Origin of the sequence: Pseudothermotoga elfii DSM 9442 = NBRC 107921 (genome assembly GCF_000504085.1) — a bacterium.
Classification (GTDB): Bacteria; Thermotogota; Thermotogae; order Thermotogales; family DSM-5069; genus Pseudothermotoga_B; species Pseudothermotoga_B elfii.
In genome coordinates this window covers 576,715-807,400 of sequence record NC_022792.1, presented here as the reverse complement: position 1 = coordinate 807,400, position 230,686 = coordinate 576,715, and the positions used below count along the sequence as shown (strand labels likewise).

Sequence of the window (230,686 nt, the reverse complement as noted above, 5' to 3'; positions counted from 1 at the left end):
CAACAACTGCTGCAATGAATGCTTTTAAACCGGGAATCATTCCGGTAAAAGGGTAAATCTGAGGATATTTCATCGCCCACAAAATACCCCCAATAGCAGCTAAGCCAGAGCCTATCATAAAAGTAAAACTGATCACTCTATCGGCGTTAACACCCATCAACCTTGTGGTCGGAATATCTTTGCTGATAGCTCTCATAGCCATTCCTATCTTTGTTCGATAAACTATCCATATTAGAATAAAAAGCGATATAGCAGTTATTCCCAGAGTGATAAGTGTAAGAATGGGTAACCTTACTTTCCCTATTTGAAGCATACGAAGAAAGGAATTTGGGTAAATTCCAGTTTGAGGGTTGAATGATTTCGCTCTCCCTCCAAAAGCAACTATCGCAAAATTCTCCAAAAAGAAAGAAACGCCTATGGCTGTTATCAAAGCAGATATTCTTGGAGCATTCCGCAACGGTCTGTAAGCAACCTTTTCAATAAAGGCCCCGAGAAAAGCTGTCAAAAATATCGAAAACATAAAACTAATCCACCATGGCATCAAAAATATTGAAACCCCATAAAATGCGAAGTATATTCCGTAAGTAAAGACATCTCCATGAGCAAAATTTATTAATCTGAGAATCCCATAGACCATAGTATAACCTATTGCAATGAGGGCGTAAATACCACCAAGCGAAAGTGCATTAACAAGATGTTGCAAAAACGAAGAAAGGCTCAAGAGTCCACCCCCTAATCTTTAAACAAGGGCCCCCGAAGGGGCTTATTTCATGGTTTAACAACAGTCATGAGAACGAATTGTCCATTTTTTATAGTATTTATGACTGCCGGTTTTATCGGATCGCCTGAGTCCTGAGGATAAGAGATACCGCCTGCAACACCCTGAAAATCTCTGGTAGCTGCAAGGGCATTCCTCACTGCAACTGGATCAACCGACTGTGCTCTTTCAATGGCATCCAGTACAAGATTGTAAGCATCAAAAGCAAGAGCTCCAAATGCGTCTGGCCTTCTACCATACTCTTTTACATAAGCTTCAACAAAAGGTTTTGTTGCCGGCGATAAATCAGCATCCTGATGAAAGTAGGTGGTATAACAAAGTCCTTCAACAAATTGACCACCAATTTCTATCAGTTCAGGTGCATCCGCACCATCCCCAGCCAGAAAGTTTCCTGTAAACCCCAATTCTCGAGCTTGTTTGCATATCAACGCGATCTCCGCATAATAGCCAGGCATAAAAATTGTGTCTGGATTTCTTGACAGGGCGTCTGTAAGTTGGGCGGTAAAATCTTGATCACCTGTATTGTAATATTCACTGAAAAACGTCCCTCCGAATTTAGCAAAAGCCCGCATAAAGTAATTTGCAAGTCCCACAACATAATCCTGAGCAACATCGACCATTATAGCAACATTTCTCGCCTTGAGCTCTTCCCAAGCGAACTTTGCCAGAAGTTCGCCTTGAAGGGTATCAACAAAACAGGCACGAAATATAAATCTTCTGTTCTGAGTTACAAGCGGGCTTGTGGCGGTGTTTGTTACCAGAGAAACCTGTTTTTGCTCAGCTATGGCGCCTGCAGCCAGAGCACATGAACTTGTACATGGGCCAAGAATAGCACACACTTTTTCAACGTCAATCAATCTTTTAACTACGTTGGCTGCTTCAGCTTTGTCTCCTTTATTGTCAAGCAAAACTACTTTAACGGGTATATCTTTGTCAGCAATTCTAACGGTTGGCCTCAATTTCATGGCAAGTTTAACTCCGTCCCAGGACATCTGACCAAAACCGGCTATAGGCCCAGTCATTTCCCAACCCGCTCCAATTTTCACTTCGCTGATTTGTGCTGAAAAAGCAAAAGCAAAAACAAATACCAAAAGTGAAAACACGTAGACTTTTCGCATAATTCAACCTCCCCACAATCAAGAATTTACCTGAGGTCTTCAGGTTGGCACATATTATACCACACAGGCTATGATGATCGTCAAGATATACAAATCAATCTAATTCATTCCAGGTAGGATAAACAAATTGCGCAAACTGAAGATCATCTGGATATGTGATTTTAAAACAAAGAAGATCTCCAGGAACTATTCTTACTTTGCCACCAGATAGTAATACAGGTTCAGTTCCATCATTTGCATGGAAACGCTCAAAAGCATTTAAGGCAATTTCAAAAGCAAAAGCTTGAGGAGTTTGAATTCTGTATAATCCTTCCCTTGAGAGATAATTGTTTACAAACATATCTTTTGCGTACACAACCGTATCATTAACTGGAATAGCTGCCGTAGCTGCACCGAAAAGATGCGCTTCTTCAATTACTCTGTTGAGCAATTTTACTCTTAAAAAAGGCCTTGCTGCATCGTGAAAGACAACCACGGATGGGTTTATATCTCTTAAAAACTCAAGTGCGATCAGAGAAGTTTCATGTCGTGTGGCACCACCTGGTAAAACCCATTTTGGCTTTCTAAAACCCTCAATCATTTTTTTAACCTCTTCCTGCCAATTCGTCGGTACCATGATTAAACAATTATCAATCAGGTGTGATTTTTCAAAGCTTTTCAAGCAATAATTAATTACCGGCTTGTCTCCAAGCATACAAAATTGTTTTGGTATTTCAGATTTAAACCGGTTACCGGTCCCGGCAGCCATTATTATACCAACTGTCACAGTTTAATCACCTTATGTTAGAATATCAAAAAAGGGGGAATTTTTGGTGGTTGATTCTAAAAAGTTAGAGAATATTATTTCGCAAATAGCAGGAGTCAGCGCAGTTAAAGTCGTGCAGGATGGAGAAGAAATCAGGGAAATACATGTTGTGGCCGATTCAGAAAAGAATCCAAAACAAATTGTCCGCGATGTTGAGACGGCTATATTAGCTTCAACGGGGCTTAGAATAGATAGGAAAATAATAAGTATAGCCCAGATGACAGGAGAAGTAAAGTTTCAGTCGAAATATTCTATAGATTCTCTGAAGACTGAGGACATAGGTAAAAATGTGAAAGTTACCGCCATTGTGGAACATAATGATGAAAAATACGAAGGATCTGCTGAAGGGCCTAAAACAAGCTTGCAGAAATTAAAAACAGCCGCGAGTGCTGTGGTGTCAGCGCTGGACGATTTGAATGATTCCATTTATTCTGTTGATGATATCCGCATAATCACCCTCGCCGGCAAAGAATTCCTCATATGCCATATCACGAAATTAGCAGATGGCAAAGAATCAAGCATTATCGGCAGCGCCGAGCTTGACCGCGATCCTCTTCTTGCGGCAGCTAATGCTGCTTTGGATGCAATAACACGCGCATAGGGTCAGGTAGTGTGAACCTCTTTTCCATTTGGGGAATACTCTATAACAACCTTTCTATATGGTTCAACACCCACTGAATAACTCTTTACATCCCTATATTTTTTCACAATCTCATGAACTAACCGCCTTTCAAAGGCAAACATTGGATCAAGCACAATTCTTTTCTTTTCAACTCGAGCTCTGTCTATAGCCTGCAAAACTATTTGTTCAAGGTTTCGCTTTCTTTTTTCACGGTATTCCCCTGCATCAACCACCACTGACAATTTCGTATCACTCAATCTGTTGAGATATATCATTGCGATGTGCTGCAATGCCGCAAGAGTTTTCCCGTGCTTTCCTATCAATCTGCCGAGGTCATCCCCTTCAAGCAAAACCAGAAACCTCTTTCCTGCAGAGCTCACTTTTACCTTTATTTTTCCATAGCTTCTTAAAATGCCAACCATGAATTGTTCTAATCTTCTCTCGTAGAATTCCTTTTTAAAAGAAACTTCAACGACAGCCTCTTTTGCCATAATGCCAAAAAATCCCTTTGAACCTTTTTCAACAACAACATAATCAAACTCTTCATCCCTTAAACCAAACTCCTGCTTGGCTTTCTCTAAGGCTTCAGCGATTGTTGCACCCGAGATGCGTACCTTTTTCACAAATTCTCACCCCTTACTTCTCAAACCAAGCAGCTCTCTTGTGGTAATTCCCTTAATTTTGTATCTTTTGTAAATGTAATAAGTTATTACAAGTTGTATAACCGTGTTCACAGTATAATAAAGAAACAAACCGCTTGGCAAACTTACGAACAGAAACGGAAATATAAGTGACATTAGAATCCCTTGCCAGGCACTCCGCGAATCCTGACTGGTTATAAGCGTGTTGAAATAACTGGCAACCACGGTCGCAATTATAAAGATTGCATTGGGGCCAAATCCACCTACTGAAAGATCATTCCACAGAAGAAATTTACTACCAAAAGCAAATTCTTCCTGAAAATATCTTATAACTGCGTACAGCAAAAAGAAAACTGGCAGCTGTATCAGAAGCATAAGACATCCACCAGCCGGATTTATGCCTTCTTCTCTGTAGACTTTCATAAGCTCTTCTTGCTGTTTGGTCGGATCTTTGTATTTTTTCCTTATAGCCTCTATTCTGGGCTGAACTTTTCTCATTTTTATCATGGATTTGGTCTGCGCGTGATAAAGTGGATACAAAACAAATCTGACAATAACTGTGAATATTATGATTGCCCAGCCAAAATTCCTGGTCATTTCGAATAACCACCAGAAAAACCACACTAACGGATAGAAAACTGGGTCGTACCAAGAAGAACTACCATCTATTGTTTTTATCGTATCCATAAGTATGGAATAGTCTTCACCAAAGAGTTTTTTTAGGAATATCCTTTTAAATGGAGCCATATGAACCACTATTTTTTCAAAACCATTGATAGCCAGCTTATTTGAGCTTAATTTGCCTTCACCTGTTTTCACCAGAGATATAGCTTTGATCTTCGGAGAGAAGGATATGAAATAATCTTTCACGACTCGATCGTAATCTTCATACCATACCCGCGGCAGAGAAATAATAACAGGATCCATGGAACTTACTTCAACGGTAAAAACATACTCTGGGGAATTCTTAACGGTTATGGTTTTTTTTACACCTCCCGTATATTCGTATTTTAAAATCAGATCCCCCGAGTAGGTGTTGGGCGAAATCATATCACCCTCTATTGAAAAATCTATTACCATTAAAGAAGAGCCCTCTGGGCTGAAGAGTTCCAGACCATCTCCGGCTTCCTCAAATACATGAGATCTACGATCCGCGGTGAGATAAACATTTTTCAAAACCCCTGAACTACTGAACTCCAGCTCACTGAAACGTGTAATAACTCTTATCCCATCATCTAAAGTGACAACCTGAATTTCATTTTTCGCCATACCAGTTATGATCAACAATGCCAAAACAATTAGAATGATCAACTTCCTCAAATGAATCTCCTCCTTGTAGTAAATTTTTCCGGTACAGGATCGTGTCCTCCAGGGTTGAGAGGATTACATCTTATGATTCTTTTAACAGCCAAATACCCTCCTTTTAGCAATCCAAAGCGTTCGATTGCCTGTATCGCATAAGACGAACAAGTCGGAGTAAACCGACATGTTGGAGGTTTTAAAGGGGAAATATATTTCTGGTAAAAGCGAATCATCAATACGACAATTTTCTTCATCATTTTATCCTCTTTAGAAGATCTGTCAAATGTTTACAAAATTCTTCGTAAGGAATATCTTTAAAAATATCTGACAGGGTCTTCCGAGGTAAGACAACTATATCAAAGCTCTTATTCAGATCATGCTTTTTCAATCTGTAGATTTCTTTTATCCACCGTCTAATTTTGTTTCTATCGTGAGCCTTGCCAAACTTTCTTTTAACAATGACTCCTATTCTGTTGTGCTCAAGATCATTACCCACGTACAAAATCGTTAACAACTCGCTCTGAATAACAGCTCCAAATCGGAAAACCCTGTCAAAATCTCTGGAAAATCTAAGCCGTTCAGTTCTTCTCAAACAAAAATCTAAACTGCGATTTTCCATCTTCCTTTTGCACGCCTGCGGGCCAATACTCTTCGGCCGGATGGTGTCCTTGATCTTACAAGAAAACCATGAGTTCTCTTCCTTTTTCTGCGGTTTGGCTGATAAGTCCTCTTCACACTCAGACCTCCTTCACAAGCAAATCTTTTTAACCTCTGTCATTGTACCATATATCTTTTTAAATTGTTCTGCTTTTAAGCATACCAATTGCAGAGGCAATTGCAAGTGCTCTTTTTTCGCCTATTCCGTCAACTGATTGAAGTTCATCAATAGAAGCTTCCGAAATAATTTTCAAGTTTTTAAAGGTTTTCACGACATTTGCCGAAACACTCAAGGGTATCTTCGCTGAATGATTCAATATTCTATATCCTCTTGGATAATATATAGCTTCGCCTGCCTGAGATAAACTCTGTACATCTACGCCAAGTGTTCGGATAATTCTCATTAAACTTATTTCCTTGTCCTGTTTCATCTTTTCTATGATTTCCTTTGCTTGATCAACATCAAGATCCCTGATTGAATAATCCATGATTAAAAGTGAGGTTATATCGGTGACATCCTCCAAAACTTCCTCAAGTTGCATATTTATCAGTCTACCTTCTCCTCCAAGTTCTATAACATATGGAAATATTTCCTCATGAATTCTCAACATGAGAAGCCCTTTTTCGATAGCACGAGCCACATCGTATATGGAAACACCGGTGCGAAGTTCGTCAATTTCTATAGTACCAATTATCCTGTCAAAACTTTCTCTGTACTTTTCAAGTGTGTCCACTGCCTGAGAGACACGTGCAATCAATAAAGGAGCATCATTCATGACATATTTGTATTGACCATAGTAAAGTGATATGACATTTCTTCTTTTTGATATCGCAACTACCATTTGCCCAGTTTGCCTCGCTACGCGTTCAGCAGTTCTGTGCCTCATTCCAGTTTCGATAGTCGGTATTGTTGGATCCGGAACTAAATGCACATTAGCAAAAAGTATTTTCGTTACATCGTCGGAAATAACTATTGCACCATCCATTTTTGCCAACTCATAAAGTTTCTCCGGAGAAAATGGACAATCTATGTCGAATCCACCTTGTATTATGTCTTCGTATTTCTGTGGATCATCAACAAAAAACAGCAGAGCTCCGAGATTTGCTGATATTATATCATCAAGAGCCTTTCTCAATCTTGTCCCGGGCGAAAGAATAGCTATTTTCGAAAGCAACTCTTCAGCTATCAAACAGCTTCACCCCCAGTACATCCCCCATGTCTTGTAAAGAATCGATTTTTACCAGATTTTTATCGCTCAGATCAACACTTTTTGGAACTATTACAGACTGTATGCCTGCTCTTTTTAACGAATCTATTCTTGATCTCATACGATATACAGGCTTTATTCTACCATCCAAACTAACTTCACCAATTACTGATGTTTTTTCTATGGGTTTCTCCATCATAGATGAGAGAATCGCACCAACAACCGCAGCGTCAACGGCTGTATCAGTTATTCTTAACCCACCAAGCACGTTTACATAAACATCGTGCGATTCAACCGGTAAACGCATGTGTTTTCCTATAGTAGCTATTAACAACAACAATCTGGTCATGTCAAATCCATTGCTGACTCTTCTTGGCATATTCGATCTGCTTCGTGAAACAAGAGCTTGAATTTGAACAACAAAAGCCCTGGAGCCTTCTATAACACATGATAAACAATTACCAGGAAGTTGGTCTGTGAGATCAAAAAATACAGGATCACATAGTTGTTTCAAGCCATCATCTCTCATTTCAAAAACAGCTATTTCTCCCGATGGCCCAAAGCGATTTTTGATAACTCGCAAAATTCTAAGTTCTGTCGTTTTTTCACCTTCAAAATAAATGACAGTATCCACTAAATGCTCAACAAGCTTTGGGCCAGATATTTCACCGCTCTTTGTTATATGGGCAATCAAAATAGATGGAATAGATAATTCTTTGCACTTAGATATTATTTTTTCGGCACAAACTCGAACCTGCACAACACTCCCGGGATACGTCCCAACTTCTTCAGAATACATCGTTTGCAGTGAATCCACCACTATCAGGCTGTAATCTTCGTTTATAATTTGAAGAACAGAATCAATGTCGTTATCTGAACAAACAGTTATACCGTCAAGGTTTTCGCAGGCGAGCCTGCGAGCCCTTATTGCTAGCTGATCTACTGATTCTTCCGCAGATACATATAAAGATTTATATCCATTTTTTGAAAACCACGCACAGATCTCCAGCGCCAGAGTACTTTTCCCCACACCTGGCTCGCCACCAAGTAAAAGCACCTGCCCGGGCACGATCCCTGAGCACAAAGATGCATCAAGTTCCGTAAAACCGGTCGTCAACCGGGTACTGTTGACAGACTTTAAAACATCTTTCAGATTAACAAGATCTACTATTCTTTCCAGAGGCTTAGAAGTTGCCTCGACAGCTGTGTTCCATTCGCCACATTGAGGACATTTGCCAAACCATTTGATAGATTCATAACCACAACTTTTGCAGATGAAGCGTTCCTTTTCTTTCATCCTTTAAGTGCTCCCGCTTTAGATCTATGTTTGGTGAATTTCAATCCGTTTCCACTTACTTTGCACACTACTGTATCTCCAAAAGCAAACTTACCGCGTAGCAATTCTTCTGCCAGCGGATCTTCGAGGTATTGTTGTATGGCCCTTCTCAACGGCCTCGCACCAAATACAGGATCATAGCCCTTTTCAATCAGGAAATTCTTAGCTTCCTTCGTAAGCTTCAGTGTCATGCCCTTACTTTCCAATCTTTTGTGTACGTCTGATACAAGTATATCAACGATCTTTTCTATATGATCCCTGTTTAGTGGGTGGAAAACTATCACCTCATCGATCCTGTTGAGAAACTCTGGTCTAAAAGTTTTCTTAACTTCCTCCAGGACCAACGATTTCATTTCCTGATAATCTTTATCCGCGTCTTGCGAGACAAAACCCATAGTTTTCTTGGATTTGTTTATCAAATTGCCACCGATATTACTTGTCATAACAACTATGGTATTTTTGAAATCCACTTCTCTTCCCTGCGAATCCGTCAACCTGCCATCGTCCATAATTTGAAGTAAAATATTGAATACATCAGGATGCGCTTTTTCAATCTCGTCAAAGAGTATAACTGAAAATGGTCTTCTTCTTACTCTTTCAGTTAAAGTACCTCCTTCTTCGTAGCCAACATAACCAGGTGGTGCACCAATTAATCTGGATACAGAGAATCTTTCCATATATTCACTCATGTCAAATCTGAGTAAAGCTTTCTCGTCACCAAACAGATGCGCGGTCAAAACCTTTGTCAGTTCGGTCTTTCCTACACCTGTAGGCCCAAGAAACAGAAACACTCCTATGGGCCTTCTTGGATCTTTCAACCCGCTTCTCGCCCTTCTTATAGCCCTTGCTATGGCCTTAATTGCTTCATCCTGCCCAACTATTCTTTGGTGTAAAACTTTCTCAAGATTGAGCAGTCTCATGCTCTCGTTCTCTTCTATTTTCATCAAAGGAATACCTGTCCAGCCTGAGACTACTTCGGATATCTGATCAACATCAACTGCTACAATTGAAGATTCAACATTTTTTCTCCATTGCTCATATTTTTCTGTGTACTCCTGATTCAACAATTTTTCTTTTTCTTTGAGATCTGCTGCTCTTTCATAATCTTGATTTAAAACGGCAAGTTCTTTATCGGCTTTGACTTGCTCAAGCTGTTTTCTCAGTTGTTGCAGCTCATCAGGAATAACAAAGCTTCTCAAGCGAGCTCTTGCAGCGGCCTCGTCAATTACATCTATGGCTTTATCGGGTAAAAAGTGATCTGTAATATATCTCTTTGATAAATATACGGCAGCCTCTAACGCATTATCTGTATACTTTACCCTGTGATGAGTCTCATATTTGTACCTCAAACCTTTAAGGATGTTAATAGTCTCTTCGACAGTTGGTTCCTTGACGTAGATCTTCTGGAACCTTCTCTCAAGAGCCGCATCTTTTTCGATGTATTTTCTATATTCATCGGGTGTTGTCGCGCCTATACAGCGAATCTCTCCACGAGAAAGGGCTGGTTTCAAAATATTTGCTGCATCCACTGCACCTTCCGCAGATCCTGCACCAACTATTGTATGGACTTCGTCAATAAACAAAATTATGCCGGGGTCCTTGGTAACTATCTGTAGAAGCTTTTTCATCCTTTTTTCAAACTCGCCTCTGTATTTCGTTCCAGCAACGAGAGCGGCAACATCGAGCGAAAAAATTGTTTTATGTTTCAACGGCTCAGGAACCTCTCCAGCAACGATTCGCTGTGCAAGGCCTTCGACAATAGCCGTTTTCCCTATTCCGGGCTCCCCAATCAAAACTGGATTGTTTTTCTTCCTTCTCACCAGAATTTGCATAACTCTTTCTATTTCTTCCTCTCTTCCAATAACCGGGTCAAGCTGATTCTTCATCGCAAGCGCCGTTAAGTCTATACCAAAACCTTCCAGATGTCTCACCGACGAATTCTCAAAAGTCCTTTCACTACCAGCATCGTTAATTCTTGGTGAAGTACTTTCAACTATCATGCGCCTCAATACACCAAGATCTATACCCATTTTCCTGAGTACATGGACAGCTATTCCTTCACCTTCTCTTATGATGCCGAGCAGTATGTGTTCTGGATGTATTTTCTCACTTCCAAGATATTTGGCTTCCTCATATGCCATTTCTATTACTCTTCTTGCCCTCGGTGTCATCTGTGGTGAACTGGCAAATCCTCTCATACCCATGCCCACCATTGAAATAACCTCATTTTTTGTTCGGGCATAGGTTATACCCATCTCAGAAAGAGCTTCAACAACAGGTAAGTCCTGTTTCAGAACCGATAAAAGTATATGTTCTGTTCCAACATAAGAATGTCCCATTTCTTTGGCTTCATTTTGTGCATCAACAAAAACCTGCGCTGATTTTTCAGAAAATCTATCGAACATCGTATCACCCCTTTCAAACGAAAACTGAAGCAACGAGCGCTACCGTATTATTTAGACAGTGTATCACAATTGAAGGTAGCAGTGAACCTGAAAGCTCTTTGACAAAGCTTAGAATAATCGCTGTAACAAAAATCTGTGGAAATACCGACAGCGAATGAAACAGGCAAAAGATCAATGCTGTTAATACAATGGTGAAATTCGCGTTGAATTTTTTTCTCAGCATTCCCTGAATATAGCCTCGAAAAGCCATTTCTTCAGCAACAGGACCTATTAACGTAATGATCAGTATTGTTACAATATCGAGCTGGCTGAATTGATTTACCACACTTGGCGCAGGAAATATCGTATTAACTATCATTAAAAGTCCATACATCAACAGCAAAAATAAAAAGCTCTTTAATACCCATTTTCTGTTGATGGTAAACAGAGATGGGATCTTTTCGCCGTTTAAAGCAGCAAGATAGAGACTCAATAGAAACAATGCAACATACCATGCTGCAACAAACCACATCTTTGCTATATAATAGGCTATCACTGGACCAGACAAAAGCATTGATAAAAACACCACAAATCCGATCCACGGATTCTTCATAAAATCATACTCCTCAATATAATTTTATCACGACAAGAAAATCCAGCACTTGAAAAATCAGTGCTGGAACATCAAGGAAAAATTTTTTAAATCTTTCTTGTCATTCTTAGCGAGTTCACGCTTTCGCTACTTTCATCAAGCGTGATTTTCTGCGAGCTGCTTGATTTTTATGAATGACGCCCTTGGAAGCGGCTTTATCGATGGCTGCTATAGCTTGCTTCAGTAATTCCTCAATCTTCTCACTTGATTCTTTAGTCTGTACTGCTGCAAGAACCTTCTTTATAGCATTCTTCATCCTGGTTTTATATGCCCTATTCTTTTCTCTCCTTAAAAAAGATTGTCTGACTCTCTTTTCAGCCGATTTATTCTTTTTTTCCACCTTAACGCCTCCTTTTTTAGATATTAAATGCGCGTTTCAACTCTTCAACAGCATCGAGAGATTCCCAGGTAAAATCAGGATCATTTCTGCCGAAATGGCCATAAGCAGCTGTCTTTTTGTATATAGGCCTCTGCAAGTTCAATTTATTGATAATCGCCAGCGGGCGAAAATCAAACAGCTGTATTATCACATCTTTCAATTTTTCTTCGTCAACCTTAGATGTAGAAAAGGTGTCTATCATTAATGATACAGGTCTGGCTTTACCGATAGCGTATGCTACCTGAATCATAAATCTGTCCGCAAGCCCCGCAGCAACAACATTCTTTGCGACGTACCGTGCCATATAGTGGGCAGATCTGTCAACTTTCGTCGGATCTTTTCCACTGAAGGCCCCTCCGCCATGAGGTACCCATCCACCGTATGTATCAACTATAATTTTTCTACCTGTCAAACCGGTATCCGCCGATGGGCCTCCCAGAACAAATCTGCCAGTTGGATTAACTAATATTTTGATATTATCAGACCAGTATTGTTCGGGAATAGTCGGCTTGATAACATGTTCCAGCAGTACTTCTTTTAATTCGTTTATAGTCACATTTGGATCATGCTGAGCAGAGATAAGGATGGTATCAATTCTCATCGGTTTACCGTCATCGCTATATTCAACTGTCACCTGAGTCTTTCCATCGGGTCTTAAAAAAGGTACAATTTTTTCCTTTCTAACCTTTGACAATCTCATCGCAAGTTGGTGAGCGAGAACTATCGGCAGAGGCATAAATTCAGGCGTTTCATTGGTAGCGTATCCAAACATCATACCCTGGTCGCCAGCCCCTATTTTATCAAACTCGTCTCCATCGTCATTTTTTTCTTTTGCTTCCAACGCTTTGTTAACACCAAGAGCTATATCAGGCGATTGACTGTGTATTGATGTTACAACTCCGCAAGTTTCACCATCAAAGCCATATTTTGCGCGTGTGTAACCTATATCCAGAATCGTTCTCCTGACAATATCCTGTATATCCACATAAGCTTCCGTGGTTACTTCTCCAGCAACAACAGCCAGCCCTGTTGTAACAAGAGTCTCAACAGCAACCCGTGCATCGGGATCCTGTTCAATCAGCGCGTCAAGAATAGCATCTGAGATCTGATCTGCCACTTTATCCGGATGTCCCTCTGTTACACTCTCACTTGTAAAGAGTCTTTTCATTTCTCATCCTCCTTTTTTTGAACTGACTCATATTCTTCTTTTGTGATAAATTTTCCTCCCTCAAGAGTAACCGTTCTAAGTTTATAACTAGAACTCATGGTAGCAATAAGATGAATCTTATTAGGGCATTTGGAACCAACATAAATTTTGTCAACTTTATATGGAGTTGAAGGATTATCATAATCAATTATGAAATCATAACCAGCCCTCAAATGACTTCTGAAATACTCACCACACTTTTCACATTTGAAATAAATCACGAATAAATTCCCTTCTTTATAAAACGGATTTGTCAACAGATCCTGTTCACTTTTTTTCTTTTTTTTGAAAAACCACACTTTTCTCTACCTTCTTTCGAGAAAGAATCTAACCTCAAATTCTTCGTTCCAGAAATCAGTGCAGATTATTCTCACAAGTATTTTTGATGGTAATTTACCTATCTCGGCGTAGTTATCAACCTTTATAACATTGCCCCACTGGTCTGGATAAAGTTTGTACCACGCATCGTAATTATATCCATCCGCTACAGAATCGTTCGTATAAACACTCCAGACGTTGTTAAATTCATCTATTGGTATTTCACTAAAATCAATATGATACACGAGATTTTCATTCAAATACATCTTTAAACTCTTCAAACCGATTACGTTTTTGTTAATTTCAGTTACTGCATTGATGCTTATTTTTGGAAAATCTCCTTTAAAAGGATAAACCTCATCTTCTCTATAGGAATATTTTTCTGAATTAATTACAAGTGATTTTACAATGAATCTGGCTTCTTTTGGTTTTAGGATATTCAAAAATTGCGATGGATCATAGCAAATGGTTTCATCAATATTTCTTATTTCGAAATGACAGTGAGGTTGAGCTGCTTCACCAGTTTGACCGGAGTATCCAACGGGCTCTCCTGCTTTGAAGAAAAATGTTCTTTCTGGAAATTTTACAACTATTCGCTTTCTTCCAAATTCAGACACAACAGAATCGATGATCAGCTTCAATTTCTCTGAAAATTCGCTCAGATGCGCATAAAGTGTTTTGTAACCATCGTCGTGGTAAAGCACAACCACATTACCATATATGTCGTCCTCGTCAATTTCCACTCTGACGAGCCACCCATCTTCAGCTGCTAAAATAGGAACACCACTCCTCATACCAGTTGATAGATCGATTCCCATATGAAAGTGAGGACCACGATTTCCAGTGCCCCGAAACTCACCAAAGCTTGATGTAAGCAATGGAGTCGTACTTACTGGAAAAGAGAATGTCGCACAGATCACAATAGTTGATATCATCGCTACCAGTAAAACCAGGTACCTTTTCACCGATTCATCCCTCCTGCGTACTATGCTGTCTCAGGCGCTCTAAAACACTTGAACGCGCTTTTATCCTGACAATCACCTGATTGTCTCTGAATATCTGTTCTTTAACAACTATTTTTTCTCTTTCTTTCAGGACCCATGACATGTCCTGCAATTTGAAGGTAAGTAGAGCCTCTTTTTCTGATTTTTCCAGCTCTTTATCAATACAGCTCAGAAGCTCACGAATGCCGTCAGCTTTTACTGCACTTATCAAGATAGCCCCTGGATAGGACTGCAAAATTTTTATTCGTTGAGAATAAGGTATCAAATCAACCTTGTTGAAAACTAAAAGACGTGGTATTTCATCTGCACCAAGCTCATAGACAACTGAAAGAGAAGTGTCAAGTTTTTCCTGAAAGTTTTCATCTGACAGGTCAACTACTAAAAGTATCAAATCAGAAAACAGAATTTCCTCTAAGGTGGACTTGAATGCCTCAATAATTGTGTGAGGTACATTTTTAATAAATCCCACTGTATCTTTAAAAAGCGCCACTCTTCCGCTGGGAAGCTTTACTCTTCTGACAACCGGAGAAAGTGTGCTGAAAAGCTGATTTGCAATTAAAATATCACTTCCACTTATTATTTTTATCAAACTTGATTTTCCGGCATTCGTGTAACCTACGACAGACACCATTGGCAATTCACTGTTTAGCCTCATTTTTCTCTGCTGTGTTCTGTCTTTTGCAAGTTCTGAAAGTTGTCGTTTGATAGCAACGATCCTTTCGCGTATCTTGCGACGTTTTTCTTCTATTTTCTGTTCTCCAGGCCCTCTTGTACCAGTTCCACCACCCAGTCTCGATAACCATTTTCCCTGTCCAATTAACCTTGGCAACTCATACTTCAACTTCGCGAACTCAACCTGCAACTTTCCTTCCTCTGTTGTGGCGTGCTGAGCGAATATGTCAAGTATAACCTGTGTTCTGTCCTTGATCACTACACTGAGCTTTTTTTCAAGATTTTTTGCCTGAACCGGTGTTAATTCATCATCGACAACGACCATGTGCGCACCAGAAAAATCTATCAATTCTAACAATTTTCCGATCTTTCCTTCCCCAACGTAATATCTTGAATCAGGTCTTTCTCTTTTCTGGTAGAGAACTTCGACAGTGTCGATATTTAATGTACGCAACAACTGTTGAATTTCTTCAACAGAAGAATAATCACCTTTTATTGTAATAACAATAGCTCTCATCAACTCATTGCGTTTTATTTGTTGCACTCTCCGTTTGACCTTCCTGCTCTTCTTCTTCTTTCTTCACCAATCTAACAAAGCTGGACGGCATGATCGTACTGATTGCATGCTTGTAAATCAAATTTTGCTGATTCTCGCTTTCCAGCAAAATAGTGTAGCTGTCAAAAGATCGGATAATACCCTTAGTTTGAAATCCGTTCACGAGGTATACCTTAACCTCAATTTTTCCAGTTCTCAACATGTTCAAAAACCTATCCTGAAGATTGAACTTCTCAGTCATAACTAAACCCCCCATCGTAAAAGGAATCGTGCTGGAAATCCTGTAGCACGATCCTCGATATTGTGTTCACGGCGTCTCTGTACGAACTTGATGAAAGATCTATAACAATCGCGTCTTTATACCTTCTAAACCAGATCACCTGTCGCCTTGCAAAGTGCCTGGTATTTTTTTTCACAAGTTCGACAGTTGATTCAAAATTTAATTTACCCTCCAGATGTGCTATACTTTCCTGATATCCTATTGTCCGCAAAGCATTAAGATTTTTTGAATATCCTCTTTTCATAAGATCTTTTACTTCATCAAGAAGCCCTGCTTGAAACATTTCATTAACTCTCAAATTGATTCTATCATAAAGCTCTTCTCTATCACGATGCAAAATAATTACGGTGAATCTACCAACTGGTTTCACTTTTTTTCGGAGTTCAGAGGGCTTTTCTTTGCTTTTAATCCAGATTTCCAGAGCTCTTACAGTTCTCTTCAAATCATTTTTATGAATCCTATCAGCAAGCTCTGGATCAATTCGTTCAAGCATAGATCTTAAAACACCTGGGCACTGAGTTTCTTTTTGAAGAAGTTGTTTTCTCAGTTCTTCATCCCTCGAAACACCTTCAAAGATTCCTCTTACAAGACTATCTATATAAAGTCCCGTTCCTCCAGCAAACAAAGGAATCTTACCACGTTTTACAATATCTTGAATAGCCCTAATCGCATCCAGTCTGAATTGATACACACTGTAATATTCATCTGGATCAACTATGTCAATCAAATGATGTCTTACTATCTTTCTCTGGCTCAAAGTCGGTTTCCCAGTGCCTATATCCATATATCTGTACAATTGCCTTGAATCTATCGAAACGATTTCTGCGTTCAATTTGCAACAGATTGCAATCGACAAATCTGTTTTCCCAACAGCCGTTGGCCCTGTAATAATAATCACTTTTTATAGATCACCCCATAAAACACACAGCTTTTCCGGCTACCTGTTATCGAATCCACTTTTATACGTTCAAACAAGCTATCCTTCGCGTGTGCTTTCAAAACAAGTTTTTTTCGCGCCACTCTCAACATTTCATTTACGTCATTCTGATCAATCGTATCATATAATGCAAACGGCCTCAAGGGATTCATAGATGAAGATTCATATACTGGGTTCTCAAACATAGGGTCACAGTAAACAATATCATAAGAATTATCCGGAAGAGATCTTATGAATTGTTTAAAATCAGCGTGAATCAATTCTATTTTTTTCATAGCGGCATTTATCCACGGTAAATTTGATTTATAATTCGACAACCCATCTCTGACAATAACGTAAATTGGAAGAGATCCCTCGACTCCAACGATTTTTCCTGATTCTAAAAACGCTGCCATTAGAATGGCCTCTGTTGCAAGACCAAGAGTTGTATCAAGTACCAGTTCGTTGCCTTTTAGGTCTAAAGATTCTATGAGATGATCTTTCAAGCCTCTCTGCAGATTTTTCATTCTCACCTTTGCCATTGAAGGGTGAAAAAACAACTGACCATCTTTCCATCTTACCACTATACGATCTTTTTCCACGACATAACAATAATCATTTTGAATAAATAGCTCGAGATTTGAACAATGCTTTCTGGAAATATAGGTGATATTTAAATCGTTTGAAAGAGCCTTCGCTCTGTCAATCTGCTCATCCACTGGATCGTGAGAAGTTGTGATAAAAATCATTTTTCTTTCGTTTCTCCCTCCATTTTCGATATCAACTCTCTATTAAGTCTGTACAACTCCTCCAGCCGTTGAGAAAGATTTTCATGCTGGCGAGAAAGATGAATATTCTCCTGAACAGTTTTTGTGTAATGCACATAGGAAGTCCAGAAAAATATCGACAGAGCACATAATGTGCATAAAATTGCTGCTATAAACATACTGGGTTTTCCCCTCTTTTTCTTACGGTTCATTTTCACGCCTATCATTCCCTATTTCAAGCCAGTTCTCGCAATTCCACGAATAAAATATTTCTGGGTGAATAGAAATAGTACAATCACAGGCAATATTGAAAACGTTGCTGCTGCCATAAGTTGATTATAAATTGTTCCGACGTCAGAGCTGAATGTTTGAAGACCAACCGGTAATGTCCTAAATTTGTCTTTGTTTGTAACTATTAAGACCCACAAGAAAGCATTCCAGCTTCCAACAAATTTCAGCAGGGCGCTTGTTATGACCACCGGTTTTGATATCGGTACAACAACTGTCCAGAGAAACCTAAAATGTGAACACCCATCAATTTTGGCGGCATCTTGCAGTTCTCTGGGCAAAGTTAGGAAATGTTGGCGCATAAGAAATATAGCAAACACACTTACAACCCATGGTATTATTAACGCATAATAAGTATCTATCCACCCAAGCTTGGATATTGTTATGAAATTTGGAACTAATAGAACTTCCCCCGGGATCATCATCGTGCCAAGGAAAAGAGCGAAAATCAAGTTTTTACCGGGAAAATTCATCAAAGCGAAAGCATATGCGGCCATGGCAGCAATTATAACTTCCAGAATAGTTGTCACTGTAGATACAAAGGCCGTATTTATATAGTACACGCCAAAAGGTGCACTTTTCCACGCGGTGACATAATTATGGAATATATTTGCAAGCATCTCTGCAAAGGAAAAATTCACCCGCAAGGTATAATTATCGTCTTCAAGATAAACAGGATGTACATTGTTCAGTTCTATTTCAATGGTCTGGTTCTGTTTTAATCTGACATTTTTCACAAAATCTGGTGCTTGTAAAAGTTTCATTGAATTCTGAACCTGAGAATAAATTTTTCTGAGTTTGGCTATCTGTTGAACATTATCGTACAAAATAACTGCCATTTTCCAGAAAACATCTTTTGAAATCACTTTTGAGAGGTTCCCGAGTTTTTCCAAGGCAATCTGAGCGGTTTGATTCAAACTCAGATCTTCAAAAAATTCCAGCATTTTCTCATAAGATTCAAATTGATCCAGCGATGATATTTTCATATCCGACAGAATTCCGCTTAATGAGGAAAGTACCTGCTTTAACTGCTGAATGTAAACTCTAATATTTTCTATCGGCAGACTTTTAAACTCTTCATATAGCCGCTCATCAAGAAGCTTTTCTACATTTTCCGGGAGTGATTCAGTTGATTGATTCATCTGAAATTGTATAATCTTCTCAACATCGGCCGAAAAATGTTCCATAGACAAATATTCTTTGAGTAGCTGATCTTTTTCTTTCTTGCTCAGAAAACTGAACACAATCTGTCTGGTATCTGCTTTCTGGATTTGAACAGATTTAAAATATTCTCTGACAAATGTGTACACTTCTATAAGATTCAATAAATCTTCAACTGGTGAAATAACCCTTGCCTTGTACAACCGCATAAGAGCATTATCTTTTAAATTTTCAAATAATTCGTTTGATTGTAAAATGTTCAAAGTATTTTTTAAAGATTTATCTATCATGCTTATTTCGTCAGTCTGAAGAATCGCAACTGATCCTTTTTTCAATATCGAAAGTTCTGAAAGTCTTTCATTGAGCAGTTTTTTTCCATCAGAGATCATTTCTATATACTCCTGTTTGTATTCTTCTGGCAATCTATTAGAATATCTTTCAAATGTCTCTGCTTGATTCAGGGATGTTTCTATCGTTTTTTCCAGTTGAGAAATATAATTTCTCCTGTCGAGGATTGCTTCTGAGCCATAAAGATACATAGCAAAGAAATTGGAGAAAAATTCTTCAGCATTCTTTGATGAACTAATCAATTTCCCAATCTGTTCTGGAAGATCTCTCTGAAGAAGTCTTTGAGAAAACTCTTTAAACTGTGAATCATCAAGTTTTCCCGCAAGATAGCTAAAGTTATCAGATAATGAGAGAACCATTGTCCCACGATAAACTGGATCATCGTCTATCTGAATTGACAAAATATTTCCAGATTCTTCTGTTCTGCTAAGAACCAGAGCTTCTCTCAACGTTAAACCTTTCCAATCAATTCCTCCTGCTGAGCTTCGAGACAATTTCACTTTAACATCCCACGTTCTGGAAAAATTCTTGGAGGTCCACTTTGGTGGCCAGGTTTCAACCTCACTTCTTGTTTTAAAAGAAGTGGAAACCATCCATGCAAAGGGCAAAAGCATCAAAGCCGCCCCGGCTGTAATGAGCAAATAAACAAACAGTGAGAAGATCGTCTTTCTCACAATTTTTCACCTCAAGAAGCGTACTCGACAGTCTTTTTACCCACTAAAAATTGTACAGCGGTAAAAATCAATATTATACCAAACAGTATGTACGCTGCCGCACAGGCAATACCCATTCTTTGCTGGACATAAAATCTATCGAAAACATAGTAAACCATGGTCATACCACTGTTGTTATATGGTCCGGGCAATCCACTGTAGAGAACGTAAACCTCTGTGAATACTTTGAAAGAACTTATAAGTGAAACTATCAGTAAAAAAAACGTCGTGGGAGTTAAAAGTGGCCACGTTATGTGAAGAAATTTTTGCCACGCTGTGGCTCCATCAACTTCAGCAGCCTCATAGTAAGATTTATCAATGTTTTGCAATCCTGCGAGTAATATGATGGCATCATACCCAACAGTCTTCCAAATAGATACGATTGCAATTGTCGGGATTGTCCATCTTTCATCTTTGAGCCATGCAATTCTCTCTACATTCAAAAAAGACAGCATATAATTAAGTAATCCATACGCATCATCAAAAATCCATCTCCAAACAAGTGAGATAGCCACTGCAGAGGTTACAAAGGGAATGAAGTAAGCTGTTCTAAAAAAAGCCCTGAACTTTATATTGCTATTCAGAAGTAGTGCTATAACAAGTGCAAGTGCTATAGTGATAGGAACGCTGAGCAAGACATAATACGCCGTGTTATAAACAGCTTTAATGAAAAGATTTCTATCACGTGCTTCAAGAAACAAATCCAGCACAGTATATGATCTTTTATCAAAAATAATCAGGAATATAAAAGCAACCAACGATAAAGAGAAAATTTTTCCTAAGAAAATCTTTATAGACCGGTAAGTTTTCAAAATCAGGTATGTCATCGTCGCTACCAAACTGCACAAAAGCAGGGTAAAAAAAGTCCTGTTCTGAAGTAATACCATCAGGGAGACTGAAATAGCTATACTCACAAAACCCATTTTCTTTTTCTTAAAAACCGCATACATTGAAAAAACTATGGAAAAACACACGAAGAATAGTACAATCGATGTAAGCAAAGAGCTTGCAAATTCATGCGTAAGAGGACTCTGAAAACGAAATATCTCTCCATAATTTTCCAGACCAGCAAAAGCCGGGTTTTTCATATTCTTAAAATCCCAGCGAAAGAAGCTTAAAACAAATGAAAATCCTACTGGCCAGAATACAAACATGCCCAGTATGACAAATGATGGTACCAGAAAAAGATAAGCAAGCAATGCTTCTCTCGTCTTGCTTTTCATTTTCCACGCTCCTTAAATTTCACAGTATATAGGAGCTAACATCTTCATCTGATATGATATTCTCAAGTTTTCCCATCACATATTTTGCATCTATGATTATTTTCTTCTCCTGGACATCCGGTGCTTCAAAAGATATCTCCTCAAGAACTTTTTCAACAACAGTGTAAAGCCTTCGTGCCCCTATGTTTTCAAGTCTCTGGTTTAATTCATACGCTATTTTTGCCATTTCTTCAATACCATCCTCGGTGAAAATCAACTCAATCCCTTCCGTTGATAGTAAAGCTTGATATTGCTTCGTTATAGCATTTTCTGGTTCGACGAGTATTCTCACGAAATCTTTTCTTGTCAGCGAGGACAGCTCAACTCTTATGGGAAAACGTCCCTGAAGCTCTGGAATAAGGTCTGAGGGCCTGCTCATATGAAAAGCACCAGAGCCAATAAAAAGTATGTAATCTGTTCTAACTGGACCATATTTGGTCATTATTGTTGTACCTTCTACAATGGGGAGAAGATCTCTTTGAACACCCTGACGGGAAACATCCGGTCCCGAACCTGAAGATTTTACAGCTATTTTATCAAGCTCATCTATGAAGATGATACCTCTGTTCTGGGCTCTTTCCAGAGCTTCTTGCGTTGCTTTATCCATATCGATCAATTTTTCCGACTCAATCGGCAGAAGGGTTCTGCGAGCCTCAGAAACTGTCATTCGCTTCTTCTGCCTTGTTTTTGGCATAAGACTTCCCAGCATACTTCCAAGATCTATTCCAAGGTCTTCCAGTTCTCCCTGACCGAGTGCACCAATAAACGGGGATATTTCTTTTTCTATTTCTATTTCTATCATTTCATTTTCTAATTCTCCATTTCTCAATTTCTGCCTGATTTCTTCTCGTTTTTGTCTGAGCGATCTTCTCTCTTCAGGCGATGGCTGCTGCTGCTGAGAGGCTGTGAATAAACCCATAAAGCTTATGTTCTGTGGTTTCCGAGATTCTGGAATCAATGCATCGAGTATCCTTTCTTCAACCATTTGCTCTGCTTTATCTTTGACTTGTTCCATTCTTTCTTTCTTAACCATATTGACACTTATTTCAACCAGATCTCTAACCATAGAATCCACATTTTTTCCAACATAACCTACCTCTGTGAATCTGGTGGCTTCCACTTTTAGAAATGGCGAACCCGAAAGCTGAGCTAATCGGCGAGCTATCTCAGTTTTTCCAACTCCGGTAGGACCTATCATTAAAATATTTTTGGGTAATACTTCTTTTTGCCAGATATCTGGTAATTTTTGCCTGCGTATTCTGTTCCTTATAGCTATCGCCACTGCCTTCTTCGCCTGATACTGCCCAATTATATATTTGTCGAGCTCCCGAACAATTTCTTTCGGCGTCAAGTTGTCAAAGTTTGTCACATATCTCACTCCTTTTAAATCTCTTCGATGGTTATATTTCCATTTGTGTATATACATATTTCACTGGCTATCTGCATCGATTTTTCAACTATTTCTCTGGCATCGAGATCTGTGTTTCTAATTAAAGCTCGCGCAGCAGCTATTGCATACGGAGCTCCCGAACCAATTGCAGCAACATTATCATCAGGTTGAACCACTTCACCGGTTCCGGATATTATCAGAACATTATCCCTATCTGCCACAAGTAAAAGTGCTTCCAGTCTTCTCAAAACTCGATCGGTTCTCCAGTCCTTCGCAAGTTCTACGGCTGCTTTCGTAAGATTTCCTCCCCACTCTTTTAATTTTGATTCAAATCTATCGAAAAGCGCCATTGCATCAGCGACAGATCCCGCAAAGCCCGCCAGCACCTGTCCATCTCCTATCTTTCTTATTTTTCTTGCACCGTGCTTCATAACAGTATTACCATAAGTAACTTGACCGTCACCAGCCATTACTGTCTTACCATTTCTACTAACAACAAGAACTGTTGTACTTTTCCATTCCATGACTCTCACCTCCTAATCGCATAATCACTCTGTTTTGAAGACAAGATGCTGTAAAATGCGATAAAGCGAGACTCTCTTTCCCAGAGCAAAATTGAATATGGTAGAGAAGATACGCTTGAGGATATCTTCTGGAAAACCTGGATAGCCGTATTATCATCACTTGTAACTGACGAAATTAGTTTCTGCAACTCTCCACTCAAAACGTTCGCAATATTTCTGCTGAGAACAAATTTTTCATTCCAGTTATTTTCCTTTATTGCAACATCAAGCTCATTATTAATTATATCTTTCCAATTAATATTTTTCAAATAGCTTTGAATCTGCTGCGCATAATCTTCCACTATTTTTTCAACTATTTCGACCTTTTCCACATCCATTCCTTTTTCAATCAAAGCGATTGAAAGATTACTGGAGATTTTATCCATGTACTCTGAAACCGCCTTTCCGATATCAAGACTTTCTATATGCTTAGAGATTCTTTCATAAGCAGGTGTATAAATTTCAAGCATCTTTCTGTAAATTTGCTTTGCTCTTTCAGGATCAAAATCTTCAAATTTTTCTGCCGCTATCAACAAAAACTCGGATGCGCCATCTGGCACACCCCACACGTTCTTTGAAGCCATTCCCTCACACGCCTGCGCCTCTTTTTCCGCAAGATACTCAAGTAATGATAAGATCGTTTCGTCAGTAACTTCGGCAGATGAAGCTGCAAGTGTTGCCAGCAATCTGTATATATCCTCGCCGGATATCGCTTTTGCAAGGTCTACGTTTTTCCAGTCGGGGAATCTGTTCCATCCTCCAGGTAATCTATCAACAGTCATTTTCGCATATTTGACAAATTCTGTGAGGTACAGGTCTCGAATGTTCTGCAGATTCTTTAATGTTTTTCCAATCAAAATGTCATCTGAATAACTCTTCAATTGGTCAATAAGCCTGTCAATTTTTGAGAATAACGACTGATATCTCGATGCCAGAGCTTTATATGTATTTCTTTCATTGAAAGAAAGTAATGAAGTTTTGAAAAGTGCACATGAATCTAAAATAGCTTGAAGTGAAGCCACATCACCTGCAGAAATCAAATCTTGTCTCTTTTCGAGAAGTTCGCTCAAGAAAAGCAAGTCTGATGCTTTGTACTGATTTGCAATGGCAGACTGAAAATCGTCGTATTCTTGCCTCAAAGGTGAGAAATCCCCGGATTTTAAAGCACTTTCAAGCTTTTCTATTCTTAAAGGTCTCAAACAAAGCGAGGCAAGGTAAAAATGGGCTTTCCCATAAGTGTGGTTTATCCTCAGAGCAGTTGTCAGATTTTTCTGAGCTTTTTCAGAGTAAGATATTTCAAGCCTATCCAGAGTCTTCAAATTATTTTGAATAGCAGACAGGTTCTTTGTCAAATTATTCTTTATCGAAGCTATCTGGTTTATTCTTTGTTTTTCCGCTTCGATTCCTGACAGATTTGATTTGTAATTTTCTGCTCTGAGATAGCTAAATTCACCTGTTAAATTTTCGAGTTTCTCGAGTTTTTGTAGATAAAACTGCTCATATTGCTGCAAGCGACTTTTTTCGCTGGTTACAGAAAGTAAAGCAGAATAATTGCTGTTACCATTTTTGAAATAGACTTCACTTATAAAATAATTCCACTTCAAAAAAGTTGAAGAAATAGTTATTAAAAGAACAAATATCGAGAAAATCGCGAGCTTTGATCTTCCAACCTCTATATCAATTGCAAGAAATCTCCTGCCGTTGAAATATGTTCCGACGGCTGTGGAAGCCAGAAAAAGAGCAAGTAGCGAGTTGGGCAAGAGATGACCTGGAAAGCTAAAGAAACTCTGAACCATAAAAGCAATAAATCCACAAGCAATCGTAAGGAACAAAAGTAGATCATCTTTTCTCTCCACTGTTTTTAGATATTTAAACGCGTAGATTATCAAAATCAGCATGAGCAGCAGTACACTAATTAATCCAAAGATACCAGTTTCACCCAGCACCTGAAGGTAATCATTGTGCGTCCTTTTAAAATTGTTCCAGCCGTAGAGAAGTTCCGGGCGATCTTCCATGACATCTTGCAAAATATCAATGGCCTTAATCTGATATGTACCAATACCTGTACCGATCAGTTTGTTTTCTTTCCATTGATATATTGCTCCGAGCCACGCCAATAAACGCTCATCAATGCTCGATACACTTGTCATCGCCGAAAATCTGCTTGTGACTGAAACTTTTCCACCACCAGTTAAAGGATTATCGGTGTTGTAAATTACCATTATCACAGCCACACCAAAGATCAGGATGGTAATCAGAAGCTTTTTCAGATTTTTCCAGTTATGAACGTCATCATCCGTTTTTGTCTTTCTGGAATATACAAAATACAAAATTGCAAAGACGGCTACTGAAAAAATCATTGATATATACTCAGACCTTGTTTGGCTGATCACAACTGTTGTTAAGAATAGCCAGAAAGCTACCATTGAAAAAATTTTGACAAATAGAAATCCTTTGCGAGAAAGATTTTTCCAGCCATAATTGTCACTCAGCAGGAAATACAGGCAGGAAACAAGAAGCATAGTCATATAATTTGCCACAAAAATAGTATTCCCTATAGTACTCTTTATGGCAGCTCTGGAAAATGGCTCACCAACTACCCCAAGGAAAATACTCCTGCCAGTATAGAAATTCAAAATAGCATCAATTGCGACAACAACCCCTGTTGCGATAAAAGTCAAAAACAATCTTGTAATTGACTCTTTGCTTTTAAACCTGTTTGATATGTACAACGAAATTAATACTGATAGTACAACAAACAACGCAATATCTATGGAATATCTGAAGTAAAATCTGTTGTATCTGTAGACAGAAATTGTTGAAAGTATTGAAGATAGGGAGAAAAGGAACCAGAACAAATGTGAAAACGAGAAATATAACTTCAATTGCTTTTCTTTCCACCATCTGAAAATTAACCCGATCGAGAGAATCAGTACCATTGTGGTGAGAACAGCATATTTTGGCACACTAAATTCATAGGTCACAAATTTGTTGGCAAATAGGGCTGTAATGATAACTGTAACATGCAGAAAAATTTCCTCAATCTTTCCCATGAGTTGTTCCTCCTCTATTATCGTAAACAAACATTCCCAGAGACAAGACTACCACAATTGAAGCGAGTAATACTAAGAAAAGAGAGTAAAAATATTTCATAATTGAAAAACAAAATGAAATCATTACCACAAAAAACAGTGTTTTTCTCTTCTTTGCTGTTTCGCTCCCGTGAACCCTTCGGTATACCTTGTCATAGATATGATCTCTATCGCCAAGAAATGGTGAAACTCGGGCTGCCAATCTCCGCACAATACCACTGAGGATATCTATGAAAATCACCCAGAACGGCAGAAAGGCTTTCAAATCGACAGAATTTTCCATACCAAGAAAAATTTCGTATGCAACTATGCAACCTATTAGATAACTACCGGCATCGCCCATAAATACCTTAGCTGGTGGAAAATTAAACCCAAGATATCCAATCAATGCACCTATCAATGCCCACTCTAAGGAGCTTTTGTTAACAAAAATTAGCCCAGCAATCACAACAGAAGCACAGATCCCATCCATACCATCTATCATATTAACAGCGTTTACCGTAATAACAAATAAAACTGTATAGAAAAGCATTTGGAATAAATTTGCTGAAAAAATTTGACTGATGAGTAAACCTAACAAACATTCAGCTACAAAGCGAACATACCATGGTATTTGTTTTATATCGTCAATCAAACCTATCAAAAAAATCAATGTCATAACGACAAAAAGGTACCATTCTTTCACGAAAAAGATCACTGCAACATAAATAGCCACGCCACCGAGATATGGTATTGCTCTACTATGTGTCTTTAATTTTCCATCTGGTGTATCCACTATATTCAACTTCTTTGCTATGATAGATAGCAGAGGAAGCAAAGCAACTGACAGAGCAAAAGAGATCACCAGGGATATCATTTCATGAACATTCCCACTATAAAATCTATGATCGGTGCGAATATCAAAGCAGGCAGAAAATTCCCAACTTTTATTTCTTTTAACTCTAAAAGTCTTATCCCTATCGCCACTACTATCAACCCACCTGCCCCTGTAAAGTTAGACAGGTAATTCTGATCAGTTAAAAATACCAGATGTGATGATGCCATCACAAGCAACCCCTGGACTACTAACACAGCGATAGAACTGCTGAGAACACTGATGCCGTATATAGATGCAAGGATTATAGAAGATATAAAATCAAGAACCGATTTCGTATAGATTAGTGTGCCATCACCAACCAGTCCGGCTCTTATCGAACCAACCACAGTCATTGGACCAACCAAAAACAGAGTTGTAGCTGCAACAAATCCACTGGTAAAACGATGGGAATCTTTCGAAAATTTCCCTACAGCACCAATTATATCTTCTATGCGCAAAAATTCACCCACAACAGCTCCGAATGCAAGTGCAAGCAAAACTATTATAAAATTTGATGTTTCCAAAGCCATCTGAATTCCTATACCTATAGTAGTTAGGCCTACAGCCTGAAAGAGAATCCTTCTTATCCCGGCGGATATGGATTTTCCCAAAAAAATACCGATAACCGACCCCGATGCAACGGAAATCGCATTTACAAAAACCGATATGTGTATACCTTCACCTCCCTTTAAGGTTTATTATATTATTTTGGAGGTGGCTTTGTTGCTTCTTTTATTTGACGTGGGAAATACTCACACAGTTGCTGGATTTACTGAAAATGGGACGGATTTCTTAAAATGGAGACTTTCGACTCACAGATTTGAGACAGAAGACGAATTGTTCGTAATTCTAAAAACGCTCCTTGAAAACCACGATATAAAGTCAAAACAGATTAGATCAGTTGTTATAGCATCGGTCGTACCATCTGTGAACTACATATTTCAACGATTTTCCGAAAAATATCTTCAAGCGAGGTATTTTTGGCTTGAGGCAACTGACGGGTTAGATATTAAATGGAACGTAAAGAATCCATCAGAAATAGGCGCAGATAGAGTTGCAAATGTTCTTGGAGCGAGTTTGACTTGCGATGATGCAATCATCCTGGATGCGGGGACTGCTATAACTATTGATGTTTTGAAAAACAAATCTTATGAAGGCGGTGCGATATTACCTGGATTAATGACAGCAGCCTATTCTTTGTTTGAAAAAACAGCAAAATTACCGCAAGTTGACCTGCATGTACCTGTTAACTGTGTTGGTAAAGATACTCCAGACAATATAAGAATAGGAATCGTGAAAGGAACAGCTTACGCTTTGAATGGTTTGGTAAGTGATGTGAAAAAATACTTCAATATGAACCCTAAAATTTTTCTAACAGGCGGTCAGAGCAAAGTCATAGAAAAACTGGTTCGTCACGATATCAAAGATCCGGACCTAACTTTAAAGGGTATGTATGTTTACTGGAGGAGAAAATGCGTGTCCTGCTTATAAATCCATGGATCCACGATTTTGCGGCATATGATTTCTGGTTAAAACCAATCGGTTTACTTTATGTTGGAGCCGCTCTGAAGCAAATTGGCATTGATGTATATTTGATAGATCTTCTCAACAGGCACGACCCTGATTTGAGCAAGTTCATTTCTCAAAAACCCGACAAAAAGTTCGGAACAGGAAAGTTTCACTCTGAACAAATCGATAAACCACTTTTGCTGAAAAATATTCCGCGCAAATACAAAAGATACGGTGCTCCTGTGGAATATTTTCTCTGCAAACTTGAAGAAATAGGCAGAGTGGATGCTATTTTCGTTACGTCATCGTTGACTTACTGGTGGCCGGGTGTTGCCGAAACCATAAAATATATAAAACAAATTTTTCCGAAAACTCCGGTAGTACTTGGAGGGCTTTATGCCAGATTATACACTGACCACGCTAAAAAGAATACCAACGCAGATTTTATTTTTGACAAAGATCTTTCGAACCTTCCACATCTGATTAATCAACTGTTTGGAAAAACTATCGGTGTTTCTATGAAAAAATGGTTTGAAGAACTCGATCCAGCATACGAGCTTTATAAAAAAGTTGGATATTTAGTTTTTCTTACTTCTCTTGGATGCCCGTATTCCTGTACTTATTGTATTTCATCAAAATTGTGGAAAAAATTTGTTCAAAGGGACCCTCAAAAAGTGGTTGCTGCAATAAAAAGATACGTAGATCTTTTCCAGGTAAAAAACATCGTTTTCTTTGACGATGCAATCCTAATCAACAAAGAAAGACACTTCATGAAATTACTCAAATTGCTTATAAAGGAACAATTAAAGGTTAATTATCATCTCCCCAACGGTCTTCATGCACGATTACTCGATGAAGAAACCGCGAAATTGATGAAGGAAGCAGGATTCAAAACTATTAAACTCGGGTATGAGACAAGTGGAAATTTGCAAAAAGAAACAGGTGGAAAGGTTTATGATGAGGAACTTGTAAGAGCAGCAGAGATACTGCTGAAAGCCGGTTTCACAAAAGAGGATGTCCAGGCATACATTATGGTGAATATGCCAGATCAAAAAGAAGACGATGTATTAAAAGCTATAGAGATTTGCAAGCAGGTCGGAATATCTGTCTCAATTAACGAATATACACCAATATATGGTTCGCTTGACTGGTTCAAACTCGTTGATCAGGGAGCCATAGATGAAAAAATAGACCCTGTAATGTTGAACAACACAGTGCTACCTTACTGGTTCAAAAATAATATGGACTTCCAGGCCGTTCAACGCCTGAAAGCCCTTGCACACAGTAATTAATTATTCTTTTTTGGTTACCTTTGAGGCTATCAACCCCACTCCTGGTTCATAACCTTTCGCAATTGATATCTCATTGGCGACTTTTTGAAAAATAGCCATAACTGGAATACAGGAAAGTTCTTCAATCAAGCCGTCTGGCGTTGAAATTGTTCGCTGGAATGAAACATTTTCATCAGTTATACACCAGACCTTTTGATAAAATGAGAGATCACCTATCAAATCAAAAGTGAGCTTTGACGTTCTTCCGTGCTGTGCAACCACAGTTATTAAAGGATCTGTTACGAGCAATTCCATAGGCCCATGCCTGAAGCCAGCCCCACTGTAAACAACGCTGCTGACCTTTGCAATTTCAGCCAGAGTTAGTTGAGCCATTTTCAACACAGGAACTGCAAAACCACGGCCAACGAGTATGACACTCTTACTGTCTAACATATCCTTGGCGTACAGGCTAACATCAATTTCAAGAGCTTTACTCAAAGCTTCTGGCAATTTTTCGAAAGGTAGTTCGTCACCAGTCCACGTTTCAGCTATCAATAAAAGAGTTACAATAGTATTAATAAAGGTTTTTGAAGACCCCATTGCCCTTTCATGGCCGGCATAAATTGGAAACAGTCTTGATGCTTCAAAAGCACTGGCATTGAAACTATTTTCGTTGTTTGTGACAAGAACACATCTATTAAGTTTGTCGTTAAAGAGATCTACAAATCTTGTCAATTCAGCAGTTTCTCCCGATTGGCTGATCAGAAAAATCGTGTCAAAAAATTCGAGTAAATCTGGATTGGCATACCATATGAACTCGGACAATTCAACTGAAACAGCGTTGATTCCTTTCAAGCGAAGATATACTGTTGCATAAATGGAAGCATAATGAGAAGCTCCCATACCAAGAAAAAGGATATTTTCATGTGTTAATCTACCAGCTTTGGATCTAATTTCTTTCTTCTTTGAAAGGAGATCCTTAATTGCCTCTGGCTGTTCAAACATGTCTTTTAGAAAGATCGATTCCATTCTTTAAAAGCCCCCTTCAATAATTTCGCTTTTATTTATAACACGAAAATTTAAAAACTCTTCAGACAAAAGGCAAACAAATTGTGTAAAATACATATGAAGGAACAGAGAAAAGGAGTGTGAAATTGTGCCCAGATTAAGAGTATACGAGCTAGCCAAAAAACTTAATATGTCTACAAAAGATTTGTTGCAGGAACTTGAAGAACTTGGTCTGAATGTCAAAAATCACATGAGTTATATAGATGAAGAAACAGTTGGTTTGCTACTCGAAATATTTGAAGAGGAAGAAGAAACGGCTGCAAAGGCAAAAGCGGCAAAGCCAAAAAAGGAAAAAGAAGAATTAGAGGAGATTTTCCAGGAAGTTGTTTTGAAGCCCGAAGATCTGCAACTTAACACACTTGCCGTTAAAATAGGGGTTCCGTTGAACAGGATCATACAGGATATGTTTGTTAAGGGTATAGTACTTAAACCAACGCAGCAGATAGACGAAAAAACCGCGAAAGATATAGCAAAAATATATGGTTACCGTGCAAAATTCTACCAACCTGAAGAAGAAATCAGCGAATTGGAAACTATAGAAAATGAACTTGAAAGATTAGAAAAATATTTCGAAACATTGTACGAAACCCACAAAGATGAGCTATCCATAAGACCTCCCGTAGTAACTGTTATGGGGCACGTCGACCATGGCAAAACCACACTCCTTGATAAAATCAGAAGGACAAGAGTTGCAGAAAAAGAGGTCGGAGGTATCACCCAATCAATAGGTGCTTACCAGGTGGTTCACAAAGGAAAAAAGATTACTTTTATAGATACACCCGGCCATGAACTGTTCACAGAAATGAGAGCAAAAGGAGCTCAAGCCACGGATATAGTTGTCCTTGTTGTAGCAGCAGACGACGGTGTCATGCCGCAAACAATAGAGGCTTATAATCACGCCAAAGTTGCGAATGTTCCTGTTATTGTAGCAATAAACAAAATCGATAAACCAAATGCAAACATCGAAGCGACCAAAAGACAACTGGTAGACAAACTAAATATCATCCCTGAAGATTGGGGAGGAGATACGATTACTGTTCCCATATCAGCCCGAACAGGCCATGGAATCGATGAACTTCTGGAGATGATATTGCTCGTTGCAGAATTAAGAGAAATCAAATGTTACCCGAAAGGACCTGCTCGTTGTGTAATCATTGAATCAAAGCTCGATAGATCTCTCGGACCTGTCGCAAATGTCATAGTAAAGGATGGAGAATTGAGAGTTGGCGATTATTTAGTGGCAGGTCCAACGTATTGCAAAGTCAGGATTTTAATAGATGATAAGGGAAAGTCAATTAAAATAGCAGAACCATCTCAACCAGTTATGATAGTTGGCTTCGAGGAAGTCCCGGATATCCGCTATTCTATATATGCGGTCGAAAGTCTCGAAAGTGCCCGTACAGTTACTCAGCAACTTAAAGAAAGGCTTGAGAGAGATAAAATGGCAAAACGAAGGGTTCGACTGGAAGAATTACTGAAGATGATGGAAGAATCAGAAAAAAAAGAACTCAATCTGGTTCTGAAAGCAGATACCTTTGGATCTCTAAGTGCAGTTCAAAACGCCATAGCTTCACTGAAAAGCGAAGAAATAAAAATCAATATTGTTCATTCCGGAGTTGGAACAGTGAATAATAGCGATGTAATGCTGGCATCTGCGAGCAATGGAATCATAGTCGGTTTTAGAGTAAAGGTAGATGCTCAGGCGAGAAAAACAGCAGAAAATGAAGGTATACAGATCAAAACATATGAAATAATCTACGACTTACTTGACAACATGAAATTAGCACTTGAAGGCATGCTCAAACCTGAAACAGTTGAAGAACTCGTTGGTAGAGGAGAGATCAGAAAAATCTTTGACATAAAGAAAGTCGGCAAAATAGCGGGAGTTCAGCTTCTTGAAGGTCATGTTTCTAAGGATTGCATAGTCAAAGTTTATAGAAATGGCACGTTTCTTTTCAGTGATCAAATAGATAGTCTGAAGCACTACAAGGAAGACGTGGATAAAGTCAGCGCGCCACAGGAATGTGGTCTAAAGCTCAAATCAAATGAAGATCTTAGAGAAAACGATGAACTGGAGTTTTACGAACAGCACCAGGTTCAAAAAAAATTGTGAGTCCTTATTGAGGATAATTTTCGCACTGCCTGCAAACTCCATAAACTATCAATTCTGTTCTTTCTGCCTTTCCAGGCAGATCTGCTTTTATTTCGTATGGGATATCGTATATTCTTCCACACACCTTGCATACAAAATGCCCGTGGTTGCTTGTGTCTATATCGTATATAGTCAGGCTGTCATCTATAGCGATTCTTTTTACTGAACCAATTTGCTCCAGAGTGTGCAAGGTATTATAGACTGTTGTGAAGGAAACACTTCCCACTCTCGAGAGCACATGCTCATATATCTGTTGGGCTGTTGGATGAATTCTGTTGCTGTCCAGAAATTTCAGTATTTCCACCCGCTGAGGAGTTATTTTCAAACCATAAGTTTTAAGAAGCTCTACTATCTGATCCAAAGACATTTCAACATGCCTCCAGTTGTTTGTTTATATTATACCATTATTTTGTTTCACACAAGAAATTGATATAATCAGCTTGGGAGGAGATCACAGTATCTTTATCTGATGAATTACTCAAAATAAGAGAAGAAGCAAAAGATCTTGTAGAAGAAAGGTTCAGACAATTCAAAAATCTCGGTCTTAATGGGACCGAAGAAGAACTTTTCAGTGAGCTCAGTTTTTGCGTTTTGACCGCGAACTGGACCGCTCAGGGCGGAATTAAAGCCCAGAAGTTAATTGGAAAAGCTGGTTTTATTCATTTGGATGAAGACGAACTTTCAAAAAAACTCTCAGAACTCGGCCACAGGTTTCCAAAGGCGAGGGCTTCATACATAATCAAGAACCGCAAAATCATTGGTCAATTGAAACAACTGACAACTATCGATCCATTCGAAGCACGTGAATGGTTGGTCAACAATGCAATCGGAATTGGCTATAAGGAAGCCAGTCATTTTCTAAGAAACACTGGCGTTGAAAAACTGGCAATTTTGGACAGGCATGTCTTATCACTTATGCATAGATACAATATAATAGAAGAAATTCCAAAGACACTCACCAAAAAACGATATCTGATCTTTGAAAGACTCCTGAGTTTTGAGGCAGAAAAATTCGGTGAAAGCCCGGGAAAATTCGATCTTTATCTCTGGTTTTTCGTGAAAAAAAAGGTTGAAAAGTAGGAGGTGTAGGAATTGGTTAGAGTAAGATTTGCACCAAGCCCAACCGGCTATCTCCATGTTGGAGGAGCAAGAACAGCCCTTTTTAATTATCTTTTTGCAAAACATCATGGCGGAAAGTTCATTCTGAGAATAGAAGATACAGACATAGCACGTTCAGAAGGAATTTTCGAAGAAAATCTTATGAAGACACTTCAATGGTTAGGACTAAATTGGGATGAAGGACCAGATATAGGAGGATCTTTCGGCCCATACAGGCAAAGTGAGCGATTGAATATATACGAAGAATATGCAAAAAAACTAATTGCCCTTGACAAAGCCTATGAAGTATTTGCCTATCCCGAAGAAATAGAAGAGATAAGAGAAAAACTGCTTTCGAAAGGGCTGACCCCCCATTATGACCGCACAATCTTCGAACCATTCGCTACAAAAGAACGCAAAAGAGAATATGAAGAGAAAGGATTAAAACCAGCTATATATTTTTCAATGCCAAGAAAGGCCTTTATTCACAATGATCTGGTAAAAGGCACCGTGCAATTTTCTGAAGGTTCTGTGGGAGACTTTGCTATACTGAGAAGCAATGGGATACCAACTTACAATTTTGCCTGCGTTGTTGACGATATGCTCATGCAAATAACGCATGTCATACGTGGGGACGATCACTTGCCAAATACTGTGAAACAACTCGCGCTATATGAAGCCTTTTCTGCCAGACCCCCTGAAATTGGACATGTTTCGACAATTCTCGGGCCGGATGGAAAGAAATTGAGTAAGAGGCATGGTGCAACCTCAATCGAAGAACTCAGAGAAAGAGGATACCTGCCTCAAGCCGTTGTTAATTATCTTGCCCTGCTTGGATGGTCTTCACCAGATGCAAAAGAAATAATGTCCATGCAGGAAATGATTGAAAGATTCTCCATAGATAGACTTAGCAAAAATCCGGCCATTTTTGACCCAGCAAAACTCAGCTGGATGAACGGCCAATACATAAGATCTACAAACGAAGAGGAACTGGAGCAACTTTTAAAACCTTTGCTGGAAAAATGGAATTTCATACCCAGGAATCAGGATTGGTTACGCAGAGTAATAATTGCTGTTAAGGATAGACTCCACACTCTGGAAGATTTTCAACATGTTGCAGATTTCTTCTTTGTGAAGCCAGAGATAAAAACGGAAACGGAATATCAAATAAAGTGTGCCATGCTCGAATGTGCCGACAAACTTGAAAGCCTTGACCGTTCTGATAAAAATTCTATTGTGGAAGTATTCAGGTCAACAATAAAAAAACAAAAGGTGAGTGCGAAAGAATTTTACAGCACGTTGAGATATGTTCTGACTGGTAAACACGAAGGACCAGAGCTTGTGGATATTGTTTTTCTCTTAGGTCCTAATGAAGTGGCAGCAAGAATCAAATCAATTTTGGGGTGAGAATATGCGCTTTTACAATACTCTAAGTAAACACATTGAGGAATTCAAAGAAAATGAACCAGGTATTGTAAGGATGTATGTTTGCGGGCCAACAGTATATGGACTTATCCATATAGGCAATGCAAGGCCGATGGTGGTTTTTGATGCGCTCAGGAGATATTTAGAATACAGAGGTTACAGAGTTATAATGGTTCAAAACTTCACCGACATTGATGACAAAATAATAAATAAGTCAATCGAGTTTTCTGTAGACTTCAAAGACATTTCAGAAACATTCATAGCTGAGTACTGGCGAGATTCGATGGCCCTGGGCGTTAGAGCGCCGAACTTTTCTCCAAAGACATCGGATTTTGTCCCAGAGATAATCAACGCCATCCAAAATTTAATAGCAAAGAATCATGCGTATGTTGTTGACGGAGATGTCTATTTCAGTGTAAGGAGCTTTCCTCGTTACGGAGAATTATCTCATCGATCAATTGACGAATTGAAAGCCGGGGCGAGAATTGACCTGAATGAGAAAAAACGTGACCCACTCGACTTTGCTTTGTGGAAATCAGCAAAGCCAGGCGAACCGTACTGGAAAAGTCCCTGGGGTAACGGCAGACCCGGATGGCATATTGAGTGTTCCGTCATGTCGACGAAATTACTTGGTACAACCCTTGATATTCACGCAGGAGGAGAAGATCTTATATTTCCACACCATGAAAATGAGAAAGCCCAAAGCGAAGCCCTGACTGGTAAAACCTTTGTCAAATACTGGTTGCATAACGGAATGATCAAATACACCGGCGATAAAATGAGCAAATCTACTGGAAACATTTTTTTGCTGAGGGAAGCTTTGAAAAAATATGGTGCAGACGCACTGAAAATTTTCTTTCTTTCCAAGCACTACAGAAGTCCTATAGAATTTTCTGAAAAGGCCCTATCGAGTGCGGCCAAGGCAGCTACACGAATAAATGAAACATTTTTAAGATTTGAATCTGAATTTTCATTTGCAATCCCAAAACAAGATTCCTGGATTAATGAAAAAAGATCGATTTTCATTGATTCGCTCGATGATGACTTTAACACACCAAGAGCCCTGGCACTTATTTTCGAGCTGGTAAACAGCCTCAACAGAGCAATGGATGACGGGAATGAAAGAGATGCTTTGAAAATATATCATCTTTTGAGAAGGGAGTTTTGTCCCGTACTCGGCTTGTTCGATCTTCCCGAAAGGGCCGATAACAGATCAATTGAAGAATTAGTCAAAATTCTAATTGATGTGAGGGCAGAGTTGAGGGCAAAAAAGCAGTATGAACTTTCAGATATGATACGCTCAAAGCTCAGGAAAGTTGGAATCGAATTGAAAGATATGCCGCAGGGAACAACTTATACTTTTATCAAGGAGGTGTAACTATGTGGGATCATTTAAAAGTAACCGATTCAGAAGTTCACGATTTACTCATAGGAGAACTGAAAAGGCAGGAATATGGATTAGAATTAATTGCTTCAGAAAATTTCGCATCAGTTGCTGTTATGGAAGCTATGGGAAGCATCCTGACAAACAAATATGCTGAAGGGTATCCTGCAAAACGCTATTATGGTGGATGTGAATGGGTAGATAAAATAGAAGACCTTGCAAGAGAAAGGGCCAAGCAGCTTTTCAAAGTCAAATATGCCAATGTTCAGCCACACTCTGGTTCCCAGGCGAACATGGCTGCCTACCTTTCAATTGCAGAGCCCGGAGATGTTCTAATGGGTATGAGCCTTTCTCATGGTGGTCATTTAACTCATGGAGCAAGCGTTAATTTCTCAGGCAAACTGTTCAAAGTAATACAGTATGGGGTAAATCCAGAAACCGAGATGATAAATTATGATGAAGTCAGAAGTATGGCCCTTCAATATAAGCCAAAGATAATCGTAGCAGGAGGAAGTGCTTATTCGAGAATTATAGATTTTAAGAAATTTCGCGAAATAGCTGACGAAGCTGGTGCTTACCTTGTGGTTGATATGGCACATTTTGCTGGTTTAGTTGCTGCAGGATTATATCCCAACCCCGCTGAATATGCTCACATAGTTACTTCCACTACCCACAAAACTTTAAGAGGGCCTCGGGGTGGATTGATATTAACAAATGATGCAGAAATCTACAAAGCCGTTAACAAGACCGTTTTTCCCGGGACACAGGGTGGGCCATTGATGCATGTTATTGCCGCTAAAGCTGTGTGTTTTAAAGAAGCTATGAGCTCTGGTTTTGTGGAGTACCAAAAACAGGTAATTGCCAATGCAAAAACGCTGGCAAATGAACTTTCCAGCATGGGTTTACGGATAGTCTCAGGCGGTACCGATACTCATCTCATGCTGGTGGATCTGACTCCATTAAACGTGACGGGTAAAGCAGCAGAAAAAGCTCTTGAAAAATGTGGCGTAACAGTAAACAAAAACACTATTCCAAATGAAACGCGATCTCCTTTTGTAGCCAGCGGTATCAGAATCGGCACTCCGGCTGTTACAACGCGTGGTATGAGAGAAAAAGAAATGAAAAAAATAGCAGAGCTTATATTTGAGGTCCTGAAAAATGTGCTTGACGAAGAGGGAAATATACCCCCTCATATTCAAGCGAATGTGCAAATGGCCGTTAAAAAATTGTGCGAGGAGTTTCCGCTTTATGTAGATAAAATCATTATTTAGTTCATGTCAAGCGCATTTGGGAATAATTCAGAAGGCGTACCTCGCCTTCTGATTTTAGTGGGATAGTTTTGTGCTCGAGATCATGATAGGCAACAATATGCCTTATTGTTCTTGATCGGGATCTCATAACAATTGAATCTGTTATGGCTTTTCTTCTGTGAAATTTGACGCCAGAGAGAAATTCACCATTAGTTATACCTGTTGCTGCAAATATTGTATTTTCACCTACAAGCTCATCTGTAAAATACACTTTTTCTAAATCAAAACCTGTCTGTTGCAATTTCTCCTTTTCTTCATCATTTACAGGATGAGGTTTTATCTGTATTTCTCCACCGAGAGTTTTCAGAGCGGCTGCTGCTAAGATACCTTCCGGCGTTCCTCCAATACCAACATAGATATCTACAGATGATTCTGGCATAGCTGTTGCAATCGCAGCTGCTATATCTCCATCACTTATCAATTTGATTCTTGCCCCAAATTTTCTTATATCATCTATTAACCGTCTGTGTCTTTCTCTGTTCAGCACAACTACGGTTAACTCATTCACACTTATCCCAAGCGCCGCAGCAGCTACTTTCAGGTTTTCTCTGAGCGGCGAATTCAAATCAAGTTTTCCAGCAAGTTCCGGTCCTACAGCCAATTTCATCGAATAATACGTTGGAATAAAAGGTATATGCCCTTTTTCACAAGCTGCGACAACACTTATGGCATTTGGCAAACCGTATGCGACAAGCTTTGTCCCATCAACAGGATCGACAGCTATGTCGAGTTCAGGCGAATCTTTCGACCAATTTCCAACTTTTTCCCCAATATAAAGCATGGGGGCTTTATCTTTCTCCCCTTCCCCTATCACAACAGTTCCTTTGACATCTATATAATCGAACATACCACGCATTGCATCTACAGCCGCTTTATCAACAGCTATGACATCTCCACGCCCAAGCTGCAAACTCGAAACTATTGCTGCTGCTTCGGTAACCCTAACCAATTCAAGTGTTATTTCCCTCTCGAAATCCACGGCCTTTCCTCCCTTCAACTTTCAACAGATCCAAAACATAATCGACAACATAATCAAACTCAACTTCAGACTGAGTCTCAGTGAGCAAATTTTTCACCTGAACGGTCGACTGGGCCAACTCATTCTCTCCTATTATTATTGCTAAAATAGCCCCAAGTTTGTCTGCATGCTTTAATTGCGCCTTTAAAGATCTTGAATTAACATCACTTATCACTGGTATCTTACACAACCTGAGACCTTGCGCGATCTGAAAAGCCTTTACCCGTGCTTGCTTACCAATAGAAGCTATATAAACATCACAGTATGGAGGCTTTGGAATCTCGATCTCCTCAGCTTTTACAGCTAAAATTAATCTTTCTATGCCAGATGCAAATCCAAGGGAGGGTATATCATGGCCACCAAGCTCTTTACACAATCCATCATATCTTCCGCCAGCCAGTATGGTACTCTGAGCCCCAAGTGATTCGTGTTTTATTTCAAAAACTGTACGTGTGTAATAATCCAGTCCTCTCACTAAACTGCTATCTTCATGGAAATAAACACGAAGATCTGTGAGCATTTGTTTGATGCTCTCGTAATGATCTCTACAATGATCACACAGGTAATCTGAAATTTTTGGGGCCTGTTTTGCTACATTAATGTCTACTTTGCAGTCAAGAAGCCTCATTATATTTGTCTCAAACCGCCTTTTGCAATCATCGCATATGTGGTCATAGTGATGTTCGTAGTAACTTCTGAGAGCTTCTTTATAAGCTCTTCTGCACTCCTGGCATCCTATGGAATTTATGTATATTTTGTATTTTTTCAGTTCGAGTGAATCCAGAAACATTTTAGCAAGCTGAATAGTTTCCACATCTGCTGCAGGATCAGCTGATCCTATCAATTCAATGCCAAACTGATGGAACTGCCTCAGCCTACCAGCCTGGGGTCTCTCATATCGAAACATCGGACCAAGATAGTAAAACCGCTGAGGTAATCCAAGGTTAATCATGGAATTTTCGAGAAATGCCCTTATTGTTGGAGCAGTACCTTCAGGCCTGAGAGTTATACTTCTTCCACCTTTATCAGTAAAGGTATACATTTCTTTCTGGACTATATCTGTTTCCTGGCCAACACTTCTGGCAAAAAGCTCCGTTTGCTCAAACACTGGAGTACGTATTTCTTTATAACCGAAAAGCAGAGCAACTTGAATTGCTCTTTGCTCAACAAAATACCAGTAAGGTATATCCTGTCCAAAGATATCCACTGTTCCTTTAACACGCTCGTATCTCACTCAAACCCTCCCAGATTCATAATACCACAGCATTCACCTGTTGAAGTACTTGCAGGCAATTTTCATCATTGAGAACTTCTTTCAACTGCTCAAAGGAAGAAAACGGTCTGTTAAGTATTATTTTGCTTGCACGTTTTTGACCTATTGTGGGAATCAATACCAGTTCTTCATAAGAAGCCTTATTAATATTTAAAGGGTACTTCACCGCTGTGAGCGAACGGGGCCCATGGTCTACAACCACTACATCTGAACAATCAAAAATTTTTCCTCCTACACCTATCAAAACAGGATAGCTCCCGAGTTGCCTTGCAAAAGTAATGGAACCTTCAGTGTACTCAGGGTATACAGACCTTATTACCGAACCTAAAGGAAATACTTTTTTTATCATTGGCAAATCTATTTCCTGCCTGATTTTTTCTTTGTATATCTTGAAAAGATTTCGATTAAATTTTAGTTTCCCCACCTTTGAATATCTCCAGAGAGCTGTTTTTGGTTCAATTATGACCTGACGTATATTTATTCTCCTTAGTAACAGACCTTTCTCCAAGATCGTTTTCAACCATTTTAGGTTTTCTTCAAAAGTTTGGTCCGTTTCACCCATAAGTCCATGAAGCAAATTTATACCCGGCAAAAGCTTTGGAATACCATCTGCCCTGAATTTTCCGATCTCATTCACAATCTCTATAGCACGAACAATATTTTCAGGATCGTTCATGATATTGTTCATTTTAAGTACCTTTACATCAAAACTTTCTACCCCGAAAGACAACACATCTCCCGATGTATTCCACTTAGCAATTGTTTCAAGAATTTCTGTGCATTCTCTTTCAAAATGTGTTATGAATGCAGGGTTTGCATTATCGTGGTGAAGAACTTTTATTTCAGGACAACTCTTCCAAATACCTTCATACAATTCTTTAAACGCTTCTTTGCAAGGCTTACCATCTTTTTCAAAATAGTAAGCCAGGATATTAGCAGTCCTGCCAAATCTGAAAGCAACACACCCATTTTTGTAAAGTTCTGTGATTTCTTCTAAAACATGCTGAACGGGCCTTGAAGTAAATCCAGGATAAAAAATAGGTTCTATGCAGAAGCTGCAATGAGTTCTTCTTTCGCATCCACGCGACAATTCGACTTCGCAAATGATATGAGGATATCTCGGATGCTGTTTGATAATAGAGGCTCCCCAGACGGCTGCGGTCTGAATAATCCTCCAGTCATTTCGAGGTATATTGGTTTCAAAAAGATAATTGTAAAGATCGATTGCCAGATCAGGGCCAAGTAAATAATCTGCATGAATAGGGGACTGGTATGCCCTTGATCCTCCCCTTTTCGCATAAAACAGCGAAAATGGCCCTGCAATCAATCGAATGCCTCTGCAATTTGAAAATATTCTTTGCATTTCTTTGAAATTGACAGGATTCCCACCAACATATTTTCCAGGTACTGCTACGCCGCCTACTAATAAAACAAGATCAAATGAAGACGAAAAATTCCACAAATTTTTAGCGCGGATTTGATCTATAGTCAGGTAAGTGACATCATAACCTTTTATCGTCAAAATACCGGCGGCATAGCGAACATAATGGCTTATGTAAGGTGGTACTCCAAAAGCAGCTGGCTCATCGACATAACCATCTATCAGGAGTGCCTTCTTAGACAAAGAAATCACCTTTGATTAGATTACTCAGAAGAAATAATTTGCTGTATTTGATCAAATACTTCTTCATCCTGGGTTATAACGTATATGTAATACCCATCGCCTTTGCATTGAATCATTTTTTCGTTTTGTTCGATGTTTATGTTTACTTCTCGAGAAGAATAAACCATTTTGAAAATAGAGCCAGATTTATGATTTGCCATTATTAGAACAACCTGCTCACTACCTATTTTCAACCTTGAAACAGTGTACCAGGAAACTGTCTTCAAGATTTCCTTAATCTCATTGGGCAAAGTTATTGAATTATCTGTAAGTTTTATATTGTACTTTCTGGCAATCTCATCGAAACTTTGATCAAGCGGCTGGATGTCTTCGTAAACCAATTCTGTCGTTATACCCTGAAAAATACGCGTTATCTTTTCAGGATAACCTTTGTCATTTATCGTAGCTGTGAAAAGACCGGAAGGAGAATCTATAGATATTCTGTATTTATTTTCTAATTTCTCCACTTTTGAAATTCCAATCTGCTTTAACTGCTTGATGAACAGATCTTCAAGATCCAGAATTTCCAAAGGAGACATGCGAAAATTATTAGCATGCCCCATGATAAAAGATCCAGAATGTTTCGCCCATATTAAAACCAGAGGGGACAGCACCTGAACGATTTTATCCTCGGGCCATCTGTAGACAATCTCAATTCGGCTTTTGTTACTTGCACCGTATTCTGTAACAATTCTCCGACCAAAATAAGAGCTGTTTAAAAAAAGTTCTACAAAAGACTGTCCAAGTGCAAAGGCGACGACAATTATAGCATAGGCAAATATCAAAACTTTTCTCATTCGTTATTCACCGCTCCTGAGAGATACTCAAAATCCATCTCCCACCAATTTTACCAAACTCAAGTAATCGAAAACTTCACTTACTGTAACCTGTTCTGACGGCAAAGATGGCTTTTTTTCAAATATCACATTTGTCATTACAAAGAGAAGTACCACCGCTGCAGAAATTGCTATGGCAAGCTGAGAAAAAATCCTTCTTTTCCTGTGCAATTTTGAAAAAACCCTGTCCTCGAGATTTTTACCCGGTTTGTACTCAAACCTGACTTTCATCAAATGGATAGTTTTAACATAAATTCCAAGACTCTGGCGGGTTTCCTCGTCAAGTTCTTCTTCATTTAATTCTCCATCAAGAAATTTTTGAAAAATCTCTTCATTCATTCATTCGCCCCCTCAAGCAACTTCCTCAACCTCTTACGAGCATAGTGCAAGCTGCTTTTAACACTTCCTACAGGTTTATCAATTACTTGACTAATTTCCTCATAACTCAAACCGTCTATATCTCTAAGTTTGATAAGCAATCTATCCTCAGGCGAAAGCTTCTCTATTAACTCCATAATTCTCTCATACTCGATTTCTCCTGCGGTCTCAAGGAAAGTATTTGATTCAGAAACAGGATGTGGTAGTGAACCTTCTTCGTCTTCTGCAAAATCGGTGAGTATTTCATTCCTTCTCTTGTAACGTGCAAGGTAATCTTTGCAAACATTTACTGAAATCTTGTAAATCCATGTTGATAACTTCGAATCTCCTTTGAATCTTTTTATTCCTTTAAAAATCCTCAGAATCACCTCTTGCACGACATCGTCAACATCATCTGCTCCAAGGTAAGTTCTTGCAACACTGCCAATCCTTCCTGCATATTCGTTGTAAAGTATTCTGTATGCCCAATTCTCTCCGCGCTTGAGTCCTCTGAGGAATTCTTCATCTCGCATCCTGCTCCTCCTAATTTGACACGATCAACTTTCAAAAAGTTCATGTGCGCAATATTGAAGATTGCAAGTGTAATTCTTTATCATCTTTAAAACACGTTCACCCACAGGATTCTTGACACCAGCAAGGTAATCAGCAACATGTAAATGCAGGCATTTTACTTTCGTCAGATCTCTTATACCTCCTGTACCAACCTCACTCAGCTTCGTCTTCACAAATTCATCTTTTGTAAAATTCATACGCCTTTTCTTGATCTCACTATGAGACTGTATATACCGCTCACGGAATATCAAATCTGTCATTATTAACTTTTCAAATTCCCTAATCCATCCCTTTTCTTCCAAACGAGAAATTTCCCTAACCAAAAAAGGACATGTAAGCCAGTAAAGAGTTGGAAAAGGTTTCCCCTCCACAACTGGAAATGTCTCGATGACAACAGGGAAACCATAAGTACACCTTTTCATAACTCTTCTCACATTACGAGGAAAACGCCCAATTTGCTTTTCAATAACTAACAAATCTTCACGGCAAATACCTTCCAACCGGCTTTCTCACCATCCATAAGAATCACAAATTCTTTGTTTTGAATCTCTCCAACTATCCTCTGTTCATCTTTTACAGGTATACCAGAAATTATCAAAACCGTTTCGCCTTTCTTGGAAACTTTATGAATTTGATTTAATAATTCAATTATGACCGGGGTTACTATGTTTGCAACTACTATATCATACTCCCCGTTCACCCCGTTGAGCAAATCGGAAACAATAACATCAACTTCAACATTATTTTCACGAACAAAACCCCGCGCTACTTCCACAGCAACAGGATCGTTATCCAGAGCTGTCACTTTTCTCGCTCCAAGTCTTTTTGCAATTATCGACAGGACTGCAGTACCACAGCCAACATCAAGTACAGAGCATGAATTTTTCAAATAACGTTCCAGAAATTCGGCACAAAGCATTGTAGTTGGATGATCCCCCGTTCCAAAAGCTGCAGATGGTCTCATCTTAATCACTATACCATCATCTACCTGGAATTTTCCTGTTGGATCTATCCACACTTTATTTAGAATTCTAAAGGGTTTCATAGCCAGATATCTAAACCAGTCTTTACTGTAAGTAATATTCTTTTTGAATATCTTCGCCTGTAAGCGAGTCACAACTTTATCGACAAACTCTTCGTTATCTGTGTAAAGGATTATTCTCTTTTCATCAGCTTCATTTTCAACAGCATAATTGAAAAAATCCTCGGAAATCAGCATTTCTTCTGCTAAATCAGTATCTTTTACCTCGAGATACCATTCAAATATTTTTTCCATCACATCTTTCCCTTAAGTTCATTTTTTATAAAATTTGGCAACACAAAGCAAGCTTTATGAAGTTCTTCATTATAATATTTCAATTTCTGGGACATATTTTTCGCATCATCGTACCTGAAATTTTCAACCGGATCAATGTTCTTTGATGCGAAAATATACAGCCAGTATCCAGATGGATATGTAGGTACAAATCCCTGATAAGCTTTGACTATCGGAAAAACGGAAGATATTCTCCTGTGAGTTATCTTTGTCCATCCGAAATCATATAAAGCATTCTCGGCCTGCACAGTTAAAATTCCATCTTCTCTCAATGCATCAAAACACGATTTGTAAAATTCTTGCGTGAAAAGATGGCCGCCTTCGCCCGCAGTGGGATCAGTCGAGTCAATAATTATAACATCAAACTCATTTTTAAAACGTTTTACATAATCCGCGCCATTCTCATAAGCGAACTCTGCCCTTTTGTCATCGAATGATTCGCTTGTTTTCAAATATTGCCTTGCTGCTTCAACAACCTGTTCATCTATTTCACATAAAACGGCTCTCTTAACTCCTGGATGTCTCAAAACTTCTCTTAATGTTCCACCATCGCCACCACCAACAATAAGAACAGAAACTGGATTTGGGTGAGAAAACATTGGAACATGAGCAAGCATTTCATGATACATAAACTCATCTGCATCCGTAGTCATTGTAATACCATCGAGTGCGAATACTCTACCAAGTGTTGGGTTGTCAAAAATGTCTATTCTCTGATACCGGGTTTGCTGAGAGTGCACCATATTGGATATCCTCATGAAAAGCCCTACATCGCCACCGGGAAAATAATCAAAAAACCACAGATGTTTTCCTGGTATCATTTTTTCAGGCACTGCAAACACCTCCTTTAATTGCTTTGTGGGGGGAATCTATAGGTATACCTATGGCGTTATAATCACCGCGAGTGTGCTCAACAACCTGAGTTCTTCTTGCCCCAAAAGCCTCTTTCAGATAATCAAAAGCTCTCCAGGGGTTAGTATCTTCTCCACATGTGAACAAATCAATGGCGGCATAACCATACTCGGGCCAGGTATGAATAGTGAGATGCGATTCCGATATGACAACAACTCCACTCACCCCGTAGGGGAGGAACCTATGAAAAGAACTACCTATAATTGTGGCTCCTGCTACTATAGCCGCATCCCTCATTTTTTGTTCCACAAACTGAACATCATCCAGTGTTCTTTGATCACAATCATAGAATTCCGCAATCAGGTGTCTTCCCAGGCTTTTTTTCACCATTAATCCCTCCCCATCAGTCAATTTCTATCCACAAGACTACGGCATCTTTCTTTTTGCTCGGATTTTTCAAAAAATGTTTTTTATCTGCTCGATAGTAAAAACAGTCTCCCTGAGCCAGCCTGTATCTAACACCATCGAGCCACAAATCAACTCTACCTTGCAATACATAGCCAAATTCATCTCCTTCATGATAACCCTCTTCCTCTGTTTGAGCTCCTGGAGCTAATGTAACAAGAGTGGGATCCACTTTCTTAGTTTCCACATCGCTCATAAGCAAATACGATGTAATACCTTCCGGTTCATCATAAACAGGAATTCTATCCTCTTTTTTGAAAACGATCTTTGCTTCTTCCTCTTCAGAGAAAAATGCTTTCAAATCAGTCCCGAGAGCACGCAATATTTTTTCAAGCGTGTCTACAGCAAGAGATGTTTTATTGCTCTCAAGTTGAGAGATAAAACTTCTGGAAAGATCCGTTCGCATAGCCAATTCTTCCTGAGTCAAGCCGCGGGACAATCTCAAACGCTTTATCTTTCCTCCAATATTCATCAAAACACCTCTTTTTCTTTGTAAAAGCCATTTCTCGAAATATTGTCCAGTATATTGATCACGATTCGTAAATTTACGTAGTCATTATAAGCACATATCCATCCCAAAGGTTATAAGAAATCGTTAAGACTTTTTTACAAAAATCCCGAAAAGCCGTACTACCAGCAGAACAAAGCCGTGTATTCATTTATAGACAAATGTTGTCAATTATCCTCAACAAATTAATCCTGTCGAGGTAAAAAACATCCGTTTTGTTTTTTTGCAGAGATGTTGTATATTATTACTGCCATGAAAATCAACGAAGATGAGCTGGCCATGTATCTTAGTAAAATTAAATCAAAAAAGACGAAGGATTCCAGAATCCCATGGGATGAGTATTTTATGAGAATATGCTATATAGTAAAAGAAAGATCAACGTGTACACACCGTAAAGTTGGCGCAGTCATAGTCAGGGAAAATCGAATACTTGCAACTGGTTACAACCAGCCCCCTTCTGCATTTCCCCATTGTGATTCAACCGGGTGCATCAGAGACCATTTAAGGATACCATCTGGACAGAATCAGGAAATTTGTTATGCGCTGCACGCAGAGCAAAATGCCCTGATGCAGGCAGCAAAATTTGGAATCTCTACAAATGGGGCCACTATGTATGTTACGACGAAACCATGTTCAGTATGTGCAAGATTACTGGTCAACGCTGGCATAACCCGTGTTGTATACGTACAGGAATACCCGGATCAGCTGACAGATTACTTCTTTGCAATGTGCGGTGTTTCGGCTGAAAAAATTCATATAAATGGAGATGGAGGTGAATTTTTTGAAAGTTGAGAGGCTTATCCCTTACCTTCGGGAAGGACGATGGCCAACCATATGGTGTCCCGGATGTGGAAACGGTATAATCCTGAAAGCTTTTCTGGAAGCTGTCGATGAACTCAAAATAAGAAGAGACAGGATGGCGGTTGTTTCAGGAATAGGATGCTCTTCAAGGGCAACAGGTTATATAGATTTCAACACTCTGCACACCCTCCACGGAAGGGCTATTGCCTTCGCAACAGGTGTAAAGCTTGCCAAACCAGATTTCAAAGTCGCAGTACTCGGCGGAGATGGGGATATTTTAGCAATAGGAGGAAACCATTTTTTACACGCTTGCAGGAGAAATATAGATCTGACCATTGTCGTATTTAACAACATGATCTATGGAATGACAGGAGGTCAGAACTCACCAACTACTCCATTAGAAAAAGTGGCTTCAACAGCTCCATTTGGAAATATTGAAAAACCACTTGATGTTGTGAAAGTTGCTACTGCAGCTGGAGCCACTTATGTGGCCAGAGCAACAGTTTATCACTATCCATTGCTGGTTAGATACATAATGAAAGCTCTAAAACACAGAGGAACATCTGTTGTTGAAGCCGTCACAAATTGCCACACTTATTATGGAAGATACAACAAAATCCCCAATGCTGCTAAAATGCTCGAGTATTTTAAAAACAACAGTGTAATGCTGGATAAATCAAAAAACATGTCACCAGAGGAACTTGAAAACAAAATAGTGATAGGTGAATTTCATGAAGAAGATAAGCCAACATTTCACGATTTGTACAAAAAAATTGCTGCAAAATTCATTAGTTAGGAGGTGAAACATTGCAACTCAATGACCCGCTTGCTATAAGAGTTGCAGGATCTGGAGGACAGGGAAACATATTAACAGGAAAGGTTCTGGCACAGGCAGCCATGCTGGAAAAGAAGTATGTTGTTCAAACGCAATCGTATGGTGCTCAGGTCCGTGGAGGCATCAGCCACTGTGATGTAATTATATGCGACGAATGGATAGATTTTCCCGAAGCTTCTCAATTTGACATCATGTATATAATGCATATCGATGCATTGAGGGCTTATCAAAAATTAATCAGGGCAAATGGTATAATCCTTATCGACTCAACATTTGTTGATTCTGTTCCATTTACAGTCCAGAGACTTACCAAGAAAATACTGATGATTCCACTGGAAAAATTGGCTGTAGAGAAGTTCAATGCAACGGTTGTCAGTAATATGATTGGCCTTGGTGCTCTGATAAAAGCCACTAAAATAGTGGGGTTGGAATCATTGATAAAAGCTATCCAGGATATGATTTCAGAGAGATATGTATCAATGAACATAGAGGCGATCAAATATGGATATGAGATCATCAGTAAAGAATTCAAAATCAGAAGTGAACGCAAAATCAGGACAATCGGATTTGAATAATTTGATAAAATCATTTATAAATGCAACAGAAGGATTGGTAGAAGCTTTCAAGCAAGAAAGAAATTTGAGATTACACTTTTTGATCGGTACTATAGTTCTTATTATCTCGTATTTTTTAGACCTATCAAACGAAGAAATTTTATGGCTTATTTTTGCTGTTTTCTCGGTTATTGGAATGGAACTGCTCAACACACTTGTTGAAGTTCTCATGGATCTTTACAGTGAAAATCATGATGTGCGTATCAAATTTGTTAAAGATGTCTCAGCTGGAATGGTTCTCTGGTATTCTTTGTTTGCCGTTACTGTTGGACTGATTATTCTGGGAAGGGCTATTTTCAACTGGAGAAACGACATTGGCAGGCTTTTTGCAGTACTTTTCGTTGTTGGACTACCATTAATTTCCATTTTGGGAGGGTTGAGAAAGCGTGCCAAGCGGAAAAATTAAAGTTGTGGTGGTTGATGACTCAGCTTTCATGAGAATGGTTTTAAAGGATATAATCGATTCTCAACATGATATGCAAGTTGTGGGTGTGGCAAAAGATGGCATTGAAGCACTTGAAATAATCAGAGAAAAACGACCTGATGTTGTAACCTTGGATGTCGAGATGCCAAAAATGAATGGCATAGAAACTCTCAAAAATATAATGGGGAAATTCCCAACACGTGTTATTATGGTCAGCAGCTTAACTGAAGAAGGAGCAGATATAACAATCACAGCGCTTTCAATTGGCGCTGTTGATTTTCTAACCAAGCCATCAGGCTCAACTTCTCTAAGTTTTCGCGAGGTTTCAGGTACTCTCATACAGAAAATTCGATCAGCAATGTCAGTTGATCCTGAAAAATTGACTGTAAAACCTTATGTTTCGAGAATAAAGACATCCAGCAAAATCTCTCTCTATGAAAGAGCCGTTGTTATAGGCGCATCCACCGGTGGCCCAAGATCACTGGACTACATAATCCCGGCATTGCCAGAAAACTTCCCAGCTCCGATATTTCTCGTGCAACATATGCCACCAATGTTTACAAAATCTCTTGCTATGCGACTGAACTCGCTTTCTAAATTATCTGTTAAAGAAGCAGAGGAATCTGAGGTGGTGAAAAAAGGAGTCGTCTATGTTGCTCCTGGAGATTTTCATATGGGTGTGAAAGCCGATGGAAATTCAGTAAAAATATTTCTGGACAAATCAGAGAAGATAAACAATGTAAGACCTGCTGTCGATTTCACTCTAAGTAAAGTCGCAGAAATATACCAATCAAACACAGTGGCTGTTATACTTACTGGGATGGGAAAAGATGGCACAAAGGGCGCATTTAAAGTAAAATACTACTCAGGAACTGTTATAGTTGAAGACGAATCTACGTGCGTTGTCTATGGCATGCCGAGGTCTGTTGTAGATGAGGGGTATGCTGATTTCGTTTTACCTGTTCATGAGATAGCAAACAAGTTGGTAGAGATTATTTGAATCTGCCGGAGGGGAGATGAGTTGTGAAAAAACATTTTGTTCTGATCTTACTTTTAGTTGCAGTCCTGATCTGTGGAGGGTATTTAAAAGTTAGTTATGTAATCCAGCCGGGAGACACGCTTTATGAAATATCAAAAAAATTTAAGATTTCCATTTCAACGATACTTGATTGGAATACTTTACTCGATCCTTTGAAACTTCGAGTTGGCCAGCAAATAACACTTCCACAACCTGAGGGTTTTCTTTATACTGTAAAACAGGGAGACAATCTTTATACAATTGCTCGGATGTTCTTCACCACAGTCAATGATATTAGGATCGCTAATGATCTTTCATCCGATTTTATCAAACCGGGTCAGGAGTTGTTTGTTCCACGAAGTTGTATTGGAAAGGCTTTCAACACAGAGAAAGGTTATATATGGCCTGTTTATGGAATACTTTCCTCACCCTATGGATGGCGCGTGCATCCAATTACAAAGCAAATGTCATTTCACACAGGTATAGATATTGCTGCTCCAGAAGGAACTCCCGTTTTTTCTTCTACAAACGGAGTTGTTTCCTTTGCCGGTGAACGATCGGGATATGGCCTTATGGTAGAGATAAAAACTGGAAAAGATGTTGTGAGGTATGGCCACCTTTCGAAAATATGCGTTTATAAGGGCCAATCAATAGAAAGAGGTTCCATTATTGGAAGAGTAGGTAGTACCGGAGTAAGCACAGGACCTCATCTGCATTTTGAAGTCCTTGCTAATAACAACACGATAAATCCACTTGCTATTTTGCCATCCACAAGTAAAGTTTATGTCTTGAAAGAAGGTGTAGAGGAAATTGGAGCTGGTGGAGAATAATCAATGCCTTCTCAGCCAATCAACAAAATCAGACAAAAACAGGCTCATATTTGCAGGATCTTCAAACAATTCGTGGTATCCCCCATGGTAGGTTTTCAGTGTTTTGTCTTCGCTGCTCACTCTGTTAAAAAATAGATAAGCGCCCTCTGGAAGGGTGATTTTATCTTTTTCCCCCACTCCTATGAAGCATGGAATTTTTATCTTAAAAGCCTCTCTCAAAGCGCGTTTGCTGTTAACAAGCATATCAAATGCTAACTTTGCCGATATCTTCTCATGCACCAAAGGATCATTGATATATCTTTTGACTGCTTCAATGTTTGGAGAAAGATCATATGGGTCTATGCCATTGTTGAAAGTTGTTTTTGGAGAAATTACAGAAACAAGTGTAGCTAATAATCTCAGGAAAAAGTTATCATTAGAAATTTTCAAAGCCGGAGAGGTAACTATCAATCCACGCACATTATTTCTCAATTCGGCATACCTGATCGCAATCAAACCACCCAGGCTGTGACCCATTAGAAATGAATCGGGCTCAGAGTGAAATATTCCATCGAGGATCTCAAAAATCTCTCTGAAAGTTGCATGGCCTTTTTTGCCTGAATTTTCCCCATGTCCAGGCAGATCGAACATAATCAACCCGTAATCCTCAGATCTCAGCAGATCAATCAGCCATGTATATCTTCCACAGTGCTCTCCTAAGCCATGAACTAAAACTACATATCCTTTTTTCCCGTCAATTTTTTTCAACCGCATTTTCTTTTTCCTCCACTAATTCAAAATCTATCTCACCGGAAATCTTATTGGCATTTACAACTTTTGCTTTTATCAAATCTCCTATTTTGAAAACTTTCCCACTTCTCTCGCCTATCAAAATGTTCTTCTTTTCGTCATAAATGAAATAGTCATTTAGTGTGGAGATATGGATCAAACCCGAAATGAGTTTTTCCGGGATTTCTACAAAGAGACCGAATCTGGTTACATTCGTTATGACAGCATTGAAAACCTTCCCCATATAGCGGCTTATATACTCGACCTTTTTCATGGCAAGTAGATCCCATTCCGCTTCATCAGCTAACCTTTCGCGTTTACTGCAATGTTCAGCAATTCTGGGAAGATGCTGTGAGTAGAATTCTATCTGCTTTGGCGTGAACCTTCCGCCCTGACTTAGATAAAGTTTCAAAAGCCTATGAACAACCAAATCTGGATAACGCCTTATCGGAGAAGTAAAATGCGTATAAGCAAAGGATGCAAGACCAAAATGCCCCACATTAAGAGCTGAATAAATGGCACGTTTCATGGAGCGAACCAGCAGTTTTTCCACGCTCGATCTTAGCGGATGATCTTTCACTGCTTCGAGTAACTGTTGCAACACACCAGGATGGATCTGCTTTGGAAACTTTACTTTCAATCCCAGAGCTTCGACATATTCCTTAAGCTGAATTAAAAACTCGGGATCTGGCTCCTCATGTACCCTGTAAACAAATGGCAAGCCCGCGTTGTGGAAAACTTCAGCTACTGTTTCATTTGCCTTTATCATGAATTCCTCAATAAGTACCTCAGCGGGACCTCTCCTACGTGGTAGGATATCGACTGTCCTGCCCTTTTCGTCAATTATAATATCCACTTCTCCGCCCTCTATATCGAGGATGGCTCCCCTGCGCCGCCTGTATTCTCTGAGAATCTCAGACAATTCAAGCATTCGATTCAATGAACTGCATATCCTTTTTCCGAGCTTTTTTTTGGCCGATTCATCACCACTGAAATACTGATTGACAAGAGTGTATGTCAAACGTTTCTTACTTCTAATAACACTTGGTGATATTTCATAATCAACAGTATTTCCTTCTCGATCAATAACCATCTGCACTGTGAATGTCAATCTGTCTTTACCTTCAACTAAACTGCAAAGATTATTCGACAGCTTGAATGGCAACATCGGAACAACCTTATCAAGCAAATAAACGCTTGTTCCCCTGTGAAAAGCTTCTCTGTCAATGGCTGAACCTTCCTGTACATAATGAGAAACGTCAGCTATATGGACTGATAGCAGGAATTTATCTTTCGAAATTTTTTTTATAGAAACGGCATCGTCAAAATCTTTCGCATTTTCTCCATCTATTGTGAAAACCAACGTGCTTCTGAAATCCTTTCGATCTTTCATTTCATCTTCATTGACAGTTTCTGGCAACCGTCTGATTTCCTTCATTACATCTTCTGGAAAATTTTCATCGAGTCCATATTTTGCCATAATACTTGGAATATCTGTTTTTGGATCTTTGATATCTCCCAGGACACTAACTATTTCAGCTTCAGGATTTCTTCCTCTACTCGGCCATCTGGTTATCTTAGCTATGACTTTTTGGCCGGGTTTAGCACCATCAATTTTTTCTATTGGTACGTAGAAATCGTATATAATTTTTGAATCGTCAGGGATAACAAAGCCGAAAGATCTTTTTAACTGGAAGACACCCACTATCTTATCTCTCGTTCTTTCAACAATCTTAACTATTCTGCCAAGTGGCAAATGCCTCCATTTTCCAGTGATTTCTACCAACACTTTATCACCATGAATAGCGCCTGCCGAATTCTCAACAAAAATAGCTACTTCTTTCCCATTTTCAGAACTTACAAAAGCCATGTTCCCTCTTCGAGTAAACTCTATCGTACCGAGGACAAAATCTTCACCTATCTTTGTATATCTTCCCCTGTTATCGCGGAAAATCTCACCTTCGTCTAAAAGCAATTTGATTACTTTACGTAGTTCCTTTTTTTTAACGCGATCTTTTATTTGCAATGTTTTGCATATTTCTTTCAGTGTTAACTTTTTTCCGTCAGATAGAGTCGATATGATCTTTTCTTTAAAATCATTGGAAAACTGTGACACAGGATTTACCCCTTTCTTTCGACATATAAGTAGCTTTGTCAGCAAAATTGATGAGTTCTTCGGGCTGATTAACATTATCTTCTGGATATCCAGACACACCAAAACTCATAGTCAACCTGAAATCAAAGGGATTGGTTTCAATAATCTGATATAAAACCTTTTCTGCAACTTTTGCAGCGCTTAATTTCGGAGTGTTTGGCAATATCATTATAAATTCCTCTCCTCCATATCTTCCAACAATATCAGTTATTCTCGTACTGCTTCTGAGAACTGAAGAAATGAATTTCAAAACTTCATCTCCAATTCTATGTCCATATGTATCATTTATCTTTTTGAAATCGTCTATGTCACACATTATTATCGACAAATGCCCTCCATATCTTTTCACCCGCTCAAATTCCTCATACAGCCTGGTAACAAAATACCAGCGTGTGTACAGACCAGTAAGAGGATCGGTAATACTTCTCTGATAAGTTATTACATTTTTCAGAGTATAAACAACAACATCTTGAAAACTCATGACAGTTTTCAACAGCTCATATCCGTTTGATTCATCAACATAAAGTGACTCATTGGCAACCTTCAAAGCCATAGTATAACCATCAGCTATTTCCGTATTTACGCATATTTCAAAAGGTTCGTATGACACTTTTGGTTCACGAGTAATATTCAGTAAATTGAACATGACCTGCTCAACGACTTTGCCACGCGGATCGAACAAAGCTATGCCTGCAGATGAAATGGGTAAAAGGTTCATGATTCTTGAAACCATAAATTCCATAGTGGTGCGTATCTCATCTTGTGAGTTAGTTACTTTGAGTGTGTCCAGTGCATATTGAGCAAGGTTTGACAATCGCATGATTTGCTCAATTTGAGAATAAACCAAATCCAAAAGTTTTCTGGCGGAATCTCCAAGAGATGACCTCAAATCCTGTAAAATTTGGAAAAGATCTCTTGGCTTCCGTGGAAGCTTTACATTTTCTTCAAGCCATCGGGCAGCATTTTCAAATGTTCGCGTTCTGTATATGGATGTAGCCCTTTCAGCATAATTGATTGCAAGCGGGATCTCTCCCACAGTCTGATAAGCAATTGCTATTGCTTCATAGATTTGAGCAAGCGATAGAAATGCACCACTTTTGATAGCGCCCATCTCAAGTTGCTTTGCAAACTTTAAAAAACCCTCTCTATCAAGTTTTACCAGTTTTTCAGCAAACACCTGACAGGCTTCTTCTCGCCAGTATGGATCATCTTTACCCAAAAATCTCTGCCATGCTCTCAAAAAAGATTCATCGTCTTCCGCAAGAAATAAATCCCTGAAATATTTGAAGCTTTGATTATTCAAAGCTGGATTGTCGATATTTTCCCTTATTATCCTGATGGATTCTTCTACATTTCCTGACAAAGCATAAGCAGCCACAATGCCACGTAGAGCTCTTTCTTCAATGCCAAGATATTTTTCAATAGCTTTTTCGCGTGTTAAATCTTCCAGCGCTTTATCCAGTTCACGGTTGTAAATATGATAATTTGCCTCAACAAAATAGCTGTACGCTTCAGACTGAAGATTTCCTGTCATAGAAGCAATTTGCCTCAATCGTGATATGTCATTGAACATTCTTCCCGCTTCGCCTCGATATAAACTTGTCCAGATCAAGTTACTGAGTCCTAACAGAGCAAGACCGTCTGAGCTGATTTTATGGGCTATCTCCACAACTTCGTCAAAATACCTGACTGCCTCTGAATTGGCTGCGAGTCTGACTCCAAATTCATTGAGTATAAGCGCAAGTATATCAAGAAAGCCTTCTGTTTGTGCAATTTGTCGTGCTTGATTCAGAAGTTCGAAAGACCTGAAATTAGAAATCCTATCACAGCGCGAAATTAACAACAATGCCTCTGCAACCAATTTTTTGTGTGCGCGAAAATCCTGCATATGCATGATTGAAAGCTTTATCTCTTTCAAAAACTCATCTGAGACCTTTTCCCCTGATATCAAAATACGTTTTAGCTTACATACCATCGTAAAAAGTTTTGCATATTCAGTATGCATTCTGGATGGATCAGTACACTGTTGTTCGATATCTTTTGCCAAATTTACCTTTGAAGAACCAACAAGGGCGCGATACCTCAAAAAATTGTATTCATCTTTTCCTTCAAGAGTCAGTGCAAATCGTTCCAGGGCGTTGGCATCTTGTTTGATCATAAGTGCCCTTAATTTCAAAGTGTTCAATGCATAACTCTCTCTTCCCTGAAGAAGTTTTTCAGCTTCTTCCAAAAGCTCGAAAGCAGCCGAAATGTCATTGTATGTGTCAAGCTCTTTTCTGGCTGCAAGCAGGTAAACAACCACAGCAGATGTATTCTTACCAAGCATTTTCAAGTGCCACGCCTTTTTGCTTGGTTCTGAAAGTAACTGTGAGAATTTTTCATGGTATTCTCCTCTGAGATCTTCTGGAATCTGAGAATAAAAAGAATACCATATATCGTGTAGAATGAACCTGTATTTTCCACTCTCCCAATAGATAAATCCATCGTTTATTAATGAAGATAAATCCTGCTGGATAGTCTCTAATTTTATTGAAACGACTTTTGAGAGAATCTCAATTTCACCAGGCTTAAACTTTTCTCCACAGATCGCCAAAAACCTGGCAGTTCCATCAATATAATTTTCAGTTGAAAATTCTATGATTTCCCTAAAATCCAGCGTTTTTAAAACACTCTCAGCTACCTGCAATTTACCATCAACATTCTTTAAAGCACCAGCTCTGTGGAGGATTCTCATCAGGGAAACTATTCTTCCTGGCAAGCCTCGGGATATGGTATAGATCCACTGACAGAATTGTTGATCGATCTCCAAGCCAATTAGCATGGATTTTATAAGACCTTCAGTTCGATGCAGGTCAAACGGTTTTATATCCACAACCAGATCATAACCAACTGACGGATCGGTTTCAGAAGAAGCAATTAATACGAAATGAGTAACCTTGAATTTATAACCTCTCAACTGTTCGACAATTGCTCTGAGCGAAATATCTACTTCATGTACATCATCGATTGCTATACATACAGTACTCAGATTATTCATAATTTTACCGAGAGTCAGGAGGACCTCTGAGGCCATAAATTCATGTGAAAAAATTAGAGATTGAACTTTTTTCCTGTCTTGCTCATCCAAACGCGCAAGTATTTTATCATCAACTAACTGAATCACACCGGAAATCAAACTCTGAAGGTCCGTCGCCCATATCACGGGAACATTTTTATACCTTAATTTTTCTGTTATCGAATCCAGTAAAGTTGTCTTTCCAGATCTCTGAGGACCTCTCAGAAAAATTGTATACAACCCGTTCTTTGATCTAAGATTTTCAATTGTCTGGAGCAGTGTGTTTTCTTCTTGTCTGCGAAGTGTCACAAATTTCAAGCCAAGCATTTTGTCACCAAGAAACGTGTCACTCAGCAAAGGTGCCGCAAGTGGAAAATGTGTTTTTCTCTTCAAAGGGTCTTCATACAAAAAATCTGCCACAAAATCTTCTATCTCTTTCTCATTGCAAATTGAGGTTATCAACTTACCAAAAACATAAACAGTTGAAGCCGTAGAAAATTTACCTCTCTCAGCAAATTCAGGTGCCACAAAAGTATATTCTGCCTTCGGTAAGATATCCTGGTTCACCCAGCATGGCGGTAACATAAAATAATTCTGAGATTTTAGAAAATCCTGAATTGATAGAACTGGTATCTTCACATTGTAATGTAGAAGTTCTCGAAGAAGATTTATCAAAAAAAGAGCAAAACTCCGTCTCTCAGATTCGCTGCTTAAATCGATTGCCTTCCCTTCTACATAAGGAAAGTATATTCTTGGAATCTCTCTCAAATCATAGCTTTCAGGTACCAGAACATTTGGATGCTTAACACGCGAAAATGATGTCAAAATATCCAGCAGTTCATGATGTTTGTTGCCTATTGCCTCTAATTTGATTACCCTGACGCGCTTGTAGGTATCGTTATCAAGAATCAAATGCTCGTCACCAGAATAATTTTCTCTGAGAAACCTGATCAGTCTCACCTATTTCCCCCCTGCAAAAAGTCTCTTACTAACCCGACGACTTCATCTAAAACTTCATGTAACTTTGCATCTCTGAAAGAGCATCCCGCAGCCCTTGCATGACCTCCACCGCCGAGACTAGAAGCTATTTTGCTCACATCAACCCAATTTTTTGATCTCATACTAACATGAACCTGACCCTCAGGATACTCTATGAACAAAATAGCCACTTCTACGTTTTTTATTGATCTGAGTTCAGAAACAAAACCGGTACTGTCATCATCAGAGCAGTTATTTGCCCGATAGTCATCATAACTTAACCACGAATAAACCAGCTGACCATCCACAATCATATGGTCGACCATTCTGCAATAAAGTTTCATTTGTTCAGGACTCTTGTTTTCAAGTATCGTTGATGAAACAAAATGTGGTTTGGCACCAAATTCAACAAGTTCAGCAGCAATTTTGAAAACGTGTGAATCTGTATTGGAATATTTGAAAAAGCCGGTATCAGTTGCAATCCCCAAATAATTTACCGTAGCAAGATCTGCATCGTATGGAACACCAAGCGTTTTGTTGAGTATATAAACCATTTGCGCCGTCGAGGCAGAAGATGAATCTACCCAGTTCAATCCACCAAAAAGCGTATTTGTTGCATGGTGATCTATCACGATAGTTTTGCGATCGTTCAAGAGATTTTGAAATCTCCCAACTCTATCTGGGGTGGAACAATCAACAACTATTATCAAATCTGGATCAAGGTCTTTCGCCTGCTCATAAGTTTTCAATTTTTCTACCCCGTAAAAATTTCTGTAGTACCATGGTACAGGATAATCAATAGACCCAACAACAGTTTTTCCTAACCTCTCCAGGCCAACTGCAAGTGATGTAACGCTACTTATGTCATCTCCATCAGGCATTATATGACCTGTCACCAGTATAAATTTTGACTCGTTGATTTGAGAAATGATAGAAGAAAATTTCACTCCCGTCTCCTCCAGTATCAATTTTAATACTTTCGAGTTTTATTTAATTAATTATACATCGTCACTGAAGATTTCTGAAATAACTGTTCGTTCGAGTATAAATTGCCCATTAATGAGTCACTTGCTAAAGAAAGCGGTTTGTGGTATTATAAACAACGCGGGGCGTGGCGCAGTTTGGCTAGCGCGCTTGCATGGGGCGCAAGAGGTCGCTGGTTCAAGTCCAGTCGCCCCGACCAGGCGGCATCTGCCGCCTTTTTTGAAAACCTCTTGACCAAACTTGACCGATAGTGTAATATAACTTGTGTTGTGCCCCCATCGTCTAGCGGCCTAGGACACTGGCCTTTCAAGCCAGAAGCAGGGGTTCGAATCCCCTTGGGGGCGCCAAAAGTTTATACCGCTCTTTGAGATGGTGGAAGTTTGTTCCACCGTTTTTTGTTTTTTCATCTGTTGTACAGGTTTATTCTCGAAAAGCCCCGCACAATTTGTTACTGTTTCAGGCAAAAGTTGACAAATTTTCTTTGAAGTAATATCATATGAAAAATATTGTTCGTTTACGAAACAAATGGGGGTGATTAAATAGTGAGAAAGTATGCTTTAATTAACGCTCGCGTGTTCGATTCAAATTTATCACAATTCGTGGAAAGCGCTGTTTTCATTGAAGGAGCACGAATTCTCGCGGTGGAGAAAATCAAGAGATCGCAGATACCATCGGGGTTTACGCAAATTGATCTTCAGGGGCGTTACCTTATGCCAGGTCTCATCGATGCTCATCTTCATTTAGCAGGTATGAGAAGCGGCGACATGGTTAAAGAGCATCTTCTAACACCGTATGAAACACTTGTTGCACGAACAGTGACTGATTTGAAATCTCTCATCGAAGCTGGTTTTACAACCGTTGTCGACGCAGGAGGATCCATAGCTATAAACTTGAAAAAAGCAATTCAGGAAGGAACAATTGCTGGCCCACGCATTGTTGCTGCAGGTCATTCTCTTTCCCAAACTTTTGGCCACGGTGATGAGCATTTTTTGCCGATCGACTATGTAGATCCAAGAACTTCGAAGTTCAAAGGAGGCTTTGGCTCATTAATATGTGATGGTGTTGCTGAATGTATTAAAGCAGCACGTTATGCGCTCAGATGTGGTGCTGATTTCATAAAAATTATGGCTACAGGAGGTGTTCTGTCTGAGAGAGACAGACCAGAATACACACAGTTTACAGTAGAGGAGATCAAAGCAATTGTTGAAGAAGCTAACCATGCGCGAAAATTTGTTCACGCCCATGCGCAGGGAAAAGACGGTATAATGAATGCCCTGCTTGGAGGAGTAAAAGTCATAGCACATGCAATATATATTGATGATGAAAGCTGTAAGCTGGCTAAAGAGAAAAATGCTATCATTGTACCTACGCTGTCTATTGTGGAACATCTGATAATTCATGGAAAGCAGATAGGCGCTCCAGAGTGGGGATTGAGAAAGAGTGAAGAAGTTTACAAGATACACGTTGAAAATATCAAAAAAGCGTACGAACATGGTGTGAAGATCGCTGCTGGAACGGATTTTATCGGTGGAACAAAAGCATTCAAGCACGGGGAAAATGCTCTGGAAATTCTTTTACTCGTTGACAAAATTGGTATGAAACCTGAACAGGCACTGCTGTCTGCAACAAAAGTGGCTGCCGAAGCCGCTGGATTGAGCCAACTTGTCGGGTCGATAGATAAGGGAAAGCTGGCAGATCTGCTAATTGTCGAGGACAATACTTTAAGCAATGTAAAAATACTTATGGATCATTCAAAAATCTCGGCCGTTTTTAAAGAAGGCATATTGTTCAAAGACAAAATAGGTTTGGAAAAGTATTTTAATTAGCACGCAGCAAAAACTGCTTTTTAGTCAATTACAAATTTTGTAATCTAAATGATTTTCCCTCATCATGGAGAAAAATATCCGCAGTAAATATGTTAGAAATATTACTGAGGAGGGATAATCATGGGATTTACCTGGAAGATACTTTTTTACGTTGGGGTCTTTTCGCTTCTGCACTTTGGTTATGAACTTACAGGATGGGCTGCACTGATACCATTTTTTGGTGTGGATGAATCGGTCTTTGAACATCTGAAAATGGGGTTTTTTTCTTATTTTTTAACCAGTACATTCGAATATTTTTTGATCAAAAAGAAAAACAAAGGGGGGAATTTCTGGTTTTCTCGAATACTCTCTAACATTTCAATACCATGGTTGATACTCACAATATGGTATATTTTACCTGCTATCTTCGGGAAAATTGAATCCGTTGCCATTGAATTAATATGGGCATTCTTTGTTGTCTTTCTTTCAGCGTTTTTTGGTATAACCTTTGAAAAAACCGTCGAGCAAGCTAAACCAAGAATGACTGCACAGATCACTGTTTTGATCGTTTTTCTGGTGTGTGTTTTCTTTTTCGTCAGATTTTCTTTTTCCAAACCCTGGATTGATGTATTTATAGATCCACACACAATATGAAAATGAAATCTCTAAAACCATCAATTGTGAGATTTTTGAAAATTATTCTTTTATTTGCCATATTTTTCACCACGTTTTTTAATTTTGCACTTGGTCTTTTGTTGTTTTTGATAGCTAATTTTAATGTTATAAAGAAATCTATTTTTGGGAGATTGCCAGTAAAGATCGACAAACATTGCTCAAAGGGACCTTTCAGTTATGTTTATAAAGATTCACTGAAACTCGATCTTTATTACCCAGATCGGCAAGTACCTTGTCCTGTTGTCATCTTCGCCCATGGTGGCGGCTGGATTACCGGCTTCAAGAGGCAACCCAATAATTTATCCTGGTACAAATTTCTTAATCACCATGGATTTGCGGTTGCAAGCATTGATTATAGAAGAAGATTGTCTGCAAAAATTGATGAAATCATTGATAACTATACAGAAGCTGTCGAGTTTATTCATGAAAATGCTGAAAATCTCTATCTGGACCCTGAGAATATTTTTCTGATGGGTCTATCTGCAGGGGGTCATCTGTCTCTTTATTATGCCTGCTACGAATCATATAAAAAAGGCAAAATTTCATGGCTAAGAGGAATTGTAGCCTTTTATCCGCCAACTGATCTGCTCGATTTATGGGATTACGAATCTACATCAATTTTCGCAAGGTTTTCAACTATCATGACAATCAAAACATTACCCTCGAAGCACATTGATCTATACCGTCTTTACTCTCCAACAAATTGGATTAACGAAAAACAACCCCCTGTTTTCTTGGCGCATGGCTTGAGGGATACTGTTGTGCCTGTTAAATCTTCAATAAAATTCCACATGGAAAGCAAAAAGAAAGCTGAGTCTACTTTGAGAATTCACCCATTTGGGGATCATGGATTTGAATTTACTTTCAAAGATAATTTTACACTGAAAATACTTGATGATCTGATAACTTTTCTCAATAAAAATTGTTTACTTAAAACAAGGTTTTCAGAAAATCGTTTCATTTAGAAACCGTCTTATTAAAAGTTTATGTGTAGAATTTGTTGTGTTTTTTATTTTTCTCGTGGGAGGGAGAAAAGTGGAGAAACTCTTTCGTTTGAAGGAGAATGGTACTTCTGTGCGAAAAGAAGTCGTAGCAGGTATAACAACATTTCTGACTATGGCTTACATTGTTTTCGTCAATCCATCAATACTCATCAATGTCATCCCCGGTGCAAATCCTGGAACTGACCTTTACTCTCAGTTTTTCGGTGCCTTCATGGTTGCAACCATACTTGGCTCTGTCACAGCTACTCTTGTTATGGGACTGATTGCAAATTACCCGTTTGCACTTGCACCTGGTATGGGACTCAACGCATATTTCACATATACAGTGTGCTTAAAGATGGGGGTTGACTGGAAGGTTGCTTTAGCTGCTGTTTTTGTCGAAGGGTTAATTTTTATCCTATTAACCGTCAGCGGGGCAAGATCTTTTGTGGTAAAGGCTATTCCAGCCTCAGTTAAACTTGCAACAGGAGCTGGTATAGGACTTTTCATCGCTTTCATTGGTTTGAAAAGTGCGGGAATTGTAACAAGTGACCCAGCGACTTTTGTAGCCCTCGGAAATCTGGCAGATCCAAATGTCGTTGTTGCGATTATAGGTTTCTTCATAATAGCTGTACTTTTTTCGCTCTCAGTACCAGGTGCAATACTCATTGGAATACTTGCAAGCACTTTTATAGGAGCTTTACCTGTTTTCAAAATCACCAGCTTTCAAGGAATAATAGGAAAGGTACCAGATATATCCGCAACGTTCATGAAGATGAACCTCAATTTTCAGTCACTTGCAACTGGAACTTTCTGGATGATTGTCTTTACTTTTTTCTTTGTTGACTTTTTCGATACTCTTGGGACTCTCACTGGACTCGCTGAATCAGCCGGTTTCATGAAAAATGGCGACCTTCCAAGGGCATCAAGAGCTTATCTCGCTGACGCAATTGGTACATCTGTAGGAGCAATGTTCGGAACATCAACAGTAACAACGTATATCGAAAGCAGTGCTGGAATAGCAGAAGGTGGCAGAACAGGATTAACATCGGTGGTAGTAGCCATCCTCATGCTTTGTATGTTATTCTTTTCACCGCTTGCCATGACAATTCCATCAGCTGCGACAGCTCCTGCATTGATCTTTGTGGGTGTTCTGATGATCAAAACTCTGAAAAAAATCAACTGGGATGATATTACAGAGGCTGTCCCGGCATTCATTACTCTCATAATGATGCCTATGACTTATTCTATTGCCAATGGAATCGCTCTCGGGATTGTTACTTATCCAGTAGTGAAATTATTCAGTGGTAAAGGAAGAGACGTACACTGGTTTACGTGGCTTCTGGCAATATTATTCGTGCTCTATCTGATTCTCTTGAGAGAGTAAGCGGGCAATTGCCCGCTTCTCAACTGAACAAATTTGTTGATTCAGTTCTGCCAGTTAAATATCCAATCACTATATCGTTGAGCTTAGGAAATCTGCCGACATCTTTGCTGGTTTTGATAAGTAAACTTGATCCAACAACACCTATTATTTTTCCATCACCAACCGATTCACCCTTCTCAACCACCCTGTGGATTTCTTTGGCCGTATCGATTGAATCGGTATAAACAATTCTTCCTTCTTTCATTATTCCAAAGTGGGTAGCGTATTCCTCTATTTCATAAATCTCATGAGAAGATATTAAAATGGTCTTTCCAAGATCAGCATATTTTTTCAATATACTCATTATTTCGAGCCTGATCGTTGGGTCAAGGTGTTCTGTTGGTTCATCGAGAATCAATATATCTGCCTGGCTTGAAACGCAAAGCCCAACGAAAAACAGTGTTTTCATACCTATGGAATAAGATTCAACTTTTTGTAGAAGATTCAAATTGTACTTCGATATGAAATTTGAAAAGATTCTGTCATTCCATGATGGATACAAACAGGACCATATCTGGGCATAATCCCTGGCGGTGAAATTTCGAAATACGGCTCTGTCCTCATTAACAACTGCTATTTTTTTCTTCATTTCCCAGCGAAATGGTTCGCCAAACAGCTCTATAATTCCTTCATCGGGTTCTATAGCCCTCAAAATACATCTGATCGTGGTTGTTTTACCAGCACCATTTGGGCCAATCAGTGCAAATATACTTCCAGTATCTATAGAAAACGAAACATCACTCAAGACCTGATTGCCGGAGAATTGTTTTCTTAAATTGCTTATTTTAATCATCTTTCACCACCTCTTTTTGTGAAAATAATATAGGCGGAAAACAGCAGAAAAATGGAAAAAGCGAAAGCCATAAATACATTCCCTTGATGTGTAGGACTTATAAATTTATACGGGTTAAGCCGTGGGCCAAATTCAGTAGTCCCTATACCTGCTAAAATCAAATCCGCCAAAAGAAACAAAAATGCAGCACCATAATTATCAAATCCAGAACAAGTTGCCATCAAAACCACACTGTAGAAAGCTGTCATAAACGTAACTGATCTGAGAAATTCAATCCAAGTGGTTATGGTGAGAGTGCTAAAAGGTAATCCGATTAAAAAAGTTACTGTGACGATCAAAAATAAGAAACTGTACTCAAACCAGAAAATTTGTGGTCTGCTGAAAGGCAAACTCATAAGTGGATCGAGCCTTTTCTGTCTTAAATCAGATGTGAGTCCAAAAAGTATTATAAAAAAGATGCCAAAAGCCCTGGCCACAAAATTTGGATACAACATTACCACAAGAAAAAAGAGCATGGCACCTATTTTTTCAACAAGTTGTTTTTTTACATAAGCTTCAAAAATCCTCACTTTTCCACACCTCCTCTATAATCAGCAAAGATGTATAAATATCTATGCCGCTATTTTTCAATATACTGACGGCTTTTTTGACTTCGTGTAAGATTTCAGAGCTAATAGATACATCTTTCGATACAAAATAACCAACACCATGCTCGGAAACGAGAAATCCTTCCATCTTAAGCTTATCAAGTGCTTTCAAAACGGTGTTCACATTCACATCAAAGACTTGCTCAAGCTCTCTTACAGGAGGTATCTGATCACCCGCCTTCAAATTTCCGAGGAATATTTCAGCCTTTATCTGATTAACAATCTGCAAATATACTGGTATACCACTATGTTTGTCGATTTTTCTAAGCACAGTTATCACTCTCTCGCCACTTTAACACCGGAACTATCTATGAAGACATCTGCATTTGATTTGTTCACCAGTTTCAGTTTTCCTCCTGTACCATCTATCTGAACATAGAGATCTGTATCGCCTGAATAATTAATTGTCCCGTTGATCCCTGTTGTATCAATAGATAGATGATTGCAGTTTGATAAATCCATGTGCAGTGAAATCCCAGTACAGTCGATGAGGATATCTTGAAATTCGTACGAACCAGATAAACTCACCCCTGTGCCGTTTAAAATTAAATCTTTTCCGGAGAAATTCCCATTCAAATTGATACCTGTCCCGTCAGCAAACATTTCTTGAGCTTCAATTGTTCCTGAAATATTAATACTCGTTGAATTCAATCTGAGATTTCTCAAATTTGCACTTCCAGTGAGTGAAACGGTTGTTGCACGTATCTGCAAATCTTTCAGATCCGCTTTTCCAATCTCCAGAATATATTTCTTTAAATGGCTTCCACCTTCGATGATCAATCCAGATGGTGCACTCCTAACCGATAATTCACCGGGAACCATTATTCTGTCAGAATCAGTGAATTGAACTTCAACATTTGTCAAATTGATCTGTATTACAGATTCACTTTGAACAAGCGTGTCTGGAAAAACAGTTGTGATTTTATTTGATGGAACCTGATTCAGAAAACCCTTAATGAAAGGTTCAAAATTGAACCATGAAAAGCTATGTGTCGAACCATAATATCCGATTGAGGCAGGTATGAAAAAAAGCAAAAGAGATAAGACTATGAAACCAGCCATCTTTCCCGTAAAGGTTTTCAGAGTAAACGCCAAAAATATAATGCTTGTGAAAACCAATATGATCTTTAAAGGAGCAAAAGGTACGAACCAGCCAATCAGCCCCATGACTGAAAGCACAACTAAAACCTGAAAGCTTTTCAAAGAAAAAAGTTCCCGCATTGTACCACCTCCATAGATATATATTGTTCTATATTATTAGAACACTAAAATAAAAAAATACGTTATGGAAAAATGACATAAAAGTTACTATATGATTACTCAGAATACTGTTGATCAACGAAACCTTTTTTACCAGCTTAAACCGAATTCTGTTTTGCAGAGAAAATCTCAGATTTCTTCAAGTATCACTATATTGAAGTAAACTTTCAGTAATGAAATGTTAATAAATAATCCCAAACTTGCTTGATATAATCACTTAAAACTCTTGGGGGATATAATAATGATGAATTCTCTGAATTCTGTGAATGCCAGCATAATAAAGAAGACCAAGCACAACTGCCCGCTTTTTGCGGTGTGGTTGTGTTTGCTTTTTTAGAGCACGACCACTGTGTGAGAAGCGGGCTACCAGAAGTAGCCCGCTTTTTTATTGAAAAAGGAGGGGGAAGAAATGTTTAAAGGTGTTGGTACAGCGATCGTCACGCCGTTCAAAAACGGAAGAATCGATTATAGTGCGTACAGAAATTTAGTGAAATGGCAGCTTGCGGAGAAAATTCAAGCAATAGTTGTCGCAGGAACTACAGGAGAAGGGGCAACTTTAACAGATAAGGAAAGGGAGAAACTCACAAGCATAACTAAGGAGATGTGTTCTGACAGGGCTAAGGTAATTGTCGGAACAGGTACAAACGATACAGAAAAAACATTGCATCTGTCCCATCTGGCAAGCAAAAACGGTGCTGATGCAGTTTTGGTTGTCAGTCCTTATTATAACAAACCAACCCAGAAGGGTTTAATTGAGCATTATAAGTACCTATCTGAAAGATTGAATATACCATTGATAATTTATAATGTCCCATCGAGAACCGGAGTAAATATAAACCCTGAAACAGTAGCATATCTGGCTGATCGTTGTAAAAACATAATAGGCATAAAAGAAGCTAATACAGACGTTTCTCAAGCAGACGAAATAATAAGGCTCATTAGCAGAAAAGATTTTTATGTATGGTCAGGAAATGATGATAGAACTATTCATTTAATGTCAGTTGGAGCAGCTGGTGTTATATCGGTTTTCTCGAACATATCACCGGAAAACATGGTTCGATTGACTGGAGCAATGCTGGACAAAAATTACGAATTAGCAAGAAAAACACACTTTGAAAACCTTGAATTAATGAAATCTTTATTTATAGAAACCAACCCCGTACCTATTAAAGCTGCTCTATGGTTGATGGGAAAAATAAAAAATGAATTGAGGTTACCTATGACCGGTGCGTCGAGATCCACAATAGAAACATTAAGAGATCTACTGGCAAAGAAAGGATGGTGCTGATGAAATATGGACTCGTTGGATTTTCAGGAAAAATGGGAAAGGAAATTATCGAGGTTTTTAGCGAGTACTGCCACCAATTAGTGGCAAAATTTGACAGAACACATAGAGAAGTACAAGAAAAACCAGATATCATATTAGACTTCTCTTCACCAGAAGCTTTGAAAGAAACCGTGGAGTTATCGAAAAAATTTCTATGCCCTGCAGTTATTGGAACAACCAATTTGAAAGAACAAGACATATCGATGCTCAATGAATTGTCTGCTCTGGTTCCGGTTGTATATTCAAGTAATTTTTCTGTGGGAATAAACGTGATAAAGAATATCCTGGAAAGTTTCAAACTGGAGTTTTCTGAATGGGATATCGAAATCATTGAGTTTCATCATAGGAAAAAGAAAGACGCTCCTTCCGGCACAGCTCTATTTTTGAGTGAAAGCCTCGGAAATGTCCCCATTCACTCAATCCGCGCCGGAGGAATATTCGGCGATCACAAAATTTTATTTGCAAATGAAGGCGAGGTAATCGAATTATCTCACAGGGCAATGTCAAGAAAAATCTTTGCACTCGGTGCGTTGAAAGCAGCTGAATTTGCTATCAGTACTAAAGCTTCGTTCTACACATTTCGTGATGTTTTATCCAAAAAGAGGTGATTTTTCTGAAACTTGTTGTACAAAAATATGGTGGCTCATCGCTTGCCAGCATAGAAAGAATCAAAAAAATTACCGAGAAAATAGTGAAAACAGTAAAAAATGGGAAAAAGTTAATCGTTGTTGTCTCTGCAATGGGAAAAACAACAGACAAATTGGTTTTTCTTGCAAGAAGGCTGTCTGAAAAACCCAATCCAAGAGAACTGGATATGTTGTTATCCTGTGGCGAACAAATATCCGCTGCTTTGCTATCCATATACCTTGACAGAATAGGTATGAAAGCTGTATCTTTGAATGCGTTTCAGGCTCGGATTCTGACAACCAGCGATTTTAATTCGGCAAGGATAAAAGATATAGATGACCGAAAATTAAGATCGCTGGCTTTTCATAACGATGTTTTACTTGTTACAGGGTTTCAGGGAATAAACGAAAACGATGAACTGACAACTCTTGGAAGAGGAGGATCAGATACTTCTGCTGTTGCTATTGCCGCAAAACTTGGAACAATCTGCGAAATATACAGCGACGTCGCTGGCATATATACAACAGATCCCAGGATCTTTCCCCAGGCAAAAAAACTGTCTTATATTACATACGATGAAATGTTGGAATTCTCCGCACTTGGTGCCAGGGTTCTACATTCTCGAAGTGTTGAGATAGCAAAAAAATACAGCGTACCAATTTATTGCGCTTCTTCGTTTTCAAATGAGGAGGGAACGTGGGTGATGGGAAAACTTCCGGAATGGCTTGAGCGACCCGTTGTTACAGGCGCGACGATAGAGAAAAATCAGGTAAAGGTCAGCGTTTATAGCTTGAAAAATTCTAAAGCAACCGCCGACGTATTTAGAGAACTCGCTGAAAAAGGCTTTAACGTTGATATGATATCGTTGGTGAGTAACTCAGGAGACATTAATCTATCTTTCACAATTGTTGAAAGTAACTCGGTTGACGTACAGAAGGCAATGAGAGATCTTGATTGTGAAATTAAGATCACAGGGGGGTTTTCTAAGGTATCAATAATAGGTTTAGGAATGAAATATCAACGAGGTGTTGCAGCAAAATTTTTTGAAGTTTTGAGAAAGAAAAACATAGAGCCAGAAATGATAACAACTTCTGAAATAAAGATATCATGCCTTGTACATGAAGATAAAGCAGAAGATTTGTTGAAAGAACTCTGTCAAGTTTTCGGACTATGACGGTTGCAGCTTGAAAGCATTTTTAAGTTATGGTATCATACTGGATGAAATGCCGAGGTGGCGGAATTGGCAGACGCGCATGACTCAGGATCATGTGGGTTTACACCCGTGCGGGTTCAAGTCCCGCCCTCGGCACCACGGGCCGGATATATCCGGCCTTATCTTTATCCTGGAGGCAACTTCTTTGGAAAAATTCACATTGTTTGACCTGACAATAAGTACTCCAACATTAATTGAATTGGTCGAGATATTATCCAGAAGAATATCGAACAACGAAAAAACCTTTGTTGTAACAGCCAATGCATCAATAATAGTTAAAACAACAGAGGACGAACGATATAAATTTGCTGTTCAAAATGCAGATATAATAGTCCCGGATGGTATAGGAGTCATATGGGCGCTGAAAAAAATTTACAGGCGAAAGGCTGTCAGAGTTACAGGAATAGATACAATGATGGCTTTGTGTGATAAAGCGCGTGCTTCTGGTTGGAAAATTTATTTGCTCGGTGCAAAAATTGATGTTGTTGAAAAAGCCGCCAGAAATTTAACCGAGAAATTTGGAAATATTGTCTGCGGTTATCACCATGGATATTTTGAAAAAGAAGGCCCCTTAGAACAAATAAAACAAGCCAAACCTGATCTTATATTTGTTGGCATGGGAGTTCCTAAGCAAGAAATCTGGATTTACGAAAATTTCAGAAAGACAACGGCAAAATTAGCTATGGGAGTCGGGGGTTCATTTGATGTAATTTCAGGGATCAAGAAACGCGCTCCAAATTTTATTCAAAGAGCGCGTTTGGAATGGCTTTACAGATTTCTTCAGTCCCCACTGGAAAAAAAGAACGTTCCCAAGGATATATCAAAATTTATCGGATTAGTGCTTTCTCAGGCCAAGCAATACAAATACTGATGATAATTCGCTCACAACAGAAAAAATCACAAGTAATAATAAAGATTTCTCGTAAAGAATCCCCATAAAGAGGCTACCGAGAAACCAAAACAATCCAAAAACTGTATTGAAGATTCCATAAGCAAATGCTCTCTTTTCACGCGATACCAGATTTGCCACAACTGCTTTGAGAATGGATTCTTGTGCACCCATTCCAATTCCCCAGAGCGACACCCCAACTGAGATGAGGAAAATGTTTTTTGTCAGAAAGACAAGGGGAGCAAATAGTGCACTCAGGGCAGATGATATTATCAAAACCATGATACCTTTTTTGTCAAAAAGTTTTCCGAAGAAAAGAGCCGCTACGGCATCAACTGCCATTGCTATTGAGTAAAACAGTGGAATTGTTGAAGAACTCAATATATGATTTTTTGCAAAGTGAAAAGAAATAAGTGGGAAATCAGAAAAGCCAGCTGCAATCAGAGAAATAGCTACCATATAGAGGGCAAAACCATTGGCTGTAATCTTTCCACCCGGGGTTGATTTTTCCTCAAATTCGCCTGGCTCTGGAAAAAAGATTCTTCCACATATTAAAAGAATAATAGCAATCAACGCTGGAAAAAATAGCACAGAAAATGCAAGCTTGTATTTTGCAAACTCTTCTCCCGCTTTTAATGAAAGAACCAAAGAAAGTATTACAGGTCCACTGATTGCACCCACTTGGTCAAGAGCTTCCTCCAGACCGAAACCAAAACCCGTTCCAACCTGTTTAGCAGCATAAGACATCATTGTGTCACGCGATGGTTTTCTAATCGCCTTGCCAAAGCGTTCCGAAAGCAAAAGCAGAACCGCTAACTGCCAATTTCCTGCAAGAGCAAGGGCAGGAACGGCAAACAAATTCATAAAATAACCAACAAAGGTAAAAAGCCAGTATCGCTTTGTCTTGCCTGCAAGATAACCTGTAACAAGCCTGAGAGCGTATCCAATAAACTCTCCAAGTCCTGCTGTGAATGCGACGACAGTTGCACTTGCTCCAAGCAATCCCAAGAATGGTCCAGAGATACTCCGAGCACCTTCATATACAATATCCGAAAAAAGACTGACAAACCCCATCAAAACAATAAATGCCAGGGCACGTTTAGTCTTTTTTCCCAAAATTGTCACCTCCCAGATTATTTTATTCTTGTGTTTATAAAACTCTGATGAGTTATTATTATCTGTGAGGTGTCTGTAAATGAAAATTAAAAGGCTTGATAAATCCATTGTTTCAAGAATAGCTGCTGGGGAAGTTATCACTGGTGTTTACTCGGTCGTGAAAGAACTTATAGAAAACTCCATTGATGCAGGCGCTGACAGAATAGTTGTAGAACTTATTAATGGCGGAAAAAGTGAAATCAAAGTCCAGGATAACGGCGAAGGTATGGAAAAAGACGATTTGCTTGTGTGTTATGAATCTCATACAACCAGCAAAATTGATTCATTTCAGGATATATACACACTGAATTCTTTTGGTTTTAGAGGAGAAGCTTTATATTCCATATGTCAGATAAGCAAGACAACGATATTTTCCAAAACGGCATCATCTAACCTTGGTCATGAAATTGAAGTAGTTGCTGGTCATCTGGTTTATGAAAAACCGGTTCAAATTGAAAAAGGTACAACTGTTATCGTTAGAGATCTGTTTTTCAATGTCCCGGCGAGAAGAAAATTTCTAAAATCAAATGCTGTTGAGGCAAGAATGGCAGTAGAGGTCTTTGAAAGATTCTGCTTGTCCCATCCGCACATAAACCTTATTCTCACAAAAGATCAGCAGGTTATTTACAATCTACCAGCAACGACTTTAATTCAACGCATCAAAGCGTTATTTCCGGATATTCCAATGGATTCTTTGAAGGCAATACAATCACAGTGGAAAGATATGGAATTGCACGGTTGTGCGGTTAGCCCTGCTAATTTAAGAAGGAAAAAAGCCATTTTCACGTTTGTCAATGATAGATTTGTGGTAAATCAACTTCTTCAAAGTGCCATTTATTCAGCTTATGCAGATTTTTTGCACCAAAAGGAACATCCCGTAGTGATTGTTAACCTCTTTCTTCCCCCAAAAGATATAGACGTTAATGTCCATCCACAAAAAATAGAGGTGAAATTCTCCCGTGATGAGGAAGTATTTCGGTTCGTGCGTGATTCTATAAAATCCCAACTGAAGATTCCAATTATACACCACATATCGAGAAATACACCGGCAAAAGTTCAGGAACGCCAGGTGGAGTATAAAAGCCCAAATGCGAAATTTACCACTACATCTGAAGAAATGCTGATTCCTCCAGAGGATTTCAAAATTATCGGGATTGTCAGGGGAAGATACATAATAGTGGAAACGAAAGATGAGCTTTTTATAGTGGATTTTCATGCTGCGCATGAGAGATTGATATATAACAGAATGCTTTCTTCTCTTAATCAAAATGACGGCACAGATCTGCTGATACCAGTTCAAATCGAACTGAGAGAAAGTGAACTGGCTCTCATCGAAAAAAACAATGTTCTAAAGCAAATTGGATTTGATTATGAAATAATAAAAAATCAACTTATCGTGAAAAAAATACCTACGTGGCTTGACCAGAGTGATGTTAAGCGTTTCATAATCGATAGTATTGACGAAATAAAGTTAATAGATATCTATGGATTGGAAGAGGTGATGAAAAAAATCATTGCAGATATTTCCTGTAAGAGTGCTTTGAGGACAAGAGACAGACTTGATTTATCTCAGGCAAAATATCTTGTCAGAGAAATCTTTGCAAACAAAATCAGCACATGCCCTCATGGTAGACCCGTAATGTATTCTATCAATTTTAAAGAACTTGACAGCTTTTTTGAAAGGATATGAGATCATGGAAAATGTTATCATACGTCCAGTCAGATTATCTGACTCTGCTAAGTTAGTATCTTTTAAGAAAGCTGTGACGAGTGAATCAAAATTTCTTCTGACATATCCCGATGAAGTTGAGAGCATATATGATCAAAAGAGAATTATAACTCTATACCTGTCTGATAACAGAAAAATATTTCTGGTAGCTGAGTATATGGATGAAATAATTGGTGTAGTAACCCTATCCGGTTCTTTCAGAAGAAAAATTCTCCACAAAGGTGAGCTCGGGATAAGTGTCAGAAAACCTTTTTGGGGCAAAGGAATCGGGAGTGCCTTGATGAGAGAGTGCCTGGGAGTAGCTAAGGAAAGGGGATTCAAAAAAATACAACTTGAGGTGATAGCAGATAATCACAGAGCTATCTCGCTTTACAAAAAATTCGGCTTTGAAATTGAAGGAATAAAGAAAAAAGCCGTCTTAATAGATGAGCAATATTTTGATTTACTGGTGATGGGAAAGTGGCTATAAGAGCAAGGTATTTGATTATTTTTTGCGGGATCTTTCTAAGCATAGGTTTTTCAATGTATTTCATCAACAAATATGAAAATGAAAACACCATAAAAAAAGTGAACACTGCTGTCTTGTCAATAACTGCGGAACACTTGAATAAATTGATAGAGGAGATACAATCCGAACCTGGTGTATACACTTCATTAAACCTGCCTTTTTCAAAAGATCTATCTGTTGTTTATTTTGTAATCGATCAAATGGGAAAGATTACTATGTCCTCAGAATCAGCTGCCAGAGGAAAGGAATTACATGGAACAGTCAATATCAACAAAAAAGATGAAATAACAAAGGTAAAATACAAAGGGAAAAATTTTTGGGCACTTCTAAAGAAAAACGATAGATTCAATTTCTCAATACTTGTCATGATTCCACTTTACAGCCACAGTTGGTACTATCCTTCAATGATAGTTGTGTGTGTCGCTTTTGGAACAATAATCACGCTGTTAATAAGTATTTACAAAAGAAAGATTCATATGATCACAGTAGCAATAAGCAAAGCGATTGATAGTCCAGCAACAGATTTGAAAACAGAAAATAAAACAGTCAGACGGCTGATAGAAAAAATTAATCAGACAGTAAGAAGCAGAGAGCAACTACTTCAAAAAGCTGCCAGCGAACTTCAAAGGCTGAAGGAAATTCTCAAGAAACTAAACGAGAAGCGATCATAGGTTTTGAACAAAAACCAGTATCTCTGCTACTGCAAAATAAAGGTCATCTGGGATTTCTTCAAGCACCTCCAGTCTATAGAGTTTTCTTACAAGTTCTGGTGAAGAAACTACCGGCACCTTCGCTTCCAGGGCTTGTTTTATTATTCTCTCAGCAATTTCCTCTTTACCTTTGGCTATCACAAACGGGGCATCGAATACATCTGGATCATAACCGAGTGCGACAGCCAGTTTACGCGTATAATCCATTTTTCAAATCACCAACCTTGAAAAATACATTTCTAAAGTATCCAAGCAAATTATCTTTAAGCTTTTCCAGTGCTTCTCTATCCGGAGAGAAATTTATAAAATCAACAAATATGTAATCTTCCTGAACAGTGCCTTTGACACAAACAATAGATGAATTCTTAACAAAAGACACACTAAAAGATCTTTTCTTTCTATTCATAAAAATGTGAATGGGACCTTTCTTGGACGGGATGCTTTTGAAAACGTAAGGATGCGAGAGTGTCAGGAGCCAGAAACCGAGAGATTTCATCTTTTCATCAACTTCACCATTCTCATAGTACATACCGAGATTTGCGTAAAAATCTTGTGGTAGAGAACCTACACGCATTTTAATCATATCAACTAACTGTGATAAAAACTGTATATCAAAGCTCGTTCTGGGTTTTTTAATCGTCTTCAAAAGAGGCTTTAATTCATTCAGAGGCGGCAATGCTTCGGGAGCTTCAGTAATCTTCTCTGCAACATAAACTTTCTGTGAAACCGGTCGATCAGTGATTCTAACCATCTCACCGAGCTCCGGTAATTTCTTTCTCATCTTGACAACTGTTTCACCATCATGTGTTTTGATCTTCACGAACTTTCCCATACGTTCAATAACTACGCCTTGCATACAAACCCTCCAGAATTATTATCGGAAAATATACCGGCAAATAAACATCAAAATGATATGATTAATCCATAAGGAGGCGTTAAATTGCGAATAGACAGCTTTTTCGAGCCCGGCACACCAGCAGCAATTTTATCATGGGGTCAACTTGGAACTACACTGGCAAAAACCACTTATGGTCTGCTGAGGCACAGCAGAATTTTTATTCCCGTATGCGTGATTGCAGAGCAGGAAGGAAAATGGACAGCCGATTTTATGAGCCATTTTAAATTCAACGTACCAGTGGTTAATAGTGTTGATAAAGCTGTACATCTTGGGGCAAAAACTCTTTTGATCGGAATAGCAAATGTGGGGGGATTCCTCCCACAAGAACTCGTTGATCATGTCCTCAAAGCTATAAAATATGGTCTGGATATAGTTTCTGGATTTCATCTAAAAATGAGTGAAACAGAACCGTTTTCTACTGCAGCAAAAAAGACAGGTAGCAGAATAATAGATGTTCGACATCTAAAAGAGGAACTGAAAATCTTTAGCGGTCAGATTTACAAATCAAAAACAATAAGAGTCTGCGTTCTTGGGACAGATTGCGCTGTTGGAAAAAGAACAACTGCAATCCAGTTATGGCAGGCTGCACTGGAAAGAAAATTACCTGCAGCCTTTCTGGCAACAGGTCAGACTGGTATAATGATAGGCGCAGATGAAGGAGTAGTTATAGATGCGATAGCATCGGATTTTATACCAGGTACGATTGAAAACCTCATATTGAGGCTCGAAAAAAATGAAAAACGCCTGATTTTTATTGAAGGTCAGGGAGCACTCAGGCATCCTGCTTATGGCCAGGTTGCCCTTGGATTGCTGTATGGATGCATGCCACAATATATCGTATTGTCACATGACCCAGCAAGAAAAAATTTTGAATATTTTGACCAGATCCCAGTTTCACCAGATTTGTTTAAAGAAATAGCCCTGATAAAAAATTTTATCAACACAGAAATTCTCGGTATATCATGTTTAAATAGCTATTGTTTGGATGATTACGAAGTATTTAATCCCTTCAATGCCAGTCAGATTATGAAGATAATATCTAAACTGGAGGTGGCGTTGTGAAGATTACATCTATTAGTTTCAAAAAGACACTCTATAGCTACTTTGAACCGTTCACAATTTCCTTAGGAAGTCACGAAGAACAAGAAAATGTTGAAGTTTGTGTGAAACTCAAAAACGGAATAGAGGGTTATGGTGAAGCATCATCCTTATTTGTAATCTCAGGTGAAACAGCTGCTATGCTGGAAAAACTCCATCAAACTGTTGAAGACATTCTGATTGGTAAAGATGTGGAAAGTTACGCAAATTTATTTCATGATCTTCAAACTTTGAGAGCAACCCCTGCAATAAAAGCTGCCATAGAGTTTGCTATTGTGGATGCCTTCTGTAAACAATTCAATATGAAACCATATCAATTTTTTGGCGGCAGCAAAAACACCTTAGAGACTGACAAAACTGTTGGTATTGAAAACTTAGAGAACACTATCAAAAAAGTCAAGCGTATCTACGACGAGGGATTCAGAAAAATAAAAATAAAAGTTGGTAGAGATGTCAAAAATGACATAGAAAGAGTTGTCAAATCAAAAGAAGTTTCTCCTCAAGCAAGCTTTATAGTAGATGCAAATCAGGGCTTTACTCCCAAGGAGGCTGTTGAGTTTGCAAAGGCGCTTTACGCTGAAAAGGTTGATGTTGTGATTTTTGAACAACCAGTAAACCGCTACAATATAGAAGGAATGAGATTTGTTCGATTTAACAGCCCTTATCCTGTTGCAGCTGATGAAAGTGTTTTCACAAAATACGACGCTTTAAAGTTGGTCAGGGAAGATGCCGTCGATTTCATAAATATAAAATTAATGAAATCGGGCTTGAGCGATGCTATGTCAATAGTTCATATTGCCCAGGCCGCAAATATAGGATTGATGATTGGGTGCATGGGCGAAAGTAGCATAGGTATAAGGCAAAGCATCCACTTTGCCGCTGGAACAGGGGCTTTTTTATATCACGATCTGGATTCACATCTGTCGCTGAAAGAAGAGAGCTTCAGGGGAGATTTTGTACAGGATGGTCCATTCATAATCCTGGAATAGCCTATGAAACAAATTAGACTTAAAAGATCTAATATAAATGTAATCCTTGCCGTGTAAAATTACTTTGGGAGACGATAATGATGCTTGTGCTTGAAGATGTAAGCCTTGAAAAGAACGGCAAATACATACTCAAGAACATAAATGCAAAATTTGATCGGGTTAAAATCTACGCTGTTCTTGGATCCAACGGAGTTGGAAAATCTTCCCTGGCATATACAATAATGGGACTCGAGGGGTATAAACCCACTTCTGGCAAGATAAAGCTTAACGGCGAGGACATAACAAACTCTTCAATTAGCGAAAGAGCTACGAAAGGTATCACTCTGCTTTGGCAGGAACCGGTGAGGTTCCAGGGCCTTACAGTAAAACAATATCTTACACTCGGTGGAAAATTAAAAATCAGCACAAAAGACCTCGAAGAAGTAATGACACTTACAGGCCTGTCTCCAGAACTTTATATCAACAGATTTGTTGATAATCTTTTGAGTGGTGGCGAGAGAAAAAGAGTAGAACTTGCGTCAATTTTGTTGTTGAATCCGAAATACGCCATACTCGACGAACCAGATTCTGGAATTGATATTATGTCGCTTGGCATGATTGAAAAAATTGCGCACCGAATTACGAAAAATGGAGGTACGGTAATATTGATAACCCATCGTGAAGAAATTGCCAGGATAGCAGATGAGGCCTATTTGCTATGTAATGGTACAGTCTTTACAAAGGGAGATCCTGTGAAGGTTATTCATTACTATAAAAGCAGGTGTGACGAATGCATGCATGTAAATATACCCTCCATAGAGGAGGCGCAATTATGAGCACTGCTATAAAACAACAAAAAGAGTTTGAAATGTTGATGAAAGCTTATGAAAAAGCAGGAGGAAATGTTTCGAAGTTTTTAGACAAACGGGTTGCATCACTCATAATAAGTGGAAGGAAGATAGTGGGTCTTAATGGAGTAAAAGGGGTTGAAATATTTCCAGAGGAGTTAAGTGACGGCGTCAGAGCAAAAATTGTTGTGAAAAAAGATACCGTCCTTGAAACACCTATTCACATTTGTACAGGATATTTGGAAAAACAAGGTATTCAGAGAGTTATTTTTGAGATAGAGATTCAGGAGAATTCACAGGTTAAATTTGTTGCACACTGTACTTTTCCATGGGCGGAAAAATTTACACATGACGCCCTCTCAATTGTTTCAATAGGAAGGAATGCAAAGATGTATTACTCAGACGAGCATTATCATTCTAATACCGGTTCAATTACCCTTAAAACTACTACACGTGCAAAAATTGCCGAAAAAGGACTTTTTGTAAACAATTTCACGCTTACAAAAACTCGGGTTGGAAAGCTTATTCTCGATGCGGAAGCTGAACTTGACGATCAATCCACAGCTGATCTCACGGCAAAAGTGAGAGCAATTGAGAATGACCAAGTTGCAATCAGAGAAAAATTGAGGTTGTTGGGAAAATATTCAAATGGTATTGCCAAAACCACAGTGGTCGCCCTGGACAAAGCAAAAGTTAGAGTTGTAAATGAAGCCTATGGAATAGGTAGCTACTCAAAAGCACATATAAGATGTGACGAGGTAACAAAAGGTGAAGATGTCGATGTAAGTACTGTACCCATCTTGAAGGTATTGAACGATCTTTCTGAACTAACACACGAAGCGTCAATAGGTCGTGTAAACGCTGCTCAACTTCAAACTCTGATGAGTAAGGGTCTTTCTGAAGAAGAAGCAACTGATCTTATTATTAGCGGATTGCTCAAATAATTAAGGGGGTATATGTAATGAAGGAATATGTTGAGAGAGTTGAGAGAGCCGCTGAGTTTTTGAGGCAGAAAGTAAGAATTCTTCCTGAAGCTGGAATAATCCTTGGTTCCGGGCTTGGAAAAATTTCAGAAGCACTGCAAAATCCTGTCAAAATCAACTATTCCGAAATTCCTGGTTTTCCGATTTCAACAGCTCCTGGTCATAAAGGAGAACTACTCTTTGGAAAACTTGAAGAGAAAAGCGTTATGCTCATGAATGGAAGATTTCATTATTACGAGGGATATTCAATGAAGGATGTGACTTTTCCTATAAGAGTAATGCAGTTGCTTGGTGTGAAATATTTGATTGTCACAAATGCGGCAGGAGGTTTGAATCCTATTTTTGAAATAGGCAAACCCATGATAATAAGTGATCATATCAACCTGATGGGGGACAATCCACTCAGAGGTCTGAATATAGACGAATGGGGACCAAGGTTCCCAGATATGAGTGAACCATACGACAGAAATCTTATAAAGCTGGCAAAAAAAATAGCTAAGGAAGAAAAAGTAGATTTTTACGAAGGCGTGTATGTAGCAGTTGCCGGTCCTAATTTTGAAACTCCCGCTGAGCTTAAAATGCTTAGAAACATGGGAGCAGATGCTGTTGGTATGTCTACTGTCCCTGAAGTCATAGTAGCAAAACATGGAGGTATCAAGATTCTTGGATTGTCAGCAATAACGGACCGCGCTGTACCAGAAGACCTGAGGCCGATAACAGCTCAGGAAGTTCTTGAAGTTGCTGAAAAAGCTGGCGAAAAAATGGCACGCATTATTATGGGTGTGCTGCGTCAGCTCTGAAGATTGAGGAGGTGTGAAATGAAGGTTTTCTTAGATAATTGCAGAACCACGAGAGTTTTGCCAGAGGTAGCTGCAGTCGTACAACAGTACATGGTCGATAAATTTGCGAGACCTGATGGATTATATGAATCAGCAGAGGAAATTTACGACGATCTTGTTAGCGCAAGAGAGTTTTTTGCAAAATCGATCAATGCAGATTCGCCTGAGGAAATAGTTTTCACATCAGGCGCTACTGAAGCAAACAATTTATCTCTTCTTGGAATAGCACGGGCAAACAAAAAAAATGGTAATCACATAGTGATTTCCGCACTGGAACACGGTTCGATCATGAGCATAGCAGATGCTCTAAAAAAAGAAGGTTTTGAGGTTACCGTAATACCCGTTGACAAAGAGGGATTCGTCAAACTTGACGAGCTCAAAAAATCTATAAGACCTTCCACAATAATGATAAGTGTCATATCTGTTGGACATTTCGTCGGTTCTATTATGCCGCTTGAAGAAATTGGAAAAATAGTAAAATCTCAGGATCATAAAATATATTTTCATACCGATGCAGCAGAAATGTATGCCAAACTTCCTGTAGATGTTAAAAAAATAAATTGTGATTTGATGAGTGTCAGCGGTCATAAATTTCACGGTCCAAAAGGCGTTGGTTTTTTATACATTAAAAAGGGAACGAAGATCCAGCCTGTAATGTATGGAGCAGAGTCTTTCGATAAAAGACGACCTGGGGGAGAAAATATTCCAGCAATTATGGGAATGAAAAAAGCCGCAGAACTTTCCTTTTTGAACATGGAAAAAGCATTAAAAGAGTTAAGAAGGCTTCAGGAATATTTTATAAACAGGGTAGAAAGAGAAATCGATCATGTAATTTTGAATGGGCCGAGAGGTGAAACGAGAACACCTTACAATGTCAATTTCAGCTTCTCATTCATAGAAGGCGAAGCGATAAGTTTAGGGCTTAGTATGGAAGGAGTTGAGGTTGCCACAGGTTCGGCATGTGCCTCAGAAAAACTCGAACCGAATTATGCGATCCTGGCAATTGGTGGAGATCATGAAAGGGCCCACGGGTCGATAAGATTTACATTTGACAGGTTCACAACTCAAGAGCAGATAGATTACACAGTTGAGAAGCTCAAATCGGTAGTATCATGGCTCCGAAAAATAAGTCCAATTAAAAGCCATACTTAATCAGGAGGTGATAATATGCTCAAATACACCGAACTTGTACTGGATCACTTTAAAAATCCAAGAAACCTTGGAAAAATAGAGAATGCCGATGCAGAAGCCACAGAAGGAAGTATTGCATGCGGTGATATGATGACAGTTTATCTGAAAGTTGAAGACGATCGCATTACAGATATAAAATTTGAATCGTACGGATGCGCGGCGAATATAGCTACCGCTTCAATGATGACAGAAGTTGTCAAAGGTTTGACACTCGAAGAAGCCAAAAAGTTGAACTGGAAGGAAATTGTTGAAAGACTTGGCGGTTTGCCCCAAGTAAAATATCATTGCAGCAACCTTGCGGTGGACACTCTGAGAAAGGCTATAAAAGAATATGAAGAATCACTTGCAAGGAAGTGATTTAAGTGCAAGTTTACCTTGATCATGCAGCAACCACACGTGTATTCGATGAGGTAGCTCGGGAAGTCATCAAGGTTTTTACGGAGCAATTTGGCAATGCTTCAAGTTTACATTCCCACGGTGAGCAGGCAAAGCAGATTTATGAAAGTGCACGTTCAAAAATAGCAAAGCATATAAATGTTCTGCCGGAAGAAATTTTCTTCACATCTGGCGGAACAGAAGCAGACAATATAGCAATCATAGGATTTTTGAGAGCAAACTTCCCAGAAGGCGGTGACTTGATAACAACGGAGATAGAACACCCCGCCGTTCTCGAAGTTATGAAGTATCTTGAAAAGCTCGGTTATTCGGTCACATACTTGAAACCATCTTCTGAAGGTTATATCAAAGCAAGTGATTTTAAAAAAGCAATTAAAAAAAATACTGTCCTGGCATCAATAATGTGGGTCAACAACGAAACTGGTGTCATACAACCTATAGATGAAATTTCAAAAATTGCAAGAGAGCATGGTATAGTTTTTCATAGTGATGCCGTCCAGGCTCTTGGGAAATTGAAAATCGATGCTACTTTGGTTGATATGTTATCGGCATCAGGTCACAAATTTTATGCTCCTAAAGGAACAGGGTTTTTGTATGTAAACAAATCAATCAAAATTCATCCCATAATGTTTGGTGGAGGCCATGAAAGAGGTCTGAGAAGCGGCACGGAAAATGTTCCTGGAGCTCATGGAATGGCAACAGCTTTACAAATTATAGAGAAAAATTACGACCTCTGGCAAAAAAAGATGCTAAAATTTAGAGAAAAAATACTTCAAACAATAGAAAAAATTCCGAATCATCACATAAATGGAGAAAATACCATAGTCTCACATATTAATGTTTCTTTTAAAGGTATTAATGGTGAAACTCTCGCAACCGCACTGGATATGAGAGGTATATCTGTATCAACAGCATCTGCATGCTCCTCGCATCATGGTTCAAGCCAATCGTATGTTTTGAAAGCAATGGAGCTGGATGAATGGATAGTCACCGGAGCTGTTAGAATAACACTGGGTTACGACAATGAAGAAGAAGAGATAGACTATTTCAACCAGGTACTTCTTGAGGAAGTTGAGCGCCTCAGAAAATTACAGGAGTGATAGCATGACTTACTCTGAAAAATTTAAACAACTTTTTATGTACCCAGCGCATGCAAATCAAATAGATTACACTCACACAGCAGAAGTTGTGTATCCTGAACATGGTGACAGAGTGAGAATATTTGTAAAACTGGAAAATTTTCTAATAAAAGATATATCATTCAAAGCCATAGGGTGCCCAAGAGTTATTGCAGCCTCTGAGGCACTTTGCAGACTTGTCAACGGCAAGAATATCAATATCGCACTCGAGATCAATGAGGAGCACATCAGACAAGAAATGGATTTTCACGATAAAGAATTTAAATGCATAATGGCCCCCGTCGAAGCTTTGAAAAAAGCTTTATCAAAACTTGAAAATGAGTGAACTTCTGAAAGGAATCATCTACAGTGCTCTGGCAGGTGCTTCAACCGGCCTTGGAGCATTACCATTTTTATTTTTTAGAAAAGGTGCTAGCGAGAAATTCATAAATGGATCTCTTGGGTTTGCTGCTGGGGTTATGTTAGCAGCAAGCGCTTTTAGCTTGGTAATCCCATCAATGGAACTTGGAGGACCTCTCAGATTCGTTATTGGTTTTTTAATTGGTGGTTTGATCGTTGATCTCATTGACAAAATAGTTCCCCATGAACACTTTATGAAAGGCCACGAAGGTATCGAAACGAGGAGATTGAAAGCAATCTGGTTGTTTGTCATAGCTATAACAATACACAATTTTCCCGAAGGTATGGCAGTTGGCGTCGGTGGATATACACCTCATGCACTTTCAATAGCTGTAGCGATAGGAATACAGAATATACCAGAAGGTGCAGCAGTGGCGGCGTCTTTGATCAATGCTGGCTATAAACCTTTGAAAGCGTTTCTGGTAAGTTTTCTCACAGGCTTGGTTGAAATTTTTGGTGGAGCAACTGGTGCTATTTTGAGTGGAATTTCATCGAAACTGATGCCATATCTCATGGCAACGGCTGCGGGTGCAATGATTTTTGTAATAAGCGACGAGGTAATACCAGAGACTCATCTCCGCGGTCGGGAAAGAATGGTAACATACTGGATACTTATTGGCTTCAGTTGTATGGCCGTACTTGACCTCATTCTGGGTTAAAGGTAAGCCACGCCATCGAAAGAATTCCAATTATTATGGAAATAACTGCTGCCGTTTTCACATCATCATATGTTATACGATCGGCTGTGGGTATCTTGAGTTGTTCATAAGTGATGAGTTTTTCTTCAGTGTTGACATTTAGTGTGTAGATTGAATCTGCACGTGACTTGCCCTCAAAAATATAACTGTCATTGATCTTTACAAGCTCAGGTCCTCTGTGATCATGCCCGCTCAACAATAAATCGATCTGTGGAAAAGACTCAATTATTTTTCGATCCAGTTCATGCTGTAAATGAGCCAAGCATATTATGAAATCAACTTCTGGAAGATCATTGACAATTCTTCGCAGGGCCTTTAACGGATCTTCGGGTAACATGCCATAATGCTCCACCTGATTGGCTACATGCTGGGGTGTGGTTAACCCGATCACAGCTATCCTCAGATCACCGAGTACAAAAATTTCGTATGGTTTTAGCCCTTTCACATTTGCACCTAAGAGAGATTTATTGGTTTTCTTGTAATTTTCGAGCCATTCACGTGAAAAATAGAACTCGTGATTTCCGAGTACCATTGCATCGTATTTTACTTTTTTTATATAATCAAGTGTATGATTTCTGTGATCACCAAAAAATGGCAGTTGAAGTTTTGAATCAAACAGATCTCCTGCATCAAGAATAAGTAAATTCTCCCTGCCGTTTTTTTCCAGATATTCTGCAAGACCAGCAGGTCCATAACCATTTTTAAACAGCGTCTCATGCAAATCGGAGGTAAAGATTATTTGAAAATTACTGCCGAAGATAGTCAAAAACATTAAAAGGAAAAATAAAACGATACATCGCAAAGCCTATCACCACCGTAATAAATAGATGCAATTATTCCGCTGCGCCAGAATCTAATTTGTGCGATCAATCTTAAAATTCTCGATCCATCTTCGTATATTCTCAATGATGTACCAAGATTCACAAACTGATCTGGAAGGACACCATATGTATCAAGTATGGACGAGAAAAATACACTCTTTTTTTTCGAAAAATCAAAGCCAATAGTAAAGTGATTAAACGAAATAAACGGCTTCCTGTCCTGAATGTAAAAAGTTGTGCCCATTTTTGAAAATTTCGCAGAAACTTCAATTCTGGAATACCTGAGTATATTCGCTAAAACTGCAAACTCTTTTCCAGTAATTACGGTAATATTCTCAATTGGCGAAAGCATAAACGTCATTTCCTCTGGAGACCAGATCAAGCATGCTCGTGAATCAAATAAAGAATAGCCAAAGTAATCGCTGTAAAGCACATTCCCGAAAATAAATACTGAAAAAAACAAAAAAATCATTACCGAAAATCTCATTCTTTCAACACCACCATATTTATTGTATCATTTTGTTATGGAGGTGAATTTTGTGAACAAAACGGTCGACGAATTCGTGCTTGTAAACAGCAATAAATTGTTTGATGCAGCTTCAAACCTCGTTAAGATCAAATCAGTTAAATCCCAACCCGCTGGAGATGGTAAACCTTTTGGAGAAGGAATCGCAAAGGCTCTTGAGGCAGCTTTGAATATGGGCAAGCAATGGGGCTTCAATGTGAAAAACATTGATGGGTACGCAGGACACATCGAATATGGAACTAAAGGTAAGTTATTCGCGGTCCTTGGACATCTGGATGTGGTACCAGAAGGTGACGGATGGACGGTAGATCCATACGGAGGGATTATAAAAGATGGCTATTTATGGGGAAGAGGGTCTTCAGACGATAAAGGTCCAACTGTAGCAGCCATCTTTGCTTTAAAAGCTGTTAAAGAGTCCAGGATTAATCCGAAAAATCGTATTAGAATCATCCTTGGTTGCGATGAAGAATCTGGCTGGGAAGGTGTTAAACATTATTTTGAAAAGGAAGAAATTCCGATATACGCAGTTACACCTGATGCGAATTTTCCAATTATATATGCTGAAAAAGGAATAATAAACTATACAATAACTCAACACCTGCATAAAAATAAAGACACTCAGGTCGTCCTGCTCAAGGGCGGAGAGGCCTCAAATATGGTACCTCAAGAAGCTCTGGCTGTATTAAAACCCGTTAGAGAAGAAATCCTTGAAAAATTGAAAGAATTCACTCCCCAGAATGGTGCTAAAGTGTTCTGGAATATTGACGGAGATGAATTAAAAATAAAAATAACAGGTAAATCTGCCCACGGGTCTAAACCACAAACTGGCGTTAACGCAATATCAGCTTTGCTGGACTTTCTAAGGACTATCGATATCAATTGCGAGGACCTATCAACGTTTCTGCGAACCATTTTTGCAAAAATTGGGTATGAAACCGATGGAACTTCATTAAGAATTGCCGGTACAGATTGCATTGCAGGACCTTTAACTGTTAATCTCGGAACACTGAGGATGGATCCTGAAAAAATAACTGCCGTTATTAATATAAGATATCCTGTATTTTATTCTGAAACGATGCTCACCAAGCAAATAAAAGAAGCACTCAAGCCTCTTCAAGTTGAACCTCAAAATCATCTTGCCCCTCTTTTTGTTTCTCCAGATAGTGAGCTGATAAAAATCTTAAGTGAAATCTACACCGATGTAACCGGGCAGAAAGCAGAGCTTCTTACGACAGGAGGAGGAACTTATGCGAGAGCTGTCCCGTGTGGTGTTGCATTTGGCCCGCTGCTTCCTGGAAGATTAGAAACAGAACATCAACCCGATGAGAGAATTGCATTGGACGATCTTTTACTCGTAGCAAGGATTTATGCTCAGCTTTTTTATAAAATCATGACGGAGTGGTGAATAATGAGAAAAGCTTTTGCAATTATCATCATTTTTTTGAGCTGTTTACTCTTTGCTTCTTATATGAGTTTCGACACAAATGAAGGTGTAGCACTACACTTTCCCGTGTCAGATTACGAGGTCTTTGTCGGATATAGATACAGTGGATTTCAGTTTGAAAAGATGTTCAACGATGTAGGTTTCAGCTTCAAAGCATGTATAGACCCTTTTTCCCTGTCTGGATACAGTTTTGCAGGTATTTATGTTGAGCCTCTTTCTTCCCACCTGGAATCCGGGGCGATGGTATCTGTTCTCTCGAGCGATGGAAGCGATGGAAAATTTATAAAGAGAGGAAACATTGATATGTATCTGAGCTGTGCATACAAAGTCGATTTTGTGGATTTCGGGTTATCACTCCAAAAAACTGTTTTTGGATTTTATTCTGACAGCGATAAAGATATAATTTTTGTTATTCCGCCATTAGAAACCGAATCTCTTGGGGTTGTTGTCGAACCATTCGTAAAATTCACTTTTGGTGATTCTCCAAAAGTTAACGTGAAAATCAGCTACATGCTGAACCTTTTTCGAACAGAGAGTCTGCCATCTGCATTGATAAATCTGTATGGGTTCAGAATAGTTTTTGCTGCCGGAGATTTTTGATATCGATTTTAACAAACTGCAGAAATTCATCTTCGGTTAGCAATTTCACCCCGAGATTTCTGGCTTTTGTTAACTTAGATCCAGGATTATCGCCGACTATCACGTAGTCGGTGCTTTTCGACACACTATCAGTAACCTGTCCCCCGAGTGATTGAACTAACTGTTTAATCTGGTCTCTGGTAAAATTCTTGAGCGTACCGGTTACGGCAAAGGTCAGATTCGAAAGAATTTTTGATTGCACCACTGCCTCTTTTTCCTCGAGATTTAAACCAGCTTTCTCGAGTTTTCCAATTATTTGCCTTGTTTTCTCGTTGTCAAAATATTCTCTAATATTCTTTGCAATCTCGATGCCTATTCCTTCAATTTGCGTTAGTTCATCTACAGAAGAAGAAAGCAACCTTTTGATACTTCTGAATTTTTGGGTTAATATTCTAGCTGTTTTCTCGCCAACCAGAGGGATACCAAGACCTGTCAAAATTTTGTGCAGCGGAGTTTTCTTCGCCTGCTCTATCTGCGCAAGAAGATTGGCAATCATCTTTTGCCCAATACCACTACCAAGCTGAGAAAGTTCAAAGGGGGTCAGATAGAATATATCTGCAATATCTTTTACCAGCCCGCTATCAACAAGCCTGTCAATCAGTTTTTCGCCAAGGCCTTTTATATTGAGGGCACCTCTCGATACGAAAGTCTCTAAAGCACGTTTGAGTTTGGCCGGGCAGTGTGGATTAAGGCATCTAAGCGCCACATCTTCAGAATCGATTTTCCCCACCTTTCCAGAGCAGACAGGACATTTTGATGGAATTTCTATCTTCTTTTCTGAACCATTTCTTTCATCTGCTATAACTGATACAACCTGCGGTATTATTCCCCCAGATTTTTCAACATAAACCTGATCCCCTATTCTTATATCTTTCTCTTCTATATAATCAAAGTTATGCAGCGATACTCTCTTTACGACCGTCCCAGCAAGTTGAATTGGTTCAAGCTCTGCCACAGGCGTCAAAACCCCCGTTCTTCCAACCTGAACAATGATATTTAACACCCTGGTTTTTGCTCTCTGAGCCGGAAATTTAAATGCTATTGCCCACCTTGGTGACCTTGATGTTGATCCAAGAATCGACTGAAAATTAAAATGATTTACTTTGACAACTACCCCATCAACCCAATAAGAAAGCTCAGATTTTTTTTCAATCCATTGTTTCCAGTAATCTATTACCTGATCAATATTCTGGCAGAGCTGTGAATATGGATTTACTTTAAAACCGATCTTTTTAAGCCACTTCAGGGCATCCCATTGAGTCTGTAAACCATACCTTTCGGGTGAAAGCACATAGTAAATAAATGAATCCAGCCTGCGATTTCTGATAACACTTGTATCAAGTTGCCTCAAGGTGCCAGCGGTTGCATTTCTCGGATTGGCAAAAAGTGGCCCATCAACTTTTTTTCTCTCTTCATTCAACCTCTCAAATTCTTCCGTTGGCATGTAAATTTCCCCTCGAACTTCAACTGTGACAGGCTCTCTTAATATCAGTGGTATGCTCCGAACTTTCTTAAGATTCTCAGTTATATCGTCTCCACGCGTTCCATCGCCTCTGCTTAACCCAAGCACAAACCTGCCATTTTCATACCTCAAAGCAACTGAAACACCATCTATCTTCAGCTCAGTAACATATTCGATTGTGTCTTTTTCAAGGAGTTTCCTGACTCTTTTATCGAATTCACGTATCTGCGCTTCATCATAAGTGTTATCTAAACTCAACATTGGTTCAGAGTGCTCAACACTGCGAAATTCATCCAGAACTTTTTCTCCAACCCGTTGCGAAGGCGAATCTGGTGTTACTAATTCGGGGTATTTCTTTTCAAGTTCGATTAATTCCTGCATTAATCTGTCATACTCCTCATCACTGATGATTGGATCTGCCAGAACGTAATATCTGTAATTGTGATATTCAATCTCTTCTCTGAGTTTTTCTATCCTTTTTTTGATATCCTCGGGTATTTTCATCATTCTTCACCCACAAAACATAAAGTTGTTCGTCAAAAACTCCGCTAACACCATTGCAGGTTTCATCCCGAATTTCGGATGATTTTCAATATACTGCTCGACGGCTTTTGAACCGACAACATCTACAATTACCTTTAAAGCAAGAAAATCTTTGCCATTTTCCACACAAACTTTTGCGGCAGCAGCTGAATCCATATCAACGCATATCGCTGATGTGGATTCGTAAATTTCCTTAGCCATAGCTTCAGAAGACACAAATCGATCACCGGATGCAATCGTTCCATAAACAAAATCGTCACTCTCCATAAACTGTGTGAAACAAACCTGAGATGGCTGAAGTATCAAATCAACATTAATTCGAGGGGTAAAATCATATTCTATGTACTCTGTGCCAGCTATTAAAGTACCAAATGTTATATCATCTTTCAGTGCACCTGCGGCACCAATTAGGATCAAACCACTTATTTTGAACTGATCTATTAATTTCTGGGCAAGGCAAGCTGTTTCAACTTTCCCAACACAACCACACGAAATTAATATCTCATTATCTCCTATTAAGCCTCTCCAGGCTGGACGTTTCATGACTTCGAATACCTCTAATTTAGGCTTCAGAGCATTAACAAGCAGTTCAACTTCTTTTGGCAGAATACCCACAACAGCAAGCAAAATATCACCCCGAGCAATTTTAACACAATTAGCAAAAGAAGTTCCCACTTCTGCAAATGGCTTACTCATCGTTGCCAGGTTTTGAGATTTGTGGTATATTTGAATGTTGAGAAAGTTCAGGGGGTAGTTCAGAAGGAAGAACGCCGGAATCGGGGTCCGGAGGCCGAGGGTTCAAATCCCTCCCCCCTGACCATATTTTTTTGACACGCATATTTTTTCAAAAGCTTTTTCTACAATAGCATACGGATTTTCGCCATCTACGCCTTCTACGGCCTGCTGGATCATACGTCTCAGAATATTCTCAGCATGATGCCTTGTACGGCTTCTTCTCCTTGAGTTGAGAACTTCTTCTTTTTTATAGATCTCCCATAATTTGTTCATTCTGCTAAACAGCTCCGAAATACCTTCACCATTTGACGCACTTGTTTTTATAACTCGCGATTCATCTTTTTGTTCGTTTGAAAGTGAAAGAAACGATAAAAGCTGACTACAAAGAGTATCGCTTTCAGAAAGGTCCGCTTTGTTGATAACGTATAAGTCTGCTATTTCCATAACCCCTGCTTTCATCATTTGTACATCGTCACCCAAACCGGGAGAGAGAACCAAAACCACTATGTCTGCTAAATTCGAAATTTCGACCTCGGCCTGCCCAATCCCAACCGTTTCAATAAATATATAATCAAAACCTGCAGCTTCCAGCAAATTGACCACATCAAAAGTAGAATCGCTTAATCCCCCGAGAGCTCCTCTGGAAGCAAGACTCCTTATGAAAACCCCATCATCGAGAAAATGATCTCTCATTCTAATCCTATCTCCAAGGAATGCTCCTTTTGAAAAAGGGCTTGATGGATCAACAGCCACAACAGCCGCAGTAAAATTCTCTTTTCGAACCTCTTTGATAATTTGGTTCAACAAAGTGCTCTTTCCCACTCCGGGACTTCCTGTAAAACCTATAATTTTTGAATATCCTGGCTGAAAATCCTTCAAAATCTCCGGAGTCTGATCCGGATTATTCTCAATTTTGCTGATTAATCTGGCAAGTAACTTATGATTCACTGGTATTAGTCACTCCTCCGCTTAAGAGAATTTTCACTTGTTGAACAATTTCAGACAGCGGCGTACCTGGTCCAAAGACCTTCTTTACACCTATTCGAAGAAGTTCATCAACATCATCAGCAGGTATAATGCCGCCAACAAACAACGGTATGTGATCGATTCCTTCCTTTTTCATCAAATCAATTACCTTTCGCGAAAGCTGCAAATGGGCGCCCGATAAAATCGAAAGACCTATCAAATCGACATCTTCCTGTATAGCCGTTCTGACTATTTGTTCAGGAGTTTGCCTTAATCCAGTATATATAACCTCAAAACCTGCATCGCGAAGTGCATGGGCAACAACTTTGGCACCACGATCATGACCATCGAGACCCGGTTTTGCAATAAGGATTCTGAACATCTTCACAGTTACCACCCCTCACAGTATGGTTGACTCAGTGTATTCACCGTAAACTTCTCTCAGAACATCTGAAATTTCTCCCAATGTAGCGTAACATGAAACTGCCTCAAAGACGTATGGAATTATATTTTCACCTTTCTTAGCAGCATCTCTCAGGTTGCGTAGAGATCTGCGGACTGTTTCATTGTCACGCTGATTTTTCAGTTGCCTCAATGCATTTATCTGTTTTTTCTCCAGAGCCGGATCAACTTTCAATACATTTTTGACCTGGTGTTCTTGATCTGCCTGAAAGGCATTGACACCAACCACTATTTGTTCACCTTTCTCCACAGCAATTTGTTGCCTATACGCGCTATTGTGAATCTCTTTTTGAACAAATCCAGATTCAATTGCTCTGACCATACCACCAAGTGAGTCTATTTTTTCTATGTATTGCCACACAGCCTCTTCAATATTTTTGGTCAGTGTCTCTATGGCAAATGAGCCTGCCAGTGGATCTACTGTATCAGCTACACCTGATTCATAGGCAATTATTTGTTGCGTTCTCAACGCCACACGCACTGATTCTTCTGTCGGTAATCCCAGTGCCTCATCATAAGAATTCGTGTGCAAAGACTGTGTCCCTCCAAGGACAGCCGCAAGCGCTTGAAGAGCAACTCTCACTATATTGTTCAAAGGTTGCTGAGCAGTCAAAGTTGATCCACCTGTTTGAGTATGAAAACGCAATTTCATTGCGTCGGGGTTTGTGACATTGAATCTTCTTTTCATGAGTTTTGCCCATATGCGCCTTGCTGCTCTGAACTTTGCTATTTCCTCCAAAAAATTGTTATGTGCCGCAAAAAAGAAAGATATCTGTTTACCAAATACATTTGGATCAAGTCCAGAGTTTATAGCTGCTTCAACATAAGCAATAGCATCGCAAAAAGTAAATGCGAGTTCCTGAACAGCATTTGCACCAGCTTCTCTTATATGATACCCGCTTATACTTATTGTGTTCCAGCGCGGCATATTTTTTGCGCAAAATTCAAAAATATCTGTAATTATCTTCATAGACGGTTGAGGAGGAAAAATATAAGTTCCCCTTGCTATATATTCTTTGAGTATATCGTTTTGTATTGTCCCACGTAATTCGCTTATTTTGGCTCCCTGTTTCTGTGCTGTGATCGCATACATTGCGAGCAAAATAGCCGCAGTTGAGTTAATAGTCATAGAAGTACTTACACTTTTTAAAGGTATTCCATCAAAAAGAATTTCTATATCTTTAAGCGAATCGACTGCGACCCCAACCCGGCCCACTTCACCCTCGGCCAGAGGATGGTCCGAATCATACCCCACCTGGGTCGGTAAGTCAAAAGCAACCGACAAACCTGTTTGCCCTTGTTGAAGCAGATATTTGAACCTTTCATTCGTTTCCTCAGCCGTTCCAAAACCAGCATATTGACGCATTGTCCACAATCTTCCTCTGTACATAGTTCTCTGAACACCTCTTGTGTAGGGATAATCCCCCGGAAAGCCGATTTCTTCAAAGTAATTCAGGTCTGCTATATCAAGAGGTGTATAAACTCGCTTTAATTCATATCCAGCCTGAGAAAAGAACCCTTCTTGCCTCTCCGGGTATTTTTGAAGGTCTTTCGAAAGATCTTCCTCCCACTCTTCAAATGATCTTGAGAGCATTTTTAAAAATTCTTTTTCGTACACAAAAACACCTCCTAAAACTCGCTTTTTAATGCAAAAGCACAGCATCCCCGAAAATAATTTGAGCTTTTTTTCACTGGTTTAACGATAACATCAACCACTTCTGATAATTCATTTTGGAGCAGAAGTCTGTAATTTCCACGAGGTTGCATACAGCCAAGAGCTATTTTTTTAAAAAACTTCCTTGCGTGAAAAAATACATTTTTGGCATCTTCTATGCTTGGAGGGTTGCACAACTCGAAGGCAGTTCCGCGTGTTGGTACAAAAATATTTAGAACAATAGATTGAAAATATTTTGCAAGAACCTCAAGTGCTTCAAATTCGTGGGAGATCTTTCCGCAATCAATCCCTACTGTCAGGTGTGGAACACAGGTTACGCCAGACGACATGGCTGTCTCTATTTGTAAATCGATGTCTCTCTGCAAACCATATATTTTTTTCATCAGTCTTTTATCAGCAAAGAAATCAAAACTGACGACATCTGCAATATCTTTCAGAAAGCTCAGATTTATTTCCGGAAAACCTATATGAAAATTGTAAACAAGGCCATACCGTTCTTTAATCTGTTTTAGCTTCTTCAAAACACCATTGTAAGGTATCTCCCCTTTAAGATTCAATCCTCCTGTTATAAGAAAAGATCTGTAACCCATCTTGGCATAATTTTCCATTTCACCTATCTGCTTCATGCTCCTCAGATAATGTTTGCCACAATGGAGGCAGTTCAGTGCGCACCATTCTCCAGTTACTGAGACAGGTACAGTAAACTGTGGATCCACCAATATCATAGCATCACCAAGATTGATCATATCACCATACCGATGAAATTCAAAAATGGTATCATTGACATTTGAGGTGGACCAATGAAAGATTTTTTTGAATGGTTTTGCGAAAGAAACATAGTTCCTTCAGCTGTTTTCATCAATGGCTCGCAGGTTCAAGCTAACCAGTTGTTTATAGATCAAACTATAAAGAAAAGCACCGACTTTCAAACAATTCTGTCAGATCTGGTAAAAGAGAGTATAAATAATCTTGAAAAAACTATATCTGTCCCGTTGACAAAATGTGGTATCTGGAAAAATCTAAGTTGTTTATCGGTAAAATCAAAAGGATCAATATACTCTTTATTGATCTTTGCTCCGAACCAAGTTCTTGTCAAATATGTTGACATAATTCTCAAAAACCAGGCAATATCACCAATTATTATTGTGAATCAGAAAATGGAAATACTGTTTTGCAACAAACCACACATTATCAAAGCTAACGAAAGTAACTCAGAATTCTGGAAAAAACTGGCGAGCATTATTGAAAAGGCTTTTCTAAGTCAATCAACAAATCAAGGAGAAGTAGAGGTGGATGGAAAAACCCTTAGAGTTATCGCAATACCTATGAACAACGATGCTGTTGTAGTTCTCAGAGAAATAACAGCTGAAGTGATGGCTGAAAAGAGATACAAAGAACTTAAAACGATGGGAACCCGGCTCTCTCTATTAGAGGAAATTGTAGACATTCTTGGTCGTGAAAAAACTGACCTGAAAAAGATAGGGAAGGTTATATATGAGAAAGTCAACGAGATAATACCGATAGATACTTTCTATCTAATCCTAATTGAAGGAGAAGAATTGAATATTGAATATGGGATCAACCAAGAAAAAGAAATAAGCGGTTTAAAGATTAGCCGTGGTTATCGTGGTTTTTCAAATTACGTTATAGATAAAAAAGAGATGATCTACATACCAAATTCAAAAACCGTCCGGATAGACCCCTACAAACCAAAATCTTTGATTAAAGGTGAAACGAAATACATATGGAGCTATGTGGGAATACCTTTGAATGTCGATGGGCAGATTGTTGGAGCAGTAAGTTTCCAAAAAAAATCCATAAATGCGTTTTCTGAATCTCATCTTGCTGTCTTTGAATTAGTTGCAAAGGAAATAAGTGTCGGTCTTAAAGTGAAGATGCTTTTTGACGAACTTGATAACGAGAGAAACAAGTACAGAAAAATTGCGATTACTGATCCATTAACTGGTTGCTATACAAGGTATTACTTTACAGAATATTTTGACAGGTTCCAAGGTATTATAGAAAGAAAAGGTGGGACAATTTCCCTTATCATGATAGATGTTGACCGTTTCAAGACCATAAACGACAAATATGGACACATAGTTGGCGATAAAGTACTGCGGGAAATTGGGCAAACTCTAACAAAATGTGTCAGGAAAATGGATCTGGTTGTCAGGTACGGGGGAGACGAATTTCTAATAATGCTTTCAGACACAGACAAATCAAAGGCAAAAAGAATTGCAAATAGGCTTGCAAAAAGAGTTTCAGAGATAATTATACCTGAACTTGACGAACAGATTACAATAAGTTTTGGTATATCTGTTTATGACGGCTCAAAATCACTTGAAGATGTCTTGAAAATTGCAGATAGAACAATGTATAAGCAGAAAAGGAGGGGCGCAAGATGAAAATTTACATCTCAGTTGATATGGAAGGCTTGGCTGGAATATCGATGTGGCAGGAAGTGGATCCAGGGAACAAACAATCTATTGATCTGTTGCAGGAACACTTGAAGGCTGTTTTAGATGGCTTATTTGATTCTGGCGCCGATATCAGTGAAGTTGTCATCTCAGATTCCCACAGTCGCGGTGATAACATTCCTTATGGAATAACAAAACAATACGATAGAGTCAAGATTGTCCACGGATCATTAAGAAAAGATTTCATGATGAGTGGGCTAAACGAAAGCTTCGATAGAGTATTTTTTATAGGGTACCATGCTGGCATTGGCTGTCAAAATGGAATTATGGATCATACGTACTCCAGTTCGCTGGTTCACAACATCTGGATAAATGGAAAAAGGATGAATGAAGCAGTTATAAACGCGGCTTTTGCTGGATATCACGGAGTTCCGGTGGCACTAATCGTGGGCGATGAGATGTTGAAGAGAGAATTAAAGGATCTCTTCATGGGAAAATACGAATACGTTGTGACTAAAGAAGGTATAAGCAGGTATGCTGCCATTATGAAACCAATAACCTCAGTTATGAGTGAAATCAAACAGGCAGTTAAGAAGGCTGTTGAGATAGAAAGACATCAACTGCCGTTAATCAATTTCGCCAATCCCGTTGAATTAAGAGTAGAGTTTAAAGATACATCTTATGCAGATGCGGTTGAGCTGATGCCTGGAGTTGAGAGAATCGACGGTAGGACAGTTTCGCTATCTCATGACCAATATCCAGTTGTCTTTAATGCGCTGATGGCAATGATATATATTGCTTCTTCGATAAGAAATGCGAGGTGATAGGCGTGAAGACACTGTCAGATTTAATTGAAAAAGCAAAATCATCCAGAAAAAAAAGGGTCGTCGTTGTTGGCGCTGAAGATAAAGAAGCAGTCAAAGCAGTTTTCAAAGCGAAAGAAATAGGCATCGTCGAGGAAATTTTTCTGGTTGGAAATAGTTCCAGTATATCTTATTCGGGCGAAGCTAAAGTAATACATGCTCACACAGAACGTGAAGCAGCAGAAACGGGTGTGAAAATCGTTTCATCTGGATTAGCCGACGTGGTGATCAAAGGTCTTGTCAAGACTTCTACCCTTTTAAAAGCTGTACTGAATAAAGAATGGGGGCTTCGGGGAAGTGGCCTATTGAGCCATCTTGCCGGGATAGAAGTCCCGGGAGTGGAAAGAGTCATTTTTATCACAGATGGTGGTATGGTGATTAAACCAAATATTGAACAGAAAATCTTAGTTATAAAAAATGCTGTTGATTTCCTTAGAAAATTAGGTTATGAGACACCAAAGGTAGCTTTGATTTGCGCTGTTGAAACGGTGAATAACGATATGCCTGAAACAACTGAAGCAGCAGTGATAACCAAAATGGCGCAGCGCGGGGAAATAAAGGGTTGCCTTGTTGATGGCCCGCTTGGTTTGGATAACGCACTTTGCCACAAAGCAGCGGAAATCAAGGGGGTAAAAAGTCCAGTTGCAGGGCAGGCAGATATTTTAGTTGTTCCTGATATCCATTCTGGAAATTTTCTTGGTAAATCGGCTGTGTATTTTGCAAAAGGAAAAATAGCTGGATTAATAGTGGGAGCTAATGCTCCTATTGTAGTTGTATCAAGAGCTGATAGTGCTGAATCGAAGCTACTGTCAATAGCTTTAGCAATTTCAGCAGGATGAAGGTGAGAGTATGCTAAAGATATTAATTCCTGCCAGATTCATTAGCAAAATACGCATACCAGCCCTGGACGAAAAAATCTATTTACAAACTTATGAAGATAATCAAGATTACGAAAAAAAATTAATTGAAGAATTCTGGGATATAATCTATGGCGAAAAAATGGATAAGTTCAACAACACCATCTTCGTGGATAATGAAGACTCATTTTTAATAGCCCTCAAGTACCTGGAGGCAAAAAACTCCCTCGAAAGGTTGAAAAAAAGGTGCGACATTATGAATAATTCCGTTGAACTTCAAGGTTGCAAAATTCTGAAAACTCTCAGGAAATTACAGAGACTCAAATCAAAAAATGTTGACCAAATAACTTTGAAAATTGAGAAAGGTGTAAAAGTGGAAGCGTATATAGAATACCTTACGGATGGAAATTATAGCGAAAAAGAAACAAATCGATACACAGGCACGATAGATGAAAAGGAAATAGATATTGTCGTAGAATACTGTGAATCAAAAAATTCTGCAGCGATCGAAATCCCACCACTCAGAAATCGCAAAGAAGACATTCCTTACATGGTAGATCATTTGCTGTCTTTACTGCATCAAAAACATAAGCATCTACCTGTCAAATTTCCTGATGAACAGACAATGAACGCGCTTTTAAGCTACGACTGGCCTGGAAATACTGAAGAGCTAATAAATATGATCTATAAATATGCTTCCGGGCAAGATATAATAGGTAAATTGATAGAAACCAGCGTGGCAAAGAAAGACTTTTCACCATCTCGAATGAAAAATTACATAGACAACATCGTTGCCAAACTTGAAAAACAATTTATATACAATGCCCTCGAAAAAGCAGCATGGAACAGAAAAAAAGCAGCAACAATGATAGGTGTTAATTATAAAACGTTTTGCTACAAAATGAAAAAGTATGGAATACACAGACACTAAATTTTATAATCAGCAAAATATAAAAGCTCAGCTTCAATAAACTGGTCAAGTTCCCCATCAAGTACAGCATCGAAATTACCAGTTTCAATATCTGTTCTGTGGTCTTTGACAAGCGTGTATGGTTGCAAAATATAAGATCTTATCTGGTTTCCCCAGGAAATTTCTTTAAGTTCACCCTGAATCTCATCAAGCTGCTCTCTCCTTTTTGCAAGCTCCAGTTGATAGAGTTTTGCTTTAAGAACTTTCATGGCAAGCGCCTTGTTTTGATGCTGTGATCTCTCACTCTGGCAGGAAACCACTATTCCTGTTGGCAAATGCGTTATTCTGACAGCTGAATCTGTTCTGTTGACGTATTGTCCCCCGTGACCAGATGCCCTGAATGTATCAATTCTTATATCTTCCGGTTTGATTTCCACATCTATATCATCAGAAATCTCCGGAACAACATTGACTGAAGCAAATGAGGTATGTCTTCTTTTTGCAGCATCAAATGGAGATATTCTAACAAGCCTGTGTACACCGCGCTCGTGTTTCAAATATCCATAAGCGTACTCACCTTTTACGAGAATCGTAGCGCTCTTCAGCCCAGCTTCCTCTCCTGGCTGGAAATCGAGCAATTCTACGATAAAACCTTTTCTTTCGGCCCATCTCATGTACATTCTAAGTAACATTTGTGCCCAATCATGGGACTCTGTTCCACCTGCACCTGGATGTATCGAAAGATACGCATTATTCTGATCGAGTGGATCGTTCAATATCAGTTCAAGTTGGAACCGACGTATATTTTTCTCAACTTCCTGAACAATTTTCTCAATATCTTGCGCTATGCCTGGGTCTTCTTCGGAAAGCTCAATCCCGACATCAATATCTTCAAAATTCCTTTCTATCTCAGATATATCAGAGAGTAGCTCTTTTATGCGCCTGACTTTTTTAGAAATCTCTCCTGCCTTTCTTTGATCTTTCCAGATCTCCGGATCTGACATTTCGCTTTCCATCTTCTTCAGTTCCATGTTAAGTTTGTCTGGATCAATAAGTTTAACAAAATTAAGGTATTTTTCCCTGAGCTCATCTATTTTAACGCGTGTTTCATAAGTTATCATAAAAATTTTTCACCTCTTTACTTTAAACCTCTTTTTTATTTTCTCATTTTTGTGTAACTTTCTTCTCTCGGATCTGTTTACAATGTTGAACTCTTCATGGACAAGCTGCAGATTTGAAAGCCCGCTTTTTGCTTCTTGCTCGGCTTTTTTACTATCTACTTTCACAACACGAAGCATCCAGCTAACAACAATCTCATTTATTCTTGCTATCATTTCGTCAAACAGTGCAAAAGTTTCTTTTTTAAATTCAATCATCGGATCTCTTTGACCGTAAACTCTGAGATTCACCGCTTCTTTCACGTGATCTACTTCTTCAAGATATTGCCTCCAGTTATCATCTATGATGCGAAGAATAAGAAATTTCAAAAACTGATCGTACTCGTCCCCTATTTCCTGCCTTTTTCTTTCATAAGCATCCTTTATAGATCTAATCAGAAAATCTTTCATCTGACCTTCCGAATCAAATTTTTGGCTATCTATAGATACCACATCTTTCGGTAAAACAGATAGTGAATTTTTTAAACCTTCAAGATTCCATTCACTTCCATCGCAGAATTCTTCAATTCTTCTCTCAACAAAATCCTCTATGGCTTCATCTATATACTGGCTTACTTTACCTGATAAAATCCAGTCTCTGTAAGAATAAATTGAGTTTCTTTGAACGTCCAGCACTGTATCCATTTCCATAAGATGCTTTCTAATTGAAAAATTGATCCCTTCAACTCTTTTCTGAACTGTTTCGACAAGCTTCGTCAAAAGAGGATGCTCTATAGGTTCTCCTGGTTTGATCTTAAGAACGTTCATAACTTTTTCAAGCTGATCTGCCCCGAATATTCTCAGTAAATCGTCTTCAAGAGACAGATAGAATCTGGATTCTCCGGGATCTCCCTGCCTACCAGATCTTCCTCTTAACTGGTTATCTATACGCCTGCTCTCGTGCCGCTCGGTTCCTATAATGCACAATCCTCCCAAATCGGCAACGCCTTCACCAAGCTTTATATCAGTTCCTCTACCAGCCATATTAGTCGCAATGGTTACTGCACCCTTTTGGCCGGCCTGCGCTATGATTTCCGCTTCTTTCTCATGGTATTTGGCATTTAAAACCTGATGCGGTATGCCCGCTTTTTTGAGCATAGTGCTCAGAAGTTCACTTTTTTCTATAGATGTAGTCCCTATTAAGACCGGTTGGCCTTTTTTGTACCTTTCAACAACATCATTCACCACCGCAGTATATTTTTCAGCCTGAGTCCTGTATATTAAATCATCGTGATCTTTTCTGATCATAGGTTTGTGTGTGGGAATAACCACAACTTCCAGATCATAAAGTTGTTTGAATTCCTCTTCTTCAGTTTTAGCTGTTCCAGTCATGCCGGCAAGCTTCTCATACATTTTGAAGTAATTTTGAAAAGTTATTGTTGCGTAAGTTACCGACTCCTCTTTTACCGGGACACCTTCTTTTGCTTCTATCGCTTGATGAAGGCCGCCACTGTACCTCCTGCCAGGCAATAACCTGCCAGTAAACTCATCAACTATGACAACTTCCTGATTCATGACAACATAATCAACATCTTTTTTAAACAGATGCAAAGCTTTCAAGGCGTTTAGAAGGTGATACACACTGCTCACATTCGATGGATCATAAAGGTTGTCAACTTGCAGAAGTTTCTCCGATTTTTCTATACCCTTATCAGTCAGGATAATCGTTCTGGATTTTTCATCGACCGTGAAATCGATGTCCTTAGACATTTTTTTTGCTATACTTGCAAAACGCCTGTACACAGATGCTCCCTCACGTGATGGACCTGATATTATCAGAGGAGTTCGGGCTTCGTCTATCAATATACTGTCTACCTCGTCAACAATCGCGTAAAAATGACCCCTTTGAACTTTATCATCGAATTGAAAGACCAGATTATCCCGCAGGTAATCAAAACCAAATTCATTGTTGGTACCGTAGGTTATGTCACATACATAGGCTTCTTTTCGAGTTATCTCAATCAACTCTACTTCAAATGCTTCGACCGCTTTTCTGTCCTTTGCCGATTCTTTGAGAAACTCATTCTTATAATCTTCAGGCCAGATAGAAAGATTATCTGAAATCGCTTTTTCATAGAGTTCCTGATTCTTCCAGACAACTTCATACGATTTGCCAAGCTGGTTTATCACGCCGACCCTCATGCCCAGAAAAAGGTACAGAGGTCCCATCCAAAGAGCATCACGGCGTGCCAAATAATCGTTTACAGTTACAAGATGAACACCTTTGCCAAACAACGCATTAAAAAAAAGCGGCATAGTTGCAACCAAAGTCTTTCCTTCACCCGTTTTCATCTCTGCGATTTTGCCATCATTTAAAACCAGTGCACCTATTAATTGAACGTCAAAAGGATACATACCCAGTGTTCTCTTTGCTGCAACCCTCACCATCGCGAAAATATCCTCTATGTGATTTTGAGGATCAGAAATTTTTCTGAACTCGAGAGCAACATTAATGAGCTCTTGGTTACTCATCTTTGAAAAACGCTCTTCACGCCGCTTTATTTTTTCAACAATCTTAGAATATTTTTTCAACAACATCTTGTTTCTATCGAAAAACGGTATCTTCACATCACATTACCTCCACTTTGTAGATGAGGATTCCATTTTCAAGATACTCACAAATCATAACCCTTCCTCTGGCTTTCATGCCAAGTAGAGATTCCACTATCTTTCCCAAATCCACATAAATTCTCATTATATCTTTCTCGGGAAGTTCTTTAGAAAGATACTGATAAGCAGCATCATCTCTGAGTCTTTTTCTACTAGATATTCTGTCATATTCATCCTTGGACATATTCGTCATAATCAAATTTCTCCCCTGCTCAAAAAACGAGACAAAACCATTCAAAATCGGTAAGCGATATTCCTCACCAAAATTTCGTGCACCATATTTGACAAGGATACTATTATCAAATTTCTCCGTCAAATCAAAAATAGCCGCAAACCTGATCTGCTCACCAGACAAATCACTGGTTAGATAGACTCTACCCTCGCTCAAATTTAAAATATAAGAAACAACATCATATATCTTCTTTATTTCCTCTTCCACTCCCTGAAACCACAGCGAAATCTCGTGAGCTATATCAGACGGCCCGGATGCAGTAGCAGAAAAAGCCAAATCACCTATAAGTGGCATATTCCTCATATTTGAAGAATTCGAAAGGTATTTATCAAGATCATCAGATTCATTCAAGTACTGTCTTACGATTATTTGCAGTGACTCTCCATTTGGCAACCCCAGAACGGTAAAGTAATCTGTATCATAAGAATTACTGTTAATACCGGGAAAATCTATGCCAAAGGAATTACCTTTAAAGAACCCACAAATCCAGGTCGGTTGGTTAAGCAACCTTTGAACAGCCGGATGATTTCTCATCTGAGATTCAGGCCTGTCGTAGGTATCTATCGCTTTTTCCAGAGCAATTTTACTACCACTGAAAACAAGGTAACCTCTATGATACCTTGAAAATATAGCCACATCTGTATCCTGAAGTATCCAGGTCTGTTCATTGTATGAAAGCTTCAGATTTGTTATACCAGCTATAAATTTGATGAACTGTTCTGGTTTGTCAGTTTCAAATACAAGAATTGAGTTTGTTCCGATATTGCGTAAAGCCTCTACATAATAATTCAAATCAAGTGAGAATAATGACTGGATTTCAAAAATCATTCCACGAGCCGCAAAAAGTACATCTCTTCCCAAAACTTCATAAAGAAGATCTTGAGAAACACGGGTATTATAGCTCACATTCTCAAGCAGTGATTTTGCAACATACTCTAAACCAAGCCCTTCTTCACCAAGTAAAAAATTAAAAAACGGAATCGACTTAATCATAGGATAATACAGAGATCCTTCTTTGAAAAGCAGGAAAAAATCGTAATCTGCAGGTACAAAATCAATTAACTCACCCATAATAAAAATTGGCAAAGAAAAAAGTATTAAAAGTAAAATTACTGTCCGCACAACTTTCCACCCCTGAAAAAATCCCAGGCTTCTTCTACAATATTTATGACCCTGTCAAATATACATTTGTTCGTATCCGCCCTAACCATATGTGCAAAATATTCAATATTGCCTTTTGAACCGGTTATAGGAGAGTATATCAGATCAACGGGAAAAAGCCCAGAATCAATCGCTTTTTTAAAAATCCTCTGAATTACCTCTAAATGAGATTCTACAGAATGAGATTGATTTTTTCCTATTTCAAATTGCGGTTTTATTAATAAAACAGCTTCCCCACTATCTTTCAAAATTAAGCCAATTGGATCAAGCAAATATATGATGGAGATAAATGAAACGTCACACAAAACTATATCTACATGTTCACCAATATCTCTTAACCTCAAATTCCTTGCGTTGAAATTTTCCATGCAAACAACTCTTTCATCTTTTCGCAATATATCTGCAAGTTGATTTTTTCCTACATCTATAGCATAAACCCTTTTTGCACCATGTTTAAGGGCAAATTGGGTGAAACCCCCTGTAGAGGCACCTATGTCGCAGACAATTTTTTCTGCAAACTTCAAGCCAAAGGACAGATAAGCTTTTTCAAGCTTTTCTCCTCCACGGCTGACATACTGTCTTGGTTCGCAAAGCTTGATCTCATCTTCTTCAAAACAGATGGTGCCAGGCTTTCTGCATATTTTACCATTCACTACCACTCGTCCCAATTTAATCAGATCTCTGGCCTGAGATCTACTTGCAGCAAGTTTTCTCTCAGTAACAATCAAATCGAGCCTTTTTTTCAATTCTCCACCACCCAGCAACCAGTTTCTGTTTGAACGACTGTCCCCCAATCAAAAAATTTTACCCTGAGGACGTTATCGAAAACTCTTGGCTCGTCCATGTACAAAGTTGCCTGGCTATTTTTCATCACCACAAAACCTTTGTTATTCCTAACAATAAAACCTTCCTCTTCGCTTTTCAGGATGATTATACCCTCTCTCCAGGATCCAAAATCATTGCAATTTTCCTCAGAAAGAACATTTCCATTTCGATCTAATTTCAGTACTTTCTGACCAACTCCAACATAAATATAATCGTCAAAGCATGAGATTCCCCAGGCACCTGGAATATGTTTTTCCCAAAGAATTTTCTTTCTTTTCAAATCTACCGCTTTTACGAAAGAAGAAAGATCCAAAACATATAATTCATCTCCCTTAGCACACCACTCAATCAACGGGTTCGATATTTTCATGACCCAGGAAAAATCGAGTGGAACAATCATGCCGCTTGCTAAGACGAGAAATTCCCTATATTTTCCGAGAATTGCGGAATTAATCTGCATTCCTCCTTCTGCCTTCACAGCGACAAGTTTCGGCAAGATCTTTTCTTCAAGGACATCATAAGGTTCATCAATTACCAAAAATTGGCCATCAGGATACAGCAATTTCCCATCTCTATACACCAAAAATTCATTTTTAAGTTTATAAACCATCTGCGCTCCTTCTATAAAAAATGCCGAATCTTCTATTTTCATGTTTTTGTTTAAGTAAACTATCTGCCCAAAAAAGTTGTAAAAACCCTCTGGGAGCAACCGCGTTTCGCCTTTTATGGCAACTTCATAGAGTTTCTCAGGAATCAAAAAACTCACAGGTTTGATTGCATTATGCGTTCTTTTAATCTCCACATCATCCCTTATTTCAACAAGATACCCATCAGACGGCTTTTCTAAAATAGGGAAAATTCCTCTCAAACTACTTGATAAAACTTCCCGAATTTGACTTGCCCCTGCATTTTCTTCATAAGAGAAATCTCTATATTTAACCTCAACGTGGCAAAGTTCATCCTGTACACGTAACTTAATTAAAAGAAAATCTCCCAAACCTATTTGAATCCCTATCTCACAAAGGATTTCTTCTACCATTTTTCGTAACTGATCTGGTCCATCATAGAAAAGCTGAACAACAGGTAATTTTGTCCACGATGCAATCAGATCAAAATCGCTCGATGCCGGCTCAGTAAAACCAGCATAATACAGCACCCCGGACTGTTCATAAATATATACAGGTTGATCCAGAATCCATATTTGACTCACAGTTCCAGCAATTAGAAGTCCACTGCATATAAGTACAAACCATGTGGCGGTGCAGTAACGGCTGCTTTTGACCGATCTTTCAACTCCAGAACTCTCGAAATATCTTCTGGTTTCCATTCGCCTACCCCCACTTTGACAAGTGCACCAACCATATTTCTAACCATCCTTCTCAAAAAAGAACGTCCTTCCACTCTTATAAGAATGATTCCCCCACGTAACTGTAAAACTCTGACTCGATAAATTGTCCTCACTGTATTTTCCCGGTGATCTCCACTCTTCATAAATGATCTGAAATCATGCTCCCCTTCAAAAAATTTCGCTGCCTCTCTCATTTTACAGATGTTCAATTTATAAGGAAACCACCACGCGTAATTTCTGATAAACAAATTTGGTTCCTGGGAATTGTATATGAGATAATGATAAATTCTTCTTTTTGCGTCAAATCTTGGATGAAAATTTTTATCGACTTCGACAACTTTTCGAACGTAAATGTCATCCGGGAGATTTGCATTCATAGCATTTTTCATGCTCTCCTCATCTATATCGAGATAACAGTCGAAACATACAATTTGTCCATTTGCATGTACACCTGTGTCTGTTCTACCAGCAGCAATTGTTATCACCCTCTGCTTTAAAATTCTCTCGAGAGCCTGCTCGAACATGCCCTGAACTGTTCTCACGTCTTTTTGAACTTGAAACCCACAGAAATTGGTTCCATCGTATGAAACTATTGCCATAAATCTCTTCATGCCTTACTTACACCCCTTATTTTTAAATCGGAGAGAGGCCGTAAGCCGGATTCTGTCTCAGGTGGTCATCTATCTTGGAAGGGTGTTACCACCCTCCTCAAGCGGCCTACCCGGGGTTATCGGGCGGGACCACCCAACCCCTGCTTGGCCTTGCTCCGAACGGGGGTTACCGAGCCATCGGGTCACCCCGATGCTGGTGAGCTCTTACCTCACCTTTCCACCCTTGCCTTTCAAGGCGGTTTGAAGTCTCTATGGCCCTGTCCGAGGATCGCTCCTCCTGGGTATTACCCAGCGTCCTGCCCTGTGGAGTCCGGACTTTCCTCAGGCAGCGCCTGCGACCACCCGCCTCTCTCCGAATTAACTTTGAAATCTATCTTTTACTCTTAGCATTCTGCCATTCAAAGCAGAAAGAAAGGACATTTTCTTTTTTGAAGGAAACTGGATTTGTGAAATAACGATTATACCATCGCTCGTAGTTACATACGCCCCTTTATCGTCAATATGTACAATTGTTCCTGGCTCACCGCTATGGCACTTCTCTATAGCCACTGCTCCAAATAATTTGACCTGTTCACCGTGAAAAAATGTTCTGGCACCTGGTCGAGAATCATAAGCCCTTATCTTGTTTTTAACAGCTTCACTATCTTTACGAAAGTCAACAAAAAGATCCGCCGGCGTAATTTTTGGTGCATAACTAGCCTGGGAATGATCTTGCTCACGCAATTCAAAAGATTCTGGATTTTTGAGAAAATCACAGAGAATTTTTTTGCCAGCCTCGATCATTCTGTTTTCAAGGCTATCGAAAGTTTCAAAGCAATCGACAGAGATCTCAACTTGCAAAACAATCGGGCCAGCGTCAAGTTTTTCGGTCAACTTGAACAGGCTAACTCCCGTCATTTTCTCCCCATTCTCAAGAGCTCTGTTTATCGGTGCTGCCCCCCTGTACTTCGGCAGCAAAGACGGATGAATATTATAGTACCCGAAAGGAATGAGATCAAGGAACTTCTTCTTTATTAAACCTCCATAAGCCACAACAATCCCGATATCAGGTGTTAGTCTGTCAAATGGAAAATCCTTGAGACTTTCAAAAACAGGTATTTTGTTTTTCAACGCCAGGTCTTTTACAGGAGAGTGCACCATACGCAAACCTCTTCCTGCAGGTTTGTCTGGTTGAGTGATTACGCCTATTACCATGTGACCAGCACTCAACAGCGCCTCAAGATGTCTTGAGGCATACAAAGGGGTCCCGAGAAAAAGTATCTTCATGGCCTTTCAGCGTAATCAGTTTTCTGGGACTGTCGTACTATCTCTATGAGTTTTTTTCGAATGGCAAACCGTCTTGAAGAAGGTATCAAATCTATGAAAAGTACACCTTGAAGGTGATCATATTCGTGTTGAACAACGCGAGCGCTGTAATCAACAAAGCTTTCTTCCACTTCTTCTCCATGTTCGTTCATGTACCTTACAGTCACCTCTTTGCTTCTTTCAACATCTTCGAATACCTCCGGAACACTCAAACATCCTTCTTCTGCAATCTCTTTTTCTTCGCTTTTGTAGATAATCTCCGGGTTTATAAATACTCTTGGTTTGCCATCGTCCATAACGAAGATTCTCAAAGAAACACCTATCTGTGGTGCGGCGAGCCCTATTCCATCTGTTGCATACATAGTTTCAAACAGGTCTTTGATTAAAGAAATGGTTGTCTCATCTACTCTTTCAACATTCTTTGATTTCTTTCTAAGAACCGGATCTCCAAGAAGTCTTATTTTCTTTACCATTTTCAACCTCCTTAAGTTGCAACAATGCTCTTTCGTTGAGCATGAAAACAGTTATCGGTGTAACTGACACGTAGCCTTTAGATACCACGCAATAATCGCAATCGGTCGCGGAATCATCTTCTACAACATCTCCATACATCCAATAATAAGTATTCCCCGATGGATCTGTCCTGGCTTCGAATCTATCAGCGTATCTCCTGATACTCTGTCTTGTCGCCTTCCAGCCTTTTATGTCACCTTCGGGAAAATTTATGTTAAGAGCAGTAAAAGGTTCAAGAATAGAAAAATCAAAGTTTTCAATGAAATTGCTTATAAAAAATGATGCACTGTAATAATCAAAATTTTCTCTTGCGGGTGCAGAGACGGCAATAGACGGTACTCCAAGCAAAGCTCCCTCAAGAGCACCTGAAACTGTACCTGAGTATATAACATCGGTTCCAAGATTATGCCCTATATTTATGCCGCTGATAACCATATCAATTTGTTTATTTGCTAGTACCTCCATACCTATTTTTACGCAATCTGCAGGTGTACCAGTAGTAGCATAAATAGGAAATTCTTCAAGAACTCTGACACGCTTCACCCATATAGGCATACGCACTGTTATTGCATGGCCAGTAGCGCTCTGTTCTGATTCGGGTGCCACAACAAGAATATTGTGCTTTTGAGAAAGCACTTTGGCAAGTATTAACAATCCTTGAGAAGTCACACCATCATCATTTGTGAGAAGGATTTTCACAAATTCACCTCAGTTAAATTTTATCACATGAGTAGATATCTGGAAAAAACGAAATTATTTTCAAGCCGTGCTACAATTTAAATAATAACAGGAAGGTTCTTCCAGAGAGGTGATCAGATCTGAAAGAATATTTTGATGTTGTTGTTGTAGGAGCAGGCCATGCTGGCGTGGAAGCAGCTCTGGCCACTGCAAGGCTTGGTTTCAAAACAGCTCTATTAACATCCAACTTAGACAGAGTAGCTTGGGCTCCCTGTAATCCAGCAATTGGAGGACCAGCAAAAGGAATCATTGTTCGTGAAATCGATGCGCTTGGCGGAGAAATGGCAAAGGTAACCGACGAAACCATGATAAACGTCAGAATGCTAAATACAAGTAAAGGAGCTTCTGTTAGAGCTCTTAGAGCCCAAATAGATAAAGTTTCTTACAGTCAGAAAATGAAAAGAATACTTGAAGAAACTCAGAATCTCTATTTAAGGCACTCCCAAGTGTGCGATATCCTTGTTGAAAAAGGAAAGGTTAAAAGTGTAGTCGATACTTTGGGAATTGAATATAAATCTCGTGCTATAATTTTAACAGCGGGTACTTTTTTAAACGGAAAAATTTTCATAGGGCATGCAACATTTGAAGCTGGAAGATTAGGGGATTTTCCATCGAAGGGACTTACAGAGTCTTTGGAAAAGTATGGCATTAGATTTCAAAGGTTTAAAACAGGTACCCCGGCTCGTATTCTTGGTAAATCAATCGATTTCTCAAAGATGATCAGGCAGGATACCTCAAAAGAGCCTTTATGCTTTTCTTATTTTGACAAACCTGTGATTCTTTCAAAGGATTACCCCTGCTGGCTTACGTATACAAATGAGAAAACCCATGAAATAATCAGAAAAAATTTGCGATTTTCTCCTTTATATGGAGATGTAAAACTCATTGTTGGAAAAGGACCACGCTATTGCCCTTCTATAGAAGATAAGGTGGTTAAATTTCCATCAAAAAATATGCATCAAATTTTTGTCGAACCGGAAGGAAAAACAACCGGTGAATATTACCTGAACGGATTGAGCACCAGCCTGCCTTATGAGGTTCAACTTGAAATGATCAGAACAATACCAGGATTAGAAAATGCACATATCACAAGACCTGCATACGCCATAGAATACGATTATGCTGATCCAACACAATTGTATCATACTCTGGAAAGCAAGATAGTAGAAGGACTGTTTTTAGCCGGCCAGATAAACGGTACCAGTGGTTATGAAGAAGCCGCCGGTCAGGGATTGATAGCAGGAATCAATGCCGCTCTAAAATTGAGAGGCGAAAATCAATTTACGCTGGACAGATCTGAGGCTTATATCGGGGTTATGATTGATGACATCGTTACGAAGGGTGTTGATGAACCATATAGAATTCTGACGTCGAGAGCTGAGTTCAGATTATTGCTAAGACACGATAATGCACATTTACGCCTTTCCAAGAAAGGATATCAAATTGGTTTGATACCAAAGTGGTTCTACGAAGAAATTCTCACGCTTGAGTCCAGAATAAAGACAGAAATTGAAAGATTAAAGCAAGTTAGTATAAAACCAACAGGTCAAATTAACGATTTTCTAACATCAATCAATACACACCCACTGCGCCAACCAACGACTCTCTTTCAAATATTGAAAAGGCCTGATATTACCTATGAACAGCTGAGAAGCCTTGATCCTTCACCAATGGATAGCCCTGAGGTTATTGAGCAGATCGAATTGACGGCAAAATACGAGGATTACATAGAAAAAATGCTCGAAGAAACGAAGGTATTTAACGACCTTGAGAAAATTACTATTCCTGAAGCAATCGATTACGGCAAAATACCAAACCTGTCGGTGGTGGCACGTGAGAAACTGGAAAAGATCAGGCTGAGGAATGTACTACAGGTTTCAAGAGTACCAGGAATAACTCCAGCTGATATTCTTGCGTTGATAACCTATCTCAAATCATTCAAGTGATAAAATATTTTTATAAAGAGGCGAATGAATAATGGTATATTCCCTTGATATTGCAAAGCAAATTCTCGATTTGCAAGGCAAATTTTATTCGGAAGATGACAAAAAATTACTTACAAAAGCCTATGACATGGCTTCATATGCTCATGAGAATTTTTACCGCGAGTCAGGTGAACCATTTATAGCTCACCCTGTCGAGGTGTGCAAGATACTCGCACAGATGAATGTGGATATCCAAACTCTTGTAGCCGCCATGCTGCATGACGCTGTTGAAGATAGCGAAGGTAAAGTAAAAATCGAAGACGTGGAACGAGAGTTTGGAAAAGAAATAAGCCGAATTGTTGATGGAGTGACAAAGGTCAGCAGATTGAACACACCTGTCAATATGAGCGATTCAAAATTGAAGATAGAAACCATACAAAAAATGCTTTTCGCAATGGCTGAAGATATCAGAGTAATATTTGTCAAACTTGGAGATAGATTGCACAATATGAGAACTATTGATTTTGTTCGTGATGAACAAAAAAGATTGTATAAAGCGAGAGAAACACTTGAAATATATGCTCCTATTGCTCATAAAATGGGAATTTATTCCATCAAATGGGAACTGGAAGATCTTGCCTTTAAGGTCCTGAACAGGAACGAATACAATCGTATTAAAAATCTGGTATCAGAAAAGAAAAGAGAGAGAGAACAGCGAGTCAAAGAGTATGTCGAAATACTTCAAAAAGCGTTAGCCGATAACAACATCGTAGCAAGGGTAGAAGGTCGATTTAAGCATTATTATGGTATATGGCAAAAACTTAAAGGAAAAGGAAAAAGTTTTGATGAAATCTATGATCTTTTTGGAATAAGAGCCATCGTTAAAGATGTCACAACATGCTACAATGTGCTTGGAATAGTGCACAGCATATGGAAGCCCTTACCTGGTAGAATAAAAGATTACATAGCTGCTCCAAAATCCAATGGCTATAGATCTCTTCACACGACAGTGATCACCGGATATGGTGAACCCCTTGAAGTACAAATAAGAGATGAGGAAATGCACACGGAAGCTGAATATGGTTTAATAGCGCATTGGATATACAAAGACGGTATCAATGTCAGAACGATGCAAAAATGGGTAAATCAACTTCTTGAATGGCGAAGGGAGTTGACAAAAGATTTATCAGGTTTGGAAGAATTTAAGAAAGAACTGCAAATGGATGAGGTTTTTGTCTTCACACCAAAAGGCGAGGTAAAACACCTTCCTCTGGGAGCTACACCCATAGATTTTGCATATACGATCCACACAGACATTGGTCATAGATTTGCCGGAGCCAAGGTAAACGGAAAAATGGTACCCATAAGCTATCAGTTGAAAAATGGAGATTTAGTTGAAATAATCGTTGGAAAAAATTCCAGACCAAGCCTTGATTGGTTGAAGTACGCAAAATCTCCAAGAACCAAAGCAAAGATACGAAAATATTTTCGAGAACAATTTCAAAGCGAACTTGTTGATAGAGGGAAAGATGTCCTGCGGCGCGTTAGCAAACAACTGGCCAAACCTATAGAAGAAATAATGGAATCGATCGTAACAAAAAAATACCTCCAGAATCAGGGTATCACGGAAGATGAATTTTACAGCCGAATAGGCGAGGGAACGATATCTTATGGGGATTTGCTGAATTTATTAAATCCATTGACAGAGAAAAATCAGCCATTGGTCAAAAAGAAACGAAAATTGCTTAATTTACAGCCAGCTGTAGAGATCTCCGGGCTGAAAAACATAGATATACATCTGGCAAAATGTTGCGGTCCAGTTCCTGGTGATGAAATTATCGGAGTAGTGAGTAGAAAGGGCATAACTGTACACAATGTTTCCTGCCCGAACATAAAAAACATAGATTCAGATAAAATATTTGAAGCACGATGGAATGGGAACTCACAGGATAGGTTCGAAACAGCCCTTAGATTGGAACTTCGCGAAAAGAAAGACATTGGAAAGCTCGTGCAATTACTCGAAAACAAAGGAATAACTGTTCTTAAGGCTTCTCTGGTAACAACAAAGTGGAATTATTCCGTTGCTTCTCTGAGTTTGGCTGTAAATAATTTGAAGCAACTTGAAGAAGCCAAACATTCTCTTGAATCACTTGATAGCGTAATATCTGTCGAAAGGGGGAAACTGGTCTGAGATCTGTTGTTCAGAGAGTTCACAGTGCAGAGGTTAAAGTCGGTGGCGAAGTAGTTGGAAGTATTGAAAAAGGATTGATTGTATTCCTTGGAGTGGGGAAGAAAGATAGCGAGAAAGACGTAGAGTGGATGTGTGAGAAAATATTGAATTTGAGGATTTTTGAAGATGAATCGGGAAAGATGAATCGAAATGTTATTAATATCAAGGGAGGCATTTTGATCATATCTCAATTCACACTTTATGGAGATTGCAGGCGTGGCAGAAGACCTTCTTTTAGTGACGCTGCTCCTCCAGAATATGGGAAATATCTCTACAAAAAATTTGTGGAAATGGTGAGAGAAAAAGTTCAAAATGTATCAGAGGGTATTTTCGGAGCCCATATGGACATAAAAGTTATTAACGATGGACCTGTAACATTGCTCTTAGACAGCGAGAGGAGATTTTGATGATCTTGCATGTTTGCTGTGCCCCAGATGCAACAACTGCAGTTGAGCGGTTGCGCGATGAAGGTTATGAACCTGTTTTATTATTCTTCAACCCGAACATTCAACCAGATGAAGAATACTTGAAACGCCTGGAAGCTGTAAGAACTCTTTCTGATATCCTGAACCTTACGTTAATAGTAGAAAATCTACCCGTTGACTTATGGAAAAAAGAAATAGAGGAATTTAAAGACTATGGTGAAGGATCTATCAGATGCTTCAAGTGTATTGAATATCGTCTCAGATTTGCGGCGTGGTATGCAAAAAAGAACAACTTTAAAGCCTTTTCCACAACATTGACGACAAGCCCGAAAAAAAATATCCTCTGGATACATAGCATAGGCGAAAAATTGTCAAAAGATTTCAATATAGAATACATTCGCAGAGATTTCAGAAAAAAAGATGGTTTCAAAAGAAGTGTCGAATTGAGCAAAATGTTTGGATTGTACAGGCAAAATTACTGCGGTTGCATTTATTCACTGAGGGAGAAAAGATTAGGGATGATTACCAGATGAAAATAACAGCTATTACACAAAAATCAGTGATTATTGACGAGCTGGGCATAAAAGATGAACTCAAAAAATTTTCAGAAATAGTCATAGAATCAAAAATACCAGTATCGGTTAAATTATCCGGTAAAAACCTCCTGTTGATTTATGTAGATACCTTTCTGGGGCCTGCGGTAGTTGCCTTTGAAAAAGATATTATTCCTGTTGAGCTTTTGAAAAATTACTTAAACCAGATATGCCTCAAGGTTATCCCATATGGGAATTTACTAACCGAAATATCGCGTGTAATATCACCCTGGAAAGGACAAAAAATGGTAGGTATCTTATTCACCCAGGAAAACGAAGCAAGACTGAAATATAGAGAACAATTAAGTAAAATTGCATTGAATATTGTAAACCTTGGCGAGAAAGATCTGTATGTTCTTGCTACAAATTATTTGAATATAGACAAATCAGCCAAATTTTCCCTGTCATCCCCTTCAGAAAATATGATAGAGTCTTTAAGGCAGGCTTTCGTAGTTGATAGGTATGTCTCTGAGAGTGGTATTCTCAATTATCAGGATATACCAAAATACCGTGTGAATGTTCGTATAGATCCAAAAGATATCGATTTCATATCTGACAGAGTCTCATCCACCGATCTTTTTCAGCTCAGTCAGAGAAGAAAAATTTCTGTTCAGAGCGCATACAATCAGGAAAGATTAATTGAGAGCAAGTACTGGCTACGTTTTGACATAGGTGTTGATTGTTTTCTGTATGCCTGTGGATTGAGAGAAAGTCAAGGGCGGGTGTCAACATGAGAGAAACTCTCACGATATCTTTTTCGTCAAAAACTATCAATACAAGGGTTGCAAGAGCAGTTATTAGATCATTTTTGTCTCACAAAGGGATCTTTGATGAGGAGATCTGGGATACAGAACTTGGTGTTAATGAGGCTATCACTAATATAATAAGGCATACTTATAAAGGTGACCAAACGAAATATATAATCATGACACTGGTATGGGATTATACTCAGAGAAAAATAGAGATCATGTTGAGAGATTTCGGAGATCAGGTTGATCCAGAGATTATCAAGCCTAAGACACCATCTTCCGATAAAGAAGGCGGGTTTGGACTTTATCTGATAAACAGGATTTTCGATTCTGTCAAATTAAAAAATCGCGATAACGGAAACCTTCTTATCCTCACAAAAACTTATGCACAATCGGGTGATGAAAATTGAAAGTACACGTAGTAGGGGCGGGGTTGTCTGGCTCTGAAATTGCTTATCAGCTTGCTATTAGAGGTTTAAAAGTAATTTTGCACGAAATGCGCCCTTCAAAGATGACGCCAGTTCATAAAACAAGTTATTTTGCAGAGCTTGTTTGTAGCAATTCTCTGAAGTCCGATAGCATAAAAAATGCATCTGGATTGCTTAAAAGAGAACTTGAGTTATTCGGCTCTTTGATATTAAGGGTTGCCAGAAATTGCGCTGTACCTGCAGGGAAAGCCCTTGCTGTGGATCGAGAAGAATTCTCCAAGCAAGTAACTCACGTTATTAGAGAATCTGGAATCGATATTGTAATTGAAGAATTGAGATACATACCTGACAGCAAAGAGGATATATGGATTATTGCAACTGGACCCGCGACGAGCGATAGTTTCGCATCCTGGTTAAGAGAAAAAGTTGGACACAATATGTATTTTTTTGACGCTGTATCACCAATAATAACTGCTGATAGCATAGATTACTCTGTTGTTTTCAGAGCAGATAGATATGGAATTGGCAATCAGGATTATTTAAATTGTCCGATGAATGAATATGAATATGATAGATTTTACGAGGCGCTCATCAATGCGGAAGTGCTACCTGTGAAAGACTTTGAAAAAGATTTGTTGTTTGAACGTTGTAAACCAATCGAAGACATTGCAAAGAGTGGTAAGAGATCATTGCTGTTTGGACCTATGAAACCCACAGGTATAATAGATCCCCGGACCGGGAAACAACCTTTCGCTGTCGTGCAACTTAGAAAGGAAAATCTTGACGAAACATTGTACAATATAGTTGGTTTTCAAACACGTTTGAAATGGGGAGAACAGCGAAAAATTATACGATTAATACCGGGACTTGAGAAAGCTGAAATAGTCCGCTATGGGGTTATGCATAAAAATATTTACATAAATTCCAGAAAAGTTCTCGACCCATTTATGAGGTTGAAAAATGACAGAAAAATCTTTTTTGCTGGTCAGATCACAGGTGTAGAAGGATATCTCGAATCAGTTGCAAGTGGTTTGTACGTGGCATTGAATGTTTACAGGATCTCAAAAAATCAAGAGCCCTTGGAATTACCTAAATCCACGATGACAGGGTGTTTGCTGAATTACATACTGAAAGGTACTGATACAACTCTTCAACCCATGTATGCAAATTATGGTTTAATGGGTCCGGCAAATAAAAATCGCGAGGAGGTGGCTAAAACCGCCCTGAGAGATCTCGAAAATTTTCTCAATTACTCTCAGTGGAAAGAGGGGGGCATTCGTGAAAATACAGTCAAAGGTTTCTAATAATGGACTCGAGGCATATGTAACAGTTTTTACCGACGAAGAAGAAAGTTTATCAAAAGACGCAATACTCTCACATCTGAGGGAAAATGGCATTGTATTTGGAATAATTGACCAGGCAATAGAAGATATTGTAAGCCAGAGAATCGTTAATACACCTGTTTTAGTAGCTGTCGGCAAGGAGCCGATTAATGGAGAAGATGGCCAAATATTAATGCTCAAGCTGGGAAAAGAAGAAGAAACAGAAATTACAAAAGATAAAATTGATCTAAGAGAGCTCCCCAGCCGCACGAGACACATAGTTAAAGCAGGGCAAGAAATAGCAGAAATAGTACCACCAACTCCAGGCATAGAGGGAAGGAATGTTTTCGGCAGAACTCTTAATCCAAAACCAGGAAAACCAGCACAGGTAAAACTTGGAAAAAACGTGAAACTCTCGGAGGACGGTAGAAAAGTGATTGCTAGCACAGACGGTATCCTACTGGCAAAACCAGATGGATCTATAGACGTAAATGAGGTTTTGATCGTAAAAGGAGACGTTGATTATGCAGTTGGAAATATAGATTTTCCCGGCGAAGTCCAGATTTCAGGTGATGTAAAACCAGGATTCACAGTTAAGGCAAAAGGAAATATCTCAATATCTGGCGTCGTTGAAGCAGCAACAATAATATCTTTCGAAGGATCTGTGAGTGTTCTCGGTGTTAAGGGAAGAGAAAAGGGTGTTATAAAAGCAAAAGAAGATATTCAAGCAAAATTTCTCGAAAATGCAATTGTAGAGGCCGGTAAAAATGTCATTGTAAATGGACCCGTGACAAACTGTCACATAAAAGCAGGGGTGGGAGTTAAGGCATCTGGATCGAAAGGTATTATTGCAGGTGGATCAATTTCAGCAGGTTTTGTTCTGGAAGCAGAGGAAATTGGTTCACCCTTAGGGGTGAGAACAACAATCGAAATTGGATTCGACCCTGAAGTCCGCGAAAGAATCAAAGTGTTGAGAGGACAATTGGAACTTGACCGCGAAAACCTCGGCAAACTGGTCAATATTTATAGAACTTTAAAAGCACTGATGGAAAAAAACGAAGGTAAACTGCCAGCGGACAAGATGGAGATTTACAGGAAAGTCGGTCAAACACTTATTAATTTAAGAAATTCTATCGAATCAACCGAAAAAGAGTTACAAACTATAGAGCAACAGGTTAAAGATAGATTCAGTCACGCAAAAGTTATAGCGAAAAGGATTCTCCATCCTGGTGTAGAGATCATGATTTTCGAAAAAAGATTTTACACCGATAAAAGTTTTGAAAAAGCAATTGTCCTAATCGAAAATCAGGAAGTTAGGCTTGGGGGTTACTCAGTTGATACTCAAAACAATACCTAAGATTCGAGAAATGATATGGGGAGATCGTGAGTTAGGCAAATTATTCGGCGCAAAATCTGAAAAACCGGTTGGAGAAGTGTGGCTTCTATCAGATCATCCTTTAATTACTACAGAAGTACAGACACTTTCTGGAAAAACCCTACACATAAATTCTGTACTGGAGTCCTTTAATTTGAACATCGAAAGGTTTCCCATACTTTTGAAATTAATTTCGGCTAAGGAATGGCTATCGATCCAGGTCCATCCTGATGATAGTTTTGCAAGAAAAATTGAAAAGGAGCCTTGGGGAAAAACAGAGTGCTGGTTTTTCTTAAAGAAAAGCACAATAGGTCTTATCCCTGAAAAAATCAATCCTGATGAGCTACCTTTAAAACCGGATAAAATCAAAAAAAGATTGAAAATACTTCATCCACAATATGGCGATTTTTTGTACATACCTGCTGGCACTATGCACGCGATTGGGCCTGAGTCAATGTTAATTGAGATTCAACAATCTTCCGATCTAACTTACAGAGTTTACGACTGGGAACGTGGCCGCGATCTACATATAGAAAAGGCAGTTCTTGTATCAAAAAATGTCAACATAGATAACCTGATCTATAAGAACTTCGAGAGTTTCCGATCACAGTATTTCCATATATACCGAGTTTCTGGAACAACAAAAATCCTGTCAAACTCCATAATCGTAATGTTGAGCAATGGTGAAATCAATTCCCACAAAACATCAAAATATGAGACATTCCTCTTGCTGGGAAAGGAAATAACCAGAATTAAAGGAAATGCACTGGTTATAAAACCTGGCCAAGTTTGGTATTCTAACTCTAAACAGTGAGCCGCTGGCGAGAACCAGCGGTCATTTTTATTCTTCCTCAGCCTCTTCTTCCTCTTCTTTTTCTTCTTCTTCGAATTTTATTTTGCTGCTCAAATTTTTAATAATGTCCTGAACAGTTTTTATTTTTTCTAATTCTTCATCAGCTATCGTGATACCAAATTCGTCTTCTATTGCCATGGCGAGATCCACCAGATCAAGAGAATCTGCATCCAGGTCTTCCACCAGATCGGCATCATTGGTAACTTCATCAATATCAAGCCCCAGTTTCTCAGCAACCAGTTCTCTGATCCGTTCTACAAGTTCTTCCCTGTTCATGTGTTTCCCTCCTAATAAATTTAAGTCGAATAATTATAAACCATCGCATCAACAAATTGTCAAGTCTTTTCCGCTAACAAATACCTATTTTCTTTTTCACCTTTTCCGAAATTGCCAACGTTGCTTCCGCAAGCATAGTAATCTCCGTCCTTTTCCAGCCATCGATATAAGTCCTTAAGGTATTCTCCAGGGGATCTGTCCACTTTTTTGGTATCATGTTAGCACCATTCAAAACCCCAAGAACAGTGCCAGCTTCGCCAGCATTACAGTCAACATCGTATCCCAAAGCAGAAATTATATACATAGTTCTATCAAAATCTCCTTCGCCATACCAGAGGGCAGCTATCACGCAGCATAAATTCGGATAAACATGTATCCAATTGTATTTGACGAAGCGGTTTTCGATCATATTTCTCACATCACGCCAGGATTTTGAATTCTTACACCATTGAACTACACTGCGAAGTACTTCCTCAAATTCACTTTTTCTTGGGACATATTCCAAAGAAAGTTCTATCAAACGATGAATATCGTCCGTTGTAAATGCAAGAGATGTCAAAACAGCACTGTGAATACCCCCATATAAACCATTGCCTGCATGAGAAATACAAGAATCAATATAGGCTAAATAAGCAGCCTTTTCTGGCAAACCTGGCATTAACAAACCATGAACCATACAGCGCATTTGCGCACCTATCCATTCTTGAAAAGGATTATTGAAGATGCCAGACTCCGGTGGGAAAATACCCATTTTGAGATTTTCAAGAGCAATATATTCTGCGCTCCAGCCGAAAGGTATCATTTCTATCCATTTTGTTGCAATCTTTTTCGATGTCAATTCTCCATCTTCATTTGCGGCCATCAGAAAGGCTATTTCATATGTTATATCATCATTTAATGTATTCACATCGCCAACATAATAACCAAGCCCTTCGCCAAAAGTTGTTTCCAAACTTGAACCAGAATATCCTTCAAATTTTGTTCCCATAGATGAACCCGCAATTTGTCCTATCCATCCACCAAGAATTTTATCGTAAATATCCCCTCTGAGAGCCCAGCTCTGTTTTGGAAAATTGCACGATATGTCTTCCCATCTTTCAGGTCTTGAATAACAATGGTAATTATGGTCACTTATAATGGGAGCATTTCTCAGTGATTCGAAAATCAAACTTGTAACAGCTCTCAATTCACTAATTTTGTCATTCTTATAGAGCTCCAATCCTATCTTGAATAAATCTTCCGCTTTTTCAACATTTCTGCCCATATTTTCTACAGATTGTATAGCACCGGCGATCAAACATTCTGGAGCGCCTGATCCAGGTACCTTACTTTGCCAGAACATTTTTACGACTTGTTCAGGAAAAATCCACAGATCAGCAGAATCTTCCCACGAACCCTGCGTAATTTCTTCAGACGGTCGGGCGTTTTTCCGTAAAAAAGCCTCGTATTCCCATGCCTTCAAAATCCTTCACCTCTAATCTTTTTCTTAGCATATGTGTAAAGAACGAACAGTGTAGCAAGATATGGAATCATGGACGTGAATTGCGGTGCTATGTCATAATTCTGCATTATCAAACCAAGGCTTTCAAAAAAGCCAAAAATGAGAGATAACAGCAGTATTGATAATGGCCTGCCCTTAACAAGTATGATTATTGCCAGAGATATCCATCCCCTCCCATTAGACATGTTTTCGCTGAAAAGTGTGACATATCCGAGGGAAAGATAAACTCCTGCAAGTGCTGATAACAACCCACATAGGATTGTACTTATCAATTTCATTCTCGCTGGATTTATCCCAGCAGACTTTACGGTTTCTGAATCTTCTCCGGTTGCTCTAAGTCTCATACCAAATTTACTTTCAAATATTAAAAATTCAAAAATTATGGCCAGAGCAAATGAGACGTACAAAATAAAAGGGTGCCCAGAAAATATTTCGCCCAGAGACCCAAGATTTTCAAAGCCAGGTATGCTCAATTTTGGTAAAGAAATGATTTTAGGTGAAATCAATGCTCCTTTAACGTTAAACGTACTTCTCAATGCATAAGTAGTCCAGCCCAGAGCAAGCATGTTAAGTCCGATGCCTGTTACAAACTCGTCCGCACGGAGGTAGACAGCGATCATGGCAAATAAAAGAGCCATAACAATTCCACTTAATAAGGCGAAGACAATTCCAATAAACCAGCTTCCAAAAAAATAGCTGCCATATACCGCAAAAAATGCCCCCATCAACATCATGCCTTCCATTGCTATATTGAATACATTGGCATAATATGTAAACATTCCTCCAAGTGCTGCAAGCATAATAGGTGTTGCACTGCTCAGTGTAGCTCTCAAAATATGAAATATCAAATCGCTCATTTCCCGGTCACGACCTTTTTCAATTTGATTAACGAGTTTATTTTTTGACCATAGTATTCTATCGCACTTCTTACACTAACTACAGAAAGTACTATTACTGCTTCTAAAAACATTACGAATTCAGAGGGAACAGATGTTTCAAATTCCATACCAATTGCTCCATTTTTGAGAGCACCAAAGAAAATCCCGTAGAAAAAAGTTTCCAAAACACTGTTGTTGGCAATTATAGCAAGCATCACACCATCCCAGCCAAAATTTGCACCTATACCTTTCATAAATCTGTGTTGTGTTCCGCCCAGGATAAGCAAAGCTCCCGCCAGACCAGAGAGAAAACCAGTGTAAAGCAAAACGAGAGTGGCGTTTTCTTCTGTGCGGCAACCACCAACCCTGGCGAAATTTGGATTGTGCCCCATCATTCTGAATTCATAACCCAATTTTGTTTTTCCAATAAACCAGTAAGAAATCATAGCAACAAATGTCGCCACGAGGAAAGACAGGTTTATTCCCCAAACGTCTGGCATAAAATACGTTTTTTTAATCATTGCTGTAGCCGGCACATAGGCTTTTTTGTCCAAAAATGGATAAGTGACCAGATAAACTGTAAGATACTCGCTTATGAAATTCAACATCAGGGTTGTTATAAATTCATCCATTTTATAATATTTCTTAAAAAGAGCGGAAATACCTGCCCAAAGTGCCCCCGCAAGAGATCCAAGGATTACCAGCACCGGTACTCCGATCCAGCCCGGTAAATCAAGATAAACCCCAAGTATGGCTGTTGTTACCGCGCCTACCAATAATTGCCCGTGTTGCCCAAGATTTACAACATTCGACGAAAATGCAATTGCTGCTGATATTCCTGTGAGAATTAAGGGGGTTGCTGTGTTCAATGTGGATGATAAAGAAAACCAAGATCCGGTAGAATATTGATACAGTGCCTTAAACACGCTGGCTGGGGAAGTGTTTTGAATAGCAATGAATATCGCGCTGATTAAAAAAGCGGCAAAAATGGAAAATAGTGATATACCTATCCTCTTTAATTTCCTCAATTCACTACCCCCAGCATGTAATTTCCAATGGTTTGTAAATCAATAGTTTTCTCGTCAAGAGATGCCACGATTTTTCCCTGTCTCATTACATATACTCTATCTGATAATTGCATGAGTTCTTCAAGATCTGCGGAAATTAGAAGCACGGCTTTGCCAGCATCTCTCATTTTGATAATAAGATTTCTTATATATTCAGCCGAGGCTACGTCTAAACCACGCGTTGGTTGATCAAGCACAATTAAATTGTATCCGAGCGACAATTCTCTCCCAACAACTATTTTCTGCTGATTGCCGCCCGAAAGTGTAGATGGAGATTCGTCCAAATTCCTGTAAACAACCTCGAATTCGTGCGCGACTTTTTTACTAAATTCCTGAGCCTTTTTCCAGTTTATCGATAAGATTCCCTTTTGAAATTCTTTTTTTAAATGATGTGTCATCAGCAAATTTTCAAGAATAGTCGCTTTAAGAGCCAGTCCTGTAAATTTCCTGTCCTGCGGGACATAACTCATCAATTTTCTTCTCTCTCTAATAGTCATATTTGTAACATCAATACCGTCTATTGTTATCTTTCCCGTGCTTGGTTTTAAGGAACCAATTAAAGTTTGAACTAACTCAAATTGTCCATTTCCTTCTATACCTGCTATCCCTACAATTTCTCCAGATTTGACAGTGATGTTCACGTTTCTCAGAACATATCTATCTGATCTTCTTGATTTCAGCGAAAGATCTTCAATAGACAAAACAACTCTTCCCGGTTCAATTCGAGATTTTTCAAGTTGAAAAACAATTGATTTTCCAACCATCATTTTTGCGAGATCTTCCGGATTGATACCCTTATTCTCAAGTGTTGCTATTTTTTTGCCTTTCCTCATTACCGTGATTCTGTCCGATATTCTTAAAACTTCTTCCAATTTGTGACTTATAAATATTACCGTTTTTCCCTGATCGCGAAGTTCAAAAATTTCTTCGAAGAGCTCCTCACTTTCTTGTGGTGTCAGGACAGCTGTAGGTTCATCTAATATCAGGGTCTCGGCTTCCCTGTAAAGTTGTTTTACTATCTCTATTTTCTGCTGTGCAGCAACTGATAGTTGCGATGTTACTGCTTCAATATCTATTTTGAATCCATATTTATCAACAATTTTTTGTACACGCTGTTTGGCATGTTTTCGGTCTATAAAACCAGCTAATGTCATTTCCTGGCCAAGAATGACATTTTCATACACTTTGAAAGATTGAATCAGCATGAATTCTTGATGAACCATACCTATACCAAGTTCTCTTGCTTTTAAAGGATTGGATATTTGTACTTTTTGCCCGTTGATCTTTATCATACCCGCAGAAGGTTTAATCATTCCATAAAGGATTTTCATCAAAGTCGATTTACCCGCACCATTTTCACCAACAATAGAATGGATCTCTCCTCTCTCAAAAGAGAGATCCACTCCACTTAGAGCAACCACATCTGGAGGATAGACTTTGTATATCCCTACCATTTCTATATAAGGCAACTTCAAAATCCTCCTCAGGGCCTATATGGTTCTATCTTTATCTCTCCAGAAGCAACTTTGTTCTGAATATCGATAACTCTGTCGATCACTGCCTGTGGCAAAATCTTCCGAGTATACTCGTCTATTGCCAGCCCAACAGCTCCCTCTTTTACGCCGAGGCTGTATATCTTCCCTTTTTCAAAAGAATTATTAACAATCATATCATAGATCATGAGAATCGACTTTCCGACTTCTTTTAGATCACTTGTTATCACATGACCGGGTGCTAACGGATTCTGATTAGAATCAACCCCTATTGCATACTTTCCTACTTCCTGAGCCGCTTGCAAAACGCCAAAACCTGTTAGGGCAGCGATTTGAAAAATTACATCTGCTCCCTGTGCATAAAGTTGCAGAGCAGCCTGTTTTCCCTTGGAAGGATCATCCCAGGTACCCACATAAATTACCTTCACCTGAATTTCCGGATCAATATACCTTGCACCCATTTCGTATCCATAAACAAACGATCTGATGACTATGTCATCATCTCCTCCAACAGCGCCAATGATTTTTTGAGGATTAATGCCCGCTAACTCTGTCATGTTCGTGGTTATCGCAGCTACAACACCAGCGAGAAATGCTCCTTCTTCTTCTCTATAATCTACACTTGATATAACCCCTTTTTCATCCTGAACAACAGTATCAATATTGACCCATATCTTATCAGGGAATTTCATGGCTATTTCTTTCAGCTCTTCTTCAAAACCGTAGGATATAACAAATATTACATCAGCCCACTGTGCTGCTGTCATCAAGCTCGGATAATATAAAGAAGGATCAAAGTTGCACTCGACAACTCTCGTTTGAACGCCGTACCTTTCCTCAAGTTCTTTGATACCCGCATAGCCAGAATCGTAAAAAGATTGATCACCCAGTGAGCCATTAATCACATATGCCACTTTTTTTGGTGCAGCTAAAGTAAGCACGGATATTAACAATATTGCAGCAAAAATAACTCTTTTCACGAAATTCACCTCCAGTTTTATTTTATCAATAATTTGGATAAAACCGCTGGCAAGATTAGCAAGACAACAGACAAGACTATAACGACTACATCTGGAAGATTTATTTCACTTTTATAATAACTCGTGGTGTTATCATACATACCATATCTTCTACTTTCCATAGCTATTGCAACCTGTTCTGCACGCCTTATAGTTGAAATCACAAGAGGTATCATTATGGATATAACAGTTTGCAAGCCTTTGAAAATTCCCCTCGACATCTTTGAGCCTCTTATCATCTGAGCTGTTCTTATTCTATTAATTTCTTTAAGAAGTACCGGAATAAATTGCATAACAAGCACTAATGTCATCGATATATCTCTCGATAAAGATCTTCTGACTCGTATCAAAATCAATCCTTTTTCAACTGAACGAGCAAGCTCAACAGGTCGGGTTGTGCGAATAAAAATTGATGACAGTAGTACAATGATGATTATTCTTAAAACTGTTTCAATTGCATTAAATAAATTGTGCAGATTAACCCCACTGGTAAACTGTAATAAAAAAATTATCAGGATCAAAAACCAGAGTTTTTTTACATCTTCAAAATACAAAGAAATCCGGATTTTTGAACCAAGCATAAAAATCACCAACAGAGTTCCAGGTATGATATAATACAGCCAGTTAGAGATCAAAAATGTCTCTATGATAAGAAAAATGACGAAAAATATTTTCGAAACGGGGTTTAACTTGTGAACAAAAGAGCTTAATGCAATGTATTTTCCAAAATTTATTTCAGACATTGTCAATTACCTCCAGATTAAAGAAATTTCTCTTTTGGACGATTATACACTTCAGGAGGGGTTTTGAGTGCAGGAAATAAACAGAATTGGTGGTCCTCTCCAGCCACAGAAGGCAGAGAACGTTGAGAAAGTTGAGAAAAAAGCAAAAATAAAGCAATCTGCTCCTGGTGAGAGTATAGATATCAGTTTGAATATTGCAGAAATGATAAAAACAGCCAAGGAATCACCAGAAATTAGAGAGCAGCTCGTAAATGAGATCAAAAAAGCTGTTGAGCAAAACATATACAATATAGACGTGAACAGAATAGCCAGACATTTACTCAGAGAGATGTAACAAATGGAAGAGCTGGTTAGAATCCTCTCAAATGAGGAAGTTGTGCTTTTGGAAATTTCCAAAAGCCTTTATCAGCACGAGAAATCCATGTTATCTAAAAATCTGAATGAAATGAGCAGTACCACTGTTACGCTGGAACAGTTGATCTGCTCTTTTGAAAAGCTTGAAGATGAAAGAAAAGAATGTTTTGAATCTTTGAAGAGAAATTTGAATTATCCTCAGGAAATTTCATTTTACAAATTTGCCAAACAAACCGGTGGAACTATTCTTGAAATGGTTTTTAAAATCGTAAAATTATTCAACGAGATTTCAGTACAGATGGATAGATTGAAAACACTGTCTAAATTTCAGCTTGATTATATAGATATGCTGATTTCGACATTCAGCAATCCTGTTCAATCAACATACAATGGTGATGCATCGCTGAGAAAAAGCTCTTCACACAGATTCGAAGCTCAAAGCTAATCTCCTCTTTGGCCTTGCCGATAATATTCTTAGGAAACAATCCTTAATATAGAGAAAGATCAATTGATTGAGGAGGGGATCTTCTGGCAAATTTAAGCCTTTTTGGTTCTTTAAACACAGCGTTACTCGGTGTTTACACACATAAACTGGCTATGAATGTCGTGGCTCATAATATAGCGAATTCCAGTACTGATGGTTATTCAAGGCAGAGGCCTGTTATTCAAACAACATCACCAATCCCTTTAGCAACCTTAACTCAACCATCTATTCCTTTGATGCTTGGAACAGGTTCTCAGGTTACAGATGTTCAGAGAGTCAGAGATTTATTTCTCGATATTCAGTATCGACAAACTTCAAACAGGTATAGTTATTTCGATACAATTTACTCTAACCTTCATTACATTGAGCAGCTTTTTTCAGAACCTGGAGATTCTGGAATAAGGAGTTTATACGATTCCTTTCTCTCCGCTGCGGAAGAAATCATAACAGATCCAACAAATGTTGCAGCAAAAAGAGAGTTTATATCACGTGCAGAAGAGCTTGTCACAAATATTAAAGATCTTTATACCCGCCTTCAACAACTTAGAGAAGATATCAATCAGGAGATTTATCAAACAACAGATGATATAAACTCAATGGTAGAAAGGCTCGCGCAGATAAATGAACAAATCAGAATATCGGTAGCTTTTGGGACGACACCAAATGATTTACTTGATGAGCGAGACAGAATACTCGATGAGCTTTCACAATACGCAAATATCTCATATTACGAGACTTCTGACGGGCAGACAATATTGATGTTCGGTGATCAGGTAGTGCTATCTGGCTCGGTTCAAACAGAAATCAGAGCTGAGCAAAGACCCTATGCAAAAGGTTTTTTTGAATTGTTTGCTGGGAATTCAAAAATAACGGTTTCTGACGGAAAACTTAAGGCATTGTTTGATCTGAGAGATGGCGGCATCGTCAAATACATGAATTACCTCGACGAATTCGCTCTTTCATTGACAGATAAACTGAATCTGATTCACAGGGAAGGATTTGACTCATCAGGTAAAATTACTGGCCTGAATTTGTTTAACCCCATTGTGTCTTCCTATGGGAATGATGATCCCGCTTTATACAGAATCTTAGGAAGCAGAAAGATTTCATCCGGACCTTTATATTATGCTACAGGTTTGAGTGGGTATACCAGTGAATCACAGTTACAAAATCTCACTTTTACTTCAGATGGATCTCTGGTTCTGTTTGACGGATCTAACAGCACTAATATTTCTATCAGCAGCGGAAGCAACGTGAGCGATTTAATTACACAATTATCGACTACTTGGCTGACGCTGAATACAGGGCAGCACAGCCCTGACGGCGTAAACTCTTTTTACAGGCTGTATTTTGAAAGTTCAGAAAATCTCAGAAACACACTTGTAATAGATGAAAACGGCGGTGTTCTCAGCAAATTGGGATTTTCAACAAAGCAACTTGAATTACTATCTTTTTCAGATCTTTCAAATGTTCAAAGTGGATCATACACGATCAATTTTGAAGAAACGCTCTCTGATGGTACAAAAATCACAGAGACACTGAACATAGCAGTTGATTCTTCAACAACCCTGAATGATATAGCAAATCAGGTAAACAGCCAGCTATCAAATGTACATGCCCTGATAGTAAATGACACCCTTTTAATAATTCCTAATGGGCAAATGGAGTTTGACCCGGACAGATTAAGTATCGTCGATGACGGAGGCTTTTTTGTTCAGGCTGGTGCTGATTATAAAACATACACTGTACTTGATCCTTCAGAAACTCTGGAAAATATAGCTTTTTCGATGACTAATTTTGATGCGACAAACGGTTTTGACATAATTATAAACAATACAAAAATTCATATTGATCCAACCAGAGATACTCTCGAAGACCTCGTAACAAAGATAAATTCAGCAAATACCGGTGTTACGGCTGATCTGACCCCTCACAGTGCTTTTGTCCTCAGAGCTGGAGAAAGTTACGGATTTGATCTCATGTCATTTACAATCGAAGGTCCTCAGGGGTTATTTGAAATGCTTGGGCTTATAGATACAAACTCAGACCCAGTAAATTTTGATGCGGACTGGTCTGTTTCTTATACTTTAATATCAAGAAACGAGGACTTTGATTCTGCCAGAAACAGGCTTTCTTTGAGTGAATTTCTGACCGTTGATAAACGTCAGAGTTATGAACCTTATTTCTTTGTAGACCAATGGAATGTGTCAAATGCTTTACTTTTAAACGCGGAATCTCTCGCTGTAGATATAGGCAAAACATTGTGGAACATCACATGGAACGCAACAGATTTTCTGCCAACAGGAGAGAGCAACGTTGAAATAGTAAATCTCATATCTTCTTCAAGATATGAGACGTTGCTTTCAGACGGCAAAGAAAGCTTTTATGAATTTATGAGTGGTATTGTTGCTGAACTCGGAGTTGAATCAGAAAGCGCCTCAAAAATGAAAGATAATACCGAACTCTTGCGAAGCGAGATTGATCAAGCAAGAGAGAGTGTAAAGGGTGTTTCCTTAGATGAGGAAATGACTAACATGATACAATATCAGCATGCATTTAATGCTTCAGCTCGGGTTATAACAACTATCGATGAAATGATAGGAAGGGTTATAGATAAGCTGGGTGTCGTAGGGAGGTAGTAAAAATGAGAATTACCAATAAAATGATTGGTGAGAGAGTTCTTACCAACATCCAAAAAAATATAAACAGTATTGCCAAATTCCACGATCAACTTTCATCTGGTTTGAAAGTCAGATATCCGAGCGACGATGCTGTAACTGCAACAAGAACATCCAACTTAAAGAGCAGACTCCGTGAATTAGAGCAATACGAGAGAAATATAGATCACGCGGAAAATATTCTGAATTCTTACGATACATCACTGCAAGAAATCAGTAGCATTTATCAGAGATTGAGAGAACTTATTACTCAGGGTGCCAATGGAATTTTAACCGATGAACAACGAAAAGCGATATCCCAGGAAGTTAAACAAATAAAAGAGCAGCTTATACAAATTGCAAACACGCAGATAGGAACAGATTATATATTTGCTGGTTATGCAAGCAACAAGCCGCCTGTTGATCAAGATGGAAATATTGTTTTGAATCCTGACTCGGCAAAATCCCGCTTTGTTAATGCGCTCGGATATAGAGTTGAATATGGACTTTCTGCAAAAGATGTGTTCCAAACTGATAGTGGAATGAGTGTTTTCCAGCTTATCGATATAACAATAAACGCTCTTGAATCTAATGATCAGGAAACTCTCGGTGGAATCTCGTTGATGAGTATGGATTATCTCGAAGATACAGTATCGAAAGGGTTAGCAAAAATTGGGGCTGATCAGAGAATGGTTGAGATGATCTCCACACGAATAGAAGACTTAAATACATTCATGACCGAATACATTTCCAAGGAAACAGACGCAGATATAACAGAGGTGTTGACAAAACTTTCAACGCACCAGGCTGCTTTAACAGCTGCTTTAAAGTCAGCAGCAAATGTTTTAACAAGTACACTCGTGGATTTTATAGAATAGAAAGAAAAGATAAGAGGTGGACAGATAATGATTTACAAGACAAAGCTGGGTGAAATTGATATACGCGACGAAGATATTTTGTATTTTAATGAAGGTATTCCCGGCTTTACGCATCTGCGAAAATTTGCGTTAATCCCCATCCAGAATCAACCAATTCAGTGGCTTACATCTATCGAAGATCCATTTGTTGCTTTACCTGTGGTGGATCCCTGGCTTGTTTGCATTGACTATTCTCTCACTCTTACTGACGAAGATATCCAAGATCTTGACATTAAGGATAAGAATGACGTGGGTATCTTATCGATATTAACAATACCAAAAGGATGTCCCGAAAAAACAACAATCAATCTGCTGGCTCCCATTGTTATAAACTTGAAAAACCGAAAGGCAAAACAGATCATTCAAGAAAACAGCTCTTATTCTGTGAAACACCTTGTAAAAGATGAAATAGAGAGAAGTCAGAGTCTACTCAAAAAGAGCAAAACAGGGAGTGAATAGTTTGCTGGTGATCTCAAGAAAATCTGGAGAAAGTTTTATGATAGGTGATAGCATAGAAGTAAAAATCTTGAGGATAGAGGGAAGCGAAGTTAAGATAGGTATATCTGCACCGTCTCATGTTAAAATATATAGAGCAGAGATATACCAAAAGATAGTAAAAGAAAACAAGATGGCTGTTCAGGCTGATATTGTGGATCTGAGTGAGGTGATTTTTCTTGATAGAAATAAATGAGAGTCTAATAGAACACTTAGAACAATTAGCGCGTTTGAAATTAACAGCAGATCAGAGAAAATTGATTGAAAAAGATATGAGGGAAATTCTTGGATATATGGAACTACTGGATGAGGTGAATGTGGAAAGCACCGAGCCCATGTACACTCCTGTTGAAAGATTTGTAGAACTGAGGGAAGATTTTGTGAGAGATTTCGATTGCGTTGATTTAATAAAATCCGCTTTTCCAAAGGAACGTTCCGGCCAAATAGTTGTCCCTGGTATTCACATTTGAACTGGAAAGAAGCAGAAGAAAAGGCTTCCAGATACCTTAGACACAAGGGTTTTAAAATACTTGCCAGAAATTATAGAACCAGGTTTGGCGAAATTGATATAATAGCGAGGTACAGAGGGTACCTCGTTTTTGTTGAAGTAAAAAGTGGGAACAGTTTCTTTTTACCAAGAACCAGGGTAGATTTGCAGAAAATACGGCACATACAGTTAGCTGCCAATGATTACATTATGAATACGAAAGACAGCTTTAAAGGTTACAGGATAGATGTAATTGAAGTAACAGAAAAAGGCATAGAACACTTTGAAGATATTCAGATATGATTGAGGTGGTATCTTGTGCAAATAGTAGCTACGAACAAAAAGATCCGTGATTATGAGATTCTGGAAACTTACGAAGCAGGTATAGAATTGAAGGGAACAGAGGTAAAATCTCTGAGAGAGAGAAACGTTTCGTTTAAAGACGCTTTCTGTCGAGTGAGAGACAACGAGATATATATGCTGAACCTCCATATAAGTCCCTATAAGTTTGCAAATCGATTTAATCATGATCCTGAAAGACCAAGAAAGTTACTGCTCCATAAAAGAGAAATTAAAAGATTGATAGGAAAATTGACAACCACAGGGTTGACTCTTATACCAACGAAAATATATTTCAACGACCACGGATTGGCAAAAGTAGAAATAGCACTGGTCAGAGGAAAGAAACGATATGACAAACGCGAAGAAATTAAGAGAAAGGAGATAAACAGGAAAATTAAAACTTACTTGAAGTATGGAGAATAAAATTGTTGAACTGTCTATTAACGAAGAGAATTCATACAGAAGACTCGACAAATTTTTAAGAAATGAACTGAAAGCAGTTCCATTATCGGAAATTTATAAACTTCTGAGAACTGGCTGTGTACAGGTCAACGGGAAGACTGTGCGCAAACCATACACAGAGCTTTATGTGGGAGATAAAGTTACTATAAAGGCAGATTTAGCCATTTATCGACAAAAAAAAGATCTGCCTTCAATTCCACTTAAACTCGATATTCTCTATGAAGATGATAATCTTTTGATTCTGAACAAAAAAGCTGGTATAACGATTCATCCATCTGAAAAAACCAGATCAACTACTCTTATCCAGGGGCTTCATTTCTACGGAGCAAAAAAGGGATTTAAACCACACTTGGTTCACAGATTGGACAGGGATACTTCAGGAGCACTGGTTATAGCAAAAAATGTAAAAACGGCAAGAACGTTGAGCCACATGTTTAGAAATAGATTGGTCAAAAAAGAATACATTACCTTAGTTTCAGGAAAAATTTTCGGAGATGGATTCATAGACAAACCCCTTGATGGTTCAGAAGCGCTGACAGAATACAAAGTTCTCGAAAACTTCAGGGATACTTCTTTATTGAGAGTAATCCTTCACACCGGAAGGACTCACCAGATAAGAAAACACTTTGCGTTAATAGGAAATCCAGTTGTTGGCGATATCCTTTACGGAGATAAAAAAGTAAATGAGTTATTCAAAAAAAAGCATAACCTGAGAAGACAATTCCTCCACTGTATTCGTATAAGTTTTACAAATCCTTCTGAACCTGGTGTTATATCCATTAAAGCACCCTTACCGGATGATCTTGAGCGTGTGATTAAGGGGCTAAAAAAATGAGAATCTTTCTCATCTGTGCATTGTTAACAACCATATGTTTTTCACAAACGTTACTTCTGAACACCTATGATAGTAGTGGCTATCTTTTTACCGATGATTTCAAAATGACATTCAAAGCAGAGATTCCAAAAAATTTGAAATATAGAGGAGTCGTTAAGGAATTTTATATTCCTCCTCGAATAGATGTCGAGTATATCCCCTTACCAAAAACAAAATTTTTTATTACTGACTCTGGTCTGACATTAGGAACGTCTTCAACAGATGTGATTGTTCCAGAAGAGGTATTTGAAAAACTTATTGAACTTTTTTCATCGAGTCAATCTATTTCTATAATCATAGACAGCTACCCTATCGAAGTATATGCAGATTACTTTATCTTATTAGAAGAAATCGATCAAAAAAGATTGAACGAGTTTCTACCACATTTTGTGAAATATGACCCCTTTATGGTCTCCAAACCAGGTAAATATCCAATAAATGTGTCTAAAAGTCAGATTGATTACGTGTTGACAAAATATCCCGGGTTCGGTGGAGCTATAATACCAGTTTTCACCAGCACGCCAATGCAAAAGATCGATTGGATTATTAATGGAGTACACGTAGACAGCCCATGTGCTGTATTTTCAACAGGATCTCACACAATAGAGGCAAATTTTCAAAACACACACCATGTTTTCGAAGTTAAAATCGACGAACAAGAGTGGCAAGAAAATGTGAGAACTGCTGAACTCGGCTCATATCTCCCCAAAGGATATATATCTCTGAGTGGGTTTCATATGCAGAAATTTGATTTTCCTGGAACAGTAACATTTGTAAAGATTGAACCCTGCAAAATAGAGCTTTTAAAAACCACTGTTTTGGACACTACACCTCCACAAATAAGTAATTCAATCACTGAGAGAGGATCAAATTTGTTTGAAATAAACATTAAAACAATTGATAAAAGTAGCTACAATGTACAGGTTTATATAGATGATCAAAAGATAGAACTTACCAAAGGGTTAATAAGTCTTAGTGAGGGAAAACACGTGTTAATTGTGATGGCACGTGATAATTTTGGAAATAGGTCTTATGCTGTTGAGAATATCTTCAATAAAAAATTGCCTCCAGAGGGAATAATAGCAGAGAAAAATGAGTTTGTAACCGAAATTGGAGGTTTTTGGTTTTCTTCGCCATATCTAAAATGGTGGATCGGCAAAGGTAACTCGGTAAAGGTGAGAGTAAATGGGGAAAGCTATTCAATTGAGGCGCGTTAGCGGAACTGTGTTTATAATAGTTTCATTTTTTTATCTTGCTTATTTTACCCCAATGAGAATTAAAAGCGATCTATGTGGGATTAAATATTCACTTGGTTATACCCTGGATGAAAAAAGAATCACAACGGAAACTGGCGAGATAATTTGGATTGTTGAACCAGGGGAGATTCTTCAACCTTTCATGAAATATGTAATTTTCAAAGGCGATTTTTCCACATTTGATCCTGCTGACTATACAGTCATGGCGGACGAATACGGCACGAACATAGGTATTCTTGAGTTCAATGAAAGTACACCATTCGCAAAACAAGTTGTGCAAGATAGATTAAAAAAAGAAGCCGTCTTCCGTGTTCATACTGTAAGAGAAGAAGAAGTTGAGAAACTCAGGATGAATGAGTCTATGGTTTACTACAGATTGAGAAGGGCTATTCTTGAAAGAAGTATAGATTTTATTTGGGTGCAACCAGTAAAAAATATCAATATGAATTATGTACTGAAAAAGATTGAAAGCGAATTCGGTAGACCGTCGCCATTACCCATTCCTCAAAACAATTTTGCAAATCTTCAGTTCATACCTTTTTTAGCTATTTTATTTGCAATAGGTTCTTTCAACATAGTACTGGCTGTAATACCATTATTTGTAGTTTTTTTTAGCTTTCCGCTGGCAGTCTCAACAGCTTCAATAATTGCCACAGTTGCAATTTACTTTAGCGCCAAAAAAAAGGAGCTTCTGCCATTACTTTATCTCATCATTGGTATTTTAACTTACGCAGCCCTTTCAGATTTTTTGCATATAAATGATATTCTTCAATACAGAGGGGTAAAAATATCTCTGATAGCCTTACCAAGCTTGCTAATCGTTAAAACATTCATCAAAGAGTGGAAATGGCTCAAAAAATACTTTCCTTTTCTTTTAATTGTTGTTGCAACAGCAGGATTATATTATATTTCCCGATCAGGGAATGTGTCCTTTGTATCTGAATTCGAACGAAAACTCAGAGATAGTATTGAAGGATTACTCTGGATTAGACCAAGATTCAAAGAAATAGTTGGCTATCCAGCATATTTTATGTCTTTAAGATTGAAAAAGTTCAAATGGAATTTCATTCTTGAAATCATAGGAGCAATCGCACTTCTATCTACTTTTAATACCTTTTGCCACATTAAATCACCTATGGTAGTTTCGCTTTACAGATCCATGTTTTCTATATTAGTTGGTTATTTGACTTACTGGATTGTAGGGAGAACAAAATGAAGTTGAACATTTATGATCCAGATTATCTCCTGAGATTAGAAAAATTACAAATCAGAAGAAAAAAAATTCTGAAATCACTTTCCTTAGAGGATTGGGATTTTAATATATTAAAGGTATTTCAATCCAATTTGATCGGTCCTTTAAAAACCATTATAAGAATCGAAAATCTTTTCTCTATGCAAAAAGCAGTAAAAAGGCTTCTTCACGGGAAAAAACCACTTATTATGAGACTTGAAGAATTTTCTAAAGACTTCTCATTGCCGCCTATTGCCGCTCTTGAATGGTTATTTTGGGTAAAACCTTCCCTTTACCCTCCACCAAGTACAGAAATGATCGATATGACCGGAGAAAACGATATAGAAACATTTGTTTTGAAATGCCGGCAGTTACTGAAAAAATCAGGACTTGAAAATTTTGTTGAATTGCAAGCTGCTCTTATGAAAGCTGAAAACAGTAATATAGACTGGTTAGTCAATGAAATCAACCAATTAACGATTTATAATCTCGGTGATGTTGAAACATTTAAACAACTTTATTTAGATCTCAGTTACATTGAAAGATCATCTGTAATCGAAAAATTAAGATGTCATCCATACATCGAAGCAATTCTAACTCGTAGAATTGTTTGCCCAATGATTCTGGATGGCAGTAACATTGTTATGTACAGACAGAGGATATTCGATATCGATTTCATTCTCGAAAGAATTTCTCAGAACAAAGAATTCTACTATCCATTTTTGATAGTTTTTGACAAAAATATATTGTATTTTCCAGGGTTCACAGACTCTCCCTGGTACCACAGCCCTTCAATCATCCTGCATTCCCCAGCAGATGAACTGATAATAAAATTATCAATGCAGAAAAAGGCAATTGTTATCAGCAGTGATAGATTTTCAGAATGGAATCCAGGTATTTTGAGAATAGATCCAAGGAGGTTTTTTGAATGAAAGTTTCTGACTTCGATTACATTTTACCGAATGAATTGATAGCTCAGAACCCTGTCGAACCACGTGATACCTCGCGTTTGATGATTTTGAATAGGAAAAGTAGGAATATAGAACATAGGATATTTCGAGATATAGTCGAGTATCTGAATCCTAAGGACTTGCTGGTACTCAACAACACACGTGTTATCCCAGCAAGGCTTTTCGCAAAAAAAGCCAATTCAACAATTGAAGTACTTCTGGTTGAGAAAATTGGAACGAATTTGTGGAATTGCATGGTTAAACCTGGAAAAAAGGTGAAACCTGGAGATATTCTGAATTTTGAAACTTTCACTGCTGAGTGTTTATCAAAAGCTGATCAGGGAATGAGAACTTTGAAATTTGAAACCACTGATGAAGATCTTTTTAAGCTCGGTGAAGCTCCTCTACCTCCATATGTTCACTCAAAGATACCAATAGAAAGATATCAAACAATTTATGCGAAAATAAATGGTGCAATTGCTTCTCCAACAGCTGGACTTCACTTTACAGAAGAACTTTTGAGAAAAATTAAGTCAATTGGTGTGACAGTTACAGAGATAACTTTACATGTCGGAATTGGTACTTTTAGACCGGTGAAGACCCAATTTGTTCAGGATCATAAAATGCATCCAGAACGATATCAAATTAGCCAGGACACTGTTAAGTTAGTAGAAAAAACTAAACGGTCTGGTGGCCGCGTCATAGCAACTGGGACAACTGTGGTTCGAGCACTGGAAGAATATGGAATAAATGGCAAGCTTGAAGGAGAAACCAGGCTCTTCATATACCCACCGTTCAACTTCAAAATTGTAGATGCAATGATAACAAATTTCCATCTTCCCAAATCAACTCTACTGATGCTTGTTGCAGCTTTTGCTGGATATGATTTCATTATGGAGGCATACAGAGAAGCCATCGAGAAGCGTTATCGTTTCTATTCTTTTGGCGATGCCATGTTTATAACATAAAAAAGCAGGTGAATTTATGGAAAACAGGCTGCGGATAGAAACAACTGCATTTTATAACAAAAACGCTTTCTTCAAAATAATAGAGCTACCATTTTCAGCGCTTGTTGAGTATTTGCAAAACAGTTTCTCGGGTGTAAGTCTCGATGTACAAATTCCAGAAAAAAACGAGTCATTTGTTGAAACAGTTGTTGATTATGAAAAGTCACTCCCAGAAGAGATCATGGAAAATATCATCTTTGCAAATCTTGACGATGAAACAGAAAAAGTTGCAGAGTATATTGCTTACAATCTTGACAATAAAGGTAAAATGCTTGTTTCAGTACAGGAGATATGTGAGAAATTTGGCGTTTCTGAACAGATCGTGAAAAGAGCAATTGATGCTATAAGAGAATCTGGTCCTGAGGGAATTCTGGATGGAAAAGTTGCAGGATATGGAGATGCCTCGATATATGTGGAACCAGATATAATAATTACTGAAGATTTAAATGTATCTGTAAGAAGTTTTGAGATGAAAGTACCTCGCAATGCTACTAAAACCCAGCTTAAGATTATCTCTTTTCTGAATGAAGCTTTAAATCGCAGGAAAGAGTTGCTACTGTTTCTTGGAAAGACGTTGCTTAAAGAAAATGCGCTATTCATACTTGGAAAATCCACCTATCCGAAAAAAACTAAGATGACTGATATTGCCAATACCATGAATATAAGTATTTCGACGGTTTCAAAAGCAATCTCCGGAAAATACGTCAAAACACCCTCCAGAATCTTTGAACTTAAAACTTTTTTTGGCAGGCATGTAGCCGGTGATTATCTCACAGCCGAGATTGCAAAGATCATTCTTGAAAAAGGCAAGTCAATAACTGACAGAGAAATAACTATTATCCTGAACTCTCAAGGTATCGAAGTAAGTCGAAGAACTGTGAACAATTATAGAAGAAGGGCTGCAGAGATTTTAGAAAGGAATGGTAAATTTTGAAGGCGTTTGTATTTCTCAATGGTAGATATCTTTGGAAAGATTATCCCAAAATAGAAAAAAATGCCTTGATCATTGCTGTCGATGGAGGAGCAAATTATCTTTTTCGCCTTGGAATAGTTCCGGATATTTTCGTTGGAGATGGAGATTCTGTTCAAAAAGAAGTACTTGATGGTTTGTCAAAAAAAGGGGTGAGCATATTTCTTTATCCGGAAGATAAAGATGAAATAGACGCTGAATTAGCTATAAAAAAAGCTTTAGAATTCGGGGCAAATGAGATTATTATACATGGATGGCGTGGAGAAAGACTTGACATGATGCTGGCTCTGATATCTATTATGAGCAAGCAGAACAATGTTAAGATAGTTGCAAAAGATCACGAATTGGAAATGGGCGTGGTATGTGATGAGCTTGTGCTCGAATCAAAAGCTGGCGAGAAATGGTCTATCCTGCCGGTGTGTGGCAACGCCAAATGCGTGACTTTGAGCGGCTTCAAATATGAAATCAATTGCGTTGATATGCCTTGCGAAAAGCCGTTCGGCATCAGCAACATTGCGAAAAAAAACAGAGTAAAAATTTCTGTCAAAGAAGGAAAGGTGGTTTATTTCAGATGGATAATAGAACCATCGTGATACTGGGAATAACTGGTTCAATAGGTATACAGACTGTTGAAGTAATCCAATCATTAGGTAATTTTCACATTCTGGGTGGAACATATCACAAAAATAAGGATCTGGCTGATGCCATATCACAGAAACACAATCTGAGCAACTTAATATCAACCTCCCGGGGATATGATTTAGCTATCGAAATGCTCGAAAAGCTGAGACCGGATATTACCCTTGTAGCTATACCAGGTTTTTCGAGTCTTATTCTGGCCTTAAAAGCCATAGAAGTATCGAAAAGAGTGCTCCTTGCAAGTAAAGAAGCTCTTGTTTGTGGCGGCTGGCTTATAAAAGAAAAACTGAAAAATTGTGAAACCAATCTAATTCCTGTCGATAGCGAACACACAGCATTGATGCAGATATATGAAGAACCATTTGAAGAAGTTATCATAACCTCTTCTGGAGGAGCTTTGAGAGATTGGGAACTGCACAACCTTCACAACGCAAAACCCAAAGATGTGTTGAAGCATCCTGTATGGAAAATGGGGGAAAGAATAACTGTTGACTCCGCCACGATGGTCAACAAGGCGTTTGAAGTTTTTGAGGCTTCCGAGTATTTCAACATACCAATATCGAAAATACGCGTACTTATACATAAAGAAGGCATAGTACATGCAGGCATACTTCTTTGCGACAGTACCATCAAGTTACATCTCGGCTTTGCCGATATGAAAGTTCCCATAGCTTACGCACTTACATATCCGGAGAGAAAGTATAAAAAACCTTCATGGCCTGATCTTGTGAATACAAACCTGTCGTTTGAAAATGTTGACGAAACAAGATATCCAGCTTTTAAATTATTGTATGAAATCTCCGAAAATTATGCAAAAAGAACTGCATACAACGCAAGTGATGAAATTGCTGTTCAGAACTTTCTTAAAGAAAAGATAAAATTCACGGATATACCGAAGGTTATTGAAAAGGTTGTAGAATCGACTAATGGACAGGTAAGGGATTTAAAAGATCTTATTCAAATAGATAAAGAAAGCAGAAAAAAAGCTTTAGAGGTGATCAGATGTTTGTGATATATTTTCTCCTTATTCTTGTTGGGATCATAACTGTACATGAACTGGGACATTTTATTTTTGCAAAAATATTTGGTGTTGATGTACTTGAATTTGCAATTGGTTTTGGACCAAAATTGTATGAAAAAAAAGGCAAGAAAACCGCCTTCAGAATTAATCTTTTTCCGATAGGTGGATATGTGAGGTTGGCCGGAGAAGATCCAATGGAAGAAACCCAGGAAGGAATTGTTGGGCTTTACAGCAAATCAGCCTGGCAGAGACTTTTAATCTTTTTTTCAGGGCCTCTTTTTTCAATTCTCGCTGGATACGCTCTTTTCGTAATTATTGTTGGATTCTGGGGCATACCTTCTGTAACTGTTGCTCTTGTGGAAGCAAATTCCCCTGCCTATGAAGCCGGATTAATGGCTGACGACATCATACTTTCAGTGAATGGAAAAAGAGTCTATGATACCTATACAGTCAGCCAAATTATCAGACAGGGAAAACAATTACAAATACAAGTGCTGAGAAATGGTAAAAAAATCACACTATCCGCAAAACCGAAACTATTTGATGAGTCCCATTTTCTTATTTTAAGTGATACAACTGGTAAACCTGGAGAAATCATTAAAGCTATATCAGGAAAGCCATTTGAAATGAGTAATTTTGCCGCTCTTTTAAATCAGTATATCGTGATAGATTTCGACACAACTCAATTGAAGGGACTGTTAAAACAATATCAATACGACGCTCAGAGGTATGCTCTGGGTTTTTATTTTGCAAGTGTCTCAAATATCTTTCAGAAGGCCATAGGACCTTTTCAGGAAGGCGACCAGCTTGTTTCCATAGAGGACATCAAGATTCAGAGTAGCGTGGATCTCTCCAGAATTTATCAGACGATAATTACCGGAGATGGTGGCATTTATTTAGAGATCGAAGGGAAAAAAATAGCCTGGGTACACGAAGGGTTTCCTGAGCAATTGAATGTAGAAATTCTGAGAGATGGAAAGCAAATTTTTCTCAATGTGTCGAGAGATTTGATTAAGCAAATTATGGAGAGTGCCGGGGTTTTCAAGCCATATGCTTCAAATATAAAACCCAGCAATTTCTTTGAAGCGGTTTCACTTGCAGTAGACAGGTGCAATAACCTTTTATTTTTGATGTATAAAACTCTTATCGGTGTTTTTCGCGGGCAGGAACAGAATGGCGTGGTTGGCCCGGTGGGTTTGGTAAGCCTTGTAGGAGAGGCAGTAAAAGTTGGATTAGAACAGGTTCTAACATTGATCGCCTTTATAACAATGAACATCGGTATCGTAAATCTTTTACCATTGCCTGCTCTTGATGGCGGAAGAATTGTATTTTCGCTCATTGAAATTGTGTCTCGCAGGAGAGTAGACCCAAAAATTGAAGGCATCATACATTTTGTGGGTTTCGTCATACTTATAATTTTGATGCTTTCTATAACCTTCTCGGACATTGGAAGGTTGATTGGCAGATGAGCAAAACACTAAAAATAGCAAATATTTTTCTGGGCGGTAATAATCCAGTAGTGATTCAATCTATGACAAATACAAAAACACAGGAAGTAGAGAAAACAATCAGACAGATCAATGATTTAATGTCTGCCGGCTGTGAAATGGTTAGAGTTTCAGTACCAGACCTGGAGAGTGCTCAATCAATAAAATTGATAAAACAAAAAGTGAGAATTCCAATCATAGCCGATATTCACTTCGATCATAAGCTTGCTATAGAAGCCATCAAAAGTGGTGCTGATAAAATCAGGATTAATCCCGGGAATATCGGTCCAGAGTGGAAAATCAGAGAACTTGCAAAAGTGGCCAAAGATTATGGAGTAGCGATTCGCGTTGGTTCTAACAGTGGGTCTCTAAGAAAAGATTACGAGCAAAAGCATGATCGAGCAACTGCTCTGGCTGAATCTGCTTTGAAAGAAGTTTCAATTTTGGAGAAAGAAGGATTCTATAACATCGTTATTTCTGCGAAAAGCAGTGATGTTATTGAAACAATCAAAGCAAATGAATACATATCACAAAAAGTAGATTATCCGATACACCTTGGTGTGACTGAAGCAGGTACTCACATAACTTCTACTGTGAAATCTTCAATCGCTATAGGTTATCTACTTTTAAAAGGCATAGGAGATACAATCAGAGTTTCTATATCTGGTGACCCTGTCGAAGAAGTCATAATAGCCAGAAAAATTCTTATGTCGCTCCATTTGAGAAAAGAAGGCCAAGTTATCGCCTGCCCAACATGTTCAAGATGTGAGATAAATGTGGAGCAGATAGCAAAAACAATCGAAGCACTTGTTGAAAAAAATAACCTTACTGTCGCGGTTATGGGATGTGTGGTCAATGGAATCGGTGAAGGAGGCCACGCGGACATTGGTGTGGCAGGGACAAAGAATGGAGCAGTTTTATTCATGAAAGGCAAGATTGTAAAAACAATACCGAAAGAAAAGATTGTAGAAGTCCTGACAGAGCTGATAGTGAACAGAACCGATAAATTAGAGTAATATAATCGGAATAACGTAATGATATTCTAAATACTGGAGGTGAAATGTATGGATATAAAGTTTTCAATTTCTGCAAAATCTGAGAGTGCCACAAGGGTAGCTGTGAAAGCGAGAAATTTCACAATGTATGTTGATGAGCCGCCACAACTTGGTGGAGATGACAGAGGAGCAAATCCTGTCGAGTATGTTCTTGCAGCACTGGCAGGTTGTTTAAACGTCGTCGGAAACCTTGTCGCTAAGGAAATGGATGTTAAACTGCAGGATCTATTAATAGAGATTGAGGGCACGTTGAATCCTGCCAAATTTCAAGGAAAATCATCTGAAGAGAGGGCAGGCTATAAACAAATAAATGTCAAAATGAAAGTAAAAACAGATGCTTCCCCTGAAATACTGGAAAAATGGTTGAAAACTGTGGAAGAGAGATGCCCTGTATCTGATAATCTCTCAAATCCAACCCCATTAAAGATAACCTTCGAAAAGTTCTGATAACCCCCTCACGGGGGTTTTTTTGTAATTGACACAACATACGTTCAGTGATAAACTGTCTAAGGGTTCCTTTAATTTGCTCCTGTGAGGGCAGAAAGGAGGATGTTTGTGGATCAGATCACGCTCACCGAGCAGAAAGTTGGTGGTCTAAAGTTTCTTGTGCTTTCCTTTCAACATTTTCTGGCAATGTTTGGTGCGACAGTTCTTGTACCGCTGCTTACAGGTCTTGATCCTCTTGTTGCATTATTTACTGCAGGCACCGGGACCATCGTTTTTCACCTGATAACTAAAGGGGTAGTTCCAGTATTTCTCGGTTCCAGTTTTGCTTTCATAGCTCCCATTCTCATGGTGAAGGAAAAATTCAATGACCTGTCTTTCGCAACTGGAGGAATTTTTGTTGCAGGGCTTGCCTATCTTTTATTTGCGCTGATTGTCTGGCTAATCGGGGTTGACAAAGTGAAAAAACTTTTTCCACCGATAGTCACAGGTCCTATGATAGTGGTAATAGGTCTTTCATTAAGCCCAACCGCAATAGAAATGGCAAGTTCAAATTGGTTGATAGCAATTGTCGTCTTATTCACAGTAATAATTGTCTCTGTTTTTCTAAAGGGATTCTGGAACCTGATTCCTGTTCTAACAGGTGTGGCAGTTGGGTATGGAATCTCACTCATAACAGGAGAGGTAGATACAGCCTCTATAGTCAGAGTATCCTGGTTTAGTATTCCAAAATTTATTTTTCCACGCTTTAACTGGACGGCTATTTCAATAATTGCTCCTGTGTCTATCGCAACCTTTATGGAACACATAGGCGACATTACAACGAACGGAGCGGTTGTTGGAAGAAATTTCTTTGAATATCCTGGGCTTCACAGAACATTAATTGGAGATGGGCTCGCTACTGCTATTGCAGCGATATTTGGTGGTCCGGCTAACACAACTTACAGCGAAAACACAGGGGTTCTTGCACTGACTCGAGTTTATGACCCAAGAGTATTAAGAGGAGCAGCAATATTCGCAATTATAATAGCATTTGTATCTAAATTCGGTGCCATTCTCAGATCTATTCCAACTGCTGTAATAGGTGGTATAAGTCTTGTTCTTTTTGGCATGATAGCCTCAGTTGGTATCAGAACACTTGTAAATGCCAGAGTCGATTTTTCAAAACCAAAAAACCTTTTAGTAGCCTCACTGATACTTACGATAGGAATAGGAGGAGCATCTTTAAAGATCGGATTGATTGAACTGAAAGGTATTAGCCTTGCTGCTATTATTGGAATAATTGCAAATTTGATAATGCCTGATAAACAGAATTAAACAAAAATATTATTTGAAAAGGCGGCTTTCAAGCCGCCTTTTTTTGATAAAATTTAATATCGAAAGGATGTGATTTTACGAATATAAAAAGAGCTTTGATAAGCGTCTGGGACAAAACAGATATTGCTAAATTTGCAAAAAAACTCACTGACATGGGAATAAGAATCACCGCGACATTTGGAACATGGAAATATTTGAAAGAACAGGGAATTAATGTGGCTAATATTGACCAAATTACAGGGTTTTCAGAGCTTTTAAATGGTAGAGTGAAGACCATCCATCCGAAAATTTTTGCCGGAGTTCTTGCTCAACTATCAAACAAAGAGCATTTAGAACAACTCTATAAACTGGGTGCCGAGCCGATAGATATGGTTGTGATTAATTTCAGACCAATCGAAAAGTCATCTGATGAAAAAACCCTGTTTGATAGCATTGATATAGGTGGTGTGGCCCTTTTAAGAGCCGCTGCCAAAAATTACAGAGATGTTGTTCCTGTATGCGACCCAGAAGATTATGACGAAATTCTCAAATCAATAGATACATGTGGAGATGTTGTTTTACAACACAGGAGAAAATTATGTGCAAAAGCATTTCTTGTGTGTTCAAAGTATGATGCAAAACTTTTTGAGATTCTTAGAGAGCTTTTCGCTGTAGATTTATGATAAAATTCTTGATGTGTTCACAAAAACTAAAAAATCGAGGTTGTACTAACCTTGAATTTCTTAGAAATGGTCTTTCCAAATAAATGTTTGTTATGCGGAAAAAATATCAAGATCACAGAACTACTGTGCCAATCTTGCCTCTCAGAGCTTTTCCGAGGTCCTGTGCCATTACGAGAAAAAAATGAATTTTTCGATGTATATTTCTATGGTAGATATGAATCCATGCTCAAAAAATTGATCCTCGTTTACAAAAACGGACACCACTGGAGATTGTACAAACTAATCTCACAACTGTTACTTAAAACTATTACACGCTACCAGCATGATGCCGATTTTGTTACATGGGTTCCCTCGAGTTTCTCTTCTCTTGAAAGTCGTGGTTTTGATACAATGGGGTTGATTGCTAAATCAATTGGAAAATCATTAAATATCAAAGTCGTAAAAATTCTTGATTCCTATGCAAAATCAACTAAAAAAGGTATGTCCGTTTCTGAAAGACTTGCTCTGGCTAAGGAATCTTTCACATACATCAGAAAAATGTACGGAAGGTTTATACTAATTGATGATGTATACACCACTGGTTCAACAGTCAAAGAGTGCGTCAATTTACTCAGAAAATCTGGTGTTCAGAAAGTCTATGTGTATTGTGTCGCAAGGGCGTAGAGGAGGTGCAATTTGTGTCAGTTCGTACAAAAATTATTCTTATTACCGTGGTTTTCGTGGTGATTTCTGTAACAGTGGTTACCGTATTAAACATTTTCACCACAAAAGATCGATTGATGAGTTTTGCGCTCAGTGCAATTGAGCAAAAGGTAGATAGGGAAGCTTTGGTTTTGGATCACTGGTTTATGCAAAGAGAGTCTGAACTTGCAAATGCAGCTTCAACTTTTGAAAGCTATTTGATGCTCTTTGAAAAATCCATGGTGAGCATGGCCCTTAAATCACACGCGGATACATTTAATAAACTCGGATTTTCGGATTACATACTTGCTAACACATCTGGCAAAGCGTTCACATATAAGGATGAAGAAGAGACTGATGTATCAAGTTACAGATTTTTTCAAGCAGTAGTTTCAGAAAACAAAGATTTCTTTGTGCAGGATAATTTTGATTGGAAAGGTGTTAGATCAGTTGCCCTGGCCTCAAGGGTGATATCTTACGATGGGAGCACTGCTGGCGTATTAGTGTCGATAATACCTCAAGAACAATTCTGGTCGATGATAGAATCATGTACCTATGGAGAAACAGGATATAGTTATCTCGTCAACAATGCGGGAATGGTGATTGCCCACCCTGCAAAGGAGTACATTGGAAAAACCTTGAGCCAGATAAGCGATTCTTTGTCTATTATCGAAAAAATTGCTATGACAGGCGATTCTACAAGTACAGAATATGTTTTTAATGGAGATAGAAGGGTAGCAGCTTTTTCACCAATAAAATCTGCTGGATGGGGTTTATTTCTGACTCTGCCACACAGGGAAATAAGCTCAGTTTTCACTGAAACGCTCTGGATAACCCTGACTGTAGCAGCATTAGTTATAGGAATAAGTGTGGTTGTCGGAATTATTTTTGGACGCAGAATCACAAAACCTCTTACGTTGCTGACATCGAACGCTCAACGCGTTGCCCAGGGAGATCTGAGCGCATCACAGACCTTTGAAAGCAAAGATGAAATAGGCGAGCTTTCCAGAGCTTTCACGGCTGTAAGTGATAGCCTGAAAGAAAGCATTGTGAAAATCAAAAATCTCGGTTTCCAGATGGAACAATTTTCCAAAGACTTAAAACTCAGCATTGAGAATACTATCAGATTATCTGAAGAAGCAAAATCGTCTGCAATAACAGTTAACGGAAATGTCGAAGATATATCCTCTTCGATTGAAGAAGTCAACTCTGGCATGGAAGAAGTAGCATCCGGCGCCGAGAACACCGCCAAGCATGCTTCAACACTTGCTGAAAATTCCGAAAGGGTTCGATCAACCACAATCAAAACGGAGGAATCTATGAGACAACTTGCAAAAGCTATGGAAAAAGCAGCTGCAGAAGGCCAGATGTCTATGAGAGTTGTTCAAGAACTTGTCGATCTATCAAATCGAATAGGAGAAATTACAGATGTCATTTACAATATAGCTGAACAAACCAATCTCTTAGCGCTCAATGCGGCAATAGAGGCAGCCAGAGCAGGGGAAGCAGGCAAGGGATTTGCGGTAGTTGCTGACGAAATAAGAAAACTTGCTGAAGAAAGCAGAAAAGCTACACAGGAAGTAGCTGATACCCTGAAGAAAATAAAATCTCAAACAGAACTTGTAGCTAAGGGTGGTCAGGAAGTTGTGAATCAGCTACAAAATTCAATGATTACGTTGAAAGAAAGCGTCGATCAAATGGAAAGCATGGTTAAAAGTGTCGAAAGTTTCGTTTCAATGACAAACGATTTAGCAGCGACCAGCGAGGAGCAAAGCGGCGCTGTGGAAGAAATAAGCAGCGCGATTGATCGAATTTCAAAGAATACAGAAGAAGTTGTAAAAATTATGGATAAAATGGCCGATGCAATTTCAAGTCAGGCAGAACAGACACAAGGTCTAACAGGAAAAATTGATGAAATGGTTCAAACAGTTGAAGAATTGAGAAATCTTTCTGATCGCTTCAAAGTTTGATGGAGGTGAGAGATTTTGACAGCTTACATCATAAGAAGACTTTTGCTTTTGCCGTTGATATTATTTGGAATATCGCTGATAGTATTCGGGATGGTTCAAAGTCTTGGTTCTGACAGACTTCTGGCAGCATACGTAAATCCCGGACTGCTTGACAAATTAACGCCCAACCAGTTAGAGAAAATAAAAGAAAAATACGGTCTTACTGATCCGGTCGTTATGAGATATCTAAAATGGCTTAAAAATACCCTCTCTGGTGATCTCGGATGGTCGGTTGTTGGCAAAGAACCTGTAAAAGATGCTATATTGAACAGGTTGCCATGGACTGTCGAACTTGCGCTATATTCGATTATACCTGTTGTGTTTGTTGGTGTGTGGCTTGGAATAATAGCCGCTGTGAATAGGGACAAATTCGTGGATCATTTTGTCCGAATTTTTGCAGTTATTGGCTGGAGTTTTCCAGATTTCGTGTTCGGCTTGGTTGTTCTGATGGTTTTTTACAGTGTTCTTGGATGGTTTCCTCCAGGAAATCTGAGTTTCTGGGCAGAGGCTGTGGTGAAATCGCCAGAATTCAACAGGTATACGTCTTTAATAACCATTGACGCTTTATTAAATGGAAGATTCGATGTTTTTGTCGATGCATTACGCCATTTAATTGCTCCGATAATGACCCTTTCCTGGCTCTGGTGGGCCTATCTTTTAAGAATAACACGTTCAAGTATGCTCGAAGTCCTTACGAAAGAATACATAAGAACAGCCCGAGCAAAAGGGCTGGCAGAAAACGTGGTTATACACAAACACGCAAGAAAAAACGCGATGATACCCGTTGTAACAGTTGGAGGGGCTATGGTCATACAGCTTTTTGCAGGAACTGTGATCGTAGAAATGGTCTTTAACAGAACCGGTATGGGAAGTTTTACAGCAACTGCGGCTACCCAGCTTGATTATGCATCTATCATGGCTTCAACCCTTTTTTATTCCCTGATACTTGTTGTGGGTAATCTTATAATTGATATACTTTATGCTGCTATAGATCCAAGAATACGCTTTAGTTGAGGAGGTTTTGATGTGAGAACAGAGACCAGAAGAATCATAAAAAAGTTATTGAGAAATCCATCAGCTGTTCTTGGTTTTTCGCTACTTATTTTTTTTGCAATAGTAGCGATATTTGCTCCGCTGATATGCCCTCCTCAATCGTATGATCCGTACATGATACCGATAGTAACCTGGGACAAAACTCCACAACCACCTGCTGAAGGGCACCCATTTGGGGTAATAGATGGTAGGGACATATTCTACGGAGTTGTATGGGGTACAAGAACAGCTTTTAAAGTAGGACTGATTGTAACGCTTGTATCAACACTTATTGGACTGATAATAGGTTCAATTGCGGGGTATTTTGGAGGATGGCTTGATGAAATTTTGATGAGAATCACAGATATCTTTCTCTCTATCCCATATATACTGGCAGCTATAGTTGTCACTGCTTTTCTTGGAATGGGACTGGACAAAGTTATGATATCTTTAACAGTCTTTGGTTGGATGGCGACCGCAAGGTTAATAAGAGGAAACATACTTCAGGTAAGAGAAGAACAATATGTGTTAGCAGCACGTGCTCTTGGTGTGAACGATTATCTGGTAATCCTTCGTCATGTACTTCCGAATACTATATTTCCCGTTGTAATACAAGCTACAATGAGAATAGGATCTCTGGTGATCACCGCGGCAGCACTCAGTTTCCTCGGCCTCGGTGCACCTGTGGGATACGCTGACTGGGGAGCTCTTTTGAATTTTGCAAGAAACTGGCTTCTCGGTGCCTCGGGGGAAGCTTTCAAATACTGGTACGCGATAGTATACCCCGGAACAGCTATGGTGCTTTTTGTACTTGCATGGAATCTCGTTGGTGATGCTTTGCGAGACGTCTTTGACCCGAGACTCAGAGGATGAGGAGTGATACTGTGAACGAACCGATACTAACTGTGAAAAACTTGAAGACGTATTTCTATACCGAAGACGGTGTAGTAAAAGCTGTTGATGGTGTCGATTTCGAAGTTTATCAAGGAGAGACTCTCGGCATAGTTGGAGAATCAGGTTGTGGAAAAAGTGTTACATCCCTCTCTGTACTTAGAATCTTAGATGAAAAGGGGAAAATAGTTGATGGCTCAATAATTTTCAACGGGATTGATTTAACAAAAATACCAGAGGAACAGATGAGAAAAATAAGAGGCAAAGACATTGCAATGATTTTTCAAGAACCAATGGTTGCACTAAATCCCGTTTTTACGGTAGGAGAGCAGATAGTTGAGGCTATAGTACTTCACCAGAAAGTAGATGAAACAACCGCAAAAAAAATGGCTGTTGATCTATTGAGAAAAGTCGGCATACCTGAGCCGGAAAAGAGAGTTGATGAATATCCCCACGAGCTCTCAGGAGGGATGAGACAAAGGGCAATGATTGCAATGGCATTATCATGCAGGCCAAAGATTTTGATAGCAGATGAACCAACTACAGCCCTTGATGTCACTATCCAGGCTCAAATAATGGATCTGATGAAACAGCTGCAAAAAGAGTACGGTATGGCAATCGTTTTGATTACCCACGATATGGGAGTAATCGCTGAAAATGCAAATAGAGTAGCAGTTATGTACGCCGGAAAAGTCGTTGAATATGCAGAAGTTAAAACATTATTTGGTGATCCAAAACACCCATATACCTGGGGATTGCTGCACGCTATTCCAAGGCTTGATATAGAACAGACTCGTCTGTACAACATACCTGGTGTTGTACCAAACCCGTTGAAATTCCCATCAGGGTGCAAATTCAATCCAAGATGTGAATTTAAAGAAGAAAAATGTACAAAAGAAGAACCGGAACTTGTTGAAGTTGCCAAAGGGCATCTTGTGAGATGTTTTTTCTGGCATAAAGTTGAAGAAGCAAAGAAAAAAGAGGTTGGTGAGGTAGGATGAAACCAATAATAAAAATTGAGCATCTTGTAAAATATTTTCCAATTAGAGCAGGGGTTTTCAAACGTGTTGTAGCTCATGTTAAAGCCGTTGACGACGTTTCATTTGATGTATATGAGGGAGAGACCCTCGGGCTCGTTGGAGAATCTGGATGTGGAAAAACCACAATTGGAATGACTCTGCTTCGACTTTACGAACCGACTTCCGGAAGAATCGTTGTGGAAAATGAAGACACTACATATCTTTTTCTTCCAACACACAGGGCAAAAAAATATTTGAAGAAAAATTACATTCAAAGATTCCGAAGATTGGCTGAGGAGAAAGGTTCATCGAAATCTGTCATTGAGTCACTGAGTGGCGTGGACAGACACTATGCTGAACTTTATTTTGATCATTCAAAAGAATCTGATTCAAAATTTATCTCATTACTTCTGTCAAATGTAGACGAAAAACGAAAAAAATTCAGAAGGGATTTGCAAATTGTTTTTCAAGATCCTTACAGCTCTCTAAATCCTCGCATGAGAGTGAAAACCATCGTCGGTGAAGGGCCTGTAACGCATAAACTTGTCCACGGCGAAAAACAGGTCATCGAGAAAGTGAAATCTGCGTTGGAAGATGTCGGAATAAGTGGCGAGTATATCTATAGATTCCCGCATGAATTTTCAGGGGGGCAGAGACAGAGAATAGGTATCGCCCGCGCATTAGCCCTGTCTCCAAAACTTATAATAGCCGACGAAGCAGTTGCGGCTTTAGATGTATCAATTCGCTCGCAAGTAATCAATTTGATGAAAGACCTCCAGAAAGAGCACAAACTTACCTATCTGTTCATCTCGCATGATCTATCAGTGATAAAATACATTTGCGACAGAGTCATAGTAATGTATCTTGGAAAGATTGTTGAATCTGCTCCAAAAAAGACATTATTTGATAATCCTCTCCACCCGTATACGCGGGCTTTGATGAGCGCTATACCTATACCAAATCCAAATGTGAAAAAGGAGCGCATAATCCTCAAGGGAGACGTACCAAGTCCGATAAATCCACCTTCAGGTTGTCGTTTTCATACAAGATGCTTCATGGCAGTAGATAAATGCTCTGCAGTGGAACCGGAACTCAGAGAGATCGAACCAAATCACTATGTGGCATGTCATATAGTGAGATCAGATGAGAAGTAAGTTAAGCTGGATAGCTGTTTTGACGATAGTTGCTTTATTGCTTGTTTTTTATAGAATCACAAATCCGGGAAAACTTACTGTACAGTTCAAATGTTCTGAACGACTTCGTGAGTCAGTGAGATTGTCTCTTGAGAAGCTTGATGTTCCATACATGGAGAAAGATTCCGGGCAAATAGATATGATCGTATTTGACGACAAAATAATTTATTCGGACCAGATATATAGACTTACATGGAACAGTGAACTTGCAAAACAGGTTGAAGACATGGTATTATCCTTTATCATTGAAAGAGAAAATGTATCGATCAAGACGAAGTCTTTCCCTTTTGTACAAATGATAGAGATCACTTTTGCTAACAAGAAATCTACATTTGTTGTAGAACCAGAGGGTTATTTTGATTTCAACAATATTGTATACATAGTTATAAAGAGTATTCTTGGAAAAGGTGAAAATGTTTTCGAAAACGGCTATCTTTTGATACCATTATCTGTAAAAGAAATTGATGGTGATATTTCTTTTTCATTTGATGCGAAAAATTCAGAAGCAGTTTTGTCAACAGAATCGGGAGGGAAATGAAGTTGGACAAAGTCTTATCTGTTAGAAATCTTTCGACATATTTCTATATGGACGAAGGCGTTGTCGCAGCTGTCGATGATGTGAGTTTTGATCTGTCACCCAAAGAAGTTTTAGGAATTGTGGGCGAAACAGGTTCTGGAAAGAGTGTCACGGTAAAATCTATTATGAGGCTTATCAAACCACCAGGAAAGATAGTTAGAGGAGAAATAATCTACAAAAATCAGGATATTCTTAAGCTTGATGAAAAAGAAATGTATAAGATTCGAGGAAAAGAAATAAGTATGGTCTTTCAAGACCCCATGACTTCTTTAAATCCACTCTATACAGTCGGGGATCAATTAATAGAAACAATTGTGCAGCATCAGAAGGTATCAAAACAGGAAGCCTATAAGAGGGCCGTTGAAATGCTCGGACTGGTTCAGATTCCAGAACCAGAGAAAAGAATGAAATCATATCCATTCGAATTCAGTGGTGGAATGAGGCAAAGAGTCGTAATTGCTATTGCTCTGAGTTGCAATCCATCTGTTCTTATAGCAGATGAACCAACCACTGCTCTTGATGTTACTATCCAGGCTCAGATTCTGGATTTGATGAAAAATTTGCAGCAAACACTTAATACTGCTACAATTTTTATCACACATGACTTAGGAGTTATTGCATCCATGGCCCACAGAATTATTGTTATGTATGGAGGCAAACAAATGGAAATAGGAAATTCGGATGATATATTCTACAACCCTGCTCACCCTTATACACATATGTTGTTAAGAAGTATTCCACGTGTTGACAAAAGAATAGATCGACTTGAGCCAATACCCGGGCAACCACCAAGGATGATAGATATTCCAAAAGTATGTCCTTTCCTTCCAAGGTGCCCGAGAAACATTGATAAATGTAATGAAAAAATACCAGAAATGGTAGAGATATCACCTGATCACTTTGTGCGCTGTTTCAATCCATTTGGAGGTGGCAAAGAAGGTGCCTGAAATTCTTTTGAATGTGCAGGGGCTAAAGAAATATTTTCCCATAAAGCAAGGGTTTCTGGTAAAAAAAGTCGTGGCTCAGATAAAAGCAGTTGATGACGTAAGTTTTGAAATAGTGAAAGGAACTACTTTTGCTCTGGTTGGAGAATCTGGATGTGGAAAGACGACAGCCGCGAGGACTATTTTGAGATTAACAGATCCAACTTCCGGGGAAATTACCTTCGATGGAAAAGACATTTCAAAACTCCGTTATAAAGACCTTCTTCCATTCAGAAGGAGAATGCAGATAGTTTTTCAAGATCCAATGGGTTCACTAAACCCAAGAATGACTGTTGGACAGATCGTTACAGAACCCATGTTGTTTCATGGGGTTGTTAAAACAAAGCAGGAAGCTTATGAAAAAGCCAAGGAATTGATGGAGATGGTTGGATTAAAAACTTTTCATCTCGATAGATATCCACATCAATTCAGCGGTGGACAAAGGCAGAGGATTGCCGTTGCGAGAGCTATTTCTATAGAACCGGAGTTTCTTGTACTTGACGAACCAACCTCTTCTCTTGATGTTTCTGTACAGGCTCAAATAATAAACCTATTCCTCGAATTTCAGGAAAAGTTCGGTTTTACCTATTTGTTCATATCACACAACTTGGGACTCGTAAGATTTATAAGCGACACAGTTGGTATAATGTATCTTGGTAGGATAGTTGAGCTGGGTGACACCGATGAGATTTTTGATGAACCACTTCATCCTTACAGTAAAGCTTTGCTTTCTGCTACACCAATACCAGATCCAAAAGTGGAAAAAGCAAGGCAGAGGATTATCCTGAAAGGAGGAGTGCCAAGTCCTATTTCAAGACCAAGTGGATGTTTCTTCAATCCAAGATGTCCGTATAAATTGGAAATTTGTGAGAAAGAGTATCCAGAATTCAAAAAAATATCTCAAAATCGCTGGGTGGCATGCCACCTGGTGAAATAGGGGGTGTTTTAGGATGAAAAAGTTTCTTGTGGTAGTATTTGCTGTGTTAATCTTCGTATCGGTTTTTGCAGCCGAAAAATACGTGTACTTTGACGAAAACACACCGTACTTAGGTGCTAACGCGACAGGAAAATACGGTGGTACACTCATCATCCCATCGCTTGGAAGTGGTCCAAAAACGATGAATGCGGTCGTTGCACAGGAAACAAGTTCCACAGATGTCATTGACAGATTCATGGAGACATTGATCCAGCTTGATAATTATGCAAGAATGCACCCTGCTCTGGCAAAAAAGTGCGAGTTAGAGGTCACAGACGATGAAAAAATGATCATCACACTCTGGTTAAGAGAAGGAGTAAGATGGTCTGATGGCACACCTTTTACAGCAGATGATTTTGTTTTCAGCATGAATGAAATTTATTGCAACCCTGATATACCAAATGACATGGCTGATCTTCTTGAAGACTCACAGGGAAGATTGCCTGTCGCGGAAAAAGTCGATGATTATACTGTTAGAATAGTCTATCAAGAACCATACAGACTTGCTGTTAGATATGCCGCCGGTATTCAGATATTTCCAAAACATATAGCCGAGCCGTGGGTAAAAGAAGGAAAATTCAAAGAAATGTGGACAGTAGAATCAATCAATAAGAGAGAACTTGTGGGACTCGGACCATATATACCAGTCGAATATGTACCAGATCAATACGTAAGATTAGAAAGAAATCCTTATTATTTCAAAAAAGATGCAAATGGTCAACAGCTTCCTTATCTGGATGGGCTTGTGTTCAAAATTATACCTGACCTGAACGCTATCAGACTTGCTTTTGAAAACGGAGAAGTTGATGTTTACGGAGTCACCGCGCAATTCTATCCGGATATTAAAAACAAGGCAAAAGAAAAGGGCTGGATAGTTGGAACAGGTGGGCCAACATTTGGTACAACTTTCCTGACACTTAACTTCAATTGTCCGGATCCTGTCAAAAGAAAATGGTTCAGAAATGAATTTTTCAGAAAAGCAATAGCCTACTCTATGGATAAAGATGCAATGATAGATACACTGATGGCTGGACTTGGTACGGCACAATGGGGACCCATAAGCGCAGCTGCAGCGGCTTACTACAACGATGATGCTCTGAGAAAATACCCGTATGATCTTGACTATGCGCGCATGATGCTCCAGATGGGCGGCTTCAGCTGGGATAAAGATGGTAATCTTATAGACGAAGATGGCAACAAGGTTGAGTTTATACTCATGACAAATGCTGGGAACACCACCCGAGAGGGTGTATGTAATATACTCAGAGACGAACTTTCTAAACTTGGAATAAAAGTCACTTTCTCTCCGATAGATTTCAATACACTGGTTCAGAAACTGGTTTCAACAGGTGATTGGGAGGCAATCGTTATTGGTCTCACCGGCTCAGATGAGCCTCAGGGTGGAGCAAATGTCTGGAAGTTGGATGGCGCTTTGCACTTCTGGAACTACAGCCCGGAGGTCAAAGATTTTGTGAGCCCAGACATCTATGAAGTGCCCGAATGGGAAGCAGAGATAGACAGAATATTCACAGAGAATGTTAGAATTCTTGATCAACAAAAAGTTTACGAAATGTTCTCAAGATACCAAGAACTTGTTTCTGAGCATCTTCCACTTATTTACACAATCCAGCAGCTGTACCTGTATGCATATACAGATAAACTTCACAACGCAGAGCCGACTGCCTTTGGTGGTATTTGGGCCTGGAACGAAGAATGGATCTGGAAAGAACAATAAAAAATCTGGTGGGGCTAAGGCCCCACCATGTCTAACGAGGTGATATAGTTTGCTCAAATACATAGGTAGAAGACTTGTAATATCAATTCCAGAGCTTCTTGTAATTACTATGATGATATTTTTGATCATGTACGCTGCACCAGGAGATTTTCTTGACCAGTACAGACTCGATCCATCTGTTTCGCAAAAGCAACTTGAAGCGATGGAAGAAGAATTTGGTTTAAATAAACCACCCGTAATCCAGTACCTCGTATGGTTGAAAAATTTGCTTAAAGGAAATTTAGGTTATTCTTTTTCCTACCGTAGACCCGTTTCAGATCTTATCTGGGAACGTGTTGCTGCAACGCTTATTCTCTCTTTGATTTCGCTCGCAAGTTCCTGGATTTTTGGCATCGCACTCGGTGTCTTTTCTGCCCTGAAAAAATACTCATTTGCAGATAAACTGCTGACTTTCCTGGCTTTTGCCTTTGTTGCCATACCAGAATTTTTCTTAGGACTCGTAATGCTGTATTTTGCTGCAAAATCAGGATGGTTTCCTATTTCAGGTATGAAATCTGTGTATTATTCTTCTCTGAGTACATGGGAAAGGTTCAAAGACATATTATGGCATTTAATCCTGCCGGCGACTGCTTTGAGTTTAGGCTCATTCGCTGGTTTGATGAGATATATGAGAGGTTCATTACTTGATGTATTGAATGAAGATTACGTTACATTTGCTCGGGCTAAAGGTATGCCTGAGCGAGTAGTAATATTTAAACATGCGATGAGAAATGCAATAAACCCGATGATAACATTTCTTGGTTTCAGTATTTCTGGATTACTTGGAGGTGCTTTGTTTATCGAGAATGTTTTTGGTTGGCCAGGAATGGGAAGACTTATATACCAAGCATTGATTCAACAAGATATGTATATAGTTATGGCAAGTGGTCTGATCAGTGCCATTCTTTTGGTTATCGGCAATCTTGTTGCGGATATTTTGCTTGCACTGGTTGACCCGCGCGTTAGATTGAGTTGATAAAGGAGGATTTAGATGGCTCAGGCGAAAAACAACCAGAAGATAGAATTTGAAGAAAAATATATGACCAGAGGCCAGCTTATCTGGCGTGCTTTTCTCAGACACAAGCTTGGAGTGATTTCCCTTGGCATTTTGATAATCCTGTACATGCTCGCGCTATTTGCAGACTTTTTCTCTCCTTATAATCCGATAGATCAATCGCTAAAACATACTTATGCCCCACCAACGAGAATTCATAGATCTTACAAAGGAACAAAGACAAAAGCTTATATCCTCCCGGTAATCACCTACGTTGACAAAGTTACCTATGAGAGAAGTTATAAGGAAATGATCTTTCCCAGGAGATTGGTCGTGGAAAATGCTGACGGTTCAACAGCAGTTTATGAAATTGGGAATGATGGTGTCGAGAGTTTCAAATTTTCTATAAATACTGTGGAAAGCATTAAAATCAATGGAGAATGGCATGATGTGAAAAAAACACCAAAGATTTCTGATTACTTCCTTTTTGATTACAACGAAGAAACACTCACAAAAGGTACTGGCAGAATTGAAACTTCATCAGCCGTTGCAAAAGAAATGTATTTCAAAAGCTATGGCAGTAGATTTGGATTAACTGATGAAGATCAAATAGAAGCTGTTGCAATAACTGAAACACTCGATACAATTGTTGTAAAAAAGAATGGAAAATTCGAAATGATAAAAGGCAAAGTGATTGATTACGATTATAAAACCTACCCCGTCAAATGGTTCGTTAAAAGCTGGGAAGGAAAGCTCTTATGGATTTTCCCCATGAACCTTCACCTATTCGGTGTGGATAATTACGACAACAATCAATATGTTAGATTTTATATACTTGGAGCAGATCTTTACGGAAGAGATGTCTGGTCAAGAATAGTTTTTGCCTCAAGGATTTCTCTTTCCATAGGAATTATAGGAATGGTTATAACATTTGCTCTGGCTTTGTTTTTTGGCGGAGTTTCCGGGTACTATGGTGGTCTTATTGATGAAGGGTTGATGAGATTTGCAGAAATAATCATGTCAATACCTGGATTCTATTTGATGATCATGTTGCGTGCTATGCTCCCACTTGATTTACCATCTACTCAGATATACATATTGCTGGTTTTCATCTTATCATTCATAGGATGGGCGGGTACTTCCCGTGTCATAAGAGGTATGGTTCTTTCGATAAGGCAAAGAGAGTTTGTGGAAGCAGCTATAGCTATAGGATTACCAAATAGAAAAGTGCTTGCAAGACACGTCTTACCCAACACAGCAACTTATTTAATTGTGAATGCAACATTGAGAATTCCAGGTTATATTCTCGGTGAAGCAGGTTTGAGTTTCTTGGGATTGGGAATCAGAGAGCCTTCCGCTTCATGGGGATTGATGCTCGCTCAAGCTCAGGATGTTTACGTTATGACTAAAGCACCGTGGCTTTTGATACCAGGTATTTTCATTTTTATCACGGTGATATCATTCAATTTTGTTGGTGATGCTTTGCGCGATGCACTTGATCCAAGATCTCTTGGATAAAGCGGCTCACTCTGGCCGCTTTATTTTTTGGCATGCATCTTTGCAAATTTTTGAGAGATCCTAATAATATCACCTGCACCGACAAAAAGATAGATTGTATTTTCCTGAAGCTGGAAATTCTCAATTAATAAATCCGCATCGGCAACGTACTGCGCTTTTTTACCATAACTGACCAAACCATCTGCAATGACCTTCGAGGAAATCTGGGGAATTGTTTGCTCAAATGCACTGTAAACCTCTGTAATATATATCTCGTCAGCATCCTTGAGGGCTTTCGCAAAATTTCCATCTTCTCTCATCAATCTGCTGTATCTGTGTGGCTGGAAGATAACTACTCTTTTCTGAGAAGGGAAAACTTCCCGTGTTGTAGAAAGCAAAGATTTTATTTCATCTGGCGTATGCGCATAATCATCTATCATGTAAACTTTTCGCTTTTCATCTATAACCGTCACTGTGAATCTTCTGTAAGTTCCTGTGAAATCTTCAAGTGCCTTTAAAACTTTCTCAACTTCGTGTCCGGCGCTCCACAATAATGTGATTACTGCCATTGCATTTAAAATATTGTGTTCACCGGGTACCTTTAAAGTCAAGTTGTATTCTTTTCCGTTGATTTCTATCTTCGCAAATTGAAACAATCCATTTCTATTTCTATCTATCAACCTGCATGTGCTATTTATCGATTTGCCGAATGTCCACGTTCCAAGATCAGAAGTATTTTCATCTTCAGAGAAGGTAACTACACTTTTGCGAGTACTCATTACTACTGACCTGAAACAATCTCTATACAACTGTCTATCACCGCTGTAGTTTTCAAGATGATCGCCACGGGCATTTGTTATGATCATGTAATCCGGGGAAAAGCGTGAAAATTCTGGTTGGCTTTCATCAAGTTCATAAACATATGGACCTTTACCAGGACGGTAATTACCGAATTCAAGTGATCTATGGATACCACCTAAGAACACTGTTGGATCCTCTCCAAGAACCTTTAAGCAGTGCGCAAGCATTGCTGTTGTTGTTGTTTTTCCATCTGACCCGGTAACTGCAAACTGGGTTTTGCCATTGTTCAAAATATCATACAAAAATTCGAATCTGCTCACAACCCTGATGCCATTAGAACGTGCTCTTATTATCTCGGGATTGTCAGAATGTACAGCGGGGGTGTGAACAACTATGTCAGGATATAGCCAGTTATTATAATTGTGTCCTATAAAAATCTTCACGCCAAGTTTTCTCAAAATCTCTGTTTGTTCGCTTTCGTATATATCAGAACCGTAAACCTCCTCGCCAATTAATCTGCTGTGTAAAGCTAAAGAGCTCATTCCAATACCACCGATTCCCACAAAATGAATTCTCATTTCAATTCCTCCAGGATAGTTTTTGCTATTATTTCTGCTGGATTGATTTTCATCTTTGGCTTTTTATCCATCTCCAAAACTTGATAAAGTTTTTTCAACAGAGTTGAAACAGTAGCATCGCATTCTTTAAGCACCAAAGCTTTTCCCATTTTTTCAACTTCAAGTGCGTTATAAAGCTGATGTGATCCTGTTGCGCCATCCCATGGCACCAGAATACCTGGTAAACCATAATATAACATCTCACCAATTGTTGTAGCACCCGCCCGTGCTATGACTGCTCTGGCACCTTTCCAGGCAGCAGATGCGTTGTATATGTAATCAACAGCTTTAACATTTTCAAAAATTGACAATCTATCTACCCATTCTTTACTTCCTGTACTGTGAACGAATTTCAAGTTGTGCTCAACTTTGTAAACTTCCTCCATCAAGTTATTTATAAATTCACTACCTCTGCTACCTCCTAAAACAAGAACGTAGTCTTTTCCAAACAACATTTCTTCATTGTCCTTCTCTCTCACCGGATTTCCTGTAACTAAAATTCTGTTTCGCACGGATTTTGGAAAAAACTCAACAGTTTTATCGAAGGCTACAAAAATTTTCTTAGCTGATAGACTCAAAGCCTTATTTGCAAGTCCTGGTACCACATTCTGTTCTTGAATAAAAAAAGGTTTCTTCAATTTTTTACAAACCTTTCCAACTGGATAAGATATGTATCCACCTGTCATCAGACCAAAGTCACACTGTTTAATTTCCAAGGCTATAATACTCTCGGATTGAGAAATTTTCAATAGCCTGGTAAAATTACTTGGTTTCCATATAGGTCTTTCAAGTCCCTTCAAATCAATTTTTATCAATTTATACTCAGGATGTTCTAATGGTAATATCTTGCTTTCGATTCCCTTTTCTAAACAAAAATATGTGACATCTAACTTTTTCATTTCAGCCAATTTTTCAAGAATAGAAACTGCTGGGTAAAGATGTCCTCCTGTACCTCCACCCGCTGCAGATATTCTCAAGGTTCTTCACTTCCCCGTGTAAGTATGTTTATAACTATACCAAGACCTGCCATCATAGTCACAATAGAACTCCCACCATAGCTCATGAATGGCATGGTAACTCCTGTTACAGGTAGTGTACCTGTGACTACTCCAAGGTTAACCATGACCTGTAACATGATCAAAAACGAAAAACCAGAAATATAAGCTGTTGCAAAAGTATCTTGTAATTTCTCTGCGTGTTTCAAAAGCAAAGCAATTAAAATAAAAAACAAAATAATAATCCCCAGAATGCCAATTAATCCAAGTTCTTCACCAACAGCCGCAAGTATAAAATCAGAAACCACAGCAGGCACAGAAACTTTTACCTCACCTATGCCAAGTCCTTTACCAGTCAATCCACCTTCTCTTATAGCCTGAAGAGCTTTTGAAACCTGTTCTGGTACCTGACCGTTTATAAATGTTCTGAGGCGCCAAATCTGATAATCTTTCAAGATAATTCCTGTTTTACCGGCTATGTAAAATACACTAAATAAACCAAGAAGAGTAAGAAATATATACCTCCCTTTCGTCCCATGAGAATAAAGCATTAACAAAGCCAGAAATATGAATATCATCGTCGTGCTCAAATCTGGTTCTAATACTATGAGAGCAAAAAAAGGAAAACTGTACAGAAGGGGTTTCAGAAAACCACTCACAAACTCTCCCATTCGCTCTTTGTTTTGAGAGATATAAGTTGCTATGATTATAATGAAAATAATTTTTGCAAACTCGGAAGGTTGAAAATTAGCACCTGAAATACTCACCCACCTTCTGGAACCGTTAGCACCGGGAAAGAAAAACGGAAGTGAAAGCAATCCAAGGGCAAAAAAATAATAGAACCATGAAAATTTGATGTGATTACGATAATCAAACATTGATGCAATTATCATTAAAACTACACCAACACAGAGCTTGCCGGCATGAGAGTAAAGCAGGTCACGGGAGAAATTGCCAAAAACATTCATCTGGGCAGCTATATCTATACTTGCAATAGCCACAATTCCCACAGAGATCAAAATAGCAACAACCAAGAGGACGGAAATCGCTTCATTCAAGTAATTTCCCCCTTAGTAATTTTACCATATTTATAAAATGTTCTCCTCTCTCCTGATAATTTCTGTACATGTCGAAACTTGCACCTGCTGGGCTGAGTAGAACTACATCGCCTTTTTCGGATATTTCAAATGCTTTTAAAACTGCTTTTTGCATGTTTTCTGATATCGTATACGGTATATCTGATAATTTCAACTCATCTCGAAGCAGTTCTACCATTTCCCCAAAGACAATTACGTGTTTTGCTTTGCGCTTTATCTGGGCTATCAGGTCTGCGTAGTCTTCGTTTTTACCTCTGCCCGTCAGAAGCAAAATAACGTTTCTTGAGTTGAAATTTTCAAGGGCAGATATGGTAGCAGCCGAACTTGTGGCTTTTGAATCATTCAGAAAAACAACACCGTTTATTTCATCGACAAATTCCATGCGATGTTTTAAAGGCTTGAAATCCTCGAGTATTTCCAGAACCTGCTTCAAATCAAAATTCATCACAGAGAATATTTTCAAAATCGCTGATAAATTTTGAAGATTCTGGTGTGTTTTCAAGAAATCATTTTTGAAAGTATAGTACTCACCTTCATAAACAATACCATCATCAACCTTACGAATCTTTAATGGGTCGAAAGCACAAAGATTTGATTTTTCAGAAATGAATTTCATTATATTTTGATCAGAGCAGTTGTAAATCCCCGTTTTAGAAAACTCAAGTAGTTTCAATTTTGATTTTGCATAATGCTCTAAAGAAGGATGCCAGTCAAGGTGATTTGGTTGAATATTCAGTACCACACCGATATCTATATGCAACATTTTTGACCAGAAAAGCTGAAAACTGCTTATCTCAAGTACTAAGTATTTCGTTTTAAAACCAAGCACATCAGCGGCAGGAGTACCGATGTTTCCACAGGCGTAACTATCCAGACCAAGTTTTTGAAAAACGAAAGATAACAATTTACAGCTCGTAGTTTTTCCATTTGAACCTGTCACGGCAATCACAAAGTTAGGTTTATTCATATCCAAAACTACCTCTATGTCTGAGAAAGTTTTTCCTCTGCACTTTGCCAGAGCAGGGTGATCAAATCTAACCGAAGGACTCACTATTATTCTATCAGCTTCACATATCCTGTCGCTGTTTTTGCCTTCCTCAAAATCTATACCTTTTTTAGAAAACCATTCTTTCTCCTCATCTGTGAATTTTCTTAATTCACTTACGAAAATTTTGTGTCCCATGCTTATCAATTTTTCACACAACGCCTTATTACTTACACCGTATCCTACCAGAGCATAGTACATCAATTTCCCTCCCAGGAATCGCTTATTTTCCTCAACAAATATGTTAACACGTCAGAGAAGGTACATTTGTTTCTGTTTTCACGCACCATATTTTAAGATTTCCTATTAGATAATATTTTTGCCTATTTATTAAACGTGGTTTATAATAAGTCCTGGTTGAAAGGAGGAATGAGGTCATGGATCTTGTTGAGAAAATTATCGAAAGTGGCGTAGTAGCCGTTGTTAGAACAGACTCTCCAGAAAAAGCGGTGGAAATTTGTCATGCATGTAAAGAAGGTGGAATTATTGCTATTGAGATTACATTCAGTGTGCCGCGTGCGGTAGAAGTTATCCAGCAGATAGATAAAGAACTTGGAAACGAAATTTTACTTGGAGCTGGTACAGTTCTTGACCCATACACAGCCAAGATAGCAATAGAAGCTGGTGCAAAATACATAGTAGCTCCGAATCTTTCTGAGGAAACTGCTTTACTGTGTAACAAGCACAGAGTACCATACATACCAGGAGTTCTCACCCCAACAGAAATTGTCAAAGCACTTGAACTTGGCGTTCCATTGATAAAACTTTTTCCTGCCTCTGCCGTTGGACCATCTTATATAAAAGCCATTCATGGACCGCTTCCACAAGCAAAACTTTTGCCGACAGGAGGAGTAAGTGTGGAAAATGTCAAAGATTGGATTAAGGCAGGCGCAGCAGCTGTTGGAGTTGGGGGAGGATTAACAAAAGGCTCAAGGAAAGAAATAGCTGAAAGGGCAAAGAAGCTCGTTCAGGCTGTCAAAGAAGCCCGAGAGTGAATACGGAGGTGGAAAGTATGAAAAAATTTGTAACATTCCTGCTGATAATGGCCTTCTCAATAGCTATAATGGCCGCAAATTATCCGAGAAAACCTGTCACGATCATTTGCCCATGGGGCGCAGGAGGCGGGACAGACAGGCTTGCTCGTTTCCTGGCTGACGAATTGAGCAAAAAGCTCGGCCAACCATTTGTGGTTGTTAATAAAACTGGTGGTGGCGGTGCTGTAGGTCACAGTGCTGGTGCATATGCCTCCCCGGATGGATACACATTAACTCTTGTGACTATGGAAATTGCATCCATGCACTGGATGGGCCTGACAAATCTCTCTTTCGAAGCTTTTGATTATATAGCACAGGTGAATGAAGATTCAGCGGGAGTTCTTGTTAAAGCTGATGCTTCGTGGAAAACACTTAATGACCTTCTTGAAGACATAAAATCGAACCCTGGGAAATTCCTCTTTTCCGGTACAGCTTCTGGTGGCATCTGGGATCTTGCCAGAATTGGGATGCTCGATGCAGCAGGATTATCAGTTGATTCTGTAACTTGGATACCAACCACTGGAGCTGCTCAGGCATTAATAGAATTACTTGGCGGTCACGTGGATGTAGTGACTTGCTCACTTGCTGAGGCTATATCCCAAATTCAAAGCGGGCAAGTCAGGGCTCTTGCTATAATGGCGGATGAGCGAGATCCAAGATTTCCAGATGTTCCCACTCTAAAGGAATTTGGTATAAATTGGTCAGCTGGTACATGGAGAGGCATTGCTGTCCCAAAAAACACTCCGACTGAAATTAAGGAGATTCTTGAGAAGGCTATACTTGAAATATCTCACTCCGAGGAATTTAAGGAATTCATGAATAAAAACGGATTTGGGATTAAGGTGAGAAATGGTGAGCAATTCTATGAATTTGTCAAAGAGCAGGACAGGGCCTGGAAACACGTTTTAGAGCTTGGAGGATACGCAAAATAAACAGGTAGCCTTCTGGCTACCTGTTTTTTCTCATACAATTTAGTTCCAATGCACCTTAAGAGGATGGTGAAAAATGAACACAACTACGAAGGATATGATTTTTGGAATAGTACTGGTGATTTTGTCTGTTTTTGTTTTTATTTATTCCTCAACATTTCCTGAGTTTGCCGTTAGAGGAGAAAGATTGCCAGGTCCGAGATTTTTTCCTTCAATACTTGCATTTATTCTTTTTGGTTTTGGCATTTTCTACACTGTAACTGGTTTAATAAGATTAACACTGGATAAAAAACAGAATAGATCAATGGAAAAGCATTCAACAAGGGTTGTCATAAATGTTCTTTTTTCAATAATGAGTGTTATTTTGTTTGTTCCTTTTGTTAATCTGATTGGGCTGATTTTAACAATAATAATTCTGGGAAGCTCACTGATGACTTTGTTATATGTAAAGTGGTACCGGTCAGTAATTTACTCAACCATCTTGGCTATTTTGATATATCTGATTTTCCAATTACTTTTTAAAATTCCATTGCCAGAAGGAGCGCTGATTTCTCTTCTTGTGAGGTGAATAAAGTGAACCAATTTCTACAAGTAATCAGTCCCGATGTAATAATTCCACTGATACTTGCGATGGTTTTTGGTGTCTTTGTTGGAGCTATACCAGGGTTGACAGCAACTATGGGAGTAGCATTGATAATTCCCATTACTTATTACATGAATCCTTTGGCTGGATTAGCCATGGTTTTAGGTGTGTCTTTTACTGCTATTTTTGCTGGAGACATACCAGCAACATTTCTTAGAATTCCTGGTACTCCCGCTTCTGGCGCAGCCACTCTCGATGGATTTGAGCTATCAAAAAAAGGAAAGGGATCTCTTGCTCTGACTCTTGATTTACTTTGTTCTTCTCTCGGAGGATTAATAGGAGTTTTCTTGTTGATTATGGTGGCTCCGCCAATGGCAAAATTTGCCCTCAAATTCACAAATTTTGAGTATTTTTGGCTCGGTATATTCGGATTGAGTATGGCGGCAGTTCTGAGCAAAGGTAATACAATTAAAGGTTTTGTTTCAGCGGTTATCGGGGTACTTATATCTACTATAGGTATAGATGTTACAACTGGTTACCCGAGATTTACTTTTGGTATAACCGAACTGATGGACGGTGTTAGTTTTATCCCGGCGATGATAGGGTTGTTCGGGCTTTCAGAAGTCTTGAAAAGAGTTCAACTTGGATCAGAAAACTTAGAGCTTCCCGCTATTAAAGATAAATCAAAACTCAGCATAAAAGAGGCCTTTTCATCGATAGGAAAACACATATTTACTTTAATCAGGGGCTCATTCATAGGTACGTTTACAGGTGCTCTTCCTGGAGCAGGAGCGGATATCGCAGCATGGGTATCTTACGGAGTTGAAAAAAACATATCAAGAGACAAAAACATTGGAAAAGGTAGTTTGCGAGGAGTTATCGCGCCAACAAGTGCAAATAATGCTGCTATAGGTGGTACGTGGATTCCCGCTCTCGTATTTGGCGTTCCTGGAGATTCTATAACAGCAATAGTTTTGGGCGCAATGCTTATGTATGGCTTGAGGCCAGGTCCTTTGATATTTACTGAATCACGAGAGCTTGTGAATCAGCTCTTTATAATCGCTATTCTGGTTCAAATTCTGTTAATACCTATCGGGTGGCTCGGTATAAAAACCTTCTCGTTAATTTTGAGGCTAAGGTCGGGTATTGTACTAACAGCTGTTGTCTTCTTTTCTATCATAGGAGCATATGCGATAAGAAATAGTTTTTTTGATATCTATATAATGTTAATCTTTGGATTGATAGGATATTGCTTGGAAAAAATATCTGTCCCATTGGCACCTATGATACTCGGGTTAATCCTTGGACCGATGATCGAGGATAACCTTAGAGTTGGGCTGATAAAAACAAAAGGTAATTTTGGTCCGTTTCTCAGTAGACCGATCTCGTTAATTCTCTTTATCATGATTATTCTTATTCTGGCCGGTCCGCAGTTTTTCTCACTGATGAAAAAGAATCGTCCCAAATAAGAAAAAACAGCCTTCGGGCTGTTTTTTCTTGTATAATTCCTTAGGGAGGATCAATATTGTTAACTACCCACCGCCTGTAGAAGCGGGGGCTTGAAAAAAGCCCGGTTGACTACCCTCAGCCACACAAGTGGCTACGTTAGACAGGTACACCTTGGGATGTTGCTCAAGTTCCGGGCTCTGTCGTGCAGGTCTAAACAGCCCTGAGGGGTGGGGACAGTGATCTGCACATAACAAGCCTGTCTAACTTTGGGGATGAGCAACTAACAGGGATAATCCCTGAGTTATCGTCAAAAGACGATTGGAAGTGATTGTGTGGTTTATGTAATTTCATTGGAAAGGAGGAAACAGCGCATTCCTTTCCATCTTAAAGAAGATGGAGTCTCCCGCGCTGGTTTATGATGAAAACAGCTTCAATCATAACTGTTGGAAGTGAGATAATCGAAGGAATTATCCTGAACACAAACGAAAAATACATTTGTTATAAATTAACTGAAGCTGGATTAAAAGTTATTAGAACAATATCTGTTGATGATGATATCGAATCTATCAAGAATGCCGTGAACTATTCTCTGAATGATTCGGATGTGATTGTCCTGAGCGGTGGACTTGGTCCAACTGAAGACGATAAGACACGCGAAGCAGTTGCAGAATCTTTGAAACTCAAAATTGCTTTGAACGAAGAACTCAAAAAAGCAATCGAAAAGAGAATTTCCAAATACCATAGATACGTCCCTTCAAACATAGCAAAACAGGCTATGGTAATTGAAAATGCAAAAATTCTGGAAAACCATGTTGGAAGTGCTCCAGGGCAATTAGTGTTTCATAAGGGGAAAATCCTGGTATTGCTCCCCGGACCTCCGCAGGAATTGGAGCCAATGCTGAATAATGCATTGAACGAGATCAAGCCTCAACCAGATTTATCAACACTGTCGATGTTATTTTTTTCTATACCAGAAGCAGAGTTAGACGAGATCATAACCAGTATTGTGCACGATACCTCGGTAAAAATAGCAACTCAGGCTTCCTATTTTGATGGCGTGAGAGTCAGATTATCTGCCCCAAAAGCAAAGGCCGAAGAGTTAACGAAACTTTCAAAAAAAATTATTGAACTTACAGGAGAAAAATTTATCGGTTATGGAAATATAACTCTTGAAGAAGCCGTGATAAAACTTCTAAAAAAGAAACATCAAACTCTCTCTATTGCTGAATCATGCACAGGCGGTATGATCAGCTCAAGGTTAGTAAATATTCCTGGAGCCTCAGAAGTCTTTCTTGGTGCAATTGTTGCTTACAACAACTCTGTTAAAAGAAATATTTTAAACGTGTCAAACAAAATACTTGAAAAATATGGTGCTGTTAGTCAGCAATGTGTGGCTGAAATGGCTGAAGGGGTTCGCAAAATAATGAAAAGCGATTTAGCTCTTGCTGTATCGGGCATTGCTGGTCCAACCGGTGGAAGTGAGAAAAAACCTGTTGGTACTGTTTATTTTTGTATAGCAGGCGAATCGATTAAAGATATACAAAGACTTTTTTACCCACAACAGAGAAATGTCTTCAGATCACGTGTATCGGCATATGGATTATATTTAATTTTGAAGTGTCTTAGTAACATGTTATAATAATTTTCACAAGAACTAACGGGAGGAATAGTAATGAATGAACAATATTTGAGTGTTTTTATTGATGAGAGTAAGGAATATATACAAACACTTAATGACTCTTTGCTAAGGCTTGAAAAAGACTATCATGACTCGGAAGCAATAAACGAAACTTTTAGAGCTCTCCATACTCTAAAAGGTATGTCCGGAACAATGGGATTTGAAACGATGTCCAAACTTTGTCATAAAATGGAACAATTGCTTGATAAAATCAGAAGCAAAAAAATAACGCTGGATTCCGACCTGCTTGATAAGCTTTTTGCTGGTGTTGACGTCCTCGACAAAATGATCTCAGAAATTGTTAAAAATGGCACCGACAAAGTACCCAATGTTGATGTTCAAAGCATGATGGAAAGTTACGAGGTAGAATCGAACATCCAAACAGAGAAAAAAAGTGAAAAAACAGCAGAAAAGACAAATAAAGCGATTACTGTAACTGATTCCATAAAAAAAGTCATCTCAGAAGCTGAAAAAGAGGGGTACAGAGCTTATCATCTTGCAATTACCTTATCTGAAGGAACTCAATTCAAAGCCGTCAGAATGTATATGGTTTTTAAGGCGATAGAAGACCATGGAGGCCAGATACTCAATTCTGAACCATCAGTAGAAGATATAGAACAGGAAAAATTTGACCTGGATGTAGAGTTGATTGTGATAATTAAGGAAGATAAGGAAAATCTTCGTAATATACTAATGTCAATATCTGAGATAGAGAAAGTAACCATCCGGGATATACTGGCAGACTATGCAGAAGAAACCGAAGAAGTCAGGAAAATTGATGAGAAAACTCAGGAGGAAAAAACAGAACAAAGCAAGGAAAAAAAGAGACTTGTTCAAACGGTCCGAGTTGACATAGATAAACTCGATAATTTGATGAATCTTATGGGAGAACTGGTTATATCAAGAAGTCGAATAGCAGATACTTTGAGAAAATACGACATAAAAGAAGTCGATGAGAGCCTTTCACAATTAAATAGGATTACACTTGATCTCCAAAATGTTGTTATGAAGGTCAGAATGGTACCTATTGCTTTCGTTTTCAACAGATTTCCGAGAATGGTCAGAGATCTTGCAAAACAACTCGACAAAGAAATTGATTTTGTGATAGAAGGCGAGGATACAGAACTTGATAGAACTTTCGTTGAAGATATAGGTGAACCACTTCTTCACATGCTCAGAAATGCTATAGATCATGGAATAGAGCCCAAAGAAGAGCGCTTAGCAAAGGGTAAGCCTCCCGTCGGGAAAGTGATCTTGTCTGCGAGACATGAAGGAAACAATGTGGTTATTGAAGTAAAAGACGATGGTCGTGGTATAGACAGGGCCTCTGTTCTAAAAAAAGCGATTGAAAAAGGTCTTATAAACGAATCCCAGGCCGAAACTCTTCCGGATGAGAAAGTTTATGAATTTCTTTTTGCTCCGGGATTTTCAACCAGAACTGAGGCGAACGAGCTATCTGGTCGTGGCGTTGGCATGGATGTTGTAAGGAATGTCGTTGAGTCTTTAAATGGCACCGTGGGTATTGAAAGTGTTAAAAATAGAGGAACCACCATAACCATGAGATTACCCCTTACTCTGGCAATCATTCAAGCTTTACTTGTTAAAGTGAATAAATACGTATATGCCATACCAATTGCAAATATCGACAGTACGTTGAATATATCAAAAGAACAAATACAAAGAATCCAAGATCGTCAGGTGACAGTTATAAGAGGAGAAATAATACCTATTGCCAAACTCTGGGATGTTCTTGAACTTCCACACGATAAGGAGAATGGAACTTACAACACAGTCATAGTTAGAATAGGAAACAGGAAATACGGTTTGGCAGTAGATACATTGATCGGGCAAGAGGACATAGTTATAAAATCCTTGGGGAAAATCTTCAGCGATGTTAGAATCTTCAGTGGTGGTGCGATTCTCGGTGATGGAAGTATTGCACTGATATTAGATGTAGCAAATATTGTCTGATTTTCAGGAGGGATTATATGGCAAACGAGAATGAATTTGAGGTGTTTGTATTCAGCATAGGTGAACAGGAAATGGCCTTCGATGTTGATTATGTAAGTATGGTCATAGAGAAGCCGGAGATTACGCCTGTCCCAAAATCCAAAAAAACAGTATTGGGCGTCATGAATCTACGTGGTAGAATAGTGCCCGTTGTAAGCCTCAATTTGCTGCTGGATATTGAATCAAGTGATGATTTGGAGGAGAAGGTGGTTGTTGTTAACTGCGAGGATGTCGAAGCCGGTTTCATTGTCAATAAAGTAAAAGGTGTTTTGACATGTAAAGTCACTGAAGTTGAAAAATTACAAAAACTTGAGAAATTTGGTGAAAAGAGCAAAGGAATTATTAAAAAGGGAGAAGAATTAATAGTTTACTTAAACCTTGAAAAAACACTCGGTGAACTGATGGCTGCTTCCGAGTATAGCAATGAGGGGGTATGGTAATGGCAAAACGAGTGCTCATAGTTGATGATGCTGCGTTCATGAGAATGCTTTTGAAGGATATCATAACCAAAGCTGGATATGAAGTTGTTGGGGAAGCCTCAAACGGTGCTGAAGCTGTGGAAAAATACAGAGAACTCAAACCCGATATTGTGACTATGGATATAACTATGCCAGAAATGAATGGCATAGAAGCCATAAAGAAAATCCGAGAGTTCGCACCAGACGCAAAAATAATTGTTTGTAGTGCTATGGGGCAGCAAGCAATGGTCGTAGAGGCCATACAGGCTGGAGCAAAAGATTTTATTGTCAAGCCGTTCCAGCACAGCAGAGTGGTAGAAGCTCTTCAAAAAATCAATTAATAGAGGTGGGGGAAATAGGAGAGTTATTCTGGCAAGTTTTTCTTGCTTTCGCTTTTTTAGTAGCTTTTCTGGGTGTTGTTTATTTTTTCGTCAGGAGACGGAATCCTTTTGCTTCATCTAAAAATATCAGAGTGATTGAACGCTGCTACCTGGATCGGAACAGCTCGATAGTATTGGTTCGTTTGATAGATAGCTACTATGTACTACTCATTACCCCCGGCGGTGGAACTGTTTTAAAAGAATTATCGGAGTCCGAAGCCGACCATTTGGAAGAAGCTGAAAAATTTTCCAGCATTTTTTTCAAAAAACTTGGAAAAAATGAAAAGAAGGATGGAAGTTGATGCGGAAGATCCTGATTTTTATTCTTCTGCTTCTACCAGTACTAATTCATCCACAGGAAGAATTGCCTTTTCCATCTATTGGCATCGAAATCTCTCCTGTTGGAAATGAACGTGATTTGGTTACAACACTCGAGATCCTTTTAATCATTACTATTCTCGCACTTGCTCCAAGTATACTGATACTTTTTACATCTTTCACAAGAATTATAGTCGTATTTTCATTTTTAAGAAATGCCCTTGGAACAAGGCAAACACCTCCATCCCAGGTGCTTATAGGCCTGGCCCTATTTTTGACATTTTTCATTATGCAACCTGTATGGAATGACATATATAACAATGCTTTGACCCCATATATGGAAAAAGAAATAGGCTATGAAGAGCTATTCTCGCGAATGATGGGCCGAGTACGGCAGTTTATGCTGAAAGAACTCGTGGATCATCATAATGAAGATAACGTTTTCTTACTCGCATCGAGTGTGGGAAAAAAATTTGATAAAATTGAAGATGCGCCAAATTCAATTTTGATACCTGCCTTTGTGCTTGGTGAACTCGAAATAGGTTTTAAAATGGGAGTGCTTCTGTACATACCTTTCATTGTAATAGACATGATAGTCTCAAGTATATTACTCGCTATGGGAATGATAATGATACCGCCTGTACTTATTTCACTCCCTTTTAAGGTGTTACTATTCATAGTTGTAAATGGATGGGATTTGCTTGTTTCTGGCTTGATAAAAAGTTTCGCGAGGTGATCAATATTGACGATAGAAGTTTTTATAGATGCTTTCAAAAATGGCATCGAGACGGTATTGGTTGTCGTGACACCAGCCTTATTGATAAGCCTTGTGGTCGGACTTATAATAAGTATTTTTCAGGCTGTTACACAAATCCACGAGCAAACCCTTACTTTTGCCCCGAAAATTATCGTGGTTCTCCTGACAGTAATGTTTCTGGGCGGATGGATGCTGGAAAAGATAGTTGAATATGCCAAAGAAATGTGGGAAAAACTGATAGGAATGATTTGAAGTGGAACTTAGAGAATTTGTGGAAACAAAATTTCTTGCGTGGGTTTTGATTGTAACACGCAATGCTGGTATGTTTACAATAGCACCTTTTTTTGCAGATTGGTTCGTCCCGCTTCAAGTTAAAGTTTTGCTTGTTGTTTTCTTAAGCTGGACTGTATTGCCATCAATCAGCGAAGTAATTCCCCTGCATACTCCCGTGGCACAGATCGTGTTATCAATGCTTAGCAATTATGTAATCGGATTAACAATAGGATTTCTGGCACTCCTTCCAGTTATAGCGTTGAGTATTGCTGGCGAGGTATTTGGGACACAAATGGGGTTTGCACTTTCATCTGTTTTCGATCCACAGCGCGAAGAAGTTCCTATCCATGGGGAATTATTATATGTATTCGGGTTATATATTTTCGTTGCCCTCAAAGGACATCTGTTGATTTACCAGGCGGTAGTTGACTCTTTAAACTCAATTCCTGTATCTAAAACGCTTATCGATTTCAATTTTGTCAGTGTATTGACAGAAAAAATCTCTGAAATGTTTTCTATAGCCATGAAAATCGGTATGCCAATGATTGGTTTCATGTTCGTGACTTCCATATCACTTGGAATTATCTCAAGGCTTGTTCCGCAAATGAATGTGTTTATGGTTGGAATGCCGCTGAAAATTTTGGTGGGCTTCATACTAATGGTGGGGATGATACCAGTATGGGCAGATGTTTTTTCACAAATAGCAGCCAGGACTATAAATTTTCTGGAATTTTTTGTAAGAAGCTTTTCAAAATAGATATACAACTTTTTGCAGATCCGGAAAAAACAGAAAAGCCAACCCCCCGAAGACGAAGAAAGGCACGAGAAGAAGGCCAGGTTGCTACATCAAATGAATTGAACATGGCAGTGACATTTCTTGTGGCTGTTTTTGTAATGAGATTCATCTTTCAAAGATTGATAATGTTTCTGGAAAATGGAAGCATATTGTTTTTCAGTCTTGAAGAGAACGATTTCTTGAACAATTTATCTGGACGGATATATCAATCTTTCAAAGATACCATATTCTTACTGGTCTTGTTATTTTTATCGCTTATCATCTCTGTTATTTTCGCAGGTGCTATGCAGACAAAGTTTTTACTTTCCTTCAAACCACTGAAAATGGATTTAAAAAGAATAAACCCCGTTGAAGGCTTCAAAAGATTTTTCTCAATGAGAAGTCTTTTTGAATTACTGAAATCCATACTGAAAATGGTTATAGTGGGTTTTGTAGCTTATAGCGTTATCAGATCAAATTGGATACTTTTCAGATTTTACTCAGACATGGAAACGGTAGATTCTTTGAAATTGATTTTTAACCTTACTTATGAAGTCATGTTAAAGTGTGCAATAGCACTCTTTATTCTTGCCATAGTGGATTATTTTTACCAGAGATGGGAGTTTGAAAAGAGCATTCGAATGACTAAGCAAGAGATCAAAGAGGAGTACAGGGAGATCGAAGGAAGTCCGGAAGTAAGGAGGAGGCAGCGTGAAATCATGGCAAGACTTGCCCGTGGAAGGATGCTGCAGCAAGTTCCAGAAGCTGACGTGGTTATAACTAACCCATCGCACATAGCCGTAGCAATAGAATACAAATCTGAAGAAATGGAAGCACCTGTGGTTCTTGCAAAAGGAGCAGATGAGATAGCTCAAAAGATTATACAGATTGCGAAAGAAAACAATATACCGGTAGTCAGAAACCCACAAGTTGCCCGCGAACTTTATAAAACAACTGATATTGGTGAGCAAATTCCGCCAAATATGTACCGCGCAGTAGCAGAAATATTAGCGTACGTTTATTCGCTCAGGTAAAATTCGTTTGATATAATTTTTATTTAAGGGAGCATGAAAATGAAAAATCTTGATGTCTTTGTTGCTGTTCTTGTGGTATCAATAGTTTTTTTAATGGTTCTACCAATACCAGATTCCATGCTGGATTTCTTCCAGCTTTTGAACATTGCCTTTTCTTTGGTAATAATTCTTTCAACTATGTACATAAGGCACGCCCTTGAGATGTCATCCTTTCCAACATTGTTACTGATCATTACCTTATTTCGTTTAGGGCTTAATGTGGCCTCAACCAGGCTAATTCTCCTTGAGGGAGACAAATTTCAAGGGAGAGTTATAAGAACATTTGGAGAGTTTGTCGTAAAAGGAGATTATATAGTGGGACTGGTGATTTTCATAATTCTGGTTATTATCCAGTTCATAGTAATTACGCGAGGCGCCGAAAGAATTGCTGAAGTGGCCGCACGTTTCACCCTCGATGCAATGCCCGGAAAACAGATGAGTGTAGATGCTGACCTGAACGCCGGTTTGATAACAGAACAGGAAGCAAGAGAAAGACGTGAAAATATACGAAGAGAAGCTGATTTTTATGGTGCAATGGATGGTGCCACGAAATTCGTTCGTGGTGATGCAATAGCAAGTATAATAATAGTTCTTGTTAACATAGTCGGTGGCATTGTGATAGGCGTGATAAGGCACGGACTCTCAATAGCCGACGCTGCTAAAGTTTATACATTGCTCACAGTTGGAGATGGCCTGGTTACTCAAATTCCTGCTTTGCTGGTCTCAACTGCTACCGGTATACTTGTTTCTCGAGCTGCTTCGAAAGAAAATCTCGGTCAAGATCTTGTGAAAGAACTTTCCTCTGAAAGGAAAGTAATGATAGTTACTGGTTTAATATTGGTTTTGCTCGGAATAGCAACTCCTCTTCCAATAACAAGTACTATAATTGGGTTTACCTTTGTTATTCTCGCAATCTATACAGCCAGGGCAGTTAAAGAAAAGCCAGTAACTGCCCCGGCAGGTCCTGCACCATCTGCGCCTTCCAGACCCATTTTGAGCACACCTCAGGAAGTGGCGGATGTACTTCAAACAGATACAGTAGAAGTAGAGATAGGTTACGGTTTGATACCACTTGCCGATCCATCTCAGGGCGGAGATTTACTGGAAAGAGTAACTATGATAAGAAAGCAAATAGCTTTTGATTTGGGGCTGGTTGTTTCGCCAATAAGGATTAGAGATAGTGTTCTGCTCAAACCTAATGAATATTTGATAAAAATAAGAGGTGCTGAGATAGCCAAATATGAATTAATGCCCAATCGATTGCTGGCTATCAATCCTGGTACTGCTTCCGAAAGAATAGCAGGTATACCCGCTAAAGAACCTGCCTTTGGCTTAAACGCATACTGGATCGAACCTGTTCGTAAAGAAGAAGCCACAAAGCTTGGATACACAGTTGTTGATCCCCCAACAGTTTTTGCAACCCACTTGACTGAGGTTTTGAAAAGAAATGCAGCTGATCTTCTCGGAGCAAGGGAATTTAACCTGTTGATAGAAGGATTACGAGAAAAATTTCCGCAACTCGTGAGTGATCTGATACCATCCGTTATGAAGCAGTCTGAACTGAAAAAAATACTTCAAAAACTCCTAAGTGAAGGAGTATCAATAAGAAACTTACCCTTGATTTTTGAAACTCTTCTGGAATATGGCGAGAAAACAACAGATATCATATATTTCTCAGAACAGATTAGGAGAGCCTTGAAAAGGCAGATAGTACAGCCTTTAATATCTGATGATGGGAAACTCCACGCCGTTGCTTTTGATCATGATTTAGAAAAAAAGATAGCCGATTCCCTTCAAGATATAAATGGGGAGAAAAGGATATCACTGAATCCACAAATATTAAGGGAACTCATGGAAAATCTGTCAAAGCAGCTTGAAACGTTGATGAAAAAGGGTTTTTCGCCCGTTGCCGTCTGCTCTGGTGCCATAAGACCTTATCTTTCTGAAACAATTAAACGTTTCCTGCCAAATGTCCCTGTAATTGCTTACGAGGAATTGCCTGACGATGTTACAATGCAAGTAGAAGGTGTGGTTAGATTGTGAAAATAAAGAAATATATGGTTAATGATATTAGAGAAGCACTTGACCAAATTAAAAAAGATTTAGGTGAAGATGCTGTTATATTGAGTACTCGCAGCATCAAAAAAGGGGGTTTTTTTGGTATTGGTAGCAGAAGATTTTTAGAAGTTACAGCGGTTGCCGAAGAAAAAAATGAGCAGCATGCTAACAAGGACATCTATCGATTCGAGGAAATCTTAGTTAAAAACAGAGAAAAACGTCAGGAAGAAGAAATAAGAGAGCTAAAACAAATGCTTCAAGAGATGAAATCAATGATGTTTTCAAAGCAGGTTGATTTACCACAAAATATGCAAAAGCTGCTCAAAGCTCTTCAGATACATGAGGTAGACCCTGTAGTTTCAAATAAAATTATGGAATATATCCACATAGCATATGGGGATGTACCCGTCGATGACAATTTTAAGCAAAGATTATCTGAACATATTGTCCCCTTTGTTAAAACTGAGGTTCCTATTCTGGAAAAATCTGTTCTTTTTGTTGGACCGACAGGCGTTGGAAAAACAACAACGCTGGCCAAAATCGCAGCAAAATTAAAGTTGATTCACAAAAAACAGGTTGCTATTCTAACACTGGATACTTACAGAATAGCCGCTACAGAACAATTAAAAACCTATGCTGCAATAATGGATATCCCGATGCGAGTTGCCTATACACCCAAGGAAGCTAAATTAGAACTGGATGCAATGCATGATTTCGATGTAATCCTGATAGATACGGCGGGAAGAAGTCAAAACAACGATATACAGATGAGTGAACTCAGAGCTCTCGTAGAAACAATTACACCAAGTGTTTGCTTTCTTGTGGTTGGCATGAACTGTAAATACTCTGACTTAAAGGATATAGTCAAGAAATTTGATGTAGCAAAATATACGCATACAATTTTAACGAAGATGGATGAAACCAGATCTTATGGGCATATAATAAACATTTCACAGCTGAGTGGTATTCCGCTGGCTTATATCACAAACGGTCAGCGTGTACCTGAAGATATTATTGAAGCTAATAGCAGGGAACTTTCTCATATACTTTCGAAAGAGGTGCTGAAAGTTGCGCAATCAGGCTGAAGGACTTCTGAAAAGTCAGCCCCGGATAGTTAGTGTCGCAAGTGGAAAAGGTGGTGTTGGTAAAACAATAGTTGCCGTGAATCTGGCGATAGTACTTGCGCAAAGAGGCATGAGAGTGTTACTCTTTGATGCCGATGCAGGCTTTGCGAACGCCGAAATACTTATGGGCATTACCCCCAAAAATACAATAAAAGATTTTCTGCAAAGGAAAATCTCGCTCGATAAAGTTATCTTTCAAACTCCTTACGATGTGGATTTAATAAGCACAGGAATGGATGTAGAGGATTTAATAGCGTTTAATTTGGAAGATAAAACAGAACTTTATAATGATCTCTATCGTATCTCTGCAGAATATGACTATATAGTATTCGACTTTCCTCCAGGTTTTAATGAAGAATTAGAAAGATTTTATGCCGGCTCAGACCACCTCGTGATGGTAACAGCTTCAGAACCGACATCTCTTGTGAACGCTTATACATTTGTGAAACTTATGACCATCAAAGGTGTGGATCCTGATGGTTTTCATGTTGTCATGAATATGGTTAAGGACATGCGTGATGGAAGAAAAATTATGGATAGATTCATTTCAGTGATAACTAGATTCACTGGCATCCCTATTACATCCACTCATCTGATTCGTTATGATATGCTTGTAAAAGACAGTGTCAACAGGCAAATTCCATTCGTTACAAACAGAAAAACGGCTCAGCCATCTCTCGCAATTTACGGAATAGCTGACATGATAACAAAACGACAGACTGTCAAAAAACTTTCATTTTTTGACAAAATCAGAGCTTTTTTTGGAGTTGGATGAGGTGTGTAATAATGAATCAGGTAACACGTATTGATGCTAACAGTGTTATCAAACCCGGAATGTTGATTGTAATAGAAATAGAATCCAAAAACGGTGAAAAAACGGTTCTTAAAAGTATGGTTCACGAAACTTATTTTGAAAAGAACGTACTAAAAATAGCTATGCCAAGCTTAAAAGGGCGTTTTATCCCATTACCAAAAGGAGATTCTATTTATGTGACAGCGCTTTCTGACAAAGTTGTATATGCCTTTGGCTCGCGTGTTCTGGATTACGGAAGAGACGAGTCAAATTTTTTGGTAATGTATATAACTATACCAGACAAAGTTAGAAGAATTCAAAGGAGGCGTTTTGTCAGAATACCAATTGTACTGAACGGAACCTATACTGTTCCTGGTGATGATAAAGAGTATAGTTTCTTAACTCGCGATTTCAGCGCCGGTGGTATGCTGATGTGCACAAAAAATATCCTTTCTGTCGGGCAACCTATATCGGTTAACATGGATCTTGGAGGTATCAGGTTAACCAGCCAAAAAGCTCAGATAGTTAGATCTAATGGCAAAAATGAAACAACAGGTCTCTATGAATACGGTGTTCAGTTTCTTGACCTTTCCACTGAACTTGAAAAATCCTTGGTTGTGTTCGTATTTCAACAGGAATTAAAAATGAAAAAAGCTTCTTCTGGAGAGGAGGCAGGACATTGAATCTAACAGACAAACAACTTGATCTGCTGAAAGAAATAGGAAATATTGGCACAGGAAATGCAGCCACAGCTCTTTCTTCCCTGACGGGTAAAAAGATAGAGATAACCGTTCCTGATGCTGAGGTAATAGCAATAGAGAGGATAATATTTGTTTTTCCAAAACCAGAAGACCTGGTCGTTGGAATAAAGATGTTTGTGAAAGGTGATATTGAAATGAATGTACTTCTTGTACTCGATAGATTCGCAGCAAAGAAAATCATATATGATCTTCTGGGAAATCAATGTGAAGACATAACCAAATTAGACGAATTAACTTCATCTGCTCTAAAAGAAATTGGTAACATCATGTGTGGCTCTTATATAACTGCCCTGGCCGAGTTCACCCAACTGTATCTCGATCCTCTACCACCAGAATTAACAGTTGACATGCTTGCTGCTATAGTCTCGGAAACCATCCTCATGAGTGCAAGTTACGAGGATGATGTAATTTTCGTTGAAACCCAGTTGAAAATCGAGGGTATTGAATCAGTTACATCTTACATGTTTTTGATCCCAGGGCGTGGGAGTCTTGAAAAAGTCTTTTCTAAGGTGGAATTGAAATGAAGAAAGTCGTAATAGGAATTGGTGAAGCAGCAGTTGAAAGAAACCCTGCTGTTATAGTAACACTCGGATTAGGTTCTTGCGTGGGGGTCTGTTTAAGAGATCCTACCGCTCACGTTGGTGGCATGGCGCACGTGATGTTACCCGAAAGCATGAATAGAGAAGTTAGAAATCCGGGAAAATATGCAAACACAGCCATCAAATATCTGGTAGAGAAATTAATTGAAATGGGAGCAAAGCACCATAGATTAGAAGCAAAAATAGCTGGCGGAGCTTCCATGTTTGAATCAGGAACCATGAATATAGGCCAAAAAAACATCGAAGCAGTGATTTACTGGCTGAATTATTTTCACATAGCTTTGAAGGCCCAGGATGTTGGTGGGAACAGAGCCAGGAGCATAGAATACAATGTGGAAAGTGGAAAACTGCTGATAAGAAAAGTCGGAGGAGGAGAAACTGTTCAGATCATAGAAATATAGAAAAAGTGTGAAAAGAGGCTGATTGAATGTACAGAACGAACGAAGAAGAGATAATAAAGGAAATGCTACCAAGTGTGAAAAGAATAGCGATGGACCTTCTCCATACATTACCAAAAAATGTAGAAGTTGATGACTTAATTCAAGAAGGAGTTTTGGCTTTATTGTCAGCTATAAGGAGGTACGACCCGAAAAAAGGTGTAAGCATGTACAGTTTCGTGGTAAAAAGAATAAAAGGTGCAATGTATGACTATTTAAGAAAAATAGACTGGATGCCACGCAATTTGAGAAAGAACGTTAAAGAAGTCGAGAAAGCTATTCACGAACTCGAAAACCACTTGAACAAGCACCCTTCTATTGAAGAGATAGCATTACATACAGGATTAAGTACAAATGAAGTAAAAAGAGCGCTGGATGAAACTGTAAGAAAACAACTATTGCGACTTGATGAGTTTATATATGAAGGCATGGACAGTTTTTCTGATATCATCAAAGCAGATGATGAGCCATCAGAAAACGCATTCAGAGAAATAATCTTGGAAAAGGTGGCCGAAGCCATAAGAACACTGTCTAAAAGGGAACAGCTTGTTCTATCATTAAGATTTGAGCAGGATTTGTCTTTAAAGGAAATCGGGACAGTTATAGGTGTAAGTGAATCAAGAGTTTCACAAATTTTATCAAGTTCTCTGATCAAAATTAAAAGATATATCCTGGGGGATAACAATGATAACACCAGTTGATTTTCATACAATTATTGTAAGAGGAAATGAAGTATCCTCAAATATTGCTCAAATCATAGGAGCACAATTAGCTGCTGGACAGCTGTTAAACTCTCAGATGACCGAAAAGTCAAGACAACAGGCGAGAATGGTTAATCCGAAAAATCCTGTTGAGGGCAAACTTGTAAAATCTTCCACTGAAGAAAGAGGAGCAAAATACTATTCTCGCTATGGAAAGCAGCGTTCTCAGAATAAGGAAGAAAATAAAGGATCCATACTGGATGTGAGATTGTGATAGGCTATTTATCTGTCAAAAAGATAGATGAAAAGCATGTTGGTGGCCTGCTTGTGGTTGATGAATCTGGCATACCACATGAGTTTAAATACACAGATCCGATAATTCCCAACCAGTTGCAGAAAATATTATACGGGAAATCTCTCGAAACATACCTTCATGTCGAAATAATTTCAAAATCTTTGCTGAAAAAAATCGAAAATAAACCGGATATCATATTTACAGATAATCCAGTTCTCATTGAAAGCGGAGAGAATGTATTCTTCACGTCCTCATTCATCCCATCTGCAGATGAGACAGAATCGTCTCCAGAAGAATGTGTGATACCATACGGATCGAGCGCGATAAGATTTGTGTCCAAACAGCAGATTTCCCAGGAAAAAGAGGAAAAATTAAAGCAAATACTTGACCAAGTCGATGTTTTAGAACCATTTCAGAGATTAGAAAAGGCACTTGAATACGTATGCAGATCATCAAGCAGTTAATAGAGACATTGAAAATGGAGCTTGGGATCATACAGGTAAAAGAAACAACCGACCTCATAAAGCATCCACGTATTCGTGATCTACCGGTTAATGTTGTAGTTAAAGAACCTCTTCAGAAATTATGCGAAGATTCATTATCTGTAAATTCATTGCATCTTGGAGATCAAATGGTAAAGATAAGGAATCTTATCTCAAAAGCAGATATTTCTGTTAAGCAAGAAATGTTAACCTGCAAAACTAATACTTCCCAGCTTTTTTTTAGCAGGGAAATACCTTTAAGCATAAAGAGCGAATCAAATCTCAATTTTGCAGAGGTTCTAAACGGTAAAATGATCATTGCACAAATAAAAAGCAAAAACTTGCCGGTTCTCTGGATTTCAAGATTCCATTCTTCACCGCTGCCAAAAAATGAAAAATCCTTGCGTGCACTGGAAAAATTTTTCACTGAATACAGAGGAAATCTGAAAGATATCAAATTCATAGGGTATTATCGATTTGTTCCATTAGATAGCATGAAAAGATTTCTTGTTCTGGGAAAAGAATTGATTATAGAACTTTCTGATAAGAAAAGCAAGCGTTATGATGCAATCATATTCAAAAATAGAGGAAGATACATTATTCAAAAAATTGGGATTTAAGATAATAATTCTTTCAAAAAGCCTACAACCTGGCCTGGTTCAACATTATAAAAGAAATAAGTTTTTTCTCTCTCGTTGCATATAAATTTTCCTTTGAATTTTAAAGATGGTTGCTTTTCGTAGATTAACTTTAAAATATTGTCCCTGTATTCGATCTTCCTTATATGTTTTGAACTGGCAAGCAATCTTATCTTGAACAACTCGACAAGCATAAGTGCCTGATTGGGAAGTTTTCCAAATCTATCATGTAACTCTTCCACCATGCCATCTATTTCAGAAACAGTTTCGCACGATGCAAATCTTCTGTATATCCTCATACGCTCAAGTGGACTTTCAACGTAATCCGGAGGAATCACAAGTTCTCCCGGAATACCTTCCATTTCAGTGTCAACAAATAACTTCCTGGATTCAGATTTCTCCTTTTTTATGCCCTTAAGCTGATGGTTCATTATTTCAAGGTATAAATTTAAACCTACATCGTTTATATTCCCATGCTGTTCAAACCCAAAAACAGATCCGACACCTCTAATCTGCATATCTCTGAGTGCTAATTGAAATCCGCTGCCTGAACCGGTCAACTGTTTTATAGCCTGAAGTCGCTGCAGAGCTTTTTCGCTTATTTCACTGTCGTGCAAAAAATATGCGAATGCCCTCTTAGTACTTCTTCCTACGCGCCCTCTCAGCTGGTATAGTTGAGCCAATCCATATCTGTGAGAATCATCAACTATTATTGTGTTGGCATTTGGTATGTCTATACCACTCTCAAGGATTGATGTACAAAGAATAACATCTGAATCATGTTCATAGAAACTTCTGACAGCTTCCGTAAGTTTTCGAATACCCATTTTTCCGTGTGCAAGTACTATTTTTGCTTCAGGTATTATGTGCTGCAAATTTTGATACACATCCTGTATATCGTGAATCCTGTTATGAACGTATATAACCTGACCACCTCTGTTTATTTCTCTCAGCACTGCGCCCCTCACGAGCTGGTTGCTGTACTTTGCTACATAGGTAATTACCGGAAGCCTGCCAATCGGTGGTGTGTTAATTACACTCAGATCTTTCATACCTGTCATGGCCATATGAAGAGTTCTCGGAATCGGTGTGGCGCTCAGAGAAAGTACATTGACATTTGTTCTCAACTGCTTAAATTTCTCCTTTTGTTCTACACCGAAACTCTGTTCTTCATCTATTATTACAAGACCCAGATCAGAAAATCGAACATTATTCTGAAGAAGAGCATGTGTGCCTATGATTACATCAATCTCTCCCCTGAAAAGCCCGTCGAGGATCTCTTTTTTCATAATTGTGCTGATCGATCTATCAAGCAACCTCACCTGAATGCCAAATGGACTCATCCTTTGAGTGAAAATCTTATAATGCTGTCTTGCCAAAACCGTGGTCGGAACTAATACAGCTACCTGTTTTCCAGAAACAACACACTTGAAAGCTGCTCTCAAAGCAACTTCCGTTTTTCCATATCCAGCATCCCCGCATAAAAGTCGATCCATAGGTTTATCGTTCGCAAGATCTGAAAGAACCTCCTCGATAGCCGTCATCTGATCATCTGTTTCTGCGTATGGGAAAAATTCGGCGAATCTTTTCTCGAGTTCCGGGTCGCCCGGTAAGCTTAATCCACTTATTTTCTGCCTTGTATCATAAATTCTTATTAACTCTTCAACCTTCTCCCTGAGATTCCTTTTTACTCTCTCGATACGTTTTTTCCAGTTTCCAGAGTGGATTCTATCTATTTGAACATTCCTGGTGTCTCCTATGTATTTGTGTATTTTATGGATTCTTTCAACGGGAACATAAACTGTTGAATCTTCATAGCGCAAAACAAAATATTCTCTCGTTCCCAGAGGATTGCTAATCTTTTTCACGCCGTCATATACACCTATTCCATAATCTCTATGAACAACAAACTCACCTTCAATCAACTCTTCTTCATCAAAAATAGGTATCTGATCTCTTGATTTCTGAGACGTCTGGGGAAGAATTTTTAAGGTATTCAAATCAATTTCCAGGGGTTTGAAAAATTCTATGCGCTTTACCAAACTGGAAAAACTTATCTGAGAATTTTCTACATAATCCTCTATTTGTTTCTTTTCAAGCATCTCCCGGGCTTCTCTTTCTCTTTTTGCAAATTCTTCCTGACACCGGTCAAACTCCGCCACAAAAATCTCAAAATCTGAATAATCAAGTATTGTGGAATTAGATCCCAGTTTGGCTGGCACAGTATCAAACAAATGTTCATTACACAGATATTCACGGACAGGCAGTAAAAACGCTTCTTCCACTTTGAAAACAGATCTCTGAGTTGACGCATCGAAACATCTAATTGCCTCTATCGTTTGGTCAAAAAGCTCTACTCGAACTGGATTATCATACAGTGGTCCGAAAAAATCTATTACATCACCTCTTACAGAAAACTCTCCGCCAGTGCGGACTATATATGTTCGATCATATCCAAGATTTAACATTGTTTCTTCAGGATTATGAAAAACTTCTCCCTTTCTCAGAATTCTCGCTGCTTGTCTGAGCTGAACGGGTGAAAACGTTTTTCGGCTAATAGCATGCAAAGTACACACGATAACGATCTTTGGATCGTTTAATAATTTCCAGAGTATTTCTATCCTTCGACATCGAACTTCAAATGAAACTGCTACTTCTTCAAATGGAAAAACATCATGACTGGGAAAATAAAACGCATTTAATTTCTGAGAAAGCAATTGCGCCTCATATTCAGTTGGAACCACTATCAGGACAGGCTTTTCAAGATTTAATTTCAGAAAATCAATTGTTGTCCTCATGATCAAATCCTATCACTTGGAAGGTTCTCAGCCGGGGATTTGATGATTTGATCCATTCCACAGATACAGCTACAGAAAAATCTCTTTGAAGGAATCCTTGCAACACATGATCTCTTGCAGTGAAATCATTGAACAAACCTGGATTTGCAAGTACTTTGAGTTTGATTGGATTGTTTAAAACATAAGCTTCATCAACGCAGCTGAGATTATTAATTCTTTTTACCACCTCTTTTGAGGCTAAAACGTCAAGATGGGGAAAGACATTAACAAGAGCTATATTTTTTGACAATGGTCCAATTATCTTTACATTTGCCAATGAAGCTTTGTGGTCTATCTCTTTAAGAAAATCAAGCAGGATTTCATTTGAGAGAGCAACAGCATTACCGTGATAATCAGGATTTATCATCATCTTCAGCAAGTGCTTTAATTTGCAACCTTCTCTATGAGACGACTCACCTATCTTAACAGGTTGCAAACCAAAAAAAGATAACATATTTCTAATAGTACCTTTATCAAGGTCTATAAGAGGAGAGTAAAATTTTCCGTTAATTTTTACACCATTAATCCCCCAGCTGTCTGACCGGTTTGCTCCTGTTGCAACAACAGCTTCTTCACCAAAGTCAAGAATTGACTGCAATTTAGCATATCTTGTACACATATTACAACTCGGGCCATATCTCCAGATCTGCGATTGTTTCTCCACACCGTCAATGAAGTAATGACTCAGTCCAAGTAATTTAGAAACTTCAGCAACTCCCTTTCTTGCCTTTTCATAAGTAAATTTTCCCCAATCGACGGTAACCAGGATTACTTTTTTTTCACCAAGTGCTTGCTTTGCAAGGTATGCTACAAGTGTACTGTCTTCCCCACCGGAAAATGCAACAAGTAACTTTTCAGAAACAGTCCGTCTTATATCTGCTATCAATCCGCTTGCAATTTCTTGAATTCCACTTTCAAGTGATCTTTGCATAATTCCACCAGCGCATAAGAACCATCTTCAGCAACAGAACCCGGGTTAACAAATCTTACAGATTCGCACACAGTATCATCCGGAATATGTGTGTGCCCATAAAAGATTACCTGAGGTTTCTGAGTCATTGTTGAGAGAATCCTTTCTCTTATTTTAAATGGTGCACCCCATCCATGAAATAGCCCTATTTTCCATTCTTCAAGCTGCAACAGTTTTACAGAAGGCAAATGATCTTTTACGTCAGGATAGTCCATATTTCCACAAACGGCATAAAATTTATTCGAAACAGATTCTAACGTTAAAACAGTTTCCATATCTACAAAATCTCCTAACCCAAAAACAGCATCAACCTGCTTTGCAATTTCAAGTAAATTATCTGGAATTGACATCATTTTCACTGGCACATGAAGATCTGAAACAAGTAAAAGAGTCATCTTTTACTCGCCCTCTCAAAAACTATAGAAGCTGCCCCAAGAATACCTGCATTCTTGCCAAGTTGGCTCAATTTTATCTGATACGTTCCAAGCATGGTTGGTAGTACATAGTCTTTTACCATTTCTTCAACTGGCTCAAGTAGAAAATCACCGGCATTTGCCATCCCACCACCAATAACTACTACCTGAGGATTAAAAATATTGATTAAACTTCCTATTGCCACCGAAAGGGCACTAACAACTCTGTTAAAAACGGATAGTGAAAAATAATCTCCATTCTTCGCGTGCTCGAAAACGTCCTTAGGAGTTATTTGGCTGGCGTTTTTCTCTTTAAAAAGAGAAGAGTCGATATGTCTTGAATATCCATCTTCAACATATTTTCTTATAGCCGTCGCAGACGCCAGTGATTCAAGACACCCGTTAGAGCCACAACCGCATTTTGGCCCATTTGGTAAAACATTCATATGTCCCAGTTCTGCCCCTATTCCAACACTTCCTCTGAGTAAAAATCCATGAGTTATAACCCCACCACCGATGCCTGTACCCAGCGTGAGACAAATAACATGATCAAACCCCCTGGCCACACCGAATGTATGTTCACCCAGCGCGTAAGCATTGGCGTCGTTCTCAATGAAAACATCTAAACCCGTATGGGTCCTGATTTCTTCAGCAAGCGGAAAATTGTACCAGCCAGGGAAATTTGGCGAAAACCTGACCACACCTTTCTCATGATCTATACTCCCCGGTGACCCAATCCCGATAGCTCGAGCTGAAACACCGGTATTTGACATGACAGACTTTACAGATTCCGAAAGCCTTTTTGCGACAGCCTGCGGCCCTTCATCCACCTTCGTTTTTCCTTCGATGCGAGATAAAATATTTCCTGTTTCATCAACAAGACCTACTGCGTAATTTGTTCCTCCCAAATCTATCCCTATAACTTTCAAAGACTCTACCTCCAGCTAATATTTTACCTTTTGTTGATCTATCAGCGCAAGAAAATCCTCATTTGATTCTGTTTCTTCAAGTTTCCTTAAGATCAGCATCAAACCTTCCTCTTCAGTCATCCCACCAAGCATTCTTCTCAATATCCAAACCTTTTTCAATGTATCTTCATCAAGCAGAAGTTCTTCTTTTCTTGTTCCAGAAAGTTGTAAATTAATAGCTGGAAAGATTCTTTTATTTGCCAGCTGTCTTGATAGTACCAGTTCCATATTTCCTGTTCCTTTGAATTCTTCAAATATAACTTCATCCATCTTTGAACCAGTTTCAATCAGAGCGGTTGCTATAATAGTGAGACTTCCTCCTTCTCTTGTATTTCGAGCTGCTCCGAAAAAGTGTTTGGGTTTGTACAACGCCGCCGGATCAACCCCACCACTCAGCAATTTGCCACTGGGGGGGACCTGAATGTTGTAAACGCGAGCAAGCCGCGTCAGACTATCAAGCAATACCACTACATCATGACCGTATTCAACCAATCTTTTTGCCATTTCCAAGGTTAACTCTGCAACTTTTATTTGCTTATCTGGTGCCATATCAAATGGGGCCGCTATAACCTGCGCACTGACAGATTCCTTTATGTCTGTCACTTCTTCCGGACGCTCATCTATAAGCAAAACTATTCTGTGACTTTCCGGATGATTTATCGCTATCCCATTGGCAATTTCTTTCAGTAAAGTGGTTTTACCAGCTTTGGGTGGCGCAACTATCATACCTCTTTGCCCTTTACCCATTGGAGCAAATATGTCTATGAGTCTTGTTGAAAGAACTTTCTGATTTGTTTCTAACAAAAATCGTTCTCGTGGATAATCTGGCGTGAGATTCTCGAAGTTCACTCTTTCACTTGTGGCTTCTGGCGGCCTAAAATTAACAGCTTCAATTTTTATCATTGCAAAGAATTTTTCAGTATCCTTTGGTGGTCTTATAATTCCCGAGATGATATCCCCAGTGTTAAGGTTGAATTTTCTTATCTGGGATTGAGACAGGTAGATATCATTGGCACTTGGGAGAAGATTGTCTCCACTCCTCAGAAACCCATAGCCATCCGGTAGTATTTCTAACACGCCTGTGCCAAAAAACAAACCATGTGACTTGGCCTGAGCTTCAAGAATAGCAAAGATAAGATCCCTTTTTCTCAAGCTGGTATATCTTGGTACATCATATTTCTTAGCCAGATCGTATAATTCTCTTATAGTCATTCGTTCGAGATCTTCGACTTTAACCGCCACAAGTTCGCTTTTGTCTTGATCGTTGTTTGCCAAGCAAAAACACCTCCAAATTGTATACAACGTCTTGTTTATGTTGCTGAGGAATAGAAAACGACAATTTCGGCTGGATAAGCATAAGAGGTTACAATTAGAATTTACCAGATAAAAACTATTTAGTCAAGAGACATCCAAAAAAGAGACCCCTCTTGCGAGGGGATGATTTCAATCACTTTCTATAATTTGAAGCAAAGCCATTTCTGCTGCATCTCCACGTCTCATACCCATTTTTACAATTCTTGTGAAGCCGCTTGTCTTTTTTGTAGATTTAGCTATTTCATCAACAAGTTTATTGGTTAATCTTCTGCTCAAAAGATAATAATTTATCTGCCTTCTCAAAGCCACACTTTCGCTTTTATTAGACGTTTTCGCTGCTTTAACCGCTTTAGTCATTAGTTTATCAAACATTCTCTGAACAACTTTTGCTTTAGTAACAGTTGTAACAATACTTTTGTGTTCGACCAGTTCTCTCATTTGATTTCTCAACAGCATACGACTGTGGCTGCCATAAGAACCTATTTTGTTTCTCAGCATTCTGTGCCTCATCCAAATCATCCTCCTTTTTTGAGACTGAGGCCAAATTTTTCAAGAAGTTTCTGCTTAACTTCGTCAAGAGATTTCGGACCAAAGTTCTTTATTTTCAACAAATCCTCTTCAGTTCTTTTCAGTAGATCTCCTATAGTTTCAATTTTATCTCTCCTGAGGCAATTCAAAGATCTGATAGTGAGTTCAAGTTCGTCTATCTTTTTCGAATAAACAGCCTCTTCTTCACTGACTGTTTGCTCTACTTTCACTTCTTCCTGGGAAATTGGAACAAACTCAGTTGTTAGAGGAGGCATACCTTCTGGCAAACTATCTGTTATGATTTGCAGATGGTTCATCAATATATCGACAGCTCTTTTCAAAGCTTCGTTGGGAAATATCGTCTTTTTGGTCCATATCTCAAGTATCATTTTGTCATAATCTGTTCGTTTCTCAACTCTTGCACTCTCAACTCTGAAATTTACTTTCATAACAGGCGAAAAAACACCATCAATCGGTATCCATCCTATTTCAGGATGATCATCCATCTCCTGGGCAGGGACAAACCCTTTTCCAGCCTGGGCATACAGCTCAAAAAATAAATCAGCTTCCTCATCCAGGGTAGCTATTTTTAGCGAAGGATTTGCTATCTCAAAACCAGCAGGGACCTTTATATCTGCAGCAGTCAGGTTACCTGGTCCCCTTTTTTCCACAGTCATCTTGACCCTTTCACGTACAGGGACATCTGCCCTAAGCTGAATTCTCTTGAGATTGAGTATAATCTCAAGAATATCTTCCTTGACTCCAGGTAAAGTATCAAACTCATGGTATTTCTCAGGTTTTATAAATCTGATTCCTACAATCGCAACAGAAGGTATTGAAGAAAGAAGAACCCTTCGCAATGCATTCCCAATAGTTGTACCATAACCTTTTTCCATCGGGGAAAGAACATATCTTGCATAATAATATTCAGTTTCAGAACGTTCTTCCTCAATTTTCAACTTTTTTGGTATAACATATTCTATCACACTCATCACCTCGAGTAGAATTCAACGATTGCCTGGACATCAACTGGTAGATCTGTGACTTCTTCTAAGTTTGGAAGACGTAGAAAAGTTCCCCTATAAGAATCAAAATCAACCTCTACCCAAGGCACCTGAGTCCTATCTTTCGAGCTTTCTACAGCATGCTTAATGGCAGCCAGTGATCTGCTCTTTTCTCTTACTTCAACGATATCACCTGGCCTGAGTTTGTAAGAAGGTATATCTATCTTCACACCATTTACAGAAAAATGTCCATGAGTTACAAGTTGTCTTGCTTGCCTTCTGCTGATAGCAAATCCTAATCTGTAGACTATGTTGTCAACACGGGATTCTACCAATCTGACAAGATTTTCTCGTGTATCGCCAGACATTCCCAGGGCTTTTTCAAAATAGTGCTCGAATTGTCTTTCGGGAATGCCGTATATAACTCTCATTACTTGCTTGGCGCGTAATTGTGTGCCATACTGGGAGAGTTTACCGCGTTGCCGTCCATGATCGCCAGGCGCATATGGTCTTTTGTCAAACGCACAGTGCTCAGTAAAACAACGTTCTCCCTTTAAGTAAAGCTTCATTCCTTCTCTGCGACAGAGTCTGCATATAGGTCCAGTATATCTTGCCATTCAATTCCCTCCTTTATACTATACCCTGCGTTTCTTTTTCGGCCGGCATCCATTGAATGGTATAGGCGTAACATCTTTGATGCTATCTACCTCTAAACCAGCTGCCTGAAGTGTCCTGATTGCAGCTTCTCTACCCGGTCCAGGTCCTTTTACAAGTACATCAACTCTTTTTATACCAAGCCTTAAAGCTTCTTTTGCGATCTTATCTGCTGCAAGCTGAGCAGCATATGGTGTTCCTTTTCTGGTTCCCTCGAATCCCGCCGTACCTCCACTGGACCATAAAATCGTTGCCCCATCTGCATCCGAGAGAGTTATAACAGTGTTGTTGAAAGTAGATTTTATATGAACAACTCCACGATCTGTTAGAATTTTTCTCTTTTTCTTTCCTTCTGATCTTCTTGCCATCTTAGCACCTCCCTGACTTTAGACTGTCTGCTCTTTTTTCTTTTTAGTTTTTATTCTACTTGGTCTTGGACCTTTACGTGTCCTTGCATTTGATCTCGTTCTCTGGCCTCTAACAGGCAACCCAAGTTTGTGTCTGAAACCACGATAACAGCCGATATCTATTAATCTTTTTATATTTCTGTTAATATCTGTTCTGAGCTCTCCCTCAACTTTGTAATGATCCTGAATAAATTTGGTAATTTTACTAACTTCCTCATCTGTTAAATCTTTTACTCTCTTGTCTGGATTTATGCCCGTATTTTTCAATATTTCAAAAGCTCGTGTTCTTCCTACTCCATATAAATAAGTTAGCGCAACAAAGCATTTCTTATTGCCGGGCAGCTCAACACCTACTATACGCGCCATCTATTTCCCTCCTTAAACATGAAGTCAACCCTGTTTCTGGTTATGTTTTGGATTTGCTTTACAGATTATTAATACTCGCCCATGTCTTTTAATTACCTGACAGTGTTCGCATCTTTTTTTCACAGAAGACCTGACTTTCATTATAAATCAGCTCCTTTCACCAGTGCCTTCATCAGATCCTTTTCTATCTAATTTTTTTCTGTAAACTATCCGGCCTTTCGTTAAATCATATATCGACAACTCTACAACAACTCTATCTCCTGGAAAAAGTCTGATGAAATTTTTTCTCATCCTCCCAGAAATCTGAGCCAAGATTTTGTGACCATTATCCAGTTCAACAAGGAATGTCGCGTTTCTTCTAGCTTCTGTGATGGTTCCTTCCATTTTAATCACATCATCCTTCGGCATTTCACCACCTCTTAAAACTTCGTTAGAACCTCTGCCCCATCCTTAGTAACAAGTACCGTATGCTCAAAATGAACGCTTCTTTTTCCATCAACCATTACGACAGTCCATCCATCATTCAATACAGAAACCTGCCAATCACCTTCACAAACCATGACCTCGATTGCAATTGTCATCTTATCCATGATTAAAGCACCTGTACCGGGTTTTCCATAATTTGGTATTTCAGGTTCTTCGTGGAGATTTCTTCCTATACCATGTCCTACATAGTCCCGAATAACATTAAAACCATTTGCTTCAACATATGATTGAATAGCATAAGATATATCACCGACTCTTACACCATTTCGAACAATCCCTATAGCTTTCTCTAAAGCTTCTTTTCCTACGCATAGCAATTTTTGAGCCACATTATCTGCGAAACCAACACAATATGTAATAGCGCCATCTCCATAATAACCTTCATATATTGCTCCTAAATCAATCGAAACAAGATCACCTTGCTTGAAAACCTTTCTTTCAAGGGGAGATCCATGAAGTACTTCTTCATTCACAGAAACGCAGGTTGCATATTGATAACCTCTGTATCCTTTGAAAGCTGGTTTCACCCCAAGTTCATCAAATCTTTTAAGAACATATTCTTCGACATTCTTAGCTGTTACTCCTTCTTTAATGATTTTTCCAAGCTCCTTTAAAACTATTCCCACAGCTTGACATGCTTTTTTCATGTACTCTAACTCCAAGGAGGATTTTAACCTGATCAAGATATCACCTTTTTCAACAATCTCGAGACATCTTCAACCAATTTTCTGTGATCTCTCTCAGAATTAACTGATACGAGAATATCTCTGCCGCTATAATACTCTACAAGCGGTGCAGTCGTCTCGAGATAAAGTCTGTAGCGTTTTCTCACCACTTCTTCTTTATCATCCTCACGAATTACAAGCTGTTCTCCACAATCGTCACAAATTTGATCACTCACTGGTGGCATTGAAATTAAATTGTAAATCTTGCCACATTTTGGGCAGATTCTCCTACTGGTCAATCTTTTTACAACTGTTTCTTCACTCGCTTCAAGATAGATTGCCAAATCCAATTTTTTTGACATCTTTTGTAAAATTTCATCCAAAGCGATAGCCTGTGCAATTGTTCTGGGATAACCATCAAATATGAATCCCTTTTCACAATCCTGCTTTCTCAATCTTTCCTCAACTACTTGGTTCACAATTTCATCAGGTACAAGAGCACCTGAACTGAGAATATTCTGTACTTTTACGCCCAACTCCGTGCCAGCAGCCACTGCTTCTCTAAACATATCTCCGGTAGAGATATGAGGCACACTAAACATAATCGATAAATCTTTTGCAAGAGTACCTTTCCCCGCACCGGGGGCACCAAGCAAAACTATTTTCATCTTCCCTTAATCCTGCCTTTCTTTATGAATCCCTCATAATGTCTCATGATCAAATGAGCTTCCATTTGCTGAACCACATCTAATGCAACACCAACGGCTATCAAAGTGGATGTTCCACCCACTATGATATCTACATTGGTTACAGCCTGAACCAAATGGGGTAAAAGTGCTATCAGCACTAAAAACAACGCTCCCATAAAAGTAACCCTGTTAATTATTCTCTGAATATACTCCTCCGTGGATTTACCGGGTCTTATGCCAGGTATGAATCCACCGTATTTCCTGACATTTTCCGAAACATCGTGTGGATCAAAAACAACTACACTGTAAAAATAAGTGAAGAAGAAAACCAATAAACCATAGATCACCACATAAAGAAGACTTCCTGGACCAAGAATACGTCTCAATGTCTCCCAACCAGCCATTTGCGCAATTGCGGCGGGTATCATAATTATAGCACTTGCAAAGATTATTGGGATAACGCCACCCTGATTAACCTTCACAGGTATATATGTTGAGGCTCCTCCGTAGATTCTTCTTCCTGTAACCCGACTGGCGTACTGAATATTTATGCGCCTTTCTGCCTGCTGCACGTATACAATACCCGCTATCGTTACCAAAGAAACAACTATCAAGAAGATCCAGCCAAAAATATTCAATCTTCCAAGCAATATACGACCAAAGTAATTTGGATATCTGGCTACAATACCAGCAAAGATCAATATTGAAATACCATTTCCAATACCGCGTTCAGTTATTCTATCCCCCAACCACAGCAAAAACATGGTCCCTGCAAGCATTGAAATAGTCGAAATCATGGTAAAAGCAAATGGATTGAGACCATATGAAACTATATCTGGATTCTGCCTGACAAGACTGAAAGAAACTATAAAAGATTGAAATGCACCCAGAATCACCGTTAAATTTCGTGTATATTGAGCAAACTTTTTTCTGCCTTCTTCTCCCTCCCTCAAAAGATCTCTGAGTTTGGGAATAACAGATGAAAGAAGCTGCAAAACAATCGAGGCATTTATATATGGCGTCACACTCATTGCAAAAATAGAGAAATTCTCCAGGGCACCCCCTGTAAATACATCGTAAAAGCTCAGTATCCCACCTGCCGCTGATTCACCAAATCTCTTAAATGCTTCTCCCCACGCTTGGATATTTATACCAGGTATTGGTATATATATACCCAGTCTAAAAACAATCAACGTGGCAACCGTAAACAAAATTCTATTTCGCAACTCCGGTATTTTAAAGGCGTTTTGAAGCGCTTTCCACACGCTATATCACCTCTACCTTGCCACCAACCATCTCTATAGCTTTTTTTGCGCTATTGCTGAAGGCATGTGCTTTAACTATTAATGGCTTTGTCAGCTCTCCTGAACCAAGTATTTTTACACCATCTTTGATCTTTTTTATGAATCCCTTTTCAAGTAATAATTCTGGAGTAATCTCATCGTTAGCACTGAATTTTTCCTCGAGTAACCTTATATTTACTATTGCATAGTTTTTGTGCGTAAAGCTTTTAAATCCAACTTTTGGAAGTCTTCTGTGAAGAGGAGTTTGACCTCCCTCAAGCCACATGTGGACCTTACCGGAGCCGCGAGATTTCTGCCCCTTATGACCTCTGCCACTGGTCTTACCATGGCCAGATCCAATACCTCTGCCAACTCTTTTTCGGGGTTTAACAGAGCCTGGAGTTGGTCTGAGATCCTCAAGTTTTGTCATGGTTCATTCCTCCTCCTCAAGTGCTTTTACTAAAACAAGGTGCCTTACTTTGTTAATCATCCCTCTTATCTGAGGTATATCCGGTTGTATCACAACATCATGAACCTTTCTCAGGCCAAGAGCTTTAAGCGTATCACGCTGATCATATTTATAACCTATTGGGCTTTTGACAAGCTCTATCTTAATTTTTGCCATATTTAAGCCTCCTTCCTGGCTCCATATAAAACCTGAGCAGGAGTTATATCTCTCAACTTGGCTGCTTTTTCAGGAGAAACAAGGTCTTTCAATCCGTTAAGAGTTGCAAGAGCTAAATTCACCGACGCAGTTGATCCAAGGCATTTAGTTAACACATTCTGAACGCCAGCAAGCTCAACAACAGCCCTGACTGTACTTCCAGCAATAATTCCCGTGCCTGGTGCAGCAGGTCTTAAAAGCACTTTTGACGCATCTTGTCTTCCAAAAACCTCGTGCGGGATAGTTGTTTTGTAAAGAGGAATCTCAACAACTGAAGCACGAGCAGCCGCTATAGCTTTTCTTATAGCCTCCGGTACTTCTCTTGCTTTACCTACGCCAACTCCAACTTTTCCCTTTCTATTTCCAACAACAGCAAGCACTCTGAAACTTAAAGTTTTTCCTCCTTTAGTAACCTTTGCTGTTCTTCTGATTTCAACTATACGTTCCTCAAATTCCTCAGATTCCTTTTTTTCCAATTCTTCCTCGAGTATCTCATCCATTTTTTCAGCACCTCCTCAGAACTTCAAACCAGCTTCTCTCGCTGCATCAGCGAGTTCCCTGATCCTGCCGTGGAATTTAAAGCCACCGCGGTCAAAAACAACCTGTGATATTCCTTTGCTCAAAGCTTTTTGGGCGACAAGTTTTCCTACTTCTTTAGCAGCCTCTTTGTTGTATGTTTTTGCTATTCTTGCCCTCAGATCAGGATCAAGGGTCGAAGCCGAAACAAGAGTGTGTCCTTTTGTATCATCAATTATCTGAGCATATATATGTTTCTCGCTTCTGAATACAGAAAGTCTTGGTCTTTCAGAAGTCCCAAAGACTTTTTTTCTGATTCGCAGATGCCTTTTTATCCTTTTGAATTTTCTATCTTCTTTTTTTATCACGTCACATGCCTCCCTTAAGCTTTCTTACCTTCCTTCAATTTCACTACTTCGTTTCTGTATTTCACACCTTTACCGCTGTAAACATTGACTTTTCTCCAGGACCTAACTTCTGCAGCAAACTGACCAACTTTTTGTTTGTCAATTCCTTTAACAACAACGACATTCGGTGCAGGAACTTCGACAGACACGCCTGCTGGTGGCTCAAGAACAATAGGGTGAGTGTATCCCAATTGCAAAGAAACTTTATTACCCTGAAGTTGAGCCCTGTAACCAACCCCGACTATTTCCAGTTGCTTCTCAAATCCCTCAGTCACGCCGGCTATCATATTTTTAATCAAAGACCAGTAAGTACCCTGAAATGTCCTCAGCATTTTTCTCTGGGACCTGCGAACTATAGATTCCTCGTTTTGTTGAACCCAGAGTTTATTTTCTTCAATAGCCACTTTAATATAAGGAGATAAGCGTTGCGATAAAGTCCCCTTTGGTCCCTTAACGCTTATCATGTCCCCTTCTATATTAATTTGAACTCCCGAAGGTATCAAGATCGGTTTTTTTCCAAGTTTAGACATTTCTTCACCTCCTCACCATATATATGCTATGACTTCGCCTCCAACTCCAAGGACACGAGCTTCTTTATCAGTCACTACGCCCTTAGAGGTAGTGAGTATTGCGACACCTATACCGTTTTTCACCTTGGGTATCTCATCTTTTGAGACGTACAGGCGCCTTCCAGGCTTCGAAACTCTCACGATTCCCTTGATAACTCTTTCTCTATCTCTTCTCTGGCCCTTGTATTTCATGTGTATTCTCAAAATTCCCTGTTTACCATCCTCTATATACTTATAATCATGTATGAATCCTTCCTTTTTCAATATTTCACAGATCGCCTTTTTAATGTTTGAGGCAGGAACATCTACGTATTCTTTAAAAACCACATTAGCGTTCCTTATTCTCGTGAGCATATCGGCTATCGGGTCACTCCACATGATTTTCCCTCCCTTACCAGCTTGCCTTTTTGACACCAGGGAGTTTGCCTTCAAGTGCCATTTTCCTGAAGCAAACTCTGCACAAGCCGAATTCTCTATAAACAGCTTTTGGTCTTCCACACACGGAACATCTAGTGTATTCGCGAACTTTAAACTTTTTTGGCCTCTTCCATCTTTCTATTATTCCTTTTCTCGGCATTGTTTACCTCCTCTCAGCGCTTAAAGGGAAATCCAAGAAATTCAAGTAATTTGAAAGCTTCAGCATCTGTTCTTGCGGTGGTAACAATCACTATATCCATACCCTGGGTTTTTGGTGATTGATCAGGGGTTATTTCTGGAAAAACAAATTGCTCGGTAAGTCCAAAGCTATAATTTCCATGCCCATCAAAAGAATTCGGATTAAGTCCTCTAAAGTCCCTCACTTTTGGCAAAACTATATTTGCAATTTTGTACAGAAAATTCCACATTCTCAAGCCTCGTAATGTGACTTTTAAGCCCACATTCATACCTTTCCTGATCTTGAAATTGGAAATACTTTTCTTAGCTTTTGTAATCACTGGCTTCTGTCCAGTTATAGCTGCAAGCTCTTTAAGGTGTTTGTTAAGTAGATCAGCATTTCTTGATCCTTCGCCTATACCCATATTTATGACAATTTTTTCAATTCGCGGAACCTGATTTATATTTCTGTAATTAAACTCTTTCATCAGCTTTGGTACAACTTCCTTTTCATATTTTTCTTTAAGCGGAATGTACTGAGTAACCATACTTTTATTCCTCCTCACGCCTTGTCTACAATCTCACCACATTTCTTACAAAATCTCACTTTAGCACCATCGTCAAGAAATCGCATGCCAACTCTTGTAGGCTTATCACAATTCGGACATACAAGCATAACTTTGGATGCATATATTGGCGCCTCTCTTTCAATTATTCCTCCCTCTCTAAGCTGCGGAATAGGTCTTTGATGTCGCTTAACTATATTGACCCCCTGTATAACTACTTTATTTTCTCTCGGTAGAACCTTCAAAACTTTTCCTCTTTTTCCTTTATCTTTTCCAGAGATAACTTCTACAAGATCATCCTTTTTTACTCTCACATTACTCACCTCTCATAATACTTCCGGAGCAAGAGATATTATCTTCATATATCCTTTTTCTCTTATCTCTCGTGCGACAGGACCAAAAACACGCGTTCCCCGAGGTTCGTTGAATTTATCGATCAATACAGCTGCGTTATCATCAAATCTTATATACGTACCATCAGGTCTTCTGACGGGTTTCTTCGTCCTCACAATCACAGCTTTGACTACTTCCCCTTTCTTGATACCTGTATTCGGAACAACATCTCTGACAGAGCAAACAACTATATCTCCCACAGTCCCATACTTTTTGTGAAAGCCTCCCATCACTCTTATAACTCGTAGTTTCTTAGCCCCGGAGTTATCTGCAACATTGAGGTAACTTTCATTTTGAATCATACCTCTTCACTCTCCTTGGTATTGAGTGTTTCCTCTGCTATGACTTCTCTTTTAAGAACTTCAACAACGCGCCATCTTTTCATTTTGCTGAGTGGTCTTGTCTCTTCTATAAGAACGGTATCGCCAGCTTTGCATTCATTTTTTTCATCATGTGCATAATATTTTTTGGATCTTTGAATGTACTTTTTGTACACAGGATGTTCCAGTTTTCTTGTTACTTCAACAACCACCGTTTTGTCCATTTTATTACTCACGACAACACCTGTTAGCCTCTTTTTAGACATCGGACTTACCTCCTTATACCGAGTTCTCTTTCTCGAAGAATTGTTCTGATTCTTGCTATATCTCTTCTCACTTCTTTGATTTGTGCAGTGTTTCTAAGTTGACCCATAGCGTGTTGAAATCTCATATCCATGAGCTGTTTTTTCTTTTCCAACAGCAATTTTTTCAGTTCTTCGTCCGAATAGTTTCGGATTTCGGCTGCCTTCATACAGCCTCACCTCCGATATTTGATCTTGAGACTATTTTTGTTGGGATAGGAAATTTACTCGCTGCATATTTTAAAGCTTCTTTCGCCGTATTTTCATCAACACCGGCTATCTCGAAAATAATCTTTCCCGGTTTTACCACACTAACCCAACCTTCAACGTTTCCTTTCCCTTTACCCTGTCTACTCTCAGCAGGCTTTTTCGTGTAGGGCTTATCTGGAAAAACTCTTATCCATAGCTTTCCACTTCTTTTCATAACCCTCATTATAGCTATACGCCCTGCCTCTATTTGTTGCGCAGTTATCCAGGCTGGTGCCAGAGCCTTCAGACCCCATTCACCAAAATCAACGGTGGTTCCACCTTTTGCTTCTCCGCGCATTCTACCGCGCTGCTGCTTTCTGTATTTTACCCTCTTAGGCATCAACATCTTAAAGCCCTCCTCTTACTAAACCTCTGCATCTCCTTTATATATCCAGACCTTTATTCCAATAGTCCCATACTTAGTCTTGGCAGTAGCCGTACCATAATCTACAACTGCTCTAACTGTTTGAAGAGGTAACCTGCCTCTCAGATACCATTCGCGTCTTGCAATTTCTGCACCGGCAAGTCTACCGGAAACCATGACTTTGACACCAGTGGCCCCTTTTCTAAGGGCATCGGACAAAGCTCGTTTCATCGCTCTTTTATAAGAAGCTCTTTTTTCAATTCTACCGGCAATATTTTCAGCAACGAGTTGTGCATCAGTCTCGGGCGTTTTTATTTCTTCTACATTTACAATAACACGCCTGTTAAGCTCTTTTTCAAGATCTTCTCTAAGCTTACCTATTTCAGCACCTTTCTTTCCTATTATTACGCCGGGGCGAGCTGTTTTGATTGTTATCGTAACACTTTCGTTGTCTGGTCGTTCTATGAACACTTCACTTATGCCGGCCTGACTGTAGGCATTTTTTACAACTTTTCTTATCTCCTCATCTTCCTTAAGCCACGTTGCGTAATTCTTCTCATTGAACCATCTCGTTTGCCAATCGGCGCTAACTCCTAACCTAAATCCTCTGGGATGTACTTTCTGACCCACCGTATCACCTCACTAAGATTTCGCTTCTATACTCTTTACAGCAACAGTAACATGGCACATACGCCTTTGAATTATATCAGCTCTGCCCCTACCACGAGGCCATATTCTTTTGTATCTTGGACCATCATCAACAAAGCAGCGAGAAATATATAAACTATCACTGCTCAAATTTGCATTATTTTCGGCATTTGCAACAGCTGATCGTAAAACTTTCTCAATAAGCCTTGCAGCCTTCTTAGGCGACATTTCAAGCACCTGGAAAGCCTCTGAAACTGATTTGCCACGGATTGTATTGGCAACTGACCTGACTTTCCTCGGTGACGCTCTGAGAAATTTAGCGACAGCTTTTATTTCTATATTATTTTCATCTTTATTCTGTCGGTGTTGAATAGATCTTTTGGGCCTTCTGGTTTTTTCGTTTTCACTCACCATCGACTCCATTTCCTCCCTTCGATATCATCTTACCTGTCCTTTAGTTGCTGCTTTCTTGTCAGCGTGGCCACCAAATCTCCTTGTTGGTGCAAATTCTCCAAGTCTATGACCAACCATATTCTCAGTTATGTAAACTGGTATATGTTTTAAACCGTTGTGGACTGCTATAGTGTGTCCAACCATTTCAGGAACAATGGTTGATGCTCTGCTCCACGTCTTAACAATTTTCTTTTCCCCACTCTCGTTAAGCATCCTGATTTTTTTCAATAACTTAGGGTCGACATACGGACCTTTTTTACGAGAACGTGCCATTTCTTACTACACCTCCTTAGACTTGATTGCGTCTGCGAACTATGAATTTATCAGAAGCTCTACGACCACGTCTGGTTTTATAACCTTTGGTTGGCATACCCCAAGGCGTAACTGGATGCTGACCTTTACCTCTTCCTTCGCCACCACCCATCGGGTGATCCACAGGATTCATGACCATTCCTCTAACATGAGGCTTTCTTCCTATCCAGCGAGTTCTTCCAGCTTTTCCAAAGACTTCATTTTTATGATCTTCATTACCAACAACACCAATCGTTGCGTAACATTTTATGTGCACTTTTCTCAGTTCGCCAGAAGGCATTCTAAGTAACGCATAATTTCCTTCCTTAGCCATAAGCTGGCAGGAAACTCCTGCAGATCTTGCTATCTTCCCACCAGATCCAGGTCTTATCTCAACATTGTGCAAAAGTGTTCCAAGTGGAATGTTTTCAAGCGGCAACGCATTGCCAACACGTATTTCCGCATCGATACCGCTTAGAACTGTATCCCCAACTTGAAGTCCATTTGGTGCCAGAATATATCTCTTTTCTCCATCGGCATAAACAAGCAAAGCTATTCTTGCTGATCTATTTGGGTCATACTCTATAGCAGAAACTTTTGCTGGTATACCTATCTTATCGCGCTTAAAATCTATCAAACGGTACTGCCTTTTATGACCACCACCTCGAAAGCGTACTGTTATACGACCATAATGATTTCTCCCACCGGTTTTCTTTAAAGGTACTAATAAGGATTTTTCCGGTTCTTTTTTGGTCAAACCTGAAAAATCATTTCGAATCATGAAACGTACCCCGGGTGTGGCAGGCTTATATTTTCTCAGTCCCATGATTTCCACCTCTCTTACTGTTGGCCTTCAAGCTCTTTTATCGTGTATCCTTCTTTTAAAGTTACAACGGCTTTTTTCCATCTTCTTGTTTTGCCTTCAAACCTTCCTCTTCTCTTCGGTTTAGGTTTAACCAGGGAAATATTAACTTTTTCCACCTTAACGTTGAAAAGAGATTCAACAGCATTTTTAACAAGAGCTTTGTTTGATAGCACGTTAACCTCAAAAACGTACTTTCGTTTTTCCCTGTCTAACATCGTTTTCTCTGTTGTGATTGGCTTAATTAATATATCATAATGTGTGAGTTTTTGCTGGTTCATCCCAGCACCTCCTCAATCTTCATAACCATATCGCGAGTTAGCACAAGCTTTTCATGGTTCAATATGTCAAAAACATTTAAGCCATCTATTCTCATTATGGATTCATTTTCTCGAGTGGCACCAGGATTATCAGCTATAATGGCTTTCAAGCCAGGAATATTTTTGCATGAAAGTTTCACATTTTCATATTCTGACCTTTTCCACGGTAGGACGAAAAGGATTTTCTTTCCTTCAAATCCGAAAGCCTTAATAAGTTGTCTCATGTTTTTGGTTTTTGAACTGTCAAACCCAATATCATCAACCACTATTATGTTTCCCTCTTTAAATCTCTGTGATAAAGCTGACTTCAGGGCAAGTTTTTTCATTTTCTTTGGCAATTTTTTTGACCAGTCTCTCGGCTTTGGACCATGGGCTACCCCACCATGACGCCAGATGGGAGATCTTATAGACCCATGCCTTGCTCTACCGGTATGTTTTTGAATCCATGGTTTCCTTCCACCACCGCTTACTTCCGACCGTGTCTTTGTTGAAACAGTACCTGCCCTTCTCAAAGAAAGCTGATAATCCACATATCTCCACATAACATCAAAATTTGGTTCAATATTGAATATGTCATCTTTTAATTCCTGAGTGCCAACTTTCTCACCCTTCATATTATAAAGATCAACAACTGCCATCTTTTATTCCTCCTTAAGGTGGCTCATTTTCGGGTTCTCCTGGGACTCTTTATAATAACCAGGCTTCCCCTCGCACCTGGAACTGAACCTTTGAGTACTAATAGATTGTTTTCCAGATCAATTTTGATTACTTCGAGATTATGTATTGTCACGCGCTCATTTCCATATCTACCAGGCATCTTTTTACCTTTAAAAATTTTTGCAGGCTCGGTGTGCTGGCCAAGCGATCCCAGTTCGCGATGGAATTTTGAACCATGAGCACGGGGACCTCCAGAAAATCCCCATCGTTTAATTCCTCCAGAAAATCCCCTACCTTTGGTCCAGCCAGTGATATCCACTTTTTCACCTGGTTGAAAAATATCCAATTTTATTTCCTGACCAATTTCGTATGAATCAAGCTCATTTTCATCTTCAAGTCTTATCTCTCTAAGCAACCTCAAAGGCTTAACCTGTGCTTTCTTAAAATGACCTTCAAGGGGTTTGTTAACTCTTTTCAAATGCTCAAAACCCACTTGAATTGCACAATAACCATCAATTTGAGGATTTTTCTTCTGAACGACATAACAAGGTCCTGCACGAACAACAGTTACAGGAATTGATACATCGTTTATAAACAATCGGGTCATTCCAATTTTTCTACCAAGTATCATTTTCATCGCGTCACACCTCCGGCGATTAGAGTTTGATCTCCACGTCGACCCCTGCTGGGAGGTTTATCTTCATCAAGGCATCAATTGTTTTCGGAGATGGTTCAATTATGTCTATAAGTCTCTTATGAACGCGCTTTTCAAACTGCTCCCGCGAGTCTTTATGCTTATGAGGTGATCTTAAGACCACGTACAAAGCACGTTCAGTTGGCAAAGGAATGGGACCGGAGATCTTCGCATTTGTAGATTTTGCCACCTCAACTATTTTTTTTGCTGATTCATCAAGAACTTCGTGGTCGTAAGCTTTAAGTTTTATTCTGATCTTCTGTCCAGGCATAAATTTCGTTCCCTCCCTCTTCTACAAAACGAGTGGGGAGCATCGCTCCCCGACTCTCTTAAGATTTATTCCACGATCTCGGCTACTACACCTGCACCAACTGTTCTTCCACCTTCTCTAATAGCAAATCGCATACCTTTTTCAATTGCGACCGGATATATCAATTTTATAGTCAAAATAGCATTATCCCCAGGCATGACCATTTCGGCATTGTTACCAAGTTCGGTGATTTCACCAGTGACATCTGCTGTTCTTATAAAGAACTGTGGTCTGTAGCCTTTCATAAACGGAGTATGTCTTCCACCTTCTTCTTTCTTCAACACATACACATTAGCTTTAAAAGTCGTATGGGGCGTTATTGATCCCGGTGCTGCAAGAACCTGTCCACGCTCAATTTCGTCTTTATCTATTCCTCTAAGTAAACAACCTACATTATCGCCTGCGAGACCTTCGTCAAGTTCTTTTCTGAACATTTCGACACTGGTGACAACGGTCTTTCTGGTTTCGTAACTCAGACCAACTATTTCAACTTCGTCACCGGGCCTGATTTTCCCGCGCTCAATTCTTCCAGTTGCAACAGTTCCCCTACCAGTTATAGAGAAAACATCCTCAACAGCCATCAGGAATGGTTTATCAACTTCGCGAACAGGCTCGGGAATATAACTATCAAGCGCGTCGATCAGCTCCTGTATAGGTTTGTATGCAGCATCATTTGGATCGTTTGCCTCTAAAGCAAGCAAGGCAGAACCTCTAATAACTGGGATTTCATCCCCTGGAAATTCGTACTTTGTCAGAAGGTCTCTAACTTCCATTTCCACCAAATCAACAAGTTCCTGATCATCAACTGCATCGACTTTATTCAAAAACACAACCATAGCAGGAACATTAACTTGTCTCGCAAGAAGAACATGCTCGCGAGTCTGTGGCATTGGACCATCTGTTGCAGCCACAACCAGTATAGCACCGTCCATCTGAGCAGCGCCCGTAATCATGTTTTTGATATAGTCCGCATGTCCAGGGCAATCAATATGAGCATAATGTCTCTTCTCTGACTGATATTCAACATGCGTAATATTGATGGTTATACCTCTCGCCTTTTCCTCGGGAGCTTTGTCAATCTGCTCAAAAGGCACAAAAGAAGCAAAACCTTTGTAAGATAGGTATTTAGTTATTGCTGCGGTCAGCGTCGTTTTACCGTGGTCTATGTGGCCTATTGTACCGACGTTGACATGTGGCTTAGTTCTTACAAATTTTTCCTTAGCCATTCATTCTCCCTCCTTCACACCTAAACAACCTTGAGTACTTTTTCAACAACTTTATCTGGAGCTTCCTTGTAGTGAGAAAACTGAGCTACATGAACTGCTCTACCCTGACTGAGAGATCGCAACGTGGTTGCGTACCCAAAAAGTTCAGAAAGTGGTACAAACGCTTTTATAACTCTCAAATTTATTCTGCTTTCCAGTGACTCTATCTGTGCTCTTCTCGCATTTAAATCAGCTATTATACCTCCTACATATTCCTCCGGAACAACCACCTCTAATTTCATAACAGGTTCCAGAAGAACAGGCTGGCAAATTTTCATTGCATTCTTAAAAGCAAGACTTGCAGCCACTTTGAAAGCTATTTCAGACGAATCGACTTCATGATAAGAACCATCAAGCAAGACAGCCCTTACACCTATCATAGGATAACCTGCAAGGACTCCCATTTCCATAGCTTCCTTTACACCTTCTTCAATAGCAGGGATATATTCTCTTGGTATTACTCCTCCAACTGTTTTATTGATAAACTCAAATTGCTTTTCTCCGTCAAGAGGCAACGGCTCAAATTTCATAATAACATGCCCATATTGACCTCTTCCGCCAGTTTGCCTTACATACTTTCCCTCAGCTGTTCCAGTCTGTCGAATTGTCTCACGGTAAGAAACTTGTGGTCTTCCAACTCTAACATTTACACCAAATTCTCTTTTTAACCTGTCTGTAACAATTTCCAGATGAAGCTCGCCCATCCCCGAAAGCACTACCTGACCAGTTTCTCTATCCACATTAATACGCAAAGTTGGATCTTCTTCTGACAATGCCGCAACAGCTTTAACCATTCTTTCTTCATCGTCACGCGTCAATGGTTCAATTGCTATAGAAATAACTGGCTCAGGAAAACTCATCTTTTCCAGAAGAACTGGCCGTTCCTGTGAACACAACGTATCGCCTGTGGTCGTGTTTTTCAAGCCTATAATCGCTACTATATCACCTGCTCTTGCATACTCGGCATCTTCTCTTTTATCAGCATGCATAAATATAAGTCTTGCCACGCGCTCACGAATCTGTTTTGTCGAGTTATAAACATATGATCCCTTTTCAAGTTTACCAGAATAAACACGCACATAAGCCAGCTTACCAACATAAGGATCTGTCTGTATTTTGAAAGCCAGCCCAGCAAAATCTCCCTCCACTGAGGGAGGAATCTGTATCTCTTCACCAGAAGGGGTAATTGCTTTGACAGCAGGAATATCAATTGGTGAAGGCAGATAATCCACAACTGCATCCAGCAATGGTTGAATTCCCTTATTTCTTGCAGCAGCACCACACAGAACTGGAACCAGTTTATTGTTTATAGTTGCCTTTCTCAGAATATCCTTGATTTTTTCTACAGGCAACTCTTGTTCTTCCAAATAAAGCTCCAAAAGTTCTTCGTCTTCTTCTGCAAGCATCGATATCATTTCCTCGCGCATTTCCTCTGCAAGATCCAACATGTTTTCGGGAATCTCGTGCTTGATAAATTCACTTCCATCTTCACTTGTCCACGTTATGGCTTTCATCTCAATAAGATCTACTACACCTATGAAATCTTTCTCTGCTCCTATCGGAACCTGTATCGCAACTGGCTTAGCATGGAGCTTTTCAACCATGCTTTTTATAGACATGAAAAAATCCGCGCCAGTTTTATCCATTTTGTTCATAAACGCAATTCTTGGAACTGAATATCTTTCAGCCTGCCTCCAGACAGTTTCACTTTGCGGTTCAACTCCAGCTGTAGCATCAAAAACAGCTACCGCGCCATCAAGTACTCTTAATGCTCTTTCAACCTCAACTGTAAAATCCACGTGTCCGGGCGTATCGATTATATTTATACGGTGTTCTTTCCAGAAACAAGTTGTAGCAGCGGCTTTAATAGTTATCCCGCGCTCTTTTTCCTGCTCCATCCAATCCATTGTGGCAGTTCCTTCATCAACGCTACCCAGCACGTGTTTACGACCGGTATAATAAAGTATACGCTCTGTTGTAGTTGTTTTACCGGCATCTATATGTGCCATTATTCCTATGTTACGCAACTTACTGAGTGGTACATAAAGCGCCTCAATCTCCAGCATAAGTTTTCCTTTCACCACCGCAAATGTGCGAATGCTCTGTTCGCCTCCGCCATTTTATGAACGTCTTCTTTCTTTTTCATTGCAGTACCGGTTCCTTGATAAGAAGCAAGAATTTCCTCAGCAAGTCTTACATACATTGGTTTACCTTTTTTGGCACGAGCCGCAGCAACAATCCATCTGAGCGCAAGAGAGGTTTTTCTTGGTTCTTGAACCTCTACCGGTACCTGATAAGTTGCCCCACCAACACGTCTTGGTCTGACTTCCAAAACCGGACGAACATTTTCGATTGCCTTTTGAAAAACTTCAAGTGGATCTTTTCCAGATTTTTCTTGAATGTATTCAAAAGATCTGTACACTATCTTCTGTGCCACTGCCTTTTTCCCATCCCACATTATTCTATTCACAAGTTTAGCGACAAGGATATCGCTATAAACAGGATCGGGAGCTATTTTTCTTACCTCAGCTCTTCTTCTTCTCATTCAACCATCCTCCCAAACTACTTTTTAGGCCTCTTAGCTCCATATTTGCTTCGGGATTGTTTTCTGTTTTCAACCCCGGCTGTGTCAAGAGTTCCACGAATAATCTTGTATCTTATACCCGGAAGATCTTTGACCCTTCCACCTCTAACAAGAACAACTGAATGTTCCTGAAGGTTATGGCCTATTCCAGGTATATAAGCCGTGACTTCTATACCATTCGACAACCTGACCCTTGCAATTTTTCTCAACGCTGAATTTGGTTTCTTCGGCGTCATCGTGGTTACACGAACACAGACTCCGCGCTTTTGCGGATTTCCCTGAAGAGCCGGTGCTTTTGGTTTTTCAACTTTTCTTTCTCTACCAAGCCTGATTAACTGGTTTATAGTTGGCATTTATATCCTCCCTTCGATGACGTACCAAATGGCGATTTTATTACAATAACTTATTTCTGTCAACTATTAATCTTAAAAACGGATTCAGCAAGCTTGATTATACTATTATTTTGAGCTACTCAGGCAACAATGAATTGAAATTATTATTTCGATTTTTTTCATAAAGATAGAAATTACTATATTCAAAACTAAACGACTGAATAATTTCGATGATATTCAAAATATCTTTTTGGTGATTGAAAATAAAAATGATGTGGGTAAACCCCACATCATTATATTTTGGCAAAATTTGACAGAGAAATATTATTCATCAGATTTCGCGAATTCTTCCTGATAAACCTGTTTTTTCTTATAAGCTTTTGCCATCGATATAAAGGCTTCTATTATCATCCATACAGCTATAATTAACGTAACAAGTGTTATGAAAACAAGAAGCCAGTTTTGTGACCGAATATAACCGGTTAGATTTGAAATAGTAGCCCAGACAGTCATGAGAAGCATAAAGATCATTGGAAGCAAGGTCGGCCAGATAGGTTTTCTCTTTTTAGCTAAGTATACTGTTGCTATCATCAAGGCAAGGCCGGCAAGAAGCTGATTCAACGCGCCAAACACTGGCCACAATTTTAATGCACCTTTTCCGTCAGGTGAAACCATACATAGTCCGAATGCGGCTATTACTACGACAAAAGTTGTAAAATATCTATTTTTAAAAGGTCCTATCGGTTTTTTGCCTTTGCCCCTGAACAGCTCTTCTAATCCGAATCTCTGTATTCTCGTAGCAGAATCAAGTGTTGTTCCAGCAAAAGACACAACAAAAATTGCCATTAATGTAGCTCCCAATTCCTTAGGTATACCTACTGTTTTCATTAAATTAGAAGCACCATCAACAATTGCTTTCAATTGTGCAGCTAACCCTGCTCCAGCGGTTGTGGACCAAGAGGAGTAATAATTGAAATATCCAGAACTTCCGGCTCCGAACATTCCCACACCAGCTGTCACTGCTATGATGATTAATGTCGCAAGAGCTCCCTCAAGAAGCATACCGCCATAACCGACAAATTGCGCATCTGTTTCTCTTTCAAGTTGTTTGACTGTCGTTCCTGAGGAAGCAAAACTGTGAAAACCGCTTATAGCTCCGCAAGCTATCGTCACAAAAAGAACAGGCCACAGATTTGGGGCACCAGGCGCATGCTGATAAACTGGAGCTACTACCTGTGGTCTTGATATTATAACCCCTATTGAGAGAACAGCCATGAGTACCAAGAGCTCGTGTGAGTTTATATAATCACGCGGTTGTAAAAGTGTTTGCACCGGCAAAGTAGAGGCAAAATAAGCATAAACAAGGAGTATCACTATCCAGGTTACAATCGGTGAAACAGGGCCCATTTGAGGTATCTTCATGGGAAGATATATACCAATAACAGCAAAAACATAGAGAAGTATCAAACCCAAGATAGAATAAAAGGTATCCTTTTTTCCCTTCTTATAGACCATATAACCAACCCAAATAGCTATGGGAACCTCCATCCAGATGCTCAGGACACTTTGAGGATACATGTCAAATAAAATTCCCATAATCATAGCAAAAACTGCAACAACTAACCAGAGAAGAAATTGAATCAGAATTAGAAAGATCACCCCTACCCTGTTTGAAACTATTCCCTTTGTCATCTCACCAAGCGTTTTACCACCATGTCGTGATGAGATAACTAACGAGGCAAAATCATGAACACCACCTGCAAATATTGGCCCAAGGAATACCCAGAGGAATGCTGGCAGCCAACCCCAAATGACACCTATTGCAGGACCAACTATGGGTCCTGTTCCTGCTATTGTGGTAAAGTGGTGACCGAGTAAAATATGTCTCTTGGTAGGAACATAATCAACTCCATCCTGAAATTTCTTTGAAGGTACTGGATTATCATCCTTAAGCTGAAATAATTTCCTTGAAAGCCATTTTCCATATGTGTTGTACGCAATTATATAACCAAAAAAAGAGATCAACATAAGCACCAGCGAGTTCATTTCCTTCCCTCCCACCTTAGTTTGTATTAACTATTCTATGGTCTAGGAAAAACAAGGAGGGAATAAATAGCATTTTTTTTGGAACAAATGAGTGGAAAATAATCTTCAACGCAACAAAACAGACTTGACAAATTTCTGATATTTTTTCGAAACAGGTATCAATTTGGAGTTCTCCATCTCTATTTGAAAACATGGAGAACATAATATTTTTTTCACGTGCTCGAGGTTGCAAATATAAGACTTGTGAACTCTGACGAATTCTCGAGGAAGTCTTCTCTCAAGATGGGATATATTCCAATGATAAACTTCATATTCTCCATTTATTGTGCATGCCATGCATTTTTTCCCAAAAGCTTCTATGAAAAGAATATCTTTAAAATCAATCAATAATATTCCATCAAAATCTTTTACAGGAAGTTTGGCAAGCGATCGTGAACAAATCTGTGAGATTTTTTCAACACATTCACTGAATCGCTCTTCACTCACAGGTTTAACCAGATAATCTATGGCATTTACTTCAAAAGCTTCCACGGCATATTCTGGATATGCTGTTACAAAGACGATACCCGTACTTTTTATTTTTTTTGAAACATCTAAACCAGATTCGCCAGAAAGCCGCACATCCAAAAATACAACATCGATATCTTTCAGATGTCTCAACAATTCTCTTCCTGTTGAAAAAGATCCCACCAGCTCAAATTCACTATATTTTCTGATCAACTGCTCTAAATTGTCCCTGGCAAGCTGCTCATCTTCCAGAATAGCCACTTTTATCATACATATTCACACTTTCACACTCCAGCGGAATTTTTATTAAAACTGTCAGTCCGTTATCGTTTACATATTTTACACTCGCTTTTTTTGAGTAAATATTTTCTAATCTTGTTTCCAGGAGTTTCATTCCAACGCCTTTCTTAAAACCCCTGGACAAACCTTTACCGCTGTCAGAAACTTTCAAAATCATATAATCGCCATATTTTTCAGCTTCTATTTTTACATAGATCTTTCCATTTTTTTCGCCATGCTCAACTGCATTCTCAATTACTGGTTGAAGAATCATGGGCGGAACAGGATGATTTCTAAAATCTCCTGTTACATTTATATGATAACTCAAAATATCGCCATATCTCGCTTTCATTATCGACAAATAACACTCGATTATTTTGATTTCTTCATCAAGAGAGACAAAAGCCTTCTGATTTTTGAAATAATATCTCAATAACTCTGATAGATTATCGATCATCTTTACAGCGTCATTTGCATTATTAACAGTAAGATATCTGATGCTTGCAAGTGTATTGAAAATAAAATGTGGACCTAACTTGGACATGAAATCTCTCATCATTGCTTCCCGGGCAAGTATTGCCTCACGAACAGCTGTAGCACCAATAACAACTATCTCAACGAACTTTGAAATTTGCTTTATCATGAAAATCTGGTCCTCGTCGAAACCATCTCGATTTTCAACGACGATTCGACCGATGATCTTTCCTCTGGAAATTAGTGGGATAAAGAGCCTGCATTCGCCCTTTTTTCTCTCTGGTTTAAACTCATCCTCGAGTTTTATTGTTAATTTATCGACATTCAGTATTTTTGCCAGATCTTTTGAAAAGAGGTTTAGATTCTCCATATTTGGATTTTCCAGTAGTCTAACAGCGCTTTCAAAAACTCTAAGTGTGATTGAGAAAATCTGCGAGGAAAAATTTTTTACATACAGCTCACTCTGTTTAACCAGAGTGAGTGTGAGTCCAACACCGAGAAAATTCGACACAGTCATCGGGATTAGTGCATTGAAAACGATATCTGCCGCCAGTTCTGGTGGGTATATAAAAAAATAGGCTATCGATAGGTGTATTAACTCCGCAAAAATAGCAACTACGCTCCCTGCAAGAATTTTGTTTTTCGAATGGAAAAATCGTTTTCTAAAAACACTTGAAAATAGCCCGGCGCCGATTGTCCCCAGGGCACACGCAAAAGCCGCTGGACCGCCAAGTAAATATCTGTGAATGGAAGCAATCGTGCTGCCTATCAAAGCCGCTGGAAAACCCCCATAAAGGGCTGTAACAATTATACCCATATCTCGAAAATTGATTATTGCACCTTTGTAAGGCAAACCAAGGAAATTACCTGCCACACCAAAGATGCCACCAAGCAAACCAAGTATATAGGGTTTTTTAGTGTTGAAGATTTTCGCCAGTGAAATCCTGGCAGAATAAGACTGAATCACAACAAATACTATTAATCCTAACAATGCCACACGGCTCAAAAGGGTTATAGCTAAAAACATGCAATCTCTCCAAAAAGATTCTACAACTTGAAAAGTAAAACTTGTGATAGAATTAAATAAAACAAGCCTTAACTTTTATTGTTTTTCCAAAATTTTAAGGAGTGAGTTTTATGGAGTATTCCTTTATTATTGCTGGTGAAGCAGGGCAAGGTATTCAAACAGTTGAAGTTTTACTGCCAAAAATTTTCAAAAAAGCCGGATTGAACGTCTTCAGCTATAAAGAGTATATGTCAAGAGTAAGAGGAGGAAGTAACTCTACTTTAATAAGAGTCAGCGATATACCGGTGCGTGCTTTCAAACAGAAAGCAGATTTTGCTCTCTTTTTATCAAACGATGTCTCGCATTTAAAACGTATATCAAACAGATTAAGCAGTGATTCGATTCTGGTGGTTGATGAGGAGTTTCCAGGTATCGATGATACTTTGAAGGTGCTCCGCATACCTCTTTTGAAGACTGCCAGTGCACTGGGAAACAAAATTTATGCAAATTCTGTGATGATTGGTTTTGCAACAGCTTTACTGGGAGTTGATCTTGAAAATACCATGAACATTGTCAAACAGTATTTTTCAAAAAAGAGCAAAGAAGTAATATTCCAGAATCTTGAGGCGGTAAAATCCGGATATAAGAATGGTCTTGCATCGAAAAAGAAGCTTTCGATTACCAAGCTGAAGCAAAATAAACAAATATGTGATCAATTTCTGCTGAGCGGTGCTGAAGCAGTTGCATTCGGCGCTTTAGCCGGCGGATGCAACTTTATCTCTTCATACCCCATGTCGCCATCAACAGGAGTTTTAGTGCAATTAGCAAAGCTTTCCGACAATTTCGATCTTATTGTCGAGCAGGCCGAAGACGAAATATCTGCAATCAACATGGCTCTTGGAGCGTGGTACGCTGGGGGAAGGGCCATGGTCACGACATCTGGAGGTGGATTTGCTCTTATGACTGAGGGGCTGAGCCTCGCCGGGATGATAGAAAGCCCAATAGTTGTACATTTAGCGCAAAGACCTGGACCTGCAACAGGTTTACCAACAAGAACCGAACAGGCTGACCTCATGTTTGCCCTGTATGCAGGGCATGGTGAATTTCCCCGTGTAATCTACGCGCCAGGAAATTTAGAAGAGGCATTTTTATGCTCCTGGAAAGCTTTTCAGATTGCTGATAAATATCAGATACCCGCTCTGATTCTAACAGACCAGTACTTGATGGATATGATTTACAACATTGAGAATGTACCTTTACCTGAGAATATAGAAAATTATTTAATAAAAACTGATTCTGATTATTTAAGATACAAGTTAACACAAAAAGGTATATCACCAAGAGGTATTCCGGGATGGGGTGAAGGATTAGTTTGTGTCGATAGTGATGAACATGATGAATCGGGGAGAATAACTGAAGATTTTGAGATGAGAAAAATGATGGTGGAAAAGAGAATGAAAAAGATGTCAAATTTCAAAGACTACTATACCCCAGAGTTAACAGGAAATAGCGGTTATGAAGTCCTTGCTGTATGCTTTGGATCAACAAAGGAAATTGTGAAAGAAGCCGCACAATCATTTGAAAACATAGCTGTCTTGCATTTGGTACAACTTTACCCATTGCCGAGGGACTTAAAGAAATATTTTGATATGGCAAAGAAAGTTGTCATCATAGAGAACAACTTTACCTCGCAGTTTGCTTCCTTGTTAAAAACTTTTGCAAATCTCGACCATTCAAAGAAGGTTACGAAATATGACGGTATGCCCTTCAGCGTTGAGGAAATAAAAAATGTATTTGAGCAATTTACAGAGGAGGGAGAAGTATGAATACAGAATATAATATTCCAAATATCGACATTGCCTGGTGCCCAGGGTGTGGTAACTACGCTATACATGATATACTGAGAAAGACTCTCCAGGAATTAAATATCCCTCCAGAAAAACTGGTAATAGTTTCAGGAATAGGACAGGCAGCGAAAGCACCTCAGTACATAAAGTGTAATTATTTTAACGGGCTTCACGGAAGAAGTTTACCTGTAGCAACCGCAATAAAAGCCTGTAACCCCGATTTAATAGTAATAGCTGAAAGTGGGGATGGATGTATGTACGGTGAAGGGGGTAACCACCTGTTACACACAATAAGAAGAAATCCTGATATAACAGTCTTGATTCACAACAATATGGTATATGGTTTGACTAAAGGGCAAGCTTCTCCTACAAGCCCAAAAGGATTCACAACACCTGTGCAGATTCAGGGAACAATATCTGATCCAATAAATCCTATATCTCTGGCAATTTCTCAGAGAGCATCTTTTGTTGCAAGGGCGTACTGTGCAGACACAGAGCAAACAAAAGAAATAATCAAACAGGCTATTACTCATAAAGGACTGGCCATTGTTGATATTCTTCAACCATGTGTCACTTTTAACAAAATAAATACATATAAATGGTTTAAGGAGCACACATATTATTTCAAAAACCACAATCCTTCGGATATATCTGCCGCTTTTGCGAAAGCAATAGAAGTAGACCCCCTACCACTGGGAATATTTTACAAACAGGAAAAACCTACTTTTGAAGAGCAATTACCAATTTATTCTAAAAACAGGGATGCAATTTTTAAAAGAAAACACGATCTTGCAAAAATAAAGGAAATTTTAGATATCAGAAGGGGTTGATAAAATGGAATTTTTGGGGAAAAAAATTGATAATTTATCGCTAAAAGACCATAACGGAAAAATAGAAAAACTTTATCATTTGCAAAAGAAGGTGCTCCTTTCTTTTCATCCGCTTGCATGGACATCTATCTGCAGCAAACAAATGCTTTCAATTGAAGAAAAATACGACGTTTTTGCCAAATTGAATGTTGCTCCCTTCGGAGTAAGTGTCGATCCACTTCCCAGCAAAAAAGCATGGGCGGAGTCTTTAAATATTAAAAAATTGCCCCTGATTACTGATTTCTGGCCACATGGCGAAATCGCAAAATCATTCGGTTTGTTTCGAGAAAAAGATGGCTTTTCAGAACGAGCCAATGTTATTCTGGATGAAAACAAGGTAGTAATCTTTTATAAAATCTATCCAATAGAAGAACTACCAGATATCGAAGAATTGATTGGTTTTCTTAAGAAATAATACATTTTACTTTTTACTAAACCATGATGGGAGGGATTCTAAAATCTCTCTCTCCGTTTCTTTCGCTTTTAGATGGAAAAAGAAGCGAGTGAATAGAAGTGGATTTGATATCCAAACGCAACTGGTGTTCGAACAATTTTTCATCAACCTCGAATCTTCCTTCTTTATTTTTCAGAGCTTTCGAGAGTATTTTTTTGTAAAGCGAACATACTGATACTACTGGCACTGATGCCTTCCTCTTTACTATGGACAGAAGTTTCCTGCCATTGTTTGTGAAGCCCAGAACTCTGAGATACTGTGGCCCCTTCTCATTGCACTGAACAATTAAATCCTGCTTTAACTCAAAGAGGGCATAAAGCGACAATCTTCTGATCTTGCTCATTGTGAAACGTTTTGCTTTAACACAATTGAAAAATTCTTCAAGATCACCAGTTTTCAAAGCACAATTTGAGAACCTCACATCAATACCTTCGCTAAAACCATACAGCATCTGAAGCTCTTTTTTAGAAGAAAGTCTGAGTTTTGCTAACAAAATCTCTTCAAGTTGCGATAAAGTAACTGGTCCTCGACCTTCGTTGAGCTCTCTGGAAATAATCTGAAGGCTGCTGTCTGGCACAGCACGACTGACGCCTGACCAGTCCCCTTTAAAAATCATATTTCTCACCGATGTGGCGCTTGGGAATTTACCTTTAAAAACTTTATCTTTTTCATCTGCTCCAACTCTTTTTATTAGTTGCACATTTATCTTGCTACCAAGTTCTTTCAGAGATCTCACATATTCCACGCCAAGTATATCATTGGACTTTTCTATTTTAAGCACTTCTCGAGGATTCATCTCCCCAGTTCGTTCAAAATATTTCATCAGTGCATATTTTCTTGCATTTGGGAATGAATAACCTTTTTTCAATTCTTCTTTCATAATTTCCGGAAAAGGATAGGGCTGATTTATCATAACATCAGCTATTTTGTTGAGAAAGCTGAGATTTCCTGATTCACTACCAAAAACCAGGTCTGTGACAACATTCATTTTTTCAAGTAACCAGACCGCACCTTTTGCAAATCCCCCGGCATCCTGCAGAGCATAGACAAAAGGCAACTCAAATACAACATCAACACCATTCTGAAGTGCTATCTCAGCTCTAGAAAACTTGTCAATTATAGCCGGCTCTCCCCTCTGACAAAAGCTGCCACTCATAACGGCAACTGTATAATCTGGTTTTACCAGTTCTTTCGCTTTTCGCAAATGATAAAGATGCCCGTTGTGAAATGGATTGTACTCAACAATAATTCCTAAAACTCTCAATGAGATACTCTCTCTCCCCTCAAAATACTCAAGCTGAGTACAAAATTAACTAATGTAAACAAAAGAAAACCTATCGACAGATACTGAACGGTTTTCACATCTCCATGCTCGCCAAGAAGTTCAACTCCTACCCAGGCAATTCCATGAACCACCATTCTGAAAAGCTGAACAAAAAATGAAAAACCATTTGCTATAACAGTAAATGAAAGAAATATCATATAATTATCCCTGTTAGCCTTTGCCAAGCTGTAATAACTGATACAGATACCAGAAGAAATTGTCAAAAGAACAACAAATAAAAACCACTTTGACGTATTTATCGTAAGATTTAACATTTCCTCGAGCATTGGTGAAAGATAGACTGCAACACCATATACTGAAAGCATCAGAAAACCTATAGAAGCACAAAAGATCCCCAGAAGCATGATCAGATAATTGGCTATTTTCATACTGAATACCACCTCATAATCTCGAAAGTATCTCAGCAGCTAATTTTCTACTTCCAAGTACTTCAGCGATCTCTTGTAAAGTGGCTGACCTGATATTTTTTACACTGCCAAAAGCTTCGATCAATTTTTTCTTTCTCTTCGGACCAATACCTGGAATTTCATCAAGAATCGAACTCAATGCACTCTTTCTTCGCAGTTTTCTATGGAAGCTATTTGCAAATCTGTGGGCCTCATCTCTAATACGCACAAGCGTCCTTAAAATAGGACTGTCAAACGGTAATATCAGTTCACCAAAACGTGTACAAACAATCTCATTCTGCTTTGCTAAACCCACAACGTCGCATTCTTTTCCGATCTCCATCAATGCCTCTACTACGGCATTAATTTGTCCAGTGCCACCATCTACAAAAATCATATCTGGCAATTCGTGCTTGGAATATCTTCTTTTGACAAGTTCTTTTAATGTCAAAAAATCGTCAATCCTGTCAGAATTAAATCTGTAATGCCTATATTCATTTTTACGTGGAAGGCCATCAAAGAAAACCACGACAGAAGCGACTGTTAATTTTCCATGCAAATGCGACACGTCAAAACCTTCTATTTTCATAGGATACCTGTTCAAATTAAGAACTTTTACCATCTTGTTCAAAAGATCTTTTCTCAAACCGCTTGTATAGGCCTGATTTTTAGCGTTTTCTCTGGCTTTATGCAGTAACTCTTCTTCTAATTTGTCTCTCGGTCTACCAAAATAGATTTCTGCATCAAAATTAATGTTTCTTTCAAGAATCACTGCTTCTGGTAACTCATTTTTACCAACCATATAATAATGAAATATAAAATCTTCTAATTTCGTTGAGTCCAACTCGTATGAAAGCTTTCCAACGACATGGCCTCCTCTGATTCTCAAAACAGCGTAACTATTTTTGAATCTTCCAATAACATCCAGATTTCTCCACTGCTCCAGAACAACACCCTGTCTTTGCATTACATTTTCAAACTTAACAAGAAGATCTCTATATTTTGCTGCATTTTCGAAATCCATCATTTTCGCGTGTTTTTTCATTTTTTCTTCTATCAGATCCAGTGTCTCAGATATGTCGCCATTTAGAACCCTCCTGAGTGGTTGTATAGATGAGTTTATATAGCTATCTGGTTCTAAATCACCTGTACATGGAGCAGCACATCGATGCATATAGAATTCCATGCATGGTTTTGTCGATTTGGACATATCTCTACGACAGGTTCTGAACTGATAAACCTGTTGAAGGCAGTCTATTAAATCTTTAACAAATTTCACATCTGTGTATGGTCCAAAATATTCACCGCCGGTAGATCTTATCCTTACTATCTGAACGGCTGGAAAAAGCTCCTTCGTTATCTCGATATAAGGATAGAATTCCGCATCCTTGAGCATTACGTTGTATTTCGGTTTATGATTGAAGATGAGATTTGCCTCCAGAAGAAGCGCCTCTCTTTCATTTGAAACTACTATATAATCCAGTTCTTCTGCTTCATTCACGATTGCCTGAATTTTTTTACTGTATTTTCCATTCGATCGGTTAAAATAAGAAAGCAGCCTGTTGCGGAGTCGCTTAGCTTTACCAACATATATATATTCTTTGTTTTTGCCATAAAAAATATACACTCCCGGCAAAAGCGGTGCAAGTTTCGCCTTGTGGAGAAGATCCACCTGATTACCTCCCAACAGTATTTTATCCCATCATTTCATTATTTCGCAAAGGCAAATATATACTGAAAATCTTGATTTTTCAGATAAAAGTGGTATTATTGAGAATGAATCTCAATAAGGGGGTGAAAAGGTGTCTTTATCAGAAGTCCCTGTTGGATTTTTCGCAACGATTAAATCTGTACATAACTCCCCCGCCGGCGCAAGACTGATTTCGCTTGGATTTATTCCCGGGGCTTCAGTAAAGGTCGTAAGAGCTGCTCCTCTTGGTGATCCTCGTGTTTATAACATAATGGATAAACTCATAACACTGAGAAATGACGATGCAAACTTGATAGAAGTGCTATTACAGGATAATCTTATTAACCTTTCCAATGCTCCGAGGGGCATTTACAGTGTAGTAAATGTAATAGGTGGAAGATTTTTCAAAGATAAGATGGCGCAGATAGGTGTAGAAAATGGTTCAATTGTTGAAGTTATAAAACCTTTTCTTATTAAAACGAATAAAGGGACTTTCCAGGTTGGTCGTGGGATGTCAGGCAGGATTATCCTCAGGAGGATTGAAGAATGAGCTTGAGAGTAGCTTTATGTGGCAATCCAAATGTTGGAAAAACGAGTCTATTCAATGCTTTGACTGGATTAAGGCAATATACAGCCAACTGGGCAGGTGTGACTGTAGACATCAAAGAGGGAATCAGAAATTGGAAAGGCATGCAGATTACATTTACTGATCTTCCCGGCACATACAGTTTATCGTCTTTCAGTTTGGATGAGAAAATTGCAAGAGATTACCTTCTCTACAACACCCCGGATATTTTACTTGTTGTCGCGGATTCCCTTTCTTTAAAGCAGGGGCTGTATCTTTTCCTTGAAGCAGCAGAATTAGATGTTAAAATTATTCTCGTTGTAAATGCTATAGATGAAGCAAAAAAAAGTGGGATTCACATTGACAGGTCAGAGTTATCAAAACATCTTGGCGTTCCCGTTATTTTGACAAGTGCTGTAACTGGCGAAGGAATCAACGAGCTTTTGGACAGCATAGTGAAAGTCGCGGCAGATCAGAAAAAAACAGTCAGGTTCGCCCTCAAAAAAGAGATAGAAGATGAAATAGAGGAAATAGAATCAAGTATCCAAAGCAAACCTGAGCTACGAACTTTTCCGGTCAGGTGGCTTTCAATCAAATATCTCGAAGGAGATCCAGATACAATAAAATTGATTGGTGAAATATCATCAAAAGCTGGCGCATTGAGAGAAGAAATTGCTCGGGAAAAATATAAGCATATAGATTTGATCTTAAAAGAAGTGATGAACTTTTCTCAACAAAAGTTCAGTATAAGTGAGGCGCTTGATCATGTATTAACACACAAATACACAGGTATACCCGTTTTTTTAGCTCTTATGTATATTACATTTACCTTCTCTTTCGAGATCGTTCAACCACTTTCCGATTTGATAGAAAATGCGTTTAATCTGATAGCAGATACTCTAAGGCATACGATAGGTAACAGACTTGTAGCCTCACTCTTGGCAGATGGTATTATATCAGGTATCGGCTCGGTTCTGGTGTTTATACCAAATATTTTTGGTTTGTTTCTAATTCTTGGTATAATGGAAGATTCAGGATACCTCCCCAGAGCTGCTTTCGTAGTGGATAGGATCATGTACAAATTGAAACTCTCAGGTAGATCTTTTATGTCTTTTTTACTTGGTTTCGGGTGCACTGTACCGGCAATCATGTCAACACGTGGTATATCTGACTCAAGAGAAAGAACAATCGCTGTTTTGTCAGTTCCCTTTATATCCTGCAGTGCAAGGCTACCAGTATATCTTTTAATCGCCAGTATTTTTTTTGACAAAAATAAAGGATTGATAGTTTTTATTGTGTATCTTTTGAGCATAGCTGTGACACTTATAAGTTCTGTGCTGCTTAACAAGATTCTTTTCAAAGGTCAACCGGGATTCCTTATTCTCGAACTTCCCAGATATCGAATGCCAAAGTTCAAAAATCTTGCCCTGTACGTATGGATCAGAGGAAAGCATTTTCTAATAAAAGCCGGTACCATAATTTTTGTAGCATCGGTCCTGCTGTGGATACTCTCGTATTTTCCATCGATGAATCCATCAGAATCCTTTGCTTCGTATATAGGAAAATTCCTTGAAACCATTCTCAGGCCACTTGGATTTGACTGGAGAATAAGTACATCATTAATTTTCGGCGTGGCAGCGAAAGAAGTTATTGTTTCAGCTTTTGGAATGTTTTTTGGTCATGAAGGATCATTCAGGATTGCTCTGGCAAATTCTATAGATTCAGTAACGGCATTCTCTCTGCTTATCTTCATAATGGCATATATACCATGTTTCGCCACACTTGGCTCGATATCAAGCGAACTCGGTAAGAAATACGCTCTTATCTCAGTAATTTACAGTTTTTCAATTGCCTATCTTCTGGCGTATATTGTTAGATTAATTGGAGGAATCTTTCTGTGAAGAAAATCATTCTGATTCTTGAGTTTATAGCCGCATTGATAAATTTTGCATTTCTTATAAAAATTGACCCCATGTTCTCAATCTGCGTACTCATTTTTTCATCCGTTCTCCTATTCGGAGTTTCTGAAAAAGATTCTGATAAAATAAACGCACATTTAATGGTCGGTGGGGGATTGCTTTTTTTGCTTTCAATTTTCTCGATATTGTACAGCATATCAAAACTTGAATTGCCTGAACCATCGTATTACCTAACGATCATTATGGGATTATGCGGTTTATTGCAGGCAATTTTCTACAGAAAAAGATTTAAATGATTAGCGTGAACAATTTGAACAAAATCGCTGAAAATACTGCGGCAAGTGGAACTGTAAAAAGCCACGAAAGCACGATATTTTTCAACACCCCGACGTTGACAACCTCAATGCCGCGGGCCATTCCAACACCTACCACAGACCCGACAACAATGTGTGTTGTCGAAACAGGGAACCCAAGGACCGAAGCCATTAAGACGGTAGAAGCTGTAGAGAAATCTATACAAAAGCCACGCGTATTGGTCAGAGGGGTTATATCACTGCCAATGGTTTTCATAACTCTATATCCAAGAAATAGAACGCCCATAGAAATTCCAAGGCCTCCAAGGAAAAGTATCCAGATTGGTGTATGTATTTGTGAAGAGACCATCCCTGTCTTAATAACAGAATAAACGACTACCACAGGGCCAACCGCATTTGCAACATCGTTAGCACCGTGCGAAAAACTCACATAACAGCTTGTCATAACTTGAAGTCGTCTGAACATGTTCTCGACGAAATCATAAGGATCCGCGTTGTGTTTTTGAGAATTTCTTTTGAGAAGAAAATAACCTGCGATCATAGCCAGTGCAGAAACGGAAAAAGAGAAAACGAAGCTTTTTCCATAACCAATTTTCACAGTCTTAACTGCAAACAGGTACACAATTATGAAAAATGTGACCCAGATTATTATAGGCCCGGTTTTTTTGGCGGCTCGAACAGGATTATCTCTACGAAGCACTAAAAGTGATATTAATTTGAATACTCCGTAAGCAAGCAGTCCTCCAAGCAGAGGAGAAATCACCCAGCTCATCGCAATGGATACCATCTTTGCCCAGTGTATTGCATTCCATCCACCAGCAGCTATTCCAAAACCAGCCATTCCGCCAACAATGGAATGCGTTGTTGAAACAGGCATACCCCAGAAAGTTGCCGCCAGAACCCAAACAGATGATGAGATAAGAGCCGCAAGAGCACCTATCATCAGAGTATTTGGATCATTCACAATATCTACCTTGACAATTCCCTTCGTTATTGTGGAGGTCACGTGAGATCCAAATAAAACTGCTCCCAAGAATTCCAAAACAGACGCTATCAAAACAGCCTGTTTCGGAGTAATTGCTTTTGCTCCCACTGCCGTTGCCATAGAATTAGCAACATCATTTGCTCCTATGGCAAATGCCATAGCAACGCCCGTTCCAAACGCAATTAATGTAACCATCGTCCAGTCCTCCTTAGATCAAATATGTGTTATCATTCGTACTCTCTCTGCCACATTTTCAGCGTGATCAGCAATTCTTGTAAGCAATCTGATTAACTTTTCAAGATAGTAGATATCTACAGGATGGATAGCATTTTTCAGGGAGAAAATCTTCTTTCCAGCTATCAAAGATAATTTGTCGGTGTTAGACTCATTTGATTCCACTCTCGTAGCTGTCCTGTCTTCTTCCAGAGCAACAGATGGAGCAAAAGAAGATTCTACTAATAAAAGCAGATCAGAAACAGATTTCACCATTCCTTCAACAGCATCACTACAGCTTTCAGCAAGTTCGATCATGATATTTTGAATTTCGGCAATAACAGGTTTCTCCACCTTATTCAACATCAAAGCTTTAAGAAAATCATCTACTGCATCAATTACACCATCTTCTTCATGCAGTATTGTCAATATATCCACCCTGTCAAAATAAACAAATTTGAGTTTTGTATAACTCTCCCTGATAAGAATTTTTATTTCATCTGCCTTGTCTTCGAGTACATCAACTTCTTCGCTCATCTTTTCAACCGGCAAATCTTCGAAATAGTTTTTCAAAGCGGGTACTATGAATTGCGAAACTTTTTTTGTTAAAAGGGCGTGTTCATAAAGCAATCTAAGTGGAGATTGTTTTGGAAACATCTTATCTATAAACCTTGTCATACCTGTCTCCTCCCCAATTTAAGGATAAAAAACCACCGTTATGACTGAAATAATTAGTATAGGTATTAAAATTTTTCCAAGCACCTTGATAAAATCAACCTTGAAATAGTTTGCTGTCAAAACAAGACACAGATGAACTGGTGAGAGCAAAACACCTGTGACGGAAAAAACATATGTCACTAAACCGAGACGATAACCACCCATACTCATTACTATTGGTAGTGAAATTCCAAGAGCGGCATGGGTCAGCCCTGTTGACATGCCGGTTATAAGAGGCAGTAGTATAGCTATCAACAACACGTTGAACCCGATTTTTGAAAGTTCCTCACTCATTTTCTGTCCTATTTGTAAATCAATCATAGAATGCTTATAAAGGAAAACGATTATCAATATGAAAATAATATCAAGTTTTCTAACTGCCCTCTTGAAGGCTTCTAAGATATATTTGTTACGTATTGATGCATAAAATACGGTGGCAATTGTCAGTGCGACCCACCCTTCTAACTTGAACAACAAGATCATTAACCCTGTTGAAAGAATCACAGCTATAGGCCATAATTTTTTCCATTCACTCAATTCTAAGTTTTTCAACTTTGGAAAATTGAATCCATTGAAAAAAACCCATCCTGATAAGAACGCAACAAGAAACAGGGGAAACAATCTTAGAGAAACAACTCCTATCGGCATATTTATTAAACTGGCCAGCAAATACATGGCAGGATAGACTGGCCAAAAAAACTCAAGACAGTGCCTGAACCAATAATTCACAGTTGTTTTTTCAAGCTTACTCATGTCAGAACCTATCTGGTCAATCATCGGAGCGGTAAACATCGCACCAGCTGGCATAGGCATCAAGCCTACAATGGCTGGTATAAAAACCGATGCACCCCGTGAACCCTCAAAGAGTTTCTGCACGGATTGTGAGAATCCATCAGAATCTCTCGAAACACTCATCAACTCCCCAAGAAAATATATCAAAAAAATACTTGGTATTAATGTTAAAAAAGACCCATCACTCAGTGAAGCACCTAACAATTTGATCATATGAAAGAAGATCTGCCTATTGAACAAAGCAAAGACCATGAAACCTGATATCATAGATATTATGAGGATTTTTGTGAATCTTTGAAGTAAGATTATAGTAAAAAGCGATATCATAACAGAAGCGGTTACCAAATTCAGACCCCCTCAATTTAGCGCTGGGAATATTTTACAAGCGAAGGAGGTAAAAACGTATGATCAAGATAAAAAAAGTTCGTGAAGAAAACGATAAATTTCTTGCCTTTGCTGAGAAAAGTCCGTTTTACCCCGATGGAAAAGGCGGTCAGCTTGGAGATAGAGGAAAAATAGATACAGCATTGGTTCTGGGTGTTGAAGAAAGGGAAGGATTAATATGTCACATTCTTGATGCACCTGTTGAACCTGGTGAACACACCTTTGAAATCGATTATCTAAGACGTAAAGATATAGCTATTCAGCATTCTGCACAGCACATCCTCTCGGCATCTTTTCTCAGAGTAGCAGATATTCAGACTTTAAGCTTTCACATGGGAGAAGAATTCTCAACAATTGATCTGGATGTTCCTCAGATTACAGAGGTGGTTCTTCAGGAAGTGGAAGAAATGGCAAATGAGATTGTGAGGAGTTGTATAAAAGTAGAGATAGTCGAGACAAATATAGAATCTGCAAGGAATTTAAATCTCAGAAAATCTCTGAGTGAAAAAGTTGGTGAGATTGTTCGAGTTGTCAAAATCGGGGATTTCGATTTATCAGCGTGTGCAGGTTTTCATGTTTCAAACACTGGTGAAATCGGTATTATTAAAATTGTTTCATGGGAAAAAGTCAAAAAAACTTTGACAAGAGTATATTTTTTAGCTGGTAACAGAGCTTTGAGAGATTATTCAATTAGAGTTTCTGTGTTAAGAGAGCTTTCAACACTTTTAACAAGCTCTGTTGGCGAAATGCCTGCGCGCACTCGGATCCTGCTTGAGAAAGTTAAGGACCAGGCAGCGTTAATAAATCGCATATCTGAAGAATATGCAAAATATCTATCGAAAGATCTCGAAACGCACAAAATAAAAGGAATAAATGTCTCAGTCTATAATGGCTTTGACGATGTTGCCAGGTTTTTGCCAAAATATTTTCAGGGTGATTTACTGATCTGTAAAACGTCAGACGGATATCAGTTCAGCTCAGAAAAAATAGACTGTTCAAAATTGATAGCTTTTTTGAGGGAAAAAACTCAAGGAGCTGGTGGCGGTGGAACCAAAAAAGGTTCATTGAAGACATCTGCACCAATAAACAAAATTTTCTCATTGATTGATAACTATTTAGGGGTGATATAAATGAAACTTTCTTTTGCGAAACTTCCCACGCCTGTTGAGTTTTTGTCAAGATTGAGTAAACAGTATGGAAGAAATATATATGTGAAAAGAGATGACATGACCGAATTTATTTCAAGCGGAAATAAAATAAGAAAACTTGAGTTTCTTCTTGCCGATGCATTGAGAAAAAACTGCGATGTGGTGTTTACGTGTGGAGGAATTCAATCAAATCACGCCCGTGCTACAGCCCACATGGCTGTTAAACTTGGATTAAAACCCGTTTTATTTCTGAGAGAGAATCCACCAGATCTTCTGGATAACAAAATGCAATCAGTTTTCAAAACAGACGAGGCAATGCACAGCAATGGCAACTTCCTGCTATGCAAATTGCTTGGAGCAGAAATAGTTATTGTCAATTCAAAAGACTATGCAAGAATTGAAGAAGTGTATGAAGAATACAAGAAACACTACGAGAAAAAATCGCACAGAGTTTACACAATACCAGTTGGTGGTTCAAATTCACTTGGAGCAATGGGATATCTCCTTGCTGCATCAGAGATGGCTTCGCAAATCGATTTAAATGAAGTAGATGCTGTGTATTGTGCAGTGGGTAGTGGTGGAACTTACGCAGGTTTACTGTCTGGGTTCAGATATATGGGATATAAAACCAAAGTGATCGGCATTAATGTGACAAAGACCAGCAGGGAAGAATTTACAAATACTGTTTTTGAAATAATAAAAGGCATGAAGCAGTACGGCATCGATACATGCGTTGATAGAGAAGAAATAAAAATAATTGATGATTTCAGTGGACCAGCTTACGCCATTCCATCAGAATCAGATATCAAATGTATAAAATATGTTGCTTGTAAAGAAGGTATAATACTTGATCCTGTGTACACAGCCAAGGCATTCAGAGGCATGCTGGAGATTTCCAAGGAAAATCAGACTGTTTTATTTATTCACACAGGAGGGATCTTTGGGCTCTTTGCTCAGGCAGCAAAATTTACTGAAGCATGAAAAATTAGTAAATAGAAACTGCTCTTGACAGAAGAAAAAAATCTATTTTTTGCATATCCAGTTCTGCCAGCAAAACTACATCACCCTGCAGTGTATCGCTCTTTACTATGTACCCATCCTGGGATCTCGTTATTGGTACAGGGGCTGTTACACAGGCTCTTCCTTTGATTTCTTTCCCAAAAACTATACCACTCATAAGAGACCACAAGCCGTAAAAACCAACCATTTGAGAATGAACCCACATGGAAAACCTGTCGTCCCATTCATTGAAATCCACCACACCGCATCCAGTGGTCGCTATTATCCTGACTCCATCTTTAATGTATCTTTCCAGCTTCTCACTATTAACTATATCTCGCTTGGGCAGTACTGCAATTTTATAATTTGAAGTGCTGAAAACGTTTTTCTGTTTGACACCACAGTGATAAACAAATTGTCCAACTGTTGTTCCAAAAACAACAGTACATTGCCACTTATTCGAAAGCTCTGCCATGATTTTCTCACATGCATAACTCGTTATCGAAGAGCACGATTTAATCAATTTAACGGTGCGCCGGCCTTTTAAATAAAAGAAAGCGGGAAATGTACCAAATATAATTGTGTCCAATAGATTTGGAAAGACAATTATCTGTGGAGAGAAATTTCTCATTTTTTCCAGGTATTGATTTATCAACTCTACGAAATTACCTATTCCAGACACCGGAGAATAATTCATCTGTATGACAGCTACTCTCACGACATTTCCAGACGTCATCTTTTGCAGTGGCTCTTCTAAAAACTTCGAATAATATCTCAACTTTGTATCGTTAAGCAAAAAACGTAAGAAAAATCGAACCAGGTTCACCAAAAATCAGCCCTCAGCGAAACTTCGGATACGGAACATCACTCCATCGTCAGTTTCAAACATATTCGCTTCTACCACGCATGTGGTTGTCGAATCAAAAATTATTCCTGATCTATCTTCTCCCTGACTTGGCACACACAGCTGATGATGTAAATTTCCCTTATAATTTGCAATTAAAACAACTGGTATATTGAACTCGCGGCTGGACCCCCAGCAAATAGTTTTGGTCAAAAATAAATCATCATAGCTTTCCAGATACTTAAAAACCACAGCAAGCAAGGCTTCATGGGTTTTTGCACTTTTGAATACCTTCCACGATAGATCTTTATCAGAACAAATTACGGCTATCTTACCGTAAATTGTGTCAAGATAATCAAGTCCGCTGCCGTAATGTATATCTTCAGAATTAGCAAGTATATACATATAGCCTCTATCGCTACCGATGAGATAGGCAAGAGCTCCAGCAACTGGCTCTTCAATCCATGATATCACCAGATCTATAAGAGGAAATTCCTTCAGGACAATCTGTCTCCCAAGAAGAAGCTTCACGCAGTCACCTCTAACTGAATTATAACATAAAAGGGAGGCATTTGCCTCCCTCTGGCGGGGACGACGGGACTTGAACCCGCGGCCACCGGTGTGACAGACCGGCATGCTAACCAAGCTGCACCACGTCCCCAACACCAATTTATTTTGACAGAAAATCGGTAGAAAGTCAAGTACCTTATCAGATTTCTCTTCAGTAAAATGGCCGTAAAAACTCTAATACAACCACATATTTCACTCTGTTTGAACAGTTTATTTGCTCTCAAAACATCGAGAAATCGTTCTCTAAAAGATTTAATTTCAATTTTTCTGATTTACCGTTCCGTATATTATATTATGGAAACACTGGCGTGCGCACGAAACTTCAACAGGGATAAATCTAATCTCCATCTGCAGCCATTTTCTGGCAATACATTTATTCAAACTATCAACGAAAGATTGATTTAATGGCATTTTTTCACGATTTTTAGAGCCTGAACAGATGAATAAGCCTTTCTTAAGGTCTGTTTCCTATCAAAGTGCTTAAACATCACAAACAGCGAGCACCTGAGATAAAAAGGTATTTGATCACCTCTGAGCCCTTCTGGATAACCAGAACCATTCATGTGCTCCTGATGACGCCTGATAATCTGAGCAATTTTTTTCAGTTCGAGAAACCTTTCAACAATTTGAGCCCTTATCACTGAATGAATTTTCATGACTTCAAATCCTTCATTTGAAAATTTTTCTTCTTTACCTTCCGTAGAGAAAGCCCATTCTTTTGAAGGTGAGATGAAAGACAGGTGTCCTTTTAAGCGTTATATATGATGCAAAGCT

247 protein-coding genes, 5 tRNA genes and 1 other RNA gene (1 of these 253 cut by a window edge) are annotated in these 230,686 nt (G+C 38.9%); 119 read left to right on the top strand and 134 right to left on the bottom strand.

Annotation, left to right across the window (positions count from 1 at the left end; all coding sequences use genetic code 11):
• From TEL01S_RS03990 to TEL01S_RS03980, 3 genes are all read right to left on the bottom strand, one after another.
• On the bottom strand, window positions 1-721 hold the 5' portion of the coding sequence (locus TEL01S_RS03990) for a branched-chain amino acid ABC transporter permease (RefSeq protein WP_012002847.1). Its footprint begins 188 nt before the window's first position; 721 of the gene's 909 nt are visible here — the first part of the coding sequence; it begins with the start codon at window positions 719-721; its stop codon lies beyond the left edge, outside the window.
• A gap of 47 nt (window positions 722-768) precedes the next feature.
• A complete protein-coding gene (locus tag TEL01S_RS03985; RefSeq protein WP_012002846.1) occupies window positions 769-1,896 on the bottom strand; it encodes an ABC transporter substrate-binding protein in 1,128 nt (375 codons plus the stop codon).
• Window positions 1,897-1,990: 94 nt separating this feature from the next.
• A complete protein-coding gene (locus TEL01S_RS03980) occupies window positions 1,991-2,662 on the bottom strand; it encodes an IspD/TarI family cytidylyltransferase (RefSeq protein WP_012002845.1) in 672 nt (223 codons plus the stop codon).
• Window positions 2,663-2,708: 46 nt separating this feature from the next.
• Between TEL01S_RS03980 and TEL01S_RS03975 the strand changes: the two genes are divergently transcribed.
• Complete coding sequence (locus TEL01S_RS03975; protein ID WP_012002844.1) at window positions 2,709-3,302, top strand: hypothetical protein; 594 nt, start codon at window positions 2,709-2,711, stop codon at window positions 3,300-3,302.
• A gap of 2 nt (window positions 3,303-3,304) precedes the next feature.
• On the opposite strand, the gene jag is transcribed toward TEL01S_RS03975, so the two are convergent.
• From jag to TEL01S_RS03850, 25 genes are all read right to left on the bottom strand, one after another.
• Window positions 3,305-3,946 carry an RNA-binding cell elongation regulator Jag/EloR gene (gene jag / locus TEL01S_RS03970; protein WP_012002843.1) on the bottom strand — a complete coding sequence of 214 codons (642 nt, stop codon included), beginning with the start codon at window positions 3,944-3,946 and terminating at the stop codon, window positions 3,305-3,307.
• Between the two features lie 6 nt (window positions 3,947-3,952).
• The gene (gene yidC / locus TEL01S_RS03965; protein ID WP_174375656.1) at window positions 3,953-5,290 is read right to left on the bottom strand and encodes a membrane protein insertase YidC; all 1,338 of its coding nucleotides are present in this window, start codon (window positions 5,288-5,290) and stop codon (window positions 3,953-3,955) included.
• On the bottom strand, window positions 5,281-5,520 hold the full coding sequence (yidD, locus tag TEL01S_RS03960; protein WP_028843315.1) for a membrane protein insertion efficiency factor YidD: 240 nt from the start codon (window positions 5,518-5,520) through the stop codon (window positions 5,281-5,283). Before yidD ends, yidC begins: the two co-directional genes overlap by 10 nt.
• Window positions 5,520-5,858, bottom strand: a complete 339-nt coding sequence (rnpA, locus tag TEL01S_RS03955; protein ID WP_161632313.1) for a ribonuclease P protein component — start codon at window positions 5,856-5,858, stop codon at window positions 5,520-5,522. Before rnpA ends, yidD begins: the two co-directional genes overlap by 1 nt.
• Window positions 5,859-5,866: 8 nt before the next feature.
• Window positions 5,867-6,001 (bottom strand): 50S ribosomal protein L34, encoded by a 135-nt coding sequence (rpmH, locus tag TEL01S_RS03950; protein WP_012002839.1) that lies wholly within the window; start codon window positions 5,999-6,001, stop codon window positions 5,867-5,869.
• Between the two features lie 59 nt (window positions 6,002-6,060).
• The gene (disA, locus tag TEL01S_RS03945; protein ID WP_012002838.1) at window positions 6,061-7,113 is read right to left on the bottom strand and encodes a DNA integrity scanning diadenylate cyclase DisA; all 1,053 of its coding nucleotides are present in this window, start codon (window positions 7,111-7,113) and stop codon (window positions 6,061-6,063) included.
• The gene (gene radA, locus TEL01S_RS03940; RefSeq protein ID WP_012002837.1) at window positions 7,103-8,428 is read right to left on the bottom strand and encodes a DNA repair protein RadA; all 1,326 of its coding nucleotides are present in this window, start codon (window positions 8,426-8,428) and stop codon (window positions 7,103-7,105) included. Before radA ends, disA begins: the two co-directional genes overlap by 11 nt.
• On the bottom strand, window positions 8,425-10,872 hold the full coding sequence (locus tag TEL01S_RS03935) for an ATP-dependent Clp protease ATP-binding subunit (protein WP_012002836.1): 2,448 nt from the start codon (window positions 10,870-10,872) through the stop codon (window positions 8,425-8,427). The genes radA and TEL01S_RS03935 overlap by 4 nt, the downstream gene beginning before the upstream one ends.
• A gap of 13 nt (window positions 10,873-10,885) precedes the next feature.
• Window positions 10,886-11,464, bottom strand: a complete 579-nt coding sequence (locus tag TEL01S_RS10685) for a CPBP family intramembrane glutamic endopeptidase (protein ID WP_012002835.1) — start codon at window positions 11,462-11,464, stop codon at window positions 10,886-10,888.
• Between the two features lie 115 nt (window positions 11,465-11,579).
• Window positions 11,580-11,843 (bottom strand): 30S ribosomal protein S20, encoded by a 264-nt coding sequence (gene rpsT, locus TEL01S_RS03925; RefSeq protein WP_012002834.1) that lies wholly within the window; start codon window positions 11,841-11,843, stop codon window positions 11,580-11,582.
• Between the two features lie 16 nt (window positions 11,844-11,859).
• Window positions 11,860-13,050 (bottom strand): methionine adenosyltransferase, encoded by a 1,191-nt coding sequence (metK, locus tag TEL01S_RS03920; RefSeq protein WP_012002833.1) that lies wholly within the window; start codon window positions 13,048-13,050, stop codon window positions 11,860-11,862.
• Window positions 13,047-13,388: a hypothetical protein gene (locus TEL01S_RS03915; protein WP_012002832.1), complete on the bottom strand. Its 342-nt coding sequence runs from the start codon at window positions 13,386-13,388 to the stop codon at window positions 13,047-13,049. The genes metK and TEL01S_RS03915 overlap by 4 nt, the downstream gene beginning before the upstream one ends.
• A 6-nt stretch (window positions 13,389-13,394) precedes the next feature.
• Window positions 13,395-14,372 (bottom strand): M23 family metallopeptidase, encoded by a 978-nt coding sequence (locus TEL01S_RS03910; protein ID WP_012002831.1) that lies wholly within the window; start codon window positions 14,370-14,372, stop codon window positions 13,395-13,397.
• A 4-nt stretch (window positions 14,373-14,376) separates the two neighbouring features.
• The gene (gene hflX / locus TEL01S_RS03905) at window positions 14,377-15,627 is read right to left on the bottom strand and encodes a GTPase HflX (protein ID WP_012002830.1); all 1,251 of its coding nucleotides are present in this window, start codon (window positions 15,625-15,627) and stop codon (window positions 14,377-14,379) included.
• Window positions 15,605-15,880, bottom strand: coding sequence for an RNA chaperone Hfq (gene hfq / locus TEL01S_RS03900; protein ID WP_012002829.1), 276 nt, complete (start codon window positions 15,878-15,880; stop codon window positions 15,605-15,607). The genes hflX and hfq overlap by 23 nt, the downstream gene beginning before the upstream one ends.
• Entirely contained in the window at window positions 15,873-16,817 is a 945-nt protein-coding gene (miaA, locus tag TEL01S_RS03895; RefSeq protein WP_012002828.1) for a tRNA (adenosine(37)-N6)-dimethylallyltransferase MiaA, read from the bottom strand. The genes hfq and miaA overlap by 8 nt, the downstream gene beginning before the upstream one ends.
• Window positions 16,814-17,584: a class I SAM-dependent methyltransferase gene (locus tag TEL01S_RS03890; protein WP_028843316.1), complete on the bottom strand. Its 771-nt coding sequence runs from the start codon at window positions 17,582-17,584 to the stop codon at window positions 16,814-16,816. Before TEL01S_RS03890 ends, miaA begins: the two co-directional genes overlap by 4 nt.
• A complete protein-coding gene (locus TEL01S_RS03885) occupies window positions 17,581-17,781 on the bottom strand; it encodes a hypothetical protein (protein WP_028843317.1) in 201 nt (66 codons plus the stop codon). The genes TEL01S_RS03890 and TEL01S_RS03885 overlap by 4 nt, the downstream gene beginning before the upstream one ends.
• A 51-nt stretch (window positions 17,782-17,832) precedes the next feature.
• Complete coding sequence (locus TEL01S_RS10830) at window positions 17,833-20,073, bottom strand: carbohydrate ABC transporter permease (protein WP_232504372.1); 2,241 nt, start codon at window positions 20,071-20,073, stop codon at window positions 17,833-17,835.
• Window positions 20,074-20,084: 11 nt separating this feature from the next.
• Window positions 20,085-21,335 (bottom strand): carbohydrate ABC transporter permease, encoded by a 1,251-nt coding sequence (locus TEL01S_RS03875; protein ID WP_012002824.1) that lies wholly within the window; start codon window positions 21,333-21,335, stop codon window positions 20,085-20,087.
• A 19-nt stretch (window positions 21,336-21,354) separates the two neighbouring features.
• A complete protein-coding gene (gene hslU / locus TEL01S_RS03870; protein ID WP_012002823.1) occupies window positions 21,355-22,743 on the bottom strand; it encodes an ATP-dependent protease ATPase subunit HslU in 1,389 nt (462 codons plus the stop codon).
• A gap of 14 nt (window positions 22,744-22,757) precedes the next feature.
• Window positions 22,758-23,288 (bottom strand): ATP-dependent protease subunit HslV, encoded by a 531-nt coding sequence (gene hslV, locus TEL01S_RS03865; RefSeq protein WP_012002822.1) that lies wholly within the window; start codon window positions 23,286-23,288, stop codon window positions 22,758-22,760.
• A 5-nt stretch (window positions 23,289-23,293) separates the two neighbouring features.
• Complete coding sequence (locus TEL01S_RS03860) at window positions 23,294-26,380, bottom strand: O-antigen ligase family protein (RefSeq protein ID WP_051366166.1); 3,087 nt, start codon at window positions 26,378-26,380, stop codon at window positions 23,294-23,296.
• A complete protein-coding gene (locus TEL01S_RS03855) occupies window positions 26,367-27,275 on the bottom strand; it encodes a glycosyltransferase family 4 protein (protein ID WP_012002820.1) in 909 nt (302 codons plus the stop codon). Before TEL01S_RS03855 ends, TEL01S_RS03860 begins: the two co-directional genes overlap by 14 nt.
• Window positions 27,272-27,943, bottom strand: coding sequence for a DUF554 domain-containing protein (locus TEL01S_RS03850; RefSeq protein ID WP_228369046.1), 672 nt, complete (start codon window positions 27,941-27,943; stop codon window positions 27,272-27,274). Before TEL01S_RS03850 ends, TEL01S_RS03855 begins: the two co-directional genes overlap by 4 nt.
• A 55-nt stretch (window positions 27,944-27,998) precedes the next feature.
• On the opposite strand from TEL01S_RS03850, the gene TEL01S_RS03845 reads away from it, so the two are divergent.
• On the top strand, window positions 27,999-28,766 hold the full coding sequence (locus TEL01S_RS03845) for a type III pantothenate kinase (RefSeq protein WP_028843319.1): 768 nt from the start codon (window positions 27,999-28,001) through the stop codon (window positions 28,764-28,766).
• Window positions 28,748-30,076: a B12-binding domain-containing radical SAM protein gene (locus TEL01S_RS03840; RefSeq protein WP_012002817.1), complete on the top strand. Its 1,329-nt coding sequence runs from the start codon at window positions 28,748-28,750 to the stop codon at window positions 30,074-30,076. The genes TEL01S_RS03845 and TEL01S_RS03840 overlap by 19 nt, the downstream gene beginning before the upstream one ends.
• Here TEL01S_RS03840 and TEL01S_RS03835 read toward each other — a convergent pair whose 3' ends face one another.
• Window positions 30,077-31,084, bottom strand: a complete 1,008-nt coding sequence (locus TEL01S_RS03835; RefSeq protein WP_012002816.1) for an SIS domain-containing protein — start codon at window positions 31,082-31,084, stop codon at window positions 30,077-30,079. It lies immediately after the preceding gene.
• 127 nt (window positions 31,085-31,211) lie between these two features.
• Here TEL01S_RS03835 and infB point away from each other — a divergent pair, with 127 nt between their 5' ends.
• Window positions 31,212-33,236: a translation initiation factor IF-2 gene (gene infB / locus TEL01S_RS03830; protein ID WP_012002815.1), complete on the top strand. Its 2,025-nt coding sequence runs from the start codon at window positions 31,212-31,214 to the stop codon at window positions 33,234-33,236.
• Window positions 33,237-33,240: 4 nt separating this feature from the next.
• On the opposite strand, the gene TEL01S_RS03825 is transcribed toward infB, so the two are convergent.
• Entirely contained in the window at window positions 33,241-33,642 is a 402-nt protein-coding gene (locus TEL01S_RS03825; protein ID WP_012002814.1) for a Fur family transcriptional regulator, read from the bottom strand.
• An 83-nt stretch (window positions 33,643-33,725) separates the two neighbouring features.
• Here TEL01S_RS03825 and TEL01S_RS03820 point away from each other — a divergent pair, with 83 nt between their 5' ends.
• The 4 genes from TEL01S_RS03820 to glyA are packed head-to-tail and all read left to right on the top strand — an operon-like array spanning window position 33,726 to window position 38,453.
• A complete protein-coding gene (locus TEL01S_RS03820) occupies window positions 33,726-34,355 on the top strand; it encodes an N-glycosylase/DNA lyase (protein ID WP_012002813.1) in 630 nt (209 codons plus the stop codon).
• A gap of 12 nt (window positions 34,356-34,367) precedes the next feature.
• Complete coding sequence (gltX, locus tag TEL01S_RS03815) at window positions 34,368-35,780, top strand: glutamate--tRNA ligase (RefSeq protein ID WP_012002812.1); 1,413 nt, start codon at window positions 34,368-34,370, stop codon at window positions 35,778-35,780.
• Window positions 35,781-35,784: 4 nt separating this feature from the next.
• The gene (cysS, locus tag TEL01S_RS03810; protein WP_012002811.1) at window positions 35,785-37,176 is read left to right on the top strand and encodes a cysteine--tRNA ligase; all 1,392 of its coding nucleotides are present in this window, start codon (window positions 35,785-35,787) and stop codon (window positions 37,174-37,176) included.
• Between the two features lie 2 nt (window positions 37,177-37,178).
• Window positions 37,179-38,453, top strand: coding sequence for a serine hydroxymethyltransferase (glyA, locus tag TEL01S_RS03805; protein WP_012002810.1), 1,275 nt, complete (start codon window positions 37,179-37,181; stop codon window positions 38,451-38,453).
• 1 nt (window position 38,454) lies between these two features.
• Here the strand turns inward: glyA and glpX are convergent, their stop codons facing one another.
• The 11 genes from glpX to TEL01S_RS03750 are packed head-to-tail and all read right to left on the bottom strand — an operon-like array spanning window position 38,455 to window position 47,316.
• Window positions 38,455-39,471 (bottom strand): class II fructose-bisphosphatase, encoded by a 1,017-nt coding sequence (gene glpX / locus TEL01S_RS03800; RefSeq protein WP_012002809.1) that lies wholly within the window; start codon window positions 39,469-39,471, stop codon window positions 38,455-38,457.
• Window positions 39,443-40,744: a histidine--tRNA ligase gene (hisS, locus tag TEL01S_RS03795; RefSeq protein WP_012002808.1), complete on the bottom strand. Its 1,302-nt coding sequence runs from the start codon at window positions 40,742-40,744 to the stop codon at window positions 39,443-39,445. Before hisS ends, glpX begins: the two co-directional genes overlap by 29 nt.
• 16 nt (window positions 40,745-40,760) lie before the next feature.
• Complete coding sequence (locus tag TEL01S_RS03790) at window positions 40,761-42,416, bottom strand: radical SAM protein (protein ID WP_407635792.1); 1,656 nt, start codon at window positions 42,414-42,416, stop codon at window positions 40,761-40,763.
• A gap of 11 nt (window positions 42,417-42,427) precedes the next feature.
• Window positions 42,428-43,243, bottom strand: coding sequence for a hypothetical protein (locus TEL01S_RS03785; RefSeq protein WP_012002806.1), 816 nt, complete (start codon window positions 43,241-43,243; stop codon window positions 42,428-42,430).
• Window positions 43,244-43,270: 27 nt separating this feature from the next.
• A complete protein-coding gene (locus TEL01S_RS03780) occupies window positions 43,271-43,621 on the bottom strand; it encodes a hypothetical protein (protein WP_012002805.1) in 351 nt (116 codons plus the stop codon).
• Window positions 43,618-44,172 (bottom strand): RNA polymerase sigma factor, encoded by a 555-nt coding sequence (locus TEL01S_RS03775; protein WP_012002804.1) that lies wholly within the window; start codon window positions 44,170-44,172, stop codon window positions 43,618-43,620. Before TEL01S_RS03775 ends, TEL01S_RS03780 begins: the two co-directional genes overlap by 4 nt.
• A 24-nt stretch (window positions 44,173-44,196) precedes the next feature.
• Window positions 44,197-44,634, bottom strand: coding sequence for a DUF501 domain-containing protein (locus TEL01S_RS03770; RefSeq protein ID WP_081430100.1), 438 nt, complete (start codon window positions 44,632-44,634; stop codon window positions 44,197-44,199).
• Between the two features lie 47 nt (window positions 44,635-44,681).
• A complete protein-coding gene (locus TEL01S_RS03765; protein ID WP_012002802.1) occupies window positions 44,682-45,488 on the bottom strand; it encodes a 50S ribosomal protein L11 methyltransferase in 807 nt (268 codons plus the stop codon).
• Entirely contained in the window at window positions 45,488-46,348 is an 861-nt protein-coding gene (gene speE / locus TEL01S_RS03760; protein WP_038051305.1) for a polyamine aminopropyltransferase, read from the bottom strand. Before speE ends, TEL01S_RS03765 begins: the two co-directional genes overlap by 1 nt.
• Before the next feature lie 4 nt (window positions 46,349-46,352).
• Window positions 46,353-46,769 carry an adenosylmethionine decarboxylase gene (speD, locus tag TEL01S_RS03755; protein WP_012002800.1) on the bottom strand — a complete coding sequence of 139 codons (417 nt, stop codon included), beginning with the start codon at window positions 46,767-46,769 and terminating at the stop codon, window positions 46,353-46,355.
• 13 nt (window positions 46,770-46,782) lie between these two features.
• Complete coding sequence (locus TEL01S_RS03750; RefSeq protein ID WP_012002799.1) at window positions 46,783-47,316, bottom strand: cupin domain-containing protein; 534 nt, start codon at window positions 47,314-47,316, stop codon at window positions 46,783-46,785.
• 267 nt (window positions 47,317-47,583) lie between these two features.
• Between TEL01S_RS03750 and TEL01S_RS03745 the strand changes: the two genes are divergently transcribed.
• Genes TEL01S_RS03745 through TEL01S_RS03720 form a run of 6 tightly spaced genes read left to right on the top strand, consistent with a single transcriptional unit; the run spans window position 47,584 to window position 51,874 of the window.
• The gene (locus tag TEL01S_RS03745; protein WP_012002798.1) at window positions 47,584-48,144 is read left to right on the top strand and encodes a deoxycytidylate deaminase; all 561 of its coding nucleotides are present in this window, start codon (window positions 47,584-47,586) and stop codon (window positions 48,142-48,144) included.
• Entirely contained in the window at window positions 48,134-48,949 is an 816-nt protein-coding gene (locus TEL01S_RS03740) for a 2-oxoacid:ferredoxin oxidoreductase subunit beta (protein ID WP_028843322.1), read from the top strand. The genes TEL01S_RS03745 and TEL01S_RS03740 overlap by 11 nt, the downstream gene beginning before the upstream one ends.
• Window positions 48,950-48,960: 11 nt before the next feature.
• Window positions 48,961-49,563, top strand: a complete 603-nt coding sequence (locus tag TEL01S_RS03735) for a 2-oxoacid:acceptor oxidoreductase family protein (protein ID WP_012002796.1) — start codon at window positions 48,961-48,963, stop codon at window positions 49,561-49,563.
• 1 nt (window position 49,564) lies between these two features.
• On the top strand, window positions 49,565-50,008 hold the full coding sequence (locus tag TEL01S_RS03730) for a diacylglycerol kinase family protein (RefSeq protein ID WP_228369034.1): 444 nt from the start codon (window positions 49,565-49,567) through the stop codon (window positions 50,006-50,008).
• Window positions 50,009-50,036: 28 nt separating this feature from the next.
• A complete protein-coding gene (locus tag TEL01S_RS03725) occupies window positions 50,037-51,026 on the top strand; it encodes a protein-glutamate methylesterase/protein-glutamine glutaminase (RefSeq protein WP_049753394.1) in 990 nt (329 codons plus the stop codon).
• Between the two features lie 23 nt (window positions 51,027-51,049).
• Window positions 51,050-51,874, top strand: a complete 825-nt coding sequence (locus TEL01S_RS03720; RefSeq protein WP_012002793.1) for a peptidoglycan DD-metalloendopeptidase family protein — start codon at window positions 51,050-51,052, stop codon at window positions 51,872-51,874.
• Here TEL01S_RS03720 and TEL01S_RS03715 read toward each other — a convergent pair whose 3' ends face one another.
• Genes TEL01S_RS03715 through TEL01S_RS03700 form a run of 4 tightly spaced genes read right to left on the bottom strand, consistent with a single transcriptional unit; the run spans window position 51,875 to window position 59,777 of the window.
• On the bottom strand, window positions 51,875-52,627 hold the full coding sequence (locus TEL01S_RS03715; protein WP_028843323.1) for an alpha/beta hydrolase: 753 nt from the start codon (window positions 52,625-52,627) through the stop codon (window positions 51,875-51,877).
• Window positions 52,608-54,758, bottom strand: a complete 2,151-nt coding sequence (gene rnr / locus TEL01S_RS03710; protein ID WP_028843324.1) for a ribonuclease R — start codon at window positions 54,756-54,758, stop codon at window positions 52,608-52,610. The genes TEL01S_RS03715 and rnr overlap by 20 nt, the downstream gene beginning before the upstream one ends.
• Window positions 54,739-58,812 carry a diguanylate cyclase gene (locus tag TEL01S_RS03705; RefSeq protein ID WP_028843325.1) on the bottom strand — a complete coding sequence of 1,358 codons (4,074 nt, stop codon included), beginning with the start codon at window positions 58,810-58,812 and terminating at the stop codon, window positions 54,739-54,741. Before TEL01S_RS03705 ends, rnr begins: the two co-directional genes overlap by 20 nt.
• Window positions 58,809-59,777, bottom strand: a complete 969-nt coding sequence (locus TEL01S_RS03700) for a DHH family phosphoesterase (protein ID WP_028843326.1) — start codon at window positions 59,775-59,777, stop codon at window positions 58,809-58,811. The genes TEL01S_RS03705 and TEL01S_RS03700 overlap by 4 nt, the downstream gene beginning before the upstream one ends.
• A 158-nt stretch (window positions 59,778-59,935) precedes the next feature.
• Here TEL01S_RS03700 and TEL01S_RS03695 point away from each other — a divergent pair.
• The 6 genes from TEL01S_RS03695 to TEL01S_RS03670 all read left to right on the top strand — a co-directional run bounded on the left by TEL01S_RS03695 (window position 59,936) and on the right by TEL01S_RS03670 (window position 64,664).
• A tRNA-Pro gene (locus TEL01S_RS03695) sits at window positions 59,936-60,013 on the top strand.
• Between the two features lie 72 nt (window positions 60,014-60,085).
• A tRNA-Glu gene (locus tag TEL01S_RS03690) sits at window positions 60,086-60,161 on the top strand.
• 195 nt (window positions 60,162-60,356) lie between these two features.
• Window positions 60,357-61,640, top strand: coding sequence for a metal-dependent hydrolase family protein (locus TEL01S_RS03685; RefSeq protein WP_028843327.1), 1,284 nt, complete (start codon window positions 60,357-60,359; stop codon window positions 61,638-61,640).
• 120 nt (window positions 61,641-61,760) lie between these two features.
• A complete protein-coding gene (locus TEL01S_RS03680; RefSeq protein ID WP_012002787.1) occupies window positions 61,761-62,273 on the top strand; it encodes a DUF6512 family protein in 513 nt (170 codons plus the stop codon).
• 26 nt (window positions 62,274-62,299) lie between these two features.
• Window positions 62,300-63,259: an alpha/beta hydrolase gene (locus tag TEL01S_RS03675; protein WP_228369045.1), complete on the top strand. Its 960-nt coding sequence runs from the start codon at window positions 62,300-62,302 to the stop codon at window positions 63,257-63,259.
• A 70-nt stretch (window positions 63,260-63,329) separates the two neighbouring features.
• Window positions 63,330-64,664 (top strand): NCS2 family permease, encoded by a 1,335-nt coding sequence (locus tag TEL01S_RS03670; RefSeq protein WP_028843328.1) that lies wholly within the window; start codon window positions 63,330-63,332, stop codon window positions 64,662-64,664.
• Between the two features lie 19 nt (window positions 64,665-64,683).
• Here TEL01S_RS03670 and TEL01S_RS03665 read toward each other — a convergent pair whose 3' ends face one another.
• From TEL01S_RS03665 to TEL01S_RS03650, 4 genes are read right to left on the bottom strand one after another with little or no spacing between them, the layout of a single operon-like run.
• Complete coding sequence (locus TEL01S_RS03665; protein ID WP_028843329.1) at window positions 64,684-65,496, bottom strand: ABC transporter ATP-binding protein; 813 nt, start codon at window positions 65,494-65,496, stop codon at window positions 64,684-64,686.
• Entirely contained in the window at window positions 65,493-66,065 is a 573-nt protein-coding gene (locus TEL01S_RS03660; RefSeq protein WP_028843330.1) for a hypothetical protein, read from the bottom strand. The genes TEL01S_RS03665 and TEL01S_RS03660 overlap by 4 nt, the downstream gene beginning before the upstream one ends.
• The gene (locus TEL01S_RS03655) at window positions 66,052-66,423 is read right to left on the bottom strand and encodes a GntR family transcriptional regulator (protein WP_228369033.1); all 372 of its coding nucleotides are present in this window, start codon (window positions 66,421-66,423) and stop codon (window positions 66,052-66,054) included. Before TEL01S_RS03655 ends, TEL01S_RS03660 begins: the two co-directional genes overlap by 14 nt.
• Entirely contained in the window at window positions 66,420-67,364 is a 945-nt protein-coding gene (locus tag TEL01S_RS03650; RefSeq protein ID WP_012002781.1) for a hypothetical protein, read from the bottom strand. Before TEL01S_RS03650 ends, TEL01S_RS03655 begins: the two co-directional genes overlap by 4 nt.
• 448 nt (window positions 67,365-67,812) lie before the next feature.
• On the opposite strand from TEL01S_RS03650, the gene dapA reads away from it, so the two are divergent.
• The 5 genes from dapA to TEL01S_RS03625 all read left to right on the top strand — a co-directional run bounded on the left by dapA (window position 67,813) and on the right by TEL01S_RS03625 (window position 71,441).
• Window positions 67,813-68,691, top strand: a complete 879-nt coding sequence (gene dapA / locus TEL01S_RS03645) for a 4-hydroxy-tetrahydrodipicolinate synthase (RefSeq protein ID WP_012002780.1) — start codon at window positions 67,813-67,815, stop codon at window positions 68,689-68,691.
• Complete coding sequence (locus TEL01S_RS03640; protein WP_012002779.1) at window positions 68,691-69,338, top strand: 4-hydroxy-tetrahydrodipicolinate reductase; 648 nt, start codon at window positions 68,691-68,693, stop codon at window positions 69,336-69,338. Before dapA ends, TEL01S_RS03640 begins: the two co-directional genes overlap by 1 nt.
• Window positions 69,339-69,343: 5 nt before the next feature.
• The gene (locus TEL01S_RS03635) at window positions 69,344-70,531 is read left to right on the top strand and encodes an aspartate kinase (RefSeq protein WP_028843331.1); all 1,188 of its coding nucleotides are present in this window, start codon (window positions 69,344-69,346) and stop codon (window positions 70,529-70,531) included.
• Between the two features lie 51 nt (window positions 70,532-70,582).
• A tRNA-Leu gene (locus TEL01S_RS03630) sits at window positions 70,583-70,669 on the top strand.
• A gap of 46 nt (window positions 70,670-70,715) precedes the next feature.
• Window positions 70,716-71,441, top strand: coding sequence for a WecB/TagA/CpsF family glycosyltransferase (locus TEL01S_RS03625; RefSeq protein ID WP_012002777.1), 726 nt, complete (start codon window positions 70,716-70,718; stop codon window positions 71,439-71,441).
• Here the strand turns inward: TEL01S_RS03625 and TEL01S_RS03620 are convergent.
• Window positions 71,406-72,584, bottom strand: a complete 1,179-nt coding sequence (locus TEL01S_RS03620; protein ID WP_232504370.1) for an MFS transporter — start codon at window positions 72,582-72,584, stop codon at window positions 71,406-71,408. The genes TEL01S_RS03625 and TEL01S_RS03620 overlap by 36 nt on opposite strands.
• A gap of 70 nt (window positions 72,585-72,654) precedes the next feature.
• Between TEL01S_RS03620 and mutL the strand changes: the two genes are divergently transcribed.
• The 3 genes from mutL to TEL01S_RS03605 are packed head-to-tail and all read left to right on the top strand — an operon-like array spanning window position 72,655 to window position 75,522.
• A complete protein-coding gene (gene mutL, locus TEL01S_RS03615; protein ID WP_028843333.1) occupies window positions 72,655-74,304 on the top strand; it encodes a DNA mismatch repair endonuclease MutL in 1,650 nt (549 codons plus the stop codon).
• A gap of 4 nt (window positions 74,305-74,308) precedes the next feature.
• On the top strand, window positions 74,309-74,812 hold the full coding sequence (locus TEL01S_RS03610) for a GNAT family N-acetyltransferase (protein ID WP_012002774.1): 504 nt from the start codon (window positions 74,309-74,311) through the stop codon (window positions 74,810-74,812).
• On the top strand, window positions 74,803-75,522 hold the full coding sequence (locus TEL01S_RS03605; protein ID WP_028843334.1) for a hypothetical protein: 720 nt from the start codon (window positions 74,803-74,805) through the stop codon (window positions 75,520-75,522). The genes TEL01S_RS03610 and TEL01S_RS03605 overlap by 10 nt, the downstream gene beginning before the upstream one ends.
• Here the strand turns inward: TEL01S_RS03605 and TEL01S_RS03600 are convergent.
• Both TEL01S_RS03600 and TEL01S_RS03595 read right to left on the bottom strand, forming a co-directional pair.
• Window positions 75,517-75,768 carry an EscU/YscU/HrcU family type III secretion system export apparatus switch protein gene (locus TEL01S_RS03600; protein WP_012002772.1) on the bottom strand — a complete coding sequence of 84 codons (252 nt, stop codon included), beginning with the start codon at window positions 75,766-75,768 and terminating at the stop codon, window positions 75,517-75,519. The two genes, TEL01S_RS03605 and TEL01S_RS03600, sit on opposite strands and share 6 nt — an antisense overlap.
• A complete protein-coding gene (locus TEL01S_RS03595) occupies window positions 75,752-76,417 on the bottom strand; it encodes a hypothetical protein (protein WP_012002771.1) in 666 nt (221 codons plus the stop codon). The genes TEL01S_RS03600 and TEL01S_RS03595 overlap by 17 nt, the downstream gene beginning before the upstream one ends.
• An 84-nt stretch (window positions 76,418-76,501) precedes the next feature.
• Between TEL01S_RS03595 and TEL01S_RS03590 the strand changes: the two genes are divergently transcribed.
• The 10 genes from TEL01S_RS03590 (at window position 76,502) to TEL01S_RS03545 (ending at window position 84,979) form a co-directional block, all read left to right on the top strand.
• The gene (locus TEL01S_RS03590; RefSeq protein ID WP_012002770.1) at window positions 76,502-77,521 is read left to right on the top strand and encodes a DUF1611 domain-containing protein; all 1,020 of its coding nucleotides are present in this window, start codon (window positions 76,502-76,504) and stop codon (window positions 77,519-77,521) included.
• On the top strand, window positions 77,518-78,546 hold the full coding sequence (locus TEL01S_RS03585; RefSeq protein WP_012002769.1) for an L-Ala-D/L-Glu epimerase: 1,029 nt from the start codon (window positions 77,518-77,520) through the stop codon (window positions 78,544-78,546). Before TEL01S_RS03590 ends, TEL01S_RS03585 begins: the two co-directional genes overlap by 4 nt.
• 80 nt (window positions 78,547-78,626) lie before the next feature.
• Window positions 78,627-79,361, top strand: a complete 735-nt coding sequence (locus TEL01S_RS03580; protein WP_028843336.1) for an ATP-binding cassette domain-containing protein — start codon at window positions 78,627-78,629, stop codon at window positions 79,359-79,361.
• Window positions 79,358-80,317 carry a SufB/SufD family protein gene (locus tag TEL01S_RS03575; RefSeq protein WP_012002767.1) on the top strand — a complete coding sequence of 320 codons (960 nt, stop codon included), beginning with the start codon at window positions 79,358-79,360 and terminating at the stop codon, window positions 80,315-80,317. Before TEL01S_RS03580 ends, TEL01S_RS03575 begins: the two co-directional genes overlap by 4 nt.
• 17 nt (window positions 80,318-80,334) lie before the next feature.
• Window positions 80,335-81,156: a purine-nucleoside phosphorylase gene (locus TEL01S_RS03570; RefSeq protein ID WP_012002766.1), complete on the top strand. Its 822-nt coding sequence runs from the start codon at window positions 80,335-80,337 to the stop codon at window positions 81,154-81,156.
• 18 nt (window positions 81,157-81,174) lie between these two features.
• Window positions 81,175-82,347, top strand: coding sequence for a cysteine desulfurase family protein (locus TEL01S_RS03565; protein ID WP_012002765.1), 1,173 nt, complete (start codon window positions 81,175-81,177; stop codon window positions 82,345-82,347).
• Between the two features lie 15 nt (window positions 82,348-82,362).
• The gene (locus tag TEL01S_RS03560) at window positions 82,363-82,743 is read left to right on the top strand and encodes an iron-sulfur cluster assembly scaffold protein (protein WP_012002764.1); all 381 of its coding nucleotides are present in this window, start codon (window positions 82,363-82,365) and stop codon (window positions 82,741-82,743) included.
• A gap of 5 nt (window positions 82,744-82,748) precedes the next feature.
• The gene (locus TEL01S_RS03555; RefSeq protein ID WP_012002763.1) at window positions 82,749-83,882 is read left to right on the top strand and encodes a cysteine desulfurase family protein; all 1,134 of its coding nucleotides are present in this window, start codon (window positions 82,749-82,751) and stop codon (window positions 83,880-83,882) included.
• Window positions 83,883-83,886: 4 nt separating this feature from the next.
• The gene (locus TEL01S_RS03550) at window positions 83,887-84,246 is read left to right on the top strand and encodes an iron-sulfur cluster assembly scaffold protein (protein ID WP_012002762.1); all 360 of its coding nucleotides are present in this window, start codon (window positions 83,887-83,889) and stop codon (window positions 84,244-84,246) included.
• Window positions 84,239-84,979, top strand: coding sequence for a ZIP family metal transporter (locus tag TEL01S_RS03545; RefSeq protein WP_028843338.1), 741 nt, complete (start codon window positions 84,239-84,241; stop codon window positions 84,977-84,979). Before TEL01S_RS03550 ends, TEL01S_RS03545 begins: the two co-directional genes overlap by 8 nt.
• Here TEL01S_RS03545 and TEL01S_RS03540 read toward each other — a convergent pair.
• Together TEL01S_RS03540 and TEL01S_RS03535 are read right to left on the bottom strand one after the other, a co-directional pair.
• On the bottom strand, window positions 84,966-85,820 hold the full coding sequence (locus tag TEL01S_RS03540) for a metallophosphoesterase (RefSeq protein WP_012002760.1): 855 nt from the start codon (window positions 85,818-85,820) through the stop codon (window positions 84,966-84,968). The two genes, TEL01S_RS03545 and TEL01S_RS03540, sit on opposite strands and share 14 nt — an antisense overlap.
• Entirely contained in the window at window positions 85,790-86,326 is a 537-nt protein-coding gene (locus TEL01S_RS03535) for a hypothetical protein (protein ID WP_012002759.1), read from the bottom strand. Before TEL01S_RS03535 ends, TEL01S_RS03540 begins: the two co-directional genes overlap by 31 nt.
• Before the next feature lie 52 nt (window positions 86,327-86,378).
• Between TEL01S_RS03535 and pepV the strand changes: the two genes are divergently transcribed.
• Both pepV and TEL01S_RS03525 read left to right on the top strand, forming a co-directional pair.
• Entirely contained in the window at window positions 86,379-87,770 is a 1,392-nt protein-coding gene (gene pepV / locus TEL01S_RS03530) for a dipeptidase PepV (protein WP_012002758.1), read from the top strand.
• Window positions 87,771-87,773: 3 nt separating this feature from the next.
• Window positions 87,774-88,409 carry a hypothetical protein gene (locus TEL01S_RS03525; RefSeq protein ID WP_012002757.1) on the top strand — a complete coding sequence of 212 codons (636 nt, stop codon included), beginning with the start codon at window positions 87,774-87,776 and terminating at the stop codon, window positions 88,407-88,409.
• Here the strand turns inward: TEL01S_RS03525 and ligA are convergent.
• The gene (gene ligA, locus TEL01S_RS03520; protein WP_028843339.1) at window positions 88,378-90,414 is read right to left on the bottom strand and encodes an NAD-dependent DNA ligase LigA; all 2,037 of its coding nucleotides are present in this window, start codon (window positions 90,412-90,414) and stop codon (window positions 88,378-88,380) included. The two genes, TEL01S_RS03525 and ligA, sit on opposite strands and share 32 nt — an antisense overlap.
• A gap of 6 nt (window positions 90,415-90,420) precedes the next feature.
• Entirely contained in the window at window positions 90,421-91,080 is a 660-nt protein-coding gene (locus tag TEL01S_RS03515; RefSeq protein ID WP_038051309.1) for a 5'-methylthioadenosine/S-adenosylhomocysteine nucleosidase, read from the bottom strand.
• A 117-nt stretch (window positions 91,081-91,197) separates the two neighbouring features.
• Between TEL01S_RS03515 and TEL01S_RS03510 the strand changes: the two genes are divergently transcribed.
• Window positions 91,198-91,273: transfer RNA gene (locus TEL01S_RS03510), tRNA-Pro, on the top strand.
• On the opposite strand, the gene meaB is transcribed toward TEL01S_RS03510, so the two are convergent.
• The 4 genes from meaB to TEL01S_RS03495 are packed head-to-tail and all read right to left on the bottom strand — an operon-like array spanning window position 91,252 to window position 95,037.
• On the bottom strand, window positions 91,252-92,136 hold the full coding sequence (gene meaB, locus TEL01S_RS10825; RefSeq protein WP_012002754.1) for a methylmalonyl Co-A mutase-associated GTPase MeaB: 885 nt from the start codon (window positions 92,134-92,136) through the stop codon (window positions 91,252-91,254). The two genes, TEL01S_RS03510 and meaB, sit on opposite strands and share 22 nt — an antisense overlap.
• Window positions 92,126-92,536 carry a cobalamin B12-binding domain-containing protein gene (locus TEL01S_RS03505; protein WP_012002753.1) on the bottom strand — a complete coding sequence of 137 codons (411 nt, stop codon included), beginning with the start codon at window positions 92,534-92,536 and terminating at the stop codon, window positions 92,126-92,128. Before TEL01S_RS03505 ends, meaB begins: the two co-directional genes overlap by 11 nt.
• An 18-nt stretch (window positions 92,537-92,554) precedes the next feature.
• The gene (locus TEL01S_RS03500; RefSeq protein WP_012002752.1) at window positions 92,555-94,234 is read right to left on the bottom strand and encodes an acyl-CoA mutase large subunit family protein; all 1,680 of its coding nucleotides are present in this window, start codon (window positions 94,232-94,234) and stop codon (window positions 92,555-92,557) included.
• An 11-nt stretch (window positions 94,235-94,245) separates the two neighbouring features.
• The gene (locus TEL01S_RS03495) at window positions 94,246-95,037 is read right to left on the bottom strand and encodes a radical SAM protein (protein WP_228369032.1); all 792 of its coding nucleotides are present in this window, start codon (window positions 95,035-95,037) and stop codon (window positions 94,246-94,248) included.
• 54 nt (window positions 95,038-95,091) lie between these two features.
• On the opposite strand from TEL01S_RS03495, the gene TEL01S_RS10675 reads away from it, so the two are divergent.
• The 4 genes from TEL01S_RS10675 to TEL01S_RS03475 are packed head-to-tail and all read left to right on the top strand — an operon-like array spanning window position 95,092 to window position 99,362.
• The gene (locus TEL01S_RS10675; RefSeq protein WP_051366164.1) at window positions 95,092-96,699 is read left to right on the top strand and encodes a sensor domain-containing diguanylate cyclase; all 1,608 of its coding nucleotides are present in this window, start codon (window positions 95,092-95,094) and stop codon (window positions 96,697-96,699) included.
• Window positions 96,696-97,535, top strand: coding sequence for a M55 family metallopeptidase (locus TEL01S_RS03485; RefSeq protein ID WP_012002749.1), 840 nt, complete (start codon window positions 96,696-96,698; stop codon window positions 97,533-97,535). Before TEL01S_RS10675 ends, TEL01S_RS03485 begins: the two co-directional genes overlap by 4 nt.
• A 5-nt stretch (window positions 97,536-97,540) precedes the next feature.
• Window positions 97,541-98,413 (top strand): bifunctional enoyl-CoA hydratase/phosphate acetyltransferase, encoded by an 873-nt coding sequence (locus TEL01S_RS03480; protein WP_012002748.1) that lies wholly within the window; start codon window positions 97,541-97,543, stop codon window positions 98,411-98,413.
• Between the two features lie 10 nt (window positions 98,414-98,423).
• Window positions 98,424-99,362, top strand: a complete 939-nt coding sequence (locus tag TEL01S_RS03475; protein ID WP_012002747.1) for an AAA-type ATPase lid domain-containing protein — start codon at window positions 98,424-98,426, stop codon at window positions 99,360-99,362.
• Here TEL01S_RS03475 and prfB read toward each other — a convergent pair.
• From prfB to surE, 10 genes are all read right to left on the bottom strand, one after another.
• Window positions 99,359-100,462, bottom strand: a complete 1,104-nt coding sequence (prfB, locus tag TEL01S_RS03470; RefSeq protein ID WP_012002746.1) for a peptide chain release factor 2 — start codon at window positions 100,460-100,462, stop codon at window positions 99,359-99,361. The genes TEL01S_RS03475 and prfB overlap by 4 nt on opposite strands.
• Before the next feature lie 9 nt (window positions 100,463-100,471).
• Window positions 100,472-103,036: a preprotein translocase subunit SecA gene (gene secA, locus TEL01S_RS03465; protein ID WP_038051311.1), complete on the bottom strand. Its 2,565-nt coding sequence runs from the start codon at window positions 103,034-103,036 to the stop codon at window positions 100,472-100,474.
• A 31-nt stretch (window positions 103,037-103,067) separates the two neighbouring features.
• On the bottom strand, window positions 103,068-104,462 hold the full coding sequence (locus tag TEL01S_RS03460; RefSeq protein WP_012002744.1) for a hypothetical protein: 1,395 nt from the start codon (window positions 104,460-104,462) through the stop codon (window positions 103,068-103,070).
• The gene (locus tag TEL01S_RS03455; RefSeq protein WP_012002743.1) at window positions 104,450-105,247 is read right to left on the bottom strand and encodes a TlyA family RNA methyltransferase; all 798 of its coding nucleotides are present in this window, start codon (window positions 105,245-105,247) and stop codon (window positions 104,450-104,452) included. The genes TEL01S_RS03460 and TEL01S_RS03455 overlap by 13 nt, the downstream gene beginning before the upstream one ends.
• The gene (locus TEL01S_RS03450) at window positions 105,244-106,653 is read right to left on the bottom strand and encodes a hypothetical protein (protein WP_144313071.1); all 1,410 of its coding nucleotides are present in this window, start codon (window positions 106,651-106,653) and stop codon (window positions 105,244-105,246) included. Before TEL01S_RS03450 ends, TEL01S_RS03455 begins: the two co-directional genes overlap by 4 nt.
• Window positions 106,548-107,285, bottom strand: a complete 738-nt coding sequence (truA, locus tag TEL01S_RS03445) for a tRNA pseudouridine(38-40) synthase TruA (RefSeq protein ID WP_012002741.1) — start codon at window positions 107,283-107,285, stop codon at window positions 106,548-106,550. Before truA ends, TEL01S_RS03450 begins: the two co-directional genes overlap by 106 nt.
• Window positions 107,286-107,310: 25 nt before the next feature.
• An RNA gene (rnpB, locus tag TEL01S_RS10800) (RNase P RNA component class A) lies at window positions 107,311-107,639 on the bottom strand.
• Between the two features lie 3 nt (window positions 107,640-107,642).
• Complete coding sequence (gene fmt / locus TEL01S_RS03440; protein ID WP_012002740.1) at window positions 107,643-108,551, bottom strand: methionyl-tRNA formyltransferase; 909 nt, start codon at window positions 108,549-108,551, stop codon at window positions 107,643-107,645.
• Window positions 108,548-109,063, bottom strand: a complete 516-nt coding sequence (def, locus tag TEL01S_RS03435) for a peptide deformylase (RefSeq protein ID WP_012002739.1) — start codon at window positions 109,061-109,063, stop codon at window positions 108,548-108,550. Before def ends, fmt begins: the two co-directional genes overlap by 4 nt.
• Entirely contained in the window at window positions 109,023-109,802 is a 780-nt protein-coding gene (surE, locus tag TEL01S_RS03430; protein WP_012002738.1) for a 5'/3'-nucleotidase SurE, read from the bottom strand. The genes def and surE overlap by 41 nt, the downstream gene beginning before the upstream one ends.
• Window positions 109,803-109,921: 119 nt before the next feature.
• On the opposite strand from surE, the gene mnmG reads away from it, so the two are divergent.
• From mnmG to TEL01S_RS03385, 9 genes are read left to right on the top strand one after another with little or no spacing between them, the layout of a single operon-like run.
• Complete coding sequence (mnmG, locus tag TEL01S_RS03425) at window positions 109,922-111,787, top strand: tRNA uridine-5-carboxymethylaminomethyl(34) synthesis enzyme MnmG (protein WP_028843341.1); 1,866 nt, start codon at window positions 109,922-109,924, stop codon at window positions 111,785-111,787.
• A 31-nt stretch (window positions 111,788-111,818) separates the two neighbouring features.
• Window positions 111,819-113,957, top strand: coding sequence for a RelA/SpoT family protein (locus TEL01S_RS03420; protein WP_012002736.1), 2,139 nt, complete (start codon window positions 111,819-111,821; stop codon window positions 113,955-113,957).
• On the top strand, window positions 113,954-114,403 hold the full coding sequence (gene dtd / locus TEL01S_RS03415) for a D-aminoacyl-tRNA deacylase (RefSeq protein ID WP_028843342.1): 450 nt from the start codon (window positions 113,954-113,956) through the stop codon (window positions 114,401-114,403). Before TEL01S_RS03420 ends, dtd begins: the two co-directional genes overlap by 4 nt.
• Window positions 114,403-114,954 carry an epoxyqueuosine reductase QueH gene (locus TEL01S_RS03410; protein WP_012002734.1) on the top strand — a complete coding sequence of 184 codons (552 nt, stop codon included), beginning with the start codon at window positions 114,403-114,405 and terminating at the stop codon, window positions 114,952-114,954. Before dtd ends, TEL01S_RS03410 begins: the two co-directional genes overlap by 1 nt.
• On the top strand, window positions 114,951-115,748 hold the full coding sequence (locus TEL01S_RS03405; protein WP_012002733.1) for a DUF4940 domain-containing protein: 798 nt from the start codon (window positions 114,951-114,953) through the stop codon (window positions 115,746-115,748). Before TEL01S_RS03410 ends, TEL01S_RS03405 begins: the two co-directional genes overlap by 4 nt.
• The gene (locus TEL01S_RS03400; RefSeq protein WP_012002732.1) at window positions 115,745-116,173 is read left to right on the top strand and encodes an ATP-binding protein; all 429 of its coding nucleotides are present in this window, start codon (window positions 115,745-115,747) and stop codon (window positions 116,171-116,173) included. The genes TEL01S_RS03405 and TEL01S_RS03400 overlap by 4 nt, the downstream gene beginning before the upstream one ends.
• Window positions 116,170-117,495 (top strand): methylenetetrahydrofolate--tRNA-(uracil(54)-C(5))-methyltransferase (FADH(2)-oxidizing) TrmFO, encoded by a 1,326-nt coding sequence (trmFO, locus tag TEL01S_RS03395; protein ID WP_012002731.1) that lies wholly within the window; start codon window positions 116,170-116,172, stop codon window positions 117,493-117,495. Before TEL01S_RS03400 ends, trmFO begins: the two co-directional genes overlap by 4 nt.
• Window positions 117,470-118,870, top strand: a complete 1,401-nt coding sequence (locus TEL01S_RS03390; RefSeq protein ID WP_012002730.1) for a DUF342 domain-containing protein — start codon at window positions 117,470-117,472, stop codon at window positions 118,868-118,870. Before trmFO ends, TEL01S_RS03390 begins: the two co-directional genes overlap by 26 nt.
• Complete coding sequence (locus TEL01S_RS03385) at window positions 118,848-119,702, top strand: type I phosphomannose isomerase catalytic subunit (RefSeq protein WP_028843343.1); 855 nt, start codon at window positions 118,848-118,850, stop codon at window positions 119,700-119,702. Before TEL01S_RS03390 ends, TEL01S_RS03385 begins: the two co-directional genes overlap by 23 nt.
• A gap of 27 nt (window positions 119,703-119,729) precedes the next feature.
• Here the strand turns inward: TEL01S_RS03385 and acpP are convergent, their stop codons facing one another.
• The 7 genes from acpP to TEL01S_RS03350 form a co-directional block, all read right to left on the bottom strand.
• Window positions 119,730-120,017: an acyl carrier protein gene (gene acpP / locus TEL01S_RS03380; RefSeq protein WP_012002728.1), complete on the bottom strand. Its 288-nt coding sequence runs from the start codon at window positions 120,015-120,017 to the stop codon at window positions 119,730-119,732.
• 73 nt (window positions 120,018-120,090) lie between these two features.
• Window positions 120,091-121,479, bottom strand: a complete 1,389-nt coding sequence (locus TEL01S_RS03375; RefSeq protein WP_012002727.1) for an ADP-ribosylglycohydrolase family protein — start codon at window positions 121,477-121,479, stop codon at window positions 120,091-120,093.
• A complete protein-coding gene (locus tag TEL01S_RS03370; protein WP_012002726.1) occupies window positions 121,476-122,375 on the bottom strand; it encodes an ABC transporter permease in 900 nt (299 codons plus the stop codon). Before TEL01S_RS03370 ends, TEL01S_RS03375 begins: the two co-directional genes overlap by 4 nt.
• The gene (locus tag TEL01S_RS03365) at window positions 122,372-123,424 is read right to left on the bottom strand and encodes an ABC transporter permease (RefSeq protein WP_012002725.1); all 1,053 of its coding nucleotides are present in this window, start codon (window positions 123,422-123,424) and stop codon (window positions 122,372-122,374) included. Before TEL01S_RS03365 ends, TEL01S_RS03370 begins: the two co-directional genes overlap by 4 nt.
• Entirely contained in the window at window positions 123,421-124,932 is a 1,512-nt protein-coding gene (locus tag TEL01S_RS03360) for an ABC transporter ATP-binding protein (protein WP_012002724.1), read from the bottom strand. The genes TEL01S_RS03365 and TEL01S_RS03360 overlap by 4 nt, the downstream gene beginning before the upstream one ends.
• Before the next feature lie 14 nt (window positions 124,933-124,946).
• A complete protein-coding gene (locus TEL01S_RS03355; RefSeq protein WP_012002723.1) occupies window positions 124,947-125,936 on the bottom strand; it encodes a BMP family lipoprotein in 990 nt (329 codons plus the stop codon).
• A 17-nt stretch (window positions 125,937-125,953) separates the two neighbouring features.
• The gene (locus tag TEL01S_RS03350) at window positions 125,954-126,718 is read right to left on the bottom strand and encodes an energy-coupling factor transporter transmembrane component T family protein (RefSeq protein WP_012002722.1); all 765 of its coding nucleotides are present in this window, start codon (window positions 126,716-126,718) and stop codon (window positions 125,954-125,956) included.
• Between the two features lie 67 nt (window positions 126,719-126,785).
• Between TEL01S_RS03350 and TEL01S_RS03345 the strand changes: the two genes are divergently transcribed.
• The 34 genes from TEL01S_RS03345 (at window position 126,786) to TEL01S_RS03180 (ending at window position 159,476) form a co-directional block, all read left to right on the top strand.
• Window positions 126,786-127,052, top strand: coding sequence for a flagellar biosynthesis anti-sigma factor FlgM (locus TEL01S_RS03345; RefSeq protein ID WP_012002721.1), 267 nt, complete (start codon window positions 126,786-126,788; stop codon window positions 127,050-127,052).
• A gap of 3 nt (window positions 127,053-127,055) precedes the next feature.
• Window positions 127,056-127,517: a flagellar export chaperone FlgN gene (gene flgN / locus TEL01S_RS03340; RefSeq protein ID WP_012002720.1), complete on the top strand. Its 462-nt coding sequence runs from the start codon at window positions 127,056-127,058 to the stop codon at window positions 127,515-127,517.
• A gap of 83 nt (window positions 127,518-127,600) precedes the next feature.
• Complete coding sequence (gene flgK, locus TEL01S_RS03335; RefSeq protein ID WP_028843345.1) at window positions 127,601-130,195, top strand: flagellar hook-associated protein FlgK; 2,595 nt, start codon at window positions 127,601-127,603, stop codon at window positions 130,193-130,195.
• 5 nt (window positions 130,196-130,200) lie between these two features.
• Window positions 130,201-131,091, top strand: a complete 891-nt coding sequence (flgL, locus tag TEL01S_RS03330; RefSeq protein WP_012002718.1) for a flagellar hook-associated protein FlgL — start codon at window positions 130,201-130,203, stop codon at window positions 131,089-131,091.
• A 27-nt stretch (window positions 131,092-131,118) separates the two neighbouring features.
• Window positions 131,119-131,589: a flagellar assembly protein FliW gene (fliW, locus tag TEL01S_RS03325; RefSeq protein ID WP_012002717.1), complete on the top strand. Its 471-nt coding sequence runs from the start codon at window positions 131,119-131,121 to the stop codon at window positions 131,587-131,589.
• 7 nt (window positions 131,590-131,596) lie between these two features.
• Window positions 131,597-131,821 (top strand): carbon storage regulator CsrA, encoded by a 225-nt coding sequence (gene csrA / locus TEL01S_RS03320; RefSeq protein WP_407636301.1) that lies wholly within the window; start codon window positions 131,597-131,599, stop codon window positions 131,819-131,821.
• On the top strand, window positions 131,805-132,095 hold the full coding sequence (gene gatC / locus TEL01S_RS03315) for an Asp-tRNA(Asn)/Glu-tRNA(Gln) amidotransferase subunit GatC (protein ID WP_012002715.1): 291 nt from the start codon (window positions 131,805-131,807) through the stop codon (window positions 132,093-132,095). The genes csrA and gatC overlap by 17 nt, the downstream gene beginning before the upstream one ends.
• On the top strand, window positions 132,092-132,415 hold the full coding sequence (locus TEL01S_RS03310; RefSeq protein ID WP_012002714.1) for a YraN family protein: 324 nt from the start codon (window positions 132,092-132,094) through the stop codon (window positions 132,413-132,415). Before gatC ends, TEL01S_RS03310 begins: the two co-directional genes overlap by 4 nt.
• Before the next feature lie 15 nt (window positions 132,416-132,430).
• Window positions 132,431-132,877 carry an SsrA-binding protein SmpB gene (gene smpB, locus TEL01S_RS03305; protein ID WP_012002713.1) on the top strand — a complete coding sequence of 149 codons (447 nt, stop codon included), beginning with the start codon at window positions 132,431-132,433 and terminating at the stop codon, window positions 132,875-132,877.
• Window positions 132,867-133,751 (top strand): RluA family pseudouridine synthase, encoded by an 885-nt coding sequence (locus tag TEL01S_RS03300; protein ID WP_028843347.1) that lies wholly within the window; start codon window positions 132,867-132,869, stop codon window positions 133,749-133,751. The genes smpB and TEL01S_RS03300 overlap by 11 nt, the downstream gene beginning before the upstream one ends.
• Entirely contained in the window at window positions 133,748-135,007 is a 1,260-nt protein-coding gene (locus TEL01S_RS03295) for a hypothetical protein (protein WP_028843348.1), read from the top strand. The genes TEL01S_RS03300 and TEL01S_RS03295 overlap by 4 nt, the downstream gene beginning before the upstream one ends.
• Window positions 134,976-136,262, top strand: coding sequence for a DUF5693 family protein (locus TEL01S_RS03290; protein ID WP_028843349.1), 1,287 nt, complete (start codon window positions 134,976-134,978; stop codon window positions 136,260-136,262). The genes TEL01S_RS03295 and TEL01S_RS03290 overlap by 32 nt, the downstream gene beginning before the upstream one ends.
• Window positions 136,259-137,209 (top strand): hypothetical protein, encoded by a 951-nt coding sequence (locus TEL01S_RS03285; protein ID WP_028843350.1) that lies wholly within the window; start codon window positions 136,259-136,261, stop codon window positions 137,207-137,209. The genes TEL01S_RS03290 and TEL01S_RS03285 overlap by 4 nt, the downstream gene beginning before the upstream one ends.
• Complete coding sequence (gene queA / locus TEL01S_RS03280) at window positions 137,206-138,195, top strand: tRNA preQ1(34) S-adenosylmethionine ribosyltransferase-isomerase QueA (protein WP_028843351.1); 990 nt, start codon at window positions 137,206-137,208, stop codon at window positions 138,193-138,195. Before TEL01S_RS03285 ends, queA begins: the two co-directional genes overlap by 4 nt.
• A 16-nt stretch (window positions 138,196-138,211) precedes the next feature.
• Window positions 138,212-139,168: an RNA polymerase factor sigma-54 gene (locus TEL01S_RS03275; protein ID WP_028843352.1), complete on the top strand. Its 957-nt coding sequence runs from the start codon at window positions 138,212-138,214 to the stop codon at window positions 139,166-139,168.
• Window positions 139,165-139,797: a thiamine diphosphokinase gene (locus TEL01S_RS03270; protein WP_028843353.1), complete on the top strand. Its 633-nt coding sequence runs from the start codon at window positions 139,165-139,167 to the stop codon at window positions 139,795-139,797. Before TEL01S_RS03275 ends, TEL01S_RS03270 begins: the two co-directional genes overlap by 4 nt.
• Window positions 139,776-140,855, top strand: a complete 1,080-nt coding sequence (locus TEL01S_RS03265) for a 1-deoxy-D-xylulose-5-phosphate reductoisomerase (RefSeq protein ID WP_028843354.1) — start codon at window positions 139,776-139,778, stop codon at window positions 140,853-140,855. Before TEL01S_RS03270 ends, TEL01S_RS03265 begins: the two co-directional genes overlap by 22 nt.
• The gene (locus TEL01S_RS03260; RefSeq protein ID WP_012002704.1) at window positions 140,846-142,333 is read left to right on the top strand and encodes a M50 family metallopeptidase; all 1,488 of its coding nucleotides are present in this window, start codon (window positions 140,846-140,848) and stop codon (window positions 142,331-142,333) included. Before TEL01S_RS03265 ends, TEL01S_RS03260 begins: the two co-directional genes overlap by 10 nt.
• Window positions 142,330-143,367, top strand: a complete 1,038-nt coding sequence (gene ispG / locus TEL01S_RS03255; protein ID WP_028843355.1) for a flavodoxin-dependent (E)-4-hydroxy-3-methylbut-2-enyl-diphosphate synthase — start codon at window positions 142,330-142,332, stop codon at window positions 143,365-143,367. The genes TEL01S_RS03260 and ispG overlap by 4 nt, the downstream gene beginning before the upstream one ends.
• A 48-nt stretch (window positions 143,368-143,415) precedes the next feature.
• The gene (locus TEL01S_RS03250) at window positions 143,416-143,853 is read left to right on the top strand and encodes an OsmC family protein (RefSeq protein ID WP_012002702.1); all 438 of its coding nucleotides are present in this window, start codon (window positions 143,416-143,418) and stop codon (window positions 143,851-143,853) included.
• Between the two features lie 102 nt (window positions 143,854-143,955).
• Window positions 143,956-145,167: a uracil-xanthine permease family protein gene (locus TEL01S_RS03245; protein WP_012002701.1), complete on the top strand. Its 1,212-nt coding sequence runs from the start codon at window positions 143,956-143,958 to the stop codon at window positions 145,165-145,167.
• Between the two features lie 95 nt (window positions 145,168-145,262).
• Window positions 145,263-145,829 carry an IMP cyclohydrolase gene (locus TEL01S_RS03240; protein ID WP_012002700.1) on the top strand — a complete coding sequence of 189 codons (567 nt, stop codon included), beginning with the start codon at window positions 145,263-145,265 and terminating at the stop codon, window positions 145,827-145,829.
• 66 nt (window positions 145,830-145,895) lie between these two features.
• Window positions 145,896-146,492 (top strand): ComF family protein, encoded by a 597-nt coding sequence (locus TEL01S_RS03235; protein WP_070104247.1) that lies wholly within the window; start codon window positions 145,896-145,898, stop codon window positions 146,490-146,492.
• A 14-nt stretch (window positions 146,493-146,506) separates the two neighbouring features.
• Window positions 146,507-148,480, top strand: a complete 1,974-nt coding sequence (locus tag TEL01S_RS03230; RefSeq protein ID WP_028843356.1) for a methyl-accepting chemotaxis protein — start codon at window positions 146,507-146,509, stop codon at window positions 148,478-148,480.
• A 15-nt stretch (window positions 148,481-148,495) separates the two neighbouring features.
• Complete coding sequence (locus tag TEL01S_RS03225; protein ID WP_012002697.1) at window positions 148,496-149,533, top strand: ABC transporter permease; 1,038 nt, start codon at window positions 148,496-148,498, stop codon at window positions 149,531-149,533.
• Window positions 149,534-149,545: 12 nt separating this feature from the next.
• The gene (locus TEL01S_RS03220; RefSeq protein WP_012002696.1) at window positions 149,546-150,424 is read left to right on the top strand and encodes an ABC transporter permease; all 879 of its coding nucleotides are present in this window, start codon (window positions 149,546-149,548) and stop codon (window positions 150,422-150,424) included.
• Between the two features lie 11 nt (window positions 150,425-150,435).
• Window positions 150,436-151,443, top strand: a complete 1,008-nt coding sequence (locus tag TEL01S_RS03215) for an ABC transporter ATP-binding protein (protein ID WP_012002695.1) — start codon at window positions 150,436-150,438, stop codon at window positions 151,441-151,443.
• A complete protein-coding gene (locus tag TEL01S_RS03210; RefSeq protein WP_028843357.1) occupies window positions 151,440-152,615 on the top strand; it encodes an ABC transporter ATP-binding protein in 1,176 nt (391 codons plus the stop codon). Before TEL01S_RS03215 ends, TEL01S_RS03210 begins: the two co-directional genes overlap by 4 nt.
• Window positions 152,605-153,192: a hypothetical protein gene (locus TEL01S_RS03205; RefSeq protein WP_028843358.1), complete on the top strand. Its 588-nt coding sequence runs from the start codon at window positions 152,605-152,607 to the stop codon at window positions 153,190-153,192. Before TEL01S_RS03210 ends, TEL01S_RS03205 begins: the two co-directional genes overlap by 11 nt.
• Before the next feature lie 2 nt (window positions 153,193-153,194).
• Window positions 153,195-154,178, top strand: a complete 984-nt coding sequence (locus TEL01S_RS03200) for an ABC transporter ATP-binding protein (protein WP_028843359.1) — start codon at window positions 153,195-153,197, stop codon at window positions 154,176-154,178.
• On the top strand, window positions 154,171-155,151 hold the full coding sequence (locus tag TEL01S_RS03195) for an ABC transporter ATP-binding protein (RefSeq protein ID WP_012002691.1): 981 nt from the start codon (window positions 154,171-154,173) through the stop codon (window positions 155,149-155,151). The genes TEL01S_RS03200 and TEL01S_RS03195 overlap by 8 nt, the downstream gene beginning before the upstream one ends.
• Window positions 155,152-155,164: 13 nt before the next feature.
• Window positions 155,165-156,925, top strand: a complete 1,761-nt coding sequence (locus tag TEL01S_RS03190) for an ABC transporter substrate-binding protein (protein ID WP_028843360.1) — start codon at window positions 155,165-155,167, stop codon at window positions 156,923-156,925.
• A gap of 49 nt (window positions 156,926-156,974) precedes the next feature.
• Entirely contained in the window at window positions 156,975-157,940 is a 966-nt protein-coding gene (locus TEL01S_RS03185; RefSeq protein WP_012002689.1) for an ABC transporter permease, read from the top strand.
• Between the two features lie 15 nt (window positions 157,941-157,955).
• Window positions 157,956-159,476, top strand: coding sequence for an ABC transporter permease (locus tag TEL01S_RS03180; RefSeq protein WP_028843361.1), 1,521 nt, complete (start codon window positions 157,956-157,958; stop codon window positions 159,474-159,476).
• 20 nt (window positions 159,477-159,496) lie between these two features.
• On the opposite strand, the gene murC is transcribed toward TEL01S_RS03180, so the two are convergent.
• From murC to murD, 4 genes are read right to left on the bottom strand one after another with little or no spacing between them, the layout of a single operon-like run.
• On the bottom strand, window positions 159,497-160,834 hold the full coding sequence (murC, locus tag TEL01S_RS03175; protein WP_028843362.1) for a UDP-N-acetylmuramate--L-alanine ligase: 1,338 nt from the start codon (window positions 160,832-160,834) through the stop codon (window positions 159,497-159,499).
• Window positions 160,831-161,850 (bottom strand): UDP-N-acetylglucosamine--N-acetylmuramyl-(pentapeptide) pyrophosphoryl-undecaprenol N-acetylglucosamine transferase, encoded by a 1,020-nt coding sequence (locus TEL01S_RS03170; RefSeq protein WP_028843363.1) that lies wholly within the window; start codon window positions 161,848-161,850, stop codon window positions 160,831-160,833. The genes murC and TEL01S_RS03170 overlap by 4 nt, the downstream gene beginning before the upstream one ends.
• A complete protein-coding gene (locus tag TEL01S_RS03165) occupies window positions 161,847-162,926 on the bottom strand; it encodes an FtsW/RodA/SpoVE family cell cycle protein (protein ID WP_028843364.1) in 1,080 nt (359 codons plus the stop codon). Before TEL01S_RS03165 ends, TEL01S_RS03170 begins: the two co-directional genes overlap by 4 nt.
• Complete coding sequence (gene murD, locus TEL01S_RS03160) at window positions 162,919-164,211, bottom strand: UDP-N-acetylmuramoyl-L-alanine--D-glutamate ligase (RefSeq protein ID WP_028843365.1); 1,293 nt, start codon at window positions 164,209-164,211, stop codon at window positions 162,919-162,921. The genes TEL01S_RS03165 and murD overlap by 8 nt, the downstream gene beginning before the upstream one ends.
• Window positions 164,212-164,387: 176 nt before the next feature.
• On the opposite strand from murD, the gene TEL01S_RS03155 reads away from it, so the two are divergent.
• The 23 genes from TEL01S_RS03155 (at window position 164,388) to TEL01S_RS03045 (ending at window position 183,597) form a co-directional block, all read left to right on the top strand.
• Window positions 164,388-165,005 (top strand): bifunctional 2-keto-4-hydroxyglutarate aldolase/2-keto-3-deoxy-6-phosphogluconate aldolase, encoded by a 618-nt coding sequence (locus TEL01S_RS03155; RefSeq protein ID WP_028843366.1) that lies wholly within the window; start codon window positions 164,388-164,390, stop codon window positions 165,003-165,005.
• Window positions 165,006-165,022: 17 nt separating this feature from the next.
• Complete coding sequence (locus tag TEL01S_RS03150; RefSeq protein ID WP_012002682.1) at window positions 165,023-165,976, top strand: tripartite tricarboxylate transporter substrate binding protein; 954 nt, start codon at window positions 165,023-165,025, stop codon at window positions 165,974-165,976.
• 73 nt (window positions 165,977-166,049) lie between these two features.
• Window positions 166,050-166,541, top strand: coding sequence for a tripartite tricarboxylate transporter TctB family protein (locus tag TEL01S_RS03145; protein ID WP_028843367.1), 492 nt, complete (start codon window positions 166,050-166,052; stop codon window positions 166,539-166,541).
• Between the two features lie 5 nt (window positions 166,542-166,546).
• Window positions 166,547-168,025, top strand: a complete 1,479-nt coding sequence (locus TEL01S_RS03140) for a tripartite tricarboxylate transporter permease (RefSeq protein WP_038051204.1) — start codon at window positions 166,547-166,549, stop codon at window positions 168,023-168,025.
• 395 nt (window positions 168,026-168,420) lie between these two features.
• Window positions 168,421-169,644: a competence/damage-inducible protein A gene (locus TEL01S_RS03135; RefSeq protein WP_028843368.1), complete on the top strand. Its 1,224-nt coding sequence runs from the start codon at window positions 168,421-168,423 to the stop codon at window positions 169,642-169,644.
• A 33-nt stretch (window positions 169,645-169,677) separates the two neighbouring features.
• On the top strand, window positions 169,678-171,654 hold the full coding sequence (locus TEL01S_RS03130; protein WP_028843369.1) for a chemotaxis protein CheA: 1,977 nt from the start codon (window positions 169,678-169,680) through the stop codon (window positions 171,652-171,654).
• Between the two features lie 17 nt (window positions 171,655-171,671).
• Window positions 171,672-172,133, top strand: a complete 462-nt coding sequence (locus TEL01S_RS03125; RefSeq protein ID WP_012002677.1) for a chemotaxis protein CheW — start codon at window positions 171,672-171,674, stop codon at window positions 172,131-172,133.
• The gene (cheY, locus tag TEL01S_RS03120) at window positions 172,133-172,492 is read left to right on the top strand and encodes a chemotaxis protein CheY (RefSeq protein WP_028843370.1); all 360 of its coding nucleotides are present in this window, start codon (window positions 172,133-172,135) and stop codon (window positions 172,490-172,492) included. Before TEL01S_RS03125 ends, cheY begins: the two co-directional genes overlap by 1 nt.
• Window positions 172,493-172,497: 5 nt before the next feature.
• Window positions 172,498-172,833 (top strand): FliO/MopB family protein, encoded by a 336-nt coding sequence (locus TEL01S_RS03115; RefSeq protein WP_051366162.1) that lies wholly within the window; start codon window positions 172,498-172,500, stop codon window positions 172,831-172,833.
• Window positions 172,833-173,585: a flagellar type III secretion system pore protein FliP gene (fliP, locus tag TEL01S_RS03110; RefSeq protein WP_028843372.1), complete on the top strand. Its 753-nt coding sequence runs from the start codon at window positions 172,833-172,835 to the stop codon at window positions 173,583-173,585. Before TEL01S_RS03115 ends, fliP begins: the two co-directional genes overlap by 1 nt.
• Before the next feature lie 6 nt (window positions 173,586-173,591).
• Window positions 173,592-173,858 carry a flagellar biosynthesis protein FliQ gene (gene fliQ, locus TEL01S_RS03105; protein WP_012002673.1) on the top strand — a complete coding sequence of 89 codons (267 nt, stop codon included), beginning with the start codon at window positions 173,592-173,594 and terminating at the stop codon, window positions 173,856-173,858.
• Window position 173,859: 1 nt separating this feature from the next.
• A complete protein-coding gene (fliR, locus tag TEL01S_RS03100; protein ID WP_028843373.1) occupies window positions 173,860-174,636 on the top strand; it encodes a flagellar biosynthetic protein FliR in 777 nt (258 codons plus the stop codon).
• Entirely contained in the window at window positions 174,558-175,688 is a 1,131-nt protein-coding gene (flhB, locus tag TEL01S_RS03095) for a flagellar biosynthesis protein FlhB (RefSeq protein ID WP_028843374.1), read from the top strand. Before fliR ends, flhB begins: the two co-directional genes overlap by 79 nt.
• 39 nt (window positions 175,689-175,727) lie before the next feature.
• Complete coding sequence (gene flhA / locus TEL01S_RS03090) at window positions 175,728-177,770, top strand: flagellar biosynthesis protein FlhA (protein ID WP_028843375.1); 2,043 nt, start codon at window positions 175,728-175,730, stop codon at window positions 177,768-177,770.
• A complete protein-coding gene (locus tag TEL01S_RS03085) occupies window positions 177,767-178,870 on the top strand; it encodes a flagellar biosynthesis protein FlhF (RefSeq protein WP_012002669.1) in 1,104 nt (367 codons plus the stop codon). Before flhA ends, TEL01S_RS03085 begins: the two co-directional genes overlap by 4 nt.
• On the top strand, window positions 178,854-179,684 hold the full coding sequence (locus tag TEL01S_RS03080; protein WP_012002668.1) for an AAA family ATPase: 831 nt from the start codon (window positions 178,854-178,856) through the stop codon (window positions 179,682-179,684). The genes TEL01S_RS03085 and TEL01S_RS03080 overlap by 17 nt, the downstream gene beginning before the upstream one ends.
• Window positions 179,685-179,695: 11 nt before the next feature.
• Window positions 179,696-180,385, top strand: coding sequence for a flagellar brake protein (locus TEL01S_RS03075; protein WP_028843376.1), 690 nt, complete (start codon window positions 179,696-179,698; stop codon window positions 180,383-180,385).
• A complete protein-coding gene (gene cheC, locus TEL01S_RS03070; protein WP_012002666.1) occupies window positions 180,382-180,987 on the top strand; it encodes a CheY-P phosphatase CheC in 606 nt (201 codons plus the stop codon). Before TEL01S_RS03075 ends, cheC begins: the two co-directional genes overlap by 4 nt.
• Window positions 180,984-181,463, top strand: coding sequence for a chemoreceptor glutamine deamidase/glutamate methylesterase CheD (gene cheD / locus TEL01S_RS03065; protein ID WP_028843377.1), 480 nt, complete (start codon window positions 180,984-180,986; stop codon window positions 181,461-181,463). The genes cheC and cheD overlap by 4 nt, the downstream gene beginning before the upstream one ends.
• A gap of 26 nt (window positions 181,464-181,489) precedes the next feature.
• Window positions 181,490-182,200 (top strand): FliA/WhiG family RNA polymerase sigma factor, encoded by a 711-nt coding sequence (locus tag TEL01S_RS03060; RefSeq protein WP_028843378.1) that lies wholly within the window; start codon window positions 181,490-181,492, stop codon window positions 182,198-182,200.
• Window positions 182,184-182,474: a hypothetical protein gene (locus TEL01S_RS03055; RefSeq protein ID WP_012002663.1), complete on the top strand. Its 291-nt coding sequence runs from the start codon at window positions 182,184-182,186 to the stop codon at window positions 182,472-182,474. Before TEL01S_RS03060 ends, TEL01S_RS03055 begins: the two co-directional genes overlap by 17 nt.
• Complete coding sequence (locus tag TEL01S_RS03050) at window positions 182,471-182,959, top strand: hypothetical protein (RefSeq protein WP_012002662.1); 489 nt, start codon at window positions 182,471-182,473, stop codon at window positions 182,957-182,959. Before TEL01S_RS03055 ends, TEL01S_RS03050 begins: the two co-directional genes overlap by 4 nt.
• The gene (locus tag TEL01S_RS03045; protein ID WP_012002661.1) at window positions 182,938-183,597 is read left to right on the top strand and encodes a hypothetical protein; all 660 of its coding nucleotides are present in this window, start codon (window positions 182,938-182,940) and stop codon (window positions 183,595-183,597) included. Before TEL01S_RS03050 ends, TEL01S_RS03045 begins: the two co-directional genes overlap by 22 nt.
• On the opposite strand, the gene TEL01S_RS03040 is transcribed toward TEL01S_RS03045, so the two are convergent.
• From TEL01S_RS03040 to TEL01S_RS02835, 43 genes are all read right to left on the bottom strand, one after another.
• Entirely contained in the window at window positions 183,594-186,413 is a 2,820-nt protein-coding gene (locus TEL01S_RS03040; RefSeq protein ID WP_028843380.1) for a DEAD/DEAH box helicase, read from the bottom strand. The two genes, TEL01S_RS03045 and TEL01S_RS03040, sit on opposite strands and share 4 nt — an antisense overlap.
• Complete coding sequence (locus TEL01S_RS03035; RefSeq protein ID WP_081430061.1) at window positions 186,397-187,383, bottom strand: 7-cyano-7-deazaguanine synthase; 987 nt, start codon at window positions 187,381-187,383, stop codon at window positions 186,397-186,399. The genes TEL01S_RS03040 and TEL01S_RS03035 overlap by 17 nt, the downstream gene beginning before the upstream one ends.
• On the bottom strand, window positions 187,335-187,817 hold the full coding sequence (locus tag TEL01S_RS03030) for a metallophosphoesterase family protein (RefSeq protein ID WP_012002658.1): 483 nt from the start codon (window positions 187,815-187,817) through the stop codon (window positions 187,335-187,337). Before TEL01S_RS03030 ends, TEL01S_RS03035 begins: the two co-directional genes overlap by 49 nt.
• Entirely contained in the window at window positions 187,814-188,764 is a 951-nt protein-coding gene (locus TEL01S_RS03025; protein ID WP_012002657.1) for an ROK family protein, read from the bottom strand. The genes TEL01S_RS03030 and TEL01S_RS03025 overlap by 4 nt, the downstream gene beginning before the upstream one ends.
• 15 nt (window positions 188,765-188,779) lie before the next feature.
• Entirely contained in the window at window positions 188,780-190,045 is a 1,266-nt protein-coding gene (gene rho / locus TEL01S_RS03020) for a transcription termination factor Rho (protein ID WP_028843381.1), read from the bottom strand.
• Between the two features lie 201 nt (window positions 190,046-190,246).
• On the bottom strand, window positions 190,247-190,627 hold the full coding sequence (gene rplQ / locus TEL01S_RS03015) for a 50S ribosomal protein L17 (RefSeq protein ID WP_012002655.1): 381 nt from the start codon (window positions 190,625-190,627) through the stop codon (window positions 190,247-190,249).
• 5 nt (window positions 190,628-190,632) lie between these two features.
• On the bottom strand, window positions 190,633-191,631 hold the full coding sequence (locus tag TEL01S_RS03010) for a DNA-directed RNA polymerase subunit alpha (RefSeq protein ID WP_012002654.1): 999 nt from the start codon (window positions 191,629-191,631) through the stop codon (window positions 190,633-190,635).
• A gap of 5 nt (window positions 191,632-191,636) precedes the next feature.
• Window positions 191,637-192,266, bottom strand: a complete 630-nt coding sequence (rpsD, locus tag TEL01S_RS03005; protein WP_012002653.1) for a 30S ribosomal protein S4 — start codon at window positions 192,264-192,266, stop codon at window positions 191,637-191,639.
• 18 nt (window positions 192,267-192,284) lie between these two features.
• Window positions 192,285-192,671, bottom strand: coding sequence for a 30S ribosomal protein S11 (gene rpsK, locus TEL01S_RS03000; RefSeq protein WP_012002652.1), 387 nt, complete (start codon window positions 192,669-192,671; stop codon window positions 192,285-192,287).
• A gap of 18 nt (window positions 192,672-192,689) precedes the next feature.
• Window positions 192,690-193,076 carry a 30S ribosomal protein S13 gene (rpsM, locus tag TEL01S_RS02995; RefSeq protein ID WP_012002651.1) on the bottom strand — a complete coding sequence of 129 codons (387 nt, stop codon included), beginning with the start codon at window positions 193,074-193,076 and terminating at the stop codon, window positions 192,690-192,692.
• A gap of 24 nt (window positions 193,077-193,100) precedes the next feature.
• The gene (gene rpmJ, locus TEL01S_RS10885) at window positions 193,101-193,217 is read right to left on the bottom strand and encodes a 50S ribosomal protein L36 (RefSeq protein ID WP_012002650.1); all 117 of its coding nucleotides are present in this window, start codon (window positions 193,215-193,217) and stop codon (window positions 193,101-193,103) included.
• Between the two features lie 6 nt (window positions 193,218-193,223).
• Window positions 193,224-193,484, bottom strand: coding sequence for a translation initiation factor IF-1 (infA, locus tag TEL01S_RS02990; protein ID WP_012002649.1), 261 nt, complete (start codon window positions 193,482-193,484; stop codon window positions 193,224-193,226).
• An 11-nt stretch (window positions 193,485-193,495) separates the two neighbouring features.
• Window positions 193,496-194,245 carry a type I methionyl aminopeptidase gene (gene map, locus TEL01S_RS02985; RefSeq protein WP_012002648.1) on the bottom strand — a complete coding sequence of 250 codons (750 nt, stop codon included), beginning with the start codon at window positions 194,243-194,245 and terminating at the stop codon, window positions 193,496-193,498.
• Window positions 194,242-194,895 carry an adenylate kinase gene (locus TEL01S_RS02980; RefSeq protein ID WP_012002647.1) on the bottom strand — a complete coding sequence of 218 codons (654 nt, stop codon included), beginning with the start codon at window positions 194,893-194,895 and terminating at the stop codon, window positions 194,242-194,244. Before TEL01S_RS02980 ends, map begins: the two co-directional genes overlap by 4 nt.
• Window positions 194,892-196,181 (bottom strand): preprotein translocase subunit SecY, encoded by a 1,290-nt coding sequence (gene secY / locus TEL01S_RS02975; protein WP_012002646.1) that lies wholly within the window; start codon window positions 196,179-196,181, stop codon window positions 194,892-194,894. Before secY ends, TEL01S_RS02980 begins: the two co-directional genes overlap by 4 nt.
• A gap of 1 nt (window position 196,182) precedes the next feature.
• Entirely contained in the window at window positions 196,183-196,629 is a 447-nt protein-coding gene (gene rplO, locus TEL01S_RS02970) for a 50S ribosomal protein L15 (protein ID WP_012002645.1), read from the bottom strand.
• A 3-nt stretch (window positions 196,630-196,632) separates the two neighbouring features.
• The gene (gene rpmD, locus TEL01S_RS02965; RefSeq protein WP_012002644.1) at window positions 196,633-196,824 is read right to left on the bottom strand and encodes a 50S ribosomal protein L30; all 192 of its coding nucleotides are present in this window, start codon (window positions 196,822-196,824) and stop codon (window positions 196,633-196,635) included.
• Window positions 196,825-196,826: 2 nt separating this feature from the next.
• Window positions 196,827-197,363: a 30S ribosomal protein S5 gene (gene rpsE, locus TEL01S_RS02960; protein WP_012002643.1), complete on the bottom strand. Its 537-nt coding sequence runs from the start codon at window positions 197,361-197,363 to the stop codon at window positions 196,827-196,829.
• 15 nt (window positions 197,364-197,378) lie between these two features.
• A complete protein-coding gene (gene rplR, locus TEL01S_RS02955) occupies window positions 197,379-197,747 on the bottom strand; it encodes a 50S ribosomal protein L18 (RefSeq protein ID WP_012002642.1) in 369 nt (122 codons plus the stop codon).
• A 14-nt stretch (window positions 197,748-197,761) separates the two neighbouring features.
• Window positions 197,762-198,316, bottom strand: a complete 555-nt coding sequence (gene rplF / locus TEL01S_RS02950; protein WP_028843382.1) for a 50S ribosomal protein L6 — start codon at window positions 198,314-198,316, stop codon at window positions 197,762-197,764.
• A gap of 12 nt (window positions 198,317-198,328) precedes the next feature.
• Window positions 198,329-198,733 (bottom strand): 30S ribosomal protein S8, encoded by a 405-nt coding sequence (gene rpsH / locus TEL01S_RS02945; protein WP_012002640.1) that lies wholly within the window; start codon window positions 198,731-198,733, stop codon window positions 198,329-198,331.
• 13 nt (window positions 198,734-198,746) lie between these two features.
• Window positions 198,747-198,932, bottom strand: coding sequence for a type Z 30S ribosomal protein S14 (locus tag TEL01S_RS02940; RefSeq protein ID WP_012002639.1), 186 nt, complete (start codon window positions 198,930-198,932; stop codon window positions 198,747-198,749).
• Window positions 198,933-198,945: 13 nt separating this feature from the next.
• On the bottom strand, window positions 198,946-199,497 hold the full coding sequence (gene rplE, locus TEL01S_RS02935) for a 50S ribosomal protein L5 (RefSeq protein WP_028843383.1): 552 nt from the start codon (window positions 199,495-199,497) through the stop codon (window positions 198,946-198,948).
• Window positions 199,498-199,511: 14 nt separating this feature from the next.
• A complete protein-coding gene (rplX, locus tag TEL01S_RS02930) occupies window positions 199,512-199,829 on the bottom strand; it encodes a 50S ribosomal protein L24 (RefSeq protein WP_012002637.1) in 318 nt (105 codons plus the stop codon).
• Between the two features lie 12 nt (window positions 199,830-199,841).
• The gene (gene rplN / locus TEL01S_RS02925; RefSeq protein ID WP_012002636.1) at window positions 199,842-200,210 is read right to left on the bottom strand and encodes a 50S ribosomal protein L14; all 369 of its coding nucleotides are present in this window, start codon (window positions 200,208-200,210) and stop codon (window positions 199,842-199,844) included.
• On the bottom strand, window positions 200,207-200,494 hold the full coding sequence (gene rpsQ / locus TEL01S_RS02920) for a 30S ribosomal protein S17 (protein WP_012002635.1): 288 nt from the start codon (window positions 200,492-200,494) through the stop codon (window positions 200,207-200,209). The genes rplN and rpsQ overlap by 4 nt, the downstream gene beginning before the upstream one ends.
• A gap of 5 nt (window positions 200,495-200,499) precedes the next feature.
• Window positions 200,500-200,700 (bottom strand): 50S ribosomal protein L29, encoded by a 201-nt coding sequence (gene rpmC / locus TEL01S_RS02915; protein ID WP_012002634.1) that lies wholly within the window; start codon window positions 200,698-200,700, stop codon window positions 200,500-200,502.
• Window positions 200,697-201,125, bottom strand: coding sequence for a 50S ribosomal protein L16 (rplP, locus tag TEL01S_RS02910; protein WP_012002633.1), 429 nt, complete (start codon window positions 201,123-201,125; stop codon window positions 200,697-200,699). Before rplP ends, rpmC begins: the two co-directional genes overlap by 4 nt.
• 18 nt (window positions 201,126-201,143) lie before the next feature.
• Entirely contained in the window at window positions 201,144-201,773 is a 630-nt protein-coding gene (gene rpsC / locus TEL01S_RS02905) for a 30S ribosomal protein S3 (RefSeq protein WP_012002632.1), read from the bottom strand.
• 12 nt (window positions 201,774-201,785) lie between these two features.
• Window positions 201,786-202,205: a 50S ribosomal protein L22 gene (gene rplV / locus TEL01S_RS02900; protein WP_012002631.1), complete on the bottom strand. Its 420-nt coding sequence runs from the start codon at window positions 202,203-202,205 to the stop codon at window positions 201,786-201,788.
• A 24-nt stretch (window positions 202,206-202,229) separates the two neighbouring features.
• Complete coding sequence (gene rpsS, locus TEL01S_RS02895; protein ID WP_012002630.1) at window positions 202,230-202,517, bottom strand: 30S ribosomal protein S19; 288 nt, start codon at window positions 202,515-202,517, stop codon at window positions 202,230-202,232.
• A 16-nt stretch (window positions 202,518-202,533) separates the two neighbouring features.
• Window positions 202,534-203,361 (bottom strand): 50S ribosomal protein L2, encoded by an 828-nt coding sequence (gene rplB, locus TEL01S_RS02890; protein WP_012002629.1) that lies wholly within the window; start codon window positions 203,359-203,361, stop codon window positions 202,534-202,536.
• Window positions 203,362-203,375: 14 nt separating this feature from the next.
• Window positions 203,376-203,678 carry a 50S ribosomal protein L23 gene (gene rplW, locus TEL01S_RS02885; RefSeq protein ID WP_012002628.1) on the bottom strand — a complete coding sequence of 101 codons (303 nt, stop codon included), beginning with the start codon at window positions 203,676-203,678 and terminating at the stop codon, window positions 203,376-203,378.
• On the bottom strand, window positions 203,675-204,355 hold the full coding sequence (gene rplD, locus TEL01S_RS02880) for a 50S ribosomal protein L4 (RefSeq protein WP_012002627.1): 681 nt from the start codon (window positions 204,353-204,355) through the stop codon (window positions 203,675-203,677). Before rplD ends, rplW begins: the two co-directional genes overlap by 4 nt.
• Before the next feature lie 23 nt (window positions 204,356-204,378).
• Entirely contained in the window at window positions 204,379-205,011 is a 633-nt protein-coding gene (gene rplC / locus TEL01S_RS02875; protein ID WP_012002626.1) for a 50S ribosomal protein L3, read from the bottom strand.
• A gap of 19 nt (window positions 205,012-205,030) precedes the next feature.
• Window positions 205,031-205,339, bottom strand: a complete 309-nt coding sequence (rpsJ, locus tag TEL01S_RS02870) for a 30S ribosomal protein S10 (RefSeq protein ID WP_012002625.1) — start codon at window positions 205,337-205,339, stop codon at window positions 205,031-205,033.
• A gap of 65 nt (window positions 205,340-205,404) precedes the next feature.
• Entirely contained in the window at window positions 205,405-206,604 is a 1,200-nt protein-coding gene (tuf, locus tag TEL01S_RS02865) for an elongation factor Tu (protein ID WP_012002624.1), read from the bottom strand.
• A 20-nt stretch (window positions 206,605-206,624) separates the two neighbouring features.
• Entirely contained in the window at window positions 206,625-208,709 is a 2,085-nt protein-coding gene (gene fusA / locus TEL01S_RS02860) for an elongation factor G (RefSeq protein ID WP_012002623.1), read from the bottom strand.
• Window positions 208,710-208,720: 11 nt separating this feature from the next.
• Window positions 208,721-209,188, bottom strand: coding sequence for a 30S ribosomal protein S7 (rpsG, locus tag TEL01S_RS02855; RefSeq protein WP_012002622.1), 468 nt, complete (start codon window positions 209,186-209,188; stop codon window positions 208,721-208,723).
• A 17-nt stretch (window positions 209,189-209,205) separates the two neighbouring features.
• Entirely contained in the window at window positions 209,206-209,580 is a 375-nt protein-coding gene (gene rpsL, locus TEL01S_RS02850) for a 30S ribosomal protein S12 (protein ID WP_012002621.1), read from the bottom strand.
• A 303-nt stretch (window positions 209,581-209,883) separates the two neighbouring features.
• Window positions 209,884-211,605, bottom strand: a complete 1,722-nt coding sequence (locus TEL01S_RS02845) for a carbon starvation CstA family protein (RefSeq protein WP_028843385.1) — start codon at window positions 211,603-211,605, stop codon at window positions 209,884-209,886.
• A gap of 105 nt (window positions 211,606-211,710) precedes the next feature.
• Complete coding sequence (locus tag TEL01S_RS02840; protein ID WP_012002619.1) at window positions 211,711-212,382, bottom strand: LytR/AlgR family response regulator transcription factor; 672 nt, start codon at window positions 212,380-212,382, stop codon at window positions 211,711-211,713.
• On the bottom strand, window positions 212,354-213,892 hold the full coding sequence (locus TEL01S_RS02835; protein WP_028843386.1) for a LytS/YhcK type 5TM receptor domain-containing protein: 1,539 nt from the start codon (window positions 213,890-213,892) through the stop codon (window positions 212,354-212,356). The genes TEL01S_RS02840 and TEL01S_RS02835 overlap by 29 nt, the downstream gene beginning before the upstream one ends.
• A gap of 110 nt (window positions 213,893-214,002) precedes the next feature.
• On the opposite strand from TEL01S_RS02835, the gene TEL01S_RS02830 reads away from it, so the two are divergent.
• The 3 genes from TEL01S_RS02830 to TEL01S_RS02820 are packed head-to-tail and all read left to right on the top strand — an operon-like array spanning window position 214,003 to window position 217,002.
• Window positions 214,003-215,697: a 2-oxoacid:acceptor oxidoreductase subunit alpha gene (locus TEL01S_RS02830; protein WP_028843387.1), complete on the top strand. Its 1,695-nt coding sequence runs from the start codon at window positions 214,003-214,005 to the stop codon at window positions 215,695-215,697.
• Window positions 215,694-216,548 carry a thiamine pyrophosphate-dependent enzyme gene (locus tag TEL01S_RS02825; RefSeq protein WP_012002616.1) on the top strand — a complete coding sequence of 285 codons (855 nt, stop codon included), beginning with the start codon at window positions 215,694-215,696 and terminating at the stop codon, window positions 216,546-216,548. Before TEL01S_RS02830 ends, TEL01S_RS02825 begins: the two co-directional genes overlap by 4 nt.
• Before the next feature lie 4 nt (window positions 216,549-216,552).
• Complete coding sequence (locus tag TEL01S_RS02820; RefSeq protein ID WP_012002615.1) at window positions 216,553-217,002, top strand: redoxin domain-containing protein; 450 nt, start codon at window positions 216,553-216,555, stop codon at window positions 217,000-217,002.
• 16 nt (window positions 217,003-217,018) lie between these two features.
• On the opposite strand, the gene TEL01S_RS02815 is transcribed toward TEL01S_RS02820, so the two are convergent.
• Genes TEL01S_RS02815 through uvrC form a run of 3 tightly spaced genes read right to left on the bottom strand, consistent with a single transcriptional unit; the run spans window position 217,019 to window position 220,444 of the window.
• A complete protein-coding gene (locus TEL01S_RS02815) occupies window positions 217,019-218,305 on the bottom strand; it encodes a nucleotidyltransferase (protein WP_012002614.1) in 1,287 nt (428 codons plus the stop codon).
• On the bottom strand, window positions 218,302-218,754 hold the full coding sequence (locus TEL01S_RS02810; protein WP_012002613.1) for a hypothetical protein: 453 nt from the start codon (window positions 218,752-218,754) through the stop codon (window positions 218,302-218,304). The genes TEL01S_RS02815 and TEL01S_RS02810 overlap by 4 nt, the downstream gene beginning before the upstream one ends.
• 13 nt (window positions 218,755-218,767) lie before the next feature.
• Complete coding sequence (gene uvrC, locus TEL01S_RS02805; protein ID WP_012002612.1) at window positions 218,768-220,444, bottom strand: excinuclease ABC subunit UvrC; 1,677 nt, start codon at window positions 220,442-220,444, stop codon at window positions 218,768-218,770.
• Window positions 220,445-220,574: 130 nt separating this feature from the next.
• Here uvrC and TEL01S_RS02800 point away from each other — a divergent pair, with 130 nt between their 5' ends.
• From TEL01S_RS02800 to TEL01S_RS02790, 3 genes are read left to right on the top strand one after another with little or no spacing between them, the layout of a single operon-like run.
• Window positions 220,575-221,012, top strand: coding sequence for a FeoA family protein (locus TEL01S_RS02800; protein WP_012002611.1), 438 nt, complete (start codon window positions 220,575-220,577; stop codon window positions 221,010-221,012).
• On the top strand, window positions 221,009-222,928 hold the full coding sequence (gene feoB / locus TEL01S_RS02795) for a ferrous iron transport protein B (protein WP_012002610.1): 1,920 nt from the start codon (window positions 221,009-221,011) through the stop codon (window positions 222,926-222,928). Before TEL01S_RS02800 ends, feoB begins: the two co-directional genes overlap by 4 nt.
• Window positions 222,925-223,242, top strand: a complete 318-nt coding sequence (locus tag TEL01S_RS02790; protein ID WP_012002609.1) for a hypothetical protein — start codon at window positions 222,925-222,927, stop codon at window positions 223,240-223,242. The genes feoB and TEL01S_RS02790 overlap by 4 nt, the downstream gene beginning before the upstream one ends.
• On the opposite strand, the gene TEL01S_RS02785 is transcribed toward TEL01S_RS02790, so the two are convergent.
• Genes TEL01S_RS02785 through TEL01S_RS02775 form a run of 3 tightly spaced genes read right to left on the bottom strand, consistent with a single transcriptional unit; the run spans window position 223,235 to window position 226,312 of the window.
• Complete coding sequence (locus TEL01S_RS02785; protein WP_012002608.1) at window positions 223,235-224,440, bottom strand: inorganic phosphate transporter; 1,206 nt, start codon at window positions 224,438-224,440, stop codon at window positions 223,235-223,237. The genes TEL01S_RS02790 and TEL01S_RS02785 overlap by 8 nt on opposite strands.
• 18 nt (window positions 224,441-224,458) lie before the next feature.
• Entirely contained in the window at window positions 224,459-225,136 is a 678-nt protein-coding gene (locus TEL01S_RS02780) for a DUF47 domain-containing protein (RefSeq protein ID WP_012002607.1), read from the bottom strand.
• A gap of 18 nt (window positions 225,137-225,154) precedes the next feature.
• The gene (locus TEL01S_RS02775) at window positions 225,155-226,312 is read right to left on the bottom strand and encodes a DUF401 family protein (protein ID WP_012002606.1); all 1,158 of its coding nucleotides are present in this window, start codon (window positions 226,310-226,312) and stop codon (window positions 225,155-225,157) included.
• A 59-nt stretch (window positions 226,313-226,371) separates the two neighbouring features.
• On the opposite strand from TEL01S_RS02775, the gene TEL01S_RS02770 reads away from it, so the two are divergent.
• Complete coding sequence (locus TEL01S_RS02770) at window positions 226,372-227,481, top strand: alanyl-tRNA editing protein (protein WP_028843388.1); 1,110 nt, start codon at window positions 226,372-226,374, stop codon at window positions 227,479-227,481.
• Window positions 227,482-228,480 (top strand): D-cysteine desulfhydrase family protein, encoded by a 999-nt coding sequence (locus TEL01S_RS02765; RefSeq protein WP_012002604.1) that lies wholly within the window; start codon window positions 227,482-227,484, stop codon window positions 228,478-228,480.
• A 4-nt stretch (window positions 228,481-228,484) separates the two neighbouring features.
• Here the strand turns inward: TEL01S_RS02765 and TEL01S_RS02760 are convergent, their stop codons facing one another.
• The 4 genes from TEL01S_RS02760 to TEL01S_RS02745 form a co-directional block, all read right to left on the bottom strand.
• The gene (locus TEL01S_RS02760; protein ID WP_028843389.1) at window positions 228,485-229,327 is read right to left on the bottom strand and encodes a hypothetical protein; all 843 of its coding nucleotides are present in this window, start codon (window positions 229,325-229,327) and stop codon (window positions 228,485-228,487) included.
• A gap of 3 nt (window positions 229,328-229,330) precedes the next feature.
• Window positions 229,331-229,873, bottom strand: a complete 543-nt coding sequence (locus TEL01S_RS02755; protein WP_012002602.1) for a hypothetical protein — start codon at window positions 229,871-229,873, stop codon at window positions 229,331-229,333.
• Between the two features lie 52 nt (window positions 229,874-229,925).
• Window positions 229,926-230,003: transfer RNA gene (locus TEL01S_RS02750), tRNA-Asp, on the bottom strand.
• A gap of 310 nt (window positions 230,004-230,313) precedes the next feature.
• Window positions 230,314-230,643: an HD-GYP domain-containing protein gene (locus tag TEL01S_RS02745; protein ID WP_228369043.1), complete on the bottom strand. Its 330-nt coding sequence runs from the start codon at window positions 230,641-230,643 to the stop codon at window positions 230,314-230,316.
• Window positions 230,644-230,686: the final 43 nt, after the last annotated feature.

Bases quoted from the DNA above. Each gene is read 5' to 3' on its own strand.
- TEL01S_RS03985 (WP_012002846.1), bottom strand. From the start codon at position 1,896: ATGCGAAAAGTCTACGTGTTTTCACTTTTGGTATTTGTTTTTGCTTTT.
- yidD (WP_028843315.1), bottom strand. From the start codon at position 5,520: ATGAAGAAAATTGTCGTATTGATGATTCGCTTTTACCAGAAATATATT.
- radA (WP_012002837.1), bottom strand. From the start codon at position 8,428: ATGAAAGAAAAGGAACGCTTCATCTGCAAAAGTTGTGGTTATGAATCT.
- TEL01S_RS03935 (WP_012002836.1), bottom strand. From the start codon at position 10,872: ATGTTCGATAGATTTTCTGAAAAATCAGCGCAGGTTTTTGTTGATGCA.
- TEL01S_RS10685 (WP_012002835.1), bottom strand. From the start codon at position 11,464: ATGAAGAATCCGTGGATCGGATTTGTGGTGTTTTTATCAATGCTTTTG.
- metK (WP_012002833.1), bottom strand. From the start codon at position 13,050: ATGAAAAGACTCTTTACAAGTGAGAGTGTAACAGAGGGACATCCGGAT.
- hfq (WP_012002829.1), bottom strand. From the start codon at position 15,880: ATGACTGAGAAGTTCAATCTTCAGGATAGGTTTTTGAACATGTTGAGA.
- TEL01S_RS03890 (WP_028843316.1), bottom strand. From the start codon at position 17,584: ATGATTTTTATCACAACTTCTCACGATCCAGTGGATGAGCAGATTGAC.
- TEL01S_RS03885 (WP_028843317.1), bottom strand. From the start codon at position 17,781: ATGTTTATAGCAGCAATTTTATGCACATTATGTGCTCTGTCGATATTT.
- TEL01S_RS03875 (WP_012002824.1), bottom strand. From the start codon at position 21,335: ATGAAAAGCAAGACGAGAGAAGCATTGCTTGCTTATCTTTTTCTGGTA.
- hslV (WP_012002822.1), bottom strand. From the start codon at position 23,288: ATGGAATGGAAAAGTACAACAGTTCTTGTTGTTAGTAGAAATGGTAAG.
- TEL01S_RS03860 (WP_051366166.1), bottom strand. From the start codon at position 26,380: ATGGGAAAGATTGAGGAAATTTTTCTGCATGTTACAGTTATCATTACA.
- TEL01S_RS03855 (WP_012002820.1), bottom strand. From the start codon at position 27,275: ATGATATCCCTGGTGATCTCTTTTGCTCTGTCAGTTGCTTTGCTTCCT.
- TEL01S_RS03840 (WP_012002817.1), top strand. From the start codon at position 28,748: ATGCGTGTCCTGCTTATAAATCCATGGATCCACGATTTTGCGGCATAT.
- TEL01S_RS03835 (WP_012002816.1), bottom strand. From the start codon at position 31,084: ATGGAATCGATCTTTCTAAAAGACATGTTTGAACAGCCAGAGGCAATT.
- TEL01S_RS03825 (WP_012002814.1), bottom strand. From the start codon at position 33,642: ATGTCTTTGGATCAGATAGTAGAGCTTCTTAAAACTTATGGTTTGAAA.
- cysS (WP_012002811.1), top strand. From the start codon at position 35,785: ATGCGCTTTTACAATACTCTAAGTAAACACATTGAGGAATTCAAAGAA.
- glyA (WP_012002810.1), top strand. From the start codon at position 37,179: ATGTGGGATCATTTAAAAGTAACCGATTCAGAAGTTCACGATTTACTC.
- TEL01S_RS03785 (WP_012002806.1), bottom strand. From the start codon at position 43,243: ATGAGAAAAGTTTTGATATTTGCCTATGCTATAATTGTCGTCGCCTTT.
- TEL01S_RS03780 (WP_012002805.1), bottom strand. From the start codon at position 43,621: ATGAATGAAGAGATTTTTCAAAAATTTCTTGATGGAGAATTAAATGAA.
- TEL01S_RS03775 (WP_012002804.1), bottom strand. From the start codon at position 44,172: ATGCGAGATGAAGAATTCCTCAGAGGACTCAAGCGCGGAGAGAATTGG.
- TEL01S_RS03770 (WP_081430100.1), bottom strand. From the start codon at position 44,634: ATGAAAAGGTGTACTTATGGTTTCCCTGTTGTCATCGAGACATTTCCA.
- TEL01S_RS03765 (WP_012002802.1), bottom strand. From the start codon at position 45,488: ATGGAAAAAATATTTGAATGGTATCTCGAGGTAAAAGATACTGATTTA.
- speE (WP_038051305.1), bottom strand. From the start codon at position 46,348: ATGATACCAGGAAAACATCTGTGGTTTTTTGATTATTTTCCCGGTGGC.
- speD (WP_012002800.1), bottom strand. From the start codon at position 46,769: ATGGTGAAAAAAAGCCTGGGAAGACACCTGATTGCGGAATTCTATGAT.
- TEL01S_RS03750 (WP_012002799.1), bottom strand. From the start codon at position 47,316: ATGAATATTGGAGGAAAGATAAAGCGTTTGAGATTGTCCCGCGGCTTG.
- TEL01S_RS03745 (WP_012002798.1), top strand. From the start codon at position 47,584: ATGTTGTATATTATTACTGCCATGAAAATCAACGAAGATGAGCTGGCC.
- TEL01S_RS03725 (WP_049753394.1), top strand. From the start codon at position 50,037: ATGAGAATGGTTTTAAAGGATATAATCGATTCTCAACATGATATGCAA.
- TEL01S_RS03715 (WP_028843323.1), bottom strand. From the start codon at position 52,627: ATGCGGTTGAAAAAAATTGACGGGAAAAAAGGATATGTAGTTTTAGTT.
- TEL01S_RS03680 (WP_012002787.1), top strand. From the start codon at position 61,761: ATGGGATTTACCTGGAAGATACTTTTTTACGTTGGGGTCTTTTCGCTT.
- TEL01S_RS03665 (WP_028843329.1), bottom strand. From the start codon at position 65,496: ATGATTAAAATAAGCAATTTAAGAAAACAATTCTCCGGCAATCAGGTC.
- TEL01S_RS03650 (WP_012002781.1), bottom strand. From the start codon at position 67,364: ATGCGGGAACTTTTTTCTTTGAAAAGCTTTCAGGTTTTAGTTGTGCTT.
- dapA (WP_012002780.1), top strand. From the start codon at position 67,813: ATGTTTAAAGGTGTTGGTACAGCGATCGTCACGCCGTTCAAAAACGGA.
- TEL01S_RS03640 (WP_012002779.1), top strand. From the start codon at position 68,691: ATGAAATATGGACTCGTTGGATTTTCAGGAAAAATGGGAAAGGAAATT.
- mutL (WP_028843333.1), top strand. From the start codon at position 72,655: ATGAAAATTAAAAGGCTTGATAAATCCATTGTTTCAAGAATAGCTGCT.
- TEL01S_RS03610 (WP_012002774.1), top strand. From the start codon at position 74,309: ATGGAAAATGTTATCATACGTCCAGTCAGATTATCTGACTCTGCTAAG.
- TEL01S_RS03600 (WP_012002772.1), bottom strand. From the start codon at position 75,768: ATGGATTATACGCGTAAACTGGCTGTCGCACTCGGTTATGATCCAGAT.
- TEL01S_RS03595 (WP_012002771.1), bottom strand. From the start codon at position 76,417: ATGCAAGGCGTAGTTATTGAACGTATGGGAAAGTTCGTGAAGATCAAA.
- TEL01S_RS03580 (WP_028843336.1), top strand. From the start codon at position 78,627: ATGCTTGTGCTTGAAGATGTAAGCCTTGAAAAGAACGGCAAATACATA.
- TEL01S_RS03575 (WP_012002767.1), top strand. From the start codon at position 79,358: ATGAGCACTGCTATAAAACAACAAAAAGAGTTTGAAATGTTGATGAAA.
- TEL01S_RS03570 (WP_012002766.1), top strand. From the start codon at position 80,335: ATGAAGGAATATGTTGAGAGAGTTGAGAGAGCCGCTGAGTTTTTGAGG.
- TEL01S_RS03565 (WP_012002765.1), top strand. From the start codon at position 81,175: ATGAAGGTTTTCTTAGATAATTGCAGAACCACGAGAGTTTTGCCAGAG.
- TEL01S_RS03560 (WP_012002764.1), top strand. From the start codon at position 82,363: ATGCTCAAATACACCGAACTTGTACTGGATCACTTTAAAAATCCAAGA.
- TEL01S_RS03550 (WP_012002762.1), top strand. From the start codon at position 83,887: ATGACTTACTCTGAAAAATTTAAACAACTTTTTATGTACCCAGCGCAT.
- TEL01S_RS03545 (WP_028843338.1), top strand. From the start codon at position 84,239: ATGAGTGAACTTCTGAAAGGAATCATCTACAGTGCTCTGGCAGGTGCT.
- TEL01S_RS03535 (WP_012002759.1), bottom strand. From the start codon at position 86,326: ATGAGATTTTCGGTAATGATTTTTTTGTTTTTTTCAGTATTTATTTTC.
- TEL01S_RS03525 (WP_012002757.1), top strand. From the start codon at position 87,774: ATGAGAAAAGCTTTTGCAATTATCATCATTTTTTTGAGCTGTTTACTC.
- ligA (WP_028843339.1), bottom strand. From the start codon at position 90,414: ATGAAAATACCCGAGGATATCAAAAAAAGGATAGAAAAACTCAGAGAA.
- TEL01S_RS03505 (WP_012002753.1), bottom strand. From the start codon at position 92,536: ATGTTCAGAATCCTTATTGCAAAACCGGGTCTCGATGGTCATGATCGT.
- TEL01S_RS03495 (WP_228369032.1), bottom strand. From the start codon at position 95,037: ATGATCAATCTTGGTGATGCTATGATATTGGTGGATCCACAGTTTACT.
- TEL01S_RS10675 (WP_051366164.1), top strand. From the start codon at position 95,092: ATGAAAGATTTTTTTGAATGGTTTTGCGAAAGAAACATAGTTCCTTCA.
- TEL01S_RS03485 (WP_012002749.1), top strand. From the start codon at position 96,696: ATGAAAATTTACATCTCAGTTGATATGGAAGGCTTGGCTGGAATATCG.
- TEL01S_RS03475 (WP_012002747.1), top strand. From the start codon at position 98,424: ATGCTAAAGATATTAATTCCTGCCAGATTCATTAGCAAAATACGCATA.
- prfB (WP_012002746.1), bottom strand. From the start codon at position 100,462: ATGATAACTTATGAAACACGCGTTAAAATAGATGAGCTCAGGGAAAAA.
- secA (WP_038051311.1), bottom strand. From the start codon at position 103,036: ATGTTGTTGAAAAAATATTCTAAGATTGTTGAAAAAATAAAGCGGCGT.
- TEL01S_RS03450 (WP_144313071.1), bottom strand. From the start codon at position 106,653: ATGGAAACCAGAAGATATTTCGAGAGTTCTGGAGTTGAAAGATCGGTC.
- truA (WP_012002741.1), bottom strand. From the start codon at position 107,285: ATGAAGAGATTTATGGCAATAGTTTCATACGATGGAACCAATTTCTGT.
- fmt (WP_012002740.1), bottom strand. From the start codon at position 108,551: ATGAAGATACTTTTTCTCGGGACCCCTTTGTATGCCTCAAGACATCTT.
- def (WP_012002739.1), bottom strand. From the start codon at position 109,063: ATGGTAAAGAAAATAAGACTTCTTGGAGATCCGGTTCTTAGAAAGAAA.
- TEL01S_RS03420 (WP_012002736.1), top strand. From the start codon at position 111,819: ATGGTATATTCCCTTGATATTGCAAAGCAAATTCTCGATTTGCAAGGC.
- TEL01S_RS03410 (WP_012002734.1), top strand. From the start codon at position 114,403: ATGATCTTGCATGTTTGCTGTGCCCCAGATGCAACAACTGCAGTTGAG.
- TEL01S_RS03405 (WP_012002733.1), top strand. From the start codon at position 114,951: ATGAAAATAACAGCTATTACACAAAAATCAGTGATTATTGACGAGCTG.
- TEL01S_RS03400 (WP_012002732.1), top strand. From the start codon at position 115,745: ATGAGAGAAACTCTCACGATATCTTTTTCGTCAAAAACTATCAATACA.
- acpP (WP_012002728.1), bottom strand. From the start codon at position 120,017: ATGAACAGGGAAGAACTTGTAGAACGGATCAGAGAACTGGTTGCTGAG.
- TEL01S_RS03370 (WP_012002726.1), bottom strand. From the start codon at position 122,375: ATGAGCGATTTGATATTTCATATTTTGAGAGCTACACTGAGCAGTGCA.
- TEL01S_RS03350 (WP_012002722.1), bottom strand. From the start codon at position 126,718: ATGTCTGAAATAAATTTTGGAAAATACATTGCATTAAGCTCTTTTGTT.
- flgN (WP_012002720.1), top strand. From the start codon at position 127,056: ATGGAAGAGCTGGTTAGAATCCTCTCAAATGAGGAAGTTGTGCTTTTG.
- flgL (WP_012002718.1), top strand. From the start codon at position 130,201: ATGAGAATTACCAATAAAATGATTGGTGAGAGAGTTCTTACCAACATC.
- fliW (WP_012002717.1), top strand. From the start codon at position 131,119: ATGATTTACAAGACAAAGCTGGGTGAAATTGATATACGCGACGAAGAT.
- TEL01S_RS03300 (WP_028843347.1), top strand. From the start codon at position 132,867: ATGGAGAATAAAATTGTTGAACTGTCTATTAACGAAGAGAATTCATAC.
- TEL01S_RS03295 (WP_028843348.1), top strand. From the start codon at position 133,748: ATGAGAATCTTTCTCATCTGTGCATTGTTAACAACCATATGTTTTTCA.
- TEL01S_RS03290 (WP_028843349.1), top strand. From the start codon at position 134,976: ATGGGGAAAGCTATTCAATTGAGGCGCGTTAGCGGAACTGTGTTTATA.
- TEL01S_RS03285 (WP_028843350.1), top strand. From the start codon at position 136,259: ATGAAGTTGAACATTTATGATCCAGATTATCTCCTGAGATTAGAAAAA.
- queA (WP_028843351.1), top strand. From the start codon at position 137,206: ATGAAAGTTTCTGACTTCGATTACATTTTACCGAATGAATTGATAGCT.
- TEL01S_RS03275 (WP_028843352.1), top strand. From the start codon at position 138,212: ATGGAAAACAGGCTGCGGATAGAAACAACTGCATTTTATAACAAAAAC.
- TEL01S_RS03265 (WP_028843354.1), top strand. From the start codon at position 139,776: ATGGATAATAGAACCATCGTGATACTGGGAATAACTGGTTCAATAGGT.
- TEL01S_RS03260 (WP_012002704.1), top strand. From the start codon at position 140,846: ATGTTTGTGATATATTTTCTCCTTATTCTTGTTGGGATCATAACTGTA.
- ispG (WP_028843355.1), top strand. From the start codon at position 142,330: ATGAGCAAAACACTAAAAATAGCAAATATTTTTCTGGGCGGTAATAAT.
- TEL01S_RS03250 (WP_012002702.1), top strand. From the start codon at position 143,416: ATGGATATAAAGTTTTCAATTTCTGCAAAATCTGAGAGTGCCACAAGG.
- TEL01S_RS03245 (WP_012002701.1), top strand. From the start codon at position 143,956: ATGTTTGTGGATCAGATCACGCTCACCGAGCAGAAAGTTGGTGGTCTA.
- TEL01S_RS03235 (WP_070104247.1), top strand. From the start codon at position 145,896: ATGGTCTTTCCAAATAAATGTTTGTTATGCGGAAAAAATATCAAGATC.
- TEL01S_RS03210 (WP_028843357.1), top strand. From the start codon at position 151,440: ATGAAACCAATAATAAAAATTGAGCATCTTGTAAAATATTTTCCAATT.
- TEL01S_RS03205 (WP_028843358.1), top strand. From the start codon at position 152,605: ATGAGAAGTAAGTTAAGCTGGATAGCTGTTTTGACGATAGTTGCTTTA.
- TEL01S_RS03190 (WP_028843360.1), top strand. From the start codon at position 155,165: ATGAAAAAGTTTCTTGTGGTAGTATTTGCTGTGTTAATCTTCGTATCG.
- TEL01S_RS03180 (WP_028843361.1), top strand. From the start codon at position 157,956: ATGGCTCAGGCGAAAAACAACCAGAAGATAGAATTTGAAGAAAAATAT.
- murC (WP_028843362.1), bottom strand. From the start codon at position 160,834: ATGAGAATTCATTTTGTGGGAATCGGTGGTATTGGAATGAGCTCTTTA.
- murD (WP_028843365.1), bottom strand. From the start codon at position 164,211: ATGTACTATGCTCTGGTAGGATACGGTGTAAGTAATAAGGCGTTGTGT.
- TEL01S_RS03155 (WP_028843366.1), top strand. From the start codon at position 164,388: ATGGATCTTGTTGAGAAAATTATCGAAAGTGGCGTAGTAGCCGTTGTT.
- TEL01S_RS03150 (WP_012002682.1), top strand. From the start codon at position 165,023: ATGAAAAAATTTGTAACATTCCTGCTGATAATGGCCTTCTCAATAGCT.
- TEL01S_RS03145 (WP_028843367.1), top strand. From the start codon at position 166,050: ATGAACACAACTACGAAGGATATGATTTTTGGAATAGTACTGGTGATT.
- TEL01S_RS03135 (WP_028843368.1), top strand. From the start codon at position 168,421: ATGATGAAAACAGCTTCAATCATAACTGTTGGAAGTGAGATAATCGAA.
- TEL01S_RS03130 (WP_028843369.1), top strand. From the start codon at position 169,678: ATGAATGAACAATATTTGAGTGTTTTTATTGATGAGAGTAAGGAATAT.
- TEL01S_RS03125 (WP_012002677.1), top strand. From the start codon at position 171,672: ATGGCAAACGAGAATGAATTTGAGGTGTTTGTATTCAGCATAGGTGAA.
- cheY (WP_028843370.1), top strand. From the start codon at position 172,133: ATGGCAAAACGAGTGCTCATAGTTGATGATGCTGCGTTCATGAGAATG.
- fliP (WP_028843372.1), top strand. From the start codon at position 172,833: ATGCGGAAGATCCTGATTTTTATTCTTCTGCTTCTACCAGTACTAATT.
- flhB (WP_028843374.1), top strand. From the start codon at position 174,558: ATGGGCAGATGTTTTTTCACAAATAGCAGCCAGGACTATAAATTTTCT.
- flhA (WP_028843375.1), top strand. From the start codon at position 175,728: ATGAAAAATCTTGATGTCTTTGTTGCTGTTCTTGTGGTATCAATAGTT.
- TEL01S_RS03075 (WP_028843376.1), top strand. From the start codon at position 179,696: ATGAATCAGGTAACACGTATTGATGCTAACAGTGTTATCAAACCCGGA.
- cheD (WP_028843377.1), top strand. From the start codon at position 180,984: ATGAAGAAAGTCGTAATAGGAATTGGTGAAGCAGCAGTTGAAAGAAAC.
- TEL01S_RS03060 (WP_028843378.1), top strand. From the start codon at position 181,490: ATGTACAGAACGAACGAAGAAGAGATAATAAAGGAAATGCTACCAAGT.
- TEL01S_RS03055 (WP_012002663.1), top strand. From the start codon at position 182,184: ATGATAACACCAGTTGATTTTCATACAATTATTGTAAGAGGAAATGAA.
- TEL01S_RS03045 (WP_012002661.1), top strand. From the start codon at position 182,938: ATGCAGATCATCAAGCAGTTAATAGAGACATTGAAAATGGAGCTTGGG.
- TEL01S_RS03040 (WP_028843380.1), bottom strand. From the start codon at position 186,413: ATGAGGACAACAATTGATTTTCTGAAATTAAATCTTGAAAAGCCTGTC.
- TEL01S_RS03035 (WP_081430061.1), bottom strand. From the start codon at position 187,383: ATGCAAAGATCACTTGAAAGTGGAATTCAAGAAATTGCAAGCGGATTG.
- TEL01S_RS03030 (WP_012002658.1), bottom strand. From the start codon at position 187,817: ATGACTCTTTTACTTGTTTCAGATCTTCATGTGCCAGTGAAAATGATG.
- rplQ (WP_012002655.1), bottom strand. From the start codon at position 190,627: ATGAGGCACAGAATGCTGAGAAACAAAATAGGTTCTTATGGCAGCCAC.
- rpsD (WP_012002653.1), bottom strand. From the start codon at position 192,266: ATGGCAAGATATACTGGACCTATATGCAGACTCTGTCGCAGAGAAGGA.
- rpsK (WP_012002652.1), bottom strand. From the start codon at position 192,671: ATGGCAAGAAGATCAGAAGGAAAGAAAAAGAGAAAAATTCTAACAGAT.
- rpsM (WP_012002651.1), bottom strand. From the start codon at position 193,076: ATGGCGCGTATAGTAGGTGTTGAGCTGCCCGGCAATAAGAAATGCTTT.
- rpmJ (WP_012002650.1), bottom strand. From the start codon at position 193,217: ATGAAAGTCAGGTCTTCTGTGAAAAAAAGATGCGAACACTGTCAGGTA.
- infA (WP_012002649.1), bottom strand. From the start codon at position 193,484: ATGCCGAAGGATGATGTGATTAAAATGGAAGGAACCATCACAGAAGCT.
- TEL01S_RS02980 (WP_012002647.1), bottom strand. From the start codon at position 194,895: ATGAAAATAGTTTTGCTTGGTGCCCCCGGTGCGGGGAAAGGTACTCTT.
- rplO (WP_012002645.1), bottom strand. From the start codon at position 196,629: ATGACAAAACTTGAGGATCTCAGACCAACTCCAGGCTCTGTTAAACCC.
- rpmD (WP_012002644.1), bottom strand. From the start codon at position 196,824: ATGGCAAAAATTAAGATAGAGCTTGTCAAAAGCCCAATAGGTTATAAA.
- rpsE (WP_012002643.1), bottom strand. From the start codon at position 197,363: ATGGATGAGATACTCGAGGAAGAATTGGAAAAAAAGGAATCTGAGGAA.
- rplF (WP_028843382.1), bottom strand. From the start codon at position 198,316: ATGTCTAAACTTGGAAAAAAACCGATCTTGATACCTTCGGGAGTTCAA.
- rpsH (WP_012002640.1), bottom strand. From the start codon at position 198,733: ATGTGGAGTGACCCGATAGCCGATATGCTCACGAGAATAAGGAACGCT.
- TEL01S_RS02940 (WP_012002639.1), bottom strand. From the start codon at position 198,932: ATGCCGAGAAAAGGAATAATAGAAAGATGGAAGAGGCCAAAAAAGTTT.
- rplE (WP_028843383.1), bottom strand. From the start codon at position 199,497: ATGGTTACTCAGTACATTCCGCTTAAAGAAAAATATGAAAAGGAAGTT.
- rplN (WP_012002636.1), bottom strand. From the start codon at position 200,210: ATGATTCAAAATGAAAGTTACCTCAATGTTGCAGATAACTCCGGGGCT.
- rpsQ (WP_012002635.1), bottom strand. From the start codon at position 200,494: ATGTCTAAAAAGAGGCTAACAGGTGTTGTCGTGAGTAATAAAATGGAC.
- rpmC (WP_012002634.1), bottom strand. From the start codon at position 200,700: ATGAAGGCAGCCGAAATCCGAAACTATTCGGACGAAGAACTGAAAAAA.
- rplP (WP_012002633.1), bottom strand. From the start codon at position 201,125: ATGTTGATGCCTAAGAGGGTAAAATACAGAAAGCAGCAGCGCGGTAGA.
- rplV (WP_012002631.1), bottom strand. From the start codon at position 202,205: ATGGTGAGTGAAAACGAAAAAACCAGAAGGCCCAAAAGATCTATTCAA.
- rpsS (WP_012002630.1), bottom strand. From the start codon at position 202,517: ATGGCACGTTCTCGTAAAAAAGGTCCGTATGTCGACCCTAAGTTATTG.
- rplB (WP_012002629.1), bottom strand. From the start codon at position 203,361: ATGGGACTGAGAAAATATAAGCCTGCCACACCCGGGGTACGTTTCATG.
- rplW (WP_012002628.1), bottom strand. From the start codon at position 203,678: ATGAACCAGCAAAAACTCACACATTATGATATATTAATTAAGCCAATC.
- rplD (WP_012002627.1), bottom strand. From the start codon at position 204,355: ATGGCAGTTGTTGATCTTTATAATATGAAGGGTGAGAAAGTTGGCACT.
- rplC (WP_012002626.1), bottom strand. From the start codon at position 205,011: ATGAAAATGATACTTGGTAGAAAAATTGGAATGACCCGATTGTTTATA.
- rpsJ (WP_012002625.1), bottom strand. From the start codon at position 205,339: ATGCCTGGACAGAAGATCAGAATAAAACTTAAAGCTTACGACCACGAA.
- tuf (WP_012002624.1), bottom strand. From the start codon at position 206,604: ATGGCTAAGGAAAAATTTGTAAGAACTAAGCCACATGTCAACGTCGGT.
- fusA (WP_012002623.1), bottom strand. From the start codon at position 208,709: ATGCTGGAGATTGAGGCGCTTTATGTACCACTCAGTAAGTTGCGTAAC.
- rpsG (WP_012002622.1), bottom strand. From the start codon at position 209,188: ATGAGAAGAAGAAGAGCTGAGGTAAGAAAAATAGCTCCCGATCCTGTT.
- rpsL (WP_012002621.1), bottom strand. From the start codon at position 209,580: ATGCCAACTATAAACCAGTTAATCAGGCTTGGTAGAGAAAGAAAAGTT.
- TEL01S_RS02845 (WP_028843385.1), bottom strand. From the start codon at position 211,605: ATGAACTCGCTGGTGCTTATGTTGATCTCTTTTTTTGGTTATATAATT.
- TEL01S_RS02840 (WP_012002619.1), bottom strand. From the start codon at position 212,382: ATGATAAAAGTGGCTATTCTGGAAGATGAGCAGCTTGCCAGGGACAAT.
- TEL01S_RS02835 (WP_028843386.1), bottom strand. From the start codon at position 213,892: ATGTTTTTAGCTATAACCCTTTTGAGCCGTGTGGCATTGTTAGGATTA.
- TEL01S_RS02830 (WP_028843387.1), top strand. From the start codon at position 214,003: ATGGAGTATTCCTTTATTATTGCTGGTGAAGCAGGGCAAGGTATTCAA.
- TEL01S_RS02825 (WP_012002616.1), top strand. From the start codon at position 215,694: ATGAATACAGAATATAATATTCCAAATATCGACATTGCCTGGTGCCCA.
- TEL01S_RS02820 (WP_012002615.1), top strand. From the start codon at position 216,553: ATGGAATTTTTGGGGAAAAAAATTGATAATTTATCGCTAAAAGACCAT.
- TEL01S_RS02810 (WP_012002613.1), bottom strand. From the start codon at position 218,754: ATGAAAATAGCCAATTATCTGATCATGCTTCTGGGGATCTTTTGTGCT.
- feoB (WP_012002610.1), top strand. From the start codon at position 221,009: ATGAGCTTGAGAGTAGCTTTATGTGGCAATCCAAATGTTGGAAAAACG.
- TEL01S_RS02785 (WP_012002608.1), bottom strand. From the start codon at position 224,440: ATGGTTACATTAATTGCGTTTGGAACGGGCGTTGCTATGGCATTTGCC.
- TEL01S_RS02780 (WP_012002607.1), bottom strand. From the start codon at position 225,136: ATGACAAGGTTTATAGATAAGATGTTTCCAAAACAATCTCCACTTAGA.
- TEL01S_RS02770 (WP_028843388.1), top strand. From the start codon at position 226,372: ATGATCAAGATAAAAAAAGTTCGTGAAGAAAACGATAAATTTCTTGCC.
- TEL01S_RS02765 (WP_012002604.1), top strand. From the start codon at position 227,482: ATGAAACTTTCTTTTGCGAAACTTCCCACGCCTGTTGAGTTTTTGTCA.